144 protein-coding genes and 1 pseudogene (1 of these 145 running past the window's edge) are annotated in these 205,540 nt (G+C 50.8%); 72 read left to right on the forward strand and 73 right to left on the reverse strand.

What is annotated here, in order from left to right; all coding sequences use genetic code 11:
* The 6 genes from IX84_RS22190 to IX84_RS22220 form a co-directional block, all read right to left on the reverse strand.
* Positions 1-773, reverse strand: partial view of a methyltransferase domain-containing protein gene (locus IX84_RS22190; RefSeq protein ID WP_044226054.1) — the 5' portion only. 106 nt of this gene lie to the left of the window's left edge; the window shows 773 of its 879 coding nt (coding positions 1-773); it begins with the start codon at positions 771-773; the stop codon falls past the left edge of the window.
* 120 nt (positions 774-893) lie between these two features.
* Positions 894-2,156, reverse strand: a complete 1,263-nt coding sequence (locus IX84_RS22195) for an NAD(P)/FAD-dependent oxidoreductase (RefSeq protein ID WP_044226057.1) — start codon at positions 2,154-2,156, stop codon at positions 894-896.
* 223 nt (positions 2,157-2,379) lie between these two features.
* Positions 2,380-3,387 carry a hypothetical protein gene (locus IX84_RS22205; RefSeq protein WP_044226063.1) on the reverse strand — a complete coding sequence of 336 codons (1,008 nt, stop codon included), beginning with the start codon at positions 3,385-3,387 and terminating at the stop codon, positions 2,380-2,382.
* A 33-nt stretch (positions 3,388-3,420) separates the two neighbouring features.
* Positions 3,421-4,128 (reverse strand): hypothetical protein, encoded by a 708-nt coding sequence (locus tag IX84_RS22210; protein WP_152605196.1) that lies wholly within the window; start codon positions 4,126-4,128, stop codon positions 3,421-3,423.
* A 3-nt stretch (positions 4,129-4,131) separates the two neighbouring features.
* Positions 4,132-4,647 (reverse strand): RNA polymerase sigma factor, encoded by a 516-nt coding sequence (locus IX84_RS22215; RefSeq protein ID WP_238578323.1) that lies wholly within the window; start codon positions 4,645-4,647, stop codon positions 4,132-4,134.
* Positions 4,648-4,745: 98 nt separating this feature from the next.
* Positions 4,746-5,390: a porin family protein gene (locus IX84_RS22220; RefSeq protein WP_044226072.1), complete on the reverse strand. Its 645-nt coding sequence runs from the start codon at positions 5,388-5,390 to the stop codon at positions 4,746-4,748.
* 136 nt (positions 5,391-5,526) lie between these two features.
* Between IX84_RS22220 and yihA the strand changes: the two genes are divergently transcribed.
* The 4 genes from yihA to IX84_RS22240 are packed head-to-tail and all read left to right on the forward strand — an operon-like array spanning position 5,527 to position 9,245.
* Positions 5,527-6,144, forward strand: a complete 618-nt coding sequence (gene yihA / locus IX84_RS22225) for a ribosome biogenesis GTP-binding protein YihA/YsxC (RefSeq protein WP_044226074.1) — start codon at positions 5,527-5,529, stop codon at positions 6,142-6,144.
* 28 nt (positions 6,145-6,172) lie between these two features.
* Positions 6,173-7,879: a 1-acyl-sn-glycerol-3-phosphate acyltransferase gene (locus IX84_RS22230; protein ID WP_044226077.1), complete on the forward strand. Its 1,707-nt coding sequence runs from the start codon at positions 6,173-6,175 to the stop codon at positions 7,877-7,879.
* 5 nt (positions 7,880-7,884) lie between these two features.
* Positions 7,885-8,706, forward strand: coding sequence for an ion transporter (locus IX84_RS22235; RefSeq protein WP_044226080.1), 822 nt, complete (start codon positions 7,885-7,887; stop codon positions 8,704-8,706).
* Positions 8,703-9,245 carry a 3'-5' exonuclease gene (locus tag IX84_RS22240; protein WP_044226084.1) on the forward strand — a complete coding sequence of 181 codons (543 nt, stop codon included), beginning with the start codon at positions 8,703-8,705 and terminating at the stop codon, positions 9,243-9,245. Before IX84_RS22235 ends, IX84_RS22240 begins: the two co-directional genes overlap by 4 nt.
* Before the next feature lie 52 nt (positions 9,246-9,297).
* Here IX84_RS22240 and IX84_RS22245 read toward each other — a convergent pair whose 3' ends face one another.
* From IX84_RS22245 to IX84_RS22260, 4 genes are all read right to left on the reverse strand, one after another.
* A complete protein-coding gene (locus IX84_RS22245) occupies positions 9,298-10,026 on the reverse strand; it encodes a DUF6733 family protein (protein WP_044226087.1) in 729 nt (242 codons plus the stop codon).
* A 499-nt stretch (positions 10,027-10,525) separates the two neighbouring features.
* Positions 10,526-11,113, reverse strand: coding sequence for a 3-keto-disaccharide hydrolase (locus IX84_RS22250; RefSeq protein WP_044226090.1), 588 nt, complete (start codon positions 11,111-11,113; stop codon positions 10,526-10,528).
* The gene (locus tag IX84_RS22255; protein WP_044226093.1) at positions 11,110-11,859 is read right to left on the reverse strand and encodes a 3-keto-disaccharide hydrolase; all 750 of its coding nucleotides are present in this window, start codon (positions 11,857-11,859) and stop codon (positions 11,110-11,112) included. Before IX84_RS22255 ends, IX84_RS22250 begins: the two co-directional genes overlap by 4 nt.
* Before the next feature lie 49 nt (positions 11,860-11,908).
* On the reverse strand, positions 11,909-13,255 hold the full coding sequence (locus IX84_RS22260; protein WP_044226096.1) for a Gfo/Idh/MocA family protein: 1,347 nt from the start codon (positions 13,253-13,255) through the stop codon (positions 11,909-11,911).
* A gap of 164 nt (positions 13,256-13,419) precedes the next feature.
* Here IX84_RS22260 and IX84_RS22265 point away from each other — a divergent pair, with 164 nt between their 5' ends.
* The 10 genes from IX84_RS22265 to IX84_RS22310 all read left to right on the forward strand — a co-directional run bounded on the left by IX84_RS22265 (position 13,420) and on the right by IX84_RS22310 (position 22,466).
* The gene (locus tag IX84_RS22265) at positions 13,420-14,079 is read left to right on the forward strand and encodes a Uma2 family endonuclease (RefSeq protein ID WP_160213880.1); all 660 of its coding nucleotides are present in this window, start codon (positions 13,420-13,422) and stop codon (positions 14,077-14,079) included.
* 497 nt (positions 14,080-14,576) lie between these two features.
* On the forward strand, positions 14,577-15,995 hold the full coding sequence (locus tag IX84_RS22270; protein ID WP_044226101.1) for an anthranilate synthase component I family protein: 1,419 nt from the start codon (positions 14,577-14,579) through the stop codon (positions 15,993-15,995).
* A gap of 3 nt (positions 15,996-15,998) precedes the next feature.
* Positions 15,999-16,595: an anthranilate synthase component II gene (locus tag IX84_RS22275; protein ID WP_044226103.1), complete on the forward strand. Its 597-nt coding sequence runs from the start codon at positions 15,999-16,001 to the stop codon at positions 16,593-16,595.
* A 2-nt stretch (positions 16,596-16,597) separates the two neighbouring features.
* Complete coding sequence (gene trpD, locus IX84_RS22280; RefSeq protein WP_044226106.1) at positions 16,598-17,590, forward strand: anthranilate phosphoribosyltransferase; 993 nt, start codon at positions 16,598-16,600, stop codon at positions 17,588-17,590.
* Positions 17,591-17,623: 33 nt separating this feature from the next.
* Positions 17,624-18,445, forward strand: coding sequence for an indole-3-glycerol phosphate synthase TrpC (trpC, locus tag IX84_RS22285; protein WP_044226108.1), 822 nt, complete (start codon positions 17,624-17,626; stop codon positions 18,443-18,445).
* A gap of 13 nt (positions 18,446-18,458) precedes the next feature.
* The gene (locus tag IX84_RS22290) at positions 18,459-19,118 is read left to right on the forward strand and encodes a phosphoribosylanthranilate isomerase (RefSeq protein ID WP_044226110.1); all 660 of its coding nucleotides are present in this window, start codon (positions 18,459-18,461) and stop codon (positions 19,116-19,118) included.
* Positions 19,115-20,311 carry a tryptophan synthase subunit beta gene (gene trpB, locus IX84_RS22295; RefSeq protein WP_044226112.1) on the forward strand — a complete coding sequence of 399 codons (1,197 nt, stop codon included), beginning with the start codon at positions 19,115-19,117 and terminating at the stop codon, positions 20,309-20,311. Before IX84_RS22290 ends, trpB begins: the two co-directional genes overlap by 4 nt.
* The gene (gene trpA / locus IX84_RS22300; protein ID WP_044226115.1) at positions 20,308-21,099 is read left to right on the forward strand and encodes a tryptophan synthase subunit alpha; all 792 of its coding nucleotides are present in this window, start codon (positions 20,308-20,310) and stop codon (positions 21,097-21,099) included. Before trpB ends, trpA begins: the two co-directional genes overlap by 4 nt.
* Before the next feature lie 3 nt (positions 21,100-21,102).
* A complete protein-coding gene (gene aroF / locus IX84_RS22305) occupies positions 21,103-22,113 on the forward strand; it encodes a 3-deoxy-7-phosphoheptulonate synthase (protein WP_044226118.1) in 1,011 nt (336 codons plus the stop codon).
* Between the two features lie 95 nt (positions 22,114-22,208).
* Entirely contained in the window at positions 22,209-22,466 is a 258-nt protein-coding gene (locus IX84_RS22310) for a hypothetical protein (protein ID WP_152605197.1), read from the forward strand.
* Positions 22,467-22,631: 165 nt separating this feature from the next.
* On the opposite strand, the gene IX84_RS22315 is transcribed toward IX84_RS22310, so the two are convergent.
* The gene (locus tag IX84_RS22315) at positions 22,632-23,843 is read right to left on the reverse strand and encodes a trans-sulfuration enzyme family protein (RefSeq protein WP_044226121.1); all 1,212 of its coding nucleotides are present in this window, start codon (positions 23,841-23,843) and stop codon (positions 22,632-22,634) included.
* A gap of 281 nt (positions 23,844-24,124) precedes the next feature.
* On the opposite strand from IX84_RS22315, the gene IX84_RS22320 reads away from it, so the two are divergent.
* From IX84_RS22320 to IX84_RS22335, 4 genes are all read left to right on the forward strand, one after another.
* Positions 24,125-25,171 (forward strand): RluA family pseudouridine synthase, encoded by a 1,047-nt coding sequence (locus IX84_RS22320; RefSeq protein WP_044226123.1) that lies wholly within the window; start codon positions 24,125-24,127, stop codon positions 25,169-25,171.
* Positions 25,171-25,731 (forward strand): DUF1415 domain-containing protein, encoded by a 561-nt coding sequence (locus IX84_RS22325; protein ID WP_044226125.1) that lies wholly within the window; start codon positions 25,171-25,173, stop codon positions 25,729-25,731. Before IX84_RS22320 ends, IX84_RS22325 begins: the two co-directional genes overlap by 1 nt.
* On the forward strand, positions 25,728-26,741 hold the full coding sequence (locus tag IX84_RS22330) for an aldehyde dehydrogenase family protein (RefSeq protein ID WP_044226127.1): 1,014 nt from the start codon (positions 25,728-25,730) through the stop codon (positions 26,739-26,741). The genes IX84_RS22325 and IX84_RS22330 overlap by 4 nt, the downstream gene beginning before the upstream one ends.
* 215 nt (positions 26,742-26,956) lie before the next feature.
* On the forward strand, positions 26,957-27,328 hold the full coding sequence (locus IX84_RS22335; protein ID WP_044226129.1) for a response regulator: 372 nt from the start codon (positions 26,957-26,959) through the stop codon (positions 27,326-27,328).
* A 111-nt stretch (positions 27,329-27,439) separates the two neighbouring features.
* On the opposite strand, the gene IX84_RS22340 is transcribed toward IX84_RS22335, so the two are convergent.
* From IX84_RS22340 to IX84_RS22375, 8 genes are all read right to left on the reverse strand, one after another.
* Positions 27,440-29,035, reverse strand: coding sequence for a T9SS type A sorting domain-containing protein (locus IX84_RS22340; protein ID WP_044226130.1), 1,596 nt, complete (start codon positions 29,033-29,035; stop codon positions 27,440-27,442).
* A gap of 65 nt (positions 29,036-29,100) precedes the next feature.
* Entirely contained in the window at positions 29,101-31,929 is a 2,829-nt protein-coding gene (locus IX84_RS22345; protein WP_044226133.1) for a TonB-dependent receptor, read from the reverse strand.
* 191 nt (positions 31,930-32,120) lie between these two features.
* Positions 32,121-32,858 (reverse strand): ZIP family metal transporter, encoded by a 738-nt coding sequence (locus IX84_RS22350; protein WP_044226135.1) that lies wholly within the window; start codon positions 32,856-32,858, stop codon positions 32,121-32,123.
* Complete coding sequence (locus IX84_RS22355) at positions 32,855-33,445, reverse strand: phosphatase PAP2 family protein (RefSeq protein WP_044226136.1); 591 nt, start codon at positions 33,443-33,445, stop codon at positions 32,855-32,857. The genes IX84_RS22350 and IX84_RS22355 overlap by 4 nt, the downstream gene beginning before the upstream one ends.
* Before the next feature lie 3 nt (positions 33,446-33,448).
* Entirely contained in the window at positions 33,449-34,189 is a 741-nt protein-coding gene (locus tag IX84_RS22360) for a class I SAM-dependent methyltransferase (protein ID WP_044226137.1), read from the reverse strand.
* A gap of 79 nt (positions 34,190-34,268) precedes the next feature.
* Positions 34,269-34,895: a phosphatase PAP2 family protein gene (locus IX84_RS32545; protein WP_160213884.1), complete on the reverse strand. Its 627-nt coding sequence runs from the start codon at positions 34,893-34,895 to the stop codon at positions 34,269-34,271.
* Between the two features lie 268 nt (positions 34,896-35,163).
* Positions 35,164-36,465 carry an ATP-dependent DNA helicase gene (locus tag IX84_RS34440; protein ID WP_044226139.1) on the reverse strand — a complete coding sequence of 434 codons (1,302 nt, stop codon included), beginning with the start codon at positions 36,463-36,465 and terminating at the stop codon, positions 35,164-35,166.
* A gap of 128 nt (positions 36,466-36,593) precedes the next feature.
* Entirely contained in the window at positions 36,594-37,688 is a 1,095-nt protein-coding gene (locus IX84_RS22375; RefSeq protein ID WP_152605198.1) for an endonuclease/exonuclease/phosphatase family protein, read from the reverse strand.
* A 259-nt stretch (positions 37,689-37,947) separates the two neighbouring features.
* On the opposite strand from IX84_RS22375, the gene IX84_RS22380 reads away from it, so the two are divergent.
* The 10 genes from IX84_RS22380 to ilvA all read left to right on the forward strand — a co-directional run bounded on the left by IX84_RS22380 (position 37,948) and on the right by ilvA (position 52,489).
* Complete coding sequence (locus IX84_RS22380; protein ID WP_044226140.1) at positions 37,948-40,737, forward strand: TonB-dependent receptor; 2,790 nt, start codon at positions 37,948-37,950, stop codon at positions 40,735-40,737.
* A gap of 45 nt (positions 40,738-40,782) precedes the next feature.
* Entirely contained in the window at positions 40,783-42,810 is a 2,028-nt protein-coding gene (locus tag IX84_RS22385) for a DUF5689 domain-containing protein (protein ID WP_044226142.1), read from the forward strand.
* Between the two features lie 83 nt (positions 42,811-42,893).
* Complete coding sequence (locus tag IX84_RS22390) at positions 42,894-43,628, forward strand: tRNA1(Val) (adenine(37)-N6)-methyltransferase (protein WP_044226144.1); 735 nt, start codon at positions 42,894-42,896, stop codon at positions 43,626-43,628.
* Positions 43,629-43,720: 92 nt separating this feature from the next.
* Positions 43,721-45,772: a polyphosphate kinase 1 gene (gene ppk1 / locus IX84_RS22395; RefSeq protein ID WP_044226146.1), complete on the forward strand. Its 2,052-nt coding sequence runs from the start codon at positions 43,721-43,723 to the stop codon at positions 45,770-45,772.
* Between the two features lie 68 nt (positions 45,773-45,840).
* Complete coding sequence (locus IX84_RS22400; protein ID WP_052516326.1) at positions 45,841-46,998, forward strand: DUF3419 family protein; 1,158 nt, start codon at positions 45,841-45,843, stop codon at positions 46,996-46,998.
* Positions 46,999-47,024: 26 nt separating this feature from the next.
* The gene (locus tag IX84_RS22405; RefSeq protein WP_044226148.1) at positions 47,025-47,672 is read left to right on the forward strand and encodes a class I SAM-dependent methyltransferase; all 648 of its coding nucleotides are present in this window, start codon (positions 47,025-47,027) and stop codon (positions 47,670-47,672) included.
* A gap of 110 nt (positions 47,673-47,782) precedes the next feature.
* Entirely contained in the window at positions 47,783-49,147 is a 1,365-nt protein-coding gene (locus IX84_RS22410; protein ID WP_044226150.1) for a TrpB-like pyridoxal phosphate-dependent enzyme, read from the forward strand.
* A 359-nt stretch (positions 49,148-49,506) separates the two neighbouring features.
* Positions 49,507-50,568 (forward strand): ketol-acid reductoisomerase, encoded by a 1,062-nt coding sequence (ilvC, locus tag IX84_RS22415; protein WP_044226152.1) that lies wholly within the window; start codon positions 49,507-49,509, stop codon positions 50,566-50,568.
* Between the two features lie 212 nt (positions 50,569-50,780).
* Positions 50,781-51,158: a four helix bundle protein gene (locus IX84_RS22420; protein ID WP_202965284.1), complete on the forward strand. Its 378-nt coding sequence runs from the start codon at positions 50,781-50,783 to the stop codon at positions 51,156-51,158.
* A gap of 62 nt (positions 51,159-51,220) precedes the next feature.
* The gene (gene ilvA, locus IX84_RS22425; protein ID WP_044226154.1) at positions 51,221-52,489 is read left to right on the forward strand and encodes a threonine ammonia-lyase; all 1,269 of its coding nucleotides are present in this window, start codon (positions 51,221-51,223) and stop codon (positions 52,487-52,489) included.
* Positions 52,490-52,491: 2 nt separating this feature from the next.
* On the opposite strand, the gene IX84_RS22430 is transcribed toward ilvA, so the two are convergent.
* The 3 genes from IX84_RS22430 to lon are packed head-to-tail and all read right to left on the reverse strand — an operon-like array spanning position 52,492 to position 56,098.
* Complete coding sequence (locus IX84_RS22430) at positions 52,492-52,905, reverse strand: EVE domain-containing protein (RefSeq protein WP_044226157.1); 414 nt, start codon at positions 52,903-52,905, stop codon at positions 52,492-52,494.
* On the reverse strand, positions 52,902-53,648 hold the full coding sequence (gene pgeF, locus IX84_RS22435; RefSeq protein WP_044226159.1) for a peptidoglycan editing factor PgeF: 747 nt from the start codon (positions 53,646-53,648) through the stop codon (positions 52,902-52,904). Before pgeF ends, IX84_RS22430 begins: the two co-directional genes overlap by 4 nt.
* 14 nt (positions 53,649-53,662) lie before the next feature.
* Complete coding sequence (gene lon / locus IX84_RS22440) at positions 53,663-56,098, reverse strand: endopeptidase La (protein WP_044226161.1); 2,436 nt, start codon at positions 56,096-56,098, stop codon at positions 53,663-53,665.
* 312 nt (positions 56,099-56,410) lie between these two features.
* On the opposite strand from lon, the gene IX84_RS22445 reads away from it, so the two are divergent.
* Positions 56,411-57,157 (forward strand): SGNH/GDSL hydrolase family protein, encoded by a 747-nt coding sequence (locus IX84_RS22445; protein ID WP_044226163.1) that lies wholly within the window; start codon positions 56,411-56,413, stop codon positions 57,155-57,157.
* Here the strand turns inward: IX84_RS22445 and IX84_RS22450 are convergent.
* On the reverse strand, positions 57,143-58,639 hold the full coding sequence (locus IX84_RS22450; RefSeq protein WP_044226165.1) for an oligosaccharide flippase family protein: 1,497 nt from the start codon (positions 58,637-58,639) through the stop codon (positions 57,143-57,145). The two genes, IX84_RS22445 and IX84_RS22450, sit on opposite strands and share 15 nt — an antisense overlap.
* Before the next feature lie 23 nt (positions 58,640-58,662).
* Here IX84_RS22450 and IX84_RS22455 point away from each other — a divergent pair, with 23 nt between their 5' ends.
* Both IX84_RS22455 and IX84_RS31385 read left to right on the forward strand, forming a co-directional pair.
* Positions 58,663-59,241, forward strand: coding sequence for a hypothetical protein (locus tag IX84_RS22455; protein WP_044226167.1), 579 nt, complete (start codon positions 58,663-58,665; stop codon positions 59,239-59,241).
* Positions 59,242-59,253: 12 nt separating this feature from the next.
* On the forward strand, positions 59,254-60,066 hold the full coding sequence (locus IX84_RS31385; protein ID WP_052516310.1) for a class I SAM-dependent methyltransferase: 813 nt from the start codon (positions 59,254-59,256) through the stop codon (positions 60,064-60,066).
* Here IX84_RS31385 and IX84_RS22465 read toward each other — a convergent pair whose 3' ends face one another.
* Genes IX84_RS22465 through IX84_RS22490 form a run of 6 tightly spaced genes read right to left on the reverse strand, consistent with a single transcriptional unit; the run spans position 60,067 to position 66,889 of the window.
* Complete coding sequence (locus IX84_RS22465; RefSeq protein ID WP_044226169.1) at positions 60,067-60,930, reverse strand: glycosyltransferase family 2 protein; 864 nt, start codon at positions 60,928-60,930, stop codon at positions 60,067-60,069. It abuts the gene before it with no gap.
* 5 nt (positions 60,931-60,935) lie between these two features.
* A complete protein-coding gene (locus IX84_RS22470) occupies positions 60,936-61,706 on the reverse strand; it encodes an FkbM family methyltransferase (protein ID WP_044226171.1) in 771 nt (256 codons plus the stop codon).
* 31 nt (positions 61,707-61,737) lie between these two features.
* Positions 61,738-62,178 (reverse strand): peptidylprolyl isomerase, encoded by a 441-nt coding sequence (locus IX84_RS22475; protein ID WP_072013678.1) that lies wholly within the window; start codon positions 62,176-62,178, stop codon positions 61,738-61,740.
* A gap of 42 nt (positions 62,179-62,220) precedes the next feature.
* Positions 62,221-63,324, reverse strand: a complete 1,104-nt coding sequence (locus IX84_RS22480; protein WP_044226173.1) for a glycosyltransferase family 4 protein — start codon at positions 63,322-63,324, stop codon at positions 62,221-62,223.
* Entirely contained in the window at positions 63,324-65,819 is a 2,496-nt protein-coding gene (locus tag IX84_RS22485; protein ID WP_052516311.1) for a YfhO family protein, read from the reverse strand. Before IX84_RS22485 ends, IX84_RS22480 begins: the two co-directional genes overlap by 1 nt.
* 17 nt (positions 65,820-65,836) lie before the next feature.
* Entirely contained in the window at positions 65,837-66,889 is a 1,053-nt protein-coding gene (locus tag IX84_RS22490; RefSeq protein WP_044226341.1) for an NAD(P)H-dependent glycerol-3-phosphate dehydrogenase, read from the reverse strand.
* Between the two features lie 114 nt (positions 66,890-67,003).
* On the opposite strand from IX84_RS22490, the gene IX84_RS22495 reads away from it, so the two are divergent.
* From IX84_RS22495 to IX84_RS22510, 4 genes are read left to right on the forward strand one after another with little or no spacing between them, the layout of a single operon-like run.
* Positions 67,004-68,035, forward strand: coding sequence for an alpha/beta hydrolase (locus IX84_RS22495; RefSeq protein WP_044226175.1), 1,032 nt, complete (start codon positions 67,004-67,006; stop codon positions 68,033-68,035).
* 45 nt (positions 68,036-68,080) lie between these two features.
* Entirely contained in the window at positions 68,081-69,466 is a 1,386-nt protein-coding gene (locus IX84_RS22500) for a caspase family protein (RefSeq protein ID WP_081968892.1), read from the forward strand.
* Between the two features lie 42 nt (positions 69,467-69,508).
* Positions 69,509-72,892, forward strand: coding sequence for a DEAD/DEAH box helicase (locus IX84_RS22505; protein WP_044226180.1), 3,384 nt, complete (start codon positions 69,509-69,511; stop codon positions 72,890-72,892).
* A gap of 12 nt (positions 72,893-72,904) precedes the next feature.
* Positions 72,905-74,575, forward strand: coding sequence for a glycoside hydrolase family 26 protein (locus IX84_RS22510; RefSeq protein WP_044226182.1), 1,671 nt, complete (start codon positions 72,905-72,907; stop codon positions 74,573-74,575).
* A gap of 120 nt (positions 74,576-74,695) precedes the next feature.
* Here IX84_RS22510 and IX84_RS22515 read toward each other — a convergent pair whose 3' ends face one another.
* The gene (locus tag IX84_RS22515) at positions 74,696-75,904 is read right to left on the reverse strand and encodes a pyridoxal phosphate-dependent aminotransferase (RefSeq protein WP_044226184.1); all 1,209 of its coding nucleotides are present in this window, start codon (positions 75,902-75,904) and stop codon (positions 74,696-74,698) included.
* A gap of 183 nt (positions 75,905-76,087) precedes the next feature.
* Here IX84_RS22515 and IX84_RS22520 point away from each other — a divergent pair, with 183 nt between their 5' ends.
* From IX84_RS22520 to IX84_RS22535, 4 genes are all read left to right on the forward strand, one after another.
* Positions 76,088-78,289: a tetratricopeptide repeat protein gene (locus IX84_RS22520; RefSeq protein ID WP_044226186.1), complete on the forward strand. Its 2,202-nt coding sequence runs from the start codon at positions 76,088-76,090 to the stop codon at positions 78,287-78,289.
* A 42-nt stretch (positions 78,290-78,331) separates the two neighbouring features.
* Positions 78,332-79,129, forward strand: coding sequence for a class I SAM-dependent methyltransferase (locus IX84_RS31390; RefSeq protein WP_052516312.1), 798 nt, complete (start codon positions 78,332-78,334; stop codon positions 79,127-79,129).
* Between the two features lie 13 nt (positions 79,130-79,142).
* On the forward strand, positions 79,143-80,684 hold the full coding sequence (locus tag IX84_RS22530) for an acyl-CoA carboxylase subunit beta (RefSeq protein ID WP_044226188.1): 1,542 nt from the start codon (positions 79,143-79,145) through the stop codon (positions 80,682-80,684).
* 105 nt (positions 80,685-80,789) lie between these two features.
* Positions 80,790-81,971: a ribonuclease D gene (locus IX84_RS22535; RefSeq protein WP_044226190.1), complete on the forward strand. Its 1,182-nt coding sequence runs from the start codon at positions 80,790-80,792 to the stop codon at positions 81,969-81,971.
* Between the two features lie 3 nt (positions 81,972-81,974).
* Here IX84_RS22535 and IX84_RS22540 read toward each other — a convergent pair whose 3' ends face one another.
* Entirely contained in the window at positions 81,975-83,936 is a 1,962-nt protein-coding gene (locus IX84_RS22540; protein WP_044226192.1) for a PKD domain-containing protein, read from the reverse strand.
* Positions 83,937-83,997: 61 nt separating this feature from the next.
* The gene (locus tag IX84_RS22545; RefSeq protein WP_044226194.1) at positions 83,998-85,548 is read right to left on the reverse strand and encodes a cryptochrome/photolyase family protein; all 1,551 of its coding nucleotides are present in this window, start codon (positions 85,546-85,548) and stop codon (positions 83,998-84,000) included.
* Between the two features lie 139 nt (positions 85,549-85,687).
* Between IX84_RS22545 and IX84_RS22550 the strand changes: the two genes are divergently transcribed.
* The 10 genes from IX84_RS22550 to IX84_RS22600 all read left to right on the forward strand — a co-directional run bounded on the left by IX84_RS22550 (position 85,688) and on the right by IX84_RS22600 (position 125,002).
* Complete coding sequence (locus IX84_RS22550) at positions 85,688-86,581, forward strand: ABC transporter ATP-binding protein (protein WP_044226196.1); 894 nt, start codon at positions 85,688-85,690, stop codon at positions 86,579-86,581.
* Between the two features lie 5 nt (positions 86,582-86,586).
* Positions 86,587-87,393 (forward strand): ABC transporter permease, encoded by an 807-nt coding sequence (locus IX84_RS22555; protein ID WP_044226198.1) that lies wholly within the window; start codon positions 86,587-86,589, stop codon positions 87,391-87,393.
* Between the two features lie 73 nt (positions 87,394-87,466).
* Entirely contained in the window at positions 87,467-88,780 is a 1,314-nt protein-coding gene (gene rimO, locus IX84_RS22560) for a 30S ribosomal protein S12 methylthiotransferase RimO (protein ID WP_044226200.1), read from the forward strand.
* Positions 88,781-89,323: 543 nt separating this feature from the next.
* Positions 89,324-90,064 carry a helix-turn-helix domain-containing protein gene (locus IX84_RS22565; protein ID WP_044226202.1) on the forward strand — a complete coding sequence of 247 codons (741 nt, stop codon included), beginning with the start codon at positions 89,324-89,326 and terminating at the stop codon, positions 90,062-90,064.
* Between the two features lie 513 nt (positions 90,065-90,577).
* On the forward strand, positions 90,578-91,363 hold the full coding sequence (locus IX84_RS22570) for a helix-turn-helix domain-containing protein (protein ID WP_044226204.1): 786 nt from the start codon (positions 90,578-90,580) through the stop codon (positions 91,361-91,363).
* A 64-nt stretch (positions 91,364-91,427) separates the two neighbouring features.
* Positions 91,428-92,555, forward strand: a complete 1,128-nt coding sequence (locus tag IX84_RS31395; protein WP_160213886.1) for a phage tail protein — start codon at positions 91,428-91,430, stop codon at positions 92,553-92,555.
* A gap of 103 nt (positions 92,556-92,658) precedes the next feature.
* Positions 92,659-104,175: a PKD domain-containing protein gene (locus tag IX84_RS22580; RefSeq protein ID WP_044226205.1), complete on the forward strand. Its 11,517-nt coding sequence runs from the start codon at positions 92,659-92,661 to the stop codon at positions 104,173-104,175.
* 283 nt (positions 104,176-104,458) lie between these two features.
* Positions 104,459-116,923: a PKD domain-containing protein gene (locus IX84_RS22590; protein WP_160213888.1), complete on the forward strand. Its 12,465-nt coding sequence runs from the start codon at positions 104,459-104,461 to the stop codon at positions 116,921-116,923.
* Between the two features lie 33 nt (positions 116,924-116,956).
* Positions 116,957-124,303 carry a PKD domain-containing protein gene (locus IX84_RS22595; protein ID WP_044226211.1) on the forward strand — a complete coding sequence of 2,449 codons (7,347 nt, stop codon included), beginning with the start codon at positions 116,957-116,959 and terminating at the stop codon, positions 124,301-124,303.
* Positions 124,304-124,306: 3 nt separating this feature from the next.
* A complete protein-coding gene (locus IX84_RS22600) occupies positions 124,307-125,002 on the forward strand; it encodes a PKD domain-containing protein (RefSeq protein ID WP_152605199.1) in 696 nt (231 codons plus the stop codon).
* A gap of 150 nt (positions 125,003-125,152) precedes the next feature.
* Here the strand turns inward: IX84_RS22600 and IX84_RS22605 are convergent, their stop codons facing one another.
* From IX84_RS22605 to IX84_RS31405, 14 genes and pseudogenes are all read right to left on the reverse strand, one after another.
* Entirely contained in the window at positions 125,153-126,505 is a 1,353-nt protein-coding gene (locus IX84_RS22605) for a hypothetical protein (protein ID WP_044226215.1), read from the reverse strand.
* On the reverse strand, positions 126,502-127,449 hold the full coding sequence (locus tag IX84_RS33095) for a hypothetical protein (RefSeq protein WP_152605200.1): 948 nt from the start codon (positions 127,447-127,449) through the stop codon (positions 126,502-126,504). The genes IX84_RS22605 and IX84_RS33095 overlap by 4 nt, the downstream gene beginning before the upstream one ends.
* A pseudogene (locus IX84_RS34705) lies at positions 127,450-127,974 on the reverse strand (transglutaminase domain-containing protein); the annotation flags it as partial. It abuts the gene before it with no gap.
* Entirely contained in the window at positions 127,946-129,202 is a 1,257-nt protein-coding gene (locus IX84_RS22615) for a radical SAM protein (protein WP_044226219.1), read from the reverse strand. The gene IX84_RS22615 and the pseudogene IX84_RS34705, both read right to left, overlap by 29 nt.
* The gene (gene asnB / locus IX84_RS22620; RefSeq protein WP_052516314.1) at positions 129,190-130,971 is read right to left on the reverse strand and encodes an asparagine synthase (glutamine-hydrolyzing); all 1,782 of its coding nucleotides are present in this window, start codon (positions 130,969-130,971) and stop codon (positions 129,190-129,192) included. The genes IX84_RS22615 and asnB overlap by 13 nt, the downstream gene beginning before the upstream one ends.
* 4 nt (positions 130,972-130,975) lie before the next feature.
* A complete protein-coding gene (locus IX84_RS22625) occupies positions 130,976-132,058 on the reverse strand; it encodes a UbiA family prenyltransferase (protein WP_152605201.1) in 1,083 nt (360 codons plus the stop codon).
* Positions 132,059-132,070: 12 nt separating this feature from the next.
* On the reverse strand, positions 132,071-132,874 hold the full coding sequence (locus tag IX84_RS22630) for a hypothetical protein (RefSeq protein WP_044226223.1): 804 nt from the start codon (positions 132,872-132,874) through the stop codon (positions 132,071-132,073).
* Positions 132,871-135,306, reverse strand: coding sequence for a PEP-utilizing enzyme (locus IX84_RS22635; RefSeq protein WP_160213890.1), 2,436 nt, complete (start codon positions 135,304-135,306; stop codon positions 132,871-132,873). Before IX84_RS22635 ends, IX84_RS22630 begins: the two co-directional genes overlap by 4 nt.
* Positions 135,296-136,474 carry an SDR family oxidoreductase gene (locus IX84_RS22640; protein ID WP_044226226.1) on the reverse strand — a complete coding sequence of 393 codons (1,179 nt, stop codon included), beginning with the start codon at positions 136,472-136,474 and terminating at the stop codon, positions 135,296-135,298. Before IX84_RS22640 ends, IX84_RS22635 begins: the two co-directional genes overlap by 11 nt.
* Positions 136,467-137,600: an ABC transporter ATP-binding protein gene (locus IX84_RS31400; protein ID WP_052516315.1), complete on the reverse strand. Its 1,134-nt coding sequence runs from the start codon at positions 137,598-137,600 to the stop codon at positions 136,467-136,469. The genes IX84_RS22640 and IX84_RS31400 overlap by 8 nt, the downstream gene beginning before the upstream one ends.
* 3 nt (positions 137,601-137,603) lie before the next feature.
* A complete protein-coding gene (locus IX84_RS22650; RefSeq protein WP_044226229.1) occupies positions 137,604-138,413 on the reverse strand; it encodes an ABC transporter permease in 810 nt (269 codons plus the stop codon).
* A 6-nt stretch (positions 138,414-138,419) separates the two neighbouring features.
* Complete coding sequence (locus IX84_RS22655) at positions 138,420-140,696, reverse strand: O-antigen ligase family protein (RefSeq protein WP_044226231.1); 2,277 nt, start codon at positions 140,694-140,696, stop codon at positions 138,420-138,422.
* A gap of 42 nt (positions 140,697-140,738) precedes the next feature.
* The gene (locus IX84_RS22660) at positions 140,739-141,914 is read right to left on the reverse strand and encodes a glycosyltransferase family 4 protein (RefSeq protein ID WP_044226233.1); all 1,176 of its coding nucleotides are present in this window, start codon (positions 141,912-141,914) and stop codon (positions 140,739-140,741) included.
* 60 nt (positions 141,915-141,974) lie between these two features.
* On the reverse strand, positions 141,975-142,841 hold the full coding sequence (locus IX84_RS31405) for a glycosyltransferase (RefSeq protein ID WP_160213892.1): 867 nt from the start codon (positions 142,839-142,841) through the stop codon (positions 141,975-141,977).
* Positions 142,842-143,030: 189 nt separating this feature from the next.
* On the opposite strand from IX84_RS31405, the gene IX84_RS22670 reads away from it, so the two are divergent.
* From IX84_RS22670 to IX84_RS22685, 4 genes are all read left to right on the forward strand, one after another.
* Positions 143,031-143,957, forward strand: coding sequence for a hydroxypyruvate isomerase family protein (locus IX84_RS22670; RefSeq protein WP_044226353.1), 927 nt, complete (start codon positions 143,031-143,033; stop codon positions 143,955-143,957).
* Between the two features lie 95 nt (positions 143,958-144,052).
* Positions 144,053-144,859 (forward strand): N-acetylmuramic acid 6-phosphate etherase, encoded by an 807-nt coding sequence (gene murQ / locus IX84_RS22675; RefSeq protein ID WP_044226235.1) that lies wholly within the window; start codon positions 144,053-144,055, stop codon positions 144,857-144,859.
* Positions 144,860-144,941: 82 nt separating this feature from the next.
* Positions 144,942-145,421 carry a hypothetical protein gene (locus tag IX84_RS22680; protein WP_044226237.1) on the forward strand — a complete coding sequence of 160 codons (480 nt, stop codon included), beginning with the start codon at positions 144,942-144,944 and terminating at the stop codon, positions 145,419-145,421.
* Positions 145,414-147,027: a Gfo/Idh/MocA family oxidoreductase gene (locus tag IX84_RS22685; protein ID WP_044226239.1), complete on the forward strand. Its 1,614-nt coding sequence runs from the start codon at positions 145,414-145,416 to the stop codon at positions 147,025-147,027. The genes IX84_RS22680 and IX84_RS22685 overlap by 8 nt, the downstream gene beginning before the upstream one ends.
* Before the next feature lie 142 nt (positions 147,028-147,169).
* Here IX84_RS22685 and IX84_RS22690 read toward each other — a convergent pair whose 3' ends face one another.
* Together IX84_RS22690 and fmt are read right to left on the reverse strand one after the other, a co-directional pair.
* Entirely contained in the window at positions 147,170-148,063 is an 894-nt protein-coding gene (locus IX84_RS22690) for an MBL fold metallo-hydrolase (RefSeq protein ID WP_044226241.1), read from the reverse strand.
* Positions 148,064-148,124: 61 nt separating this feature from the next.
* Positions 148,125-149,039 carry a methionyl-tRNA formyltransferase gene (gene fmt / locus IX84_RS22695; RefSeq protein ID WP_238578325.1) on the reverse strand — a complete coding sequence of 305 codons (915 nt, stop codon included), beginning with the start codon at positions 149,037-149,039 and terminating at the stop codon, positions 148,125-148,127.
* Between the two features lie 72 nt (positions 149,040-149,111).
* Between fmt and IX84_RS22700 the strand changes: the two genes are divergently transcribed.
* Complete coding sequence (locus IX84_RS22700; protein ID WP_044226244.1) at positions 149,112-149,648, forward strand: hypothetical protein; 537 nt, start codon at positions 149,112-149,114, stop codon at positions 149,646-149,648.
* Positions 149,648-150,478, forward strand: a complete 831-nt coding sequence (locus tag IX84_RS22705; RefSeq protein ID WP_052516317.1) for an alpha/beta hydrolase — start codon at positions 149,648-149,650, stop codon at positions 150,476-150,478. The genes IX84_RS22700 and IX84_RS22705 overlap by 1 nt, the downstream gene beginning before the upstream one ends.
* Here IX84_RS22705 and IX84_RS22710 read toward each other — a convergent pair.
* Positions 150,465-151,421 carry a glycosyltransferase gene (locus tag IX84_RS22710; protein WP_044226245.1) on the reverse strand — a complete coding sequence of 319 codons (957 nt, stop codon included), beginning with the start codon at positions 151,419-151,421 and terminating at the stop codon, positions 150,465-150,467. The two genes, IX84_RS22705 and IX84_RS22710, sit on opposite strands and share 14 nt — an antisense overlap.
* Before the next feature lie 290 nt (positions 151,422-151,711).
* Between IX84_RS22710 and IX84_RS22715 the strand changes: the two genes are divergently transcribed.
* Together IX84_RS22715 and IX84_RS22720 are read left to right on the forward strand one after the other, a co-directional pair.
* The gene (locus IX84_RS22715; protein WP_044226246.1) at positions 151,712-153,901 is read left to right on the forward strand and encodes a peptidase domain-containing ABC transporter; all 2,190 of its coding nucleotides are present in this window, start codon (positions 151,712-151,714) and stop codon (positions 153,899-153,901) included.
* Between the two features lie 12 nt (positions 153,902-153,913).
* Positions 153,914-155,191 carry an HlyD family efflux transporter periplasmic adaptor subunit gene (locus IX84_RS22720; RefSeq protein ID WP_044226247.1) on the forward strand — a complete coding sequence of 426 codons (1,278 nt, stop codon included), beginning with the start codon at positions 153,914-153,916 and terminating at the stop codon, positions 155,189-155,191.
* 81 nt (positions 155,192-155,272) lie between these two features.
* Here IX84_RS22720 and lpdA read toward each other — a convergent pair whose 3' ends face one another.
* The gene (lpdA, locus tag IX84_RS22725) at positions 155,273-156,673 is read right to left on the reverse strand and encodes a dihydrolipoyl dehydrogenase (RefSeq protein WP_044226248.1); all 1,401 of its coding nucleotides are present in this window, start codon (positions 156,671-156,673) and stop codon (positions 155,273-155,275) included.
* 481 nt (positions 156,674-157,154) lie between these two features.
* Complete coding sequence (locus tag IX84_RS22730; RefSeq protein ID WP_044226249.1) at positions 157,155-157,691, reverse strand: hypothetical protein; 537 nt, start codon at positions 157,689-157,691, stop codon at positions 157,155-157,157.
* Positions 157,692-157,911: 220 nt separating this feature from the next.
* On the opposite strand from IX84_RS22730, the gene folE reads away from it, so the two are divergent.
* Both folE and IX84_RS22740 read left to right on the forward strand, forming a co-directional pair.
* On the forward strand, positions 157,912-158,532 hold the full coding sequence (folE, locus tag IX84_RS22735) for a GTP cyclohydrolase I FolE (protein ID WP_044226357.1): 621 nt from the start codon (positions 157,912-157,914) through the stop codon (positions 158,530-158,532).
* 16 nt (positions 158,533-158,548) lie between these two features.
* Positions 158,549-159,271: an SDR family oxidoreductase gene (locus IX84_RS22740; RefSeq protein WP_044226251.1), complete on the forward strand. Its 723-nt coding sequence runs from the start codon at positions 158,549-158,551 to the stop codon at positions 159,269-159,271.
* 70 nt (positions 159,272-159,341) lie between these two features.
* Here the strand turns inward: IX84_RS22740 and IX84_RS22745 are convergent, their stop codons facing one another.
* From IX84_RS22745 to IX84_RS22760, 4 genes are all read right to left on the reverse strand, one after another.
* Positions 159,342-160,748, reverse strand: a complete 1,407-nt coding sequence (locus tag IX84_RS22745; RefSeq protein ID WP_052516318.1) for a S8 family serine peptidase — start codon at positions 160,746-160,748, stop codon at positions 159,342-159,344.
* Positions 160,749-160,754: 6 nt separating this feature from the next.
* The gene (locus tag IX84_RS22750) at positions 160,755-163,973 is read right to left on the reverse strand and encodes an AAA family ATPase (RefSeq protein ID WP_160213894.1); all 3,219 of its coding nucleotides are present in this window, start codon (positions 163,971-163,973) and stop codon (positions 160,755-160,757) included.
* 104 nt (positions 163,974-164,077) lie between these two features.
* Entirely contained in the window at positions 164,078-164,662 is a 585-nt protein-coding gene (locus tag IX84_RS22755) for a DUF429 domain-containing protein (RefSeq protein ID WP_044226256.1), read from the reverse strand.
* The gene (locus IX84_RS22760) at positions 164,662-165,183 is read right to left on the reverse strand and encodes a shikimate kinase (protein WP_052516319.1); all 522 of its coding nucleotides are present in this window, start codon (positions 165,181-165,183) and stop codon (positions 164,662-164,664) included. Before IX84_RS22760 ends, IX84_RS22755 begins: the two co-directional genes overlap by 1 nt.
* A gap of 112 nt (positions 165,184-165,295) precedes the next feature.
* On the opposite strand from IX84_RS22760, the gene IX84_RS22765 reads away from it, so the two are divergent.
* The 4 genes from IX84_RS22765 to dnaG all read left to right on the forward strand — a co-directional run bounded on the left by IX84_RS22765 (position 165,296) and on the right by dnaG (position 169,732).
* Positions 165,296-165,811, forward strand: a complete 516-nt coding sequence (locus IX84_RS22765; RefSeq protein ID WP_052516320.1) for a DUF1573 domain-containing protein — start codon at positions 165,296-165,298, stop codon at positions 165,809-165,811.
* 24 nt (positions 165,812-165,835) lie between these two features.
* Positions 165,836-166,168 carry a preprotein translocase subunit YajC gene (gene yajC, locus IX84_RS22770; protein ID WP_052516321.1) on the forward strand — a complete coding sequence of 111 codons (333 nt, stop codon included), beginning with the start codon at positions 165,836-165,838 and terminating at the stop codon, positions 166,166-166,168.
* Entirely contained in the window at positions 166,152-167,141 is a 990-nt protein-coding gene (locus IX84_RS22775; RefSeq protein ID WP_044226260.1) for a CdaR family protein, read from the forward strand. Before yajC ends, IX84_RS22775 begins: the two co-directional genes overlap by 17 nt.
* Positions 167,142-167,665: 524 nt before the next feature.
* Positions 167,666-169,732: a DNA primase gene (gene dnaG, locus IX84_RS22780; RefSeq protein WP_044226262.1), complete on the forward strand. Its 2,067-nt coding sequence runs from the start codon at positions 167,666-167,668 to the stop codon at positions 169,730-169,732.
* A gap of 67 nt (positions 169,733-169,799) precedes the next feature.
* Here dnaG and fbaA read toward each other — a convergent pair whose 3' ends face one another.
* The gene (gene fbaA / locus IX84_RS22785; RefSeq protein WP_044226264.1) at positions 169,800-170,882 is read right to left on the reverse strand and encodes a class II fructose-bisphosphate aldolase; all 1,083 of its coding nucleotides are present in this window, start codon (positions 170,880-170,882) and stop codon (positions 169,800-169,802) included.
* Between the two features lie 109 nt (positions 170,883-170,991).
* The gene (gene trxB / locus IX84_RS22790) at positions 170,992-171,936 is read right to left on the reverse strand and encodes a thioredoxin-disulfide reductase (RefSeq protein WP_044226266.1); all 945 of its coding nucleotides are present in this window, start codon (positions 171,934-171,936) and stop codon (positions 170,992-170,994) included.
* Between the two features lie 232 nt (positions 171,937-172,168).
* Here trxB and IX84_RS22795 point away from each other — a divergent pair, with 232 nt between their 5' ends.
* Positions 172,169-173,734 (forward strand): ArnT family glycosyltransferase, encoded by a 1,566-nt coding sequence (locus tag IX84_RS22795; protein ID WP_044226268.1) that lies wholly within the window; start codon positions 172,169-172,171, stop codon positions 173,732-173,734.
* Positions 173,735-173,780: 46 nt separating this feature from the next.
* On the opposite strand, the gene IX84_RS22800 is transcribed toward IX84_RS22795, so the two are convergent.
* From IX84_RS22800 to IX84_RS22825, 6 genes are all read right to left on the reverse strand, one after another.
* Positions 173,781-174,551 carry a YdcF family protein gene (locus IX84_RS22800; protein ID WP_044226271.1) on the reverse strand — a complete coding sequence of 257 codons (771 nt, stop codon included), beginning with the start codon at positions 174,549-174,551 and terminating at the stop codon, positions 173,781-173,783.
* 4 nt (positions 174,552-174,555) lie between these two features.
* On the reverse strand, positions 174,556-175,200 hold the full coding sequence (locus IX84_RS22805; RefSeq protein WP_044226273.1) for a rhomboid family intramembrane serine protease: 645 nt from the start codon (positions 175,198-175,200) through the stop codon (positions 174,556-174,558).
* 11 nt (positions 175,201-175,211) lie between these two features.
* Entirely contained in the window at positions 175,212-175,685 is a 474-nt protein-coding gene (gene rlmH, locus IX84_RS22810; RefSeq protein WP_044226275.1) for a 23S rRNA (pseudouridine(1915)-N(3))-methyltransferase RlmH, read from the reverse strand.
* A gap of 16 nt (positions 175,686-175,701) precedes the next feature.
* Positions 175,702-177,390: a hypothetical protein gene (locus tag IX84_RS22815; protein WP_044226276.1), complete on the reverse strand. Its 1,689-nt coding sequence runs from the start codon at positions 177,388-177,390 to the stop codon at positions 175,702-175,704.
* A 96-nt stretch (positions 177,391-177,486) separates the two neighbouring features.
* On the reverse strand, positions 177,487-178,305 hold the full coding sequence (locus IX84_RS22820; RefSeq protein ID WP_044226279.1) for a DUF6265 family protein: 819 nt from the start codon (positions 178,303-178,305) through the stop codon (positions 177,487-177,489).
* Positions 178,306-178,384: 79 nt separating this feature from the next.
* The gene (locus tag IX84_RS22825) at positions 178,385-178,933 is read right to left on the reverse strand and encodes an RNA polymerase sigma factor (RefSeq protein WP_044226365.1); all 549 of its coding nucleotides are present in this window, start codon (positions 178,931-178,933) and stop codon (positions 178,385-178,387) included.
* A 170-nt stretch (positions 178,934-179,103) separates the two neighbouring features.
* On the opposite strand from IX84_RS22825, the gene IX84_RS22830 reads away from it, so the two are divergent.
* Positions 179,104-182,976 (forward strand): T9SS C-terminal target domain-containing protein, encoded by a 3,873-nt coding sequence (locus IX84_RS22830; protein ID WP_044226282.1) that lies wholly within the window; start codon positions 179,104-179,106, stop codon positions 182,974-182,976.
* A gap of 49 nt (positions 182,977-183,025) precedes the next feature.
* Positions 183,026-184,123, forward strand: coding sequence for a C1 family peptidase (locus IX84_RS22835; RefSeq protein WP_044226284.1), 1,098 nt, complete (start codon positions 183,026-183,028; stop codon positions 184,121-184,123).
* A gap of 122 nt (positions 184,124-184,245) precedes the next feature.
* Here IX84_RS22835 and IX84_RS31410 read toward each other — a convergent pair whose 3' ends face one another.
* The 5 genes from IX84_RS31410 to arfB all read right to left on the reverse strand — a co-directional run bounded on the left by IX84_RS31410 (position 184,246) and on the right by arfB (position 191,749).
* On the reverse strand, positions 184,246-189,273 hold the full coding sequence (locus IX84_RS31410) for a choice-of-anchor L domain-containing protein (protein ID WP_081968896.1): 5,028 nt from the start codon (positions 189,271-189,273) through the stop codon (positions 184,246-184,248).
* 170 nt (positions 189,274-189,443) lie between these two features.
* Positions 189,444-189,848: a c-type cytochrome gene (locus IX84_RS22845; RefSeq protein ID WP_052516323.1), complete on the reverse strand. Its 405-nt coding sequence runs from the start codon at positions 189,846-189,848 to the stop codon at positions 189,444-189,446.
* On the reverse strand, positions 189,817-190,443 hold the full coding sequence (locus tag IX84_RS22850; RefSeq protein WP_044226285.1) for an SCO family protein: 627 nt from the start codon (positions 190,441-190,443) through the stop codon (positions 189,817-189,819). The genes IX84_RS22845 and IX84_RS22850 overlap by 32 nt, the downstream gene beginning before the upstream one ends.
* A gap of 6 nt (positions 190,444-190,449) precedes the next feature.
* Complete coding sequence (locus IX84_RS22855; protein ID WP_044226287.1) at positions 190,450-191,316, reverse strand: ChaN family lipoprotein; 867 nt, start codon at positions 191,314-191,316, stop codon at positions 190,450-190,452.
* Positions 191,317-191,347: 31 nt separating this feature from the next.
* Positions 191,348-191,749, reverse strand: coding sequence for an alternative ribosome rescue aminoacyl-tRNA hydrolase ArfB (gene arfB / locus IX84_RS22860; RefSeq protein WP_044226290.1), 402 nt, complete (start codon positions 191,747-191,749; stop codon positions 191,348-191,350).
* A 162-nt stretch (positions 191,750-191,911) separates the two neighbouring features.
* Here arfB and IX84_RS22865 point away from each other — a divergent pair, with 162 nt between their 5' ends.
* From IX84_RS22865 to IX84_RS22875, 3 genes are all read left to right on the forward strand, one after another.
* The gene (locus IX84_RS22865; RefSeq protein WP_044226293.1) at positions 191,912-193,354 is read left to right on the forward strand and encodes a DASH family cryptochrome; all 1,443 of its coding nucleotides are present in this window, start codon (positions 191,912-191,914) and stop codon (positions 193,352-193,354) included.
* Positions 193,355-193,375: 21 nt separating this feature from the next.
* A complete protein-coding gene (locus IX84_RS22870) occupies positions 193,376-194,059 on the forward strand; it encodes a uroporphyrinogen-III synthase (RefSeq protein ID WP_152605202.1) in 684 nt (227 codons plus the stop codon).
* 67 nt (positions 194,060-194,126) lie between these two features.
* Positions 194,127-194,576, forward strand: a complete 450-nt coding sequence (locus tag IX84_RS22875) for a hypothetical protein (RefSeq protein ID WP_044226298.1) — start codon at positions 194,127-194,129, stop codon at positions 194,574-194,576.
* On the opposite strand, the gene rfaD is transcribed toward IX84_RS22875, so the two are convergent.
* The gene (rfaD, locus tag IX84_RS22880) at positions 194,577-195,542 is read right to left on the reverse strand and encodes an ADP-glyceromanno-heptose 6-epimerase (protein WP_044226300.1); all 966 of its coding nucleotides are present in this window, start codon (positions 195,540-195,542) and stop codon (positions 194,577-194,579) included.
* Positions 195,543-195,667: 125 nt separating this feature from the next.
* Between rfaD and IX84_RS22885 the strand changes: the two genes are divergently transcribed.
* Positions 195,668-197,545 (forward strand): gliding motility-associated C-terminal domain-containing protein, encoded by a 1,878-nt coding sequence (locus IX84_RS22885; RefSeq protein WP_044226302.1) that lies wholly within the window; start codon positions 195,668-195,670, stop codon positions 197,543-197,545.
* Here the strand turns inward: IX84_RS22885 and IX84_RS22890 are convergent.
* The gene (locus IX84_RS22890) at positions 197,519-198,349 is read right to left on the reverse strand and encodes an O-methyltransferase (RefSeq protein WP_160213896.1); all 831 of its coding nucleotides are present in this window, start codon (positions 198,347-198,349) and stop codon (positions 197,519-197,521) included. The genes IX84_RS22885 and IX84_RS22890 overlap by 27 nt on opposite strands.
* Before the next feature lie 271 nt (positions 198,350-198,620).
* Between IX84_RS22890 and IX84_RS22895 the strand changes: the two genes are divergently transcribed.
* Positions 198,621-200,306 (forward strand): S8 family serine peptidase, encoded by a 1,686-nt coding sequence (locus tag IX84_RS22895; protein ID WP_052516325.1) that lies wholly within the window; start codon positions 198,621-198,623, stop codon positions 200,304-200,306.
* An 80-nt stretch (positions 200,307-200,386) separates the two neighbouring features.
* On the opposite strand, the gene IX84_RS22900 is transcribed toward IX84_RS22895, so the two are convergent.
* The 3 genes from IX84_RS22900 to IX84_RS22910 are packed head-to-tail and all read right to left on the reverse strand — an operon-like array spanning position 200,387 to position 202,793.
* Complete coding sequence (locus IX84_RS22900) at positions 200,387-200,683, reverse strand: DUF721 domain-containing protein (RefSeq protein WP_044226303.1); 297 nt, start codon at positions 200,681-200,683, stop codon at positions 200,387-200,389.
* Entirely contained in the window at positions 200,683-201,792 is a 1,110-nt protein-coding gene (gene recF, locus IX84_RS22905) for a DNA replication/repair protein RecF (RefSeq protein ID WP_044226305.1), read from the reverse strand. The genes IX84_RS22900 and recF overlap by 1 nt, the downstream gene beginning before the upstream one ends.
* A gap of 26 nt (positions 201,793-201,818) precedes the next feature.
* On the reverse strand, positions 201,819-202,793 hold the full coding sequence (locus IX84_RS22910) for a cation diffusion facilitator family transporter (protein WP_044226306.1): 975 nt from the start codon (positions 202,791-202,793) through the stop codon (positions 201,819-201,821).
* Positions 202,794-202,963: 170 nt separating this feature from the next.
* Between IX84_RS22910 and IX84_RS31415 the strand changes: the two genes are divergently transcribed.
* Positions 202,964-205,540 (forward strand): plastocyanin/azurin family copper-binding protein (locus tag IX84_RS31415; protein WP_152605203.1); only part of this gene is annotated, 2,577 nt, incomplete at its 3' end.

Genomic DNA, 205,540 nt, shown 5'->3' on the forward strand with positions numbered 1-205,540 from the left:
GCCCGGGTCCGGATACCAATAGGGTGAAGCAGGTAATTGGCCCATAGCCAGCGTCGGGAAATCAAGTAAAGATTTTTGAGGGAGATAAATGTATAGCGGGTATAATCCTGAATTTGGATATTCTCAAAGCCCGTACTTTCCAGGTGAGCGTGATGCTCGTGCGTACTATCAAGGTCCGGTATGGCCCAGCGGTTGACCCAATCCAGCAGCAGTTTTTCCTGCGCATCAGGGAGTGGTCTTTGGTACCGGATATATTCGGCAATGACAATTCGGCCTCCGGGTTTCAGGAGGCGTGCAGCTTCCCGGTAGAAGGCGGCTTTGTTTTGCGCATGACAAAGGCTTTCACAGGCCCAGATCGTATCTACGCTGTTGTCTTCCATGGGCACCTGACAGTAGTCGCCTTCAATAAATTGGCAAAGGTGGGCGAGCCTGCGTTCTGAAGCCTGTTTTTCAGCGGTGGCAACTTGGGTGGCAACGGGCGTAATACCCGTTACCCGTACAGATTTTTGGGCGGCCAGCCACAAACTGCTGCCGCCGTTGCCACAACCGGCGTCAAGGACATGCTCTCCGGGCTCTACTTTGCCCAATGCTGCCATAATTTGGTTGGTATTCAGCAGCGCCTGCTCGTGTGTCCGGTGGTTGCGGTCATAAAAACCGAAATGTACAGCCTGATTGTCTTCATTGAGCCAGGCAACTTTGTAGTCAAACCGGGTTTCATCATAATAACGAATGACATCACTAAAATGGGTCGTCTGCAGGGGAGGGGTGGGCATGGGCTCCTAAATCTGTTTCTGCTGGCAAAATAGGGAATTTTGAGGACTGCCATGAAAATAGCGCAGCCCCGCCAGCCATTCGGCTAACGGGGCTGCTGTAAGTAGAACAATGAGTTGGTGTTATGCTCTGCCTTTTAGCATCATATTCCAGTACATGAATGGCAGGCCGTACTTCTTGAGCACCCACATCGGGTAGAGCTCTTTTGAAGTGTCAAAGAACTTGGACAACATCGGGTCGCTGTCCCGTTCGCCTTCGTAGTTGAACTCCGCAAGTACCATTTTGCCATAGCCTGTCACCAGTGGGCAGGAAGAGTAGCCCTGATAGTCGTTATTGAGCTTGCCGTCATTGGCGATGGCATGGAAGAGGTTCTCTACGACCACGGGAGCCTGCTTGCGTACGGCTGCTCCGGTCTTTGCTGTCGGTAAAGCTGCGGCATCACCCAGTGCGAAAACATTTGGGTATCGCTTGTGCTTCAGGGTATTAATGTCTACTTCAATCCAGCCTTTGGTAGGGCCATCCTGTACGGCGAGCTGAGACTCCTGAATAAAATCGGGTGCAGCTTGTGGTGGGGCAAGGTGGAGCATATCGAACTCTATCATAGCGTGGCCTTCTACAACTTCTTCTTTCTCAGTGTCACGGTAGTTATAGCACACGGCAGAAATCTTGTCGTATTCCTTCACGATGTCAAAGTATACCCGCTTATTTTCCCCGTCAATTTTTTTAATTCGGTGGAAGAAGCGCAGCTGCAACCCTTTGCGGTCCACCACCTTCATAAGGGTAGACTTAAACGGTTCTACCCCGAAGATCACACTGCCCGGTGTCAGGAACACGATGTCGGACTTCTCGCGTACGCCCTGCTTACGCCAGTAGTCATCCGCCAGATACATGATTTTCTGTGGAGCACCACCGCATTTAATGGGCGTGGCAGGTTGGGTGAAAATAGCGTTACCGCCTTTAAATTCCTGAAGGACTTCCCAGGTGTAATCCGGATCTACATAATTGCTGCAGACCTGGTTCTTGTTCATTGTTTCTTCCAGGCCTTCAATCTGCGAATAGTCATACTTAACCCCCGGGCAGGCCACCAGGTAGTCGTAGAATACCTTAGTGCCGTCTTTGAGTACGACCTCGTTGTTATCCGGGTTGACAGCGGCCACATATTCCTGAATCCACTGCGCGCCTTTTGGGATTAGGTCGCCCATGTTGCGCTCCGTGTCCTTATAATTAAAGGTGCCTGCGCCTACCAGCGTCCAGGCGGGCTGATAGTAATGCTTTGATGCGGGATCAATAATGGCAATGTCCAGGTTTTTGTCTTTGAGGAGTAGTTGAGCAGCAACGGTAATACCAGCCGTGCCTGCTCCAATGATCACTATCTGATGTTTCATGTGAATTGGCTTTAATAATGTTTGGTGAAGTTAGAGCCAATCCTTTTTTTCTTTTGTGTGCCCGGTCACACAAGAGGGTGATAAAAATCATTAAAAGTGTTAATAGTTATTGCCAGGAGCATGCTGATGAGCGACCCCAGCCTTTTATGGCGGGTACTCCGATGCAGTACATAGGTAAGATGAATAACCTGGAGGTTTAGGGGGCGAAAAGTTGGATTGAGGTTCAGCGTCGCTGATCCGGCTTTTCTTTCTCAAGGTAGATGTCCCCGAATGTCACGGAAATCGTTACATTGGGGTAGTACTCCGCCCGGGGCTGGAATTCTACCTTTTTAATCTCGTCTGTATTCTTCAGGAATTCCATTTTGAGATTGCTGGGAAAGTAAATACTGCCGTGCTGAGCGGTGAGGGCATAGCCGTAGTCCAGCAGCCGGGGGTCGAAGAGGAAAATGTCACTTTTGGTGCCGGTAATATTGAGATCTAATAATCCGGCAGAAGCTGAAAGGATACGCACATCTCCATAGTTAGCTTCAATGCTGTACAGGCCCTTGATCTCCTCCAGAGTCACGTTTGAACGCCGGGCATTGATCATGATGTCGCCATCGAGGCGTTTACCGGAAACATCGCCAAAACGTGTGGAAAGATCAATGCTGCCCTTAACATTTTCAAGCCCAACCGGGCTGAACTCGCCCTGATAGCGGAACCCTTTGGCGAGGTTGATGACGTTGGCCGTGCCAAAATAGTTTTTCAGGTAGACCGGGCAGTCTTCGGGTACTCTTACTACATAGCGGGCAGAGAGATTGGAAGCAGGCTTAGGGGCCCCTTCTGGCACAGAGATGTAGTTGCGCACGTAGATTTTGTTGCGTACGCGCTCTGCGATATACTTGATCGCTTCAATATCAGCCTCTGCAGTGGTTTTGTCGGGATGTTTGGCAATGAATTCAACAGTAAGGGCGATTTCGTCCTTATTCCAGGTTTCGATAGAGACATCAGCTTTTTCGCCTTCGATGTTCACTTCATAGGTTTCCCGGTATTTGAAGGTTTTTTCCAACCGTTTGGTGATGACGTGGAGGTTGGTGGTCTGTGCCATCAGCCCGTTGCCGGGAAAGCTCAGCCCGTAAAGAGCGAGCATTATCCAAAGTGGCTTTGGGAAAAGCCGGCTTAGGCTTCGTTTGCCAGCCTGCAGCGCCCGAAGAGTCCGGGTTGCGCTAAATAAAGGGTTCCAATTTTTCATTATTGGTCCAGATATTTTGATGGGCAATGGTGATTAAATTTGAGTAATCATTTCCCGGATCAGGCCGGAGCGTTCTTTTTCGATCTCGCTCATTTGCCGGATGAGCTGAGCGTCTTTTCCATAGCGCTCCATCATTTTGGCCACTTCCTCCTGAGCGTCTTTCAGGTCTGCCCACTCGGATAGCAGCAGTTCATAGGTAGGCAGTTGTTTCGCTACCGGGTCTTCACGGAATTCGTTTACCGCTTTTTGCATCAAAGCATCCGCCTGCCCCCAGTCTTCAATACTGGCGAATTGGGCTCTTGTGGTCTGCTGATCATAAGTGTAGGTGGCTTGCAACGGTGCCTCATCCGGTTGCGACCAGGCCCACCAAAGACCGAGTACCAGGGCAATAGCCGCTGCTGCTCTGGTCAGCATCATTAGTTGGAATCTGCGGGCGGGTGGCCTGATACCCCCTTCAATAGCCGTCCAGACTTTGGCTGGAGGCGCATATTGAGGGAGCTTTGCGAGAACTTCCGTTAGCTGCTGTTGGGATGTGTCCGCTTCAAGCGTGTCCGTGATGCGTGCCCAAACCATAGAAGGAGGTGTGTAGGCAGGCAGCTCATGCAGAGCAGAATGCAATGGGGCTTCAGCAGCTACTTTATCTAATTCCCGGTCGATCTCCTGCCAGCATTTTGCCGGGGGAGCATAGACCGGCATTCGGGAAAGTGCATCTTTCAGGGTCGTTCGGTTTTGCTCACTCATCGATTAGGAGTTGTAATGTTCTAGTGATTCCCGCAGCCGCTTTTTAGCATGGAATAGCTGCGATTTGGAGGTGCCAACCGAGACACCCAGCATTTCTGCTACTTCTTTGTGCGGGTAGCCTTCAATTTCTATCAGGACGAATACCGCCCGGTAGCCTTCCGGTAGTGCCTGAATGGCCCGTTCGAGGTATTCAACATCCAGTTGGTGCCCCCAGTTAATAGCTTCCTCCCTGAGGTTATGTTCCAGGGGCTCAAATTTCAGTTGACGCTTAATATGGCTCAAAGCTGTTCGGACTACTATTGTTTTGATCCAGGCCCCAAGCGTAGACTCCCGCCTGAACTTAGGCAATGCCCGAAAGACCTTGATAAAGGCATCCTGTAAAACATCATTGGCGGAATCAAAGTCGTTGGTGATCCGGTATGCGGCCGTATACATGGCTTTACAATACCGCTCGTACAGCTCGCGTTGCGCAAGGCGGTCGTGGGCCAGGCAGCCTTCAATAAGTTCTGATTCCGTCATACTTTTTGTCACATAAACCATGAGCCTGGAGTTCTCCTTTAGTTTTCGGTTACAAAGAGCGCTCCAGGCACAGAACAGGTTGTATAGGAATGAAAAAATTACTTACCCAGTAATAAGCCGAGTGAAAAAATCAGCCGTTCTGGGCGCTGATCGAAATCGTATCGCTGATCGTTGAAGTACATGTGGTCACCAAAGCGGGTGAAGTTGCCCTGATAGCGTACATCGAGCATAATATTCCAAATGTCGAGCCCCGCCCCAATCTGATAACCGTAGGTTAGGTCTTCAAAACGCTGTTCATAGTTTTCATAGGCCAGCAAATCAGAGGTGCTATTGATATACACGTGCCCCAATGGCCCGCCACAGAGCCGCAGTGCACCAATGCGATATTGGAGCAGGAGTGGGATGTCAAGATATTGATATTTCTCAGAGAGGACTTTACGGACCGCTCCGGAACTTCTAAGCTCCTCCACTTCATAGTCCACCCGGTTGGAATTAAAGATGACTTCCGGCTGTATGATCCATTTTTCACCGAGGGGGATTTGCAGGACAAGCCCGCCCTGAATACCAAACTGTGCCTCGTCTACATCGAGGTTTAGCTCAGGCGACCTGCCTCCTTCGGGGATATTGTTGGGGCTTGAAGGCACGTTGAGGTTGACCAGCCCGGCACGTATACCGATGCGGACCTGGGCAGATAAAGTTAGGGCGCATAGTGACAGCAGGGTGATCAAAGTCGGGATTTTCATATGCATATGTTTTATGGTTTTCGAATGTTCTTTTCCCAAAAGTAAACGAAGCGGGTGCTTCGGGGTTCCGTTCGTATTTTTATTAACCACAAATTTAGGCTATAATTGCTGTCTTGGATAAAATCAGATTTTTCCTATGGAAATCAAACAGACGGCATTTGCCGGAAGCTTCGCAAAAGAATCGCAGTGCCCGCGTGACGGTAAGCCGGAATATGCGTTTATCGGCCGCTCAAACGTAGGCAAGTCTTCGTTAGTCAATATGATTTGCAAACGGAAGAGCATTGCCCGTATTTCCCGCACGCCGGGCAAAACCCAACTCCTCAATTATTTTTTGGTTGACGGGTTATGGTACCTGGTTGATCTGCCGGGGTACGGGTACGCCAAAATTTCCAAGAAAAAGCGGGCGGAGTGGCAGCGAATGATCCGGACGTACCTCAAAACCAGGTATACCCTGCAATCGGCCTTTGTGCTTATTGATAGTAATGTGCCCCCTCAGGAGATTGACCTCGACTTTATGAATGAATTGGGAGAGGAGCAGATCCCTTTTGCGATCGTATATACTAAAGCAGACCGCCTCAAGCCGCAGGAGCTGGAGGACAACCTGGCGCAAATCCGTAAGGCTATCCTGCAGCACTGGGAATCGCTGCCTCCTGAATTCATCACCTCTTCCAACACGGGGCTCGGCCGGGAGGAGCTGCTAGCATACATTGATCAGGTCAATAAGCAGTATTTTGAACATCACGAGGACCTGTAGCAACCGGGGAGCCCGAACGTAGAAGCCAATGAAAAAGAAAGAACAGCAAACAGGCTATGAGCATGTGATACCGGATATTGAGGACTGGCCAATCTATAAACTGAGCCAGGACCGGCGCAATTTTATTGCGGACATCGATCAGTTCATCACAGACCGCTTTATGCGGCAGCCCACCCCTAAGCTTACGGATATCTTATCTAAGACCATTTACCTGGAGCGCATCCGTATGAAAGAGGAGCCCTGGAAAGTGGACCCGCCGAATGAGCGTCAGTTTTGGCGTAAAATTCGCAATCAACTTATGGGGCAGTCGCTGGACCGCAGCGAAGAAGAAGCGCGCCGGACCAATGAAGAGTTGCTCCGGAAAATCGTCCACCGGTACTCTGAAGAAATCGTTGGTACTTTCCAAAAAGGCACTTTCCTCTTTGCCCGGCGGTTTTTGACCTTGTTTTTTACCCGTTTGCTCAACACCGCTGCCAGCCGTAACTGGCGGCGTTTTTGGGGCAGTAAGCACCGGCTTCAGGACCGGCTTCTGGTCAGGGGGCATGTAGAGACCATCCGGGCCTTGATGAAAAAAGGCACGGTGGTGATCGTCCCCACTCACTTCAGCAACCTCGATTCTATACTGATTGGGTATGCACTGGACTCCTTTGTTGGGTTGCCCTCCTTTTCCTACGGAGCAGGACTCAACCTTTATAATACAGGTTATACGGCTTACTTTATGAACCGCCTCGGTGCTTACCGTGTGGACCGGCGTAAGAAAAATCCGATCTATCTGGAAGTACTCAAAGGCATGTCCAAACTTTCCATTCAGCGAGGGGTCAACAGTCTTTTCTTCCCGGGAGGCACACGCTCACGTTCCGGTGCCCTGGAGACTAAACTGAAGCTGGGCCTGATGAGCACTGCAGTAGAAGCTCAACGGGCTATCTACGAGGAAGGCCGGCAGGAGAAGGTTTTTATCTGTCCGCTTATTCTGGGCTATCACTTTGTGTTAGAGGGGCAGTTCCTGATTGATCAGCACCTTAAGCGGATGGGCAAGGAGCGCTACATGCAAAGCCGGGATGAGTTTTACAGCTTCCGCAAGCTCACTAAATTTATCTGGCAGTTCTTTTCTCAGGAAAATGATATTACGCTCTCCTTCGGTCAGCCTATGGACGTGCTGGGCAACTACGTAGATGCCGATGGCCACAGCTTTGATCAGTATGGTAATGAAATCAACCTGGAAGAGTATTTTTATACCGCTGGCAAGGTCACTAAGAACCTCCAACGGGAATCCGAGTACACCAAGCGGCTGGGAGAGCGAATTGTAGAGCGCTATTTTAAGGATAATATCGTGCTGAGCAGCCATCTGGTGGCCTTTGCTGCCTTCCAGATTGTGAAAAATAAAAACAGCCGCCTCGATCTTTACGGTATCCTGCGCCTGCCGGCAGATGATTATGTCTTTCCAATGGCGACGATGCGGGAAGTGGTGGGGCAGCTACGGCAACGCCTCATTGATATGGCAGAAGCCGGAGAGGTAAAGCTGTCGGAACAAGTGATGTATGATGTGGATCAGCTCATAAAAGACGGCATCAGCCGATTGGGGACCTATCACATAGCCAAACCATTGCGCTTCAATAAAAAAGGGCAAATCATTAGTGAAAGTTTCAAGGTGTTGTATTTTTATCACAACCGCCTCACCGGCTACGGGCTGGAAGAAAAGGTGCAGTGGAAGCAATTTGACCTTGAAATGGTTTAACCCCTATGATCAAACGATTTTTTCTTTCGGAACGCAATATGATGGCTGCAATCCTGGTCAATGCAGTGCTCATCTTTATGCTGTATTTTCCGGGATGGAGGCACAATGAATGGCTGGAGCTGATCGATCATGTCTTCATCCTCTTTTTTCTTCTGGAAGCAGCCGTTAAGCTTTACACGCTCAAACCGCGCTATTATTTTGCTGACCCCTGGAACCGTTTCGACCTGATCATTGTCCTGGGCAGCCTGCCTTCTTTGCTAGTGCAGGTCATACCTGTACCCGATACCTCGCTGCTGATCATTTTGCGCTTGTTCCGCCTGATTCGCCTGATTCGTTTTATTCGTTTCGTGCCGCATTTGAGTAAAGTGATTACCGGTTTGGGGCGGGCGCTGCAGGCCTCGCTCTTTGTTCTGCTGGCTTTATTGTTCCTCAATCTGTTGCTAGCCATATTCACCTGCCATTTTTTTGCAGATGTTGCTCCGCAGTATTTTGGAGACCCCCTTATTGCATCTTATTCTATTTTCCAGATGTTTACCGTGGAAGGATGGAATGAAATTCCGGCCACGATCGCCCAAAGTCTATCAGAGCGGCAGACTCAGGCAGGGATTTTTAACACGAGTATCCTTATTGGGCTGACCCGGCTCTACTTCGTGCTGGTGGTGTTGCTGGGCGGTGTTTTTGGCATGTCCCTTGCCAATGCTGTCTTTGTTGATGAAATGACTATGGACAATAATGATGCTCTGGAACGTAAAGTTGATGACCTGCACAACGAAATAAAGGAACTTAAAGCTCTGCTGCTACGTAACGCACAAAAAGAAAACCCATGAACTTCATCGTTTACGATCTGGAAGCAACCTGCTGGGAAGGGCGGCCGCCCAATAAAACACAGGAAATCATTGAGATTGGTGCGATATCAATAAATGGTTACGGGGAAGTTACGGGCTCTTTCAACAAATTTATCCGGCCGGTGCTCAATCCCAATCTATCCCTTTTTTGCCGGGACCTGACCTCTATCGAACAGGAATATGTCGACCGGTCTAATGAATTCCCGGAAGTTATTGAGCACTTTCAGGATTGGGCGGAGATTTTTGATGAAGACTACCTGCTCTGTTCCTGGGGTGCTTTTGACCGCAAAATGCTCATACAGGATTGCGAGCTGCACGGAATGGAGTGGGAGTGGGCAGAACACCACCTGAATGTGAAAAAGGAATATGCAAGAATGCGCGGGCTGCGCCGCCCGCGTGGGCTTCGCGCTGCCGTGGAAAAAGAGGGTTTTGAATTCACTGGCACCCACCATCGGGCGATAGACGATGCAGAAAACCTGGCCAAGTTGTTTATCAAATACCTCGATGAGTGGCAGTATTAAGAGAACCGGCAATGCGCAGTTCCATCGCCGGTTCTTCTATGCTCCATTTAATTTAGAAGCCCATGCCTACGGTAAGCTTGTAAAAGGAGTCATTGCCTTCCAGTACATCGCTGCCGAAGGCAAACCGTGCCCAGGTGCTGCCGTTAGGGTTAGAGAATTGCAGGTAGGGTCCGACCCACTGATAGACATCGGATGATTCCTCCACATCAGATCCGCCGGAAAGGATGAGGTGTTCCCAGTGCGCACCAAAAGATAGGAAGTCCAGCGCTTTGTAGCCTGCGTTCAGCCAGTAGTGCGTGTAGGCCAAGGTGGAACCCTCTTCACGTAGTGGTGCGTAGTAGCCCAGGTAAAACTCTCCTTCCAGGCTCTCTGTACTTAGCCCGACGGTTAGGTTAGGCACGATACCATCGCCCATAATGCCAGGGCCGGCTGTGGCACTGGAGAGCAAGTTGCCACCAAGGAAACCTATCTGTGGAGTGATGCTGATAGACTCAGAAGCTTGAAAGCTTACCCCCATGCCAAATTCTGTCCAGTTGCCCCAGCCTCCACCAGTGCCTCCGGACCAAAGGATGCCATAAAAGGTAAAGTCCATCTTGTCGCTAACGCTGTAGCCCCCGGAGAAGAAAGGGTAAAACCCAAAGAACTGATCCGAGTTCAGCGTGACGTTCATGCTAAATTTGTTCTCTTCCTCCTGAGCCTGAGCTTCCTGAGCTGAAAAAACTAATGCCAGGCAGCTGATTGTGGCCAATGCTAAACGCTTGAGGTGGTTAAAATGCTTCATTTTTAGTGAGATTTGTTGGTTGTGAAATGAGTGTTCAGGTTACTGCCTGTGCAGCAACCGGTGCAATGCCCCTTTGGTGAGCCAGTACAATACAATGCCTGGCTTTACGTCGGGCGCAAAGCGATATGGATAATGCGTAAAATGAGTCTTAATGCCCCGGTGCATGGCATTTTTGCCGGGGAATAGCTTGGTCAGGGTTGGTCTATTTGGAAAGGAGGTATCCGCTTGTGTTGGATGGTACCAAAAGTAGGGGCAGAAGGGGAGTTATACTACTCTGATTTTTCATAATGTGTTATACCAAAAGCTTAATTCAGAATTTAAAATTCTGTTAATCAGTTGATAAAATCATTTTTGATGTTATGCCCAAGTTGATTTTATTGCTTTTGGATGTAATTGTGTTGCTATCAGGTTTAATCCAGATATGCTCAAAATATGAATAGCCTTGCCCGATTAAAGGGAAGGCTATTCAGGGTTATTGCTATCAGCATTGGAGCTGGAATTATAAGGGTTTCAGCTCCAGGTTTTTCCATTTGACCCGGATGCCGCCACCATCGTGGATTTGAAGGCAAATGCCGCCTTCGCCCGTCCCGATTTTTTCGTCCTTTATCCTGACCATACGTTTGCCGTTAAGCCAGGTAGTTACCCGGTCGCCTTTGGCTTTGATTTTCATGGTATTCCAGGCATCAGCCATCAGTGCTGCTTCTCTCCGGGCACTGGGCTTGATCAGCCAGCCTCTGCCGTAGGACTCGTAAATACCTCCGGTATGCTTATTGGGCGGGGCTACTTCCACCTGCCAGCCTTGTACTTTCGTGCCATCAACCGTTGAGCGGAAGAAAACGCCGCTGTTGCCGTTCGCCTCCTGCAGGAATTCAAGGGTAAGCACAAAGTCGTCGTAGAATTCAGTAGTGCAAAGGTAGCCGTACTGTTCATCCGGACCACTCTCAGAAATTAGCAGGCCTTCCTCGACGTACCATTTTTCGGTGCCGTAGGCTTGCCAGCCGTTAAGGTCTTTTCCGTTAAAAAGCTGCTGCTGTGCGCTAAGGCTGAGCGAAAGCCACATTAGGGCAAATCCAAGTAATACTCTCATAGCGGGCGGATTTTGATGTTCTTAAACCAGATTTTGCTGCCGTGGTCCTGCAAGCCGATTAGCCCGGACTTGGCAACGCCATAGTCAGGATAGCCTTTCCACTTGCCGACCTCCTTGCGCATCTGCCAGTCGGCAGACCAGGGTTCGAAACTGAGCATTTCTGCCCCATTGAGCCAGTAGGTTACTTTCTCCGGGGTGAAGCGGATTCGGCTGCTGTTCCACTCGCCTGCCGCCTTAACGGGCTTGTCTTTTTTAGGCACATACATACCGTAATCAGCCCCCACGTACTGATTGTCAAGCAGCGCTTGCTCAAATCCAATATCGTCGAGCAACTGATACTCCGGAGCATTTTCATACATGGCATGGTACTGTTCTCCTTCCAGAATATGGTAGAAAATCCCGCTGTTGCCGGTTTTTTCGATCTTCCATTCCAGGTAAAGGTCAAAGTTTTCAAAGTTTTGCTTGCCATATACAATATCCCCTCCGGAACCTGTGGTCATAAGCACCCCCTCCTGAACGGACCAGGTGGGCGGAAGGCTGTCCTGATTGTAGCCACGCCAGCCCTCAGTGGATTGGCCATCGAAAAGGAGCATCCAGCCTTCTGCTTTTTCGGCTTCGGTCAGGGTGTTATCAGCGGCGGGCGCTTCAGGCTCCGGAGTTGCGGCTGAGGCTTGTTCCTGTTCAGATGTAGCGCCTCCACATCCCACAATGAGAAGCGTTAAGGCTAAGAATAATAGGTTCTTCATACAGTTGATTTTAGTTGATTAGTCGTTTTGAATAGCGATCGATCTGGATTTAAACCACTTTCATATTTACTGGGTCCCAGTCAATAAACCGGTTTTCAAAGTAGCTGTCGTTGCACAAAAGTGCCGGTGCACAGGCCCGGAAGCCGAAGATGGGGTCCTCCACGACTTGCCCGCCTTCGCGTATGGCGCGGAAGAGGTTGCCAAAGTGGTCGTAGTGGGCGCCTTTATAGCCTTTTTCCACCTCGTAGACCATCTTTTGGGGTGGCAGGATTTGTTTGCGGTCGCTGCGGGTACCTGTTTCTTTCTCTTTGGCATCCAGGAAGGGATCATCACTGTGAACGGTGCGGTTGCGCTCAACGGTGACATCATTCCAGCCGATATTCATGGAGCCTTTGCTGCCGTTGATTTTAAGATAGGTAGAGCCGCTTGTGCCATCCACGAAATTACAGCGCAGGGAGAGGTTGAAGCCCGGGTGCGCTTCGCTGTCAGGGTAGTTGAACATGCCCAGCAGGACATCAGGCACTTCCCGGCCGTCCTTCCAGTACCGCAGTCCGCCCATGGCCGCGATGCGCTCCGGGCCTAGGGAACTGGTGATGAAATGGAGGCTGGAAAACAGGTGTACAAACAGGTCGCCCGACATGCCCGTGCCGTAATCCCGGTAGTTGCGCCAGCGGAAAAAGCGCAGAGGGTCAAAGTCACGCTTCGTGGTATTGGAGATGTACGTGGCCCAGTCCACCGTCTTTTCGCTGGCATCCTCAGGCACCGGGTATTGCCAGGCACCGGCAGGGGAGTGGCGGGCCCAGAATCCCTCAGCGTAGTTGATGTCTCCTATTACCCCGGCTTCCAGCAGCTCTTTGGCCTTTTCATTGCCCAGAGAGGACAGGCCCTGACTGCCTACCATAAAGACGGTGCCATAGGCTTTCCAGGCATTAATCAGCTCCTGGCCTTCCCCAACGCTGTGCACCATCGGTTTTTCACAGTAGACGTGCTTGCCCGCTTTCATCGCATCAATGCTAATGGCTTTGTGCCAGTGGTCGGGCGTGCCGATGATGACCATGTCCACGTCCTTGCGTTTTAGAATGTCCTTGTAGTTCTTGGTCAGGAAAAGGTCCTGCCCCCAGCGCTCTTTAGCCGCTTCAAGCCGCCCGTCGTAGAGGTCACAGGCCGCAACGATGCGTATGCCCTCGTGCTCCAGTGCGGTATTGACATCCACGGTGCCCATACCCCCTGCCCCGATCACAGCGATATTCAGCGTCTGTCCCGGTGCAGGGCGCGGTTTAGGTTTTAATATTTCATAAGGTACAGGGGCTTCCTGTGCCACCGACCTGGCGGCACCAGCCAGCGCAGCGCCTGCTAAGCCTGCTTTTTTGATGAATGATCTGCGGTTTTGGCCCATAATTTGGTGGTTTCGTTTTGTGGTTTGATGAATTTAGCGCTTTAAATTAGGAAAAGGAGGAAGGAACTCCTACAATGAAGCCGTGTTTATGCTGTTAGGAAAGGGAAAAGATGAGCATTTCTTCCCGAATTGTATTATCTTGTTGTGATACCAACTGTTTGTTTATGTCAACTGTAATTGCTGCTATGCCACTGACCAATGAAGAGCTTTCTAAAACCGATGAACCGTTGCCGCTCCGCTATCCGGCATCGGAAGCAGAATATTGGTCGCTCGCACAGGAAGCAGAGTATCGGGCAGACTACTACCGTGGAGAAATCATCGCGTCTATGAGTTATGAATCTGAAAACCATGCAGAGATTATGAATGAACTGATGTTTCATTTAAAGTCTATCTATCGTGGATCAAACGTCCGCTTTGGCAACAGCAACCGCCCGGTCTGTATCCCAACCTGCGGTAATGCCATTTTCAATCCGGACGGCTCCGTCATTCAGCTGCCGGCCTGCTTTTATGAATACCAAAAAGGCATGCGGGCAGATTTGACGCCCATCGTGGTTTTTGAAGTGCTCTCGCCTTCCACCCGGGTGCGCGACCTGGGCGAGAAGCTGCCTTGTTACAAGCAGATTGAAGGCATTGAGCACATTCTTTACGTTGACGGGGCTACCGTTAAAGTACACCACATGCAGCGGCAGGGGGATAATCAGTGGCTGGAAACGGTCTACACGGAAAAAGAAGTACACTTCGAAATCAACGGGAAGCCTATTAAAGTCGGGGATTTGTATGCCGGCGTTGATTTTGAAAAACCTGAAGATCAGTCTGGTAAATAGCGTGCCGGTATCGGCTGCTCCTCTGTTTCTCCCATCCAATAGACACTGACAATCCACCAGCGCTTTTCATCATAAAGCAATTGAATACTGTTAACGCCACGGGCAAAGGGTTCCTTGTCCGCTTTTGAACGGTAAGACTCATAGGTGCTGAATACAGGTGTGACCGTGCCATATGTTTCGGTGACCCGATGTATTTCTTTTTCGTGGAATCCGTTTTCCTCCAGCTATTTCCCTGAAGTAAATCGTCATACTTTTGCAAGGGATTGAAAATATTTTCCATACACATTTGTTTTTCTAAATCAAATGCCGTTATCTTTGGCGCAAACGCAATCGAAATGAATTCTTTTACAAGCAATAACTGGTGGTGGTGGCACAATCGTTCGGGAGACCGGGTGAAGTGACACGGCTATGCTTGTAAAACTCAATCAAGATAAAAAGCGGCTTGTCGATTCACTCGGCAAGCCGCTTTTCTGTTTCACCGCATAACGAAATCATTCATGCCAACGCTTACGGACACGACATACAAAATCAAAACCACGGTCAGGCGATACCTGGCGGACACGGTTACGCCGGTGACGCTTTACCTCAAGGCGCGTGACCATTTCTCAGAACCGGTGCTGCTTGAGAACAACGACTTCCGCAATAAGGAGGATTGCTACTCCTTCATGGGGCTGGGCGTGCTGGGCAGCTTTCAGGTGCAGAACTTCCAGGTTACGGAGCGCTGGCCGGACGGCACAACGGAGCAGCATCAGGTCACTGATACCCTTGCTGTCCCGGCAGCGATGCAGGGTTTTCTCAAGCGCTTCGAGGTGGAACAGGATGCTGCCTACGCCGGCTTTAACGGGCTGATTGGCTACACGGCTTTTGATGCGGTGCAGTATTTTGATACCCTGAAGTTTGATGCAGAAAAGCGGCGCTTCGATTTGCCGGATATCCGCTACAATCTTTACCAGATCATCATCGCGATCAACCATTTTAAGGATGAGCTGTATGTGCTGGAAAATCTGCCGGAAGGTACGCCCTCCCGTATGGATGAGGTGGACCGGCTGATCAAAAGCCAGAAGTTTGCCACCCATCATTTTCAGCGGGTGGGGGAAGAAGAGAGCAACCTCACCGATGAAGAATTTATGGAGCTGGTGCGCATTGGAAAGCATCACTGCCAGGTCGGGGATGTCTTTCAGATTGTCTTCTCCCGGCAGTTTTCCCAGAAGTATACCGGTGATGATTTTAGCGTGTACCGGGTGCTCCGTTCTATCAATCCTTCGCCCTACCTTTTCTACGCTGATTTTGGGAGTTACCGGATATTTGGCTCCAGCCCGGAGACACAAATGTCCGTAAACAAAGGCAAGGCAGTGGTCAATCCCATCGCCGGCACCTACCGACGTACCGGCGATCTGGAAGAAGATACCCGCAATGCCCTGGAACTGCGCGATGACCCTAAGGAAAATGCCGAGCACATCATGCTGGTCGACCTGGCCCGCAACGATCTGGGGCGCCACGCTACGAATGTCAAGGTGGAATCCCTCAAAGATATTCAGTACTTCAGCCACGTGATCCATCTGGTCTCCAAGGTGACCGGTGAGCTGGGGCCGGATACGAACCCGGTTCAAGTCTTTGGCGATACCTTCCCGGCAGGTACGCTTTCCGGTGCGCCTAAGTACAAAGCCCTTGAGCTAATCAATCAGTACGAAAATCAAAACCGCAGCTTCTACGGCGGTGCCCTGGGGTACATCAACTTTAATGGAGAGATGAACAACGCTATCGTCATCCGCTCTTTCCTGAGCAAGGACAATACCTTGTACTACCAGGCCGGCGCGGGCATCGTCGTGGCCAGTCAGGAAGCCAAAGAATTACAGGAAGTCAATAACAAACTGGGCGCGCTCACCAAAGCACTGCGCGAAGCCGAAAAACTCTAAAACATGAACATACTCGTTCTCGATAATTACGATTCTTTCACCTTCAATCTGGTGCAGTACATTCAGGAACTGCTGGAACAGGAGGTGACCGTGCGCCGCAATGACGCCATTTCCCTCGAAGAAGTGGACGATTTTGATGCCATCGTGCTTTCTCCCGGCCCGGGCCTGCCCGCTGAAGCCGGAATCATGCCGGAGCTGATTCAACGCTATGCTCCCACCAAGCCTATCCTTGGCGTTTGCCTCGGGCATCAGGCGATTGGTGAAGCCTTTGGCGCTGATTTGCTGAACCTTGAGGAAGTCTACCACGGCATTGAAACTCCGATTACCCGGGTAGTGGTCGATGCGCCCCTGTTCCTGGGGCTGCCGGATGAGTTTCAGGCCGGGCGCTACCACAGCTGGGTGGTGAAAAAGGACAGCCTGCCGCCGGAACTTGAAATAACCGCGGTGGACGACCAGGGTGAAATTATGGCGATGCGCCACCGGGATTACAACGTGCGTGGCATGCAGTTCCACCCGGAGTCCATCATGACACCGGAGGGCAAACAAATGCTCGCCAATTTCTTCAAGTATTGCGTAACCCCTGAACCGGTAACTGTTTGATTATGAAAGCAATTCTTAACCGTCTCTTTAACCATGAGCGGCTTAGCCGGAAGGAAGCCCGGCAGGTGCTGCTGGATATTTCCCACGCCCGCTACAATCATGTACAGGTGGCCAGTTTTATGACGGTCTTTCAAATGCGACCGGTGGCGATTGCGGAGCTGCAGGGGTTCCGGGATGCGCTCCTGGAACTTTGCGTCCCCTTCGAAGTGGAGGGCATGGAAACCATTGATATTGTCGGTACGGGAGGTGATGGGAAAAACACTTTCAATATCTCCACCACTTCGGCTGTGGTCGTGGCTGGTGCGGGTTATAAGGTGACCAAACATGGCAGCTACGGCGTATCTTCTTCCGTAGGGTCTTCCAATGTGTTGCAGGAGCTGGGCTACACCTTTACCAATGACACAGACACGCTGTGCCGTCAGCTTGATCAGGCGAACATTTGCTTTTTGCATGCCCCGTTATTCCACCCGGCTATGAAGGAAGTCGTACCCGTGCGCAAGCAGTTGGGTATGAAGACCTTCTTCAATATGCTTGGCCCATTGGTCAATCCGGTGCAGCCTACACATCAGTTGTTTGGGACGTTCGACCTAGAGCTGTCGAGACTGTATCAGTACATTATGCAGGAAACCGGTCGGCGCTACAGCATCGTTTATGCACTCGATGGGTACGATGAGGTCTCCCTGACCGGCCCTTTCCGGCTGCGCACCAATGAGTCGGACACCATTTTCACCCCGAAGGATTTACAGGCGCCGCAGTTGCAGCAGCAAGACCTGCACGGAGGCGACACGCCGGAAGAGGCGGCACGTATTTTCCGTTCGGTCCTTGAGGACACCTGCACTGAAGCTCAAAAAGCTGTCGTTGTAGCCAATGCCGGCCTTGCTATACAGTGCCTGCGCCCGGAGCAAAGCTTGTCCGATTGCATGGTGGAAGCCCGGGAAAGCATCGAAAGTGGGAAGGCCCGGCGTACCTTAGACCAATTGATTTCCATGAATTAAATCTGGCCTAAACTGGCCAACAAACAAGAAAATATGAACATCCTCGATAAAATCGTCGCCCACAAAAAGCAGGAGGTCGCTCAGCGCAGGGAACGCTACCCGGTCAAACTGCTGGAGCAAAGCATCTACTTCGATACCCCGGTGGTCTCCCTGAAGCAGTACCTCCGCCGGCCTGACAAATCGGGCATTATCGCTGAGTTTAAGCGGCGGTCTCCGTCCAAGGGAGATATTAACCCCTATGCATCCGTAGAGCGGGTGTCGATTGGGTACATGCAGGCCGGGGCATCGGCGCTTTCCGTGCTCACAGATGGCGAGTTTTTTGGTGGTAAGAATGCCGACCTTACGGAAGCCCGGGCATTCAACTTCTGCCCCATCCTTCGTAAAGATTTTATCATTGAGGAGTACCAATTGATTGAAGCCAAGTCGATTGGTGCGGATGCGGTGCTGCTCATTGCAGAGTGCCTGGAGGCTGGTCAGTTGGCTGCGCTGGCGAAGCAGGCCAAAGCCCTGGGGCTGGAAATCCTGATGGAAGTGCATAGTGCCGGGCAGTTAGCCAAATATGTGCCCGAGATTGATGCCGTGGGGGTCAACAACCGCGACCTGACCACCTTTAATGTAGATATTGCTACTTCCCTGGAGCTGATCGGGCAATTACCGGAAGGCGTAGCGCGGGTATCCGAAAGTGGCATCAGCGACCCACAGGTGGTGGCAGAGCTCCGTCATGCGGGGTATGAAGGCTTTTTGATTGGGGAGCACTTTATGAAGCAGGCAGAGCCTGGCAAGGCCTGCCAGGAATTTGTGAAGCAAGTCAGGCACGTGGAAGCGCTGCTGGACGGTGCAATTGCTGAAAATTAAATACTATACTGGAATGCAAATAAAAGTATGCGGGCTGCGCGAGCCGGAAAATATCCTGGAAGTCGCCCCATTGCCTGTCGATTGGCTGGGGTTAATTTTCTACGCCAATTCACCAAGAGCAGTAAAGCCTAAACTGGCGCAATGGCTGGAAGAGCAGGCGGAAGCGCTGTCCGGTAAAAAGCGGGTAGGCGTTTTTGTCAATGCAGAAATCGAGGAGGTGCTCAATGCCGTCCACGATTTTCAGCTCGACCTGGTGCAGCTGCACGGTGAGGAAAGCCCGGAATACTGTCAGCTCATCCGCAACCTCATGGAAACCACTTCCATGCGCAAAGCAAAGCTGATGAAAGCTTTTCAGGTAGGTGATGTTTTCGATTTCAACCGGGTGTATCCTTACGCTGCCCACTGTGCGTACGTGCTGTTTGACACGAAAGGCAAACACTACGGTGGCAATGGCGAACAGTTCAACTGGGAGCTGCTGCAGCAATATCAGGGCGTGACGCCATTCTTCCTTAGCGGGGGCATTGGCCCGGAAGATGCAGCCGAAGTATTGGCTTTCCGCCACCCACAGCTATTTGGCATTGACCTGAATAGCAAATTTGAAACCGCTCCGGGCGTTAAGGGCCCCGGCTTGCTGAAACCCTTTCTCGAAACTTTGAAAAACAACACCTTATGATTGCAGTGGATGAAAGAGGCTACTACGGAGAGTTTGGCGGGGCTTACATACCCGAAATGCTCTATCCGAATATTGAAGAACTCCGGCAGCGGTACCTGGAGATTATGCAGGAGGAGACTTTCCAAAAGCAGTTCCATCGCTTGCTGCGTGATTATGTTGGACGGCCCTCGCCTTTGTACCTGGCAGAGCGGCTTTCGGAGCATTATAACACCAATATTTACCTAAAGCGGGAAGACCTCAACCATACCGGCGCTCACAAAATCAACAACACCATCGGGCAAATCCTGCTGGCTAAGCGGTTGGGCAAAAAGCGAATTATCGCCGAGACAGGTGCCGGGCAACATGGCGTGGCCACAGCTACTGTCTGCGCCCTTATGGGCATGCCCTGCGTGGTCTACATGGGAGCAGTGGACATCAAGCGGCAAGCCCCTAACGTTTCCCGTATGCGTATGCTCGGGGCGGAAGTGCGCCCGGCAGAAAGCGGCAGCCGAACGCTGAAGGATGCTACTAACGAAGCCATCCGGGACTGGATCAACAACCCCGTGGATACGCATTACATCATTGGTTCTGCTGTAGGTCCACATCCTTATCCGGATATGGTCGCCCGTTTCCAATCTGTGATCAGTGAGGAAATGCAGTGGCAACTGGAGGAACACACCGGTCGTGCTAAGCCGGATGCTGTGATTGCCTGCGTTGGCGGTGGGAGCAATGCCGCTGGCGCCTATTTCCACTACCTGAATGAGCCCGACGTGCGCCTTATCGCGGTGGAAGCCGCTGGGAAAGGGGTGCATTCCGGGGAATCGGCAGCGACAAGCATACTGGGAACCAAAGGTATCATTCACGGCAGCCGCACATTGCTTATGCAGACCAAAGACGGACAGATTGTAGAGCCTTATTCTCTTTCCGCGGGGCTGGATTACCCTGGTATTGGGCCTATGCACGCCCACCTCATTGCCAGCGGACGGGCAGAAGCCATCAGCATTACGGATGAGGAGGCCCTTAAAGCCGCCTACTTCCTGTCGAGGAAAGAGGGCATTATCCCGGCATTGGAGACTTCCCATGCGTTTGCCGCGCTGGACGTTATGGAATACAACAGCAGTGATGTCATCGTCATCTGCCTCTCAGGTCGGGGCGACAAAGATCTGGAGACCTTCATTAATCATTTTGATGACTATCAAAACGGAGCATTATGAGCCGATTGCAACAATTATTTGCACGAAAGCCCAAGGATATTCTAAATGTCTACTTCACTGCCGGCTATCCTGCCCTGCACGACACCGGCAAGGTCATCCGCGCATTGGATGACGCTGGGGTGGATCTGATTGAGGTGGGCATGCCCTATTCCGACCCGCTGGCAGACGGCCCCACGATACAGGAGAGCGGTCAGCAGGCGATTCAGAATGGCATGACCCTGCCGCTTTTGTTTGAGCAGATTGCCGAGGTTCGGCAGCATACCGATATTCCGCTGGTGCTGATGGGATATTTTAATCCAGTGATGCAGTACGGGGAGCAGCGCTTTTTCGACCGTTGTGCAGAGGTGGGCATCGACGGCTTAATCCTACCCGATCTGCCGATTTATGAATACGAAAACTTCTACCAGGAAGGCATCGAAAAAGCAGGGTTGGACATTAGCTTTCTGATCACCCCACAGACAGGCGACGAGCGCATCCGCCAAATCGATGCACTGAGCACCGGGTTTGTCTACATGGTTTCCAACTCTGCTATCACAGGAGCGAAATCGGGGATTTCAGAGGAGCAGATCGCCTACTTTGAGCGCATCCGGAGCATGGAGCTGGAAAGCCCGCGCCTGATAGGCTTTGGTATTTCCAGCCACGAAACCTTCCAAACGGCTTGTCAGTACGCCAACGGAGCGATCATTGGCAGTGCTTACATCCGGGCGCTTGGGAAAGGGCAGCCCGTAGACGAAGCCACTCATCAGTTTGTACAACAAATTCTCAAAACACCCATCCCTCAAGACTAACCTATGATCATTCAACTCGAACCGAATATTAAAGCGGATCAACTGCAGCAGCTGGAAGAACGACTTGACGCTATCCGATACAGCACCACACGGGTAACGACGCAGTTTGCAGACTACATCATTGGCGTAGGCAAGGCTGAATTCGATATCCGCAGCATTGGTACCCTGCCGGGCATACGCGATATCCACCGGGTAAGCGATGCCTACAAGCTCGTGTCCAAAAAGTGGAAGGTGGAAGACACCGTTATCGACCTTGGCGATGGCATTCAGTTGGGTACGGGTCACTTTGGTATTATGGCGGGCCCTTGCTCGATAGAATCAGAGGAGCAGATTGAAAAGACCATCACGCACCTGCAGCAGGAAGGCGTGCGCATTATGCGGGGCGGCGTGTACAAACCCCGTAGTTCGCCTTATTCATTTAGGGGGCTTGGTATAGACGGGCTGAAAATGTGGTACAAACGCACCCGGGAAGCCGGTATCAAAATCATCACCGAGGTCATGATGGTGGAGCAAATCGAAGCCATGGCAGATTACGTCGATGTATTCCAGGTCGGCGCACGCAACTCCCAGAACTTCAACCTATTGGATGCCTTGGGTGAAGTAGATAAGCCGGTACTGCTAAAGCGCGGTATTTCCGGTACCATCGATGAATTGTTACAGGCCGCTGAGTACATTTTTTCCAACGGAAACGAACGGGTTATGCTTTGTGAGCGTGGCATCCGCAGCTATGAAACGGCCTACCGGAACACGATGGATGTCAATGCCATCGCTATGCTTAAGGAAAAGACACATCTTCCGGTCATTGCTGATCCCTCTCACGGTATCGGCCTGCGCCGTTATGTAGATAAGATTGCGCTGGCTTCCATCATGGCAGGTGCAGATGGCGTCATCATGGAAGTCCACGAACAGCCCGAAAAAGCCTTTTCAGACGGGCAGCAGACGCTGAGCTTTCCGGAGGCGGCACGTTTGTACCGGCGTATGCGGCAGGCTTATGAGTTGCGGGAGGCTTTTTAAAGCAAACACCCTCATTGTCGCTGCATTCTACCGATGAGCATGGGAACTGATACCGACCACTGCTTGTTTATCTCTTTGATAAACTCCCTGACCAAATGGACGCTATTCAAAAAGCAGTGGGGGATTTACCCTCACCCATAAAATCTGAAGCGATGAGTATTCTAGATGCGTACGAGGCTCGAGGAGAAGCCCGTGGCAAAGCCAAAGGCTACAGCGAAAAAACTCACCAGACTTGTATTAACATGATCCAGGATGAGTTTGATAATGAAACGATCTGCCGAGTTTTGGAAGTAGAGGGTACTTATGTAGATGAAGTGCGGGAACAATTAAAAGAAGAAGAACAGAAAAGTTGAATTGCAATTAGTCCTTAATTAGGGCGCTTTGCCCCCAGATCACATCTAATATTTGACAGGTAATCCCAGCTATTCCGAATATACATGACGCGAAGCGATTTGGGCATGTTCTGACCGATAGCTTCAGTAGCCCCAAACCTCTTCAGTGTCAGTATAGCTACAGATTTATCCTCGTTTTTCGATACTTGCCATACCTTTTTCCAGATCAGACCGTATATCTTCAATATTTTCTATTCCAACGGATAGCCGGATCATCCCGTCGGAAATGCCTGCCGCCTCCCGCTGTTCCACGGGTACTCTCAGGTGAGACATGGTTGCAGGGTGCATGACTAGGGTGTCCACATCGCCCATAGTCGGAGCGAGGGTGCAAAGTTCCAGCCCTTCAACAAATTGCCGCCCGGCATGGAGCCCTCCTTTCAGTTCAAAGCTCACCACACCACCAAAGTGGCGCATTTGCTGCCCCGCCAGTTGGTGGTCGGGGTGGTCGGGTAGTCCCGGGTAATTGACGCGGCTAACTTGTGGCTGCTGAGTCAGCCATTCGGCAATCTGGGCGGCATTCTGGCAGTGGCGTTCCATGCGGAGTTCCAGGGTTTTCATGCCGTTGTTCAGCAGCCAGGCTTCAAAGGGGCTGCCATTGGTGCCGAGGAGTTTCAGGGCAGGGAAGACCTGTTCCTGCATCGTCTCCTTGTCCTTGCCCACTATGGCACCGGCGGTGGAATTGCCGTGCCCGTTGAGGTACTTGGTCGTGGAATGCACTATGTAGTCGGCGCCCAGGAGCAGTGGTTGCTGCAGGTAAGGGGTGGCAAAGGTATTGTCGGCTACTGCAATCGCCTGATGACTATGGGCTAATGCGCTAACCGCTTTGATATCTACACAGCTCAGTGTGGGGTTGGCAGGGGTTTCGAAGTAGACCATCCGGATGGCAGCGTGCTGCTCCAGCGCTTTAGCAACGGTATTCAGGTCGGAAAGATCTGCCAGGATAACCTCAAAGCCGAGCGGCTGAAGCACTTTCCGGAAAAGCTCATCGGTCCCTCCGTACAGGTTGGGTTGGGTGAGAATGGCATCTCCCGGTTGCAGCAAGCCGATACAAAGGGTACTAATAGCCGACATGCCTGAGCTGCAAAAAAGCCCATGTCCTTCCTCCCCGCTACCATGCATTTCCAGCTGAGCAATTTTTTCCGCTACGGCATCAATGGTTGGATTGCCAAAGCGGCTGTAGAGATGCCCCGCCTGTTCGCCACTGAACACCGCCATGCCTTCCGGCAAATCGTCAAAAGCAAAGGAGGAAGTAGCATAAATGGGGAGTTGATGAGGGCGGGTGGTCTTCGTGTCCCGGGCAGCACGTACGCATTGTGACCCAAATTGTAAGTTTTTCATACCAGCAAGGTGTTTTGTTTATTTGAAGGAAGGTTATACGCAATACGAAGTGGTTTGCGACATCGGAGCAAGCCACTTCCCAGCGTAAATACTGACATTGAGTAGGTTTGCTGTGGCAAACCACTTAATCGTCAGTATAAACAGTCGCCTCCACGTAAATGTTAAGACCCTGATGAGATTGGCAAGATTCATATAATTTGGTGTGTTCATTTTCTGTAACTTTGCCCGCTAAATAAGCGACACCCGACACCATTCCCAAAAAACAGGCCGTAGAAAAAGCGATGGAAGATAATACTTCAGACGAATATTTTGAGCATAAGGTCATCAAAGCGGATCCGAAGCAGTCCATGATCCGGATTGATAAATTCCTGAATGACAAGCTACAGCACGTTTCCCGTAGCCGGGTGCAGGATGCCATAAAACTAGGCTCTATCACCGTAAGCGGGAAACAGGTGAAGCCGAACTACAGGATCAAGCCGGGGGATGAGATTGAAGTCGTTGTCCCTCAGCACTATGCGGAGAAGGCGAGCTTTGTCAAACCGCAAAATATCCCTCTCGACATCCGCTACGAAGACGATGATCTGCTGATCGTGCACAAACCGGCTGGTATGGTGGTGCACCCCGGTGTAGGCAATCCGGACGGGACGCTGGTGAATGCGCTCGCTTACCACTTCAACTTTGAGGAGCTTCCGGTACTGGAGGGCAATACCCATCAGCAGGTGGGATTAGTGCACCGGATCGATAAAGACACCTCCGGGCTTTTGGTGGTAGCGAAGACCGATTATGCGATGACCCACCTGGCAAGGCAATTCTTTGAGCATACCATCGACCGGCGCTATGTAGCTATGGTTTGGGGCGGTTTTGAAGAAGAACAAGGCACCATCCGTGGGAATGTGGGCCGTCACCCGCGCTTCCGCCAAAAACATACCGTCTTTCCGGAAGGGGAGGGCGGGAAATGGGCGGTGACCCACTACCGGGTACTGGAAGACCTGTACTACGTTTCTTTGGTGGAATGCAAGCTGGAAACCGGGCGGACGCACCAAATCCGGGTGCATATGAAGCACATTGGGCACCCACTTTTCAATGACCTGAAATACGGTGGCGACCAAATCGTGAAGGGCACGGTTTTCAGCAAATACAAATCGTTTGTAGAGAATACCTTTCAGGTATTGCCGCGTCAGGCCCTGCATGCCAAAAGTCTTGGATTTACCCATCCGGCAACTAAGGAGCGCATGCATTTTGAAAGTGAGCTGCCGGAGGAGTTCGAACAAGCCCTGGAACGCTGGCGCACCTATCTGCGGGACCGTCAGGCCAAGAAACAGTTGTGATGAACGCTCAGGATTACATAGCACACACCCGGCGCTGGTTGGAACAGATTGTGATTGGGCTTAATTTCTGCCCGTTTGCCGCAAAACCCTATCGGCTTGGGCAAGTCCGCATTCAGGTGTCGGAAGCAACTACTACTGAGGGCTTGTCGGCAGACCTGATTGCGGAGGGAGAATACCTGATCAGCCGCCCGTGGAAGGAAGTGGAGACTACGCTGTTGATACACCCGCACGTACTGAGCAACTTTTTTGACTACAATGGCTACCTCCGCGAAGTTGAAGCGCTTATTATTGAAGAAAATTGGGAAGGCGTGCTGCAGGTGGCTTCCTTCCATCCGGACTATCAGTTTGGAGGGGAGGCACCGGATGCCGTATCCAACTATACGAACCGTTCGCCTTATCCGATGCTACACCTGATCCGGGAGGAACGTTTGGAGGCAGCGCTGGAGCATTACGAAGCCCCGGAAGACATCCCCAACCGGAATATTGCCCGGCTGGAAGCTATGGGGCGCACCGGCATTTTAGATCTATTGCATCAGATCAAATCAAAAAGCAAGACATGACATTATCCGAGCGCATAGAGGTGTTGGGTCAACTGGGCGATCACCTGCTGGGCAAAGATGAGTACCTGGAAGCGGTTATGAAACGTACCGCTTTTCACAATGGCTGGTTTACCGAAGACAGTCAGCAGGAAGCGGTCCGGGAAATAGCGGTACAGATGCTTAACCGAGACCGGCTGCAGGAGTGGCTGTCGCGCTACGAGCTAACCGTAAAGAGCCCTAAGAAAGTGGGGATAGTCATGGCTGGGAATATCCCGTTGGTTGGATTCCACGACTGGTTGTGCGTATTCGTAGCCGGGCATCAGGCGCAGGTGAAGATATCTGAAAAGGACCCTTTTCTTTTTCCGTACCTGATGAAAATACTGGAGCGCCTGGATGTACGGACGCAGTTCTATACAACAATCACTGACCGCCTGCAGGGATTTGATGCGGTGATTGCGACGGGGAGCAACAACTCTGCCCGCTACTTTGAGGCGTACTTCTCAAAGTATCCCCATATCATTCGCAAAAACCGGAACGGAGTAGCCGTGCTAACCGGAGACGAGACGCCCGCTGAATTGCAGGAGCTGGGAAAAGACATATTTCGGTACTATGGACTAGGCTGTCGAAATGTGGCTAAATTGTACGTACCGGAAGGGTATGATTTTGACCCTTTACTGGAAGCCTTGCACGAGTACCGGGAAGTGGTGCTCAATACGAAGTATAAGAACAATTTCGATTACAACTACGCCTTGTTCGTACTCAATAAGATGGAATTTAAAGCCAATGGTTGTATTCTGCTGGTGCAAGATCCGGCCTTGCAATCCCGCATTGCCTGTCTGCACTATGAGCCCTACAGCTCATTAGGGCAAGTCGTCAAAGAACTGCAGGAACGTGAAAGTGAGGTGCAGTGTACCGTTGCCAAAAGCGGAGTACTGCCAATACCCGCATTTGATTTTGGCAAGGCACAGGAGCCGGCACTTTGGGATTATCCGGATGGAGAGGATACTTTAGCTTTCCTTGCCGGGCTGTGAGTAAAAATTGGTTGAATACTGAAAATTAAGGCAGAAATGCCTTAATTTGTAAATTGAATTGCAAATTAGGCATAAAAAATAGACTTTACCGGGTATTGCGGTTGCAAAGCGGTTGACGCTCAGCTTGCTGAGTCTTGTTTAGGAGCTTGTTAAGCCGCGAAGAGAATATTTTTTCTTTACCCGTCCCAACACAGAAAACTACATTACCTCACAATATGAGTAGTTTTGATAAGATCTTTTTAGTAGATGACGATAAGATCTTTCTAATGACCGCAAAATTCAGCCTGAAACGGGTATTTCCTGAGGCCGATATACAGTCTTTCAGCAATGCTGAGGAGGCAATAAACCGTCTGATACAGGAAAAGCCGGACCTGCTCCTGCTCGATTTGAATATGCCGGTCATGGACGGCTGGACTTTTCTGGAGCAACTGGAGGAGAAAGGATCAGCGGTGACCTTCCCGATTTACATTGTTTCCTCCTCCATTGATCCGTCTGATATTAACCGGGCTAATGAGCATAGCCACGTGATGGGCTTCATTGAGAAGCCGTTGGATGAGCAGAAGGTGAAGGCTTTGATTGAGGGGTAGAAAAAGGGTTCCCGAAAAAGCTACTTTCACGCTGGATTTGGAATAAAAAAAGCGCAACACCGCTGATGAGCAGTGTTGCGCTTTTTGGTTTAATGCATTAGTGGTCTCTTCTTATCTGAAAATCAGTTTTTGGAAGGAAACCCCATCTTTTAGCCTAAGTTTAAGATAATAAGTACCTGCCGGCAGTGCCTTTCTGTAAATCGTGTGCTGATAGTTGTTTACATCGAAATAGGCTTGTACCATTTGACCGTTGGCATTGTACAATTCCATTGTTTTTATGGTGTGCTCCGGAGCAACACTGATCAACACTTCAGAAGTTGCAGGATTTGGAGCAGCGAGTACACCGATTTCTGAAGGCTTGATGTGATTAGTGCTTACTTCGAGGCACGGAGATAATTCCAATGCTACACAGGCTCTGGGGCCAGCATAGGCCATAATGGTGTCCCAGTAAGTCCGGGCAACTTCAGGCATCGGGGGTTCCATAGCATTCGGGTTGTCTTCTGCATAGAAATCCCACTGGGCAGACTCCTGAGGGTCAGAGGAAGGGAACGGGAATAATCCGTTCAAACCATCGTTTCGGCTATTGGCTACAGCTGAAAAGTCTTCTACATTAGGTCCATTGACGTTGTCGAAAATATCGTTGTTACCTAACTCATTCATTCTTGCCTGAATGTCATAAGAACCAGAAACTTCAACTACGGCAAAGTCGTCAGATGGATCGTCGGGGTCACCCGTTCCTGGCACTCTTAGAACTCCGGTTTCGTATGGAGCAAATGGATCGGTAGGAACATGGAAGGATATCCATGGCGGTGTGTTTTCATCTATCCAGCTAATATCACCCAGTGCACCTCCATTATTGACTGCAACGCTAATGTCAGAAGGGATAGGGTCTCCGTTTGCGTAGGTTACATGGTTTGGAATGCACAATGTGTCTCCGGCAGGCAGAACAGGGTAGCCCGGTGGTACTAATCCTAAAGAGGTACCATCAATATTGCCATTGACGGCTTCAATAACCATAGGTACAGTAGGGCTTGGGCCGGGGCCATCAAGGTCAATCAGGAATTTCGGGATAACGATTTCCATATATTCGTCGATAGTAGCTGTTGCTGCGACAATATATCCGCCTGTACCGACGCCCCAGAGTCCAATTTTATCCGGATCGATTTGATAAGGATTTACATTGCCCTGGTCATCACCGTCTACTGCTAATTTTCTCATAAAACGGACAGCAGTACGGGCATCCTGAACCCCACGGTAAGCGGCGTTAATCAGGAAAAACTTACGGAAGTCCTGAGAAGGATCGATTGGGTTCCAACCCTTACGGTAATCTACAGCGGCAGCGATGTAACCCCGGGAAGCAAGCCGGTTGCACAGTTCAACAACAGTTGAATCGGTCTTCGTTCCTCCGGTAAGGTTATTGGCAGGGAAAGGAAGGAAGTTGCCGGTGTGAAACACAAGCATTACCGGGCGGTCACCTGGTGCATCAACAGGCTGATAAATGTCCATCACCAGCGGGCGCGCAATCGCTTCCGTTGTTTGCTGGGCAATTACAGGCATGATGGTAGCATTAACGCCATATACAATATTGGAGGTCACCTCCACATCGAACTGCGCGTCAAGGTACAGGGTTTCGTCCTGTGCCTGAAGGCTTACCGAGGCTAAAACCAAGGCAAGCAAGAAAAACAGCGAGTTAATCTTTTTTTTCATAGTCAAAGATTTCATGTTTGGTTATTGCAAAATTATCTTTATTAATAAGTTGTCCTTTTTTCTTGCTATTTCGTGTTTTTCCACTCATAAAGCAAGGAGATGTATGCCAGGCGCCCGACTCGCGGACCACCATAGGTTTGGAATACTGCATTATTAAGAATATTGGAAGCACCAATCTTCAAAGTGGTATTCAGGTCATTGAAATTATAGTTGACCTGACCGTCCAGTAATCCGTAAGAAGGGACGAACCCGGTAAACTGTGGGGAACCTTCAAAAAGGAAGCCCTCTACCCATTTGTAGTTGATGTTAAAGCCCCAGTTTTTGATTTTCCCCATTCGGATATTCCTCCCTGATAACCCAATATTGTACTTGTGCTCCGGCGTATTGAAGGCTGGAATGATAGGGTCATCAGAGGCTGAGACAATAGCATTGTAGGAATAATTTCCATTTAGCGAAAAGTAATCCGCGAAATAATAATTCAACCCTACTGAGAACCCTTGGGTAGTTACCGTTTCCTGGGCATTTGAGGCAAACCTGAATACCTGTACATCGCTGGGGACAAAGTCCGATGGGGAGTCAAATTGTGCATCAATTGCGATATTGAAACCAATGAAGTCCGTGTAAATATTGTAATAATAGCCTGCGTCAAGGAATAAATTGTTCCAAAGCGTGGCTCTATAACCGCCTTCAAGCGTCCGGACACGCTCGGGTCGGATAGGGTCTACGTCATAGTATTCGAGGAGGCTTCTTTGCAGGAAGTTGGAAAGGTAATCCTGAAAGGACTCAAGTGTAATCACACTGTCTGCGCCATTGAGGTTGCCAGCGAGTATAGCCGGGCCTACATTCAACGAAAGGAATTGGTCGGTCAGTGTTGGATTCCGCACACCTGAAGAGAAGCTCACTCTGAGGTAATGATTAGGGCGAGGTTTCCAAACAACTGATGCAGCCGGAGAAAAGACATAGTCGAAGTTTTCATTTTTATCTACCCGGAAGGTAGCATTTGTCCGCCATCTCCCATCGTCCATTGTCTTATTTATACCAGCATAGGCACCATATTCATAATTGGTAATTCTGATGTCCGCAGAATCATAGAAGATCGTACCACGTGAATTTGGCGTGTACAACCGGCCGTTCCCACCCACGATTATCTCTGCAAAATCCGTATCAAAGCGTTTCTCGGCATGCAGGTGATAGAGGGCCGACCTGTCAAAAAAACGGGTACCGCCTTCTTCATTGTTGTACCTTGACCGGATGTCATTAAAGGCTTCATTGAATTCCGGGCTGCCAGGCACAAATCTGCCGGGGCGGTTGTTTGCAGGGTCTGGAGCATTGGCAAAATCCTGGGCCATCGCATGAGCCTCATTCATGAACTCCTGGTTGTCCTGAAGCCACTGTTGAGCTTCCTGAGAATCAAAAATCACCTCTACCTGTCCTGTTTCCGGATCAAATATGATTTGCTCATCGGGGTATCCCATTTCCACCATTTGAGCGGCTATCCGGTTGTCTTCCCACCACTTTTTATAGTTGTTGTAATAGGCTCCATCCCGGACGGCCCGGTCCTGTAGCCTTAATGCTGTAAAGTAGGGGTCATAGCTGTCTCCTGCATCCTGCCGGGACATATATGCACGGATGAAGAAGTTATCTCTCTTTCGGAATTCCACCCTCGGTTGAAAAAATTGAATATTGCGCAGGCTAAACCTATTGTCCCCCTGGTAAACGGTTGTCCCCCATCCATAGCTCATTCCAAGTACGAGCTCAGGTGATTCCTCCTGTAGCTTAGGATTGGTACGGATATACACAGAGCCAAGCGCCTTGAAGTTACGTGTATCATAATCCACTACATCTTCTTCCCGATAGCCGGGCCTATGAACGGTCAATAATCCTGCGGATTCATTAAAAGAATTGGTCGTGTTTTGAGTAAAATCACCAAAGAGGTCATATTCATCTCCGTAAGTATTCACCGCATCCCATCCCCCGGGGTTGCCGGTAGGTGTAGGGGTTCCATCTACAGCTTGGTCGTTATCAGCTACCCAATCATCTGCTTGTAGGTATGATAATGTGAACTTGTAAGCAATATTTTCATTGCCATCCTTGTCTTTGAAGCTATCTGCCCATCGTACCTCAGTGTTAAGCAGGTTGCGCTCTCCTCCTTTCACTACAGCTGAAAGCCCTTCTGTGTAGAATGGGTTCTTTGTTTCCATAGAAATTACTCCGTTGAAGGCATTAGGACCGTAAAAAGAAGAGCTGGCACCCTGAATAATATCGACCTTGCGAACATCAAGTTCCGGTGCACCAAGAAAATTGCCCAGGGAGAAGTTCAGCCCCGGTGCCTGGTTGTCCACACCATCAATAATTTGCAGAGACCTCACCGGGCTCGTACTGTTAAAACCTCTTGTATTGATTACCTTAAAGCCTAAACTGGCAGCGGTCAGGTCAACCCCTTTTAAGTTACCGAGCCCATCGTAGAAGCTCGTAGCAGCCGTCTCCTTAATCGCCAGCACATCCATAGACTCCACCGTTAGCGGGGAAGATTTTTGCTTGTCAGAAATACGTTGCCCCCTAACTTCCACTACATCTGTAGTGATTACGGACTCGCCCAGGAAGATGTCCAGCTCCTCATCAGAAGCCACATCCACTATTTTAGGCTCATACCCGACATAGGATACACTAAGCTTTACCGGCAGGCTATTCTGGGTCTTCAGTGCGAAAGCACCGTCAAAATCGGTCACGGTACCTTCAGTGGTCCCATCTATCACCACACTTGCCCCGATTAAGGGCTCTTTGGTGTTTTCGTCAAATACTTTTCCACTGAGGGTGACCTGCGCATGGGAAGCATTGAAAAACAGTAGACTAAGAACAAAATTTAGAAACCAACCTATGCGTACAAATTTCATGTCATCCACCTGTCTGGTTTGGAAAAATTATTCGGCTTTCGGCTGCCAAAATAGGGAATTTTCAATACAATTAACCCAGCCTTAACACAATAAATTTAGGGTATGGCAAATAATGACATTCCTGTTTTGGGTAAGGAGTTGATAATCAGCTGGCATTAGTATAAAAAGATTTAGCGAATTTTCGCTGAATATTAGATCATGTCTGCCCCGATTGACAAAGCAACCCCCAGAATGATTACGCCGAGCTTCCGCCAGGAGACCCGGTGCTGATGGGTGTCATCTGCTTCAAACAAAATTGTTGTGCTAATATGGAGAAAGGAGCCAATCACGAAGCCCAGCAGATTAGCGATTTGCGCGCCCGAAAGGTTAAAGGTGCCGGCAGCAAGGGCTCCGAGTGGGGACATCAGTGCGAAAATGACCAGGCACGTCCACGCGATCCTCTTGTTAAAGCCGGAGCGGATGAGCAGTGCGACCAGCGCAAAGGCGGCCGGGAGTTTGTGCAGGATGATCCCGATGAGCAATTGCTGCCCGCCCTCCTCATGCTGATGGTGGTGGGCGTGGAAGTCTTCAAAATAGCCTAGTGGCATGCCTTCCAGAAAAGCGTGAAGGGAGAGGCCAGCCATGACCTGTATCGCAAAACTGGCGGGCTCGTGCTGATGGGCGTGCACATGCCCGTGCTCTATGCCCCGGCTGAATTGCTCAAGGATCAGTTGGGTGAAAAAACCGGCCAGTACCCAAAAACCGGCATTGTGCCCGCCTTGTTCAAACACGCCGGGCATCAGGTGGAGCACTGTAATACCCATGATGTAAGCGCCGCTGAAAGACAGGGTGAGCTTCAGCCATTGGTCATTAAAGGTGCTGTACCGGAAGCTTAGCCAGCCTCCGGCAATAACAGTCAAAAATAAGGCAATGTATTCCGGTAGGCTCATATAGTTGCATTTTGAAGGTTTAGCGCAGGGCGGGCATTGAAAGCTTTGCTCAGCCCCCAGCCAATAAGGCTTCCGATGCAACCGCCAACCACAACATCAAGCGGATAGTGTACACCTACATAGACTTGCCCATAGGCGATGCTGATCGCCCAGAGTATGATCGGCCATCGGATCCATTTATAGATACCGCCGAGGGTAAGCGCAATAAACCAGGCGATAGCCAGATGATTGGTGGCGTGTGAGGAGGTGAAACTGTACCCTCCACCGCAGCCACCTCGCTGTTCCACTTTAAAGGGCAACTCTGTATTGTTGCAGGGACGTAGGCGCTCAAAGGTGGGTTTCATTACCTTACTGCTCACCGTATCCGCCACGCCAACCGTTAGCACCACGCCCAGGATAAAAGATAGCCCTCTCAGCCGGAAGCGGTAAATAGCGAAACCGGCCAGAACGACGTATAGCGGAATCCAGGTTTTCTTGTCCCGCCACCAGGGCATCACTTCATCCAGCACCGGATGGGTCCACACACCATTCAGCAGGTGGAAGAGGGATTCATCCCAATGTAGCAGGTTGGATAGTAGAAGTTCCATAGTTTAGGGATTGATGAGGTTGGCGACCAGAATCAGCCGGGGGCTTTCTATCCAGTTGTAGGGGTGCAGTTGGTAGTCGCCATAGGTACGCAGGATGTTGAGCCCGGCCAGTTCAAACAGCCGTTCAAAATCAGCCAGTTCAAACAAACGGACGCGCTCTTCAAAGAAATAGTTCCTGTGCCCATCGGCAAACCGTATGGTCTTCACCACGTGCTGGTCTTCCTGTCGTTTGTGCAGGTCAAAGGTGATGCCGTTGATTTCCCGGTGCTCAGGGCCGGTCAGGCGTTGCCGGACGTAGTGGGCATTAAAAAAGTCGAGCACAAAGGTGCCCTTCGGCTTTAAACTGCGCGCTACATTTTGCAGGGTCTGCAGGTCTTCTGCCTCCTCTTCAAAGTAACCAAAGCTGGTGAAAAAGTTGAAAATATAATCAAAAGCCGCTTCCCGGAAGGGCTCCCGCATATCATGCGTAAAAAAGTGGAGATGGTCGTGCTCGAACTGACGGGCAAACTCGATGCTTTGCTCAGAGAGGTCCAGGCCCGTTACATCGTACCCCTTACCGGCCAGGTGACGGGAATAGCGACCCTTGCCGCAAGCCAGGTCAAGCATTTGGCTACCGGACGGCGACTGGAGCGTTTCAAGGAGATGGTCAATAAAGCCTTCTGCTTCGGACTCATCCCGATCCTTATATAGGATGTGGTAGTAGGGTGAATCAAACCACTCTGCAAACCATTCTTCCTTGACCATTTTACCTAAATTAAGTTATCGGGCGCAAAGATAGCCTTCCTGAAGGGTTTTGCAACGAAGTTGCAAGATATTTGCGGGGTCAGAAAGCCCATATTACGCCTAAAGTATTGCCTTGCAGCCCAAAACCAGCCTGTACTTTCATCCGGTTTTGGAGCTTTCTATGGAGTTCCGGAATCAGGATGCCAATTCCTGCTCCAATCAAACCACCGGCAAGGACATCAGATGGGAAATGCTTTAGCGCACGTACCCGAAGCCAGGCAACAGTTGCCGTGGGCAGACTGGCTGCACCAAAAAGAAGCCACCGGCGGCTGCCCCATTCCGGATGATAATCATGTAGCATCTTAGCCAAAAAGAAACCTCCCATAGCGGTGGTAGCGACATGGCCCGAATAGAAGGAATTGCGCATGTTGCCCGATTGGCGTTCCTCAAGCGGGACCTCCTCGTAGAAGACCAGTGGGCGGTACCGGTCTACAAATGTGGGGTCGAGCGGGCTGTAGGTGTAAAGGTTGGATGTCAGTGCAACGGTTTCAAGGTACAACAGTGCTACATCAAGGTAGTCTTTTTTGACCTTTCCGTCCAGCAATAAAAGAAAGGGCACGCTCGCTGTTCCGTACATTAATGTATCAGAGACCCGGTGAGCCTGTTCTCGTTTGCCGGGATCCTGCTTCAGGCCCGATCGGTTCAATCGGCTAATGCTGTTTGTCATTAGTTGATTGAACCGATCGGGCTTGGTTAGACGGGGTTTGTCTTTTACTATTGACAGGCCTTCGAAATTGGTATACGCACCTACCAAAGCAACTCCGCCACTTGCCCACCGATTCACGTGGTATACACCGAGGCTGTCCCCAGGGTTATGTTGAGCGGAAGTGTTTGAAAACGGAAGGGTTGCACACAGCAGTAAAAGCCAGATCAGCTTCATGAACACTATTCAGTACTCTTACCTAAAGGTCGCGAAGCCAGGATTAGTTCGCCGGTTAGAAGTGGGTTTCGTAGAACTGAACGACCCGCTCGTCGATAAGGATGTCCTGCATGCGCAGTGGTGTCTTCAAAACGATGCCTTCCAGGCTCCGGCAGCGGCTGAGCGCCACGTAGGTTTGCCCGTGTTCGAAGGCGCCTCTGCCCAGGTCGATAATGACTTTGTCAAACGTTTTGCCCTGCGATTTGTGGATCGTAATCGCCCATGCTAAACGCAGAGGGAGCTGGGTAAAATTGCCCAACGTCTCGGTATCGATCCGGCTGGGGTCTTTATCGCTGGGTTTGTACTTGACTACTTCCCACTCCATGGGCTCTACCTCCAGCTGCGTGGGGGTGCCATCAGCCTGCTCAATTTGCACCGTCACAGTCTTCTTGTCCAGCTTAATCACCTTGCCGATAGTGCCGTTGACAAAGCGTTTGTCCGGATCATTTTTGATGAACATCACCTGAGCGCCCAGCTTGAGTTTCAGGGCAGGGTTAGTAGGGTAGAGGCGGGGATTGAATTGCCCGCTGATGGTGGCCACATAGGTTTTTTCTTCCAGAGGTATCCGGCTGAGTTCTCTTTGGTTGATGCGGTCTACGGTGGCGTTACGTGCGGAGAGCGTAACGTAGAAATCTTCGGGCTCAAACTGTGGCAGGTGACGGCTGTTGAGATCCTCTAGATCATCATAATCCAGCCGGTTAAGGCGCACGGACTCGAGCAAACGGAGGAAATTGCGGTTCTCCTGCCGGTAGACTTTATTGAGTTCCATCATCTCCAGGAAAAAGGTTGAATCCTGGAAGACCTGAGCGGAGAAGAAATAGGGGGAGTCATACTCCAGCTGAAAGCGCATGGCTTCAATGTCATTCGCTATAACGGGGGGCAACTGGAACATATCTCCAAAAAAGACTACCTGCAGCCCGCCAAAGGGAGCAGGTACCTCACGGTTGATGCGCAGAAACCAGTCGATATTATCCAGCATATCGGCCCTGACCATGGAGATTTCATCAATCACAAGCACTTCAAGACGAGTGTAGAGCCTTCGGTTGCGGCGTTTTTTCAGGTCTTGCCGGCTCAAAGGCTTAGGCGGAAAGCCAAAAAAGGAGTGGATGGTTTGACCGCCTACATTCAGAGCAGCAATACCGGTAGGCGCGAGCACGGCGGTCTTCTTACGGGTTGTATTGCGGAAAAGCTGTAGCAGGGTGGACTTGCCGGTACCAGCCCGCCCGGTAATAAAAACGTTGCGCCCCTCATTTTCAATTATATGAAGGGCCGCTTTAAAGTCGCCGCTAAGTTCCAGTGGTGCCTTTTCGAATGCCAAGTGCCTGCAATTTTTAGCCGCGCCGGACCACCGATGGATAGAGACGTAATAATCTGTAAGCTGAGCCCGCTCAGCTTCGAAGGCTATGGGGAATGCCAACAAATGAGCTTACGTCTGATCGCACCAGGCTACCCGGCAGGCTTTACCATGAAAATGTAGACCGGGAAGTGGTCGCTATAGCCCCCAAGGTACTCATTTCCGCCAAAAGTCCTAAACGGATAACCTTTGAAACGGCCGTGTTTTTGCAACATGTAGCGGGGATTGTGTATTCTGACTTTGTAAAACTGATAGCCTTCCTGCCGCTCATCCAACAATCCATCAGACAGGATCATCTGATCGAATAAACTCCAGGCATCGCGGTAAGCCAGGGTTCCAATGCCTTTGCGGTACAGCTCATACATGGGGTTGTAAAACTCCCCCTTGCGCACTTTCCTGCGGTTGGTCTTAGCACCGATGACCTCCTTAACGGAAGGGCTGATGGGGTCATCATTCAGGTCGCCCATGATTATGATTTTTGCCTTAGGGTCTTCGGCGAAGATGGAATCGGCGGCGGTTTTGCAAACCAACGCAGCTTTTTTCCTGGCAGGCTGACTGGCGGCTTCCCCGCCGCTCCGGCTTGGCCAGTGGTTGACCATAAAATGCATGGGCTCGCCGTCAAAATTGCCGGAAACAAGGAGGACGTCGCGGGTGTAATCGGGCTCGCCGTCCCGGTAGAGTTCCACAAAGAGGTTCTCATGGCCCTTCAGCTCGAAGTACTTGGGGTTGTACAAAAGCGCGACATCAATCCCACGCTCATCAGGGGAGTCCTGATGGACAATCTGGTAGTTCCGGTCTTTGATGAGGGGATGCTTCACAAAGTCTTCCAGCACACTGCGGTTTTCTATTTCCGAAACCCCAAGAATGGCTACCCCGTCCGGTGTTACGTCCGTGCCTAACTCTGCCACGACTTTAGCCAGGTTGTCCAGTTTAGCCTGATAGCGCTTAGTGTTCCAGACCTTGCTCCCGGTGGGCGTGAATTCGGTATCGCGCACATCCTCGGTATCCAGGGTGTCAAAGAGATTCTCAAAATTGTAAAAACCTACGGCGGCAATTTTGTAGTTCTGCTGGGCAGTCAGTATTGTAATGGCTGAGCTTAAAAATACAAGGACAAGGGTCAGATGGCGAATCATGGCAATTTGGGGTTGGAAATTGTCAGAAAGGTGTTGGAAATTCGTTTTTTGCATAAACCTGTTTTCTCGATTACAAGCTTTCCCAACCGGAAAGCAGGGGCAAATATATTAATTCTGATTTTGTAAAAACGAAGACGGAATTGGCCATCGGTATTAAGTTTTGGTTAATTTTTGGCTGGGAGATCTTAAATAAAGTTATTTTTCTTCTACTTTTGCACACGCTTTCAGGACCAATGCCCCCTGATTGCTGCACAGCTATCCCAACGACTACACACCCGCTCCATCGTACATTATTCTGATATAAACCATACTTATGCAACTGAAAAGAACGCTTTTTACCCTCTTAGCGCTTTTGCCTGCGTGGCTGTTACAAGCGCAGGTAGAGGTTCGCGGTACTGTCCTGGACAGTGAGACAGGCAGGCCGGTAGCTGCGGTAGTAGTTACCCTTGATGATGGGACCACCGCCGTTTCTGAAGAGAAAGGTGCCTTTGTCTTTTTCAACGTACCAGAGGGTAAACATGATTTCACCTTCCGAGGTACAGAGGACTACGTTACACAAACCCAAAGCACGGTCGTTAAAGATCAGGGCGATGGTGTTTTTACGCTTGGAAGGGTAGAGCTCGTGCCCACGCAGCGCGATGAAGGCATCACTAATAAAGAGGACTTCATCCCTACCATTACCCTTTCGGATGGTGACCTTGAACAGGAAACGGACAATCAGAATATTTCCGGTGTCCTGGCTGCTTCAAGAGATGTCTTTGTCTCAGCGGCCGCCTTTACTTTCGGCCCTGCACGTTTCCGGATACGGGGCTACGATTCTGAAAATACTGCTGTATATATCAATGGTGTACCTTTCAACGAACTGGAAAACGGCCGCGCGTTCTGGAGTGCCCTGGGCGGCTTGAATGACGTAACCCGCAACCGTAATGCAGAGATTGGACTGAGCCCGCTTTCTTATGCCTTTGGTGGCGTAGGCGGGGGTTCTTCCATTGATACCCGTGCTTCTTCACAGCGCGAGCAGACCCGCGTGACGATGTCCGCAACCAACCGGGGCTACCGCTGGCGTACCATGCTCACGCACTCTACCGGAATGATGGACAATGGCTGGGCTTTTTCCTTCTCCGGGTCTCACCGCTGGGCGCAGGAGGGGTATGAGCCAGGTAGTTTTTACGATGCCTATGCTTACTTTATGGCTGTTGATAAAAAACTGGGAGACAAGCATCTGCTGAATCTGACCACATTTGGTGCCCCAACGCAGCGTGGCCGGGCCGGAGCAAGTACACCGGAAATGTACGATCTGGCAGATAACAACTACTACAACCCCTTCTGGGGCTACCAAAATGGTGAAAAGCGGAACTCCCGCATATCCCGGGTGCATCAGCCGGTGATTATGCTCCGGCATGACTGGCAGTTGAGTGAAGACGCTACACTGACTACTACGGCATCTTATCAGTTTGGGCGCATCGGTGGTACGGCCCTGAACTGGTTTGAAGCCCCGGACCCACGCCCCGACTACTACCGTAACCTGCCCAGCTATTACGAGTCTATCGGCCAACCTGAGGCAGCAGCCATTGTAGAAGCAGACCTGCGCACTAATGAATCTTCCCGTCAAATCAACTGGGATCAGTTTTATGAGGTCAACCGGACTTCTCAGCTGGCAGATAAGTACCCGGAGTTCCTTGAAGGGCAGCAGGCGGAAGGCCGCTGGGCACAGTATATGGTGGAAGACCGCCGCTACGACTCCCGGGAGTTTAATTTTTACAGCAATTACAATCATGTGATCAGCGATATCTTCACGCTTAGCGGTGGGTTGACTTATCAAACGCAAACCATCGATAACTTTAAGGTGGTGGATGATCTGCTTGGCGCCGATTACTTCGTGGACATCGACGCTTTTGCGGTGCGCGATTTCCCCGACAATCCGGAGGTGCAGCAGAGTGACCTGAACAATCCCAACCGCATCGTGCGTGAAGGGGACCGTTTCGGGTGGAGCTACGATATTGATGTGCGCCGTGCCGATGGATGGCTGCAAGGGCAGTTTACCCTGCCACGCTTCGACGTTTTTGCTGCGGTGAATGCGAATCAAACCACTTTCTGGCGCACAGGTAAGTACCGTACGGGCCGCTTCCCGGATCAATCCTTTGGTGAATCTGAAAAACAGAATTTCACCAATCTCGGCGTGAAGGGCGGGATTACTTACAAAATTGATGGCCGTAACTACCTTTTTGCCAATGGTACGCATATGACTCGTGCTCCATTTGTACGGAATGCCTACGTATCCCCACGTACCCGGGATCAGCTGGTACCTGGCCTGGAAAGCGAGACCATTTATGGTGGAGAAATCGGTTACCTGCTGCGTTCGCCGAATGTACAGGGCCGGGCATCGCTTTACTACACACAGTTTAGCAACCGTACCGAGATCATCCGTTTCTACAATGACCTGCAGCGTGCATTTGGCAGTCTTGTAATGACCGGACAGGACCAACTGCATCAGGGCGCAGAGCTGGCGATTGAGGCAAAGGTCACACCATCTCTTAGCATTCGGGGGGTGGCAGCGCTGGGAGACTATGTTTTTAACAGTAATGCCCAAGGCGAATTGTACGGCGACGATCAGGTGACCTTTGATCAGGTCAATAGTGAATTTGAGGTATTCCAAAAAGGCCTCAAAGTACCGGGCCGTCCTCAAAACGCTTACACGCTGGGGCTGAACCTTAGACCGAAAGGCTTCTGGTTTGCCTACCTGAATTTCAACTACTTCGACAACGTGTTTATCGACTTTAGCCCGATCAACCGTTCACCGGAAGCTGTGATTGGGCTGGAGCCCAGCTCTCTGGAGTATGATCAGATTGTGGCGCAGCGTCAAACTGACGGCCAGTTCACTGTTGACTTCTTCGGTGGTAAGTCCTTCAAGTTTGGCAGTACCTTCCTGTACATCAATGCGGGGGTCAACAACATCCTGAACAATACCGAATTCATTACAGGTGGTTTTGATCAGCTGCGCTTTGACTTTGATGCCCGGACTGGCGCTGATTCTGTTTTCCAGCCGCGGTATTATTACCTGTATGGCCGTAACTTCTTTGTCAATATTAGTTTAAGCCTGTAAGACAGACCTCAATCATCATTTAAAAGACATAAAAGCGATTATACAATGAAATTTCAGTTTTCAAAGCTGTTCTTTTTCAGCCTGCTGTTTAGTATGGCTGTGCTTCCATCCTGTGTTGATACCGAATTTGAAGAGCCACCTGTAACCGGTACCGAGCTTGAAGTGACGGGCAACACTTCCATCGCAGACCTTAAAAGCCTCTACATCCCCGGCCGTCTGACGGTTATCGAAACGGATGTCATTGTGCAGGGTATAGTTGTAGGCAACGATGTGCAGGGCAACTTCTTCCGCTCCCTGATCATTCAGGACAGTACTGCCGGTATAGAAGTCCTGATCAACCTTACAGATGCCTTCAACCTCTTCCCGCTCGGGCGCGAGGTCGCTATCGACTGTAAAGGTCTGGTGCTGGGCGAGTTCAACGGTATTGTTCAACTGGGTGGTTACATCATTCAGGAAGGTGGAGGTGAAGAGCTGGGCGACATCATCGACTACAATTCGCGCATTTACCGCGGCATGCTGGTCGGTGAGCCGGAGCCTGCTGTCCACACGATTAACTCCCTGGGCGTCAACGATATTTCCACGCTGGTACAGTTGCAAGATGTGGAATTTGCCTCCTTTGAGCTGGGGCTGACCTACGCCGATGCTTTTGGCCGCAGCACGCTTAACCGTACGCTTCAGGATTGTGATGGCAATGAAATTGTCGTTCGTACAAGTGGTTTCGCGGACTTCGCAATTGATACCCTGCCCGATGGCAATGGTACGCTCACCGCTATCTTTAATGTATTTGGAGATACCAAGCAGCTGTTTATTCGTGCCGCTGACCTCGATGTAGACATGGCCGGCACGCGTTGCAATGCCGGCACGGGCGAAGAGGAACTCATGACTATCCGGGAACTGCGGGATGTATTTGCGGATGGCGGAACAGAAGGCCCCGAAGACCGGAAAATTCGTGGCGTAGTGATTTCTGATAATCAGAATGGCAACTTTGACGGCCGGGTAGCGGTGGTTCAGGATGGTACGGCAGGCATTACCATTTTCTTCCAGGGCGACCACGGCTTCAGCCTGGGCGAAGAGATCGAAGTGGTGGTTTCCGGCCAAGAGCTTTCACTTTATAATGACCTGCTGCAGCTAGACTTTATCAATAACGACCTCGCTACTTCCAATGGCATGGGCGACCCGGTGGAACCCCGCGTAACTACTATCGGAGAGGTGCTGGACAATGCTGAGGCCTGGGAATCTACGCTGGTGCAGATCAATGGCGCAAGCATTTCTGGTAGTGCGACCTTTGCGGGTGCGACCACGGTAAATGATGGTTCCGGAAGCATGACGATGTTCACCCGTAACTCTGCCACCTTCGCCAGTTCTGCACTGCCGGCGGAGCCTGTGGATATGACCGCTATTGTTTCTCAGTTCAACGACCATCAGTTGGTCATCCGGAATCTGGAAGATGTAGGGGGCGAAACCGGTGGTGGCGGCGGTGACCCCGAGCAAATCAGCCTGGCAGAGCTCCGCACGCTGTTTGAAAGTGGTGCTGCAGCTGTGCCAGCCAACCGTTTTATCAATGCCGTTGTGATCTCGGATGTGGATGCGAATAATACAGACTTCCGGAATATGGTCATTCAGGACGAAACCGGAGGCATAGTTGTCCGCTTTGCTGATCCTCATAGCTTTGCTTTGGGTGAAGAGGTGGAAATCAGTGTTGGCGGTGACGAGCTGAGTGAATTTAACGGGCTGCTCCAGATAAATGACGTGGACAACGCCGATGCAACAAGTATGGGCAACGGCACCTTGCCGGAACCACGTGACGCCACCATTCAGGAGATCCTGGATAATGCGGAAGCCTGGGAGTCCACCTTGGTTAAGGTTTCCGATGTTTCTTACACAGAGGGTGGTACATTCTCCGGTGCCAAGACGCTGGATGACGGTACAGCTACCATTGCGACCTTCACCCGCAGTCAAGCCACTTTCTCTGGTAGTGCGGTTCCTGATGGTGCCTTTACCCTTACGGCGATGGTTTCCGAGTTCAACTCACCCCAACTGACCCTTCGCAACCTCAACGATATTCAGCAGTAAGCAATCTGTTGAACCATTCTGACCAAAAAGCCTTAATAAGGGGAGCAGTAACAAAAACCTGCTCCCCTTACTTGAATCCAGCTATGGCAAAGACAGAAAAACAAACCGCTCCGTTTCAGTTTAAGCAATTCGCTGTACAGCAAGACCGTTGCGCGATGAAAGTAGGCACGGATGGGATCATGCTCGGTGCCTGGGCTAAGGTAGATGCCGCTACTCAGGCGCTTGATATAGGCACCGGGACCGGCGTCATAGCGCTCATGCTGGCACAGCGTGCCCCGGAAGCTACCATCCATGCGATTGATATTGACGATGTGGCCTGTGAGCAGGCAGGTGAGAACTTTGCGTCTTCGCCATGGGAAAAGCGCCTGTCTGTGATTCAGGAAGCCATTCAGGACTATGCGCGCACCACCCGCACCACTTACGACCTTATCGTTTCCAACCCACCGTTCTTTTCCGGCGGCACCTTCGGTATGAAGGAGGAGCGTGCGATTGCCCGGCAAACGGTCCGCATGCCGCACGGAGATCTGCTCATTGCGGTTAGGCAGCTATTGGCAAAAAACGGGCGGTTTTGCCTGGTGTTGCCTTACCTCGAAGGGCTCCGGTTTCAGGAAAGAGCGGAGGAATACCACCTGTTCTGCACCAAAGTGACCGAAGTGCGGCCAAAGCCGGATGCAGCGGTCAACCGCTTGCTGATGCAGTTCGAGCAGGAAGACAGGCCTACCGAAACCGATCAACTGGCCATCAGGGCAACGGAAGCGGAGGATTCCTACACCCCGGCCTACCGGGCGCTGCTACAAGACTTTTTGCTAAAATTTTAATATATAGATAACACTCCATCTATCGCTTATAAGCACATTCTGCCTAGTTTTGCTCCCTTGCTTAACCCTCAATAATTCAATCCGCAGGCAGTATGGCAAAAACGGAATTGGTAAAACGCGATATCAGCTGGCTTTCTTTTAATCACCGGGTACTTCAGGAAGCGATGGACAAATCGGTGCCCCTTTACGAACGCATCAAGTTTTTGGCCATTTACAGCTCCAATCTCGATGAATTTTACCGGGTGCGGGTAGCTTCTCTGCGTAGTTTCAAAGAACTGAAGAAGAAAACCCGGAAGGCTCTCGACCTGGAGACTAAGCCCAAAAAAGAGCTTAAACAGATCCGCAGGATTGTACAGGAGCAGCAAGAGGTCTTTGGCCGCATCTTCCGTACGGATATCATCCCGGAGTTGGAAAAAGCAGGTGTGCGCCTGATCAACAACGAAGCCTTCACAGGACCGCAGCAGGAATTTGCCAAACGCTATTTTTTTGAGAAAGTCTACCCCTGCCTGAACCCCATCATTTTAGAGCCGGAATCCGCATGGCCTTTCCTTGAAAACAAGGGGCTTTACTTTGTGATTGATCTGGAAGGGGAAGGCCGTACCGCTATCCTCCAAATGCCTACAGATAATTTGCCCAGGTTTCAGGAGTTGCCCTCAGAAGATGCAGGGATTTACTACCTAACTTTTCTGGACGATATCATTCGCTATAACCTTCCGGCTTTTCTCGATGAGCCTGTCCTGGGCGCCTACGCCATCAAAGTATCACGGGATGCTGAGCTCTACATCGATGATGAATACTCCGGCGACCTGGTTGAGAAGATTCGCGAAAGCCTCGATGAGCGAAATATCGGTCTGCCCACACGGTTTCTCTACGACAGCCGCATGCCGGAAGAACTCCTGGGGCTGCTCAAAGAGCAACTGAAATTAAGCAAGCATGACCTCATCCCCGGCGCCCGCTATCACAATTTCAACGACTTTTTTGGTTTTCCCAATCCAACGGATCAGAGCGAGCTGCACGATGAGCCCATGGAGCCCCTGCTGCATGAGGGGCTGGAGCAGGCAGAAGCCCTGTTGCCTTATCTCCGGGAGCAGGACGCTGTGCTGCACTTTCCCTATCAGAAATACGACTACATCCCAAGGCTGATCCGCGAAGCAGCGCAGGACCCGGATGTGACCACCCTCAAGATTACCCTTTACCGGGTTGCTTCCCGCTCCGCAGTAGTGGATGGATTGCTGGAAGCCCTCAAAAATGGAAAACAGGTCACCGCTTTTATTGAAGCTAAAGCCCGGTTTGACGAAGCGGCTAATCTGTACTGGGGCACTGAGCTGGAAAAAGCTGGCGCTACGGTGATTTACAGCTACCCTGGTATCAAAGTGCATACCAAGCTATTGCTGATTATTCGGCAGGAAGAAGAGGATTTGCGGCATTATGCCTATCTGGGCACCGGCAATTTTAATGAAAAAACGGCCCGGCTGTACTGCGATCACGCCTTGCTTACTGCTGATCCCCGCCTGGCTAAAGAAGTCGGGCAGGTCTTCGATTTGCTGGAGCGGAAGATCCTTATGCCAAAGTGCAAACATCTGTTGGTTTCTCCGTTCACCACGAGGAGCGGTTTTGAGGCTTTGCTCAAGCAGGAGATCAGGCATGCCAAAGGAGGGCGAAAAGCCTACGCCATGCTCAAAATGAACAGCCTGGAAGACCCCGAAATGATTGAGAAAATCTACGAAGCTTGTAGGGCTGGCGTAAAGGTACAGTTGATTATCCGTGGTATCTGCTGTGCGGTACCTGATTTGGAAGGCGTGGGCGAAAACCTGGAAATCATCAGCATCGTAGACCGGTTTTTGGAACACGCCCGGGTTTATATTTTTGGAAATGGAGGGGAGGAGCGCCTGTTTCTCGCCTCAGCTGACTGGATGACCCGCAACCTGGACCGCCGGGTGGAGGTGGTTTTCCCGGTTTATGATAAAAGAATCCGGGAGGAGATCCGGCACATCATCAACCTGCAACTTGCTGATAATACCAAGGCGCGCATCATTAATGCAGAACAAAATAACCCTTACCATTATCAGGGGGGCACGCCGGTAAGGGCTCAGGTCGCCACCTATCAATGGCTGGCCAAGCGGGAGCCCGTAGGTTTACAATAAGTTAGCACAAAGATAATTCAGGGCTAACGCTATTCGGGTTGACGCGTACTATTTTCACCATAAAAAAAGTGACGAAGATCAACCACCTGCGGGATTGGGTATTCCACCGCGTACACAAGAGCAACCTCGTTTACAATACCTGCTGGGAAGACCCCCGCTGCGACCGCGAACTCATGGCTATTGATGCGGACAGCGAAATTGTGATGATCACAAGTGCCGGTTGCAATGCGCTGGATTACCTGCTGGATGCGCCCAAAGCGGTGCACTGCATTGACATGAACCCCCGGCAGAACGCCCTGCTTGAACTCAAACGTGCCTTTTTCAGCCACAGCGGCCCTCAAACGTTGTTTCAAGTGTTTGGCAGGGGCAGCCACGAGGCTTTCCCCGACCTCTACCACCGGCAGCTCCGTTCTGCACTGCCTGCCTATGCACAGGAGTACTGGGATGAGCACCTGAATTACTTTTCACCTAAAGGCCTACGGAAATCCTTTTATCATTTTGGCTCCTCGGGCACTTTCGCCTGGCTGGCCGGCAATTACCTAAAGGGGCGCAGGAAACTGTTCCGTCAGATCGATCAAATGTTTCACGCCGCTACGCTGGAAGAGCAGAAGGAAATCTACCTGCAGGTAGAAGAGCGTGTCCTGAATAATATGGTAGAGTGGATGGTCAACCGCCACCTCACCATGTGCCTGGTAGGGGTGCCCCGGTCGCAGCAGGAGCTTTTTGTGAAAAAATATGAGCGGGGCGCTTTGGGCTTCATTCAGGAGTGCCTGCGCAAAGTCTTCACGGAGTTGCCTTTGCAGGACAACTACTTCTACCGGTTATACATGTACGGCACCTACACAGAGACCTGCGCGCCCAATTACCTGTTGCCGGAGCACTTTGAGCCCCTTCGTGACCGAATAGACCGGGTGCAGACCAACACCACCACAATCAGTCAGTTCCTGAAGGACAATCCTGGTGCCTATACCCACTACGTACTCCTTGACCATCAAGACTGGCTGGCTGCCAATGACCGGCCGGCGCTGGAAGAAGAGTGGCGACTGATTCTGGAGAACAGCCGGCCCGGCACCAAAATACTGCTGCGCTCAGCGGCTCATGAAGTGGACTTCTTTCCTGATTTTGTGCAGAAAGCGGTTGTTTTCGAGCAGGATTTAACGGCTAAAACCCATCAACTTGATCGGGTGGGAACCTATGCAAGTGTCTATCTGGCCGAAGTACAGTAGCAACTTACCTAATCTAAAAACCTAATATGGCATCCAAGCACATCACAGCCTCCGTTACAGAACAGAACGAAACCATGCAGCGCTATTACGTGCTGCAATCCAAAATCTACGACCTCACCCGCTGGACCTTCCTGTTTGGGCGTCGGGCAGTCATCCGGCAGTTGCCCCTTGATCCCGGAAAAGCGCACCGTATCCTGGAAGTGGGCTGCGGCACCGGCTACAACCTTCGGCTGCTGGCCCGCCGTTTTCCCAAAGCTCACCTGACCGGGCTGGACGTATCCACTCACATGATTGAGAAAGCCACAAAAGCCACTAAGCCGTTTGCGCAGCGGGTCCAACTGGAGGAGCGCCCCTATGCACTGGGCGACACTCAATACCTGGAGCAATTCGACGCCGTCCTGTTTTCCTATTCCCTAACCATGATTAACCCGCAATGGGAAGAGCTGATCCGGCAGGCAAAGGCGGATCTTAAACCTGGGGGTATCATAGCGGTGGCGGACTTTTTTGATTCCCGGTTTAGGTGGTTCAAAACCCACATGGGTAACAATCATGTCCGGATGGATGGGCACCTGTTACCGCTTTTGGAGCAGGAATTCACGACACTTTCCCATAGTGTGAAGCCAGCCTACGGCGGCGTATGGGACTACTTCGTACATTTGGGCAGAAAGGTGTGAGTTTGTATCCTGCTTTTGTAAAATTGCCGATTTTTGTTTGGTATTGGAGTAGAAAAAGTTGGTGAATATGCTAATTTGGTGGGCATTACTGCAACCAAATTCAAATTAGCATGAACACACGAAAAATCTTATTGTCGGAAAATGAGATTCCGGAAGCCTGGTACAATATTGTGCACGATATGCCCAACAAGCCGCTGCCTCCGCTGCACCCCGGCACTAAGGAGCCCATCGGCCCGGATGCCCTTGCACCTCTTTTTCCAATGGGCCTTATCCAACAAGAAGTAACCCAGGAAAAATGGGTGGAAATACCGGAAGAAGTCCGCGAGGTTTATAAAATCTGGCGTCCTACGCCTATGTTCCGGGCCATAGGGTTGGAAAAAGCCCTGGATACGCCAGCCAAAATTTACTACAAATACGAAGGTGTGAGCCCTTCCGGTTCTCACAAGCCCAATACAGCGGTTGCGCAGGCATACTACAACAAACAGGAAGGCGTTAAGCGCATCACGACTGAAACCGGTGCCGGTCAGTGGGGCAGTGCGCTGAGTTTTGCCTGTCAGCACTTCGGCATAGAATGCGAGGTGTACATGGTGAAGATCAGCTATAAGCAGAAGCCCTACCGCAAGATGATGATGAACACCTGGGGCGCCAACGTCCACCCTTCGCCCACTGACCTGACCGAAGCGGGGCGTCAGGTGCTGGCCAAAAACCCTGACTCACCAGGGAGTCTGGGTATTGCTATCTCGGAAGCCGTGGAACGGGCCGCCTCCGACGAGCATACGAAATACGCCCTGGGCAGCGTCCTCAATCACGTCCTCATGCATCAAACGGTCATTGGGCTGGAAGCCGTCAAGCAGATGGAGAAAGCCGGTGATCAGCCGGATATTGTGGTGGCGCCCTTTGGTGGAGGCTCCAACTTTGCCGGCATCAGCTTCCCTTTCCTGCGGCTTAATCTGGAAGAAGGCCAAAATATCCGGTGCATTGCCAGCGAGCCCTCCTCCTGCCCAAAGCTTACCCGCGGTGTGTTCCGTTATGACTTCGGCGATATGGTCGGAATGACACCGCTGCTGCCGATGTATACCCTTGGGCACAACTTCGTCCCGGCACCGATTCATGCCGGAGGGCTGCGCTACCATGGTGCGGGCGTTGTAGTGAGTCAGCTGCTAAGGGATCAACTCATTGAAGCCCGCGCACACGATCAGTTGGAGTGCTTCGAAGCAGGCGTGCTTTTCGCCAAAACAGAAGGCATCATTCCTGCACCTGAGACCAACCACGCTATTGCCACCGCCATTCAGGAAGCCAAGCGCTGCAAAGAGGAAGGCAAGAGCGAGACTATATTGATTCACCTCTGCGGGCACGGCAACTTTGACTTGGCTGCTTACGAAAATTACCTGAGCGGCAATCTGGTCAGGCACGAAATCACCGAAGAGGAGATACAGGCAGCACTGGCAGAGCTGGATACGCCGACGATTGATTAATTCTTTTGAGCCTAACGGTAACATGAGCGGCACTGGTGATCCTTTTGGCATTACCGGTGCCGCTTTATTTTATTTGGATTTCGTAATACGCTCCTTGGGCTGCCTTGGGAAAGGTGGGCGAAAGCGTGGTGAGTCAGATTGGATTTTGGTAGGTTTAACAATCAGTAAATCAGTAATTTAGACACCTTGTTTGGGTTTGATGGCTGACCGTTGTAAAGCAGTAAGAAGTTGGCTTTACTACTGTAAAATGCCCGCTAAAAGGCGGCGGGGATAACAGCGCCGGGTGTTGAAATTCCGTTATTTCGTTTCCCCTGCATCATGCAGTACATTTCAGAAAGCTTAAAAAACAACAAAATAACATGGCAAAGCTAAATTTTGGTGGCGTAGAGGAAAACGTAGTCACCCGTGAGGAATTCCCGCTGGAAAAGGCGCGGGAAATTATGAAAGACGAAACCATTGCCGTTATCGGCTACGGGGTACAGGGCCCGGGGCAGGCACTTAACCTCAAGGACAACGGTTTTAATGTGATTGTCGGTCAGCGTCAGAATTCCAAGACCTGGGACAAGGCCGTGGATGATGGCTGGGAGCCGGGTGTTACACTTTTTCCGATTGAGGAAGCCGTAGAGCGCGGTACGGTCATTCAATACCTGCTGAGCGATGCTGCACAGATCTCCGTATGGCCTAAGATTAAACCGCTGTTGACGAAAGGCAAAGCGTTGTATTTTTCTCATGGCTTTGGCATTACCTACAAGGAGCGTACGGGAATTATCCCACCGGAGGATGTGGATGTGATCCTGGTGGCACCCAAAGGTTCCGGTACAAGCCTTCGCCGCTTATTCGTAGCTGGCAAAGGGCTGAATTCCAGCTACGCTATTTTCCAGGATGCGACCGGTCGGGCTAAGGATCGGGTGATTGCGCTGGGTATTGGCGTAGGTTCGGGTTACCTGTTCGAAACGACTTTCAAGCAAGAGGTGTACAGTGACCTGACCGGTGAGCGGGGTTCTTTGATGGGCGCCATTCAGGGCTTGTTCGCTGCGCAGTACGATTGCCTGCGCCGTCATGGGCATAGCCCGTCCGAAGCTTTCAACGAAACTGTGGAGGAGTTGACACAGAGCCTGATGCCGCTCGTAGCGGAAAATGGTATGGACTGGATGTATGCGAATTGCTCGACTACGGCACAGCGGGGTGCGTTGGACTGGTGGAAGAAGTTCCGGGATGCGGTAGCGCCGGTCTTTGATGAATTATACGATAGCGTAGCAAAGGGCGAAGAGGCACAGCGGTCCATTGATTCCAATAGTCAGTCCGATTACCGGGAAAAACTGGATGCGGAACTCAAGGAGTTGCATGATAGTGAGATGTGGAGAGCGGGCCGTACGGTGCGGGGGCTTCGGCCGGAGAATCAGGGGGAGAAGGTTGGGTAGTCTGGCAGTCTTGTAGTCGGCAGTCTGGCAGTGGGGAGTCTGGCAGTGGGGAGTCTGGCAGTGGGGAGTCTGGCAGTCGGCAGTCTGGCAGTCGGCAGTCTTGCAGTCGGCAGTCGGCAGTCGGCAGTCTTGCAGTCGGCAGTCTTGTAGTCTAGCAGTGGGCAGTCTTGTAGGGGGGGGATTTGTTTAACTTGTCTTAAAATGGATTTAGGATGGAGAAGAGGTTTAATTTGAGGTATACGGAGCTGCTGGCTTACAAGAAGGCATTTGAGCTGGCGGTTGATATCTTTGAAGTTTCTAAGTCCTTTCCTAAGGAGGAGCGGTACTCGTTGACGGATCAGATCCGGCGGGCTTCGCGCTCGGTGTGTGCGAATATTGCGGAGGGGTACAGGAAGCGGCGTTATCCTAAGCATTTTATTAGCAAGTTATCTGATTCGGATGCGGAGAATGCGGAGGTGCAGGTTTGGACGCAATTTGCCTACCGGTTCGGTTATATTCCTGTGGGGCAGCATGATACGTGGTTGGAAAACTCCGTTGAGGTGGGCTCTTTGCTGGGGTATATGATGGACAATCCGGATAAGTTCAAGTGAAGGCCATCTCCGCTTTTAATAGACTATTGAGGTATAGCAAACTATCGGAAAAAAGTAATCCCATGTCAACATCCACAACGACAACTGTCCTGCCTTCCGTAGAGGCGATCTACAAAGCGAAGATGCGCCTGCGAGGGGTGGCGGAGCCTACGCCACTGACGTACAATTACCACATGTCGGAGCATTACGGTTGCCGTTTGTACTTCAAGCGGGAGGACATGCAGGTGGTACGTTCCTACAAAATCCGGGGTGCCTACAACAAAATGGCGACGGTGCCCAAGGATAAGTTGGCGAACGGTGTGGTCTGTGCCAGTGCGGGCAATCATGCGCAGGGGTTTGCGCTCGCCTGCCAGAAAATGCAGGTGAAGGGTAAGGTTTACATGCCCAGCGTGACGCCCCGGCAGAAGATCAAAAAGGTCAATCTGTTTGGCAAAGAATGGGTGGAAGTGGTATTGACCGGGGATACTTTTGATGATGCCTACCACGAAGCGGTCCGGGATGCAGAGGAAAATGGCAAGGAGTTCATCCATCCTTTTAACGATCCACGGACTATTGAAGGGCAGGGGACTGTAGGGCTTGAAATCCTGGAAGACTGCAATGAAAGCCTGGATTACGTCTTTTGCGCTATTGGTGGAGGCGGATTGGTGTCAGGTCTTGGCAGTTACTTTCATCAGCTAAGCCCGAATACTAAAATCATCGGTGTGGAACCGGCAGGCGCCCCGGCCATGTACGAATCGCTTAAAGCTGGTGAGCCGGTCACCCTGGAGCATATCGATAGTTTTGTGGATGGCGCCGCCGTGCGCAGGGTGGGGGACCTGACTTTCAAAATCGCCCAGCAGGTGGTGGACGATATGGTGCTGGTACCGGAAGGGAAAGTTTGCAGCACTATCTTGCAGCTGTACAACGAAGAAGGCATCGTAGTCGAGCCCGCTGGCGCCCTTACCGTGGCAGCACTGGATTTTTATAAAGAGCAGATCAAGGGCAAGAACGTGGTCTGCATCCTGAGCGGAAGCAATAACGACATCACCCGCACCGAGGAAATTAAGGAACGCTCCCTGCTTTACGAAGGGTTAAAGCACTACTTCATCATCCGCTTCCCGCAGCGGGCAGGTGCTTTGCGGGATTTTCTCAACAACGTCCTCGGCCCCAACGACGACATCACCCACTTTGAGTATACCAAAAAGCACAACCGGGATTCCGGGCCTGCGCTGGTGGGCATACAGCTGCAGCAGTGGGAAGACTACAACCGCTTGCTGGAGCGTATGCAAGCCTCTAAAATTGACTACCAAACATTGAATGACAGTAAGATGCTGTTTGATTTATTGGTGTAGGTTCAAATTTCAGTTTCCCCCATCTTTAAGATCTCGCGAAACTCCGCCTCCGCCACCGGCATGACCGACAACCTGCCAATACGCACAAGTGGCATTTCCTGCAGCTTCGGGTTGGCTTTGATGGCTTTTAGGGAAACAGGTTGAACTAAGGGCCGCACTGCTCTTAAGTCCACCGCACTCCAATCGCCTTTTTCAGCTGTAGGGTCAGGATAGGCCTCGCGTACCACTTTGCAGATACCCGCCACTTCAAGCCCTTTCCGGCTGTGGTAAAAAAGGACAAGGTCGCCCTCTCTCATGCTACGCAGGTGATTGCGGGCGGCATAATTGCGTACGCCATCCCAGCGCCCCGTACCTTCCGCCTGTAGGTCAGAGAAGCCATATTCATCCGGTTCTGATTTGACAAGCCAGTAATTCATGACGGTTTGTTTTGGATACCAATGACGGCCAACATGCGCCCGGTAGTGCCCTCGTTGCGCCGGTGTGAAAAGTAATGATCATTATCCGCCCAGGTACAGAAGGGCGACACTTCGATTTGAGTTTCGGGAATGCCCGCCCCCAGCAACTGGGTCAGATTGGCGCCCTTGAGGTCAGCCATCCATTTGCCGGGCTTAGCACCGGGCTTCAGGTGCGCCTCGGGCAAGCGGCTTGCGACCCGCTCGTCCACCTCGTAGTGGGGCTGGGTGATGCAGGTGCCGATATAGGCCAGGCAGTCTGCGGGATTTGTTTCAAACTCCTCCTGCATTCGGTTTAGGGTATGGGTGACAATCTGCGCGGCTGTGCCCTGCCATCCGGCGTGAATGGCGGCTACAGCCTGTTGTTTAGGATCGAAGACCAGGACCGGAGTGCAATCCGCAATCGTCACTCCAATAAGCAGACCTGGTTCTTTGGTGACAATGGCGTCATAACCATGATGGGCACCCGGTGCAGTTGCCACCAAAACCTCCCTGCCGTGCACCTGATAACTGCAGCAGAATGCACCATCTGGCCAGCCCAGCGCCCTGAAGAACCGCTGCCGGTTTTGCCCGATGTGCTCCGGAGCATCTTCGGTATTGATGCCCAGATTGAGGCTGTGGTAAGGCGCCGGGCTCACCCCGCCACTGCGCTGACTTTCGGCAGCTACTACGGGGTGAGGCGCAAAGATTTTGGGCTGATGCATCATGCCGCCAAGTTAATCTAAACTTTCCAGAAGTCATCATCCGGATAGGCTGCGGCGAGCACATCATCAAAGTAATCGGCGTAGTGGACATTGATGCCCGCTTTGATGTGGTCTTGCAACTCCTCAAAGTCCCGGCGGTTGTCTTCCGGCAGGATCAGGTTGGTAATGCCTACCCGGCGGGCCGCAATGGTCTTTTCCTTTACGCCACCGATCGGCAGTACTTTTCCGGTAAGGGTCAGTTCGCCCGTCATGGCAATATCGTCACGGATCGCTTTGCCGGTAGCCAGCGCAAATAGGGACAGCGCCATGGTAATACCTGCGGAAGGGCCATCCTTCGGCGTTGCGCCGGCAGGAACATGCAGGTGCACCTGATGCTTGTCGTAGTAGTTTTTGATATCCTCGGCTTCAAAGGCTGCCAGTCGGGAACGGACGTAGGTATGAGCTATCGAAGCGGATTCCTTCATTACATCCCCTAACTGACCAGTTTGTTTAAAGCTGCCATTTTGCCCCGGTATGCCGTTGGCTTCGATGTACAGCGTGGCACCGCCCAGTGAGGTATAGGCCAACCCGAGCGCTACACCTGGAATAGACTTATTGTAAAGCCGCTCTGATTTGAAGATGGGCTTGCCGAGAAATTCCTCGATATCGTCCTTATCTACGGTAAAGTCGATGGTCTCCTCTTCTGCCAGTTTCAGAGTCGCTTTTCGGATGATCTTTCGGATTTGCTTTTCCAGGTTCCGCACGCCGGCTTCCCGGGCGTATTTCTCTACGATGACCCGGAGGGCGTCTTCTGTGATGTCGATTTCGTCAGGTTCGAAGCCATGTTCTTTCAGTTGCTTGGGCAACAGATAGCGCCGTGCAATTTGCACCTTCTCATCAGAAATGTATCCCGCCAGGCGGATAACCTCCATACGGTCGAGCAATGGACCGGGAATGGTGTCCAGCTGGTTGGCAGTAGTGATGAAGAGGACGTTGGACAGGTCATAAGGCAGGTCCAGGTAGTGGTCCATGAAGCTGTTGTTCTGCTCAGGGTCCAGGACTTCCAGCAGAGCCGAAGCCGGGTCGCCCCGGAAGCTGCTGCCAATTTTGTCGATCTCATCTAGCATGATAACCGGATTGGAGGTGCCCGCCCGCTTCAGCGCCTGAATGAGCTTGCCCGGCATCGCCCCGATGTAGGTCCGGCGGTGCCCCTTGATTTCCGCCTCATCGCGCATCCCGCCTACGGAGAAGCGGAAAAATTCCCGGTTCAGGGCGTGCGCAACGGACTTGCCAATAGAGGTCTTCCCCACACCCGGAGGGCCGACCAGGCAAACGATGGAGCCGCTTACCGCGCCCCGTTTGATCACGGTGCTGAGGAACTCCAGGATGCGGTCTTTCACTTCTTCCAGCCCGTAGTGCTCGTCATTCAGTATCGCGCGTGCGGCTTTGATATCTGAATTATCTTCGGAATGAATGCCCCAGGGCAGGCTGCCGATGGTTTCCAGGTAAGTCCGGGTGACGTTAAATTCCGGAGACTGAATGTTGAGGGTCCGGAGTTTGTTGAGCTCATCGTCTACGGTCTTCTGCACTTCCTCCGGCAGGTCCTTGCCTTCAAAAAGTTTTTCCAGCTTCTCGATTTCCGATTCGCCTTCCTCCTTCTCCATGCCGAGCTCTTTTTTGATGGCTTTCAGTTGCTCGCGCAGGAAGAATTCCTTCTGCTGTTTGTTGACCTTTTCCTCAATCTGCTGATTGATGCGTTTCTGGATTTTGGCAATTTCCAGTTCTTCCTTGATGAGCTTGAGCAGGGTTTGAGCGCGCTCGTGGAGGTCGTAGGTTTCAAGCAAATCCTGCAGGACTTCGGCATCGGAAGACAAGAGGTTGCTGATGACGTCCATGGTCAGGCCCGGCGCATCGTAATTGAGCTGGGAGACCACCATGTTGACCTGTTCCTGAAACAGGGGGTTGAGTTGGAGCAGGGCTTTGATCTCCCCGCTGATCGCCATCATGTAAGCTTTGAGGTCCTGATCGGGCTTTTCTTCGGGCTCATTGTGGTATTGCACCTCCCAACGCAGAGCGGGCTTCACGAGCACCACCCGCTTTTTGTGGAAACGGGACACGCCCCGGCCCAGAATCTGGGCAACGCCGGGAGCCGCTTCATTGACTCTGAGGACCTGGAAGAGGGTACCATGTTCGTAGAATTCAGATTCGGTATAATCCTCAGTATTGTATTCCTGAGCCAGGACTAAGCCGAGGTAACCATCTTGTTCTTCTACTGCTTTTTTGATGGCCTCTACCATTTCTTTACCCTTGAAAGTCAGGGGCATGGCCAGCCCCGGAAAAATGGGGCGCTGCTGAAGCGGCAGGATGGTCAGGTTTTGCGGAAGCACATTTTCAACCCGCTGTAGTTGCTGGTCTGCACTTTCTGATTGTACCTCTTCTATGATTTCTTCGTCTGTAATGATATCGTTGCTCATTGGGTGGTATTGGTTTAGGTCAAATGCTTAGCAGCCTTCTTTTGAGGCGGAGGCGGCATAGTAAGTGCGCTCAATGGGCGTGCCATTTTAGTAACAACAGACGAAGTGGCAGATAGGCGCGGTGCTTACTGACAAAGTGGCTTGTTGCTTCTGCTTTAATCATGACTTTCGGTGACAGATGGTGAGGAGAATCAAAAAACATGTAATATGTAAGCTGGAAAACATAACCTTCTAAATGCTCATGCGTACATTTAGAGGATGGGGTGTCCTTAAAGCACACGATGCAACACAAAGACAAAAGAATTGAATTCAATGGAGAGAATATATTTTGGAGTACTGATTACAGTGATGTTTTTTTTAGGGGCTTGCAGCTCGGATACCGATATCACATCTGACGGAAAGAAACATTCTGGGGGTGAAAATACATCCGGTATCGACACCCTGTACTACCTGGCTTTGGGCGATAGTTATACGATAGGAGCATCGGTGGAGCCTCAGGGGCGGTTCCCGGTACAGCTTACGGCCCGTCTGAATGCAGTGCATCAGGACTCCGTTTTCATCAAGAGCCCGGACATCATCGCCAAGAGCGGATGGACCTCATCAGATTTGCTGGATGCGGCAGAGCATGCACAATCGCTCAACCGGCCTTATGATCTCATTACCCTGCTCATAGGCGTCAATAATCAGTATCAGCGCCTTCCCTTTGTGACTTTTGAACGTGACCTGGAGGACTTGTTGCACTTTGCAATCGAGGCAGCGGCCGGCGATACGAGTCGTTTAGTGCTGGTTTCAGTACCTGATTATGCTTATACGCCCTTTGGGCAGAACTTTGGTGAGCCTGCACAGATTTCCTCCGAAATTGACAAGTATAATGGTTATCTGGAACAGCAAGCTCAGCTCTACGGCATACCCTTTATTAATGTCACTCCGATGTCCCGTGAAGGGCTGCAAAACCCAGACCTGCTGGCAGAGGACGGGCTGCACCCTTCCGCCAAAATGTACACGGGGTGGGTAAATCTGATGTTCCGGGATGTGGAAAAAGCATTATCGCTTCAATAGCGCGCGTACTTTGCCGGCGTATTCCCAAAAGAAGTCCGAAATATCCGGCGTGAGCCTTAGTCCGATAATCGCTGTGCAGTAGAGCAGGGTGGCAATGCCCGAGCGCAGGACAAGGTCTGCCAGGAAATGCCATTCCCAAACCGGAATAAGATAGTCTACCCCCAGGCAGGCCATGCCGACCCCGGCCAGCCCCAGCATCCGCCAGGAGAAAGGGTGCATCTGATAATGCCGGTAGATGAAAGACTGAATAAAGACATTGATCAGTACGATCGTCAGGGCGGTAGCCAACGCTGCACCGGTGATGCCCAGCCAGTTGATGAAGAGATAGTTTGTGATGATGGTCAGCATAGCGGTGGCGCCTTTGAACAGGAGGTCGTACCGGAAAAGCGGGGAATAGTTGAGCAACAATCCGTTATAGCCATTCGCTGCGTGTGCCAGTTGGCCCAGCCCCAGAAAGACAGCCACCATTTTACCCGTTTCAAAGCCTTCTCCGAGTATAGTGGCAATGTGATCCAGATTGATCAGAATGCCCACATAAATTAGGATACCCACTGCCAGATTGCTGAGTGCCAGGCGGCTGTACAAATCCTGAATCTCGTCAAAATCCTCCCGTTTCCAGGCATCCGCCAGCAGGGGAGAAGCGATCTTAGCCAGCCCCTGATGCGGGATAATGATCACCTGTGCGAAAAACATATATACTGTGTAGATGCCCGCAGCTGCGTAATTGAGCAATGCAGGAATCATGAGGATGTCGATCTTGGTGGTGATTTTGCTGCCCAGGCTTGCAAAAACCGAGTAAAAGCTATAACTAGCGATCTCTTTAAAAACAGGCTTCCGGAATACCGGCCACCCACTGCGCAGGTGCAGTTCGCCAATGTACCAGGTAAAGCCCAGCATGCCTGCAATACTTGCTACAAACCGGCAAACATAAAGGACGATAAAGGCAGACAAGCTGATATACCCGAAGCCATACGCCAGTATAAACCCCAGTGCCAGTATTCTGGCGAAGACATCGCGGAAAAAGGTCGGCACTCTTGGCCGCAGCAAAGCAGCCAGGTAATTTTCGAGCAACTCCAGGTACGCTACCATCGCAAGGGCTACGAAGAGCAGGTTGTAGTAGTCATCTACAAAAGTCTGTCCTTCGTCGGTAGTATAAATCTGTAGCAGAAAGTCTTTGGCAAGAAAAAGCACTAACCCGGTGACCAATAACCCGAGGGTGCGGAGTAGAAAGAGAAAAGACAGGTAGCCGCTGTGCTGCTCGTCTTTATTTTTGAAATATGGGAAAAAGCGGATGATCGTGGCATTGCTCCCGAAACTCGCCAGCAGTGTAAACAGCATGGCCAGTTCCATCAGCCAGTTGGTAAAGCCCAGCACCTCCTCGCCCACCATACGTGGGTAGAGGATGTTATTGGCAAAACCAATCAGCAAGCCGATATACATAAACAGGCCGGAGCCAATTCCCTGACGCTTAATGCTTCCCATGCAGCAAAACTATTGTAACTGAGATGAACGTCTTTATACTGTGTACCGGAAGGAGTGGGTCTATGACATTCATCAGAGCCTGCCAGCACATCACCAACTACACAGCGGGCCACGAAACCCGGTCGACCCTCCTGGGCGAAGCCCGCGTGGCCTACCCGGATCAGCACATTGAGGCTGACAACCGCCTGAGCTGGATGCTCGGCAAGTTAGGTAAAAAATATGGCAAGGATGCGTTTTATGTGCACCTCAAGCGGGATGTGGAGGCTACGGCGGCGAGCTTTAACCGGAGATGGGGCAGAGCCCGGAGCATTATCGACGCTTACACAGAGGGTATACTCATGCGCCCCAGGGAACGTGGGCTGGAGTTTTGTGCAGATTACGTAGACACAGTACATCAGAACGTGGGTTATTTTCTGAGGGATAAGCCCAACCGTATTCAGGTTGACCTGGAAGAGGCCAAAACAGGGTTCCGGAGGTTTTGGAATGCTATCGGAGCAGAGGGAGACCTGGAGGCCGCACTTGCAGAATGGGATATCCGAAATAATCCATCCGTTTCTCCAAGTATGGTCGACCGGGTGCGTTCCTTTCTCCGCCAAATATGATAACTTCGCCCTATGAATAAGCAAAAAATCTACACGACCTTTTCCTTTTTCAAAGGGGCAGCGGCGTTGAGTGCGCTCTGCGTATTGGCGCTGCTTTTAATGGAATCCCTGGGGTATCCTGGCTTTCTTCTGCCAGGGCTTGCACTGATTAGCCTGGGGTTTGTTGTTCTTGGCTTTCGAATTGTTCAGCTGATTTACAAACTTCAGCTCGACCGTGTGCATGATACCAATCAGGTGGAAAGCATGCAATGGATTTACCAGCAGTTTCAGCCTAAAGTGGCTTTTCCTCCTATGAGGGTGATTGCGGGGTCGCCGGATTTCTTCAAGGTCATTGTAGAACACTGCATTCAGTTACAACCTAAAGTTATCGTTGAAGCAGGCTCCGGTGTCTCTTCCGTTGTTATTTCAGAATGGCTAAGATCAGTGAATAGTGAAGCCAGGCATTATGCTCTGGACCATCTGGAAAAATACGCCAGAGAGACTGCCCGAAAAGTGGAAAACCTCAATAGCGAAGTCCTTTTTGCTCCGCTCAAGAGCTATTCGTTGAATGGCTCCGACTGGAAATGGTACGATATTTCGGGTCTGGCAAACGTTGAGGATATCGATTTGCTAATTATCGATGGACCGCCGGAAGATATTCAAAAAGAAGCACGTTTCCCGGCCTTGCCGTTGTTGTTGGAAAAGCTCAGCGATAAAGCGGTCATTATTTTGGATGATACCAACCGGCCGGATGAACAAGCGACCATCCAAAAATGGAAAGCAGCTTACGGCCTTAAAGAGCAGTATCTCTATACAGAAAAAGGCACAACGATTTTGTACCGCTAATTACTGCCGGCCGCTTAGCTTAGCCCGCATCCTGTCCTTCCTAAACTGCCGGATAAACCGCCCCTCCTCTTCAGTCACGATAAATTCGTCCTGTTTTAGGAAGGATTGCAGCCAGCCCCAGAGCACAGCCAGCCCGGTAATGCCATACGGCTTGTTCAGATAGCCGGCTTTGATGGCGCTGATAAGAGTGATGAAAAATCCGTAGCGCAGCCGGTACATGCCATTGCCAACCTTAACACGGATTTTGACGGAACCGGTCTCCGCCCCCAGTACCCGGTAGTGCCTGACTTGTAGCTCCGGGTCGACCTGAATGCCCCAGCCGTGGAAACGGGCCAGTAGTTCATCAGCGGTGTCCCAGCCGATAGAGGCCCGCAGCCCGCCAATTTGCTCAAAGCACGCCCGCCGGTAGGACTTGAAGGCGCCTTTGACATGATCAACATCCGAAAAATTCTCGTACACCCATTCTCCATTTTCTTCTATGGCAATGGTGCCGCCGGCGATGCCCAGTTTAGGGTCAGCCTGAAACAGGGAAGCCATGCGCTCGAAATAGTGGGTGGGCAGGGTAAGGTCGGCGTCCAGCTTGACCAGGAAGTCATAGTGATCCTGAATTTGCTGATAGCCAAGGTAGAAAGCACGTACGACTTTAGAGCCCGCCGCCCGCTGTTCTTTTTTATCGTTATTGACCAGCTGAATCCAGGGGTAGGTTTGCTGATAGCCCTCCACGATTTCGCGGGTATGGTCTGTAGAGCCATCATTGATGATGACCAGGCGCTGTGGGATCAGCGTCTGCGCTGCAATGGACTCAATGGCGCGCCCAATGAAGCCCTCCTCGTTGTAGGCCGGCATGACGATGACATACTTCATACTGCTTAGTCTTCCCGGAAGAACAATCCATCAATCGTATTCACCCGGCCCGTGGTGAGGTCTACGCCTTCTATGTGGAAACTGTAGGGTTGGAATCCATGGTGCCGCGCGAGATTCATGATGTCATAAAACTGGAACTCGGTATTATCGTAGATCGCGTAGAGTGGAATTTCAATTTTCAACCCTTTTGCCCTGGCCAGCGTCTCCGTCCCGCCGTCCAGTACTTGCTTTTCAAAGCCCTGTGTATCAATCTTGAAGAGGATGCTGGCGTGGTCCAGGTCTTTGATATATCTCGGGAGGATGGTATCGATTTGAAACACCGGAACTTCTTCCTGCCGGACAATCCTCGACTTCTGATTGTGGGAAACGTAGGAATCCTTGATCGGCAAAGCCGAGCTGAAGACGGTATCATCCGAGACATTCATGGTGATGGTGCCGTCCTCAGCTCCGATAGCACAGCGCTCCGCAACCGTCCAGTTGGGGTAGGGGGCAGAGCGTTTTTCCAGCTCTTCCCGGGCGGCGGCTACCGGCTCGAAGGAGACGACCTTGCCCGAAAACCCAAAATCGTAAAGCGACTCCGCAAATTGCCCGGTGTTCGCACCGATATCCACCACGTGGGTGATGCCCATGTGCTTGCAAAGCATAGCGGTCCGCATCTCTTCGCTGGCGGAAGGGGTGAAACGCTTGAGCTTGAGGTAGAGCCCCGATTGTTTACCCACGAAGCGCTTGGTGCGTTCCAGGGCCTTGGACTGCAAAATTTGCTGGAGCAGATTCATTGGTATGGTTTTGCGCTGTAATATGGAATGATTAAGCCTCCTCGTGGATGACTATGGCCTCAATCTTATCGCCCTGACGAATATCGTCGATCACATCCAGGCCTTCCACCACTTTGCCGAAGCAGGTGTGATTGCCGTCCAGGTGAGCGGTGTTGTCGCGGCTGTGGCAAATGAAGAACTGAGAACCTCCGGTGTTCCGTCCGGCGTGCGCCATAGACAGTACGCCACGGTCGTGGTACTGATTGCCGCCATCAAGCTCACAATCGATGGTATAACCGGGGCCGCCACGGCCATCGCCATTCGGGCATCCGCCCTGAACGACGAAGTTGGGGATGACGCGGTGGAAAGTCAGGCCATCGTAGTAGCCGTCCTTGGATAGCTTCACAAAGTTAGCAACGGTATTCGGGGCATCCTCGTCGTAGAATTCGACTTTCATGGTGCCCTTTTCGGTCTTGATTTCTGCTTTGGTCACGGTAATTGTTTTTGATGGCTGGCAAAGGTAAGGCTTTTCAAATTAACCGCTAACAGACTGCACAATATTCCCCCAGTAATAGGTTTCGTAAAATGTTGTTGGAGTGGGGACCCGTCCTTCGCGAAAGCATTGCAGCAGCGTTTCCGCAAATGCCGGGTAGTCTTCATCGGCTACCCGCCTGAGCTTGGGCCCGCAGGCTTGCGGGCGTACACCAAGCGCGCCGGTGTAGCTGGAAACTACGGTAGTGCCCAACGCAATCGCTTCCACCAGTTTAGTCTTCACTCCACCACCGGAATTGACCGGGTTCACCATCAGGTCAGCTGCCTGAACGTAGGCTTCGATATCCTCCACATAGCCCAGGTATTCGACATTTTGGTAAGCCCTTAATTTGTCGTACTGCGCTGGCAGCCCGCCTCCACAGATCAGGAAGCGGTAAGGAAAATCTGCCATTTGCCGAAAGGCCGGCTCAATATGCTCAATGATGCGCACCACAGCTTCTAAATTAGGCTGATAAGTCTGTGGCCCGAAAAAAATAATGAGGCATTCCTCCTCACCGTAGCCGTGCTTTTGCCGGATACTTGCCCGGGCCCGTTGCCGCTCCGGTTGGCAGGGATGAGGCGTGCCGTAGGGCAAGACACTGCACTTTTCGGGCAAAAGCCCAAAGGCCTGCTGCCCTGGCCCAACTTCATCCGGAGAAATGAAATAAAGGTGATGCGCCAGGCGGAAAGCGAGCCATTCCACAGCAAAGACCAACGGCCACCACGCCTTGCCCATGCTCCGGAACCGCTGGTACTCCAAATTTTGAATGTAGATGGAAAGTTTAACCTCCTGCCTATTGCACGGCCAGTATAGCAACAAGGCAATGAAAGGCTGAAAGGCGATGCAGTGGCCCACACCATTTTCTTTAAAATACCGGCTAATACGCATGGCGCCTCCCGGTAGCACATAGCGGGCGACACCACTGCTTAGCAAGCCTTTCAGTTGGAATGGCGCGGCATCATCGGTATTATCAGGTGTTGAAATGGCAGTGAGCCGGGTACGCTCCGCCAGGAACCGGCACAGCCCGAATGCCGCTTTGTGCCCGCCGTTATGGGGCGGCACAAAGCGGTAAGGGACGACCACCGCGACGTGGCTATCCTTCGGCATTATTTTTTCTTCTTTTTGCGTTGGGTACTGGTGGCTGTTGGTTTTGTCTGTTTTGTACCTGGCTGCTGTGGCGCAGGGTTGGCTGGTGGATTCTGATAGAACTGATAGCCGGAGTACCCCACATAACCAATGAGCCCCAAAAGGATCAGGCTGCTGAAAATACGGGAAACCATAACGCCCCGGTCAAAGGAAGCGGGTGAAAATTCAAAGGTGATTTCATGCTGCCCGGCGGGGATTTTAAGCCCTCTCAGGATGTAGTTCACCCGGATGTGCTCTACCGGCTGCCCGTCAATGTACGCCTGCCAGCCTTTGTCGGGGCCGTACCAGACTTCAGAGAAGACAGCAAACTGATCGCCTTGTACGGTCGCTTCATAAGTTAGTTTGTTAGGCGCATAGCTGGTTAGCTTGATCTGTCCTGCACCGGATGGCGACAGCCCGGCAATATATTCCTGGAAATCCTGGTGCACGACTGCCGTAGTTGCGGGGTCAAAATCAGTGAGCGCATCAATCTCGGCATTGGCAGAATTTACCGTTTGGAAATTGCTGATCAGCCAGGCATTACCCAGGGCGTTCGGATTTTGCTGCACTTGTTCCTGCCCGGGCTGGCCAATGATAAAGTATTTGGTATTCAGCATATCCAGCACTTTCTGGTTGCCCTGACTGAGGTGACGGTCTATCAGGTCCTGTGCTCTTTGCAGCTTTGCAGCATGGTAGCCACCAATGGTTTTGTGGTAGTAAGAAGCCTTGGAACTGTTGAATGTGTTGATCGAGGCATCGTAAACCCGGTAGTGCGGGTCGGTATCCTGCAGGATTTGCTCATCCACGGGGCGGGGTGCAAGGCCGGCAAAGTATTGCCGCTCGGTTACGAATAGGTCTTCATCTACATAGCGCCGGCCCACCGTCCAATGGTCGAAAGTGATGAGTACACCGAGCCCAAGCAGCAGGATATTGAGCTTCACTTTTTCCTGCAAATAAGCCCAAAGCAATCCACCACTGAGCAATACCAGGATAAGGGTGCGGAAAGCATCCCCCTGCATCAGCGACTGCCGGTCTGCACGGACAGCACCTAGGTCAAATCCACTTTGCTCCAGCCGGGCATCCCCCGCGCTGTTGAAATCGAAAAAAGAAGGGCCAAGCAAGGCAAAGAACAGGGCAATGGCTGCGGCTATCCCTCCGCCGATCTTGAGGCTGCGCATGGCATCCTCTTTGGTTACCTTTTGGTTGATGATCTTGTGCAGCGTCAGGAAGCCCAGTACAGGCACCAAAAATGCCGTGACACTCAAAATGGAGTTAGGCGTTCTGAACTTGTTGTACAGGGGGAAGTAATCGAAAAACAACCGGTTGAAGCCCTCCAGGTTATTACCCATCGACAACAGCATCGTCAGGAGGGTACCCAGGCCAATCCACCATTTCACCGGGCCTTTGACCAGGAAGAGCCCCATAAGGAAGAGGAAAAACACAATACTGCCAAAGTAAATCGGGCCACTCGTGAAGGGCAGGTCACCCCAGTAGAGCGGCGCCTTAAAATTGGCAGGCAGGCGCGCGCCTTTGCGTCTCAAATCCTGGGCGATTGCAGAATCATCCCCAATGGCTTCCTGTGATCCACCACCGGCTACTCCCGGGATGTAGGAGGCAAATAAATCAATGGCCCCGTTGCTCCACTGCATGGCATAGTCCCAGGCCAGGCCTTCTGTTTCACTGCTGGAAGAAGCGTCACCGGTTGTTTCCAGAATCGGCTCCCCGCGCATGGTATCCTTGGAGTATTCGTAGGTAATCCACAAGTTGGAAGCCGCAGCTCCAAGTGCAAGGAGTCCGCCCGCAATCAGGACACCTGCTGCTTTTGCAAAATGAGGCATGCGGTTGCGCCTGATATTGTAGACCAGCTCCGCCACACCGAAAATGAGCAGGGTAAGGGCGAAGTAATACGTCATCTGCACGTGGTTAGCCATGATGTTCAGGCCCAGCCCTGTAGCAAACAGAATGCCTCCCAGCAGGTAGCGTTTTCGGAAAGCCATGAGCAGCCCCACCGTCACGATGGGGAGGTAAGAAATAGACTTGACCTTGGTCTCGTGGCCCGCCTCGAAGAGGATGAGGTTGTTGGTGGTCAGGCCAAAGGCAATGGCACCGATCACCGCCAGCCAGGGGTTAGCGCCCAATACAACCATGAGCAGGTAAAAGCCGGCCATAGCCAGAAAGAACCGGCCAATCGGCGGCTTCATGCCCAGGGTTCCTATGTTGTCGAGGACTTTCAGGGAATTGCCTTCGCTCACGGTATTGATCTGATAGGTGGGCATGCCTCCGAACATGGCGTTGGTCCACAGGGAGGTCTCACCGGTTTGTTCCTTGTATTCCCGGACTTCCTGCGACATGCCCCGGTACTGAATGATATCACCCTGCTGCGGCATTTTACCTTCCAGCTGCGGAAAAAAGAATGCGGCACAAAGGGCGAAGAAAATGCCCAAGGCAATAAGGTGAGGAATGGCTTTCTGTAACATAATGGTTGTTGTTCTGGTCAGATGAAGTCTACGTCCACATCATAAGGATACGTAATCAGGAAGTGGATCGCGCGGTCTATGTCAAAGTTTTCGAATACAATTTTGTAAAGCATATCGGTGATGGGCACCCTGAGCTTATAATGCCGGGCCAGTTTTCGGGCGATTTGAAGGGTGCGTACGCCTTCTGCGAGTTCCGGCATGGTCGCCTCTATGTCTTCGATGGCCTCGCCCTGCCCGAGGCGGTAGCCGAAGGTGAAATTCCGGCTGTCTTTACTTGTAGCCGTAGCCACCAGATCGCCTATGCCAGCCGTGCCAAAAAAGGCACTGCTTTGGCTACCCATAGCGTTGCCAAAGTACACCATTTCGGTGAGGCCTCTGGTGATGAGCATAGCCTGGATATTTTTGCCCAGCCCTTTGCCTTTCAGCACCCCGGAGCCAATAGCTATGATATTCTTCAAAGCACCCGCCAGTTCAGCACCAAGCAGATCGTAGGTGCCAAACACATGAAAATGCTCGCTGCTAAGCACCTGCTTGCCTATGCTGATCACTTCGTCGTAGGCACTGCCAATCACGGTTGCTGTTGGCTGGCCTTCCATGATTTCGCTGGCGAGGTTGGGCCCCGACAGACAGCCTACCCGCCGGACCACACTTTCCTGCAAGATCACTTCACTCATGGTGCTTACATCGCTGCGCGATACAGGCTTACCATCATCAGTGTCCTGAAAAAGCTGCTCAGGAGCATCAAATCCTTTGGTGCCATGGATCAGGATATGATAAGGGCGCAGATGAGGCCCCAGGCTGTGCATCATTTTACGGAAGCTGTTGGAGGGGACGACCGGAAAGAGCAGGGTGCAGGACTGGGCCAGCTCCTGCAGGTCATTAGTGGCGCGCACCCTTGGTGACAAGTCTACGTCAAGATGTCGGTGCGTTTCATTAATTTGCTGCACAAGCGGTGCCTGCCGGCTGTACAGCAGCACGTCCACATTATACGCCAGGAGATTGGCAATTGCGGTGCCAAAGCTGCCTGCTCCAATAATTCCTACAGGTTGTTCTACTGCGATTGATGGCATGAAGCGCTGCTCTGATTTGGCGTAAATGTACACTTTTTTTCAAAGCTTATCGGAAGCTTGCCCGAGTTGGTCGACAGATTAAAACATTCCCGGTAAAATCCCGTTTTGTTGCATATGATAAATGGATGGATTCCTACTTTGTTGCTGATCGGCAGTTTGGTTTATTCGCACGATACCGGAAAACCTGCCGCACCTGTTCAACCGGCAGATGGCCCCAGAGGACAAAACTACTTACACGCTGAGGTAACCTTTTCTGACCATGCCCGCCGTTCTGATGGTTTTTGGTTGTTCGAGCCCGCCGCGCCTATACCGGAAAACGCCCCGGTAGTGGTGTTTCATCATGGTTATGGGGCAATCAATCCTATGATTTACGGGGCATGGATCCGGCACATCGTCCGGCAGGGCAATATTGTCATTTATCCACGATATCAAAAAAATCTGTTATTTCCCGGCTCAAAGCACTTCGTGCCAAATGCTGCAAAAGGTATTCGATCGGCATTGAAGCTGCTGTCTGAAGAAGCAGGCCGGGTGCGCCCGGATACCAATGCTTTTTTCATCGCGGGGCATAGTTACGGTGGCGCGATTTCTGCTCATATTGCTGCCCGCTACGCTGAACTGGGCCTTCCGCACCCCAAAGGCGTGTTACTGTGTGCCCCCGGTACCGGCCCCTTAAACGGAGGGCTGCTGGAATCTTATGAGGGCATTTCGCCTCAAACCCGGTTGGGGATCATCGTGAGTGTCAATGACTATGTAGTCGGGGAAGAACTTGGCCGTACGGTTTATCAAACGGCAACCCAAACGCCTTACCGTTTTCTGATGCGGCAGTTCCCGGATACCCACGGCACTCCGGAACTTACAGCCGGGCATAATGAATGCTATGCTATGGACCCTGAGTTCGACGGAGGTGTTGAGAATCTTTCCCTTAAGCGCGCCCGCCGGGTCGCACAGGAAAATGCTGCCGATTACTATGCCTACTGGAAAATGCTCGATGCCATGATGGCTTGCGAGCTGCGCGGGGAGCACTGCGAACTGGCAAAAGGCTGTGGGCCTAAGGCGGCTTTCATGGGGCAGTGGAGCGACGGCCATCCCGTACAGCCTTTGGAAGTATGGGTGCCGGAAGATACGGTGGCACAATACACGGACTAATCTGTAAAAAACCTATATTAGCCGCCGAACTAAGCCTGTAGCACTATGTCAAACTTCGGAGGAATGGACTTGGGTACTTATCAGCCAAAGGGCAAGAACTACCTCTACATCGTGGGCATCGATCAGTATACGGATATGCCTAAGCTGTACAACGCCCGCATGGATGCTGAAAAAATCAAGGTGGTGCTGGAGGAGAAATATCAGTTTGATGCTGGCCTCACCCACTGTCATTTCGATGAGGCGGCAACTCACTCCAACATCACTCAGCACCTTCGGGGCCTGGTGGATGTGGTAGGGGAGGACGATAACTTCCTGATGTACTTTGCCGGGCACGGGGAGTATGACAAGGCTTTGGATGTGGGCTATTGGATACCTTATGATGCCCGCAAAAACCATATTGGCTCCTATATTTCATTTGACCTGATCACGCGCCTGATCCGGGCAATCAAAAGCAAACACACCTTTATTATTACGGATTCCTGCTACTCGGGCAGTATTTTCACCCAAAAGCGGGACACCAGCTACATCGACCGGTTGGAAAGCATGCCTTCCCGGTGGTTGCTTACAGCGGGCCGCAACGAGCCGGTTTCTGACGGCCGGCCCGGGCAGCACAGCCCTTTTGCGCAAGCGGTCCTGGCGGTCCTGAAAAACAATCAGGATCAACGCCTGCGGGTATCGATGTTTTGCAATATGGTGCTTGATGCAGTAGGGCAAAATGTAAAGGATCAGCTGCCACGTGGCGCAGCTTTGTACGATGTGGGCGACATGGGCGGCGAGTTTATGTTCCGCCTGAAGGACTTTGCTTATGCGCCTGTGCAGGAGAAGCGCAGCGCGGCATCGGCTGAGCCTGTGCCAACCCGTGGCGGCAACGAAGCTCCCCGTGGCGGTTCGCCGGGCCATACGACTCCGAAAAAAGCGAAACCCACCACGCTCAGGGGATTGAAAAAACAGCTCAAAGGCTTCCTCGCTGCCGGAGAATTTGAGCGGGTGTTCGATACGCTCAATGACCTGATTTCCGATGATTCTTACCGGGAGACCGACATCATCATGCAGCAGGCCCGGTATAACCGTACCAAACGGGAACAAAATCAGGGCACCATTCGTAGCGAATCTGCTCAACTGACCTTTAATCAGATTCAGTATGCGATGATCGATCTGGTGGACAGCCTGGAGGAAGAAGACCTGATCCTGGGCGAAGTGCAGGAGGAACAGCCTGCCCATTCCAATACCAGCGGGCAAACCACCAACACCCTGAGCGACCTTGAGCGGCAGGGGCTGGAGAATCAGGCAACGCTTCTGCAGCGCAAACTCAACTCCTTTAATGAGGCCCTAATCAAAGCCTTCGATCCATCCATGAAATTCAACCTTGAGGAACAGATCAAGGAAACGCAGCATCAGCTGGAGGAAGTCCGAAGTAAGCTGCAGGGGTAATTGCGTTTGCAAACTTCCCGGATTTGGCCGTATATTGCTGCTATGTCCGATCAGCTCAACAAACCAGCGCTAGCGGAGCTCTTTTACCAGGAAGTAAATAAGGTAGTCCGCAACAATAAGATGCCGCCCGGTGATCAGGTGGCGGCTTGCTACCGTTTGCTCACCCTGCTTTTTGTAGAGTGCACCAAAGCCGAGCGTATACAGTTTTCCACGCTTTTTGCCCGAATGGCTTATGTGTGCCACCGCGATGAGGTGGACAAGCGCCTGCAATTTTACCTCCATCAATTTCGGAAACGCGCCCTGAAAGCCATGCGCCAACCCGATACGGTTGATGACAACATCCGCGCGCTTGGGCTTAAGGTATTGCTCGATATGATTGAGGCACTGCTGGACACTCCTTTGCCGGAACACCTTCGAGGCGACTATCCGCCAGCCTGGCCTTCGGGTATGAAAGCTCACAAAGTCGAAAAGTTTATCCCGCAGGCAAGAGTGGTGGCACTTGAAGACGATGAGGCTGCTGAGCAGTTGCTGGTTCGGGATGAAGCCCAGGCCGATACCGTTGTCCGGGTACAGTACAATGATGCCGACCGCAACGATAATTTCATGCCAACTATCGAAGCGATCCGCTCCGTTTTTGGCTTCCCATTGGTGCTGAACCTGCTTGATGTGGAGGTGGACGATCAGGGCTTTTACCATCCCCGCGCCTTTGTGGTGGAGCCGGACTATCTCATGGATGTGACCGCTGTAGCGGAATGTTTCCAGCCAGACGGCACCAACCCCTGGCCCTACCTGCTTAAGAAATATCTGCCCAAGGAGCCGAACAAATACCTCATGATCGGAAACATCGCCAACTTCTTCCTTGATGAGTTGATGAGCGATTCCGAGCTGCCTTTCCGGGAAGTCTTCCGGCAAACCTTCGTGAATAACCCCCTGCAGTACTGCCTCTTCGAAAACCGGGAAGTCCGGGAAATCATGCAGCAATCTCAAAAGCACTTTCTCAACCTGAAGCAAATGGTAAAGGAAGGTTTTCGGGAGCAGGGGATTACACCTGAAGACTGCTATCTGGAGCCCAGCTTTTACGCCGAAACCTACGGATTGCAGGGGCGCCTTGATTTGCTGCACCTCGGAGCTGACCGGGCAAGTATCGTAGAGCTGAAAAGTGGCAAACCTTTCATGCCCAATACCTACGGGCTTAGTGCGAACCACTACACCCAGACTTTGCTTTATGACCTGATGGTGCGCTCGGCCTTCGGGAAATCTGTGGACCCCGCCAATTATATTCTTTACTCCGGGCAGGACGACCGCCAACTGCGCTATGCGCCCCGTATTCAGGCACAGCAGTACGAAGCCTTGCAAGTCCGTAACCAACTCGTAGCTATAGAGCGGCTGTTGTCCAAACTCGGCGACCCCGCTGCCGGCGATTTGCTTGAGCAGGGCAACCGGTTATTTGGAAAACTCAGCCCCCGTAAGCAGAGCAACCTCAAGGGGTTTACCCGGCGGGATATGGAGGTCTTTGAAAAAGTGTATCAGGGCATGGGGGCTGTCGCCAAACGATATTTTATTGCCTTTTCGGGCCTGATTGCCCGGGAGCATCAGCTCGCTAAAGCAGGAGCGCAGGGCATGGAGCAAGTCAATGGGTTGGCTTCGCTCTGGCTGAACAGCTTTGAGGAAAAACAGGCTGGCTTCGATATCATCAGCCACCTGACCATTCAGGAACTGAATGCTCAGGAAGAGGAGCCCACCATTACTTTTCAGAAATCGGAGGACACCAACCCTCTGGCCAATTTCCGTACAGGTGATATTGCAGTCCTTTACCCCCATCAGGAGGGGCAGGCGGTGCTATCCAATCAGATTTTCAAATGCTCTATCATACATATCAATAACGAGCAGGTGGTGGTCCGCCTGCGCAGCCGGCAGTTCAATACCCGGATTTTTGAGGAACAGCCGTTGTGGAACCTGGAGCACGACTTGCTGGACAGCAGTTTCAACACCATGTACCGGGGGCTGTATACTTTTGCCAACAGCCCAAAGGAACGGCAGCGCCTGCTGCTCACACAGGACCCGCCCCGGGAGGGGATACCAGAAGACATACCCGTGAGCGCAGAGCTTACCCCCGAGCAGCAGGATATCTTCCGAAAAGCGCTGGCTGCCGAAGATTACTTTTTGCTGTGGGGCCCGCCCGGTACCGGCAAGACGAGCATGATGCTCAAGCACCTGGTGGGGTATCTGTTTGAACAAACGGAAGAAACCTTACTGCTGCTGGCTTACACCAACCGCGCAGTGGATGAGATTTGTGCCTCGATTGAACGGCTCCGCCCGGACATCCGGCAGCATTATCTGCGTATAGGCTCCCGCTATGGCACTTCAAACGAGTATCAGGGGCAGCTCCTGCAAGAAAAAATCAAAGGGGTGGAAGACCGGGAGGCCCTTAAAGCCATTATTGATAAGCACCGGATTGTAGTGGGCACGGTTTCCTCGGTAGCGGGCAAACAGGAACTATTGCTGCTCAAGCATTTCAACCGGGTGATTATCGACGAGGCCTCGCAGATACTGGAGCCTATGCTGGTGGGCTTACTGCCGAAGTTTGAGCGATTTATACTCATCGGTGACCATAAGCAGTTGCCCGCAGTGGTCGTGCAGGACCCGCTGGTGTCGCAAATTGAAGACCCCTTGCTGCATAACCTTGGGCTGTACAATTTGCGCAATTCCCTCTTTGAGCGCCTCTTCAAGCGGTGCCGGGAGAATGGGTGGGACTGGGCCTATGCGCAGCTGAGCCATCAGGGGCGTATGCATCAGGACATTATGCGCTTCCCGAACCAGTTTTTTTATGAAAACAGCCTGAAGATTTTGCCGGATTCTGTACCCGTCGCCCAAAAACAAAAACGGTTATTATCGGTCGCTCTGGAAGAAGAAGCGGATGAGCTCCTGCAACAGCTTGCCTCCCGGCGGGTCATTTTTCTGCCCACACCGGCCGATGACCGCAGCGCCACTCAAAAAACAAATGCTTATGAAGCCGAAAAAGTGGGGGAGGTCATACGGGCCTACCAACAGCTATTCCGGCAGCAGGGATGGCGCTTGCACGAAGGGAGCATTGGCGTGATAACGCCTTACCGGGCGCAAATTGCTCAAATCAAGTCGGTACTGGAGGAGCAGGGCGCACCCCTGGACCAATTGACAATTGATACCGTAGAGCGCTATCAGGGCGGGGCGCGGGATGTGATCATCATTTCGCTTTGCACTAATTCCCTCAATCAGCTGGCAATGCTCACTTCGCTGTCTGAAGAAGGAGTAGACCGCAAACTCAACGTTGCTCTGACCCGGGCGCGCAACCATATTGTCATTATCGGCAATCCTGATCTGCTTAACCGCAGCGACATCTACCGGGCGCTGATCCGGTACTGTGAGGAGCAGACGATAGAGCCATAAATTTCGTCAAGTATGCACAGAAATCTAAAAGCCCTCTTCCTGTTAATTGCGGCCGTACTATTCGCTTTCTTCCTTTACCGAATGTTTTTTGACCGGTCTGCAGGTGCCGGGCCAAGGCCTTTGTTCCGGGAAGTCATGGCGGTTTCCGATTCTGCTGATCATTCCGCTCTGATAGGTGCACAGAGCTACCTGCTCCAATGGTGGAAAACCTCCCCGGACCAAGCGGAAAGGGATGATTTTTATAATCTGATTGATAAATCGGAGCCACTGGTTCTAACCATTCATGCATTAGCGGAACCCGGATTTAGCGACAGCTATGGCGCCAACCTGAATGCAACCATCAGAGGGGATTATGACCAACGGATTAAGCAGCTGGCAGAACGCCTGAAAGCCCACCGCGCACCGGTTTACCTGCGTTGGGGAGAGGCCATGGAAGTGGATGCGCAAGACTATCCCTGGCAACTAAAGTACCACAAGCTTTACACTGATGCCTACCGGCATTTTGCAATGGCCGCCCAGGCCATCAATCCGGACCTAAAGTTCATCTGGGGACCGGCCGGCTATCCGGGCGTTGAAGAATACTGGCCCGGTGCTGATGTGGTAGATGTTATCAGCCTGGATATTGCCCATGAGTCAGAAGTACAGCCCAAGCCCTATCCGTCTTATCATTCAGTGAGTGAGGAATTGTACCGGAAAGTCCATCGCCTGCGTTTTTTTGATAAGCCTATTGCGGTCTTTGCTTTTGAGGATGTGCCGGTGGAAGTGGTTCAGGAAGGGCTTAAGGAGGCTGTGCAGGCCCAAGAGCCGATTGCGGATATTCCTCTCGGGACAGCAGGCAGCAGTCAGGCGGATGAAAGCAGTTTTCGGGTAGGCGTTTATGACCCAAAAGACCGGCTGACCGGACTGCCGGGTGTGACTGTAGAGCATTTGTTCGTCAACTGGGCAGACCTGGAAAAGGGACCTTTTAAAAAAGATTTACAGGATGCTTTGGACCGTGGGCACGAAGTGATCGTCACCGCCGAGCCCTTTAAAGATGCAGAAGCCAATCACGACCGTCAGGTACTGTCCAAAATGCAGAATGGGCAGTATGACACCTACATCCGGGACCTTTACGAAATCCTGGCGCAGGCAGATCAGACCATTTACCTGCGCTTCGCTCATGAAATGGAAATTCCGATTGAGCGCTACCCCTGGCAAAGTCAGGACCCTCTGGAATACATTATGGCCTACCGTTACTTTATGAATTTTCCGGATACCTTTCCGGCAAATATCAAACGGGTTTGGGGACCGGCGGGCGACCGGGGCAGTATGGAGTTTTATCCTGGGGACGATGTGGTGGACTACGTCAGTATTGCCATCTACGGGCTACCGGACAAGAACATTACAGACCATAAGCAACAGGAAAGCTTCGAGCGGATTTTTGAGCGTAAACGGCACCGGGTGGCACTATCCGGAAATCCCCTGTTTATCACTGAATTTGGGGTGAAAGGGCCGGAAGATTTTCAGGCTTTCTGGCTACAGGAAGCGGCAGAGGTGCTACGGCCACAGAAGCATAAGATCTACGGTGCCTGCTACTTCAACCTCTATGATAATCCGGATGTATGGGGGGAAGGCATCCCCGCGCCGGACTGGAGTGTGGAGGCGGAGACCTTTGAGACTTTCATAGCAACGCTGAGGGAGTAGATGGACATCGCTCTGAGCTAATTTTAAATAAGGACGCCCGGCGAAGGCAGTGCGCCGGGCGTCCTGTGTGTTAACACCCGGCGGACTACCTTCGCCGGGTGTTCTACGTTGCAATAGGATTTACCCCAAACGCTCCACTGCCGCAGCAATCCGCTTCACTGCTTCCCGCAGTTCGGTTTCACTGGCAGCGTAGGAAATGCGGAAGCACTCCGGTGCGCCAAAGGCAGAACCGGTGACCACAGCTACGTGGGCTTCCTTCAAAAGGTATTCGCAGAAATCATCCGCATCGTTGATGGCAAAGTCGCCTGCTTTTTTCCCAAAGTAGGCACTGATATCAGGGAAGATGTAGAAAGCGCCCTGCGGCTTGTTGACTTTCATGCCCGATATCTTACTCAGTTCCTCAATCATCATATCCCGGCGCTGCAGGAAAGCGGTCTTCATCTCGTGGGTGGGCGTCATATCGGAAGTCAGGGCGTGAGCACCTGCCATTTGCCCGAAAGCGGTGGCGCCAGAGGTAAACTGACCCTGAATTTTGGCGCAGGCACTGGCAATCCACTGTGGGGCACCGATGTATCCGAGGCGCCAGCCCGTCATGGCAAATCCTTTGGAGAAGCCATTGACGGTAACGGTGCGGTCTTTTACGTTTTCGAAAGAGCCGATACTGACGTGCTCATCGGTAAAGTTAATGTACTCATAGATTTCATCAGAGATGATGTAGATATCATCCCGCTCGGCAATGACATCGGCAATAGCCTGTAGTTCCGGCTTGGTGTAAACGGAACCGGTAGGGTTACAGGGGGAAGAGAACAGCAGGATTCGAGTACGTTCGGTGAGGGCATCCCGCACCTGGTCTGCCGTTACTTTGTAATCCTGTTCGATACCGGCGCTTACCAGCACGGGCACGCCGCCTGCGACTTTCACGATTTCGGAATAGGAAACCCAGTAGGGTGCCAGGATGGCCACTTCATCGCCTTCGTCAAGCAGGGACATACAAATATTGGCAATAGACTGCTTAGCACCGTTGGAAACCACAATCTGGCTCAGGTCAAACTCCAGCCCGTTGTCGCGCTTGAACTTCGTCTGAATGGCTTTGCGCAACTCCACCAGGCCAGGGACCGGCGTGTATTTGGTGTAACCATCATCAAGGGCTTTCTTAGCGGCTTTTTTGATGTAGTCAGGGGTGTCAAAATCGGGCTCGCCGAGGCTGAGGCTGATAACCTCGTGCCCTTCTGCGGCCAGGTCGCGGGCCATCTGTGCCATCTTGATGGTGGCGGATTCTTCCATTTCCAGAATGCGCTGAGCGAGGTGCGTCTTTGCTGCCAATGCCATTTGCTTGTTGTTTTTGCATTAATAAAATCAAAAAATGACGGGTGCAAAATTAGATATTTTACCAATCCATTCCACTTTTTTTGAAGGGATTAGAGTTGAGGATGCAAAATATGTTACAAAAAGGGCCTGGGATAGTCAAATGTCCATTTTTTTCTATCTTCGGACCAAATACGACCGCAATTCATGAGTAAGAAAAAACAAGGTACGAAGAAGGGGGCTACTACTGCCAGGAGTGTAGCAACTGCACCGCCAAAGGCATGTGCGATCACGCCGCCTGAGCGCCCTAATGACCCATTGCTGAAAAAGATATTTCAGTTTTCAATTATTGGTATGGTTCTGGTGGCTGGTTTATTGTCATTGGGTACGGGTATCAATGGTGATGATGAGTACCAGGTGGACTACTCTGGAAAGCTGGTGGATTATTACACCTCCTTCGGTGCGGATACGGCTGCGCTTTACATTGAGAAGGGGAATATGCACTACTACGGTGGCTTTTTTGACCTGACCACCGGGCTGATCAATGCTGCCCTTGGGTTCGATGAGTTTGATACGGGCTACCATCAGGTACGGCATGTGTTTAATGCGTTGATGGGCATGCTAGCGGTATTGTTTGTCGGGCTGTTTGTCCGGCAGATCGCTGGCTGGCGGGCCGCCGTGCTGGCTATTTGGATGTTGTTTCTCTCGCCCCGTTTTCTGGGGCATAGCATGATGAACCCTAAAGATATTCCGTTTGCAGCCGGATTTGCTGTTTCGCTCTACTATATGGTGCGGGTATTCCGTACGCTCCCCAAGCCAGACTGGCGCAACGTATTGGGGCTTGCTCTGGGCATAGGGCTGGCATTGGCTACCCGGGCGGGCGGGCTTTTGCTGATTGCCTACCTCGGGCTTTTCGCCGGGCTGGATTTTCTGTTTAAATATGGTGTGAAAGGCCTGACCACACAGACCAAACTCGTTGGGCAGTACCTGGCCTGGTGCCTCGGCGCTGCGGTAGTGGGGTACATCGTTGCTGTCTTGTTTTGGCCGGCGGCCCTGGTAGACCCGATTGGGCACCCATTAGCTGCATTGACGGAGTTTGCCCAACTTGGCGTGAAAATCCGGTTGTTGTTTGAAGGGGAGAACGTAATGTCTGATGATACCGCCTGGTCTTATCCGCTGGTTTGGATTGTGAAAACGATTCCGCTCTATGTGCTGGTGGGCTTCCTGGGCAGTTTGTTCCTGCTGCCCCGATTGCTAAGCAAGTACGATAAAACGGCTGTGTTGCTGGCTTATTTTGCTACTGTTTTCCCAGTCGCCTATATCATTTACAAGGACTCTATCTTGCACGATGGCTGGCGGCACCTTATGTTCATTTACCCGAGCATGATTGCTGTAGCGGCCCTGTTTTGGATTAGCCTGGAGGATTTGTTTGCCAATAAGAAGCCTATGCTTTACGGTCTGTATGGCATTCTTGGGCTAATGGCGGTTGAGTCGACCCAGTTTATTGTCCGCAATCCCCATTTGTCCTATGTCTACTTTAACCCCATTGGTGGTGGGCTGAAAGGCGCTTTTGGTACCTATGAAACGGACTATTGGGGCATTAGCGTTAAGCAGGCGATCGATTGGATGGAAGATGAAGGTATTCTGAGTGAGCAAATGCAGGACACCATTCGACTGGCCACTACCTTTTACTACCCAGCGAGCCGTCAGACCCGCGAGCAGTTTAACGGCAAAGTGAAGATGGAGTATGTGCGCTTTAGCTCCCGCTACGATGAGCCCTGGGACTACGCGATCTTCCCGTCCCGCTTTATCCGGGGCGCTCATCTGCGGTCGGGGAACTGGCCTACGAGCAAGTCCGTGCACACTGTGACGGCCAATGGCGTACCCATTGCCACGATTGAGAAAAACGAAACCCTGGCTGCCTACAATGGCCAACAGGCGATCAAGCAAAGCAACTGGCAGGAAGCGATCCGCCAATTTACGGCAGAAGTACAAAACCACCCCGACAATGAGATTGCCTGGATTGGTTTGTCTAATGCTTACATCAATACCCAACAGTATAATGAAGCGCTGAATGCAGCTCAAAAGGCCCTGGAGGTGGCACCGGATGTGGAGTCTGCCATTCTCTATCAGGGATTGGCTTATCTCAATACAGGGCGGGCATCCGAAGCGTTGCAGACTTTCGACTACGCCACCCGTGTCAACGATGAATATTTTGCTGCTTACTACTACATGGGGCTTATCCATCAGCAACAGCAGCGGTACCGGGAAGCTTATGAAAGCGCTCAAAAAGCGATAGAAGCGAATCCCAGGTTCCGGGCAGGCTATCAGCTGGCTGCGCAGGCTTTACAGGCCTTGGGAGACAACCAAAATGCGCAGCGCTATCTGGAAGCAGCACAAAAGTTATAAAATGCTAATTTTGCGGCTTTTCAACCTGATGTAAATACGGCAATGAACTATAAATTACTCTTCCCGACCTACCGCAACCGCTACCTCTTTGTCCGGCGCAATCTCAAAACGCTGTCAAAGGGCCACCATTTTGGCAAAGCCCTCAACCTGGGCACCGGAGAAGGCGATTACGACCCAATGATCAGTCAATACTGTGAGGAGCTGATTTCCTGTGATATCAATGAGCAGGACATTGCCTACGCCCGTCAGCTCAATGCCGGGCTTAAAAATGTGACTTACCGGGTGGAAGATGCCCTGAATCTGAGCTTTCCGGACAACTACTTTGACCTGATCACTTCCGTAGATGTGATTGAGCATGTGGGCAAGCCGGAAAGGATGATCGAAGAAGTACAAAGAGTATTAAAACCCAACGGTATTGCCCTAATTACTTTTCCATCTCTGGATTTTCCCCTAACTTACGACCCGATCAACCGGGTGCTGAGCTGGTTCAGCGAAAAACGGATTCCACAGGGCGCCTATGCCTTCGGGCATGAGTACCTCGTCTCAAAAACGGAATTCCGGCAGTGGTCAGACCGGCACCGGCTGAGCATAATGATTGAACAAAACCTAAGTGGATATATCATCGGGCTGCTTGAAATGTACTGGACGGGCATCGTTCAGCGCATCTTCAAGGCCAACGCTACCAACCTCCAAAGGCAGCCCGATAAAGGCATGGCACTCCGGCCTTCTACCCGGGAGCCTTTTCTGACTAAGCTGACAGACCTGATTATCGCCATTGACCATGCCCTTTTCCGCAGTGCTGCACACTCTGTCGGCAAAGGCTTCATTATAAAAAAGTAAACCTATTACGAATATGAAAGACCGACTCGTAGAGTTAAAAGACCGCCTGGCAAAAGCCGAATTGGGCGGGGGGCAAAAACGCATTGACAAGCAGCACGAAAAGGGCAAGCTCACTGCCCGGGAGCGCGTACATTTTCTCCTGGATGAGGGCTCCTTTGAAGAAATTGGTGCCTTTGTTAAGCACCGCTGTACTGATTTTGGCATGGACAAGCAACGGGTGCCGGGTGACGGCGTGGTTACTGGCTATGGCACTATCGACGGGCGCCTGGTTTATGTGTTCTCTCAGGATTTTACGGTTTTTGGAGGTTCTCTGTCAGAAACCCACGCCGAGAAGATTTGCAAGATCATGGATATGGCCATGAAGAATGGCGCACCTGTCATTGGCCTGAACGATTCAGGGGGAGCCCGTATTCAGGAGGGGGTGCGCTCGCTGGGTGGCTATGCTGATATTTTCTATCGCAATGTGATGGCTTCCGGTGTGGTTCCTCAGATTTCTGCCATCATGGGGCCATGTGCCGGTGGTGCTGTGTACTCTCCGGCCATGACCGACTTTACGATCATGGTGGAAAACACCTCCTATATGTTCGTGACCGGGCCAAACGTGGTCAAGACAGTAACCAACGAAGAAGTAACGGCTGAAGAGCTGGGCGGTGCCTCTGCTCACTCCACCAAATCCGGCGTTACACACCTGACTGCGGCTAACGACATTGACTGTATCGCAAAGATTAAGCGGTTGTTGAGCTACATGCCTCAAAACTGTGAAGACAAGCCGGCAAAACTGCCTTATGAACTGGGCGATGAACTGAGGCCTCAGCTACGGGAAATCGTACCGGAAAATACCAATCAGCCCTATGATATCCGCGATGTTGTCAAAGGAGTGGTAGACGAAGGCAGCTTTATGGAAATCCACCCCAATTACGCAGACAATATCGTGGTAGGCTATGCCCGTATTGGTGGCCGTAGTATAGGTGTGGTGGGCAATCAGCCCATGAGCCTGGCAGGCGTGCTTGACGTGGAAAGCTCAAAGAAAGGCGCCCGCTTCGTACGTACCTGTGATTGCTTCAATATCCCACTCCTTGTACTGGTGGATGTACCGGGCTTCCTGCCGGGCACCGATCAGGAATGGAATGGCATTATCGTCAATGGCGCGAAGTTGCTGTATGCCTTTAGCGAGGCTACTGTGCCACGGGTGACGCTGATTACCCGAAAGGCCTATGGTGGTGCCTACGACGTAATGAACTCCAAGCACATAGGTGCGGATATGAACTTCGCCTGGCCGTCCTCTGAGATCGCTGTAATGGGAGCAAAAGGTGCTTCTGAGATCATCTTCCGCCGGGAAATCATGGAAGCAGAAGATCCGGAAGCGATGCTGCTGGAAAAAGAAAAAGAGTATCAGGAAAAGTTTGCCCACCCTTACCGGGCTGCGAGCCGCGGGTTTATCGATGAGGTCATTGACCCGATTTACACCCGCCGCAAACTGATCAAAGCCTTTACGATGCTGGAGAATAAAGTGGCAAAAATCCCTGCTAAGAAGCACGGTAATATCCCACTCTAAGCCAGCTGTAAGAACTTTTTGATACATTTGCCAACTGCCGGGCGGCTACAAGTCCTCCCGGCAGTTCTGATATAGCAATCACTATTTGTTATTTAGCACTACAAGATGTCGCACAGACTACCACCTTACATACTGATTGAAACCCCTCAGGCACTGGAAGACTTCTATCAGGCCCACCGTGGCCTGAAGTGGATGGGCTTCGATACTGAATTTGTGGGCGAAAAGCGCTTTCGGACCACGCTCTGCCTGATTCAGACCATTTCTGATGCAGGGCTCTACCTGATCGACTCCATTAAGCTTAAGGATGACCTTGGGCCTTTCCTCAGGCTTATTCAAGATAAAGGGATTGAGAAAATTACTCATGCTGGTGATAATGACTACCGGCTCCTTTACAATCTGTACGGCACCCTGCCGAAGAATGTTTTCGATACCCAGATTGCTGCCGGGTTTGCCGGGTACAATTATCCCACTTCCTTCCGCAAACTGGTGGAAGGAGAAACCGGACAGCACCTCAAGAAAGGGTATGCAGTGGCTGACTGGGAAAAACGCCCTTTCGATACCAAAGCCCTGAAGTATGCCCTGGATGATGTCATTCCCCTGCCTCAGCTGCACGAGGCTCTGAAGCGTAAGTTGGAAAAACGAGGGCGTACGCACTGGGCGGTCGAAGAATTCGCCCACCTGGAAAAAGAAGCCTACTATTATAAGGACCCCAACCACGATGCGCTGAACAGCAACATCATGCGCAGCCTGAAAAAGAAAGACCGGGTATTTCTGCTACGGCTTTTTGCCTGGCGCAATGCCACGGCTGAGCGGCGGGACCACTCCAAAGAGATGGTATTGCCTGCAAAGTATATCAGCCACATTGTACGTGGTATTGCCTCCGGTGCCAACGCCCTTAAACAAAACCGCCGTATTCCGGATAAACTGGCCAAAAAGTATGGGGATGAGTTTGAAAAGCTGTACACCAGGGAAGCCACTCCTGAAGAGCTGGAAATCCTAAAGCACCTGCCGTACGAATCCGACACCTCTCCGGAAGAAGACGTGCTCATGGAGCTGCTCTACCACGTGATCAAGTACCGCTGCATTCAGGAGGAGATTTCCATCAATATGGTGGTGCCCCGACAGATCCTGAAGTCCATTCGGAGCGGAGAAGAAACCGCCCGGGAAGCCATAGGCGATGGCTGGCGCAAGGAGATGCTGGGCGCTTACTTCACCGAGTGGCTGGCTACGGCAAAGGAAATGGATGTGCGTTTGCACGATGACCGGATTGAGCTTTGGCCGCGTTAGCCCTCACTTTGCAATAACGAGTGGGCGAGCAGTAAACGGCCCGGAATAAGCCTGACTGGAAAGGACGTAATATCCGGGGGCAAGCCCCTGTAGGTCAAGTGTATATTCCGTTGTGCCCTCAGGCAGCCCAATATGCCTGATGAGGCTTCCCTGTGCGTTGGTCAGCCTGAGTAAGCCATTGCTTTTCAAGGCTTCAGGAAAAGAGATTTGTACTTCTGTTTGGGCAGGGTTGGGATAAAGTAAGAATTGCTGGTCGTTAGACCGGGGCTCTTTGACGCGCGTCGCCACTCCGCAGGGAGCTTCGTCCGGTTGCTGTATAGGGATGGTTATGGTTTCTTCGGACCGGCAGCCGAAGGCATTTGTCGCTTCGAAACGGAAGGTCATTTGATTAATTGTATCGGCAATAGCGATCAGGGCGGTAGAGTCAACGTAGAGGGTCGACGAAGAAGGAAGCCATTGGGTACTGCTAATATCCGCCGAAAACGCCGGAAGCGTATTCAGGAAGAAATTAATATTCCATAAGAAAAGCCATCCGTTGTCCTGATAAAGGTTATCCTGTACCCGTATTGTCCAGGCTCCATTCAAAGGGCAACCTTCCAAAGCTGTCAGTGGTGTTGCAGGTAAGTAAGTGCCCGCTGGAAAATAGTGATCCTCATAGGTGTATTGCTCGCCTTCCGCATTCGGTACAGTGGTGTAAGTGTATATAAAGTTACCGGCTTCGCTATTGAGTGTTCCAAAATCATTGTTAATCATACTGAAGCAGTAGGTGTAAGGTATGCCCTGGGTACTGTCCATTTGTTCAACATCGACGGGGCCCGTTGCCCAGGGTTCTCCAAAGTTGGTGGAGCCTATAGAGCTGGTGCCGTAATTGATCATGTAAGCTGATTGCCCATTTGGGCAGATGATCTCTATATCGAGGTCGCCTGCGTAGGAGTGTTCCAGGTCCAAGCAAATCCCTTGCAGCTCATTTCCATTTATGATCGTGCTGCCGGGTGGGAAGGAATTGACATTTACAGTACCGGTGTAGCTTGTACCGTTGCCATCAGGCAGGAATAACTGCTGATTTTGCCCGTCACTGTAAAGGAAAGTCATACCGGGATTATAGGCAGAAACGATGGCTTGCTCCACAGGGTTGTTCTCTGTGCCGCCCAGCAGGCTTATGGTGTCTCCCGGACAGTAAGTGGTGGTGTCTTCTGAGGTGAAGAATGCAGGATATTCCGACACTTGTACACGCTGATGAAGAGAAAAGGTATTGGTACAGCCAGCAGTGTCTGTTGCTATGAGCTGTAGCAAGTAGCCGCCGGAAGATTCATAAACATGGTGCACGGTGTCGCCTTCGGCAAAGTTTCCGTCTCCAAAAATCCATTTGAAGTGTGTAAGTTCATCGGACTGCGTGTAGCCAAGCCCATTTTGAGGGTAGGTAGCGGTTCCATTTAGCGTCATCGTATCCCCGGGGCAGAGGTCTAGCGTTCCCAGGTTGGAGATGGCTGGCTCGGATAGCCCGATAGCAGGCAGAATAGGCTGACAATCTTCGATACAGCTGATGCTGCCCTCCCAGCCGAAGCCATTACCGTTGGCGTCAGATTCAAATACGGCAGTTATACAGCCTGAAGGGTTTGCCATAGAGCCCTGAACAGTAAACCCTAGTCCATACAACACCTGATCACTACAAATGAGCAGCGGTGCTGTTGTATTCATGCCGTCATAGAAGCAGAGCAGGTCACCTTCTTCAATGAACAGCGCTGGCAGGCTGATTCGGATATTGCTGTTGTTTTCCTCCGGGCAAAAGGTGAGCTGATGAAGGCCATTGGGCAGGTAATCATTACCTGGGCCACCATCGTCATAAAACTCACCTGAGCAGGTGGTAACAAAGGTGTCTAGTCCCATAATGTAGGTCTGTGCGACGACCGCAGTTACATGGGCAATCAAAAAGAATAGGATAAGGTAGAATTGAGGCACTTTCATAAAAATGGGGTTTTCCAACCTCAATATACAGATTGCTTAATTGCCGTAGATTAACTCAATATTAAAAATCGTTGATATGGACCTTAATATATTCAGCCCGCTTGAGTATCGCCTCCTGCTGCTCGCTATCCATTTTGTTCCAGATGCGGTACATCATACCGATGCGCGGGTTGTTGCCTAATTTATCGTTGTGGCGGTCGTAAAAGTCCCAATAGAGGCTATTGAAAGGGCAGGCATCCTTGCCGACTTTCTTCTTCCGGTCGTAGGCGCAGTTGGTGCAGTGGTCGCTCATTTTATGCATGTAATTGGCGCTGGAGACGTAGGGCTTGGTGCCAACGATGCCGCCATCCGCAAACTGGCTCATGCCGCGGGTGTTGGTGATTTCAACCCACTCAATGGCATCCATATAAATACCGAGATACCACTGATCAAGCTCATCGGGGTCGACCCCAAGGAGGAGGGCGAAGTTGCCGGTGACCATGAGGCGCTGAATGTGATGGGCGTAGGCGTGGTCCAGCGACTGGTTTACAGCCGTATGCAGGCATTTCATCTTCGTATCGCCGGTCCAGTACCAGTCGGGTAGGGGAGCCTTGTGTTCGAAGTAGTTTAGCTTGGCATACTCCGGCATTTTGGCCCAGTAAATGCCCCGCATGAATTCCCGCCAACCGATGATCTGCCGCACAAAACCCTCAATTTGCGAGATGTCAATTTGCTCCTGATGACCTTCCCAGTAATCGACGCATGCTTCCACAACCTCCAGAGGTGAAAGCAGCTTGGCGTTCATGGCGAAGGATAATTTAGAGTGGAATAGCAGGTAGTCCCGGTCCGTCATCGCATCCTGATAGGTGCCGAACAGGTGGAGGCGGATTTTAGTGAAATGCTCCAGCAGGTCCAGGCTTTCTTCCCGGGTAACCGGCCAGTAGTAGTACTCCGGATCAATTCTGCCAATCGTTTCCACACCAGCAGCTTTGATCAGCTCCACGATTTCGGTGACATCGCGTTTGAAGTGCAGGGGTTTGGGGATGTCCTGCTTTTTAGGCAGCTTTTTGCGGTTGTCCTGATCGTAGTTCCATTGACCGGTCAGTGGCGTTTTGCCATCTTCTTCCATCAGGATGTTGTGCCGTTTGCGCATATCCCGGTAGAAGGTTTCAAGGAGGTAAGTTTTCTTGCCGGCAAAGAAGGATTCCACATCGTCCCGGGCGGTCAGGAAATGTTCGGTATCCACCGCTTCGGTCTCGATGTCCAACTGCCCGCACAGGCTTTTGAGCTCGTGGTCGAGGCGGTATTCGTCCGGCAGTTGATATTCAAAACGTTGAATGGAGTACTTTTCGATTAGCGCTTTAATGTTGGCGGTCACCGAATGTTGATTGCGCTCTTCATCCAGGGTGTAGTACAGCACTTCGTGACCGTCCTGGCGCAGGTAGTCTGCAAAGTGGCGCATAGCTAGAAAAAAACCGACGACTTTTTGGACGTGGTGCCGGACATAGCCCGTCTCGTTTTTCATTTCTGCCAGAAAGTAGAGGGTATCGGCTTCTTTATCTTCGTACCAAGAGTGTTTGTGATTGAGCTGATCGCCCAAAACAAGCCGGAGCGTGCGGTAAGATTTTGACATATTCAGTTGATGGTGTTCGGGGATGAAACGTGAATCCGGTCACTTGGTTCATCTAAAAAATCGGGTCGTTTAGCCTAAAAAAGCCATTCGCTCCGGTGAATTCCGTTTATTAGGTTCACTATTGGAAAAACGACCTCAAATGAATGTATTACGAATCAACGGGTTGACAAAAAGGTACGGCCGCATCACAGCAGTGGATGAACTCAGTCTGGAAGTGGAGCAGGGGATGGCTTACGGTATCCTTGGGCCGAATGGGAGTGGGAAAACCACCACTCTGGGGATGGTTCTGGACATTACACACCCGGACAGCGGTTCCTTCGAGTGGTTTGAAGGGCAGTATGGCCGTGATGCCCGCCGTCATGTAGGTGCTTTGCTGGAAACGCCCAACTTTTATCCCTACCTCAACGCCATCGACAACCTGGTGATCGTAGCCCACATCAAACAGGTAAAAGCACCCCGCTTTGAGGAGTTGTTGAAACTGGTCAATCTTTACGAGCGGCGTACTTCCAAATTCCGCACCTACTCTCTGGGTATGAAACAGCGCCTGGCTATTGCCTCGGCAATGGTCGGCGATCCGGAAGTACTTATTTTTGATGAACCCACCAACGGGCTCGACCCTCAGGGTATAGCCGAAATTCGGAACACCCTGCAACGAATAGCCGAGACAGGCAAGACCATCATTATGGCCAGCCATATCCTGGATGAGGTGGAAAAGGTTTGTTCCCATGTCGCCATTATCAAGAATGGGCATCTACTCGCTTCCGGCACGGTAGGTGCGATCATTAGCGACGACTTTCTGGTGGAAATCGCTGCCGAGGACATGCCTGGGCTGCAAGCTGCTTTCAAGACAGATAACCGCATCAAAAAAGCAGAATTGCAGGACAATGGAATCCTGCTGCTGCACCTGGAAAATGAGACGCTGGCTGCCGCGATCAATGAGTGGGCGTTCAGTAAGGGACACACCCTTTCTCACCTGCGCATCGTAAAGAAAAGCCTGGAAGCTGAATTTTTGGAAATCACCGCCAACCAATAAACCTCATGTTGTATTTACTCCGACTGGAATGGAAGAAAATCCGGAAGCTGACCTCTTTCCGGCTCTTTTCGGTTTGTTACCTCATTTTGCTGCCCGCTATACTACTGACGGGATTGCGGTTTGATGAGCTGCCGCCGCCTATTAACTCCAATGAGGTGTTTTTCATGTTTCCTACCGTATGGCAGTATCTGGGCTACATCGGCAACTGGTTGTGCTTCTTTTTCTTTGGTTTCTTATCCATAGTTGTAGTGACAACAGAGCATAGCTATCGCACTATGCGACAGAACATCATCACTGGGCTGAGCCGGCAACAGTATTTCCTCAGCAAGTTTTACCTGATCGTGGTGGTGAGTTTACTGGCAGCGCTATACTATGCCCTGTGTGGTTTTACCATCGGGTACCTGAACACGGAAGCCATCTACTGGCACAAAGTCTGGCAGCATGCTGATTATATCCCCCGTTACTTCCTCATGTGCTTCGGGTACATGAGCTTTGGCCTCTTTCTGGGCTTTATGATCCGGCGTACGGGGATTGCCCTGTTTCTTTACCTGGCTTACATCATGTTCATTGAGCTTATCCTAAGGTGGGGTGTACACCTGCAAATCGTAGAGCACCGCAGCATGCATTTTTATCCGATGAATGCAGTAGAAGATCTGGTTGCTCTGCCTTTCCTGGAGATGGCCGATGAATTCACCTCAAAGTATGGATTTAGCATCTATTTACAGCCCTGGGAAGCTTCAATTACCGTGCTCGTTTACAGCGCCTTGTTCCTCTACCTGGCTTACTGGCGGGTAACCCGCAGCGATTTGTGAACAGAACCGGGGCATAAGGGTTTGATGTTGTGGAGTCCGGGACGTATCTTTGCGGGCTCGAAACGGGAATAACATGAAAACCAAGACCTTAAAGCAGGATAAAGTCAACGTCATCACCCTGGGCTGCTCCAAAAACCTGGTGGATTCTGAGAATATCATCACTCAGTTGCGGGGCAATGACTACGAGGTGGTGCACGACAGCAATGACGAGGATGCTAACGTGGTCATCGTGAACACCTGCGGCTTCATCGACCTGGCCAAGGAGGAGTCTGTCAATACCATTCTGGATTATGCGGAGATCAAAAAGCAGGGCGGCATTGACAAGCTCTATGTTACCGGTTGCCTTTCTCAGCGCTACAAGGACGACCTGGAGCAGGAAATCCCCGAAGTGGATGCCTACTTTGGCACCCTGGAGCTGCCTGGCCTCTTGGCCAAACTCAATGCTGACTACAAGCATGAGTTGATCGGGGAGCGCATCACCACCACGCCCCAGCACTATGCTTACCTGAAAATATCTGAAGGCTGCAACCGGACCTGCGCTTTCTGCGCCATCCCCCTGATGCGGGGCAAGCACGTGTCCAAGCCTATCGAAGCACTGGTGGAAGAAGCCAAAAACCTCGCCCGTTTTGGCGTCAAGGAGCTGATGCTCATCGCTCAGGAACTGACCTACTATGGGCTGGACATCTACAAAAAACGCGAACTGCCCCGTTTGCTTCATGCCCTTGCTGATGTGGAAGGCATTGAGTGGATCCGTCTGCACTACGCCTATCCCAGCAAGTTCCCGACGGAAATCTTTGATGTGATGGCCTCGCGCCCGGAAATCTGCAATTACCTGGACATGCCACTTCAGCATGCCAATAACGCGGTGCTTGACCGTATGCGCCGGCAAATTACAAGAGAGGAAACCGTAGAATTGGTTCGAACTGCCCGGGAAAAAGTACCTGATCTAACCCTTAGGACCACTTTACTTGTGGGTTTCCCCGGAGAAACAGAAGAGGAATTCCAGGACCTTTGCGATTTCGTGGAGGAAATGCGGTTCGATCGTCTTGGTGTATTTCAGTATTCTCACGAGGAAAGCACGATCGCTTATGAACTGGAGGATAACGTGCCCGCTGAAACCAAAGCCGAAAGGGCGAATCGCATTATGGAGATACAACAAGCCATATCAGAGACCAAAAACCAGGAAAAAGTAGGGCAAACCCTGAAAGTCCTCTTCGACCGAAAGGAAGGCGAGTTTTTTGTAGGCCGCACGGAGGGTGACAGTCCCGAGGTCGACAACGAAGTCCTGGTGAAAGCCGCTGAGTACTATGTGCGGGTGGGTGATTTTGCGGAAGTTCGCATTACGGAGGCTACGGATTATGATTTGTTTGGCGAGGTAGTCGAATAACAGCCTGCGTATAACAAACTGCACCAAACAGAATGTGAACACCAGCTGTCAATACCAGGGGTGCAACCCTCTACATTAAGCGTGATAGCTGCGGGGTGTGAGCTTCCCAATCTGCTCCAGCTTATCCACGAATGCTGCCAGGCTATTAAGGTAGTGCAATTGTTATGCATACAATAACCGCTTGTTTTTTCCTTCCCTGAGTATACATCACTGTTCCCTGAGTTTCTCTCGGAATCTTTACCCTTTGAGTCTACATTTGAAACGGTACAAAGCAGAGGAAAGGGTTCGCAACACTACTAAATCAGCCTTCTTTTCAAAGTGGCTGTTTTGTAAGATGGATTCCATTCGGTACCTTTAGAGAACCAGTATGCCATTAACTCCAATCTGGTGTTTTGGTAGTGGCAGTGTGGTAACCATTTTCCCTCTTTTTAAATAAAGCTCTACATCGTCAAATGCTTGTGAAGCCCTGGTTATTACAGGTCGTTTTGCAAGCTATAGCATGTATTGGAAAGTCTGGCTCTTGCTCTGTAAAAAGCAAAGCATATGAAAAACGCAGGCAACATAAGGGGGGCATTCAATAGCCGATCAAAGAAGGTCAGGTTTCAGATACTGCTGGCAGTGGCAGACCGGTCAACGCTGGAGCAGGTCGAACCGCATTTGCCAGATATTTTCGAAATAATAATCTGGGAGTTGACTGTCCCAGGTATGCCGCGGCAAAGTGTAAAGCATGATGTTGTCGTTTTGGTGGGGCGGGCAGCGCTGTCCTATTTGGAAAAAGTAAAATTACTGGCAGACTCGCAAACCCCAATTATTGGGTATGAATTGAAGGCTGATGCAGATGCGCGGGTGCAAGCCAGGGCAGGAGGGGTCATCAGTTTAGTTAACCGCTCACCGGAAGAAACAGAGTTGATTATAGCTATAGAAAACGTATTGTCCTGGGTGTCAAACCAGGGAGCGAAAAAAGAGCAGAATGCGGATTTTAAGAAAGAACTGTTAGCCGCCCTGGGCTATCTGTTTAAAGAACAGCCATCATTCGGCATTCAGGATTTGTCACAGAATATGAAACTAAGCCACGCCGCGCTATACCGGAAGGTTCGGGAGGTTTACAATCTATCTCCAAACCGGCTTATTGCAGCTTACCGGTCGCAGCAGACCGCAATATTGCTAGCCAGAAGCGAGCTGAATATTACGGAGATCGCCTACATCTGTGGGTTTTCAAGTACAACCTACCGCGCGCGACGAAATTTAAACAATTTTACTGGAATAAACCAAGTAGTTCAGTAAATATAGTTTGTTGCTTGCCTGATTTATTCGAATAATTGAATGATTTGTACGGCTTTAAAGTAATAATATATTCTAATTTTGATTGGTCAGCGGTAGTGTTCGGTTAAGAAACCCAGGGCTTTCAAAAAAGTCTTAGTTGTCAATTGTTTACAGAGGTTTTTTAGAAAACGATTGCCCCCTAGAGAGGACTCAATTTTGCATCCAAAAGATGTCTCCTGACAAATCAAAACAAGTAAACCTCTACTTAGCACCTTAACCACGATTTTAATGCTCCAGCTTTACGAATGTCGGCCCTGTTTTTCAACAGGTGGAATGTAGAGAATTCCTTAAAGTTGGTAAACAGTACTGGCGTATCGAAAAGTTCTGCTGGTTTGCCTTCCAATAATCCGGAATTTTTCTTCACGGTATGTAAGGGCAATTGAAATGCTTTCAAAGCATTGAGGAACCATTTAGAATTGTTTTATTCTCTTTTAATTAACCAGCACGCAATTGTGCTGAACATTTACTGCATACATGGATAGCTTAAACAACAAAGAGGTCTCTGCTGATAGCCAACTCAGCAGGGCTAAATGTTGGATATTGCTAATAGGCTCAAACCAGCTTGTTTTGGAGAAGGTCAAAGAGTTTTTATCAAAGAACTACGAAGCAGATGTTTTAGACCTGACTTTTCCAGATAACCTTCGCGAGATATTAAAATATGATGTTTTAGTACTGGTAGGGCGAATAGCCCTTAGCTATTTGGCAAAAGCTAAATCCATAGTTGACTGTCAGATACCAATTATTGGGTATGAATTGAAAACTAATACAGATGAGCGGTTGCGAGCTAGGTTACACGGAGTAATCAGCTTTGTTGAGTCCTCATTTGAAGAAGTGGAGTTGGTCCTAGCTATAGAAACCGTAATTCAATTGGTAAACTTGCGACCGCTGCAGCGAGAAAAGGGTGCCAATTTCAAAAAGGAATTATTAGCAGCCATAAAGCATTTGCTTGAAGTGCAGCCTTCGTTCAACGTGGAGGAATTATGCCGGTACATGAAGCTAAGCCACTCCACGCTTTACCGGAAGGTCCAGGAAACCTTTGAAAAGTCCCCTAGTCGACTTATAGCTTTTTGCAAATTGCAGCAGGCAGGAATAATGCTAGCTGAGAGAGATGAGCTAAATATTACAGAGATTGCTTACGCCTGTGGGTTTTCAAGTTCAACCTACCTAGCCCGGCAATTTAAAAAGGTTCACGGGATTACGCCCAGGCAATTCAGGAAAGCGGGTTTATCGTATACCCAATTTGTGCGAGTAATTGAATGAATTGTGCGGTTTCAATTCAATCATGTCTTCTAATTTTGAGAAGCAAATCAAAATAAACAATCTTATGAAAAACCCAAACCTATCAAGGGGCATCTGTTCTTTTTGTCCGTTACATGCCTTCTCTGTTGCGTTGTTAACCGTGACGTTGCTAGGCTTGCCTTCCATCCTTTACAGCCAGGTGCCAAATAGCATAAGTTATCAGGCAGTAGTTAGAGATGCTAGTAACAACCTGGTATCAAGCCAGAATATAGCTGTACGTATATCTATTCTGAAAAACAGCCCAAGCGGAACCGTCGAATACCAGGAAATCCATGGTGATGTTGTCACGACAACAGCCGGTATCATGGGCTTCAATATTGGTGGAGGTACCCCTAGCCCTGGATCTGTATTTACTAATATAGACTGGAAAAACGGGTCGTACTTTGTCAAACAAGAGGTAGACCTGGAAAAGGATGGCACTTACGATATTTTTGGCGATGCTGTGCCCCTGCTTAGCGTACCTTATGCCCAGCACTCCAATACAGCTAACCGTGCCACAAGTGCTGCCACAGCAGACATGGCTAGTTCTGTATCGGGTTCCTTTCTTGGTGGCTTATCTTTGCCTGTAGGTACAGTACTTCCCTTCGCAGGACCTTCGGCATATGTTGATGCTAATTTGGATGGATGGCTTGTTTGTGACGGTCGTCCATTACAGCAGGCACAATACCCGGAATTGTTCGCTGTTATTGGTACTACTTACGGGAGTAATGGCGGGCAGTTCTTAATTCCCAATTTAAAAGGACGCTTTCCAGTTGGATTTGATAATCAGCAAACCGAGTTCAACACCACAGGAAAGACTGGTGGGAGCAAGTCATCTACCCTTAAGCCTGAAAACCTTGCTTCGCATGGACATGGAATAAATATCCTTAATATCGAGACTGATTCTGCAGGTGAACATAGTCATAAACTGGATTATCCGAAAAGTTCAGATGAAAATGGTAATGGATTTGTTTCAATTATGGGCGATGATGACAATCAGGGCCCCAGCTGGAATAATATAACTCCCGGCCCAAAGACAACTACGGATGGAAAACATACTCATAAGTTTAATATACAAGGAGCTACAGATAATTATGGAGATGTAATTCCAACCCCATTTTCGAATCTCCCTCCCTATCTGACCATGAGCTTTATTATCAAGGTGCGACCGTGACGATATTGTCATTAGCTGATTTAAGAAGAGGGGGGTGAGGCTGACTGTATCGGTGTCTAATCCGGCTTCTACTTTTTGTCAATGACTAAATAACTGAATTCTCATGTGGAATCAATTATACTCCTGTCTGATTATTTTCTTGCTATTTATCGCTGTTACCGCCCAGTCACAAACCGCCATTAATGCTGCTTCGGCGGTATCTGCTACAAACAAAGGGCAGGTGACGGCAGCGATAGGCAGCCCCATTTACCTCATATCTCAGTCTTGCAATGGTACTATCTATCCAGGAGCCATACAGCCAAATCTGTCTACCCTGACCCGGGAGAGCACCTTCGAGGTGATCGACTCATCTGATGCATTTATTACTTTGGCATGGAGCATAAAGGAGGAATGTTTTAAGGTGTTTGAGGAAGGTTGCCAGACTTATCCGGATGGCATTCTCCTGGAGGTGCTTGGCAACGGCGAGCGGATTTACTCCGATATCATCTACGATGCTAATGGTTTGTTAACAGATAGCTACCGGCATTTTGTCGGTCCGGACAGTGCTGTTGATTATACGCTCAATTTATTTATTCGTGGCAATGGTGATATGTCGTGCACCAGCCTGACTACCTCTTGCCGGTCTGAGTTGTTTCAACTTCCGCAAAACTTTATTGCTTCGGATACTTTGCACCCCGGACGGGTGGAATTGAGTTGGGTCAATAAGTCTCAGTTATCCAGTAATATATTGATTTTTCGGGAGCGCAACGGAGACTCCACGCTAATTGCAGCTTTGCCAGGCACGATCAAAAGAGATACGCTTTACAGTTTCGTCGATGAAGTTGCGCAGGACAATCCCAACAACCTGAATAATGGTTTCACTTATAATTATTGTATCCAGACTTTCAATGATCAGCTCGACCGCGTTTTGCCAGAGTTGGTATGTGATGAGGGAAGCACTAAATCAATAAATTTAAATGTATCCTCCCCTAATAACCGGGTGGTTAACTTAGCTTGGTCTGATGTAAGCACCTTTGGGCAGAGGCTAACTATCCTTAGGGATGGAGAACTTATTGCTACCCTGGACAGCATTGCCACTACATTTGTAGACCGGGTCCCAACTTTTGGTATTCCTTCTAGCTACCAAATATCTGTACTTAATGAAGCGGATCAACTTGCTGCCCGAGCTACAGCGACGATAGAATTGTCACCGGTAGGCTTGGTGAGTGGCTTTGTGCGCACACCGACTCAGGTAGGCATAGCCAATATTCCTGTTGTTTACAGTGCGGCAGTGGCGCCGGATACGCTGCGCGATACAGTTTATACGGATTACCTCGGATATTTTGAATTTACGGACGTATTCTTCGGCAGGCGATCTATTTTCGAGGTACGCCCTATTGATGTTGCAGACTTTAATTTTGATGGGCAGCAACTGCGCGATACCCTTGCAAACGAAGAGCCCTTAAGCCGTACATTGCATTTCACCGCCCGTCAAAACTACCCAATAGCAACTGATGGCAGCATTAGCGTCGATACCATAACCACGGTAGCAGGTCTGGATAGCTTATTTTTTGGATGGTCCTATCAGTCTTCCGGTAACCTAAGAGATACGCTGCATTTCCAGCTGTTCCGGGAAGGGCAGCTGATCGATATCACGGATGATCAGTCACCTGTGCCGCTGCAAATGGTGGATACTAGCGGAAGTGGAGGTTATATTTATCAATACCGGATCGTCGCCTATGGATTTAAAGGAGACTCTATTGTTACTGGCAGCCGTGTGCTGCTGGATACAATGCCAATGGTTACAGCTCCGTCTAGCTTTCAGGGTATCGTCGATTATGATGTTAATAGCGATGCCGTAATGACGATGGTGTGGCAGCATGAGTCATCAAATATTGACGGTTTTCGTCTCTACCGGGACATGAGCCTGCTGGCGGTCCTGGGACCGGATGACCGCTTTTTCTATGACTACTACGCTGAGCCAGGCCGGTCCTATGATTATTTGCTAACAGCCTACCGAAAAGCAAATGAAGGTCCCTCATTGCTGGAGTCGGTGCCTTCTTCCGCAGGGCCTTTGATTATTCCTGCCCTTCAGCCAGCATCTGTGCTTACCCTTACGCCTGAACAGCCGAACAATGCTATGCTATTGAATTGGAGTTGGCCGTCAAGTGCGGAGGACTTCGATAATGTCACAGGTTTTTTGGTTTCCAGGAACGGTCAGCCCATAAAAACTGTACTAAAGCAAGGTATGGATTATAGTTTCCGGGATTATAAGGGCGTACCAGGAATGGTTACTTACTCGGTACAGCCTTTTCTATCTACTCCGGATACCATATTCATTGGTCCTTCAGTTGCCGAGTCTGCTGATTTCCCGACGCTTTCAGCCCCTCAAATGGTGGGCCTTGATAATGCCATTCCAGGTACAATAAAGGTAGAAATTGACGGAGTATACAGTAAAAATAATGCAAATTTTGACGGATTTTTACTTACCGCTAATAATCAGCCATTCGATACGCTTAAACCCTTTGAGTCCCTGTCATACTATACTCCTAATATAAAAGAAGGTCAAGCCGCTGTTAACATAGAAGTAAAGGCATTCCGCCATACTTCGGGCGGTACCGAACTGAGTGACCCGGCAGCAGGTACGAGCAGCGTGGCCAGTCAAAGCAATTTATCGCTTGAAGCGCCCACCCAATTTGATGCTTCCTGTGAAGTCCCTATGCACGTTAGACTCCAATGGCAGTACCCGGACTACATATTTTCTACCTTTTACGTTTATCGGGATGGCGTATTGCTGGATACCATGCCTAATACAGCCAGGTCTTACTACGATTATACTGCGGAACCTGGAGTACGCCACCTGTACAGCCTGCAGGCCAATTTTGAAGGTAGTCTGTCTCCGGTTGTTTACACCACTGGTCAGCGGCGGGGTACGGCCTATCTGCATGGGCAAGTTCTCTCTGGTCGTTATACCAATGATCGCAACAGCATTATGGTAGCTTTGGTGGATGAAAACAATGGGGATCAGTTGCTACTGCGCACTTTTACGGATAGTTCGGGTTATTTCCGGTTGGCTCAGCTACACGACAAAGTTGGTACCGGCAACTGGAAGTTGTTGGTTGATGGAGAAGGTGGAAGCCACAAGTTAGCGTCAGTGGAGCGAGGTGGACTGACTACCGGCAACCGGACGGTTTTATTCAGAGACAATTTTGAGGTAGCTAGCGTCCCGCCTTTACCAAGGCAGGACAGCTTTGCGCTGGTGACTGCCTTTCAACTGCACGTATTCCCGGAGGAGCAGGCGGTGGTTACTTCGTATTCTTTATCAGAAGGAAAATACGATGGGGCTTTTGTCTCCCGAGGTCTTACAGAGCTAGATGCCCTGGAAATCTCCGCAAACAAAAGTACATTTTATATGGATAGTACAGGCATCAGCGGTGCTTCCTACCCGTACGTAAGCAGCCCCTATTTGTTGAAAGAGGGCCGTCGGCTTTCAGAGGCAGAAGCAGGTGCCCGTTCACGTAGAGTGGATTACCCAACTTTGCCTCCGGTACGCTGTTTATCTGCAATCCCCAATCTGAATTATCGGGACAATACCGTGAAGCTGCAGTGGAGTCATAATAATGATAAGGTTGCTTACTATGAGGTGCGCCGAAATGGCTTGCCCGTGAAGCAAACCTTGCGGGGAGACTCCCTTGCTTACGTAGATACACAGGGAAAACCTGATCAGACTTATCAATATGAAGTTCGTGCAGTTCGTATTTCAAATGGGCGGCAGGATATTTCCCAGCCGGAAAGTATAACTGTTACCTTCCCGGAGGTTGCCCGGCCCGTACCACTAACCGCTACCCCGGTTGCTGATTCCAATGCGGTTAGATTAAATTGGAGTTATAATGGTAATGTGGTCAGTGGCTTCCGTATCTTTCGAGATGAGATACCGGTAGCTGATGTGCCTTTTAATGCGAGGAGCTACTATGATACGGAGGGTTTTCCAAACTCTACCCCAACGTATAGTGTAGTTGCCTTGTTGAGCAGAGAAAACATGGTGTATCAATCCCGTCCAACTACTGTGCAGGCACAATTTCCTTCCTTGTTGCCGCCCAATAATCTTCAGGCTGTTGCAAATACCACGGTTGGCTCAGCAGTCCTATCCTTTGATTACAGCGCAGCTGGCGTAAGTCAGTTTAAAATAACTCGTAGTGCTGTGGGTGAGCCTACTGAAAATGTTAATACCATTTTTTATAATTATAACGGTCAGGTTCAAACCTTTGAAGAGGTAGATAAGGCGCCTAAGCCCGGGGTTACTTATACGTACAACGCTGTTGCGGTGAAGAAAATAAATGGAAATTCTTTTGAATCGGAGCCCGCTATGGTTCAAATTATCTATCCTCGCCCTCCGGACCCTCAGGGCCTTGGTGGAACTACGGGTAACCCCACTTGGGTGGATTTAAACTGGTCAATGGACTTCGCAGGTAATGTGGATGGATTCTTATTAACTAGAAACATTGGTAGTAATCAGGACTCATTCCTTATCTCATCAGCGGGATCCAGAACATACCGAGACGTCTTTTTTCCATACGACCCTCTGCCCAACACTATTTTCAATTACTCACTTAGGAGTTATCGCCTGATTAACGGAATATACTATTATTCCAATGGCTCAAGCCAAAGTATAGGTAAACTGGAGAATAGCGGTTCTTCTTCCAGTTTATTCAACGTAACTGCTACGAGAGGCACCTTACCCAATCGAGCTCGTATAAGTTGGGAGTACAACGGCGTTGGTGTTTCTGAATTCTTGGTTTACCGTGATGAGGAAATAATTGCTAATCTTGAACCCAATGAGTTCTTTCTTAATGACAGCGAGGGAGTGCCTGGAAGACCTTACGTTTATACGGTTAGGGCAAGAGTTAACGGCACCCTTGATTCTGGAAAATCTGATGTGGGCTTCTCCAAAGGAAATGGACAGCTTGAAGGGGAAGTGCGAACATCACAGGGCAATGCCCCCGTCTCGGGTGCATCGCTGACTGCTAGCGGTATTGTGGAAGGGCAGTTGTATACCTATGTTGCTGAGACTGATAATTCCGGGCAATTTGTTATCCCCGGAATGTATATTGGAGAAGAACCAGTATCCTATGAACTGGGGGTAAAGTTCAGAAACCATAGTTTTATTAAGCCGAAGCAAACGTTTAATCTTTCTCCAGAGAATAACCTGCGGTCTAACATAGTCTTCTTTGATACGACTGCTTATGTAGCCACCGGCCGTATTGACTATGCCAATACGAACTGCAGTATAGACAGCATAACGGTCCGGGCACGACATATTTTGTCTGACAGCATAGTGGTGGTAGAAACTGGACAAACGGATAAGAATGGGCAGTACTCCCTGATTCTTAATCCTTATCTGGAGGGGCTTACTCGTATTGAGATTGTGGCGGATAGCATTTTTGTAAGAAATCAGGGCACGCCGAATGAAAGCCGCGTCTTGCATAATTTTGTCTCTACCTCAAGTAATATTATTAGTGTTCCTGTGCCCCAGCAGACAATCATAAATTTTGAAGATCAGCTGTCTTATCCGGTTAAAGTAGCGGTTAATAACATATGCGGATTCGCAGCGTCCAGCAATGGCCGCTTTGATGTCGAAGTTTCTACTCGGGATGGTTGCTTTAAACGGATACGCCAAACCGCCCTAAACGGGCGGGTAACGATAGATTTACCCCCATTGGATGGATTGGTAGCGAGAGTAGTCAGCGCAGCACCCCTTACGCTGGAGAATAACCTGATTGTTGATTACCTGGAAAATCGGCCTTTCAACCTTGAGCTGGCAGCTTTTCATCAGAAAAACACGGGCTTTAATCAGCTTGGCAACTTTGTTCAACTTAACACAGACTCGTTGATAGAACGGGAACTAGTGTACCACAAACCCGCAACGATTACCATAGCCAATGAATTCGGACAGCGCCCTACCTGCGATCCTTCTCAGCCACGCTTTCTGTATAGCAATATGCCCTACAATATCAATTTAAGTGTTACTGAACTTCATCAGGGCGTGGATTGCGATGTACAGGGAGGCTATCTAATTGTCAATAATAGCGCTGCACTCAAAAATTCCCTTGATACGCTTTCCTTCCAGCCATCTACTGGTGATTTTAAACGGCATGAATTTATTGGAGGTACCCCAAACCTAGTCTCCCCGTACCGGAAGGGGATAAACGTACAGTATTTCTCAGGCCAGGGGGATTTACTGGCTGAGCGGACCATTCCGGTGGTTGTAATTGGCTCTTCACCACTGCCAGGCAGTGACATTATCGTTGATATTGATGAGGATGGACAGGTGAAATTGCCCGTAATGATCCTGCGGGACCCTCCGGGTGATGGCAGCTTTAGCTCAATAGAGGAAGGGACAACCATTACGAAGTCTCTGTCGAATTCTTTCGGCTTCGAACTTGGTGGCAGTGTTGATTTGGAAACCGCTTTCACCGTGGGAGGAGTAGGTGCTTATATTGATGCCCAACTTGCCGGCGGCGGCGGCGAAACGGATGAGTCATCGGTGAACCTGTCCTTCACCACTAAACAAACTATATCTACTTCAAGTGCATCTAACTTTGTTGGTGAGGATGCAGATGTACTGGTGGGTTTAGGCATGGCCATTCAGTATGGGCTTTCCGAGCGGATCTCGTTTAGCGAGGAGAGTTGTAGTTTTCAAAAAATCCAGGAGCTATCGATTCAGCCCAACGCAATTAAAACCGACTGGAGTTACACGGTCGGGCAAATCAAACAAATTGCGAAGGAATTGAAAGCGCAAGCTGATTCTGTGAGGGCTGGATCATTAGTGATACAGGAGGCAGGAGTGGAGAAGTCACCAACTGAAGCAATAAAAGACCTAGAGACCCGTGCCCAAAACTGGGAATTGGTCCTGGATTACCACGGCAGAACGTCGTTGCCTCATCATAATTTTTGTACAGAGGTCCTCAATGCCACTCAACTTTGGCAAGCTGCGAAAAAAGTTGGTGGTGATCTGGTGTTGAGTAATAATGGGGTACCGGGTTCTCAACATTTTACATATTTTGCTGATCGCGTAAATAAAGCCAAGGCCGCTAAGGATTTATTCTGTACTGATCCCGCCGTAGTTACTTTTCTTGCGCAGGACTCTGTTACGTTGACTCGAGGTCTTCAGCCTCTGATTTTTAATACAGGTGTCGCTGAGAAGTACGAACGGTCCACCCGACTTGTAGATTATTATCTCGACTCTCTGCAAATCGCTACTTCACAAATACCGGATGCTGTGGCACAGGCGCCAACGAGCGCTGTTGTTACCAATGTCGAGAATACAACGTTTTCTGCGGGTGTTACTATCGAAAAATCCTCAACTTCAGTGCGGTCTCGCGGCTCAAAATTCACCCAGAAAGGGTACTTGAATTTTTCAATCAGTGCTGGTGTTCTTCTAGGATTTTCAGCATCTGCCGGACTCGGCTTAGTTACAGAGGTATCTGACAGCGAGGGTAGAGTCGGCGCCACTTTCAATTCTGCTTTTGAGTGGTCCGATGAACGCTATGAGGAGATAACAACCGAATCTACGGTTTCCTATACTTATACCGATGATGACCCCGGCGACCAGTTCAGTGTTACTTCAATATCTGGTCGGATATCTGGTCATACACCATATTTCCAGCTCCTTGGTGGGCGTTCTAGTTGTCCTCCTGAGGCCGGAGCTATACTACGTGACCGGTTTGATATTTCTCTAAACGATCCAGTGACGCAGTCCTCATTTGATTTTCTGGAACAGCGGGAGCTTAATCCAAATGTACCCGCGACTTTCTACGTGAAGCTCACTAATCTGAACCCATTTGGTGAGCAGAGAGATCTCTACGTTTATCATAATGCAGCTAGTAACGAAAATGGCGCAGAAATTAAGATCAATGGTTTAGGGATAGGAGGAGGAGATGCATCCGGTCAAGCATTTACTTTCGTCAATGCAGGGCAATCCCTGATTTTCCCCCTGACCGTAAACCGGCCTTTCAATGGTTACGAAGTTAAGAATGTCGAGATCATAATGCGACCGTTTTGCGCCGACGGAGACACCTTTACACCAGATGGTAGGGATACGGTGGTAGTTAGTGCCTACTTCAAATCTCCTTGCAGCAATATTAGTATAGCCTCACCAGGCAACGACTGGCTCATCACACGCCGCAATCCTTTCCAGGCAGACAGCCGGGAGGCGATCGTGTTGGAAGTGGGCGATTATGATTCCAAAAATCCCAACCTGGAGGAAATCTATCTGGAATACCGGCGTATCGGTGATGGCTCGGGTTGGGAAATCATACCGTTCACTGAACTCGAGCCCCGCTATATCGTCAATAAGGATTCCCTGCTGAATTACGACATGGAGAACTTTGGACCGGGGGTATCTCCCCGTTTCTTTTTCACCTGGGACATCACGGATTTAAACCAGAAGTATCCGGACGGTATTTATGAAGTTAGAGCTGTGGCTGCTTGTGGCACCGATGGCGTAGTTCAATCCAATATCATCCGCGGGCAAATCCGCCGACAAGCGAGCGAAGCATTTGCCCTCTTTGAACCTTCCGATCTGGTCTGGCAGGTTGGCGATGAAATCAGCATGAAGGTCAATAGAGAAATAGACTGTGCTACACTGAATGAAGCTTCATTTATAGTCGTCAACGAATTAGCGCAGGACACTGTTCCTGGCACTTTTGGGTGTGATCCGACCGAGAATAAACTGGTGTTTCTCCCACTCGCACCTTCCTCCCTGCTTGAGACGTTGCAGCCCTTTGATAATCAGTTGCTGACTATTAAGGTTTCCGGGTTGCGTGATGAATTTGGAAATCCCTTCCCTCTGCTCAGAAACGCTCAGGGTATTGTACAGGAAACATTAGATGCCAATGGAAATACCATACCGGCCATAGATACTTTCAAATGGGATTTCCGGGTGGTCGCGAGAGATATTCTCGTGCAGGACACCTTCCTGGAAACCACGATTTATCAGGATAGCGAGGGGATACTCAATACGGTCTTATTCAATACTAATCAAGGGGCAGGAGCGACCATTGGCTTCTCTATTCCTGAACTTGTGGGGCTTCCATGGCTGCAGGCTACTCCTCCTAACGGTATAGTCTCTACCTCTGATGGGCTGCCTGTTCAATTCAATATCAATGGCAGCTTGTTACCGGTAGGGGATACCACGGTTGTGCTGAGCGTAGTGTCCAACTCTAACCTGGCTAACGCAGGTGTTGACAATATCCGGATCAAAGTCAATGTACTGGCTCGTCCGCCTTATTGGGAGGTGGACCCGTCGCAGTATTCCAATTCTATGCAGGTGGTCGCGAACTATCAGTATACCCAACCTCCTGGAAATGCCCCTTCCCGAGATACCATGGACGTCCTCAGTGCCTGGATTGGTAATGAAATCCGGGGCGTGGCACGGATAGCGAGTACGCAAACTGGTCAATACGCGGCCTTTATGCTGGTATATGGCAATCCGGAGGATATCGGGAAGCCGCTCGAATTCAGGGTGTGGGACGCTGACCCCGGCGAGGAGTATAATGCTTATCCGGTTGACAGTATCTTTTTTGACCAAACGACCCTCGTAGGTTCCTTTAGTCAACCAGAGGGTCTACTTGTGGACCGGGTCCGCGACCGGGCCCGCTACATCCCAGTGAATGGAGAGAGCGATGGGGGTGGTGGGCTGACCTGGCTGTCCTTCAATAATAGAGAAACCGATATGTCGGTGGGTGAACAGCTCCGGGAGCTGAAGTCACTGCAAAACGGAGACATCATAAAGACAGAATTGTCCTCAGCTGGCTATGTAGAAGGAGTAGGCTGGATTAGTACAAATGGCCTTGACAGCATTAAGGCAGAAGAGGGCTATATTTTATACCTGGGCGGTCTGGATGATACGATACGGGTGACCGGGCGTGATGCAACTTTCGGTCCGATAGTGCTGGAGCAGGGCTGGAATCAGATCGGTTATCCATTACAGGATACGGTCGGGATTAATGATGCATTCAATCTCTTTAATATCCGTGATGGCGACCGCCTGCAAACGGTTCCACAGGATCCGGTAGCCCTTAACCTTCCACCCAACATGATTGCTGAGTACAATGAAGGATTAATGAAATGGCTTTTTGCCCCTGGTATGGAAGTGATGCGCCCCAATTTTGCCTATCAGATACTGGTGGGAGAAGCAGGTCCGTTACTTTACCAGGGGGCAACCACACCGCTGAATTCTGAGCCTGTTAGCGATGGCATGGGCAGTAATTCGCCGCTCTTCACGCCTGCAGACCCCACTACCTGGTTGATTGACCCCTCCGCTTATCCTTCCAGCATGGTAATTACTTCAATGCTGAAATTTGGCGGAGAAATAAGTCTGGACGAAGGAGACCGGGTAGCTGCCTACGTCAATGGCGAATGCCGGGGCGTTGCGCCGGTGAGTTTTGTGTCAGCGCTGAATGCTTACCGGGCACCGCTGTTTGTCTACGGCGCGCAGGCTGGCGAAACAGTCGAATTCCTCATGTACGATGCCAGCACGGACCGGGTTCATTTGGCCGCACAGCAATTATCTTTCCAGCCCAACGGCATCGAAGGTAGTTTTGTAGAACCCTTCGTTTTCGAAGCGCAGTCCATGAGCGCTACCTATGCCCAAAGCAGCACTTACTGTGCCGCAGATGCCAATGGTACACTGGGCATCACCATGGTCAGTGGCTTGCAGCCACCTTACAACTACGAATGGAATACCGGCGCGCATACGGCTTCTCTGGAAGGCCTGACCGCCGGTGATTATACCGTAACCATTACCGGTGCAAATGGCTTGTCCTTCACGGATACCGTGACCCTTGAAAATCTTGAGGTGGAAATTCCAGCTCCGGAAGTGGAATGGTCAGCTGACAATCCGGTCTGCCGGGGTACGGATGTCGTGCTCTATGCGCAGGCTCCGAATGAGGAAGCTTCCGTGCGCTGGGAAACAGCCGATGGAAACTTATTACAGGAAACTCCTACGTTAATGATAGAGGGCATTCAGTCTGCTTATACCGCTTACGCTAAAACGTTGTACCGGGGCTGTGAGTCTGAGCCACTGGAAGCTACCGTACAGGTATACCAACCTGACGCAAGCTTTACGGTGGAGCCGGCCGTAGAAGTGACTACAGAAACAGAAGTGGAGTTCAGCCCCTCAGAAGCCACAGGTGCTTTCGCCTGGAATTTTGGGGACGGACAGAGCAGCAGCCTGGTTAGCCCACAGCATCAGTATAGCCTGCCAGGGCATTATCAGGCCATTCTTTCCCGTACCGACCTTGCAGGCTGTACAGGCCAGGGGCTTTATGACCTGTGGGTAGATGCTGCCACACAGGTACTCGAACTTCCGGAGGGCGAGCTACGCCTGAAGGCAACACCCAATCCATTTGGGCAGTACATAGATATACAGCTCCACCTGCCCTACAGCGGTCAGTATACGCTTGAACTGTTATCCATCTCCGGGCAAGCCCTGGAAAGGCGGCAGGAAGTCTGGCAGGCTGGTGAGCAAACGATCCGCCTGCTGCCTGACCTGGCGGATGGCACGTATCTGATCCGTTTGGAAAGCAGCAAGGGGCATCACCTGGCATTGCCAATTGTCAAGCAGACGCCAAGGCCTTAAAGTATTGGCAATGAAAGGGATAAAAGGCAATTTATTTTTAGGAGTATTTTTCTAATTAAATGATTTAAAAGCATGTAATCAGAATGTTAGAAACACGAAGTCATGAAAAAAAGTCTATTTTTGAAAAAGCCATGAGTCTGCTGACTCGGGAAAGTCGCTGTTTCCTGCCTTTGAGACGACCTAAACAAAAGGGATTTTCTTCAAAAATGGTTTTTTCACATACGTTTTGTTCAGATAAGCTATCTGGATGGGCGTGTGAGACAGATAACGAATCCTAAAACTCATGACTCGACTATTCCCCATAGCGTTGAGCTGTTGCTTTATTTTGAGCTGCAACCTAGCTTTTTCCCAACCTTTTTCGGCCACTTCCGGAATGAGTGACTCCTATATTGATGTGGAGTGGGACTTATCTCAGGTTTGTTTTGAAGATGCTTCTAATAATGATGAAGCTTATGAAGATGGTGTATTCCTTGAGCTGACAGCAAACGGTGTTGTCATCTATACAGAGATCATAGATGAGGCTATGCCTGGTCCGGTAGACAATGTTTACCGCCACTTTGTTGGTCCGGGGCGATCCATTAATTATGAGCTTGTCCTCTATGAAATCGGGCCCGGTGACGAAATTACGGCGATGGGGTGTTCAAGTTTGACTGAAACTGGCGGCACCCTGGCTTTTCAGCCCCCGGTTGGGGTAACTGCTACAGATGCCACTCGTGCCGATGCGGTAGAGCTCACCTGGACGAATAAGTCTGAGTTGAGTTCCTCTTTCCAGGTGATACGAAAAGTTGGGGCAGAAGAGACTGTTGCGGCGATTATTCCTGGAACTTCTATTATTGATTCTGTTTTTACATTTGAGGACAACTTTTTGCTTGGCAATCAAAATAGCCTGGAGAATGGCATAGAGTATGAATATTGCATCCGGACCTTCAGTGAGCTCGTAGATTCTACTTTTTCTGAGACTGATTTTTCTGTTTGTGACCAGGGCAGTACGTACGATATTAACTTCCAGGCATCTGATTTTGCTTTTTCAGATCGGGTGGAAATGACTTGGGATGATGTATCAGCCTTTGCTGATAAGTTAGTTATCCGAAGAGACGGAGAGGTTATTGAGGTGATTGAGGTCCCGTCAGTGACGCAATACGTAGACTCAATCCCAACGTACGGGCTGAATAGTTTGTACACTATAAGTTTACTGGTCGATGAAGAGGGAGATGTTATTCAGGTGCAAGACCAGGATATGGGAGGCGTAGACCCTATTGGCAATATATCAGGTTTTGTCCGTGGTGAAGAGGGCGTTGGCCTTTCAGGAGTTAAAATATTTTATGAAGTTGAAGTTCTGGATTCGGTAATTCAGGATTCCACGATAACAGATTACACGGGGGCCTATACATTCAGTCCCATATTCTTTGGACGAACAGGGAACTTTACCATTACGCCCTCTCGTCCTGGTGAAGGGGCTTTCCTTCCCGCCAGCCAGGAGGTAACACTTGATGTAGAGAGCCCGGTTGCATTAGATATTAATTTTTCCTTCCGGGGAACACTCAGCACCGGCCCCGATTCGATAGCAGTGAATTCATTTACTTCCAGCCCGGGTGATGATATTCTCAATTTCTCCTGGAGCTATTTTTCTGATGCGGATACCACACATTTTCAATTGTACAGGTATGGGACGCTCATTGGGATAGAAGACGATGCGGATGGATTGCCAGGTAGCATTACGGACCGCACTGGCAAACCCGGGCATTTTTACGTTTATGAGCTTCGGGCCTATTCTATTCGTAATGATTCGTTTACCATAGCATCTGTAAAGGATACGATTCAGTTTCCAGAGGTGACAGCGCCTGAAAACCTTATAGTCCAGGATGATTTTAGCGCGGAAACAGAGGGGATACTGACATTAAGCTGGACCCACACTTCGAATAATTACGACGGATTTCAGGTTTATCGTAATGATAGCCTGATTGCCATGCTAGACCAGGGCGTAACTTTTTTCTCAGATTACACGGGTATTCCCGGCGCAGTTTACGATTATAATATCTCGGCCTTTAGAAAATTCAATGGCCCGGTATTGGGAGAAGAAACGTTTGAATCCGCTTATTTGGGCTCTGATGGCAATCTGTATCCTCCGTTTTTTGAGCCGGATAATGTAAACGCTGCGCCGCAGGTCAATGAGAACGCGGTTTTGGTCAGCTGGGATGTACCGGTGGCTGCTTCTGCGATTGACAATTACTCTGGCTTTAAGGTTTATCGGGATGGCGTAGAAATAGGCACCATTTTAAAAGGGGATGATTACGAATTTTTGGACTTGCAGGGTCTTCCGGGAGCAGGTGTGGAATATGCGGTACGAACGTTCGTGCTACAGCCCGACACCCTTTCTCTGAGCAGCGGAACTCCGGCCGCTAATAATCCGGTGAACTTTCCTGTTATTGAAGCTCCGGTCATTAATTCTGTAGGGGCTGCGCTGGGTAAGGCTACGGTCAATCTTGGGGCAGGCTATTCCACTGCCAACAGCAATTTTGATGGGTTTATTTTCTATGCAGATGGCGTCCCTTTTGATACCGTCGATGTAGATAAGAACAGCGCAACCTATTACCCGAACACAACCGGAGGAAGTGCCATTTCAATAAACTTCGAGGCTAGGGCATTTCGAAACATAAATGGCAGGATATTCACATCCGATGCCGATGCTCAGACAGCCTCGGTACCGCTTGGGAACAACCCCCTTGAAGCACCTGGGAATATCAATGCTTCGGAGCATTTCCCTATGCATGTGGCGCTGACCTGGACCTATCCCGTCTTCAAGCTATCCCGGTTTGTGGTTTATCGGGATGGCGTAGCTTTGGATACCCTTCCCACTACCGCCCGTGCGTATTATGACTATGATGTGTCGGTTTCGGTCCGCCATGAATATGCGGCACAAGCTATATACGAAGGCGCAGCCTCCATCTCCGTTTATGATCAAGGCTCAAGGTTAGGCAGAGGTTATGTTATTGCCCACATTGACTCCGATGCCAATGGAAGGCAGATGGACAGTTTAAGGTTTAATATTCTGGGGAGCTCAGGCCCACTGGGCGCTGTATTTACGAACGAGTCTGGTACAGCTGTTTTTGATTGTCTGCCAGTTGACAGCGAAGTAGTATCATTTACCCTGGATACTGAAGGACGGACGCTTGAAGTGCCTGCTGCGACACTGAGTCCGGCAGGAGGCGTTTCTGGAAATGATATAGAAGTCCTAGAATTTGAAGAAACTTTCGAACCCTCAAATGTCCCTCCATTACCCAGAGTGGACTCTGTTGCGGCAGTGGTGAATGCCTCTGCGCAGGTGCTCAAAACCTGGAGGCAGGTCGTTATTAGCTGGTCTGTTTCAGAGGGTCGTTATGACGGGTTTGAAGTCTACCGTGGTCTTGCAAAAATTGCAGACGTCCAAAGACGGGAGCCCAATTACGTTATAGACAGTACAGGAGTTGGAGGCATAGAATACCTTTACACCGTTCGTCCGTACTATATTGATAACGGAGATATTATCCGTGGAGAAGAAGTTGGGGCATTTATTGCCTTTCCCGCGCTTCAACCTGTAGAAAACCTAACTGCTACTGCTGGGTATTTTGGTAATGCCAATACTTTAAATCTCAACTGGAGTCATCCTAAAGGTGACGTATCCTATTACCAGCTAACCAGAAATGATGAAGTAATTGGCATCATACAGTCAGGAGAACAGCTGACCTTTGAAGATAAGACCGGTAAGCCTGGTCAGACATACAATTATACGGTTAGTGCAATACTGATCGAAGATAACGGCTTAGTTGTTTCCGATCCCAAATCTGTAACTGTTGGGTATCCGGTTGTTGGAGATCCTGCGCTTAGCTTGCTTGCTGTGCAAGATAGTAATGCAGTCAGGGTGGAATGGACTTATATGGGAGAAGAGGTGGATGGTTTCCGGGTGCTTCGGGATAATAACCTGATCGCGACACTCGAGCCGGATGAGCGTATATATTGGGATAAGGAAGGGAGCCCGGAGTCCGTCCATGAATATACGGTGATCAGCTTGTTGAACCGCGATGGCATGGAATTCCAATCGGAGGGAGCAATGGATACCATTACCTACCCCAAGCTCAAGCCAGTCGTTAATTTGATGGCCATGTCAGTAGACTCTCTTGGTAATGCTATGCTTTCCTTTGAGTATTATGCAGGTGGTGTGGACCGGTTTGAAATGTTGTATAATATCTCTTACACTTACGCGAATAATGTAATTCAGGATTCGTCAGTTATGCTGACGCTGTTTCCGGATCAGTTGGAAGATAATATACTGGAGTTTGAGGACGAATTGGCAATCCCTCAGGCCAGTATTGATTACATGGTCAAAGCAGTATCCGTAAGAGATGGTGTTACCTATTTTTCTGACTCGGAAACGGCTACAATTGTCTCTTATCCACGCCCACCTATGCCTATGAACCTGGTCGCCACCGATGGTACCTATGAAAACCGGGTTGAATTGAGCTGGGATAGCCCTTTAGAAGCCAATATCGACTTTTTTGAAGTAAGGAGGGGTAATACTGTAATTGGTACGGTAGAAGGAGGGCTTCGTAAGTTTACAGATGTATTCAACGGAATTGGCAACGATCCTAGTGGAACTTACACTTACACTGTAGTAGCTTACCGGAGTGATTATGGCGTTAATTTTCCTTCTGTGTCAGCTACTGATTCGGGTTACCCTGGGTTGCTCAGAAAAGGGTACAATGTCTTATCTGATGCTAACGTAACCTCCTCTTTTGGGTGGGATGTCGCAGCAGATCAGAATAACGTCATTGTTGGCTCGCCTTTTACAGGTCGTGGCTTTGCCTCTTTCTTTACCAAAAACTCAACTACCAATAAATGGGATCTTAAGCTTTCTTACTCGCATGGCAATGATGCTACCTGGACACTTGATGACTATGGGTATAGTGTTGATGTAGTAGGAGGAGAAGTTGCTGTAGGAGCACCCAGAACTCAGAAAAACGGTGATATAAATTGGGGCTGGATAGATTACATCCCATCTGGATTTACAGGTACTTCAAGTGGCTTTATCGGGTGGGCATCTGCCACAGAGGATAGTCGATTTGGAGAGGATGTAGCTGTTACCGGTAATCGATATTATGCCACCAAGGAGGCTACAGGAAACAATGAAATTCTTTATTTTGCGCAACCTGCGACCTTGACTGGATTAGTTACACAGCCTGCCAACACAGGATCCCAGGATTATGTATCTATGGATGCCAGTGATTCCTACGTTGTGGCTGGTGCGACAACTACCACAACTTCTGAGGCTGGCTTCGTAGATATTTTCAGACGAGATGGAAACATCTTGGTCCATGCTAACAGAACGGAAGGAGAAGAAAATGGTGATGAATTTGGAACGTCTATTTACCTCGAGGGCAATTTCATGGCGGTAGGCGCAACAGGTAGTCAGGGGGGGAAGGTATATATTTACCAGATCAAAGATAATGGCACTACAGCTGATGAAATTCAACAGATTACGCCCCCAGGGCTGGACAATGCTTCTGACACTGATAAATTTGGTAGCGATGTTTCCTTATCTGGCAAATATCTATTAGTGGGGGCGAGAAATCATCAAAGCATCGAAAGTGGAGTTTCTGATCGGACAGGTCTTGCATTCCTCTATGAAAAATCAGGTAACACGTTTGATTATGTCGATGTATTAAGCCTTCCTGATGGTACGGGAGACGCAGGTGATGATTACGGCTTTAGTGTGGCAGCCTCTACCGGTGGCTTCTTTGTAGGTGCACCATATTGGGGCAGCGATGGAGGAGCCTTTTATTACTCCCCGGACTTGCTTGAACTTTGGAATCAGAAACTAATATCCGTTACCGCCAGCGATGGCCAATTCTCCAACCGCACCCGTGTGGCATGGGTATTTACCGGCAACCGTGATTACATCAACGGCTTTAATATTTACAGGGATGATGAGCTCATTCACAATGCAGCCTTCAATGAATCCGTATACATGGACACGGATGGTGTGCCGGGCAGAGAATACACTTACAAGGTCAAGGTACTAACCACCGAAGACCGGGAGTCTATACCTAAATCAGATAAAGGCTTCCGTAAAGCGATTGGCGTATTTGAAGGCGATGTGTTTACTGCAATTGGAAGTGCACCGGTTCCGGGAGTTACCATAACTGCCGAGGGGATTATTAATGGCGAAAAATATGAATATTCCGGCCTTACGGATGTCAATGGCCATTTCTATATCGACGGTGTATTCTTCGCTGACGAGACGGTTAACTACACCCTGACTGCTTCCTATTTGGATCATGTCTTCCTGGTGAATCCGATTCCGGTGGTGATCTCACCGGATAACCCCGTGAAGTCCAATATCATATTTATTGATAATACCGCTTTTATTGCACAAGGAACAGTTGCTTACGAAGGAGTGAGTTGCGGGCTAGACAGCATCACGGTTAGATCAGTACACAGGTTTTCTAACGGGTCAGAGTCCTTGGATGAGGTTATGACAGATGAAGAAGGCAAGTATTCCCTGGTTCTTCAGCCAGGTCAGGCCGGGTTGGAAGAGATTCGGATAGAAATTGATTCCTTCCAGATCAGGTCAGATGTCATGGGCAATAATGCTGACACTATCCTGCATCTGTTTAAAACAGATAGCGCAACCGTCTTTACAGACTTTTCTAATTTCAGGCAAAATTATCAAATTGACTTTGTTGATACCCTTACTTATGAAGCGGAGTTCTTTGTAACGACGGTTTGTGGTTTGCCTGCCTCGAGTAATGGCAGCTTTAATATTGAAATCAGCCGAAGAGATGGTTGTTACCAGCAAATTGTAGCTACCAATAATATTTCAGGTAAGGTAACAGCGAATTTGCCACCTTTGGATGACCTCGTGGTGACAGTCAGGTCGGGAGTGCCGGCAACGGTAGAAAATCTGTTGATCACGGATTATCTCCGTTATCGCCCAACTGAAATAGATTTGGAGCGTACCCATATCGATAATTTCAAAAACGACTACAGCCAGGAAGTATTGGATTCCCTGCTATTCACAAAGCTGGTGTATCATAAGCCTGCAACAATCGATGTGTCGAACGAAATCGGCGAGTTGTTCTGTGGGGATGCCTCTGAGCCTCGGATCTTAAGGCAAAACAGCAATTACAATCTGACATTCAGTGTTGAAGAAACCATTAACGGGCTTACCTGCAGTGTAGACGAAGGGTTCTTAGTGGTAACCAATGCTGCTGCCAAATCCAACACCCGTGATACATTGAACTACCTGCCGGAATTAAATGGTTTTGAAAAACACCTTTTCACTGCCGGTGCCCCCAACCTTGTTGCGCCTTTCCGGAAGGGGGTTAATATCAAGTATTTTTCTGCAGTTGGCGACCTTTTATCAGAAGTCAATATCCCATTTGTTATTACCGGTTCTGCGCCATTGCCGGGCAGTGATGTTATTGTGGACATAAGAGATCAGGAAGGTCAGATTAAACTTCCTATTTATGTGCTTCGTGACCCATACGGAGATGGTAGTTTCAGCTCTATTGAAGAAGGGACTACCATTACAAAATCACTTACGGAGCTGTTCTCTTTCCGGGGAGGTGCTGGTGTGGTAACTGACTTGAAGTTTGCAGTAGGTACGGTAGGCTTATTTTTAGAAATTGATGCCCTGGCTGGAGGAAGTACCGCTGATGAGGATACTTATGAACTCTCCATTACGACAACCCAGGAAATCTCCACTTCGGCTACAAGTGACTTCGTAGGACCGGATGCTGATGTCCTGGTGGGGATTGGAGCTTCAACTCAATATGGCTTGATTGAAGAAGTGCGATATCTCGAGGATAGCTGCAAATTTGTCAAAGTCCAAACTATTGATATTACGCTGAATGAGATAAAGACGGATTGGTTTTATACAGTTGGGCAGATCAAGCAATTGAGAAATGAGAAGCTCGACCAGGTAGATCAGGTTAGAGATGGAACACTGGAGCTTCAGGTGAATGGAGAAGTGCTGGATACAACTGAAGCTATCGGACGGCTCAGCGCGCTTGCCAATAACTGGCAGGCGATGCTTGATTATCATGCCCGCGAATCTGTTCCTTATTACCAGCTTTGTGCCGAGCAGCTCAATGCCGATTCCCTGTGGGATGAATCAATTGAGTTTGACAATTTCCAGACTTTCGTACAGGGCTTAGACGTAGGTGTATTTGGAGAAGAGCCAGATGATTTCACGCCCGATGCTGACCCGGATGAGGATTTTATTACCAGGATACAAAACGCCAGAGATGCAAGGGCTGGCTTCTGTGGAGAAATTGGCTCTTACAATGCTCAGGACAGCTTTATTCTCAACCAACCCCTGGATGAGGTTATTTTTACAACTGATCTGGCTGAGCGGTATGAAGAGGCATCAAGAGCTGTTGACCTGTGGGTAGACTCCCTTTATCTTTCCATTGATGATGTAGAGGAGCGAATTTCTGATATTACCACGCTCGAGGGGATATTCCCGGAAGTAGAAAATACTACATTCTCTGCGGGTGTAGATGTCACTAAAACCCGGACTGTCAATCGTACGACCAGCAGCAAGTGGTCAACCCGGGGATTTGTAGATTTCTCTCTGATCCTGGGAGGCTACCTGAAGGCACGTGCCTCGGGGGGATTTGGTCTTATTACGGATATAGCCGTTGCTGAAAATAAGCTGGGAGGACAAATCGAACTTAACTTCGAGTGGGGCAAAGACCGCTATAACTCTAAAGAGGTGGAGTCTACTATCAGCTACACCCTTTCTGATGACGATCCTGGCGACCAGTTCAGCGTTACGGCAATCAAAGGGCGGGACCAGGGGCATACGCCTTACTTCCAATTGCTCGGCGGTAGGTCCAGTTGCCCACCTGAGGAAGGCACCATTCTAAGGGATATCTTCGATATTTCACTTTATGATCCCGAAACAGAGTCTACTTTCGATTCTCAAGAGCTGCTCAACCTGAACCCGGACGAACCGGCTGAGTTCTTCGTTCAGCTCACTAACCTTAACCCTTTTGGAGAACAAAGAGACCTTTTCGTTTATCATGAAGGAGAAAGTAATGAAAACGGCGCAACCTTGAGACTAAATGGCGGATTGCTGGGAGGAGGTAATCAAAGTGGGCAAACGTTAACCTTTATTAATCCTAATCAGCCTATCATCCTCCCGCTTACCCTTACCCGGTCAGTCAATAATTATCAGTTTGATAGTATCTACATCGTTTTGAGACCTAGTTGTACGGATGGCGATCTGTTTTTGCTGGGTCAACGGGATACGGTTACGATTAGTGCCAATTTCGACTACCCCTGCAGCGATATCAGCATTGCTTCACCAGGGAATGACTGGTTGATATCGAGACGAAACCCATTTTTAGATGATAGCTTTGAGAGTTTATCCATTGAAATTCGGGATTACGAAGCGGACAATCCGGCTTTGGAAGAAATCTACCTGGAGTACCGCCGTATTGGCGATGGTTCTGGCTGGGAACGCATCCCGACCTCTCAGTTAGACCCCAATTATATTGTCAATAGCGATTCCCTGATTGCGTACAATGAAGAAAATTTTGGGCCTGGACAGATACCTAAGTACTTTTTTGTCTGGGACATCACGGAACTTTACGAGGCCTATCCGGATGGGATTTATGAAATCCGCGCGATTTCTTTCTGTGGAGTTTCCGGAGAAGTGCAGTCCAATATCATCCGCGGGCAAATCCGCCGGCAAACCGGCGATGTATTTGCCCTGACGGAACCGGCAGACGGTATCTGGCAGGCTGGTGATGAGATTAGCATCAAGGTTAATAAAGAACTGGATTGTGCGCAGCTGGGTGACTTTACCTTTGAAGTCACAGAGCGAGCCTCTGGCAATACCGTGCCCGGAGAGGTATTCTGCTTTGCGAATGAAAATAAACTGGTCTTCCAACCCGATAATACCACGCTGCTGGACTACGACGGTCAAATTCTTGATGCCATAGTCTATGATCTGGAAGATGAGGTTGGTAATCGATACCTCGATACCTTCAGATGGGAGTTCAGAGTCGTTGCCAGGGATATCTTTGTTCAGGATACCCTCCTGGAGACGACCATCTATCAGGATAGTGAGGGAGAGCTCAATACCGTCATTTTCTATAATGACGACATTGGTTTCATCAATTATGTAACAGACGGTAATGCAGATTACCCGTGGTTGACGGTTGATCCGACCACTGGTTCTGTGCCTGCTGCAACGGGCAGAGCGGTTACCTTTACGATTGATGGCTCACAGCTTCCGGTAGGGGATACCACAGCCGTTATTCGCTTTGTATCTACCTCTGGGTTAATGAACCAGGGGGTAGATTCTGTCAGGATTAAAGTCAACGTCTTGGCTAAACCTCCCTATTGGGTAGTCGATCCTTCTCAATACGCTACGAGTACCCCCGTCATCACGAATTTTGAATTCACAAATGCACCGGGTGTTACCTCGAGAGATACTATGGATATTATCAGTGCCTGGATCGGCAATGAGATCCGGGGCGTAGCCAGAATCAGCAGCACACAGGTAGGGCAGTATGCCGCCTTCATGCTGGTTTACGGTGATCCGGAGGATATTGGCACACCATTAGAGTTCAGGGTTTGGGATGCCAATGAAGGCCGGGAATACAATGGCTATCCGGTCGACAGTTTGTTCTTTGATGATGCTCAGTCCATCGGCTCGTTTGGAGATCCGGAAATCCTCATGGTAGACCGTAACCGTGACCTAGCCCGTTACATTCCGGTGAACGGAGAGGAAGACGGTGGTGGTGGCATTACCTGGCTTTCCTTTAACAGCCAGGAAGAGGATATGACTGTTGATGAACAGTTGCGGGAATTGAAGTTCCTCCAGAATGGTGATATTATCAAAACCGAAAGTAAGTCAGCAGGCTACGTAGAAGGTGTAGGTTGGTTAAGCACCAATGGCCTGGATAGCATAGAAGCTGAAGAAGGTTACATTTTATTCCTGGGCGGCCTGGATGATACCATACGGGTAACCGGCATGGATGCTGAATTCGGCCCCATAATTTTAGAACAGGGCTGGAATTTAGTCGGAGCTCCTGTCCAGGATACGATAGCTATCAATGATGCCTTTAGTGTTTTGAACATATCAAACGGAGACTTCCTGACTACCGTAGCACAGGATCCGACACTACCAGGCTTATCCGCGAACATGGTTGCCCAATACGATCAGGGGCTTTCCCAATGGCTATTTGGCCTGGGCAGCGGCATGGAAGTGATCCGGCCAAACTTTGCTTATCAAATTCGGGTGGCAGCAGCCAACGCCGTCATGCTATATGATGGCGCTACTTCTCCACTCACTGCCGCTCCGGTATCCGATGGGAGCGGAGAGCGTATCGCTGCTTTCGTGCCATCCGATCCATCAACCTGGTCTGTAGATCCTTCTGAGTATCCTTCCAGCATGGTCGTGACCGGCGTAGCCTTATTTGATGAGGTACAAAGCCTGGATCAGGGTGACAAAATCGCTGCCTATGTAAATGGAGAGTGCCGAGGCGCAGCCCACATTAGCCACATTCCTGCTCTGGGTGATTATATGGCACCCATGTTTATCTATGGAACCAATGCGGGAGATGTGGTGGAGATACTGATGTACGATGCAAGCGAGGGCCAGGTTTACCTGGCTAAGGAAACCCTGGTGTACGAACCTAATGGTATTGTGGGCAGCTTTACAGCCCCATATGCCTTTGAGAACCAAACCATGAGCGCGATCTATGAGCGTGTGAATACCTACTGTGAAGCAGATACCAGCGGTTCACTTAGCGTCACCATGGTAAGTGGCCTCACTGCTCCTTACACCTACGAATGGAGTAATGGTGCTTCTGGCGCTTCCCTGGCTGGTCTTAGCTCTGGCGACTATTCCGTTACCATTACCGGGCAGGAAGGTATTTCCTTTGTAGATACAATAGTATTGGAAAACCTGGAAATCACAATCCCTGCTCCAACGGTAGAGCTATCCACAGACAACCCCGCTTGTAGCGGCACTGATGTTGTCCTGCATGCTATGCCCCCAAATCAGGAGGCTACCGTGGTCTGGCAAAACAGTGCGGGTGAAGTTTTAGAAGAGGGCAATACCCTGCTGCTTGAGCACTTACAATCACAATTTACCGCTTATGCTTCAACCTTCTACCGGGGGTGCCAATCAGAACCTATGGAGACTACTATTGAGGTCTATGAGCCAGACGCAGACTTTACCATCGCGCCACCGGAAGAGCTGACGACTGCCACCGCAGTACAATTTCTGCCGGGGGATAATACGGGCAGTTTTGCCTGGTCATTTGGAGATGGTGCGGTAAGCGATCTCGTTGCGCCACTCCATCAGTACGAATTGCCAGGGCATTATCAGGTTTCATTAGCACGGACTGACCTTGCAGGATGCACAGGATATGGATTGTACGATATCTGGGTGGGAGCAGCAACACAAACGCTGGAACTGCCTGAGGGGAAAATTCAACTCCAGGCAACGCCCAATCCCTTTAGCCATTACCTCGATGTAATGCTGGATCTTCCCTACGGCGGATCTTTCGAATTGGAGTTGCTATCTATTTCCGGTCAGCGAATCGAAAGGATACAATCGGTTTGGGAAGCTGGGAAGCGCAGCATTCGTCTGACACCAGATATTTCAGACGGTACTTATTTATTGCAATTGAGAACAGACCGGGGGCATCGTTTAGCCTTGCCAATAATCAAGCAAAGCCCCCGGCCATAGTGTTCATTATAAAAATGAGAAAAAACTAGCTCCATGGCACCTAGAGTAAATTTTATATTTTTGATCCTTATGGCTTGGTGTAGTAGTGCTGCACTGGCTCAAGACACTGCCGACCGCTTCGACGAATCCACCTGGTCCGTAGCCCCGGCCAACTACCCCAATAGCATGGTCATTACGGCAGTGATCGATATAGAAGGGGAGGAGTCCGTTGACCCCAATGACCGGGTTGCGGCTTTCGTAGGCAATTCCAATGGTATCCGTGGTGTATCGAGCCCGGCCTACGTAGCAGCGCTTGATCGCTATATTGTCAGCTTGTTTGTATACTCCGTAAGCGGTGCACAGGATGATATTACCTTTCAGGTATACGATGCAAGTACAGACGTGGTCTTGCCCTGTACGACTACGGAGCTGTTCAGTACAAATAAAACGGTGGGCAGCTTTGCGCAGCCGGATACGATCTTCACGGTCCGCATTCAGGCCAATTTCACCAAAGATGATGTGCTCTGTGCCGCCGATACTTTCGGCTTTGCACAAGCTAACGTAACCGGTGGGCTGCCACCCTATGACTACCTCTGGAGTACCGGGGCAACCACGGACCGGATCGATAATATCGGTCAGGGCCGTTACTACCTGACCATTACAGACGATAATGGGTTTGCGAAGGTCGATAGCGTAGACATCCTAAATCTCAACAGAGCAATTTTATCGCCTGTACTAGCCGTAGCGCCAGAGGATACCCTTTGTGCAGGTCAGGATGTATATCTATTCAGTTTTAGCGCAGAAACCGAGATGCCTACTTACGAATGGTTTGATAATTTCGGCAACTTTATTCAGGAAGGCAATGCACTGTACTTACCCGAAATTGCCTTTTCCAGGGAGCTGGAGGTTTTTACCAATGTCCGCAATTGCTTGTCTGATCCTACTGAAATCGACGTGGAAGTACTGCCGGTGCCAAGTGCAGCGTTCACGCTAAATAATAATGCCCCTTCCATACAGGATACCGTAATATTCACCCCGGCAGTCAACGACGGGCAATATGCATATGCCTGGAATTTTGGAGATGGCGCTACGAGTACAGCGCCCATGCCCAGCCACGCCTACACCATTGCTGGTAATTATGTAGTGTCGCTGGAAATGGCCACACCAGATGGTTGTATCAGCCGGACGGAACAATACCTCAGTGTTGGCGCTACGGGCATAGACGTGTTGTTTGCGCAGCAAGCCCCTGCCTGTGACGATGACCCCTCAGGAAGCATTACGGCGCAGGCCATCAACGGAGCGCCGCCGTACACCTACGCCTGGGAAAATGGGGAAACCACCGCAACTGTATCCGGCTTGTTGCCAGGCAGTTACGCCCTGACCGTAACCGATGCACAGGGCAATGAGCGGGAAGCGATATTTGATCTTTTGGCCAGCGGCGCCCTGCAAGCCCCTACCGTAATCGCCAATGGCAACGGACAGGCGTGCGCAGGTGATGACGTAACGGTTGCGGCTTTTTCTGACCGCCCGGGCGCAGCAATACGCTGGTACGGAGACGCTGCCGGCGCGCAATTGCTCTACACAGGCAGCCAGCTCACGCTATTTGGCCTGAGTAGCAGCCAGCAGCTTTGGGCAGAGGCCCGTATTGGCGGTTGTGCCTCTGCACTAACTTCGGTCAATATTGAAGTGCCTGCCATTGAATCCGGTTTTACCATCAGCACATCAGCCCTGCCTTTGGGCGAGTCCACGACTTTCCAGGCTGCCGCTCAGCAGGCAGGCTATACCTACACCTGGTCTTTTGGCGATGGGGGCAGTGCTTCCGGTCCTGGCCCGCACGACCATACCTACCTGCTGTCCGGTACGTTTGAAGTGACCCTTCAGGTAGAAAGCCCGGAAGGCTGCGTATCAAGCACAGCTCAATTCGTCAATGTTTGGGGCGGAGCGATGCAACTATTGCCTGTTGTCACCAACGCCACTTGTGCTGGTGACGATAGCGGGGCTATCCAATTACAAATACAGGGCGGCCAAAGCCCGTATACTTACGCCTGGAGCAATGGGAGCGCCCAGCCAGTCCTGGATGGGCTTACGCCTGGTACGTATAGCGCTACCATCACGGATGCCAATGGCCTGGGAGCCAGCATACAAGTCATAATTGGAGCAGAAATCGACGGCCCTGCACCACCATCCGTAATCGTGAATGGCGGCAATGCCATTTGTGCCGGTGGCGATGCCTGGGCAACGGCTTATTCAGGAGATGAAGGGGTGACCTATTACTGGTATCCCACTTTTTTGGGCAATAACCCGGTTTTTGTAGGCAATACCTTCCTGCTCTTCGGCATAGAGGAAGGCGATACCTACTACGTGGAAGCCCGCAGAGGCGGCTGTGTGTCAGACCGTACCCCGGTAAATATTCAGGTAAATGATCCGGATGCACGCTTTACTTCAACCCTGGAGGTCGCTTACCCGGGCACCCCAATTCAGTTTTCTGCATTGAATACGAACCTGGGCACCATATTGTCCTGGGATTGGGGCGACAACACACCCAACGGGCAGTTCCCGGATATGCAGCATACTTACTCAGAGCCGGGTATTTACGAAGTAATGCTTACCGCAGTTGCGGTACAATCAGGCTGTGTTGCCAAAGAAACCCTCAGGATCCAAATCGTACAGGCACCAGATGGCGGCTCAGGCGGCGGTGGTGGAGAAGCCACCCTTTTAGCCCTGCCATTATCCGAGCCCGCCCGTTGCCAGGGCAGCCCATCAGGAACACTTTCCGCCCATGCTATAGGCGGCACGCCTCCGTATAGCTACGAGTGGAGCAATGGCAGTACAGAAGCTTATCAAAACGGTGTGGGTAGCGGGGCCTACTTCCTGACCGTTACCGATAGTGAAGGCAACAGCACCGTAGGCAGTGCCACAGTGGGTGCATTGGATGAGTTAGACCCGCCTCTGGCTGTGGTGAATGGTGGGCAACCAGCTTGCCCGGGCACCCCAATATGGGTCGCTGCCGCCAATCAAAGCGAAGGGCTGTCCTATTTTTGGTATGCAGATTCCCAGGGCCAGGAAGTACTATATGCGGGTGCCTCTATTCAGGCGCAGGGCAGTGACCTGTTGGATACCCTGTACCTTCAGGCACGGGATGAGGGGTGTATTTCTGACCTGACTCCAGTGACTATTCAGTACGAATCAGTAGCCGCAAACTTTAGTGTTAGTGCACCCACTGCATCAGTTGACCAGGAAATTACCTTCGCTGCTCAGACCACTGTGCCGGGCGCTTCTTACGCATGGTCATTTGGGGATGGTTCAGCTGCCGATGGTGCCTTGGCCACCCACAGCTATACACAGGAAGGATTGTATGAAGTAAACCTGGAAGTACAGTCCGAGTCCGGTTGCACCGCTGCTGAGCGCCGTTTTGTCAATGTTTATGAAGCGCCAAACGGACAGCTGTCTGCTGCGTTTGCTTTAGAATACCCGTTTTGCCCCGAAGATGAAACCGGGGCGGTCAACACCCTGGTCTTTGGCGGCCAGCCTCCTTACACTTTTGAATGGCAAGATGGTGCGGATGGCAATGTCCGTACTGGATTGCCCACCGGTACCTACGAAGTTACGGTGACAGATGTGAATGGGGCTACAGCCGTTGCCTCCACCACACTCCCTGCACTAATTGATGAACTGCCGGCACCCGAGGTTGGGCAGGCACAGGCAGGCCCGGTATGCGCTGAGGGTACTGCTTGGCTTGCAGCTACCGCAGAGGTGCCTGGTGCGACCTACCATTGGTACGATGCGCCGGTTGGCGGCACAACGGTCTTTACCGGCAGTTATCTGGAACTCAATGCACTTACTGAAGCACAGGCCTATTTTGTGGAAACTCGATACCAGGGCTGTACTTCCGGTACCCGTACGCCTGTTTTTGTGGAAGTGGAAGCAGCAGACGCGGCATTTTCCACCTCACCGGTGGTAACGGCGGCCGGCGAACCCATAACTTTCGTTGCTCAGAGCGGCCCGGGTGATCAAACCTACGCCTGGTCCTTTGGTGACGGCAATGGAGCTACCGGATTTAGCGCCATGCATGCCTACAATGGCCCCGGATTCTTCACCGTAATGCTGGAAGCCACCACAGAGAATGGCTGTCGGGCAACAGAGACTCAAACCGTGCAGGTGCTGCCCGGTGGCGGGCTGCAGCTTGCCATAGAAGCAGAGGGGCCTACTTGCCCGGATGCAACCGATGGCACTTTAGCCTTGTCGGTAGAAGGCGGTGCATGGCCATACAGCATAGAATGGGCAGACGGCCCCACTACGGAAGACCGGGATGGACTGTCTGTGGGCAATTACGAAGTGACAGTTACAGATGGATTAGGCAATACCGCCTCTGCCGTGGTAGCATTAATTAGCCAGGCTGGTGATTTGGTTGCGCCTGAAGTGGCCATTTCCGGAGGAGCCTGCCCGGGCACCATTGTGAGTCTGATCGCAGGCAACAACCCCTCGCAGGCTGATTACCTTTGGTATGATGCCCCCACAGGAGGCAACCTCCTCTACGCAGGTGCTACTTTTCCATTTGGGCCTATCACTGATACAGATACCGTATACGTAGCAGCAAAGCTGGGCACCTGCAACAGCAGCCGGGTGATGGTGGAAGTCCCTGCCAGTGGCCCTGATGCTGGTTTTACTTTTAGTCCGGCTGATATCCTAACCGGTGATGAGGTAACTTTTACACCGGATGAAATCAACCCGGATTATATGTATGAATGGGGCTTTGGGGATGGTTCCACTTCCGGTGACGAAACTCCTGCTCATACTTACACCTCAGAAAATACTTTTCTCGCAACCTTGACGGTGACTGACGGATCCGGTTGTGCAGTATCCAATACACAAGCTATTCCTGTTGGATTTGGCCAGGCACTCGGGCTGCTTTTGGAAGCGGTAAATACGCAATGCAGCGGTGGGACAGATGGTGCGGTCGCGGCTCAGGTCTTCAACGGAGCCGGCCCTTATACTTTTGAGTGGAGCAATGGGGCCACCGGGCCAGCCCTTCAGGGCGTGAGCGAGGGTACCTACAGCGTAACGGTTACCGATGTGGAAGGCACCACAGCCGTGGCACAGGCAACCGTAGGAAGCAATGTGCCTCCGCTCCCTGCACCACAGGCGGCCTCAAACAATGATGTCATTTGTGGCGATGGGTTCCTGTTGCTCTATGCTTACGACAACACCGGTGCTGCCAATACATTCTTCTGGTACAACAGCGCTTCCGGGAACGACTTGCTGGGCAGTGGGCCGACCTACAGCCAACAGGGGCTGGCAGGCGCTGCACAGACTTTCTTTGTGGAAGCCGCGGCCGGCACTTGCCGCAGCGGTACGCGCACACCGATCACCATAGCATCTGAATCTCCCAATGAAGGCTTCACGGCTTCTGCAAATACTGTCACGGCCGGCAATACAGTCAGCTTTTCTCCTATCAATGTAGATGCAGCATACGATTACTTATGGTCCTTTGGTGATGGGACGGTTTCCACTCAAATGAGCCCGGTGCATACCTATAATGCTCCAGGACAATACACGGTAAGCCTTCTGGCGGAAAGCCCATCGGGCTGTAGTCAGACGGTGCAGGAGCCTGCTTTTATAGAAGTTATTGCTCAGGGTGCTTTGTCCGTAAGCCTGGAGATAGAACAGCCAGCGTGTGCGGGTGAGGCCACTGGTTTGGTGGAAGCCACGCTGCTGAATGGCACACCACCGTTTACCTATGCCTGGAGCACGGGCAGTAATGCCGAGGTTCTCGAACAAGTACCGGCGGGCCAATATGCCGTAACCATCACCGATAGCGAAGGCAATAGCGCCCAGAAAACCTTCAGCCTTAATGCGCTTTTCCCAACACCCAATATCCCTGAGATTAACTTGTCTGCGAGCCTGCCCCTTTGTGCTGGTGAAAATATACTGGCCACAGCTTTTTCCGGACAGGTGGTGGACCAGTATTTCTGGTATGATGAGTCCGGTGCCCTGCTGGGAGCTGGCAACAGTTACCTTGCCGTGGCAGAAGGCGACTCCCTAAAGCTACAGGTGCAAGCGCAGCGGGGAAGCTGCTTCTCCGCCTTGATATCCGCTGCCTTCGAGGTGGAAACGATAGACGCTTCTTTTGAAGTGGCAGGGAACGCTCAGGCTGGCGAGAGTTTATCCTTCCAGGCAAACACCACTGGTTATGCCAATTATAATTGGGACTTTGGTGATGGAAATACCGCTGTGGGCCAGAGTGTTCAGCATACCTACGCCACTTCCGGTAGTTTTGAAACCTCGCTGGAAGTCGCGAGCCAGGCGGGCTGCAGCTCAGTAATAGCTCAGAGCCTGGTCGTAGAAGCAGAAGAACAGCTATTATTGTTATTTGACACAAAAGATGTGCTTTGTGCAGGCAGCACTGCCGGCTCAGCAACTGTGACGGTACAGGGCGGTATGCCCCCGTACAACTTCACGTGGAGCAACGGGCAGACCAGTGCGACACTTACGAACCTGGAAGCAGGTAACTACAGCGTAACCGTCACGGACGCTATGGGGCTTGCCACTGAAGGCACTATCGAGGTGGATAACCTGGAAGCGGATATTCCACAGCCTGTGATCACTGCTAATGGCGGGGCAGTCGTTTGTAAAAACGAGCCTGCCTTTTTCGCCGCCACCGTCCCTGGCTACCCGGATGCCACCATCAGCTGGTACGAAAGCCTGTCCCAGTCCGACCCCGCTGCTCAGGGTGATGTATTCGTGAGCCAAGGCTATGCCACAAATGCGGTATTGTATACGGAAGCAGTTGTCGAAGGGTGCCAGTCTGATAGGCTGCAATATGCAGTAGAAATACAGGCCCCGGAAGCTGCGTTCACCGTCACGCCTGAAGGTACCCTTGAAGAAGGAGGCCTGGTGCAATTCCTGCCTGCGGCTCCTGCCAACGGGCATAGCTATTACTGGCAGTTTGGAGACGGCGGATGGAGCACCGCTATGGAGCCTTTCTATTTTTATAATTTGCCGGGCATGTTTGATGTATCCCTGGAAGTCACCGACCCGGATGGGTGTACCAATAACGAAATGATGCCAGATCTGGTGGAAGTAATGCCCTATCAGGGCTTTGGCCCGGGCCTGGACGAACGCTCGAGCCAAATGCAGGGGAGCAGCGATGTGCGCGGTACCGTATTCCCGGTCCCGTTCCGTTCCACCCTTACTGCAGTGCTGACGGCGCAGCATAAAGGGCAGTATGCCATAAGCCTCGCAGACGCCCTCGGCCGGACGTTAACAACTGAGCAGCTGGAAATCGGGCCAGAGCCCCGGAGCTGGCAGCTTAATAACCTTGATGCCCTGCCCTCAGGCATGTACTACCTGCGTATACAGGGGCACGGCCAGCAAACCATTACTAAAATCGTAAAGCAATAAATCATGCCCAGAAACTTCAAAACTTTCGCGATCATGACCTGCTGCCTGGCAGGCCTAATCTTCGCTGGCTGTAAAAAAGAAAACAATGGCAACGGCGACGGACAGCCGCCTATCCTGTTGGTGAACGGCACTGACGTGTACGAGGATACCCTTAAGGTCAGTGCCGGGCAGTTGATGGAATTGTCCTATAGCATTGAGGATGACCAAAACGACCACACGCTCAGTATGTCCAAACTCAACGGCGCAGTGGTCAGGTCCGGTGACTTTATACTCAATAATGCCCGTATCGAAGAGTCCCCAAAGACGGGCACCTTAACTTTGCAGGCCTTGGAGGAGGGTACTCATTCTTTCGTTTTGTCGGCAGAAGACCCATTTGGAGCTTCCGGAACCGCCCTGGTGGAAATTCTGGCTATCGGCAATTACAAGCCGGTAGCTGCCCTGGTTGCGGAACAGGTGGACGAGGTAGCACCTTACCACATGCGTTTTGACGCCAAGCAAAGCTTTGATCAGGATGGCAACTGGGGCGGTGAGATCATGGCATACGAGTTTACCCTGGAAGGCATCTACACCGTTGAGACGGAACGATCTGAGCTGGACTACATCTACCCCGGTCCGGGCACTTACGCTGTACAGGTTAGAGTGAAAGACAATGATGGCGCTTGGTCAGAGCCGGTGCGGCGGCAGTTTGTGGTAGAGTAAGGTGTTGTTTTGATCCTGCTTGAGCTTACCTCTTTTTCAGTGTTTTGGACAGCCAAAGGTAAATGTTGCGCTGATAAGGATTGACCAGTGAGGAGGAGAAAAACAGTAACTTCCGCTCTGATTTTGTTATCCTTCCCGTAGGGCACCACACTATTCAGTTGGTGAAAAGGATTGGCCGGCCCGGTCCTCCACATCCAGCCACAGGGGCCAGCTGGTATCGCCAAAATGATGGTAAATGTGAAGGAGAAAAGGGCGTATACAGTCTGGTGAGCCCCTGAACCTGAAAGACAAATCTCCATTATACTGAATGCGGGGGTGGTAATAATCTGCAATGAAGTTGTATTCTATAGGAAGGGTAGAGTGGTTTTCCAGGCCGTACTTCCAAACGGTGGCGATAAGCGTTCCTTGGTCTCGGGTTTTCCACTTTGGGTCATGGAATATTTCAAGGGTCCATGCATGCCACTGTTCCAGAAAAGGAATGGATGCCCGGCCGAACAGAAATACCCCACCGTTCCAGTGCTGCCAGTTTTTCTGATTAATGTGCACCCCAAATTTTTGATGAATCAGCTGCCGCAATGCATCAGAGCTGGGCCAACTGATCTTCCTCCCTTCGCTGTCTTGCCAGGATAATGTGAGCCCATCCCAGCGAAATGCAGACTGGGCTTCTATGGCCCGGATGACAATAGCTTCATCGAATATAAACTGCCCTTGCTCATCGTACCATTTCCTTTCCTTTTTGTCATAACGGTAGCCATGTTTCTGGACAAAGGCGTCAAATTCAAACGGTGCTCCAAATACCGCCTTGTGGAGACTTTCAAATGATTTTTTCCGAATGCCCGGATACAGGATTTCCAACGGGAAAGTGAGCACGGCATTGCTCCAAAATAGCGCCTTGAAGGCGGTTTTTGCCAGGAGTAACCGAAGCCTGCCCTTACAGGAGCCAAAGTCTTTAAACTTTCCTGCATGTGCCGGTTGGGCAGCATTGAATGCTTTTTTGATGGCCTGGATGCGCTCGTAATGTGCGCCGGCTTCGGCCTTTTGTGCTTCCTCCAGCGGCTGGTAACGGTGCCGGAGTACTTCCAGTTCTTTTTGTTTCCGGATCAACTCCTCTGAGCCAGGCTGATACACCGCACTGGGACTAAATTCCATCATCCGGCAGTGGTCACTGCAAAATCGGATGGGAGGAATAAAATGGTTGAAGATCTCATCTACACCCGGCCGTACGGCCAACACATCTGAATCGAGGTAGCAGTAAGTTTCGTCGTTATTGAAATCCAGGTGCCGGTGCAAGCTCGTTTTGAGGTAAATTGCAGCTTCGTGAGCGGATAACTGAGGCGGCGTTGCGATGTCTATGATCTCATTATGCTGTATGGGAATGGCATTGCGGGAGGCATCCGTCACCACCACAGCCGGCTTTCGGGAAAACTGCTTCAATAAGCCCAAAGCAAAGTGCAAAGCCTGGATATGTTGCGCGGCGCCACAAACGACAAAAACATACTTCATTGCTCTGGCTGGTTGGTAATGGCTGATTTATAAGTTTGTTCAATAAAGCCCGGAAGCTGCACTGATGGGTACTCCTTTAAAAAATATTCAAGGATAAAATAAAGGAATTCAGGTTGACTAAGAGAACTTAAAATGACTTCTTCATATTCCGGATTTTGCTTAAGAAAGTCCATCAGTGCTTCATAGCGAGGTTTAAAATCTAGTTGAATGTCTATAGTTTTTCCTGCCTTAATGGAATGATATCGATGGTAAGTTGCCTTCAGGTTTTCCAGGCTTTGTACTTTCGGCAGTTGGGGCCAAATGGACAGAAAGGTGAGGTAATCTTTGAAATCAAAGGATGGAATATGATGAAAATCAGCCAATTCCCCAGAAGAGGCTGAAGGAGAAAAAGAGACTTCCAATTGTTGAAGCCTGGTCCCCTCCAGGAATAATGAATTTTCATTTTCCAGAGCAGGCCATTGGCGATTGGCTAAAAAGTACAGGTGGCTTAGTTCCGGCAGCGGGGTTCTAATGGAGATTTCCCCGGATGGGAGCAAATAATGACTGGCTTTAATTTGACTTTCCACCTCTGCTGTAAAACCATCTGCATCTACAAGTATCAGGGGTGTCTTGATGAGCCCTTTGAATCCTGCCGGGAGTGAAATCTTCACTACCTTGTTTGGGAAGTAACCCGGGTGATAATCACAACAGGATAAGCGAGCACCCGGCCCTAAAATAAACTGCCCGGATTCCTCAGGTATGGAGTCTAAAAACCATCTATTGATGTGATTATCCTCCGGACGGAGGAATTTTTCCTGGTGGGTAACGGGGCTGGGCAAGTTTTGCAGGTCTACCGTTTGTGTACCATTGGTTACCCACCTTGCTGCTCCGCCTGCAATGGCCTCTACGGATAAAACTTGCTGTGCATCGCTCAAATAATACAATCCGAGGTCTGGATCATACATTTGCCATTTTCCACCAATGTTTACCTCAGGCACCACATGTCCTCCCAGGTGCCATATGCGGGACGGTAAGCCCATTTCCTGCCAGATAGTAGCCAGGGCACTGGCTATATCGTCGCAGAACCCATATCCGGCCGAATTCAGTAGATACTCTGGTGCATGGAGCCAGCGGGCGCTGGTGAGGTGGGCATTTCGAGTGGTCTTGGCGACGAGCCTCCAGGCTGCTCTGGCCTGTGCTTCCTGCCCGATATTTTGAGCTTTGATTCGCTGAGCTACCCGGGTGCGTTGGAGATACCATCCCTGGTTGATGTCGATAAAGAATTGGCTTTCCTCTGGTCCGGTGTTGGTCAGGTGAACGACCGTTTGCTCCGGGTGGTCCAGCCTGTACGTTTCCTGCCGTTGTTCCTGGGGTGGCTTACTGGTGCAGGAGGATATGAAAAGTACCAGCGCAGTTATGCCTGTAAAAATAAAAAACCAGGTAAGCCTCGTAGCTGCCTGCCTATTTTTGCGTCCAATATGATCCAGCATTTTTACTCCACAGTTTTAATTGGTTGCACAAACCCGATAGAGCATTGGCATTTTGTCGTTTGACCTTCGTATTTAAGTGTGTCCGGAATTGTACATAGTGATGGATGAGGCGGTCTAATTCCTGTACGGGCAACCGGCGCAGGGATAACTCCTCTGGCCACCAAACCGTGTTGAAATGTACATACCAGCCTTCCTGATTGCAGCGCGCTACAATTGCTGGGATTTCCCATGCATTGAGTATGCAGGGGCTGACTGCGAGTGTGAGGCGGCTGCCTTTCTGCCTTGCGAGGCGGCTGAAATACTGGAGATTGGTCATAACCTGGCCAAATTTGGCGTTCTTCCGAATGTTTTCAAAGGTATCTTCCTCAAAGGAATCGATGGACAGGATCAGGCTTACTTTTAGCCCTTCTAGTGCCGCTATTACTTTTTGATTCAGCACAGTACCGTTACTGGTAATATGTACCCTGATGCCTGGATTGAGCTTTCGGATGGCTGCCCATATTTCGAAGTACAACGGAATAAGAAAGGGTTCTCCCCCCAGGAATTTAGCTTCCCAAAGGTGAGGTAAAAAGGGTTGAAGTTCTTCGACAAAATCAGCATTGTAGAGTTCCGGGAATGCAGGCAATTGATCCCGGTTGCGCCGAATGCTTGAACTGAACTCCCCAAAGCAAAATGCACATTCGAGGTTGTAGGTATTGCTGAGTTCGAATTCCATCAGGCGGGGCATATCCGGAGGGGAGGCAGCCCTGATACGGCCGTACTTCAATTGACGAGCCTCAGCTTTTAATTGCTGAAAAAAGGCCCGGGGAAAAGGAGCTGCAAAGAGAGCGGTTCCCAGTCGCAGGGGCGCCTGCGGGAACGGGAGATTTGCATATCGGTCGTAGTTGCGAGCCAGTACATTGCTGAAATTGGCAGCCTTGAATTGCTCCTGGCAGCTCGAACAGCCGACAGGAAGAGCTTTTCCCATCATAGCCTGCCGCATTTTCTGGGCTTCTTCCCCACACCAGGCCCCGAGCAGGTTGTCGGCGGGATAGCGTGCCAAAACGAACTTTCGGTTATAACAGCAGGCCAGGATATCGCCATTTCTGGAGAAGTATAGGCTGCTGAAGGGCGCAAAGCACAGCCGCTTTTGCAACGCTGGCGGTCGTTGCCTGTTGTATGCCGCCCTAACCTCACTGGATAGAAAGGCTGGTACGTTTTTAGCCTTATTTGACTTCAGGTCATCCATCGCTGCCACCATTTTTCGAGTACTACTAGTTTCCAAAGCCGCCAGTGATCCTTGTCCCGTAGTAATCGTTCAAGGCCTGCCGGGCTAATCACATCCGATTTAATCAATTGGCCATCCCTCAGACAATTCGCATAAAATGCAATATCCATATAATAAGAGTCTGGCCCTACAAATCCCTGTTTAGGCCGCTTCAAAATTTCTGCCGGCAGGGTGTTTTTGATGTTCTCGTAAAGCAAAAACTTGGTCTGGCTGGCCCGGTAATATACTTTCGGATGTAGGGAAAATAGGTATTCAGCCAATTCGTGGTCCAGGAAAGGGACGCGCACTTCTAAACCATGCGCCATACTCGCCCGGTCGATCTTGGTCAGCACAAGTTCACCCATAAAGGTTTGAATATCTAGCTTTTGAACCGTCTTTAATAATTGAGGGTACTGCCGGGTATGCTTTTTATAAAACCAGTCGGGAAAAGCCGGCAGCTGATCGTGCAGCCGGGGATGGATCGTATCCTTTAATACCTCCAGGTCAAAACGGCCCATTGCCATGGCAGTGGCATAGTAGCTGGTAATACTAGTTCCGGAAATTTGTTCCGGGAGGTAATACTTAAGGCGGCTCAGGGTGCTGAGGCCTGCAATGGGCTTTTGCCAGGTATAACCTGCGAATAACTCATCCGCACCCTCTCCGGAAAGTACGGCCTTTCGGTGCTGACTGGCCATTTGGCTCACCATAAATGTGGGGATGGTAGAAATGTCCCCGAGGGGCTCATCGTAGAAATAAGCGAGCTGGTCCAGCAAAGCGAGTTGTTCCCGGCCGGCTAATCGGGTGTGAAGAGGCAGGTTGAGATGGTCGGCAACCCGACGGGCGTATTGATCCTCACTTTTTTCCCAGCCTTCAAAACCAATCGAAAAGGTGTCTAGCGCTTTCCCTTGCTTATGGGCGTAGGCGACCAGCGCACTGCTGTCATATCCACCGCTCAAAAAGCTGCCTACCGGTACATCGCTTTGCAGGTGTTGCCCTACAGACTCGGATAGAAGTTCATGTACCTGATGGACGGCTTCCCGGGGAGTGGGCCTGAGCCTGGGATCTGGCAATTGCCAGTAGCATTGGGGGGATAAATCAGGAGACCCCGAGGCAAAGGAAATATCGAGGTAATGGGCTGGCGGCAATTTCTTCAACCCCTTCCAGATGGTCTTCGGACTGGGGACATACCGGTAGACCAAAAAGTCAGCCACCGCCTCCATAGATGGGGCAGGGCGTTTGGCCAGCCCTTTGAGGATGGCTTTTAGCTCGGAGGCAAAATAAAATTGATTATTCAGGAAACCATAGTAAAGTGGTTTGATGCCAAAACGGTCCCGGGCTATTAGAAGCCGCTTTCGGTGTTCGTCCCAGATACCGAATGCAAACATCCCTTTTAGCCGGCCGAGCATACCTGTGCCCCATTCCTCATAAGCGTGAAGCAGCACCTCGGAGTCCGTTTTTGAGCTGAAATGATGCCCTGCTGTTTCCAGTTCAGCTCTGAGGGGGATATAGTTGTAAATCTCTCCATTAAAAGTCAGCCATACCGATCCGGTTTCATTGGTCATAGGCTGCTTGCCCTTTTCGGAAAGGTCCAGGAAGGAGAGCCTCCGGTGGCCTAACGCAACAAGACGATTCTCAGAAAACCAGGAGCCAAAACCATCAGGCCCCCTGTGCTGAAGGGTATCCCGCATGGCATTGAATTGCCGTTGCTGAATAGGAGCCTGAAGGGAAATCTGACCAATTATTCCGCACATAGTCTTAGCTGAAAAAGCGTTTTTTTAATCTGGCGTACAAGGCCAGCAGTTTGTGGTAGTAAAAATAAACCAGTTGGCCACTTAGCCATTGGAGGCCACTTCCTAACCGTCTGAAGTAATAAAAAACGAAAGGGAAAATAATCCGGTAAAACATAAACGTATGGAGCAACAGCAAATAAATAAATCTGTGATCCTGGAACACAAGGGCCGTAATGGTATAAAGCGGGGCCCAGATTTCTGTTAATTCATTTAAAGCCAGAAGCCTGGGGGAGTGCCGGGCAGGTGGATTCGCGGTATTGCTAAACCAGGCAGCCGAGATTAGGAATAAGGTCAATAAAAGGGCGAGGGCTAAAACCGGAAAGCCATTAATACCCCAATACAGGTAAAAGCCTCCAAGTGAAGCCAGGGCAAGCGGGGCGTACCGGTTAAAGCCTATTTTAAGGGCAGTGGCTGGTGTTTTGAGGGCGACCCAGGTGAGGACGCCCGCTTTTTTATCTTTCGGATGGTCTTCAATCTGGTGATAAAGGATATTGATGATGCCCAGCGCGAACTGGGACAGGGCCGCAAAAGCTATATGTATCCACAGGCTTTCAGGACTGCTTTTCGCACCAGCGGTATACCCAAAGGCAAAGCCAACGGCAGCAGGGACAGCGTGCCCGTAGGCGGCGTCACAGACCAGCCCTGGCCAGCCTTTTTCTTTTAGCCGAATGGGTGGAATGGAATAGAGGAGGTAAAGCAAGTGTTGTACGCCCATCAGCAGATACAATGGGAATGGGGCAGCCGAAAACCATAAGGCAACAGGAATTATGGCGGTATACCCTGATAACTTGAGCCAGCGAATGGCAGAGTGATCACCCCGGGCAATATTTTGCTTACCTGCCTTTCGGTCCTGATCAATATCGCAAAAGTCATTGAAGTAGCGGACGAAGAGCCCGCTTCCCAGAAAAACAAAGAGCATAGTGGCTAAGTGCAGGGCTGCTTTGTTTCCCACCTCCCCCGGCGCCACCAGTAATCCCAAATAGCAATAGCCAAACGCCATTGGTACTTTTGAAAAAAGCCAGTTGTTTTTAGCGGCAAATGCTCTCAAGGGATTCACTTTTTAATTGTCCAGGCTAAAAAAGGAACGGATCGTATTATCAAGTGCCTCCCCTGTATTTGGGGTGGCATACAACTTGATTTCCGGCTTCCAGGCACATAAGGCACTTAGGGCTTGTTCAAGGTATTTGTTTAGGGTTTGGATAAAAAGCGCTTGCTCATGGGTTTCCCGGACCCGGTCTGTACGCGCCTGTAGCCGTTCCAATATCGTCGCTGTTGGTGGATTCAGGAAAAGAATTCTCTCAGGAAGGGGGATATTAAAAATGTGGATATAAACTTTCAGCTGTTCGGTCCAGTCAAGCCTGGCCGTGCGGGCGATGAAATCAGGTATTGGCTCCATGTTCATCCTGTCCTTCACCAAAGATAGCAGTGCTGCCACCGACTTCCACTCTGTTGGGGATAGAAAGGACTGTGCCCTGGAAAGGACCTGGGTTCGGTCTTCAGCACTCATGGCCAATTGCTGAATAAACAAACGGGCATAAGCCGGTGTGTCGGTAACCGGATGCCGGGTGGAAAGGACCACCTTCGCCTGATGCGATTCCTGCAAATGGCGGAGCTCCTGACCGAAGAGCAGCATCTTGAGAAAGAGGGAGATGCCTTTGAGGGCAGCATCTGATTTCCGGTCGGCTTCCTCCCCAAGGCGTTGCAGCGTTCTGGACAAAGCAGGGTTCGCACAAAAGGCAGAGTGGTGGTAAGCCGTACAGGACAGCGGAAAGAAAATGCCGGGGTCAACCTTAGCCATAATCTGCGCCAGCCGGTAGTCCTTTCCGCTACCATCTGTCCCCACGATGCTAAAAAGCTGCTTCATTCAGCTAAGATAGCAACTTCCCCAGTCTTTCCATTGAGTCGAATGCGGGGGTTATCTCTGAGTTTATGGGTTGCGTCTGGTACTCCGAAAATAGCAGGGATGTTAAGCTCTCTGCAAATGATGGCCGCATGAGAAAGCAAACCGCCGTTTTCAGTAATCAGGCCTTTGAGGTTAGAAAAGTAGGGAAGGTGTCCTGGGTTGATATAGGGGGTGACAAGGATCCTGCCATCAAGAGTGCTGGGGTCAAAATAATCATTGATTTCACTAACGGTAACAGCAACCCCTTCCACCTTGCCATGGCAGACTCCAATGCCTTTCAAACCAGAGTACCCTACGGTTGTGGTCCTATGCTCTGCCGGGTCAGGAAAAATAAGATCTGGTTTTTGAAAATTTCTGAAACTCGCCTGAAGGTTGCGCCGGTACACAATTCGCTCCCGGTAGTCCGCCGTTACGGTTCCCATTTTACCAAGGCAGATGAGCTCCTGATGGGTAAGAAAGAAAGCATCTTCGGCGTTAGGCAAAATCCCCTCTTTTTCCAGTCGTTGGCCCAGCGCAATGACAGATTTGCGGATATAGTGGAACAGTTGGGTGGTGATGTCCCGGATTTCCTCTTTCCACCAAAGTAGTTTTCGCTGCTGTTCTATCTGCCTCTTAAACTTGTGGGGGAGTGAGCGGTCGCTGTGCCAGGGTGTATGCGGCTTAGCTGAGGCGGAAAAAGCACCAGCCAGGAATTGTCGTAGGACATGAAAAACAGGGGTAGGGTCTTCCGACCAGTTTGGAGCCTGGATTTCCAGTTCGCGGGAGCTTTTGTAGCCATAATCCGTCAGGTAATCCTTGAGTTGATCCTGAAAAGGAAAGGGGGAGCCATTATACCAGGTTTCGAATATTTCCTCTACTGAATGGGCAGTCCACCAGGCATGGGCGGCGTCATCAGATAAAACACCCTGTCCTAATTCCAGAAGCGCTTCCAGCGGTCGTAGGTGCGCCACATTTTCGAGGTTAGCTGTAACTGCCGGGAACTCAAGATTGGAACCTGTTTTACGGTTGTAACGGTCTAGTGCTTGTTGTGTGAATGTACTGACAAAGGTGTTGTCATAAATGATCTCCCAGTAGCGGGTATAGATGTACATCAGATGTTGCGTAACCAACCGCTCGAAATAAAGCACCAGGTCTGCCGTGGCACTCTGCTCATCAGGGGGCGTTACCAATTCCGTGCTGGCTATCTTTTCAAAGTAGGCTTTCGTTTGCTGGCATACCTTGAAACGGGATTTTATCGACTTTCGAATGGCAAGGAGCGCTTTGAGAGACGTGAAAAGCCGCCTTGGGGTCAGCTTAGACACTTCTCCATCGCCCTCGTAGTAGGGGGTGACGCCCTGGCCTTGGTCAAATTGACGTTCCACGTAACCCAACACTTTTCGGGCACCGCTTTTGGTTGCAGCAAGGTTCCAGTACGGGTAGCCCAGGAAGGTGCGGGACCAGGCTTTTGGCGGGGTATCGGGCGTAATGTGGTAGCGCTTTGAAAAAGCATCAATGGATTGGTCAAAGGTCATTTGATACAAACTCCACATCAACGGAGAAGGCATATCTGCCCCAATGCCACCATCCCGGAAGTTGGCATTCGTCCAGATGGTATCAGCCGAAAAAGCAATGCGGGTGATGGGCCTTGACTGAAATATATACAGTACGCCTTCGCAAACGCCCCATTCGATATCCTGTGGGCATCCAAAGTGCTTTTGCAGGTCGAGAAAAGTATTGCCCAATTGAGTGATTTGGTCATTGCTAACTAACCTGGATAAATGGCCCGGGAAGGGCTTGTCCAGTGTTTGGTTCCTCCAGTCAAAAGTGAGCCTGGCATCCGGAGATGCTCCGCCTGTGAGTTGAGCGCAACTTCCCTCAATAACCTCCAATATTATTTCGGACGCTTTAGGTGCTGTAGGTGAAACCGTGAAGGCCACGCCACCATACTCGGTTTGAATATATTCCTGCACCAAAAACGACAGCCGGAGCGGCGCAGAGGACCGGCTTGCCGCAGCAGCCCATGCCGCTGCCAGCGCTTCCTGAAGGTCCTCGGTAGTATGGATGCCGGGGCGTGAGACAAACTGGCCGGCCATTGTCCCGTCCGGGCGGTCTTCTTTTGCCGCTGCTGTTCTCAATATTAATGGCCCTTTCCCCGGGAGGGCACTAAGGACGGCCGCTAGAAAATCATTGCCTTGATCAGCACCTCTGATGCGCTTAAGTGCAGTAGCGTAGGTGTCACGTTGGGAAAGCTGACAGGCAGCTGCCCAGTGGTCAACCTGGTCATACGTCAGGATAAGTCCATCGGGGACCAGGAACCCTAAACGTTTGAGCTCATGCTGCCGGAAAGCTTTGGCACCACATTGGGAGGGGTTTAGCTGGCCTTCGCCAATCCGGAAGCAGGCTCTAGAGTCCAAAGTCATGCTTTTTTGCAAATTTTAGCAGCTGAGTCATTACAGTACCTTTCACCGCTGGGCACTTGGGGAAGCCGGTGGGGAGGTGTTGGTGCAGTGAATCCAGTGAAAAGTCCGGCACGTTTTTGCTAATGTAAGGGTCATAGATTTTCCCTACCGACCTATGGTAGTAAAGGTATTCCAGGGTGTTAAGTGCAGGGGGCATCTCTTCGACAAACGTGGGTAGATGGACATTGATGAACTTTAAGAGGGCAGGAAGGTCCTCATAATTATCGGTCAGGTAAGGCGAAGCCAAATGGAAGGCGTTAGAAGGAGGCTGTTGGAGGCTGATTTCCACTAAAGCTTTGGCTGCATAATCTACCGGGATAATATTTAGGCCTGATCCTGGTTTCAGCGCCACACGAATGTCAATCTTAGCTGGCGTTTCATAGTCCATATGGCCTAATTGCCGCGCCTTAAGCCTCAGGAAAAAGGCTAACCAGGCGTAAAAGACATCAAACTTAGGTGTGTATCCAACCGGATGCTCAATTAAGCGCCCACAGATGGTTGTGGGGCGGAAAAAGTAAACCCGCCGGAACCGGCCTTCCTGTTCGGCACGCCTGACCAGTCGCTCTCCGTCCAGCTTAGAACGCTCGTAGGGGTTTCTGAAAAGCTGATCCTCAGGCATGAAATTCGGATTGGCCACCCCTGACCGAATGCCGCAAACGTAAGCGGTACTGATCATGGCAAAGCCGGGAGTGCCCAGCGCTTCCGCAAGATTCAGGGCCTGCTGTGTCCCCTCTACGTTAATTTTTTGCAGTAAATCCAGGACCGCTGCCTGATCCCGAAAGTCCAAAGCTGCCGCTGCGTGGATAAATAAATGCGGGGGCTCTTTTTTCATCTTCCTGAAGCTGTCTTCCGATATTCCCAGGTTCGGCTGGCCCAGGTGGCAGTCTACAGTTCGAATGCACTCAAGCAATGGGGCCGTGTCCGGCATGTTTAGGTAGTGGGCGCCATCATTGGCTAACAATTGCCGGATACGCTCCCTCAGGGAAAGTTGTTTCCCGGCCCGGCCTAAAACCCAAATCGTAAGCGAACCGGGCGAACCCTCGTACCGTTTTAAGAGCTCAAATAAGATGTTACTACCCAATAAGCCCGTAGCTCCGGTTAATGCGACAACCATTTTATTCATAGCTCACCTGAATTTGACTGTCAATATGAATGGCGTGGAACCCTCCTTCGATATTCCGTTTGGGGTCCTGATAAGGAGGGATTTCCAGTTGCCCTACTTTAGGGAGTTGCTCTACGATGTTCTGCTCTTCAAAAAGATAAAAGTTGACCCAAAACAAGCCCTCGTTTAAGTGTGATTTGGGAAAGGACCATTGGACTTCCATGCTCTCGTTTGCGTTGACGTTCTCCATAACCAGAGGCTGATGGCCGCTAAACAGCAGTTGGTTTAAACTGTCGGTAAGGGCTATGGCGACTGTAAGCGGACGGGACTTCACTTTTAGTTTTACGGTAAAGGTGACCGCTATCTCCTCATTTGGGAGTTCCCCAATTACAGTCGCCCCTTCATAAGTCAGCTGCTCCAGGTAGCGGCTGTCCCGTGGTTGAGGTGTGGGGCTAAGTGCAAAGTGCTTGCTGTAGAAAGACAGCGCCTTCTGTGCCGGCCCTAAAAATTGGCATGCCCCATTAGCCATCACCATGACCTCATCACAGAACTGAGCAAGTTTTGCAGGTTCATGACTGGCCATAATCATGGTCCTCCCGTCCTGTTTAAGGCTTTGTATTTTTTGAAAACACTTTTCCTGAAATGCACTGTCACCCACAGCGAGGACTTCATCAAAAAGTAAAATTTCGCATTCGGTATGGATGAGCGTCGAGAAAGCCAGCCGTAAAAACATGCCGGAAGAATAATACTTCACCGGCGTGTCTAAATGTTCCTCCAGCTCACTGAATGCGATGATTTCTGGCAGAGCCGCTTCGAGTTGCTCCTTGGTTAATCCGGCCAGGCGGCCTGCAAATTTTATGTTCTCTCTTCCCGATAGATCAGGGTGGAATCCTGATCCGATGTCCAGCACCGCACCTGACTGCCCACTAAGTATGGCTTGTCCACAGGTCGGCAGATAAATACCGGCTAATATTTTCAAAAGGGTGCTTTTGCCGGCGCCATTTGGCCCAATAAGCCCCAGAGCTTTCCCTTTGGGCAGGGTGAAGGACAACTGACGGATTGCCCAGACCTCTTTTTCCGTAGTGGGTTGGCCTTTTGATTGCTGCCGAATACCAAATTTCTTGCCTAGGTTATCTACCTGAATCATTAATTAAAGATAGTCAATAAGTTCGTACTGCCGCCGGAAGAAGGTTCTTATTCCCGCTACCAATACCACTCCCCAAATCAGCAGTGCTGCCCAGGCATAGGCCGGCGGGAAAGATAACCCGAGCAATGCCCAGCGGTAGGCACCAATCAATGTCGTCATGGGATTAAGGTACAAAAACGGCTCATAAACTTCCGGGAGTAGCCCGGGGAGGTAGAAAACAGGAGTCAGCCAAATGGCCACATTGAGGCCCGAAATGGCCAGGTGTACTACGTCCCTTCTTCGGCCGGACAAATTACAAACCCATATCCCTATACTAAACCCCAGGAGCTGATTGATGATGATCAGTACGGGCAGTATTAAAATGGATAACCTTAACGGCTCCCGATAGATGAGCATCAAAATAAAGAAGAGCCCCAGCGAAATGCCCAGTTCCACCAGCCCGAGTAAGCTTTTGTACAGTGGAATGATAAACTTAGGCAATACATTCTTTTTCAGGTATTCGCCTTCCTGATGCAGCGAAGGGCCTACATTATGAATGATATCCTTAAAATAGTTCCAGCCCAACAGGCCTGAAAAGGCAATCAGCGGATAGGGCGTTTCCCGGGTGTCGATCTCAAGCAGGACCGAAAAAAAAACGGAATAGATCACCACATAGGCCGCAATAGGCACAATAACCCACAGTAAGCCCAGTGCGGTATGGCTGTACTTAATCCGGATCGCTCGTTTTGCGAAGACCATAGCGATGGGTAATGCCCGCCAAACGGTCTTTAGCTCCTGAGAAAATGGCTTAGGCTTGTTGTTGATAATGTGCATGTGAGCCTAAATTGGTAATGGGACCAGGACTGCGCCTACGGTGATGATTTCATCTTTGGTTAATTGCCGGATTTTTTGCAGAGTTGCTGTGTGGTGGTTCTGAATGACTCGATCTGCAAGGGCCGCATAGTCTTCTTGCTGCGCCAGGTTTTCGTACAGCTCCTGTAAGGCCGCATTTAAGCCCATGACGGCTTCGGGGGGCTGCTTTTCAGACCAGGCTTTCAGCATCGCATAATGGCCCAGTGTCTCAAAGTATTGGACAACGAAGGCTTTCTCTGATTCAAACTGGTGCTGAAGCTGCCGCATTTGCGCCGGCCATTGTACCATAGGGAGTGGAGTAGGGGGCTTCAGCGCGTTCAAGCCTGCCTGGTAAAAAGGGCTGCTGCCCAACCAGGAGCGTTCCATCCGCTGCCCGGCATCCCAAATGACGGGAAGGACTTTAGCATGCTTTTCCAGATTGAGCTTTAGTAAGGTAGTGACAGCCGCCTCGAATTGGTCGGTCCGGTAGAAAGCATAACCCAGGTTGGAGAGGGCTGGCTCATAATCTGATGCCAACGTAAGCGCACGATTTAGCGGTTCTATGGCTTCCTGAAATTGCTCCTCCTGTATCATAATGGCAGCCTTTGTGTTCCAAATCCGATGGCTGTTCGGGTGCGCCTCGATCGCATCCTCAATTTTTTCCAACGCTGCCTCACTTTTGCCCACTTGCTTTAAGGCATTTGCCGAATGCCATTCAACAGGATCGCCAAGCGGGTCCAGGCTCGTCAATGGCATCTGCTCGGTTTCCAGGCTGATGGAGACGGCCTTGTCCCACTGCCCACTGACTTCAGCCCGCAGCAACTGATGGAAACTGCGGTTCGCCTGCCAGTTGTAGTAACTTATTGCCAAAGCGGCCAGGGCGCCAAGCCCCAGGAGCACCGCCCAGACGCCCGGTCGGGCTTTGCGGGTAGAACTGCTTTTGGATCCCTGAAGCGCCAACCCAATATTTAACGCAATAAGATAACTATGGCTCAACCGCTCCAGGGGAAAGCTAAACAGAAAGTCTACAGCCAGCCCGAGACCAACTCCAATAAGTAGGATGTTGAGAATGATCCCCTGCTCCGTCCGGGTTTTCAAAAGAAGCTGAAACGATTGGTAGGCAGGCGTTGCCAAAAGCAAGACAAAAAGGGCCAGACCTACCAGGCCCAGTTCACTTGCAATGCTCAGGTATTCGTTGTGAGGGCGAACGCGGAGTTTGTCTTTTTCCTCGAAGCGGGGTGCGCTGCTCCCTCCGTATTCCGGAAAGCGGACTTTCCAATTTCCGGCACCTACTCCTTTTACGGGGTGGTCTTTTATCAGTTCGGTGGTGTGTTGCCAAAGGTGTAATCGGTCCAAAATGTTGCGTTCTGCCTCGTTCTCTGCCTGTTCATCAGCATCAGGAACCTGGACCAGCGTGGAGAATCGATTTAGGAGGTTATTCTTTAGTTGATTGCCTTGCCCACTTATTGCCAGCAAACCCGCGAGCATCACTACGGCCCCTGCTACCGATAAGTTCACAAGTTTCCATCTCGCTTTCAATTCAGGAGACAAAGTGCTCCGCCGAAGCATCAAAAGTATCTGAATAGCAGAAAAAGCGACGAAAGAAGCCACCCAAGCTGAACGGGTTTGCGAAAGCAGCAGCGCAATCACACCGGCCCCTAAACCTATTAGGCCAGCAATACTCCAATACCGCTGCCCCAAAAAGAATAGGTAAAGTGCCCAGGGCAGAAGGATAACCAGGATGGACCCCAGCAGGTTTCTGTTACCCGACAAACCCGCAGGCGGACTGCTGCTCTCTATTGGGAAGTTGGTCCAGCCCAGGTACTGCAAAATGCTAAGCACACTCAAAAAGCAGAGGTACACTGCAAGGATACGCGCAAGCAGGCCCAGCCGTTCCAGCAATAGCGGGGCAGTTATAATAAAAAAGGCACAAAGGCTTACCTGCAGCAGTACCCGGTTAGAAGCGAGAACTGCCTCAGTTGGATTAATGCTCCAGGATATACTTAAGATATTCCAGCCCAGAAAAGCCAAGCTGAGCCCTATGAAAAGCCGGGTGACCGGAGGCAAGGCAACTTTTAAGCCTGGTACACGGAAAACCAGGACTGCACCGCCCACTAACCACAGGGCAATCAATAACTGGCGAATTGGCAGAAAAGGCTCCCTGGCAGCCGGGTCAACGATGAAGCCACTAATAAACAACCCCACAACTACCCAGCCAATCAGAAGTGGGGAGGATTTAGGCGTATGCTTTTGTTTAGAAGCCATGTGTTCAATGGGTTGGTCGGTGCAAGATTGAGGTTGCTGAATTTAGTTGAATTTTAAAGTAGCTTTATCTTTTGGCTCTGCTGTAGCACCGAATAGCTGTTGGAGGAAGTGAAGGTAACGGTTTATGATTATTTCTTCCTGAAAATAGGCTCGAACAATTTTTCTGCCTTCTATTCCTAATTGGTGCCGCTGGGTATCGTCCATTCTGATAACTTTTTCCATAACTCTCCCTAATTGCTTATGGTCCATGGGCTGGCAGAGAAATCCGGTTTTGCCCTCAAGTACAATATCCTTGCAGCCTGGAGTGGGCGTCCCGATTATTGGGATGCCCATACTTGCAGCCTCCAGGAGTATCCTGGGGACACCTTCCCGATAATAGGTCGGGAGCACTACACAATGGGCTTCGGCCAGGATAGGGCGAATGTCTTCCTTGGCCCCCTGGTAATTTACGGCCCCTGTTTTTTCCCAGGTTACAATATCAGCTGCACTAATCGCGCCAGGTGCGTCCTTCTCTAAAAAGCCTGCAATTTGAAATTCCACCTCAGGATAGCTGGGTTTGAGGATTTGGGCGGCTTGTACAAATTCAGGAACCCCTTTCTCTTTGATCAGGCGCCCGGCATAAACAAAACAAAGAGCGGAGCTTGTTGCAGGCCGCACCGGGTTAGGTTTGAAATAGCCGGTATCTACGCCTTCCCCGGGCAGATAGGCTGCCTGGGCGGGCGAAACTACACCCTCTGTCAAAAAACAGGACTGATCGTCTTTATTTAAAAACCATACCTTTTTTGCACCTTTAAAACTATGCTTATACAGCCACTTTACCAATACCGTTTTCCAATTTCGGCGGATAAACAGGTAGCCCAGGCCTGTCACCACTGCTAACCGTGGGATGCGAAGGAGCCGGGCAGCAAATTGCCCGTAGATATTTGGCTTGACCGTATAGCTGATTAAAAAATCCGGGCGATGTCGCCTTAAAATCCTAAATACCTCAAAGGAATACTGCAGGTCGGGAATCGGATTAACTTTATGCCTGGATAGCTTGACTGGGATAAATTGGCAGGGTTCGTTTTTTAGTTTCTCCGTATAGCGGTCCTGCGGGCAAAGAATTAAAACCTGATATCCTTCCTTGGCCAACCGCCTGACAAGCCCCCTGCGAAAGTTGTAAATACTCCAGCTGGTATTAGAAAGGATCGCAATGGTCTTGCGGGCGGATTTACGCATGCTTTTGCGAGCGTTTTTTTAACAAAGATGAAAAAAACAGTGCAACTTTATAGTTAGGCATCAGGAGGAAGGGATTAGCTTGTTAAACCGGAATAATAGTATTTTCAGCTTTCTGCGTACCAAAAGGGGGATAAAGGGAATCACCTGTTTAGCCAGTCGCCGGTTCAGGCGTGTTCGGAGCGGTAGTCGGGGCAACAACTGGATTTCAATACTATAACGGTGAAAAAGACTGGCCAGATAGCTCTGGGCCCGGACCTTGTTTTTCGACAAGGTCTTGCTTCTCCATTCTTCGTTCATCCAGTGAAATGCATACCACTGAGGAGCTGGCCGCAATTGCTGTTCGCGGTAACAATCCACAACCTCCCATCGATCTGGATTGGTGATAGAGTGAATGCAGTCATTCAGGCCGAACTGGGAAATGCCCTCATTCAGGATGCGGATGGGCAGGAGCCAATCGGTATTCCAGGCATCAACCTGTTCCCGTGCCCGTTGATAGCACCATTCCATCAGTGGGCTTCCTTTGGGGCACTTCATGAGGTTACCGACAACAGGCAGCACATCATGTTCTCTGAATGCATAGGCATTCTGGAAGTCAAGCGGTTTCAGGCAGGTGATATCCATGTCCGTCCACCATCCGCCATGCTCATACAGTAGCTTGTACCGGAAGATATCCGAAAAGCCGGCAAGGCTGCCTTTGCCGTGCCCAAATTCATTTCCGTCAATGTAACGGAAAATAGCATCACGGGGCAGTATTCGCCTCCCATCACATACCACAGTGCCCGCAGGTGGAGGAGTGACAAGGTCATTGTAAATCCACAAACAAAACGTATGCCCCTGCGCTTGGAAGGATTTAATGCAAAGGATCTCCAGGGGGGTCAGTTTTTCCCCTATCCACAGCCCATGAACCACCTTGTTATCCGCTCTCATGAATAGGTTTGCTCGAGATTTGTCTGAAAGTCTTGCAATATAGACATTTTGCCCTGATTTCATTTTCAGGCTGGAGGTATTTGTGGGCATAACAGTTAGGTTTTACCTCGCTATTGCTATAAATTGTTCCCGCTTTATCCCTAAATTAAGGGCTTAATCATGACCAACAAAACGGAAAACAAAACCATGATGGACAGAAGAGGATTTATTCAGAAGGCTGGGCTTACCGCTGGAGCTATGGCCACAGGCACTCCTAGTTTTGCGGGAACGGGCAGGCAGGATCATCAACAATTTAACCTCAAATACGCCCCTCACCTGGGCATGTTTGCCGAGACGGCCGGAAAAGACCCAGTGGCGCAATTGCACTTTATGGCTGATCAGGGCTTCACCGCTTTTGAAGACAATGGTATGAAGAACAAGCCGGTCGAACTCCAAAAGGCAATGGCAAAGGCAATGGAAAGCCGGGGCATGGAAATGGGGGTTTTCGTGGCCCATAGCATTGCCTGGAATGATGCCAACCTGGCCAGCGGCGATGAGGAGAAACGGCAGGCTTTTCTAAAAGAGATCGAAGAAAGTGTGGAAGTAGCCAAACGGGTCAACGCAACCTGTATGACCGTTGTGCCAGGGCTGGTTGACCTGCGGCAGGACATGGGCTACCAAACGGCCAATGTGATTGAAACCCTAAAGCAAGCCTCCGCGATTTTAGAGCCCCACGGCCTGGTAATGGTGCTGGAGCCCCTCAACTTCTACAATCATCCTGGGCTGTTCCTCAGCAAAGCGGCCCAGGGCTACCAAATTTGCAAGGCGGTGGACAGCCCTGCCTGCAAAATCCTGTTTGATATTTACCATCAGCAGATTCAGGAGGGCAACCTGTTGCCGAATATCGAAAAGTGCTGGGGGGAGATCGCTTACTTCCAGATCGGTGACAATCCCGGGCGCAATGAACCCACCACGGGCGAAATCAACTACAAAAATATTTTCCAGTATATCCACAGTCGAGGCTTTGAAGGCATCCTCGGTATGGAGCATGGTAATTCTATGCCTGGGAAAGAGGGCGAGCAGGCTGTCATTGATGCCTACCGCTCGGTCGATGTGGTAGTGGAGGAAAAAGATTAATCCGACGAAAATGCAACGGTTTTTCTAACTTTAGAGACGGAAACAAAATAAAGCTAGACCGTCAAACTACTCAGTCTAAATCATCAAGCACCCGCATGCAAAAAGTAACCGAAGAACCTTCCCTCTACCGGCACCTGGAAAAGATGCCGGTAAAGGAAATCCTTACCCACATTAACGAAGAGGACGCCAAAGTCCATCTTGCCATACAGGAGGTCATCCCCAGGCTCACTGAATTAGTCGAAGCCATTCTGGAGCGCATGAAAAAGGGCGGCCGTTTATTCTACATTGGCGCAGGCACAAGCGGCCGGCTGGGGATTTTAGATGCCTCAGAATGCCCCCCAACCTACGGTGTGCCGCCAGATTGGGTCATTGGGCTGATTGCCGGTGGGGACCACGCCATACGCAATGCCGTCGAATTTGCAGAGGATAGCGAAACCCAGGCTTGGAAAGACCTACAGGATTATTTCGTCAATGATCAGGATGCGGTTATTGGTATAGCGGCCTCAGGTACCACCCCATATGTAGTACACGGGCTTAAAGAGTGCCAGAAACATGGCATCCTGACAGCCTGTATCACTTGTAACCCGGATGCACCGGTCAGCGCTTACGCCGATTATTCCCTGGAAGTTATCGTAGGGCCTGAATTTGTCACCGGGAGTACACGCATGAAAGCCGGGACCGCCCAAAAGCTCGTCCTTAATATGATCTCCACCACCGTTATGATTGGCCTGGGAAGGGTCGTGGACAACAAAATGGTGGATATGCAGCTGAGCAATCAAAAGCTGGTGGACCGGGGCACCAAGATTATCAAAAATACCGTAGGCGGTACTTACGATGACGCCAAAGCCCTCTTGCTGGAGCACGGCAGTGTGCGCAAGGCCATCGAAGCAGCCCGGCAATAATCAGTTTTTGATCTGATAATTATCATTTTTGGAGTAAAAGTAATGGTGGACTTTAGTAGCTCGACACCAAAAAGGTATAGCTATGTCCTATTCCAAACCACAGCTGTTTTTTCTGACAGCGCTCCGACTCCTCGCCGGCTGGCATTTTCTATTTGAAGGCTTCATCAAGCTGCTAACGCCCGGCTGGACAGCTAAGGGGTACCTGCTCAGTGCACAGGGCCCTTTGGCACCACTTTTTCAATGGCTGGGCAATGACGCACTGATTGGTGTTTCAGATACCTTAACTGCGGTGGCCTTATCCACAGCAGGGCTAACCCTTATTCTTGGAATATGGGAGAAAGCGGGCGCCTACATTGGTATTGCCATGCTCACCTTTTTCTACCTGGCGCACCCTTCCTGGCCGGGCATACCTGCCGCTGGCCCATCAGAAGGCAATTACTTCATTGTCAACAAGAACCTCGTAGAACTTGCTGCACTCGGTGTACTAGCCTATTTCCCAACGGGGCACCTGCTGGGGCTGGGCGTATTTTTTAATCCGAAAAATCAGGTACAACATGGATAAGCATCAAGCAGAGCAAGGCGCATTGCAGGGACGCCGGAAAGCCCTCAAAGGACTGATCGGATTGCCATTCATTGGTGGTATTGCGGCCGGCGCTTATGCCGAAGTACGGAAGAAACAACAGGAAAAAGACCAAATCCTCCGGGAACTCAATATCGAGGCAGAACGCCCGGAAATCGCCTCTGATATGTCAGGCGAACCTGTCCGGATTGGTATTGTGGGGAATGGAGGGCGCGGTCAACACCTGGTCCGTGTGCTGGGGTTTGCTACGCCGGCCTGGGTGCAGGCGATGCAGGAAAAAGGCAACACCGGCGCTTTGGAAGCTTATCAGAACCAGGAAAACCTCAATGTCAAGCTGACCGGCGTCTGTGATGTCTTCGAGGTCAATGCTGAACTGGCACAATCTGCTTCACCGGATTGCAAACGCTACCGGCATTACGAAGAACTGATCAACAGCCCAGATATAGATGCGTTGGTCATTGCTACCCCCGATCACTGGCACGCACCGGTGGCTATCGCTGCCTTGCAGGCCGGCAAGCATGTGTATGTGGAAAAACCCATGACCCATAAAATCGCGGAAACCTACGCTCTCCGTGAAGCGGCCCGAAACTCAAAAGCGATCTTTCAGGTGGGGCATCAGCACCGGCAGACTCAAAGCTTTATTACCGCTCAGGATATCATCCGGAAGCGGGTGCTGGGGCACGTGTCTTTGGTACAGGCCAGTACAAACCGTAACAGCGATAATGGAGCCTGGCAGTACCATATCCACGAAAAAGCCAGCCCTCAGACCATCGACTGGGACCTTTTTCTGGGCAATGCGCCAAGTATTCCTTTCAATAAAGAGCATTTCTTCCGCTGGCGCAAATGGTGGGCCTATGGCTCGGGCTTGTCCGGCGACCTGATGACCCACGATTTCGACCGGGTCAACTGTATCCTCAATATGGGAATGCCCCGCTTCGTAACCGCTTCCGGCGGCATTTACACCCACCGCGATGGGCGGGATGTACCGGACGTTTTCCAGGCGGTAATGGAATACCCGGACTTCACCACGGGCTCCAGCCGGGAAGCCGGGCTGGAAAAGGGGATGACCTTTGTTTACAGCGCTACCCTTGGGAATCAGCACTGGCGCGAAACCCTACTGATGGGGCACGATGGCACACTCGAACTGGGCAACCAACTCCGGGTGCATGCCGATCCGAACTCTACCCGTTACCGGCACCTGATCGAAAGCGGTGTGATGGACCCGAGTGTGCCGATTTATGCTTATGACCCGGCTTCCGGCAATGCAGATGGGGTGACTTCAGCGACCTCCAAATACTTTGCCCAGAAAGGGCTGCTTTGGACTTACCGGGGTGGCAAGCGGGTCGATTCAGCTATGCTGCACATCAGGGAATGGCTGGGTGCAATCCGTAATGGAACACCCGTAAGCTGCGGTATAGAGGAAGGTTTTGAGGAAGCAATGTCTGCTCATATGGTAGGGCTCTCCTGGAAACTTGGGCGTAGGATGGAATGGGACGCGGGGGCAGAGCAAATCATCGCTTTGCCCGGTGAAGATCTTGATGCAATGCTTGTCGCCCCCGGGCGCGTAATAGCAGGCATGATGGGATAAAAGGAGCCCCTGCCAGTATTTTCGATCAGTTTGGGGTTACAAGGCAGCGGCTCCATGAGCGTTACCACTGCGTCATAGAATAAGGCATAAATTGTAACAAATTTGTCCTCATAGGCGGTATGTTTTTCCTCGTGATCGTTGATTACCCGGCGGTTCGTTTCTTCCAGTAACGCAGCAGGCCTGCCACGCTCATCCAGGAAGGATTAGCATTTTCGTAAATTTCCAACATGGATTCCGAAACGCCTTTTTCGGTGAGCCGGTCTTGTACCCATGCCATGAATTCCGGCGTAATGGATTTTGGGTCACTACCAGCTTCAAAGTGCGGCTTCATCCATTCGGCCCAGGCTAAAAGCTCTTGTTCCAGCTCATCGAGGTGGACGGGAATATTGGCCCCTGCAATCCGCCCATAGTGGGTCAGGTAAATGGCTTGCAGAGGTAACTGCCGGATGAGGTTGAGGGAAGCCTGCCAGTCTTCAACGTTGATATCCGGTGGCGGGCAGGGCGGTACAACCGGAGCATCACCAATTTTAACCCCGGCCACATCACCTGCAATTAATGCGCTGCCAACCTGCCACGCAATATGGTGCACCGCGTGCCCGGGCGTATGCCATGCGGTGATTTCGGTATCCCCGATTTTGATGGTATCCTCATGGTCCACCGTCTTTAGCTGTGCTGCCGGGATGCCTTTCATGGTGCTCCATAGCCGCTCCATATCATCACCGTAGATACGGGTAGCGGAGGCCACGAGCTTGGATGGGTCATGCATGTGCGCCTGTCCGAAGGGGTGCAGGTATATGGTGGCTCCTGCTTCTGCCATGGCCCAGGCTGCTCCGGCATGGTCCAGGTGTATATGTGTGATGAAAACATGGGCAATGTCCTCAGGCTGATAGCCCTGTGCTGCAAGCCCGGCTTTCAGATGGCTAAAGGTGGAGTAGGGACCGGTTTCAAACAGGATGGGCCCTGCTGAAGTCTCTGCCAGAAATGCTGCAATCGTGTCGCTTTTGTCCAGAAAATGAAGATCCAGGACTTTAATCATTTTATTTTTACTTTTACTCAGTTAGAATTTTCTTGTGTTTTAATTTTTATGGCTTCAAAAATCAAAAGGAAAAACCATTAAGGAAATCATTAGCTTTCATGCGTTTACGGCCTTGCATTTGAAGTTCCTCTACGACCAGCCAGCCATCGGGTGCTGCGATTTTAATCCAGCTTTTATTGTCAGAGCGGAAGGTGCCGGGTGTGGCATCCACATCTGCTTTCTCATAGTGGGCACGGAGAATTTTCAGTTGTTTGCCTTCCAGAGTGGTCCAGGCAGCAGGGTAGGGGCTGAGCCCCCTCACGAAGTTGTGTACTTTCTCGATCGGCTGAGCAAAGTCAATTTCACAGGTTTCCCGAAACAGCTTTGGAGCCTTAGTCGCCAGGGCATCGTCTTGTTTTTGAAGCTGGTAATCGCCAGACTCAATAGCTTTGACCGTTTTTAGTACCGTTTCTGCCCCGAGCAGCATCATCCGGTCATGGACCGCTCCGGCGGTTTCATTAGGGCCAATGGGCATTTTTTCCTGAAAGAGGACATCACCGGTATCGATTTGGTGGCGGATGAAGAAGGTCGTAACGCCTGTTTCGGCATCACCGTTGATGACCGCCCAGTTGATGGGAGCTGCGCCCCTGTAGCGTGGCAGCAGGGAACCATGCAGGTTGAAGGTGCCGTATTCCGGCATATCCCAAACTGCTTCCGGCAGCATACGGAAAGCGACAACGACCTGAAGATTGGCATTCAAACCCCTCAGTTCTTCCTGGAATTCGGGCGATTTCAGGTTTTTGGGCTGCAGGACTGGGATGCCCTGCTCCACGGCATATTTTTTCACGGGGGACTCCAAAAGTTGTTTTTTCCCGCGCCCGCCGTACTTGTCAGTAGCCGTCACTACGCCTACGACTTTGTACCCGTTTTGTACCAATATGCGAAGGGAAGGCACCGCGAAATCTGGCGTACCCATAAAAACTATTCTTAAACTCATAGAAGACAAGTTGGTATTTTTGCGTTATTGTACCTAATTTTCAGAAAAGTTCTAAGAATTGTATCGCACAATATGATGAAATCAGCCTTATTTTACAGTGTATTTGTCATTTTCTTTTTGCCGGATCAGGGGCTAGCCTTTAGCGGTTGCCCCGGATCAGGGGCGCAGATATCTGCTGTGGACACCATCCCGCTGTCCGAGCGTTTTGATGAACCATTAAGCGGAGCTGTGCGGCAAAATGAAGACCGCCAACCGGCTTTTCAGCAGCGGGCTAATGATCGTAAAGTCATTCCAATTGAGACGATAGAAACGGATACAGCCTACCGCAACCTACAGGAAATTCCGGAAGGCTACAACGGCTTTAAAATTGAGATTATGTCTACGGCTATGCCGCTTCCTCCCGATCATGATCTGTTTTTCCAGCATGGGAATATCACGCTGGAAGAATTAGGGGAGGGCGAATTTTCCTACCTGATCGGGCATTTCGAAGAGCAGGCAAAGGCAGAATCTTTCCGGGCGGCCTTCTTGGAGGGGCGTTATCCGGCCTCTAAAGTCGTAGGTTATATCGAAGGGCAGCGGCAATTCAAGGCAGTACCAAAAGAAGAATAATGCAGAAACGGACACTTTCCTGGACGACAGAAGACGGCATCAACATACACGCTTGCGAATGGGCAGTCGCGAACCCCAAAGCTGTCTTGGCGATCGCCCACGGCTTGGGAGAGCACATCGAACGATATGATCATATGGCACGCTGGTTCAACGCCCGCGGCTATGCTGTTTTAGGTTACGACCGGCGTGGGCATGGCCAATCCGGGGGGAAGCGTGGGCACAGCCCCGGGCTGGAGCCTCTGCTGGACGAGATTGCTCAGTTGTTGGTCGAAGCCCGGACCGCTTATCAGGACCTGCCGGTATTCCTGTATGGCCACAGTCAGGGCGGTGGGCTGGCGCTTTCTTACACCCTGCACCGCAACCCGGAAATTGCCGGTTTGATTGCCTCCGCTCCCTGGATTCAGCTCTCCTTTACGCCGCCAGCAGCACTGGTAGCAGTAGGAAAGCTCATGCGGAGAATTTATCCGGGCTTGCTTCAGGGGAACAATCTGGAAACCGGTTTGCTGTCCAGAGATGCCAAAGTGGTGAAAGCCTATGAAGAAGACCCATTGGTCCACGACAGGATCTCTGCGGCAGTAGGCATTGACATGATGCAGGAAGGCGACTGGATGATGCAGCAAAAGGGTGGTTTCCCTATTCCGTTACTGATCGCCCATGGCACGGGAGATGGTATCACTTCTCCCGAAGCCAGTGAAGCTTTTGCGGCTCAATTGGAAGGGGATGTGACCTTTAAGCCGTGGCCTGAGCTGTACCACGAAATACATAACGAACCGGAAAAAGAAGCCCATTTTCAATATGTGCTGGAATGGCTAAATGCTAGAATCGCTTGATTGATTCCAGGATGTAAAGCGGGCGCTGCTTGATTTCATTGTAGATATTCGATAGATAAATCGACATGATGTACAAATTCAGGCAAGTGGTAGCAAAGAAAATGGCGATAAGGATGACCAGAAACGTCCATCCCGGATACGGCTCTCCGGCACTACCGAACAAATCCACGCCGGTAAATTTCACTTTCAGCGCATTACCGATGACGCCGATAAGAAAGACCAGGGAAAACAAAAATATCCACAACAGCAAGGAGCGCAAGAAGGTAGTGAAGGACGTAATCGCGATAAGCGAGGTTCGGAAACGCTCCGAGAAGGACTCTTGTTCTCTGCCATGCAGGGGCTCATCGGTTTCCAGGTAGCGCGTTTTGTAGCCCACGATGGAGTAGATGGCCTTCATGTACCGCAAATTCTCACGCAGGCGCAGCAGTGAATTAAGCGCCCGGCGGGAAATAACCCGGGTGTTGTGCGCCATCTCATCGACTTCCAGGGCTGAATAGCGGCGCAGGATAAAGTAGAAAAGACTGTAAAACGGTCGAAAGTGGGCGCCTGCCTGCCGCTGCCGGGCTCGCATGTAGACGATATCTGCCCCTTCGTTACGGCTGTGCTCAAAGAGCTGCAGTATTAATTCAGGCTGCTGATAGAAGTCAAACTCAAAAATCACCGTGTAGTCCCCGTTGCTTCGGTCTAGTCCAGCCAGTACAGCATGATTGTGGTTGGTGGCACGGGAAAGGTTGAGCAGGTACACATTATGTTTCAGATCGTCCGGTAGCTGCTCGATGGCATCATCGGCAGAAGCTTCCGGATTGTTGTTGACTACAATAAATTCAAAATCCGTGAAGTGTTGGCGCACTACGGCAAAGGTATTTTGCAGGTAATCCGGCAACAAACGGAGCTCATGCGTATGCTCCAAAACACAGACCACAGTGATGAAACTATTGTACATTTAGCCCAAATTTGCCCAAAAATATCACTATTTCAATTACATAAGTTGCTTTTTGCCCGGTTTTTAAAGAAATTGCGGTGACTTTGTTTTAAAAGATACCTGAACGCCTTATATTTCGTATTTAAATTTGTTCTCTGAATACGCAACATTGCTATAGTTGAAATTCAGAGAACCGAATCGGAGAGATTTCTGTGCCAGACTTTTGGTGATAAAATTGAGCTGGCGTAGAGATTAGTCGGGGAGCAAATGACCATTATTTTGCTTTCGGCTTGACCACTAAGGCTAAAAAAATGTCAGGGAGATTTCCATTTTACCAGCAACTCGACGCGATGGACTGCGGGGCAACCTGCCTGCGCATGGTTTCTCGTCATTTTGGGCGGTACTACTCGCTAGAGTATCTCCGTGACCTGACTTATATGGGCAAACAGGGCGTCACCCTTTTGGGCATCAGTGACGCAGCTGAGCATATCGGGCTGCAAAGCCTGGCTGTGAAGACGACCTTCGATCGCCTGGCAAGGGATATTCCGGTCCCGGCTGTCGCGCACTGGAAACAGGAACACTTCGTGGTGGTCTACAAGGCGAATTCCAGACATGTCTGGATTGCCGATCCGGCAGCGGGCAAATTCAAACTGACCCGTGAAGAATTCCTTGAAAACTGGGCAAGCGATGTGGAGGACGGGGAAGATGTCGGTGTGCTACTCTTGCTGGAGCCCACACCTGAGTTTTATGCCCGCGAGGGCGAAAAGATCAACAAGTCTGGCTTTGGCTACGTAAGGAGTTATTTTCAGCGCTACCGCCCTCTGCTCCTACAGCTGGGCGTAGGGCTGGCACTGGGCAGTTTGTTACAGCTTATTTTTCCATTCCTGATCAAGTCTATTATTGATACAGGAATTGAAAACGATGACCTTAATTTCATACAGCTTATTCTGCTGGCACAGTTTTTCCTGTTCGCAACGATGATGGCCGTGGAGCAATTCCGAAGCTGGATTTTGTTGCACGTAACGGTGCGCGTCAACATCAGCTTGATTTCTGATTTCCTAATCAAGCTCACCAAGCTGCCCATCAGCTTTTTTGATTCAAAAGTGACTGGTGATTTAATGCAGCGGATTGCAGACCATGAGCGGGTTCAACGTTTCCTGACTTCTACCTCCCTGGTTTCCATTTTTACCTTTGCGAATATCTTGGTTTTTGCGGGAGTGTTACTCGCTTGGGATGCGACTATTTTTGGCATTTTTATCGTTTTTACCCTGGCTCAGATAGGCTGGATTTTCTACTTCCAATACCTGAGGCGGGAGTTGGATTACAAGCATTTTGATCAGTCTGCAGAAAACCAAAGCAACCTGATGGAGCTCATCAGTGGCATGCAGGACATCAAACTCCACAATGCCGAGAAACAAAAACGGTGGGCATGGGAGCGTATTCAGGCCCGGTTGTTCCGCACAAGTGTCAGCGCTTTGCGCATTGGGCAAATACAACGTGCCGGGTCCGGATTTTTCAATGAGACTAAGAACCTACTGATCATTTTCATGGTCGCCAAGGCGGTTATGGATAATGAGATGTCACTGGGAATGCTCCTTGGCGTCCAGTACATTATAGGGCAGATGAATTCGCCCCTCAATCAGCTGTTCGAGTTTCTGCGGGCCAGGCAGGAAGCCAAAATCAGCCTGGAGCGCCTCAACGAAATCCACGTCCGCGATAACGAGGAGAACCTGGAAGAGAAAATTACCATATTGCCGGAGTACGGTGACCTGATTTTGGAAAACGTAAGCTTCCAATACAATGGCCCGCACTCCCCAACCGTCCTGCGCAGCGTTAACCTGCGTATCCCCAAAGGACAAACGACCGCTATCGTGGGCACAAGTGGAAGTGGCAAGACGACCATTCTTAAACTGCTCCTCAATATCTATCAGCCCACCGAAGGCGCGATCCGTCTCGGTGACATCAACTTGTCTAATGTCAACAACCGGCTGTGGCGGAATAAATGCGGGGTAGTCATGCAGGATGGATACATCTTCTTCGACTCAATCGCTCGTAATATTGCATTAGGCGATGAGATCATCGATAAACGAAAACTGCTGAATGCCGTAAAGGTGGCCAATATTCAGACCTTCATTGAATCTCTGCCGTTAGGGTACAACACCAAAATCGGTCAGGAAGGGCTCGGGCTTAGTCAGGGGCAGCGGCAGCGCATGCTCATCGCCCGTGCTGTCTACAAAAACCCGGATTATATCTTCTTCGATGAAGCGACTACCGCACTGGATGCCTATAATGAAATGCTGATCATGGAAAACCTGGAAGACTTCTTCCGCGGACGTACCGTGGTCACCGTAGCGCACCGCCTGAGCACGGTGATGAACGCGGACAATATCATTGTACTGGAAGGTGGAGAAATTGTAGAACAAGGCACGCACGACGAACTGACCTATCTGCGGGGCGCTTATTACCAACTGGTCCGCAATCAACTGGAGCTGGGCGCATAAATCCTACCACCTATGCAAGAGCACGAAAATATAGAAATCCGAAGCGAAGAGGTACAGGAAATCCTGGGTACCCCTCCGCCATGGATGGCTCGGTTTGGCACACTGCTGGCACTGCTTGTCGTAGTGGTGCTCGGCTATATTAGTTATTTTATTGAATATCCGGTGGTGGTGGATGCCGGTATTACGGTGTCTTCCAAAGAACCGCCCAAGCGCCTGGTGTCCAATATCAGTGGTCGGGTTCAGTCTATCCTGGTGGAAAATGAGGCTGCGGTTAAGGAAAATGATGTGATCGTCGTTTTCAAAAGCAATGCCCGCCTGGAGGATATGCTCACGCTGGAGTCCAAAATGATGATGATGGAGGCGCCTTCCGATTCTGCCCTGCTCGCCTTTTCAGTACCCGATACCTTCGTCCTGGGGTCTATCAAGGAGCCGCTCTATGATTTCTACCGGAAGCAGAAGGTGAGGCAGCAGTATGAGGAGAACCCTTACGATAAGTACAGCATTGACCAATTGGAGCGCGAGCTTCAAAAGATACAGAGTATTATTCGCTCGGACCTGCGGAGAATCGAAAACCTGGACATTCAAATCGAGTTGGTTCAGGAACGGCTGGCGAGAGAGGAAAAGCTGGTCCGGGATAACCTTCTGGCTGAATCACGTATTGAGAAAACCAGAGAGTCGTTGCTTAGCCTGCAACGAATGCGGGAGAGTGTGGAGTCTTCCATCAAGAACCGTGAACTGGAAAAAGAGCGTATCCGGGCGGAGAAAACGGGTGTCCGCGAAGGTTCCGTTGAAAGTAAAAAACAGGCCGGTATTGAGCTGCGGGAGCGTTTTAACGACTTACAGCGCGCCGTAGAGGAATGGATGTTTAAGTACGTCATCACGGCTCCGGTAGCCGGAGTGGTCTCGCTTTATATGGAAGACATTACGGAGCAGCAATTTGTCGAAGAAGGTTTTGAAATTGGCGTGGTTGTCCCGCAACTGGAACAGGAAGCGAAGGGCATCATCTGGTTGCCGGTGGCCAAAGCCAGCCCGGTGAAGCCTGGTAAAAAAGTGGTGGTCAGTTTCGATGTGTACCCTGTACTGGAATTTGGGTCAACAATTGGGCAGGTCGAATCTATCAGTCAGGTGCCGATCAACGGGCAGGTGGCCCTAACTATTGATTTCCCCAGAGGCCTGGTCACAGAGTTCGGTCGGGAGTTGGATGCTTCTCAGACCATGAAGGGCGATGCCAATATCATCATTAAGGACAAGCGGTTTATTGAGCGGATTTTCGAGCATTTTAGGAGTTAATAAATGCCCCCCAGTATTCACCATTAAAAAGGGCTCATACGCATCCAAACGGGTGCGCATGAGCCCTGATTTTAATGGTCCCTACAGGTGGATCACCTCGTCGTAAGCCGCTGCTGCCGCTTCCATCACCGCCTCGCTCATCGTGGGGTGAGGGTGCACCGTTTTGATGATCTCATGGCCCGTGGTTTCCAGTTTTCGGGCGGCTACTACTTCTGCAATCATCTCCGTTACATTCATGCCGACCATGTGGGCGCCCAGGAACTCGCCGTATTTCGCGTCGAAGATGACCTTTACGAAGCCTTCCTTCGCACCAGCTGCACTGGCTTTGCCGGAAGCAGAAAATGGGAATTTGCCCACCTTGATTTCGTAACCGGCATCCTTAGCCGCCTGCTCCGTATAGCCTACTGATGCGACCTCAGGCACGCAGTAAGTACAGGCTGGAATGTTGTTGTAGTCCATAGGCTGCGGATTTTCTCCTGCGATTTTCTCCACGCAGATGATGCCCTCAGCGCTGGCAACGTGCGCAAGTGCGGCACCGGGCGTCACATCGCCGATTGCGTAGATACCTGCAACGTTGGTGCGGTAGAACTCATCTACCTGAATCAGGCCGCGGTCCGTTTTGATGCCCAGTGCTTCCAGGCCAATATTCTCTGTGTTTGGCGCTACGCCTGCTGCAGAAAGTACAACGTCGCACTTGATTTCTTCCGTCTTGCCGGTCTTGCGGTTCTTAACGGTCACCGTGCACCCTTTGCCTTTGGTGTCAACGGACTCCACAGAGGTGTTGCCCAGGATATTGATGCCCTTTTTCTTGTAGATTTTATTCATTTCCTTGCTCACGTCGGCATCTTCGCGGGGTACCAGGCCCTGCTCCATGAATTCCACTACGGTCACTTCCGTGCCGATAGAGCTGTAGAAATAAGCAAATTCGGTACCAATGGCGCCTGCACCCACCACAACCATCTTCTTAGGCTGCTTTTCGAGACTCATCGCTTTGCGGTACTCAATGACCTTTTCCCCGTCAATGGGAACGGTAGGAAGCTCCTTGGCCCGCCCGCCGGTAGCAATGATGATGTGCTCAGCGCTGTATTCTTTCTTTTTGCCGTCTTTGTCCGTGACTTCTACTTTCTTTCCGCGGAGCAATTTGCCGTGCCCATCGAGTACGGTGATTTTGTTCTTGCGGAAGAGGAAGTTAATCCCCTTGCTCATGCCATCTGCCACGTTCCGGCTGCGTTTCACCATACCGGTGAAGTCAACGCTGGCCTTATCCACTTTAATACCGTAATCCTCTGCGTGGTTGATGTATTCAAAAACCTGCGCACTCTTCAACAGGGCTTTGGTTGGGATACAGCCCCAGTTCAGACAAATACCCCCCAGTGATTCCCGCTCCACCACACCAACTTTCATACCGAGTTGTGAAGCGCGAATGGCAGCAACGTATCCTCCGGGACCACTGCCAACTACAATCAGATCAAACTTATCCATGTTCTTATTTCTGGTTTTAATTATGAGTCTACCTGCGAATCGCTCAGCAGGAGTAGGCGAAAATTTTCAAACCGCCAGCTTTTCAGACTGCTGGGAAATTACCGCAAATATACTGACCAAAACGCGGTTGTCACAACAAAGCAGCTTATAGTACAATTTTGAACCTCGGGAAGGCATAAAAAAGGACTCCGCTGCTATCACCGCAGCGGAGTCCATTCTAACTTACTGATACTTAATCTTTGTGCCTGTAGGGAGCTTGACATTTTTTTTGACAGTTTAAAAGTAGAACAAAGGGGGCGGTTTCTAAAATATTCTCACTGACAATTTGTCAAGCAACAAAATGGTGAAAGGTGCTCATGATTTGGTTAAGAACTTGTAAGTTAAGTGAATACATATTGTATTTTTTCAGTACAAATTGATGCTGCTTCCTGCTATTCCTTGTAAATCAGGGGCAATGCCTGTCAGGCTGAATTTTTGTTTTTTATTCCTCCTCGGGAGCAGTTTCGTAGAGGACAGTAACGAGTTTCGACTGTTGACCTGTTTCGGCAGCCGTGATCCGGAATGCTAGACCAGGCTGCAAAGAGATGGCTTCGCCCCGGGGGCGCAATTTTTCCTTCCGGGCCTGAAGTACCTCGCTGATCGCACTGAAAGAGAGGTAAGGCGCACCTAATTCACCCAGCTCCCGGTATTTTTGAATAGCCTGTGCAGCCCAGTCTTCCCTTCGGGCTGCCGCATCCCAGGAGAATGTGAATTCCTGCCTGATCTGATCGCAACCGGTCTGTTCTATCTGCACGATCGTAGACTGGTTCAACACAAAACGCTCCACACCTTTACCAGGCTGCAGCTCAAACCGATGCTGAGAAACCCCCGGCAGGGATGCATCGAAAATGGGCTCCGGAGCACCATACAAGCAATCCTCAAAAGATTGGCGCTGTGGTGGGTCAGAGGCACAGCCACCCAGCCAGGACAGGGCCCAAAGCCCGAAGGAGAAAATGATACCAGCCAGGGCTCGCTTCATTTCGGTTGATCGATGGTTAAACAATTATCAGCAATTGGTGTTAGGCTATCGGTTTTAAGATCATATGGCAATAGTAAACTATTTGCTACTCAAATAACCCGAAAAATTTCAAAATACATCCTTTATGGTGAATTCAAAATATTCCGGCAATGGTATTGCCCGGAAAGTAAATGGCTATGCGCCTAAGAATGGGGAAGACCTGGTTGAGGAACTGGGAGATATGCACGGCGCGACCTCTGTTGATACGCCTATGCGGGCAGATGCCTTTGACCGTTCTGATGAAGAAAAAATGGAAATCATTAGTCAGCATTTCCGGGAAATCATGGAAACCCTCGGGCTGGACCTGAATGATGATTCCCTGAATGGCACGCCGAGACGGGTGGCTAAAATGTTTGTCAAGGAAATCTTTGGCGGGCTGAATCCTGAATCCAAGCCTGCGATTTCCCTGTTCGAGAATAAATTTGGCTACCGGCAGATGTTGGTGGAAAAAGGCATACAGGTACAATCTTTCTGTGAGCACCATTTTCTGCCCATTTATGGCAAATGCCACATTGCCTACATCGCGAACGGCAAGGTGATTGGATTGTCTAAGCTCAATCGTATTGTAGAACACTTCGCCCGCCGGCCTCAGGTACAGGAGCGGCTCACCGTACAGATTGCGGCAGAGCTAAAGCGCGTGCTTAAGACCGAAGATGTGGCCGTATACATGGATGCGAAGCATATGTGTGTGGAAATGCGCGGTATTAAACACACACAGTGCAGCACCGTTACCACAGAGTATGGCGGTCGTTTCCTTAATGAAAATGTACGCGCGGAATTTCTAAAGACTATCAAAGACTAAAAAGCGAAATTAAGTTATGGCGGTTGAATTATTAGCCAATAAGAAAGTACTGATTGTGGGCGCTACCGGTGGTATTGGAGCCGAAGCGACCAAGATGATCAAAAACTCTCAGGGGAATGTCTTTATTACCGGCAGAGACCAGGAGAAGCTGAAGAAGGTAGCCAAGGCCAATAAAATCCCCGATGACCAGGTTTTTACAATGGAGGTCACCGACCCCGAATCTGTACAGAAGGTAGCAGACCAAATCCATAGCAAAGTGAGCCAAATCGACATCCTGGTGAACGCTGCGGGGGTAGGCTACCTCAAAAAATTCGAACAGATCGAATACGAGCAAATGAGCCGTGTGATTGACATTAATCTCAAGGGGGCCTTCCTGGTCATGCAGGCTTTTCTGCCACCGATGAAGGAGTCGAAAAAAGGGATGATCATCAATATTCCTGGCGTACTGGGTCGGGCGCCTATGGCGGCGGCGGCAGCCTACGCTGCTTCCAAATACGGGCTAAACGGTATGGTGAAGTCGCTGCGTGAAGAGTTGAAGCGTACCGAAATCCGGCTATCCAATCTATATCTGGGCGGCGTGGATTCAGAATTCTGGGATGACATTGATATGCCTGTAAACCGGGATAAATTCATCACGGCTCAGGAAGCCGGGCGTGCAGTATGGTTTATGTGCCAGCAACCTACCTCCGGAGTGGTATCTGAAATGGTTATACAGCCATTCAACCATCAGGTAATCTAGCCAGGTATTTCTGAAAATGCAGAATGACCGGGCGTTAGCACAATTAATGCCAGCGCCCGGTCTTTATTATTTAAGGATGCTTGCGAAGAGCAAGGTAAGCTTTGACAAAGTCTGGCATCCCATACCCTACAGCTACATCAGGCAAATCAGACTGACTGCTACTACTACGGATGGCATCCAGCAACTCCTCCACGCTTGCTTCAGGATAAGCTTCGCGCAGGCAGGCAACCATGCCCGCCACAATAGGGCTGGCAAATGAAGTCCCGGACCCAATCGTTACCTGATATTGATAGGCATCGGCCAGTGTCACCCAGGCACCGGGCGCCACAATATCCGGTTTGATACGCCGGTCAGCTGTAGGCCCTACCGAGCTAAAGCTGGCCAAATCACCATTTAGCGCAGTAGCTCCGATTGAAAAAGCACCTGCCGCATCTGCCGGGATGCCGATCCGGCGCCAGGGGCTGCTTCCTTCATTGCCAGCGCTTGTGACCACCAGCATGCCTTTCCGGGCGGCAATATTGGCAGCCTGACTGGCTACAGAAATGCTCCCTGTCAAGTCCTTCGCAGTGTAGTTCATAGAGACCTCATCAAACTGGGTATAGCCCAGAGAAGAGTTCATGACATCTGCTCCGAGGCTATCCGCGTACTCAAGCCCGGCCACCCAGTGGCATTCCTCTATACGATGCTCGCCCCGTGTATCTTCAGTTTTGATGCAAACGTAAGTGGCATCTGGTGCTGTACCTACCAAAACTTCCGGCTGATTGGCAGCCATAGTGGAGAGCACCTTCGTACCGTGGCTGCTGGACTCCCAGACCAGCGTATCTTTATCTACCATGTCCATGGACGTTAGTAACCGGTTGTCAGCACGGAGGGAGTCAAAGAATGGGCTTCGGTCCACGCCGGTGAAACCGCCATCCATGACGGCTACCAGGACGCCCTTGCCCCGGTATCCCATCAGGTGGAGGCTATCTCCGTTTATGGCTTTGATTTGCTTAGTGCCGTAACCGTAGTGCTGTCCTGTTAGGGCTTTACTCTTCAGCTTGTCCATTTTTGCGTCCCGTTCGACACTTGCTTTGCCTTTAGCCCGGTAGGGGCCGGCATACCAAATGGTGTCCACAAAAGGCAGGGATTTAATAGCTGGCAACATAGCCGATTCTCCATAAATGGTAGCGGCGTTGAGCCAGCGGGAGGTATGGTGCACTTTGGCTCCGGCTTCGGTAATGCCTTTTAGGTAACCGGGATTGGGCGGGAAGTCCTCCGTAGTCACCGGGATGCCTAGTTTCTGCCTTCTGGCAATGGCACGCGGAGACAGGAAGGCCTCGGGTGCATCCACCGTGTAAGGCGTATTCGCTTTGTCTTTGAAGGCGACCCAGTAAAACTGCTGGTCGTTGTTATCTGTTGTCTTTTCCTGTCCCAACGCGGGCAGGGCAAAGCACAATAAACAGGCGATAGCGCTGCTGAAAATGGTCTTTTTCATAGTCTGTTATCCAATTGTCGTATCAATGTTGAATCGGAACTCCTGGTCCAGTTTATCCTGAATTAGCTCCAGTAACTGATTACCGTGGTGTTCCCTTTTAAGATCAAACTGGGTATCCTGAATGGTATCCTCGTTAATAATGCGGTGCGGTGCCGGGAAAGACAGGCGTTCGGCTGTCCGCACCTGTTCATGAGCCTGCCTGAGGTTTTGAGGTGCAGCAATGATGTAGTATTCCTGATACTCTGATTGCCCCTCCTGCCACCACTGCACACCGGTTTCGGGCTCAAAAAAAACGCGGACAGCTTGCCCCGTAAAAAGCAGGCAGGCCCCAATCAGTTTGTCTTGTGTATTTTGGGGCTCCGGCTTCTTGCTGTTATGCCAGTTATGCACCGTCGAAATAACGGTAGTTTTGGGTTCTGTGCCCCGCAGCCAAATCGCTGCTGTTTCAGCTATCTCAAAAGGCAAATCCCTGGTTAGCTCCTCATAAAACCGGACTACCCGCTCGGGGTCCTCACCTATAATATAAAGCGGGCATTCATTATTGTCCGGGTTCAGGATTTCAAAAAGATTAAGTTTTTCCTGTTGCAGCTGTTGCTCCACCTGATCGAGGGTATCTACCCACTCGGGCTGATAAGGCTGCACGTCGAGACAGGACAACGCTAACTGCAGCTCCAGTTGCTCAGTATGTTGCAAGAGGCCTTCGAAGCGAGCCTTTTGATCCGTCAGCATGCCATAGCGCTCTGCATTTTCTTTTTGTTCCCAGAACTGCTTGCCCTTGCGGCGGCGGGAGGCTGTCAGCAGGTCCAGTTCGGAAAGCATACGCACATATGAGCTGCCTTCCATCAGTTTTTCCACTGAACGGCGCAGGTTACTGGCGTGGTCCGCATAGGCGATTTTGGTGTATTCTTCCAGTAATAAATCGAGCCCGAGCGGGTCCGATTTCGTTGTCAGGTATGGTTTGCCATCTCTTAGGTCAACCACAATCTCAACCTGATCGTCAACATCCTGTTGGTTCAGTGCATAGGCCAGAGGCAGGATGAGCTCATGCCGGAGCGTCCGCTGCAGGTGGCGGGCACCATATTGTTTGTCGTAGCCCCGGGTAGCCAGATGTTCCAGGAAGGGCTCCGTAAGCACAAAATTCATTTTGCGGAAGCGAATACCCTCCCGGCGCTTGAGCTGTTGGATTTCCCGGTCCAGCACATAGCGTATGGTCAGGTTGTCCAGTGGGGCGAAAGGGATAATCTGGTCGATCCGGTTGAAGAGCTCCGGGCGGAAATATTTTTGCACAGCACCAAGGAAGTGGTCTTCCACACTTTTGATAGATTGCTCCTGTTGCCAACCAATGGGGTTGAGCTGCAGGCTGCCAGCCCCTACATTAGACGTCATGATGATGATCGTGCTACAGAAGTTGACCAGCCGGCCCTGACTGTCGGTCAGCCGGCCTTCGGAAAGCATTTGCAGAAGCAAGTCAAAAAAGACCGGATGCGCCTTCTCTATCTCGTCAAACAGCAGCACTCCAAAGGGCGCTTTCCGGATGGCTGAAGTCAAAAGGCCTTCAGAAAAGAAACTGTGGCCTACGAGCCGCTGAACGGAATAAGGCGTTGAGAATTCGCTCATGTCAAAGCGGGTCATCCGGTCTGCCGTTCCAAACATGAATTCAGCAAGCTGCTTGGCCAGTTCAGTCTTGCCCACACCTGTAGGACCTACAAATAACATAGAGGCGATCGGCTTCCCGGTACGGGCCAAAGCGGTTTTGACCGTTGAGAGAATGCCCACGATCCGCTCAACGGCCTCTTCCTGCCCGAAGACTCTACTGTTGAAATGCGAGAGCAGAGCTTCCGGGTCCATCGGCAGTTCCGGGTCGATCATAAACCGCGGCATACCGGTCTCCTCGCTAAATTGGGCAATAATCTCGGAACGGTGAATAGCAACTGTAGTATTAGGAGCACCAGGCAGAGATTTGCCCCTCTGGTTGAGGAGAAGGTTTTCCAAAAAGCGGACAGGCCGGCCTGGCATCCCATCGTAGGGCGTAAACCGCCGGCTGAGCCGCACCGTCTCCTGAATCGCATAAGGGTCAATACTGATTCTTTGCCCTCTGGCCAGATCATTGGCCTTTTGCTGGATGATCTGCTCCAATTCGCCGGACTCCGGCTCGGTGATGGTGAGGCGCTGAAATACGTTGAGGTAGGACGGGCTCTTGATTTCAATACGGGCGAGCTCTTCATCCGTACATTCTGAGATCAGCGTTACCTCTCCCCGGCTAAGGTAGGGCAGAAGGTAGTCTGCGATACTTACCGTATTGCCTTCATATTTACCGACTTCGAAAAGGTCCATTAGGTTACGTACAAAGAGAAGGTCGGGCTGCCCGGAAAGCTCCCGGCAAAGCAAGAAAAGGTTCTCCTGCCATCCGGTATCTTTCATCAATTCCTTGATAAGAGTTGAGGCTGTTGTCTCCCAAATTTTGCCGGGCAGCTTAAATTCGGATTGCCGGCGGGCAAGCTCCCAGACCAGGGCGGTTTTGCCGGTCCCGGTTGGGCCAACGAGCAAGGTATTGCGGTGAAAGTTGCCGGTAAGGATTTGCGCCAGCTGCTTAAGCTCTTTTTCCCTGCCGTAACTGGCAGGCGTTTCAATTTTTAGTTCGGTAGCTGCTTTGGGCAGTAGACGGTCCTGTTGCTTATTGCCCATTTGCTCCAGTTCCTTGGGGCTGGGTACCTGAAGGGTAATCGGGTACTGCTTAAGTTCAATAAGGTCAAACCAGATCGCGCTCACGATGTCCTGTACAGCCTGAAGACGACGATGGCGGGCGAAGTCCAGTTGTATAGTCTCGATAATTTTTTGCTCCAACTCTTCGGGGACAGCGGAATAAGCCTCTAAATCCAGAGCCGGGACAATGGCCCATATGCCTTCACCGGGATGCAACTGATTGAAGTAGTAGGTGAACTCAAGTTCAAAGGCAGGATAGGTGAACTGATCCCGGGAAGCCGGAAAACTCACCTTGACCTTAGCTGGGATAAAGTGGCCCTGCTGATACTCATTGAGCAGTTCGCTGATCTGCCCCTGATTGAGCACTTTATTTTGCAGCGCCTCCGCATATTGCCCTGCGAGAATGGGGAGTTTTTCCCGTATGCGGAGTACTTCCCGGTCGTTGAGCGGGGCGAGCAGGCTGCCGCCTGTTTGGAGGTGGAGCCGAAAAGCGTAGAACGGGATCGTGAGTTCGAAAGCCATGCAGGCAATTGGGTTGATTGAATAGGGCCAGGCCATTATGGGCTCAGCAGTAGCCCTTTATTTGGTAAGGCTTAAAACTAGTGCTTTTTTCCGGTTCTGAAAAGTTAAGCTATGATCTGCCCTTCTTCAATGTCACCATAAATGGCTGCAAGTCCCTGCTGATGCCGGTATCCGCTACAGAAGGCAAGCAGGGCGTCTACCTGATGCCAATTGGTTGGGGGCGTTGCCATTTGATAATCCGGCAGATGAGCCAGGACCATCTCGGTAGCTTCCTGCAGGTAGGCTTTGCCTTTTTTGTACCGCTTGCGGTCCAGGCCCAGGATTTTGGAAAGCTGCCCCGGGTATACTTCAAGGGTGGTGCACTGCAGGGCTTTCAGTTCCTGGCTTAAACGCATGGCGCGGGCGGTCAGCCCACCGAGGAACATAGGCGACATAGCCTGTACCTCTTTATCGGCAGCCCGGTAGAAAAAGTCCTCGTACCCACCGGGGGCGTGGTAAACGCCGGGCAGGCTGAGAGGAGCATCCAGATATAAAACAGCCGGGCGATGTGCTTCCACCCAGCTTTTGACCCACTTATCAGCATCTTTTTTGGCGGCGCTCTGTGCCAGCCGGATCGCCCGGCCTTCAGCCCATGCAATGACCGTTGTGCCTGCCATTTTGCTACCGTAATCTACACCTGCCCAATTCATTAATGCCCGGTTATGTTAGAAAATTGGTGCGCCAGATCTTCTGCAACAGCTTCCCCGCCAGTTTTTTGTGCATAGACGATGCTCGCTTGCTGATAGTAGGGAGTGCGCTCCCGCAGCTTTTGGCTGATGTATGCCCGCAGGCCCTCATCGGTCAGGGAACGGATGAGGGGCCGGTGGCCCCGCCCGCTTTTCAGGCGCTGAAATAATACCTCCGGCGAAGTATCAAGGTAAACGGTCAGCCCGTTTGCGTTCATCCATTCCATATTTTGGTGAAAGCACGGAGTACCGCCACCGGTGGCAATCACCGCGCTCAGTTCTTCAGCCATTTTCCGGACAGCTTCGGCTTCGGTTTTCCGGAAGTGCGCTTCGCCCTGCTGTTCAAAGATTTCGCGTATGGAAAGCCCCGCCTCCTGCTCAATCCAGTTGTCGAGATCAATAAACCGGCGATTGAGCAGCTGAGCCAGTTGCCGTCCGGTATAGGATTTGCCCGAACCCATAAATCCGATAAGGTAAATCTGCATGTCTGAGGGTAGGTATTTACAGGGGACAAAACAAATCCTTTCCCGGATTAGTTGATAATTTGGCTAAGGATTCATGGAGTTCATTACCTTTGTGCTGAAAAATAGAAATGCTATGATGAAATCACTGCCGGTCTTTTTGTTCGTATCCCTGTTCCTGTTCACCTCTTGCAGCAACGACAGCCAACAGCCCGAAAGTAGTTCCGAAAAGACCCTTCAGGAGATTAAAAAGGATGGTGCCATCAGCAATGCGGATATTATTCGCAACCCGGTTTCTGTGGATACGCCTATCGACACCGTCAATGTGGCCAAAATGAGTTTTGAGGAGAAGAACTATGAATTTGGTGAAGTGGCGGAAGGGGAAATCATTGAGCATACTTTCAAATTTAGGAATACGGGCAAGGCTCCGCTTGTCATTCAGGGCGCCCGCTCAACGTGCGGCTGCACTGTGCCGGAATGGCCGAAAGACCCGATACCGGTAGGAGAGGAGGGCGAGATTTTCGTCCGCTTCGATACCAAAAACAAACGGGCGCGGCAGGTAAAGCCTGTTATTATTACGGCGAATTCCTACCCGGCAACGACAAAAGTATATTTGCGCGGCTTCGTACAGGAAGAAGGCGCTGAACAATAAAAACAAACGAAATTCATCTTAAACATGACTCAAAACGCTATCTTACTGCTACAAGCGGGCGGCAATGCAGGCATGATGAACCTGGTGTTCATTGGTGCAATGATTGTAATTTTTTACCTGTTTCTGATCCGCCCGCAGCAGAAACGGCAAAAAGAACAAAAATCATTTAACGAAGGGCTGCAGAAAGGGGACGAAGTGGTTACCGCCAGCGGCATTATTGGCCGTATCAATAAGCTGAGTGAAACGGAAGCCACCCTTGAAGTCTCCAACAAAACCTTCATCCGGGTGACGCGCAGTGCGATTTCCAAGGAGATGACGGAGTCCTTCGTATCAGAAGGCGATGATCAAGATAAATAAGCAAATATTCAAGTTTCAACTGAAAGAAGACCGGGCTATCCTGCTTGCTTGTATCGGGATAGCCTTCGTCTTTTGGTTGCTGATCAAGCTCTCTCAAACGTACCGCGCGCAGAAGGAGGTTTATTTCAATATCGAACTGCCCAAAGGTTCTTCCCTCTCTGCGCTGCCGCCGGACAACCTCGTGGTTGACCTGGAAGGCACCGGCTGGGACCTGCTCTTTGACCACTTCTACAGTCGCGAGCTGGGGCTGACCTATAATATGGATGGCATTAGCCGTCTAAATCTTTCCCGCGGGCAATTGCGAAGCGATATTCAGGCACAGCTTTATTCTGACGACATCAGCGTACTGGAAATCAATTACGATCAGCTGAACCTCCGCGCGGAAGAACAGGCTAGCCGTCGGGTACCCATTGTACCGGTCACCGTCCTGAGCTTTGCTCCTGACCATCAGCTGAAAGCTCCGGTTGCCTTGTCTCCGGACTCTGTAACCCTTATTGGGCCACAATCCATCGTTAGTCAGTATGAATCCTGGTCTTCGGATTCTATCGTATTCAGCAATCTGAAGCAAAGCCTGCTGACTACCGTACGCTTACAAAAACCACCTCCGGAACTTGCTCTTTCACCGGAACAAACCGAGGCTCAGATCGAAGTCGAATCCTTCACGGAAAAATCGGTTTACGTCCCTGTAGTGGTCAAGAATGCGCCCGATAGCATCCGGATTTTCCCGGAGAAGGTGACTGTAACCTCCCGCCTGGGACTGAGTCAGTACGACCGGATGACTTACAAAGACTTCACAGCAGAAGTAGACCTGGAAGGTGTGGCCCTCAATTCTTCCGGCACCACCGCGCCTATCCTCATTACCCGTCAGCCGGATTATGTCCAATCCATGTTTTTTACCCCAAAGTCTGCCCGCTTTTTTTTCATAGAAGCGGCAGATTCTACCACAGTGAAGCCTCAACCGGGGAACCAATAAGAGGTAATCTGTTATATGCTATCTTGGTTATCAGTGGATTAGGTAGGGAGATGCTTAATATAGGGCATAAAAAAACCCGCTGCTATTTTGAAGGAAGGTGCAGCGGGCTCACTAACGCGCTCTCTCTGTATACTCAAATATACAGCCTTTTTGCACTATTTGTTTAATGATGGCTGTTTTTTTTTTTTTAAATTGTTGCTAAGGCCCAGGAGTTGAACGTTTGCGGGGTGCCATAAAAAACGCTGCCCCGCACATCCTTTTCGGAGGCGGGGCAGCCCACACTATGAGAACACCCATTAAATTGTTCGCTCCTAATACGATAGCCGGAGGGGAATTGTTATACGGAAGGATGTTAGCGTTTTTAACGTCCGTTAACTGAATCTGCTAATGCTCTGATAAGCGCTGGGTTGCACGTTAAAATGACTGGGAAAGAGTGGCGTTAATACCTTGTTAAAGCATAAAAAAGAACCGCAGGCTCCAATAGCACATGGACTGTTCGGGGCAAAAATTGTATTTTCGGCACTATGATCAAGCAAAAGACCATAGATGAAATCATGGAAACCGCCCGGGTGGAGGATGTGGTCGAAGACTTCGTTAATCTTAAGCGGCGGGGTGTAAATTTGATTGGGCTATGCCCTTTTCACAATGAGAAAACGCCTTCTTTCACCGTTTCGCCTTCTAAGGGGATTTACAAATGTTTCGGCTGCGGAGAAGGTGGTGATGCCCTGAAGTTTGTCATGGAGCACGAGCAGCTCTCTTACCCGGAGGGCCTGCGCTACCTGGCCAATAAGTATGGTATCGAAATAGAGGAAACGGAAGTCAGTGACGAGGCCCGTGCCGAGCGGCAGCATCAGGAAAGCTTGTTTTTGGTCAACGAGTTTGCCAAACAGTTTTATCAGGAACAGATGTTTGAGACTGACCGGGGCAAAAGCGTAGCCCTGAGCTACTTCAAGCAACGGGGCTTCCGGGAAGAGGTCATCAAAAAGTTTGGACTGGGGTATGCCCCTGCCGGTAAAGACACCTTTACCCTGACTGCCGTCCAAAAAGGGTATAACGCAGATTTGCTGAAGCAGCTCGGACTAACTTCACAGTACTGGCGGGATTTTTTCCGGGACCGGGTGATGTTCCCCATTCACAATCTCTCCGGAAAGGTCATAGGTTTCGGCGGGCGGATCCTCGTGAAGGATGTCAAGGCCCCGAAGTACGTCAATACGCCGGAGACGGAAGTCTACAACAAAAGCAAAGTCCTTTACGGTGCTTTCCATGCCAAGCAGGCCATCCGCAAGCGCGATGAGTGCATACTGGTGGAAGGCTACACCGATGTGATTTCCCTGCATCAGGCAGATGTGAAAAATGTCGTGGCTTCATCGGGCACCTCGCTAACGGTGGGGCAAATTGGCCTGATCAAGCGCTATACGGAGAACATAAAAATCCTCTACGATGGGGATAAAGCCGGGGTGAAGGCTGCCCTGCGGGGGCTCGGACTGGTACTGGAGCAGGGGTTGAATGTCAAAATCGTACTCCTGCCGGATGGCGAAGACCCTGATTCCTATGTGCAATCTGTAGGCACGGATGCTTTCCGGAACTACATTGATCAGGAAGCTAAGGACTTCATCATGTTTCAGGCGGGGCTGTTGCAGGAGGAAGCTGCAGGCGACCCGGTGAAGCTGTCCAAACTCATACAGGAAATCGTTGAGAGTATTTCTAAGATTCCTGACCCGATCAAACGCTCGCTGTACGTCCGGGAGTGTGCCAACCTGATGGGCGTGGACGAGCAGCTCCTGGTCAATGAGGCCAATAAAGCTGTGGAGGCAAGGCTGCGCAAAAAGGAGCAGGAGCGTCAGCGGGAAGCCCGTCAGCAGGAACGTGCCCGCCGCCTGCAGGAAGCACCTCCACCATCGTCTCCCAAATCGCTGCCTCAGGGGCCTCCTCCTCCCGGTGCCGGAGACGAACCGCCTTTCCCTACTGAAGAGCCGGGAGGAATTACAGACCTGCCGTTTGAAGAGCTGCCGCCGGAAGAAATGCCGGCTCCCGTTCGGGAAAAACCAGTTGGCGATGGTTTCCAGGAGCGGGACCTGGTCCGGATCCTGGTTACTGGCGGTGATGCTCAGTTTGATCAGGAGGATGGTCTTACCGTTGCTGAGTACCTCATCGCCAATGTGGAAGATGTGCTTGATGAGTTCGACAACAGCCTGTATCAGCGGGTATTTCAAATTGCCATAGAGGCACTGTCGGAGGGCAAGGCTGTTACGCCCAAGCTGTTCCTACACCATATTGAGGACGATGTGCAGCGGCTGGCCGTGGACTTGTCGGCTTCTCCTTATGAATACAGCGAAAACTGGGCGAATAAGTGGGAAATTTTCCTAAACACCCAGAAAATGCCCGATGAGAATTTTGCCAAAGACAGCCTTTCTGCCATGAAACGGTTCCGGCTGCGCAAACTCAACCGCATGATCAGACAAAATGCCGATCAGCTCAAAGCAGTAATGGAAAAAGGAGAGGGGGATTACATGGTCCACCTGAAACTGGACCAAAAGCTGAAACAGTTGCGCAATGAACTGGCAAAAGAGTTGGGCACTGTAGTGTTTTAAACGGGCAAAAAAAACCGCAGCCCGGTAAGGACTGCGGTAAACATACCTGTTTAAGGTTGTCTTTCGCTTACTTATTCTGATCGATGCAGTTCAGGTCTTCAAATGCCTGCTTCAGGCGGGTTTTGAAGCTTTCTTCAGCCGCACGCAGCCATTTCCGGGGATCGTAGAACTTCTTGTTCGGTACATCATCACCATCCGGGTTGCCAATTTGAGCCTGCAGATAGTCATGGTGCTTCTGATCATAGTTGCGGATGCCGTCCCAGAAGGCCCACTGCAAATCGGTATCGATATTCATCTTGATGGCTCCGTATTCGATAGCTTCACGGATTTCTTCGCGGGAAGAACCGGAACCACCGTGGAATACGAAGTTGATAGGGTTATCTCCTGTACCAAATTTCTCCTTCACATACTCCTGCGAGTTCTTAAGGATAATTGGCTTCAGTTCTACGTTGCCGGGTTTGTAAACGCCATGCACGTTACCGAAAGCAGCGGCAATAGTGAAGCGCTCGCTGATCTTATTCAGTGCTTCGTAAGCAAAGGCGACCTCTTCCGGCTGTGTGTAGAGGCGAGAGCTGTCGACATCTGTGTTGTCCACACCATCTTCTTCTCCACCGGTAACACCGAGCTCAATTTCCAGCGTCATGCCGATTTTGCTCATGCGCTCGTGGTACTTCGCGCAGATTTCCACGTTTTCTTCGAGGCTCTCCTCAGAAAGGTCGAGCATGTGAGAACTGTAGAGCGGATAGCCGCGATCTTTATAGAATTTCTCTCCGGCTTCCACCAACCCGTCAATCCAGGGCAGGAGTTTTTTCGCGCAGTGGTCGGTGTGCAGAATGACGGTCACACCATAAGCCTGTGCCATTGTGTGCACATGCATTGCCCCGGAGATTCCTCCCAGGATGGCAGCGCGCTCCCCTTTATTGGAGAGGCCTTTGCCGGCTACAAAGCTGGCACCACCATTAGAGAATTGGACGATAACAGGGGAATTGACCTCCCGGGCAGTTTCGAGTACTGCATTAATGGAGTTGGTGCCTACCACGTTGACGGCTGGCAGTGCGAAATTGTTTTCGTTTGCATAGTTTAGCAATTCGGTAACCTCGTCACCGTGAAGTACACCCGGGCGAAAGCGGGTTGCGGTTGCAGTTGACATATTATTGGGTTCGGTTTTGAAAAATTAATGGCTATATCACCGAGGCGGTAATATAGCCATTTTCTATGTTTTGGGCGAGCATCGCCCCCCTTTTGGAGCGGGAATTGATTTAAATCACCCCTTCTTCGGTCAAATAGCGCTCTGCATCAAGGGCAGCCATGCAACCGGTACCCGCCGCAGTCACGGCCTGACGGTACACGTTATCCTGCGCGTCACCGCTGGCAAAGACGCCTTTAATATTCGTCCTGGTGGTCTTGCCCTGCGTCACGATGTAGCCGGTATCATCCATATCCAGCCAGTCTTTGAAGATGTCTGTATTGGGCTTGTGCCCGATAGCTACGAAGAAGCCTTTAACCGGGATGACAGACGTTTCCTTGGTTTGGTTGTTGATCACGCGAACGCCTTCCACTTCCTCTTCGCCAAGGATTTCCTCGGTTTCTGTATTCCAGTGGATTTCGATATTTTCGGTGTTCATCACACGCTCCTGCATGATTTTAGAAGCCCGCAGCTCGTCCCGGCGCACGAGCATGTGCACTTTCGGGCTGAGCTTGGAAAGGTATAAAGCTTCCTCTGCAGCCGTATCTCCGCCACCAACGATGGCAGTTTCCATACCGCGGAAGAAGAACCCGTCGCATACGGCGCAGGCAGATACACCTTTATTGGTCAGCCGTTTTTCAGACTCCAGCCCCAGCCATTTGGCGCTGGCTCCTGTGGAGATGATAATGCTGTTGGCGTGGATTTCCTGACCGGATTCTGTCCAGGCTTTATGTACCGGCCCGGTAAAGTCCACCTTGCTAATCAGCTCATAACGTACATCAGTGCCAAAACGCTCCGCCTGCTTACGGAAGTCCTCCATCATCTGCGGGCCCATGATGCCTTCGGGATAGCCGGGGTAGTTTTCCACGTCAGTGGTAATCATGAGCTGGCCGCCTGGCTCTGGCCCGGTATACAGTACGGGGGACATGTTGGCACGCGCAGCATAAACGGCAGCGGTGTAGCCCGCAGGGCCTGAGCCAATGATGAGGCATTTTACTTGTTGGATATCTTCTGCCATCGTGGTTTTTCTTTGTAGTTTTTTATAATCCGGGCAAAAATAAAAAGTTTGGGCAAAGTGGTCTGTAATTACCGTCACAGTTTCATGCCCGACTTTCTTTTGTACCGATTTAGAAACGCTTCCACACTGCTCCCGGTTGAGTCTTTTTCATCTTGCTATTGTCAAAGAGAATCCGGGCGTACATTAGCGGGAAAAAAAATGGCATCTTTGCGGGCGTATCAAAACCGTTAGCATGGCCGTATCATCACTGGAAAGACGCCTGATGGGATGGGCAGCAGGGCTTATGCTCCTGAGCTTGTTTGTGAACCTGGGCGTACAGCCGGTTTACCTCGAAGAACCTCGCCGGGCATTGATTGCTATGGAGATGCAAGAGAATGGGAACTATATTGTCCCGCGGCAGTTGGGAGACTTTTATTACAAAAAGCCACCTGTATTTAACTGGCTGATTATCGGCAGTGCTGCGCTATTTGGTGAATACAACCGGTGGGCATTGCGCCTGCCTACGGTTTTGTCCCTGATGTTTACCCTGCTGCTTTTGTATCAGATAGGGCGCAGGCACCTCAGTGCAGGTTTTGCCAGGCTCTGGGCGTTGTCCTACGTTTTTTGCGGTGCCATCTATTTTTACTTTTCCATGCTGGGAGAAATTGACATTTTCTACAGCCTGATTACCCTGGGCAGTATGCTGGCGTTTTTCCACTACGAGCAGAAGGAGCGCTGGAGCCTGATGTTTGCCGTGAGCTACGGGCTGGCCGCTGTGGGTTTGCTGACCAAGGGGCTGCCCTCTATTCCTTTTCTGGGGCTGACCGTTTTATCCTGGCTGATTTACCAAAAGCGCTGGCGGCTGCTCTTTTCCTGGCAGCACCTGCTGGGAATCATGGTTTTTGTGGGCATTGCCGGGGGCTACCTTGCCCTTTATAATCAGTACAACAGCCTGGACAATTATCTGGCGGACCTCTTTTCCGAATCTGTGGGGCGCACTGCCGTTCAAAACAGCCTGGGGCGCACGATGGAGCATTTGTTCACTTTCCCACTTGATACCTTGAAGGACACCTTGCCCATGAGCTTGCTACTGCTGCTCTTCTCCACGCACCGGGGCATATGGAGACAAATCAGAGCACAGCCTTTACTGGCTTTCTCTGTTGTTGTGTTCCTGGCGAATTTTGTGGTCTACTGGCTGGCACCCGGCGCCAAGCAGCGCTACATTTATATGTTGTATCCTTTACTGTTGTCCGTGGGCATCTATGCGTGGCAGGAGCGGGGTGCATTGGCCCGGTGGCGGGAACGTACCTTTCGGGTTATCGTAGGCATACTGTTGGTGGTGCTATCACTTGGCGCAATTGCCCTGAATATTGTCCCCGCGTTTGACTTTTTGCCCGGGCGTGTATGGATCACCGGCCTGGGCGCTCTTGTATTTGCCGGTCTGGCTTTTTTGCATTTCAGAAAGCCGGCCCTGGCGCTTAACTGGCTGCTGTTTGGGCTGGTTGCCGGGCGCTTTCTCTTCGCGTTTGCTATTCTTCCGCAGCGGGCGCACGAGAGCGCCGGGCAGTTCAATACAGACCTGGCTCACGAAATACAAGCCATTGCGGGTGAGGCGCCACTGTATATGTATCAGGACGGCCGTATTTCCTACACTGTGATTTACGAACTCAACCGCCTGCGCGGCAAAACAGTGCATTTTAATAAGGATTTGGAGCCGGGCAGTTTTATGATGGTGCCTGAAGGTGAATTCCCGGCTTACGAGCCGCTGTTGGAAATCCCCTTTCACGACGGAGATTTTGTACTGATTCAGGTGAAGTAGGGGAGTAGGTTGGTAATCAGACAATTAAGAAGCAACCTCTCTACGTTTAATTGTAGCCTTTAATTCGGTAAGCGAGTATGCCCACCCACTCCTTGATGATTAGTTCCCACAAGTAAAAAGTCCGGGCGCTGGGCAGTATGAGCTGCTCGGGCGAAGGAGCCCATTCTTCCGTCAGGTAATCTACGGCGAAGGGCGTCACTTCCAATCCTACCTGTTTAAAGCAGGCGTTGGCCCGGGGCATATGCCAGGCGGAAGTGAGGAGCAGAAAAGGGCCTTGCAGTTGCTGTTCTTCGATCAATGCCTTCGAAAAGGCTGCATTTTCATATGTATTTCGGCTTTGGTCCTCCACGATGATATCCCTGCGTGGTACGCCCATGGTTTCTAAAAAAGCGACCACCTCGCTGGCTTCCGGCGGGTTCCTTTTGGTAATGGAGCCCTGTCCGCCGGTCAGCAACAGCTTCTGAACCTTTCCTTTTTTGTACAGCTCCAGCGCGTTGACAAAACGATTGGCGCGTTCACTGAGGTTATGTCGGTCATGGGCAGGGCGTATGTTGAGGTTGGAATAGCCACCGAGGAGGATGCCCAGGGCGTAGGGCTTTTCAATCTTATCAGCCGTTAAAGTTTCCGGCTCCCAGGCGCTGATTACCATATTGAAAATGAACCCGTTGGAGAACAACAGCAGCAGCACAAGGGCAAACATCACATACCGGCGCTTCCGTTTGGGCCTGGCAGAAAACCAGCTCAAAAATAGCAATCCTGCCACCCAGGTGATGGGCTTGAGGAGGAAAACCAGCACTTTGGACAGGATAAAAAACATGATTTTAGAAGTTTGGCATTCTTGGGCCTTCCATCAACCGTTCCCAGAACATCATAAGCAGTTCCGGTTGGGTCAGCGCGGCAAGAAGAATCATGAAGGTAACTCCGTAGACCGCGCCCCAAAGGTGGGCATCGTGCGCAATAAGGTCCTCGCCATGCTTCGACATGTAAGAGGAATACCAAAGGTAACCTACCGCCAGAATGACACCCGGGACCGGAGGAAAGATGAACCAGTTCCAGGGATCGAACAAAATATAGGCCATCACCAGTGCCGAAGTTGCCCCGGAGGCACCGACCGCAGAGTAACCGTGGTTGTCCTGATGCTTGAAATAAGACGGAATATCTGATACTACGATCGCCGAAAGGTAGAAAAACAGAAAGACGATGCGCCCAATAGCTGGCGAAAAGAGCCATTGCGTGAAAATCTGCTCCAGAATATCCCCAAACAGGTAAAGCACATACATATTGATGGCCAGGTGGCCCCAGCTTGCATGGATAAACCCGCTGGTAAGAAAACGGGACATCTGGCCAAATTCCTTAATGGAAGCCGGATGAAAGGCAGATTTGTAAAATAGCTCCCGGTTGTTGAACGCCTGATAGGAAATCAGAGCGGTTATACCAATCAGGATAATCGTCAGGCTAATACTCATAGTTGTGGTTTCTAGTCGTTATGATAAGGCTCATTGTTGAGGATGGTCATGGCGCGGTAGATTTGCTCTGCCATAAACAACCGGATCATCTGATGAGAAAACGTCATGTCCGAAAGCGAAATTTTGTAGTCGGCTCTTTCGTAGAGCGCTGGCGAAAAACCAAAGGCACCTCCAATGAGGAAAATGATGCGCCGGTGGCTCAGCTGCAACTTGTGGTTGATGAATTCAGCAAAGGCGCTTGAGGTCATTCGCTTGCCGCGCTCATCCAGCAGGACCAGATAATCACCGGACTGTAAAGCTTTGAGCACGGTTTCGCCTTCTTTGTCCTTCAGCTGTACCGGGCTTAGCTTACCTGCTTTTTTAACGTCAGGCAGGATGTTGAACTCAAACTTCAGGTAGTGTTTCAACCGTTTGGTGTATATTTCAATACCGGTTCCCAGGTAGCGTTCATTGGTTTTTCCAATCGCCCACAGTTCTACTTTCATGTCGGGAAATTAGGAATTATTCTTCAAATGCAGATAATTCAGCAGTAAGGGTGTGGCGTTCGGGGTATTGTTCCCGCAGTTCCTGTGCCAGTTCTGACACAAACTTTTGAGCGTTGAGGGACTGCAGGTGCAGCAGGGCCAGTGCAATACGCCGGGCCGTCTTGGGCCCTACATAGTGCCGGGCGTACTCGTGGAGGAGTTGGCGGTACAGCTGTTTTACCCGTTCGGGGAAACGGGAGAGCAGGGTTTCATCTACTTCGCTGAGCAGATCGAGGGACTGCACCTCTTCTGTGTAAGCCATCAGTATCGCCCACTGTTCCTCGGCAAGCAATAAGCCGGCGAGGGTATCGCGCAGCTCAGCGCTGTAGGGGCGCTGCCGCAGCTGAGCCAGGGTATTTTCAAAAAGGGCAGGTCGTTCCGTCTTTGGCGTGGCTTCCCGGGCTTTTTTATAGAGCTGTAGGTCAAGCTTCCGGAAAAATTGCAGGAGGGCATAGGTTTTGATGCTGTTCAGATCTGCTTCTGCTTCCGCCAGTTGGAGGAGCAATGCTTCCAGCTGGTCCTTATAATTTTCGGGCAGGTCCAGCCGCAGCCCGATCTGCGCCAGTGCTTTTTCCCGGGGGCGGTTGTTCTGCCGCTGTGCCTGTTTAATGGCGAATTCCAGTATGTCAGGGGAGGTGAGGTGGGCTTCTATCAGCTTACGGGCTTTTTCTACTCTGTTGAGTTGTTCCAGAACAGCAATTTGCAACAGGATATAATCTGCCCCTGCCCCGTTTGTTTCTTCTTCCTGACTTGCCCGTTCTTCCAGCGTTCCGAGCAGGGCCTCTAATTGAGAAGACTCTTGTGCGGTTTTAAGCATCAGCTTGAAAAAGTATCTGTCCAGTTGGTTGCTTTGGTAGGTGCGCTTGGGGTACTCGCGTTGGCAATCAGCCCATAGCCGGCGCAGCAACTGTGGGGCAGGAGAACGCTCAACGAGCTCAAGGAGGTAGTCGAAAGCGCCTACCACCCGGGCCCTGACGTGTTCCCGCTGCTGCTGTATTTTGGACAAGACAGGGCTGATTTTCTCAATTATACTCAGTGCGATATCTGCCAGTTCCACCAGATTTCCTGCGTCCAGGTGTTGTTCCATTTGCTGATGCAGCTCATCAAGTACTTTACTTAGGCGTTGGGCACCGCGCAGGGTAATCTGCCGGTCGGACTTGCGCACCGCATTAATGGTGGTATCCAGTAGCTGTAAGTATTTTTCCTTACTATTGAGGTTGGAAACAGATGAGGCAAAGCGGGCTTTCAGAGCAATCGCAAAATTACGGTTGGTGCGTGCGTACTCCCGCACAAAGCCAATCAGTTCTGCGGGGTTTACCTGATCGAGTACCACTCCGGTCGTCAGACGGCGGGGGGTATCTGTGGCCTTTTTCTTTTGCTCGCGTTTTTCCTTTTGCTGTTGTTGCCTTTGGCGCACCTGCAGTAAAGTACCGGTCAGATGCCCGCAGATACCTGATTTCTTAAAGGTGCCGCATTCACAAGTACCAGCGGAAACTTTTTGGCCGGAGAGTTGAACTTCCACCTCAAAGCCTTCAGACTGCGCGATCCAAAGTTGCTTTTCCACTTCGTGGAGCCCTTCCACTGCACCGTCTTCCAGCAAGGCTTCTCCTTCCAGGAGCGCTGACTCAGGCACTTCATTCTCTAGCTTGCGCAGTAAAAAATTCATATCCTTGGGCTCGCTTCGTGTTGGGCAGTGGTGTGCCAGTGGACAAAAGTGTATCCATTATAATGAGCACAAACGGATATAGTTCGTAAGAAACGTTTATTGAAGCTGAATTTTATACCAGGACCGGACTTGCTGCTTGCGGTTGAGCAGCCCCGGAGCGGCAGCCGCATCTTTTTGCTCATATATGAGCGTCAGGCGGTTGTTTTTGCTTCGGGTGAGGGTGACCTGCTGAGGGATGCTCTCCGAATGGCTTTCAAAAACGGCGGTGTTGGGCGTAGCGTATTGCAGGGCAAAACGGACTTGCTGATCCTTGCGGAAATCTGTCGAAAAATATAGCGTTTCACCGTCCTGGAAAATACGAATGCGCTCAGTTACTTCGCCCTGCGTAATCTGCCCTTCGATAGCATGATCGCCAATTTTCTTCCACTGTATAGCCGGATGAGCTTTGGAATTCTGTGGTTGCCATTCTCCCTCCATCCAGTCGAAGCGGCTGAGGGATTCGAGTGCCGTGGAGGCTGAACGGTTTTTGGCGAGTACGAGCCTGCGGTCGGCTGGCCCTTCGTTAATCGGGTGCTGCCGTTGCTGTTCGGCTTGCTGAGCGTATAGGGTCTGCCGCAGTTCTTCAGCGGCTTCTATGTCATCAGCCTGCAGGCGTTCGGAGGCCAGGGGCTGAGGGCTTTGATTGAGCAGCCGGGTTGGTTTTTCACCTACCGCTATGGAAATCAGGATGGCGACTACCGCCAAAAGCAGGACGGCTGCTGCCATCGAGATTGTACGAAGCGTCGACAGGCGGTTGCGGCTGCGGTGCCCGTCGAGGCGGCGTTCCAGCTTGTCCCAGGCCCGCGGGGACGGAGCGGAGTCGAACAGGTGCTGATTGTCCTGAAATATGGAAAAGAGGTCTTTTTTATTGGCCATGGTCTGCCATGTTTTTACAGGGTTAATCTAAAGTTGAACATGATCTGCCAGTTCAGGCAAATCAAAAAAGCCGGGCGGTTCATTTATTGAATTTCTGAAGCCCGGGGTAGCCAAAATCTTCAAGCATATCCTGCATTTTCTTTTTGGCCAGTATAAGCTGTGACTTCGAAGTATTGATGCTAATGCCCAGCATGTCAGCAATTTCCCGGTGCTTATAGCCTTCCAGTACGTACAGGTTGAATACCGTGCGGTAACCAGTGGGCAGCTTGCTCAGCAGCCCCAGGATGTCTTCTGCTGCCATCCGGTTGATCACATTGGTGGTGGTCGGCTGATCCACTTCGCTGATTTCCAGCGTCAGGCGGAAATTGTGCCGCTTGCGTAAAAACATGAGCGATTCGTTCACCACAATCCGCCGGATCCAGCCTTCAAAGCTGCCACTGCCTTTGTATTGGTGCAGGTTGGTCAGTACTTTGTAAAAGGCTTCCACCAGGACATCCTCTGCATCTTCCGGAGACTTGACATAGCGCTTGCAAACACCGTACATCACCGTAGAATAACGGTCGTACAGGGTTTTCTGCGCGCGCCGGTCGTTTTGCCGACAAGCTTCAATCAAGTCTTCCTCTGTCACAAACTGATATTTTCGATTCACAACTTTCATCACATTAGAGCAGATGCAAAAGATAAGTTTTTTGGTGTACAGCTGTGCTGTTTTTCAGACAATAGCTTCCAATTTGCCTCCTTTTGCTTCGGTAGCCGGGAATTCTGCCTTATCTTTTTGCACTTAAACCAGCTCTTGTCATGATGTGGAACCCGTTGCTTCGCTTTGGTCTGCTTTTTTCCTTCCTGCTGTTGTGCCTGCCTACTGCTTTGCAGGCCACGCATATCGTAGGGGGAGAAATGAATTACACCTGTCTGGGCAATGATGAATACGAAATCACGCTGACCATTTTCCGGGATTGCTACAATGGCAACCCCAATGCCTGGTTTGATAATCCGGCTTCTATTGGTGTCTTCAATGAGGATAATGTACTGTTGGAGGAGATCCTGCTCCCCCTGATGAACAACGATACCCTTAACCCGGTGCTGACGAGCGAATGCCTGGTTGTTCCGCCGGATGTCTGCGTGCATACTACAACTTACCGAACCATTGTGACGCTGCCGCCCATTCCCGGAGGGTATCAGCTGGCGTACCAAAGGTGCTGCCGGAACGAAACCATTGTCAATATTGTAGATCCCCTTGACACCGGGGCAACCTACGGCGTAACGATTTCTGAAGCGGCTTTGGAGGCCTGTAATAGCAATCCCAAATTTAAGGAATGGCCGCCCATTTATATTTGTGTGAATGAGCCCATCGTCTTCGATCAGTCGGCCATTGACCAGGATGGCGATTCCATCGTATACCGGCTTTGTACCCCTCTGACCGGTGCCACGCCCGATATTCCTCAACCTCAGCCCCCGAACAATCCGCCCTACGATGAAATACAATGGATCGATCCGCCCTACAACGTCGATAATATGCTGAACGGCTCGCCGGGCGGAGCGCCATTAAGCATCAACCCTCAAACCGGCCTGCTTACCGGGTTTCCGGTCACACAGGGGCAGTTTGTGGTAGGCATTTGCGTGGAAGAGTACCGGGATGGCGTTCTGATTTCCACAACGCGCCGGGATTTTCAGTACAATATAGGGCTCTGTGGAGAAGCCAATGCCGCCTTTACGGCTCCCGAGGTGCAATGCGGCAGCCTCACTGTCAACTTTGATAATCAGAGCGATGGTTCCGGCAACTACCTTTGGCTGTTCAATGACCCCGGCAACCCCGGAGCATCCTCCGCTATGACGGACCCGGTGTATACCTTTTCGGATACCGGGCAGTATACGGTCATGCTGATCGTTGCGCCCGGTGAAGTGTGCGAGGATACCGCTTTTCAGGAGATTCACCTGAAGCCCAATACCCTGGTGCCTGATTTTGAATTATCAATAGACGGTTGCAGTGATGTGGCGGCGTTGCAGGTACAGGACAATAGCGGGGATACCTTGTACGATATCGCTTCCTGGAACTGGACGGTAACCCCGGGCGGGCTTACAAGTGAAGCCCCTTCGCCCGTTTTTACGATTGAAGAAGCCGGAACTTACACAGTTTTACTTACGCTGACTTCCACAGAAGGCTGTACGGACACCCTCAGCCAAACGATAGATGTGGAGCTGCTGAGCAATGCGCTGACGGCTGTACAATTTAGTCAGTGCCCGGGGGGCAGCACTGCGCTCAATCCAGATTTCAACACTGCCTACACCTATTCCTGGGGCAACCATCCGGATATCGAAGATCCCAGCCAGCCCAATCCAGTCGTTCAGCCTTTGGAAACCACGGCTTATGCGGTGACGGTATCAGATGTAGCAGGCAACTGTAGCTTAGAAACGGAAGTCCTGGTGGAAGTGGCCCCTGCCTTGAACCCCAGTCTTCTTCCGGACACTACCATTTGCGTTCCGGACATCACCCTGCAGGCCAGTGATCCTAATGCTATATTCTACAGCTGGTACGCAGATGCAGCGCTGACTGAACCGCTTGGGGGGGAAGACACGCTGCAGGTCAGTCCGATGGGCGCTGCTGTGTACTATGTTTTGGTCAGGGATGCACTCGGCTGTACTGCCGTAGATTCCGTAACAGTGACCGGGAACGCGATAGACGTCATTACAACTAGTCAGAGCGGGATTTGCCCGGGTGCGCTTGGGGCAGCGGCTGTCATCAATCAGGACCTTACAGATACGCTGACTTATCTATGGGCGCCTGATTCTCTTCTTGTTTTTGGGAATGACAATTCCACTGTTTTTATAGCTCCTCCTGCCCCCGGTGGTTATGGGCTAACGGTTAGCCTGGAGAATCAATTTGGATGCACCCTGGTGGATAGTGTGCATTTGATTCAGATTGATACTTTACCTCAGGATAGTTTTCAGGTGGTACAGCAGTGCAGTGGGTTCACCGTACAGTTCAGCAGTACGAGTGTGAATGCGCCGTTTTATGACTGGTACTTCGGCGATCCTGACAATCCCGGTGCCGTGGGGCAGGGGAGTGCCGTGAGCTATACTTACCCTGGGCCAGGCACTTACGAAGTTATGACGATCCTGGATAATTTTAGTGCTTGTCCGGATACTATCATTCAGCAAGTCGAGGTGACTGCGCCACAGATCACCCCTGACTTTACTTATGGCATCACTGCCTGTACAGATTCTGTAACGGTGCAATTTTCGGATGTGTCTGTCAATACGCAAAGCGACATTATCGACTGGGCGTGGGACTTCGGTAACGGTACACAGGATACCGGGCCAAACCCTGAATCCACGTTCACTGCCTCTGGTATATACGAGGTACAGTTGGCTATTACTTCAAGTGATGGCTGTGTGGATGAAATCACTCAACCGGTTGCTATTAATATTCCAGACCCCATGCTTCCTGATACTCTACAAGGTTGCCCGGGCGTAGCTTTAAACCTCAATCCTAATCCGCTCCCGGGATATACCTACATATGGTCGCCGGCTACCGGCTTGAGTGATGAAAATAGCCCAAATCCTGCGGCTACCTTGGATACCCCTCAAACTTATTCAGTGGTCATGGCGGAAACTGACGGCAACTGTGCTTTTGAGCGGGAGATCGTCGTTGAGGTGGCCCCGCCTATAGCCTATACGCTGAGCAATGACACACTGATTTGCGAGGGTAGCCTGACGCTTTCAGCCTTTAGCGCACAAGCGGCAAGTTATACCTGGTCGGATGAAGGGGACTTCAGTGTGGAACTAAGTAACAATCCCAGCTTCACCGTTAACCCTTCCGGGCTGCGGACCTTTTACGTTGCCATCAAGGATAGCCTGGGGTGCTTTGTGCAGGACAGCGTTCAGGTGGAGGGTAGCAACATTCTGGTGTTCACGGATGCGACTGTGGGCATTTGCGAAGGTGATACGGCCACGCTCGAAGTTGTCGAGCTGGCACCGGGCCAAAACCTGTTTTACGAATGGCTGCCCGATGAAAATATCCTGAATGGGCAGGGCACTTCCACCGTGACGGCTGATGCAGGAACTGGAAGCAATTATGAAGTCTGGATTACCAACGAACGCGGTTGTGTAAAAACGCTCTCCATAGCGGTTTCTGTGGCTTCCACAGTACCTCCACTAGACGTATCGGCTGCTCCCGATACTATATTCGAACCCCAGTTGGTACAATTGCTGGCCACACAGGACCCCGATTACACTTACGAATGGCTGCCCCCAAACGGGCTGAGCAATCCCGGGGTGTTCAATCCACAGGTCTTTGTGGACACTTCACGAACCTTTACAGTGCGAGTTACAGATGGCAATGGTTGTTCGAATGAAGAAACGGTACAAATCTTCTGGCTTTCAGAATGTCTGCCTCCCTATATTTTTGTGCCCAATGCCTTCACACCGGATGGGGATGGGTTGAATGACCGCCTGCAGGTGAAAGGTGGGACTATTGACGAGCTCTACTTCGCCATCTATGACCGCTGGGGAGAAAAGGTGTACGAAACGGCTGACCCACAGCATGACGGTTGGGACGGCACCTTCCGAAACCGGGAACTTCCGGCTGATGTCTATGGGTATTACCTGGAAGTCCGGTGTTTTAACCAGGAATCTTACCAAACCAAAGGAAATATTACCTTATTGCGATAATTTTTTAACCCGGCCTGGATTACAGTGCCAAACAAAACACAATAGCACCATGAAACAATGGATGTTAGGGGCAGTAATTTTTTTGCTGTCAGCCCCTGTATTCGGACAGTACGAATTTACGGTTGAGAAAGAACTGAAATGTACAGATGTGAAGAACCAGCAACGCACCGGTACCTGCTGGAGTTTTTCTACCATTTCTTTTATCGAAGCAGAATTAATGCGCCTGGGAAAGGGTGACTATGACCTTTCTGAAATGTATATGGTCCGCAATATTTACAAGGACAAAGCCCGCAACTATGTTTTGCGGCAGGGCAAAGCCAACTTCAGTCAGGGCAGCCTGAACCATGATGTGATGCGTGCCCTGGAAATGGCCGGCGCAGTACCGGAGTCCGTCTATTCGGGTTTGAAGGAGGGCGACCGCTACCATGACCATAGCGAAATGGAAGCCGCACTGAAAGGATTTTTGGACGGTGTACTGGAAAGTAAACGCCCCAGCGAAAAGTGGCCAGGGGCCTTTGAAGCCATCATCGATCAGTATATGGGCGCTGTACCTGAGTCGTTCTCTTATAATGGCAAGACTCACACACCGGAATCCTTCAAAAAAGCCCTGCCAATTAATCCGGATGACTACGTTTCGCTGACTTCCTTTGCCCACCACCCATTCTACGAGACCTTCATTCTGGAGATTCCTGATAATTATTCCAATGGCAGCTACTTTAATGTGCCGCTCGATGAACTACAGGCGATTACTGATTATGCGCTTAGCAATGGGTACACCGTAGCCTGGGATGGAGATGTCAGTGAAAAGGGCTTTAGCGCTGGTGATGGCCTGGCTATACTGCCTGAAAATGAGCACAATGATGATAAATTCAAAAGCCCGGTGGATGAGGTAAAGGTGACTCAGGAAAACCGGCAGCAGGCTTTCGAAAACTTCTCTACTACCGATGACCACCTCATGCACCTTACAGGTCTGGCTAAAGACCAGAATGGGCAGACTTACTATATTACGAAAAACAGTTGGGGCGAGATTAGCGATTATGAAGGCTTTCTATACATGTCAGCTCCTTACTTCCGTATGAAAACGGTGGGCTTGATGGTACATAAAGATGCGATTCCAACGGATATTGCCAGCAAGCTGAAGCTGTAACCAATGTAGCCTCGTACCCGCGTGTGTGTCCACCCGGGTTCATAGGCAATAAGAACAGGTATAAACAAAAAAGCGCCAGACAACGAGTCGTCTGGCGCTTTTTTGTTTATACGTAAGGTGTCCTACCGGATCAGGGTCACATCCCCCTGGAAGGCACCCAGCTCGAACCCGTTCGGGCGGGCAATCCGGATGAGGTAGAAGTAGACCTCGGTAGGTTGCTCCTTTCCATTGGCGTTGCCGTCCCATCCATCGTCCGGCGTTTCATTGTCGTAGACCAGTTGGCCCCAGCGGTTGTAGACCTTGAATTCCAGGACCTCTAGGTCCTCGATATTGGCCTGTGCCACGAAATTGAAGAAGTCGTTGGCGCCATCCCGGTTAGGGGTAAAGGTATTGGGCACAGCGACGATAATTTCCATAAAATTCCCTTGCACGGTGGCGAAATAGGAACAGCCATCTGGCGTGGTGATTTCCACCTGGAAAGTATGTACCCCGCTAGGGAAGATTTGCGTCTGAATGGTATCGAGCCCAAGCCCGCTAGCCAGTGGCGAAGCCGTAGTGGAATCCTGGTAAAGGACCGTCCATGTAAAGTTCAGCTGGCTGGGGTCGAAGGGAGAACCGTAGTTGACGCCTAAGATGATCGAGTCCCCTTCAAAGAGGTCTCCAGGTACTTCCTGAATGATCTCTGCGCCGGTCGGGAACACGCCGTCGCCTACCTCAATAAGTACAGAGTCCGTGATGGTGGTACAGCCGCCGCCGCTTTCGTAAACGAGGGTGTAGAGGGTGGAATCCTCCGGCATAACCGTGATGCTGTCCCCGGTGTAGGCAGAGCCATCGCTGCCGGTCCAGGTGAAGGTCTCCTCGCTGCTGCCGCCCACAGCCTGAGCAATGATGCTGGTAGAGCTGCCCGGGCAAATGAAGAAGTCTTCGGGCAGTATGTCCAGCAGGATGTTGCCAATGACTTCCACCGTAACGGAGCCCACAAAGTCATCGCACACCCCATTGCTTGCTGTCAGGGTGTAGGTCGCGGTCTCCGTAGGGGTGACTACCGGCTGCGGATTATTGAAATCACTGAACAGCGGGTCTGTGGAGGTCCAGGTGTAGGTGGTATTCTCATCCTCTGCGAAGTTGAGCTGCACGGATTCGCCCAGGCAGATGGTCGTATCGTTGGCCAGTTCAACTGCCGGGGCGGGCTGCACAGAAAGCTCGAATGTTTCGGTTAGCGTACCGCATTCGTTAGCGTTGATGTAAGTCAGCGTGTAAGTTCCACTCACAGTAGGGTTGAAGGAGCCGGAAGTGCTTGTGCCACCAATGAGCTGCATGCCATTAGGGTCTGTCCATTCGAAACGGTCTCCGTCTGAGAGGTTAATCGCTTCGATGGTGAAGTTAGCTTCCTCATTTTGGCACAAGTCGGTTGGTGAAAGGTCGACGCTCACAATTTCTGCAAAATCTGAAATCGTAATGGTCACTTCTTCTTCCAAAGGCGGGCAAACACCGTTCTCAGCCACCACAGTGTAGGTTGTTGTAACCTCAGGGCTGACCACCGGATTAGGCTCATTGCTACTAAAATCAGGATCGGTGGATGACGACCAGCTGTAGGTATCATTAGGTCCGAATGGTCCGCCAAGGTTTAGCTCGGCACTTTCACCAGGGCAAATGGTCTGGCTATTGCCCAAAAACGGAATTTCCACCGGCTGAATGCTGGCACTAACACTGGCATCGCAGCCATCTGCATCAATCTCAACGGTATACTGTCCGCTCGCCGGCGATGCAGTGGGATCGAAGCAATCTGTACAGCTCAGGCCACTGCCCATCCATTCGAAAGACTCATACTGGCCGGTTATTTCGAGTTGGAAATCAACGGCGTCGCCCAGGCAAACTACGGAGTCTGAGGGTGTAATCGTCGCGACCGGCACGGCCTGAACATTGATCAGAATCGAGGCCGTATCCACGCAGGCCCTGTTGGTTGTAATGCGCTCGTACAGGAGGGTATCCTGAAGCGTGAGCACCATATTCCAAAGGGTATCGGGTGTTTCTGCGCCCAGCGGGTCTACCCAGCTAAATTCGATATCCGGGAAGAAGCTGGGTTCGTAAACCGGTGAGGAAAGCGTCACAATCTCTCCCTCGCAGTACTTGTCTTTTTCCGGATCCAGCATAATCATCGTGGAAGGCAGCGAATCGACCCGGATGTAGACAGAATCGAAAACGGTACAGGCACCAACGGTAAATTCTGCGAAATACCAGTCCGTTATATCAGTGGTAACCTGAGTGGCCAGCCCGGTGGTATCGCTAATGGTCCCGTTATCCGGTGACCATATCAGGGTCTCGCCGTCTCCGGTACTCGTAATCGCTTCAAGGTCCACAACGGTGCCCAGGCATATCTCTAAAGAGTCGGGCCCCTGAATCTCCACATTAGCAGGTAAGACGGTTACCGTTACTTCTGCAGTGTCTGCGCAAGCACCATTACCACTTTCCGCAATCAGCTGATAGGTGGTTGTTGTTTCGGGGAAGGCGATCGGGTTGGAAATGGTATCATTGTCCAATCCAATATTGGGGGTCCATTGGTAGGTGGTAGTCGTCTGGTTAAGATCGATGAAGCTGGCCAGTTGAACCCCAAAGTTCTCACAAATCGTGGTATCACTTTGCACTACAGGGAAGTCGAACGGCGCTACATCAATATGGACCGTATCCTGCACCACACAACCCGCAATATCCACAGCTACAATATAATCCGTAGTAACTTGAGGAGTGGCAACGGGGTTAACAAGGGTAGAATCATTAAGCCCGGCAGCAGGTGTCCATGCCAGGTTGCTGTTGTTGGCGTTGTTGGTGGAGTTGAGCTGTACCATATCTCCCTGGCAAATAAAGAGGGAGTCTTCCGGGAAAGCTGCAATCTCCGGATCAATAATTTGAAGGAAAATAGAGTCTGTATCGACGCAAGGCCCTACAATCCCTTCGACTTGAACCCATTGGCTCATCATCGGAGATGCTGTAGGGTTGGGAGAGGTAGGCTCATCAAATACACTGACCGGGCTCCAGAAAAACGATGCTGCACCGGTTACGTTGAGTACAATTGAGCTGTCCGCACAAACCAGTACGGTATCTTGCCCTACTTCAATAGCGTCAATGCTTACATCAATTTGATCCCGAAGATCAACTACAAGCTCTGTGTAGATGACCTCTCCGCACCCGAAGTCATTGCTGAGGGTGAGTATGATGGTTTCTGTGCCCTCCGTTAGCATATCTGACAAGGTAGTCAGTGGGAAGGACAATTCGTTCTGGCCCGGCAGGAAAATCACAGAATCCGGAATTTCCAGAAGGTAGTCCAGCCCGTTTTCTGCTGTACCGCCTATGGAGACGAGGAAAGAGGTCGTGTCTTCTACCGGATCAATGAGCGAGACAATAACTTCGTCATTTTGGTTAACGCAATCCTCTACAAGATAATCAATACCAGAATTAAACTGCACGGTCAGATTCGGTGTGCCGCCTTTGAGTTCAGAAACAAACACACCGGAATCATAAGAAGAATCGCCCCGGTCAGCAATAGCAAGTTTGAGGCTGTAGGTATTACACGGCTCTACATTTATACTGGCAGTCAGGCTTTTCTTTATTCCGAGGAAATCAGAGGTCATACCATCGTACTGAATACTTTGGCCACCGAGGTTGTTACGGTAATATTCCCAATTAAGGAGATTGTTTACGCTATTGATCTGCACCGGTGTGCCATCGGGCAGGGTGGCAATATTCACAGCATTGTTCGTAAGGTTAGGGTCGCCAGTGATGCCAGGCCCGGAAACCAGAAAGGCAAAAATATCGTTGAAGGTCGTATTGACAAACTCCGGGTATTCCTCAGAGGCAAAAACATATTCAAAGGATAGTTCATCGGTAGCGACAAAGACGTCAAGCTCCACCACACAGGCGTTTTGAGAAGTAGTACCCTCACCAAAAACAGTAGAGAGGTAATCGAGGTCGGCATCACCAGGTGCACCGTTATCCGTGCCCGGGCTTCCGCCACCGCCCCCGGTATTAGGGCCAACGGCATAGTCACGGCTGCCGGAAGTCAAAAGTAAGCCTCGCTCGAGTCCGAGGTCTGTCATGTCACCCCCTTCGAAGGTTCCGTAGGATTCTTCGGGACAGTCAATATTGGTGATTTCAGCCGTTACATCGGGCGTGGAAACGAAGTTGACAATCTCTTCTTCTGTCACGCCCCCGTTAACAGTAATTGGCTGTAGCGGTTCACAGTTTTGCTGGCATTCCCACATACCTTCAAACCCTTCAAAAGTGGTGGTCCCGTCAGATATGAATTCAACAGTGAGGCAGCCGCTTGTGGCTTGCACCTGGAAGCAAACACCACCGCCCCCTTCATCATTATTTAGGAAGTCGCCATCGCCCAGCTGCGAAATGAGCGGGCTGTCGGTGCCATCGCCATCGTAAAAGGAAATCACATCAGTGATCGGAAATCCGCCTGGCTCCAGGTTGTAATAATTCATGGTGAAGAGGATACAGTCATGCGGCTGATCCGGACAAATTGTAAAGACATTATTTTCGTTATTGCCATAGTCGCCATCCGGGCCACCTGTGTCATAAAGGATGCCACTACAGGAGTTAGACCCTCCTTCGTCAATCGTAGAAGCAGGCTCCTGCTCCTCCACACAAAGCTGAAACGATCCCCAGTTTGGTGTACCTGTCGCACTGTAATCGGTAATCCGGATAAAATAAGTGACGTTGGGAGTCAGCCCCTGTACGTCGAGTTCAACTACAGAGGTGCCCAGTTCGGTGGATTCGCAGGCGATTTCAGCGAGGTTGTCAAATTCACAAACCCCTCGGTAAAGGGCGATTTGCGGGCTGCTCAAAGGATCAGACCCGCTTGGATCCGAGATTCCGGTAGCAGTAATGGTGTAATCAAAAATGGTATCGCTGGTCGTAAATGCGAACCAGACATCGTTGCCTACAACACCGCCGTTGAAGCAACTTGGTATGTTGCCAAATCCAATATCGCTGGACGTGGCGTCCACATTGGAAAAGAATACGGTATCCGGGCAGGCGGGAGCCACACCCAGGTCAATCAAGCCTGCACAATCATCATTTTCGGGCTGAGCAAAAACTATAATCGGCAGAAGGACTAAAAAAAGCAGGGTAATTTTCTTCATCATAACACGCAAGGAACTGCTAGACGGTTAAAAGACAAACCTCAAAATCTTTAAAATGCTGAAGATCAATGAGGTGTGAATCGTTTGTTTAGGAATTCAATTTTGTAAACCCTAAAGTAGCAATTCCCACGAAAATAAAAGAGTGCGCGGCTGGCAAAAACAGTTTTAGTGACTTAAGGCTTGCATTCTTCCAGTGCTGCCTTAACATCAGCATAGGGCATATAGCCGTAGTCATTGCCCCAGGAATGGTTGATGTAATTGATGATGTTAGTGACCTCAAAGTCAGTAAGTTGAGGAATGCCGGCCATTTGTTGGTTGTAGGTGGTATCGTTGACGACTACAGGCCCTTCCATACCGTAGCGGATAATACAGGCCAGCCGGTCCTGGTTTTCGGCTACATAATCAGCATTTGCAAGAGGAGGCATCACGCCTTGCAGGCCACTGCCATCATCCATATGGCAGCTCGCGCAAAAATTCTGGTACAAAATCCGCCCCTGCTTGTAGGGGTCATCCCGGCAGCTAATCCATATCAACAGGCTTAAAAGGCTAATGAGCAGTATCGGGGTTTTCCATTTCATGGAGTAAGTTTTCTATGTCTTTTTTAAAAGCCTCGACTTCATTTGGCTGTGTGCCGTTGCAGTAAGATCGGATGTAGCCACGGGGGTCTATCAGAACAAACCTGCCGCTGTGGTCAAAACCATCGGGAAGGGTAGGGTCTTCCACTACTACATTGAAGTAATCATCAGCAATAGCATACAGGCTGTCTTTGGGCCCGGTAACGAAATGCCAGCGCTGGTCTTCCACGCCAAGGTTGGTGGCGTAGTGTTTCAGCATGGCTACTGTATCCCGGGCAGGGTCAATGGTATGCGAAAGAAAAGCCAGGCGCGGTTCGTCAGCGTAAGCCTCATAAAGCCCAAGCATATTTTGGCTCATGATGGGGCATATCGTCGGACAGGAAGTAAAGAAAAAATCAGCGATATAGGCCTTGCCTTCAAAAGTAGCTGGCGTTACCAGCTGACTATCTTGATTGATAAAGGTGAAATCAGGTATGGCTTTATAGACCGTTTGCCCATCTGCATTTTCGGCTTTGCTGAGTATGGGCAACGTATCTTTCTGCTCACAACTTAATGTGACAAAAACGACGAGTAAGAAGGGCAGCAACCTTAACGGCATAGATATTTAGTAAGTTTTGGTCATCGTATCAATAACGACAATGGTGAAGTCCGCTTTGCCTGCATGCTCTTCATCAATAGCGGACAAATCGCTTTGTTCCACAGTAGTAATGGTCGTTATTTTGGCTTTAGGGGCGTAGTCGTTTTGCAGGTACCATACAATACCTTCATAATTGTCAGAATGGTAGGACCCGTTATAATGAATAAACACTCCTTTTTCCGGCAGGTTTTCACTGATAAAGTAAGCCATCGTTGCATCCTTGATTGCCTGCGCCTTTGGGAAGTTGTCAGAGCCGCCACCGTGACCGCCCATCATTTCTACCATCTTCTGATAACCAGGAAGGCTGGCATCATACTTTACAGGCAGGGGAGCGACATAGCTTTTCGCAGCCTCCTGCAAATCATCCAGGCTTTCAAAACCACCTTTGAATACCAGGCTTGCATAGCGCCGCGGGATGTTGGTGGCTGTGAAGGATAAGTTATTGGCTTTCGCGAATTCCACTAACGGCTTATAATCAGTGGCATAGTTATTCCAGACCCGGGCTTCTTCCTCAAAGGTCTTTTCCTTGATGGTTCCGGAAAGGTATTCATCGAGCAGCAACTGGTTGTCCGCTTCAAACATTTCTGCTCCGAGTGCCAGATCACCTTTTATTGTCGAATGCAGGGAAGCCGTCAGCTCATACTGCAGCCAGTGCGCGATAGGGTTGTTATGGAGCTCTCCGAAGAAAATGATGTCAGACTTTCGGCTATCCTTCAGGAGGTCTTCAAAGGTTGCCGGGTTCCCTTTTTTGTCAAAAATCCGGTAATTGGGTTTGTCCTGGGCGTATAGGTTAGCGATAGCCAGGAATGCAATCAGAAATAATCCGTAGCGCATGCGAATGTTTTTAGTCTGCCGCAAAAGTAGGTTAAATTTTAATTTTTCCCCTTAGGGCTTTCTTCTCAGATTGTTGGCGCTTTCGTTCGAGGCGCTTCTGAGGGTTGGCTTTCAGAGGCTGTGGCCCTTTTCGGCGCTTGCGGGCACGCAGGGCTTTCTTAACCAGCCGCAGCAGCTTCTTAACGGCAGCGCCCCGGTTGAGTACCTGGGATCGCCGGCTGTCCGAACTCACAGCGAGAATGCCCTCCTTGCTGATGCGGTTACTCAGAGCGCTGTGGACTTTGCGCTTTTCAGCTGGTGAAAGAGCAGAAGAGGCATCCACCTTAAAACGGGCTTCAACCTTCGTCTCCGTTTTATTGACGTGCTGCCCACCGCTGCCGGAGCTTCGGGAGGTTAAAAAATTCAGTTCCTTTTCTATTTGTTGCTGGTCCATTGCAGAATGCGGTTCTGTTCTCTTTCTATGCTTGCAACGAAAGGGCAGGCAGATTGGTTCATCCGGATAGATGACGATCAAAATGACCAAAATCTCACAACCATTATTTAGCTCTTGTGTTGGGTTTCAAAGATTTTTGAAACAATTAACCTCCAACGGCCTATGTACACAAAAAGGGGCATTGTATGGTTCCGGCAAGACTTGAGGCTACACGATAATGAAGCGCTTCATGATGCCATTAACTCTCTGGATGAAGTTATTCCTGTCTATGTATTCGACGAACGCACTTTTCTCGGCAAAACAGATCATTTCGGTTTCCCAAAAACCGGGAAATTCCGGGCGCAGTTTATCATTGAAAGCGTACAACATCTTCGGGATGCCCTTCAGGCGATTGGCAGCAACCTGATTGTAAGAGTGGGCAAGCCGGAAGATGAAATTTTTGAACTCGCCCAAAAAATCAAGACCAACTGGGTGTTTTGTAACCGGGAGCGCACGCCGGATGAAGTCTATGTTCAGGACACCCTCGAACAAAAACTATGGACGATCGGTCAGGAAATTCGTTTCTCAAGAGGCAAAATGCTCTATTACACCGCAGACCTGCCATTCCCGATTACCCATACACCCGATAGCTTTTCTCAGTTCAGAAAGGAGGTGGAGCGCTATGTGCCCATACGTGAACCACTGCCTGCCCCGGAAGAGATGGCGCCTATTATGGTCAAGCTCGAAGAAGGTGAAATTCCTGCCCTTGAAGACCTCGGGCATGTCTCCTTTGTTTCGAATGACCGGGAGGGTTTCGTTTGGAAAGGCGGAGAAGAAGCAGGGCTTGAGTACCTTCATCGGTATATTTGGGAACAGGAAACCGTTCAGGAGTACGCGCACACTCATTGCGGCGTAAGCAAAGCAGGCCATTCTTCCCGTTTCTCAGCATGGCTGGCTCAGGGATGCCTTTCTCCCAAAATGGTTTACCACCACCTTAGGGCTTATGAGCAGCAGCGGGGAGCATCGGAGTCTGTACAAAGCTTGTTTCATAGCTTGCTCATGCGTGACTTCCTTCGTTTAATGGTGAAGAAGCATGGGTTCAAAGTATTTGAAAAGAAAGGGATTAGTGAAATGGCAGACCCACGCTGGCGTGATGATGAGCGGCTGTTGCAACGCTGGATAGACGGAGCAACCGGAGTGCCTTTTATCGATGCAAATATGGTAGAGATTGCCACGACAGGCTACATGTCCAACCGGGGCCGTAAAAACGTATCGAGCTTTCTGGTCAAAGACCTGATGGTCAACTGGCAAATGGGAGCGGAATATTTTGAGTCTGTCCTTATTGATTATGATGTGACCAGCAACTGGATGAACTGGAACTATGCCGCAGGTATCAGCGCTGATCCAAGAGAGGATAAACACTACAATATCATCTCTCAGGCCATGAAATATGACCCAAAGGGAGAATACGTCAAAAAGTGGCTGCCCCAACTGGCAGGTGTCCCTTCAGAAATGATACATCAGCCCGATTTGCTTTCTTCGGATGAGCAGGATCAACTCCATTTACAAATTGGGGCAGACTATCCCATTGCAGTCATTTCAACGGACCGTTGGCGCGTTCGCTGATCATTGGCTATTTTTGCGGGCATGAAGCTACAACGCAGATCCGCCTACATCTCCCGTAACCTTCAGGCTCAGAGTGCTTTTCGGCTCATTCTGGAGGCACATGGTGTAGGGGTGGAAGGACAGTCTTTGATCCACTTTAAACCAGTACCTTTCGGCGTGGTGCCGGATGCAGACTGGGTGTTCTTCTACAGCCCGCGTGCGGTCCGATTTTTCCTGGGCAATTTGCCCCACCCTTTGTCTCCGGAGGTGCGTTTGGGCAGTATTGGCCCCTCCACCGCTCAGGCAATTACAGATATGGGCTATCAAGTAGCTTTTACAGGTACTGGCGAGCCTGAAACCACGGCTGATGCCTTTGCGGAGGTGGCAAATGGGCAACGGGTCCTTTTTCCTCAGGCGCGCCATTCCAGGCAATCCGTACAAAAAAAGCTGGGCTCCATCATTAAGAGTACAGGCATCATCGTTTATGATAACCGGCCAGCTGCGGACTTTCCGCTTCGTTGCCCGGAAGTGCTCGTTTTTACCAGCCCCCTCAATGCAAAAGCTTATCTGAGCCGGTATGAAATACTGCCAGGGCAACAACTCGTCGCAATCGGCAACCCAACGGCATCAGCCTGCCGCAGCTTCGGGAAGGAACCTGTAATGGCTTCCGCACCTAATGAGGAGGCACTTGCACAGGCGGTACTGCATTGCCTGGCAGACAAGTAAAATAACATCCCTTGAGCAAAATGAGAATTTGGCTACCTTCGTTCTCCTTTTAAATCAGATGTAGCTTATGAACCGATTCTTACTTCTTGTCCTGTTGGCAATAGGCAGTATTTCCTGCGGCACCGATCAATCTGCCGATACTTCAACGGGAAAAGAGGGTCAGGCGCGGCCCTATCAGGAGTTTGCGGCGTTTTACGATCGCTTTCACCAGGATTCTGCTTTTCAGATGGAGCGCATTCTCTTCCCTTTGCCCGGTTTGCCCAGAGAAGCCGATAGCGCCCTGATTGCTTCGGGTCTATACCGCTGGACACCGGATACCTGGACACTGCAACACCCCCTGAACCTGGAAAGCTCCAACTTCAAGCGGGAGCTGATCCCGGTAAGCAAAGACCTGATCATCGAAAAACTGGTACAACCGGAGTACAATCTTCAGATTGAGCGGCGTTTCTCCCGGCTGGAGGATGGTTGGTACCTTATTTATTATGCAGGGCTCAATAACATCCCCAGGCCCAGATAATCAGTAAATTTTTTCTTCCGATAAGTATTCCCTGAGATAGTCCTCAATACCTGCTTCAAGGGTGTGGAAATCATCCTTGTAGCCTGCCTGCCGAAGCTTTGCCATGTTGGCTTCGGTGAAGTACTGGTAAGTGTCCCGAATATCCTCGGGTGTATCAATGAAGCTGATTTTAGGCTCCAGGCCCAGTGTCTTGAAAGTGTTGACGGCTAAGTCCCAGAACGACCGGGCTTGTCCGGTGCCCAGGTTGTATAGGCCGCTTTCCGGCTTGCGGTCGTAGAGCCAGTACATGACCTTTAGCACATCCTTTACGTAAACAAAGTCCCGCTTTTGTTGCCCGTCTTCGTAGTCAGCCCGGTGCGAACGGAACAGCTTCATCTGCCCGGTAGACTTGATTTGGCGGCTGGTGTGGAAAATGACGGAGGCCATTCTGCCTTTGTGGTATTCATTGGGGCCATAGACGTTGAAGAATTTCAGCCCGTACCAGTGTGGAGGCTGTACCTCTTGCTGCAAGGCCCATTTGTCAAATTCATTCTTGGAATCACCATAAGGGTTGAGTGGCTTGAGGCTGTTGACCACGTCGTGGCGATCATCGTAGCCTTGTTCCCCCAGCCCGTAAGTGGCAGCACTTGAGGCATAGATGAATGGGATTTGGTGCTGTGCACACAGCTCCCAGAGAGTCTTGGTATAGTCCAGGTTGAGTTCCTGAAAAATGTCCCAATTCTGCTCGGTCGTGTCCGTACGGGCGCCGATGTGGAAAATGGCATCCACAAAATAGTACTTCTCCCAGAGCCAGCCCGGAAAGTCATTGCGGTGGATTTTTTCGGCCCATGTCTTCCCTTCAAGGTTCCGGTTTTTATCTGCCCGGCTGAAATCATCCACCAAAACCAGGTCGTTGTAGCCGAGGTCGTTGAGATGGCGCGCCAGGCAACTACCGATAAAGCCCGCTGCGCCGGTTATTACGATCATAATCCTTTCATTTTGGGCGAATATAGAGATATTTTCCGTCGCGTGCCCGCCGTTCTCTGGTTTGAGAATGGCTAATTTTTAATCAAATGCGTTATCTTCAGTCACTGAAATTAAAATCGAAACCTATGAGCGCCCGCCGCCAATTGCTGTTGTACTTAATGATGTTGAGCTGCATATTTCGGCTCAGTGCCCAGGATACCTGCGAGGGCAACTTTGGCGAGAATATTTTTCAGGCCGGCGACTTCGGTAGTGGAACGGCTAACTTCCTGCCCGTTGATCCTGGCATTGCTCCCGGTTATCTGTACTCCACTTCCCCCCCTCCCAATGATGGCTTTTACACCATCACCAATAACACGGCGCTCTGGAGCGGGCTTTGGGGCACCTGGCTGGGTATTACGGACAACAGCGCCGACCCCAACGGCTACATGATGGTGGTCAATGCGAGCTTTGACGAAGGCGTATTCTACGAACAAGAAGTGGACGGGCTCTGCGAAAATACGTTGTATGAATTTTCTGCAGATGTTATCAATTTGATCCGGTCGTCCGTTACGGACCACATCCGGCCGAATGTGTCATTCCTAATTGACGGTGAGGTTCGGTACACCACAGGTGCACTGCCCCAAAACGAAACCTGGGAGACCTACGGCTTTACTTTTACTACCGAGCCCGGACAGACCGCCGTCACGCTCACCCTTCGGAATAATGCGCCTGGCGGTATCGGCAACGACCTTGCGCTGGATAATATCGCATTTCGCCCCTGCGGTCCTGAAGCTTTTATCCTTCCGGAAGAAATTGAAAACATCTGTGAAGATGGCAGCCCTATTCCTCTAAATGCAACCGTAGCCGGCGATCAATACGATAACCCGGCTGTCAAATGGCAAATCAGCTACGATGAGGGCCAAACCTGGGAGGACGTGCCCGGTGGCAATACGGAGACCATCATGCATACGGAGTTGTCAGGCGGCTATTACTATTATCGTTTTTTGGTGGCCAACTCTCCCGGCAATCTGGAAAACTCCAGATGCAGAATCATTTCCAATATTAAAGTGGTGTATGTACAGCCCAAGTTTTTTACTATCTCGGATACCCTTTGCCAGGGCGGGGCTTATACCTTCAGCCAGGAAATGCTCACCGAAACGGGGACCTATACAGACTCCCTGCAGTCCTCGATTGGTTGTGACAGCATCGTGACCCTAAATTTGGAAATGGTACCTGACCCTCTGATTACCGCAACGATTATCGGGGACACGACCTCCTGTACTGATACGGATGATGGTATGGTTACTGTAGCTGGAGTGGAAAATGCTTTTTTCCCGGTGTCCATTGAACTGATTGGACAAGGCTCAATACCCGGGCCGGATGGCAGCTTTTCGGGACTATCCCCCGGCGAATTCCGAGTGCGCATTACAGACCGCTTTGGGTGCACTTTGGAAGATACCGTTGCTGTTCTCAGCCCTTTACCGCTGGTGGTAGACTTGTTCGGTCCGCAAAGTGTAGACCTGGGAGAAGCTGCTGCTGTGGAGGCTCAGGTCAATCAGTCTGTAGACAATGCATTATGGAGCCTTCCTATTGACTATGATTGCCAGGATGCGGACTGCCGTACCATTCAATTCTTTCCTTTGAATGGTATGACGGTCCTGTATGAAGTCATGCAGGCAGGTGGCTGCTCTGCTTCCGACTCCATAGTCATAGCCTTCGAAGACGTGCGCAGGGTCTATCTGCCTACGGCATTTTCCCCCAATAATGACGGCCGCAATGATACCTTCCGGCCATTTATCAGCGTACCTAACGTACAATCTGTTGCCAGCTTGCAGATTTTTGACCGGTGGGGCGGGCTGGTTTATGAAAAGCAGGATTATCTGCCTCAGACTTCCCGCGATGGCTGGGATGGTACCAAAAATGGAAAACCCATGCCTACAGGGCAGTATACTTATGTGGCAAGAGTCGTGTTTTTAGATGGCTTAGTCAAGGAATACTCAGGCAGTGTGCGTCTGATCAGATGACGGGAAGAAGCCCATACGCCAGGGTTTGTACTTAGCCTTTATCAGAGGGAGGCTGGATTTAACCTTGATTTCAGGCCGAAAGAACAAAAGCCCGAAATGAAATAAGTCCACTGAAAGGCGGACCCTTTCGTGCTTTTGTAATATTTGCCAGGCTGATTCCATCCCATCGGACCAGTGGATGTCAGCCAGGACGACCACGCTATGCTCATGCAGATAAGGCAGGCAGGTTTCAAAGTAGGCTAAACTTGCCCCTTTCCGGTGGTCCCCATCGATGAAAAGATAGTCCAGGCTTTCCAGCTGTTGCAAAGCCTGGGGGAGTTGCTGCTCAAATATCCCGACCAAAAGGGTAACATTTCGGACATCCAGCTTGGCCAGATTTTGGCGGGCCAGGGCGGCGGTTTGTGGGCATCCTTCTATACTGATCATCTCAGCATTGCGGGCTGCCAGTGATTGATAGGCTGCGGATAAACCGAGAGAAGTGCCCAGTTCAAGCATTTTTTGAGGCTTCATGAACTGCACCAGCCGGAATAACAGGGCACCGGAGCCCGGGCTGATGGCACTGTAGCGTGCAAGGCTTCTGACCTGCCGCACAGAACCGGAACTCACCAAAGAGCCTGCACCATGATCCTGGATTTGGACCGAATCCTGATTCTTCAACAGCCCGCGGCGCAGCAATTCAATGTCCTGGAAAGCATAGAAGCGCCGATTGTCTTCCAGGACATGCTCCGCCAGCTCATAGGCAAATGGCGCATGCACATCGTAACGGGTACGCGCGCTGAGAAAATACTGCAGATATCGCAGCACTAACCGGAAATACAGTTTTATCCACTTCATACAGCGGCGGAAAATACTGCTTTTTGGTTAAAGCCAGGTTAAAACCCCAAAAATCAGATCCCCAATTCACCCATTTTGGGGTTTAGCCCGTTTAGAAAATGAGAAATTCACCAGAAATCCTACCTTTGCAGAATTATTGGCTGACCGCTAAAATGGCAATTTTTTACCCTGTTTTGCAGGTGAACAATGCTACTTTTGCAAGTACAAGCTGATTGATTAAAATTATTAAACAAGCGAATAGATGTTGAACAAGAAATGGATCGGGCTCTACCTGTTTTTGATGGGTGCGGTAGCCCTTACAGCGCAGGACAAAGCGCCGGAAAACTGGTTTAACCTGGACCCATCCGAAGGAGTGCCGGGCGTAAGCACAGAAAAAGCCTATCAGGAATTGCTCAAAGGCAAAAAAGGACAGGAAGTCGTTGTGGCCGTCATTGATTCCGGTGTGGACTACGAGCACGAAGACCTCGATGATGTGATGTGGGTTAATGTCGATGAGATTCCCGGCAATGGAAAAGATGATGATAACAACGGATACGTAGACGATATCCACGGCTGGAATTTCCTGGGCAACAAAAGCGGCGAAAACATTGAGCACGATAACCTGGAAGTAACCCGTCTGTACAAAAAATATGGAGAGATGTTTGAGGGCAAAGACCCCGAAGACCTCTCCAAAAAGGAAAAAGCCCTCTTTGCCAAGTATGAGGAGTACAAGAAAGTTGTAGAGGACAAGCAGAAGAGCCTGGAAGAGAATGCCGGGACTTACGCTGCGATCGCTGAAGCCCTGGATAAGCTCGAAAAGGAAGTTGGCAAGAAAGAAATTTCCGCCGAAGACCTGGATGGGCTGGACACTTCTGATCCAATGGTGGGCTATGCGGTGCAAATCGCCAAATCGCTCATGGCGAAGGGACAGACTTTTGAGGAAATCAAAAAAGATCTGAACGGTTATGCTGAATACCTGCAGGGACAGTACGAATACCACTACAACCCGGACTTCAATCCCCGCCCGTTAATCGCCGATAACTATGAGGATCCTTATGACCGTGATTATGGCAACGGTGATGTCCGTGGCCCGGATGCACTTCACGGTACGCACGTAGCCGGCATTATCGCTGCAGAGCGTGATAATGACCTGGGTATGAAGGGCGTAGCCAATAACGTCAAGATCATGTCTATCCGTACTGTACCTGACGGAGATGAGCGCGATAAAGACGTGGCAGCAGCTATCGTTTATGCGGTTGACAATGGTGCCTCCGTCATCAACATGAGCTTTGGCAAGGGCGCTTCTCCACGTAAGGACGTCGTAGACGAGGCGGTACGCTATGCCCTCAAGAACGATGTGCTCCTCGTTCATGCAGCCGGCAATGATGGTAAGGAAGTGACCAACGAAAATAACTTCCCAACAGACCGTTTTGAGAAGCGTGGCTTCCTGAACCTTTTCGGTTCAAAGTACGCCGATAACTGGATCGAAGTGGGTGCCCTCAACTGGAAAACGGGAGAAGTCCTCGCCGCTCCATTCTCCAACTACAGCCCTGAGTATGTGGATCTTTTCGCACCGGGTATGTCCATCTATTCCACTACGCCGGATAACGGCTACGAGGACCTGCAAGGTACAAGTATGGCGGCTCCGGTAGTGGCAGGTGTTGCGGCAATGCTCCGTTCCTACTATCCGGACCTGACCGCAGAACAGGTGAAAAGTATCCTGATGCAGTCAGCGGTGAAGGACCGTACGAAGGTGAAGAAGCCGGGCTCCAAAGAAGATATGGTTTCCTTCTCCACCCTTAGCGTAACCGGCGGTATCGTCAATGCCTACGAAGCAGTGAAGCTGGCCGAACAGACTAAAGGCAAAAAGAAAGGGGTGAGCCGTAATAATAGCGGTGCTTCGAATGCCAAGAAAGACAAAGAGGATAGCAACTCCGTACGCCCGTAAGGCTCGGGTTTAAATCCTAAATCAAAACCGCCCGGTGAAACTTAATTTACCGGGCGGTTTTGTATTGGTGGCAGTAATGATCAGCGGATAATGACTTCCTGAATCGCTTCCTCGCCCAACTGCTCATTCAGCAGCCGCTTGATTTTTTCTTTTCCATACGACAGCTCTTGCCGAAGCGGTGCCGAATCAATAATAATGAACAGCTTGCCCTGGTAGAGTTTGATGTCTCTCGTGTAGTTAGCAATAGAGGGCCCCATCATTTCTTCCCACTGATGCCTTATGCGGCTCTGGTTGAGCTTGCCCTTGAGCTTGTAGTGCTCAAGCATTGCTTTGAGGGCTTCCTTTAAAGTCGTCTGATTGTTGCCACGGTTGTCCATCAGGGAGTTATTTGGTTAACGGTCCCATCCTGAATTTCATAGACCAGGAAGTGCTGCCCCGTTTGTTGAATAATACCTGCGAGCCGGTCCTGCTCTGTGTCCGTAATAAAGACCTGCCCGAAGGTTTGCGATTGCAGCAGGTGGAGCAAATGCTGTACCCGTTGCCGGTCCAATTTATCGAAAATATCATCCAGTAGAAGAATAGGGAAGGTTTTTTTCTTATGCGCCAGTATTTGGTATTGCGCCAGCTTGACAGAGAGGACAAAGGATTTTAGCTGCCCCTGTGAGGCAAACCGCTTAAGCGGATAACCTGAAATGGTGAACACCAGGTCATCACGGTGAGGGCCTACAGTGGTGCGTTGCAGCAGGCGGTCTTTTTCGGCAGCTTCATTCAGCAGCGCCTCAAAGGAAGTATCAGACAGTTTTGAGCGATAAGTACAGTCTACTGTTTCTGCTGCGCCGGATATCTGAGTGTATGCTTCCTGGAGAATAGGGCGGAACTGTTCCATGAATCCGGCCCTGGTTTCATGTAGCAACCTGGCGGGCTCCAGCATTTGCATGTTGTACACCTCTATCATCGCTGCATTGTAGGTTCGGCTTTCGCCAAATTGCTTGAGCAGGGCATTGCGCTGCTGAAGGAGCTTATTGTACAGGATGAGTTGGCCCAGGTAGCCCTGATCAATTTGCGAAAGCGTATTGTCGAGGAAACTCCGTCGTGCCTCGCTGCCTTCACTGACCAGGTATGTATCATCAGGGGCGATCATGACTACCGGTAGCAGGCCCACGTGCTCTGAGAGGCGGGGGTAGGGGATGCGGTTGCGTTCGAGCTCTTTTTTCTTGCGGGGGATGACTTTCGCTACTATGTGCTCCCGTGAGCCATTGACCTCGAACTGCCCTTCCAGGCGAAAAAAATCGCTATCGTGATTAGCAATGAGGTTATCAGGCGCATTGAAATAACTCTTGCCCATGCAGAGATAATAAATGGCATCAAGCAGATTGGTTTTGCCCATACCGTTCGCGCCAATAAAGCAAACCAAAGGGGCATCACAAGTCACAGACTGGAAATCGTAGTTCTTAAATTGCGTCAGCTTGAAAGAGGTCAGTCGCAAGGGCAGATTTTTGCTGCAAAGATAATTTAAATTCGGTGCTTTTGGTTCTCCTTGATGTTATCCAGGGTCCAGTCGAGCCGCTCTTCCTGAGGAGCCTTCCGTTCCGGGCAGTCTCTGACAGGGCATAACCGGCAATTTTCAGGAGGGTCGCAGGGGTCGATGTGGACAAAAAGCTCCACCGGGCGCTCCGTATGCGCCATCATCAGTCGCTCAAAGGCTTTAACTTCCTGGAAGTTCTGCCGGGTGGTAAAGTACCAGGGCAGCGTCATATGGCAGTCGATATGGAGGGTAGCTCCGTATTTGATCACTCGGAAGTTATGCACATCAATCCACTGCCGGCGGCGTTCGGCCTGCAGAGCCTGTACCATCTCCCGGATCAGGTGATCGTCAGCCTCGTCCATAATACCCGCTATGGAGGTACGCACAAGTTTGAAGCCCGTAAAGAGTATGACTCCTCCAAAGAAAATAGCTATTATGTTGTCCAGCAAGGGCAGGTCTGTCAGTATAACTAACCCCAGCCCAACTACCAACCCTACTGAGGAATAGGCGTCTGATTTGAGGTGTGCCCCGCTTGCGGTGAGGATAAGGGAGTGCTGTTTGCGCCCTAGTCGTTGCAGATAATAGCCCAGGCCAAAGTTAATCGCCCCGGCAACAGCAGTCAGGATCAAACCCAGGTCCAGTTGCCCAATTGGTTGTGGATAAACCAGGTTGTACCCGGCTTTGCCCATGATGCTTAGCCCGGCAAACAGGATTAGGGCGCCCTCAAAGCCGGCAGAGATGAATTCAATTTTTCCGTGCCCGTAAGGATGGTTCTCGTCCCGTGGCATGGCGGAAAGCCAGATACTGTATAACCCAAAACTGGCGGCTACCACATTAATGATACTCTCCAGTGCATCGGTTAAAATCGCATTGGAGTTGGTGATCCACCAGGCGAGGAATTTGAGCGCCATCAGGCCTATGCCAACAAATAACGCTATGCGCTGAGCAGTGGGGTTTTGCATTTTTAGTAGGTTCTTCAGGCTTTTGCACGAGGTTTGCTAATAGGAACATTCCCGGGCGTCTTCCCGTTCAGTGGGCATTTTTTCCCGTTCAGGGTAGTCGGGCACGCAAATGTACCTGATTTCAATTAGGTTAGAGCCTAAATCGGAACTATAATCCAGATACATTAAACATGAATGCACAGATCACCCTACTCCTATTCTTAATTACTACCTCAATCGGCTTTGCGCAAAATTGCATGGCCGACTTCACCTTTGGCCCTACCGACTTAACGATTGATTTTATTGATCAGTCTTCTGCTCCAAATGGGGATCCAATTATAGCCTGGGACTGGGACTTTGGCGATGGCTCAGGCTCCACCCAGCAAAACCCTACTCACTCTTTCCCGGACCCCGATAATTACGATGTTTGCCTGACGATACAGACGGCCAACGGCTGTACCGATCAGTTGTGTATTGAAATTGAAACCTGTGTACTCCAGCTATCCGTAAGCGTAGGTGATTGCAATGCAAATAATGAAATACCGCTTACCATCAACGTATCTGATCCCTATGATGCAGCAAGGGATATCAATATTTCTGTCGATGGTGTACTGCTGCCCGGAAGCCCTTTTGATATTGATGATAATGCGCCTGTTACCGTGAATGCTTCGGTTGCGGGAGACGGGCTTACCCACGTAGTAACCGTTCAATCCGAAGACGTAGGCACCTGTACTGCTACTTATGAGTTTTCGGTGCCAGATTGCACTTCTGACTGCTTTTTGTCGAGTATGAGTGCCAATATTACCGGTGGGACAACTCATATCGTTGATGTAGGTGATAATTTCTTTGCACCTCAAAACGTCACTATCGCAATTGGCGATATTGTCCGGTTTGAATGGGTCGGTGACGGGCACTCTACGACTTCAGATGCAACAACTGGTCCGGACAGCTGGAATTCCGGTGTAATTGGATTTGGGTCAACCTATGATGTGAATATTACAAACCCTGGTGTGCACGGTTACTACTGCCTGCCCCACGGTGGGCCCAACGGGCAAGGGATGGCAGGAACAATTATTGGCAATTGTCCGCCCGGTGGACAGTTTACGGTCTCCGTTGGATTTAGCACCTCTGTCGCAGACCCCCAGGGATATCAACTTTTAGTCGACGGAGTGCCAGCAGCCGGCAGCCCGTTTACTTATTCAGGTACCGGTGCCCAGTCTCAAACAATCAGCCTCCCGGGCGATGGGGTACAGCATGTGGTGGAAATACAGGATGTCGCGGATCCTTCCTGTACCATTTCCCGGAATTTCCTTGCACCAAACTGTGGAGCAGCGCCGGCATGTTCTCTATCGGTCACTGCACAGCAGAACGGCGGGTGCACTACAGGCAACCAGATACCTTACGAACTCACCGTCAATGCGATCAATCCTGGTGCTAATGGCTTTGAGGCGCTGATAGATGGCGTTGCTGCGCCGAATGGGCCTTTTACCTATGGTACTGGTGGAATCACAACATTAATCGTAGATGTTCCTGGCGATGGAGCCAGTCATACAATTGTGGTTCAGGATGTTGCTGACTCAGCATGTTCAGGAAGCACAAGTGTGACGACGACCGACTGCACCATCCCTTGCGCTATAACCAACCTAATGGCCAGCACCGGCGGCAGCGCTGTGCACACGGTCAACGTGGAAGACTTTGCCTTCAGCCCGCAGAGCATCACTATTGCTGCGGGGGACATCGTGGAATGGGTGTGGACTGGCTCGGTGGCCCACACCGCAACATCAGATGCCACCTCCGGACCCGACAGCTGGGACAGCGGGCTGCTTGGGCAGGGCGCCGTGTACCAGTCGCCGGCACTTAGCGCCGGTGTGCACCCTTACTACTGCATCCCACACGGCGGCCCCGGCGGTCAGGGCATGGCGGGGACCATCACGGTGCAGGCGGACTGCACGAACGGTCAGGTGCAGGCGAACCTGAGCTTCAGTGCCAGCGGCACGGGCGTGGACGGCTACGAAGTGCTGGTGGACGGGGCCCTGTCGGGTACCTTCGCCTACGATGGCAGCGGCCAGAACAGTACCTCGGTGCCGGTCCCCGGCGACGGCGGCACGCATACGATAACGGTGCGGGATGCTGCGGACAACAGCTGCAGCGCCTCCACCACATTGACCACGCCGGACTGCAACGCGCCAACCTGCCAGCTGAGCCTCTCGGCGGAAGAGACGGGCGGTTGTTCGGGCGGCAATGTGACAGCCACCCTGAGCGTATCAGACGCAGGGGGCAGCGCCCTGGGCTTTGAGGTGCAGGTAGACGGCGCCAGCGCAGGCACGTTCAGCTACAGCGGGAGTGGCACAACTACAGTACAAATACCAATAGCCGGCGACGGGCAGCCGCACGATATCCAGATTACGGATTTGGAAGACGGCGCCTGCGTGGCCACCGCCAGCCTGACGACGACCGACTGCACCATCCCCTGCGCTATAACCAACCTAATGGCCAGCACCGGCGGCAGCGCTGTGCACACGGTCAACGTGGAAGACTTTGCCTTCAGCCCGCAGAGCATCACGATTGCTGCGGGGGACATCGTGGAATGGGTGTGGACCGGCTCGGTGGCCCATACAGCGACCTCAGATGCCACGTCCGGCCCGGACAGCTGGGACAGCGGGCTGCTTGGGCAGGGCGCCGTGTACCAGTCGCCGGCACTGAGCGCCGGTGTGCATCCGTATTACTGTATCCCACACGGCGGCCCCGGCGGGCAGGGCATGGCGGGG

This window comes from Phaeodactylibacter xiamenensis, from assembly GCF_000759025.1.
GTDB classification, from domain to species: Bacteria; Bacteroidota; Bacteroidia; order Chitinophagales; family Saprospiraceae; genus Phaeodactylibacter; species Phaeodactylibacter xiamenensis.

Bases quoted from the DNA above. Each gene is read 5' to 3' on its own strand.
- IX84_RS22465 (WP_044226169.1), bottom strand. From the start codon at position 60,930: ATGAAGTATGTCATCGTCATGCCGGCCTACAACGAGGAGGGCTTCATT.
- IX84_RS22555 (WP_044226198.1), top strand. From the start codon at position 86,587: ATGTTGTATTTACTCCGACTGGAATGGAAGAAAATCCGGAAGCTGACC.
- IX84_RS22830 (WP_044226282.1), top strand. From the start codon at position 179,104: ATGATGTGGAACCCGTTGCTTCGCTTTGGTCTGCTTTTTTCCTTCCTG.
- IX84_RS22210 (WP_152605196.1), bottom strand. From the start codon at position 4,128: ATGAGTGAGCAAAACCGAACGACCCTGAAAGATGCACTTTCCCGAATG.
- folE (WP_044226357.1), top strand. From the start codon at position 157,912: ATGCACGGCGCGACCTCTGTTGATACGCCTATGCGGGCAGATGCCTTT.
- IX84_RS22565 (WP_044226202.1), top strand. From the start codon at position 89,324: ATGAAAAACGCAGGCAACATAAGGGGGGCATTCAATAGCCGATCAAAG.
- IX84_RS22870 (WP_152605202.1), top strand. From the start codon at position 193,376: ATGAAGCTACAACGCAGATCCGCCTACATCTCCCGTAACCTTCAGGCT.
- IX84_RS22455 (WP_044226167.1), top strand. From the start codon at position 58,663: ATGAACGTCTTTATACTGTGTACCGGAAGGAGTGGGTCTATGACATTC.
- IX84_RS22510 (WP_044226182.1), top strand. From the start codon at position 72,905: ATGCACAGAAATCTAAAAGCCCTCTTCCTGTTAATTGCGGCCGTACTA.
- IX84_RS22685 (WP_044226239.1), top strand. From the start codon at position 145,414: ATGGATAAGCATCAAGCAGAGCAAGGCGCATTGCAGGGACGCCGGAAA.
- IX84_RS22655 (WP_044226231.1), bottom strand. From the start codon at position 140,696: ATGGCTTCTAAACAAAAGCATACGCCTAAATCCTCCCCACTTCTGATT.
- IX84_RS22550 (WP_044226196.1), top strand. From the start codon at position 85,688: ATGAATGTATTACGAATCAACGGGTTGACAAAAAGGTACGGCCGCATC.
- IX84_RS22745 (WP_052516318.1), bottom strand. From the start codon at position 160,748: ATGAAAAAGACCATTTTCAGCAGCGCTATCGCCTGTTTATTGTGCTTT.
- IX84_RS22580 (WP_044226205.1), top strand. From the start codon at position 92,659: ATGTGGAATCAATTATACTCCTGTCTGATTATTTTCTTGCTATTTATC.
- lon (WP_044226161.1), bottom strand. From the start codon at position 56,098: ATGAGCAACGATATCATTACAGACGAAGAAATCATAGAAGAGGTACAA.
- IX84_RS22405 (WP_044226148.1), top strand. From the start codon at position 47,025: ATGGCATCCAAGCACATCACAGCCTCCGTTACAGAACAGAACGAAACC.
- IX84_RS22235 (WP_044226080.1), top strand. From the start codon at position 7,885: ATGATCAAACGATTTTTTCTTTCGGAACGCAATATGATGGCTGCAATC.
- IX84_RS22670 (WP_044226353.1), top strand. From the start codon at position 143,031: ATGGACAGAAGAGGATTTATTCAGAAGGCTGGGCTTACCGCTGGAGCT.
- ppk1 (WP_044226146.1), top strand. From the start codon at position 43,721: ATGGCAAAAACGGAATTGGTAAAACGCGATATCAGCTGGCTTTCTTTT.
- IX84_RS22705 (WP_052516317.1), top strand. From the start codon at position 149,648: ATGCAGAAACGGACACTTTCCTGGACGACAGAAGACGGCATCAACATA.
- IX84_RS22330 (WP_044226127.1), top strand. From the start codon at position 25,728: ATGACATTATCCGAGCGCATAGAGGTGTTGGGTCAACTGGGCGATCAC.
- IX84_RS31400 (WP_052516315.1), bottom strand. From the start codon at position 137,600: ATGATTCAGGTAGATAACCTAGGCAAGAAATTTGGTATTCGGCAGCAA.
- trpD (WP_044226106.1), top strand. From the start codon at position 16,598: ATGAAAGCAATTCTTAACCGTCTCTTTAACCATGAGCGGCTTAGCCGG.
- IX84_RS22320 (WP_044226123.1), top strand. From the start codon at position 24,125: ATGGAAGATAATACTTCAGACGAATATTTTGAGCATAAGGTCATCAAA.
- IX84_RS22885 (WP_044226302.1), top strand. From the start codon at position 195,668: ATGAGCGCCCGCCGCCAATTGCTGTTGTACTTAATGATGTTGAGCTGC.
- yajC (WP_052516321.1), top strand. From the start codon at position 165,836: ATGACTCAAAACGCTATCTTACTGCTACAAGCGGGCGGCAATGCAGGC.
- IX84_RS22485 (WP_052516311.1), bottom strand. From the start codon at position 65,819: ATGTTACAGAAAGCCATTCCTCACCTTATTGCCTTGGGCATTTTCTTC.
- murQ (WP_044226235.1), top strand. From the start codon at position 144,053: ATGCAAAAAGTAACCGAAGAACCTTCCCTCTACCGGCACCTGGAAAAG.
- IX84_RS22375 (WP_152605198.1), bottom strand. From the start codon at position 37,688: ATGCAAAAAACGAATTTCCAACACCTTTCTGACAATTTCCAACCCCAA.
- trpA (WP_044226115.1), top strand. From the start codon at position 20,308: ATGAGCCGATTGCAACAATTATTTGCACGAAAGCCCAAGGATATTCTA.
- IX84_RS32545 (WP_160213884.1), bottom strand. From the start codon at position 34,895: ATGACAAACAGCATTAGCCGATTGAACCGATCGGGCCTGAAGCAGGAT.
- IX84_RS22865 (WP_044226293.1), top strand. From the start codon at position 191,912: ATGTACACAAAAAGGGGCATTGTATGGTTCCGGCAAGACTTGAGGCTA.
- pgeF (WP_044226159.1), bottom strand. From the start codon at position 53,648: ATGATGCATCAGCCCAAAATCTTTGCGCCTCACCCCGTAGTAGCTGCC.
- IX84_RS22740 (WP_044226251.1), top strand. From the start codon at position 158,549: ATGGCGGTTGAATTATTAGCCAATAAGAAAGTACTGATTGTGGGCGCT.
- IX84_RS22215 (WP_238578323.1), bottom strand. From the start codon at position 4,647: ATGACGGAATCAGAACTTATTGAAGGCTGCCTGGCCCACGACCGCCTT.
- IX84_RS22595 (WP_044226211.1), top strand. From the start codon at position 116,957: ATGGCACCTAGAGTAAATTTTATATTTTTGATCCTTATGGCTTGGTGT.
- IX84_RS22315 (WP_044226121.1), bottom strand. From the start codon at position 23,843: ATGAAAAACTTACAATTTGGGTCACAATGCGTACGTGCTGCCCGGGAC.
- IX84_RS31410 (WP_081968896.1), bottom strand. From the start codon at position 189,273: ATGATGAAGAAAATTACCCTGCTTTTTTTAGTCCTTCTGCCGATTATA.
- rfaD (WP_044226300.1), bottom strand. From the start codon at position 195,542: ATGATCGTAATAACCGGCGCAGCGGGCTTTATCGGTAGTTGCCTGGCG.
- IX84_RS22495 (WP_044226175.1), top strand. From the start codon at position 67,004: ATGATAAATGGATGGATTCCTACTTTGTTGCTGATCGGCAGTTTGGTT.
- IX84_RS22530 (WP_044226188.1), top strand. From the start codon at position 79,143: ATGAAAGACCGACTCGTAGAGTTAAAAGACCGCCTGGCAAAAGCCGAA.
- IX84_RS22820 (WP_044226279.1), bottom strand. From the start codon at position 178,305: ATGGCCAATAAAAAAGACCTCTTTTCCATATTTCAGGACAATCAGCAC.
- IX84_RS22195 (WP_044226057.1), bottom strand. From the start codon at position 2,156: ATGAAACATCAGATAGTGATCATTGGAGCAGGCACGGCTGGTATTACC.
- IX84_RS22755 (WP_044226256.1), bottom strand. From the start codon at position 164,662: ATGAATTGGGCAGGTGTAGATTACGGTAGCAAAATGGCAGGCACAACG.
- IX84_RS22390 (WP_044226144.1), top strand. From the start codon at position 42,894: ATGGCAAAGACAGAAAAACAAACCGCTCCGTTTCAGTTTAAGCAATTC.
- IX84_RS22505 (WP_044226180.1), top strand. From the start codon at position 69,509: ATGTCCGATCAGCTCAACAAACCAGCGCTAGCGGAGCTCTTTTACCAG.
- IX84_RS22355 (WP_044226136.1), bottom strand. From the start codon at position 33,445: ATGGAACTTCTACTATCCAACCTGCTACATTGGGATGAATCCCTCTTC.
- aroF (WP_044226118.1), top strand. From the start codon at position 21,103: ATGATCATTCAACTCGAACCGAATATTAAAGCGGATCAACTGCAGCAG.
- IX84_RS22630 (WP_044226223.1), bottom strand. From the start codon at position 132,874: ATGAAGCAGCTTTTTAGCATCGTGGGGACAGATGGTAGCGGAAAGGAC.
- IX84_RS22650 (WP_044226229.1), bottom strand. From the start codon at position 138,413: ATGCACATTATCAACAACAAGCCTAAGCCATTTTCTCAGGAGCTAAAG.
- IX84_RS22265 (WP_160213880.1), top strand. From the start codon at position 13,420: ATGTCAACTGTAATTGCTGCTATGCCACTGACCAATGAAGAGCTTTCT.
- fbaA (WP_044226264.1), bottom strand. From the start codon at position 170,882: ATGTCAACTGCAACCGCAACCCGCTTTCGCCCGGGTGTACTTCACGGT.
- IX84_RS22325 (WP_044226125.1), top strand. From the start codon at position 25,171: ATGAACGCTCAGGATTACATAGCACACACCCGGCGCTGGTTGGAACAG.
- IX84_RS22765 (WP_052516320.1), top strand. From the start codon at position 165,296: ATGATGAAATCACTGCCGGTCTTTTTGTTCGTATCCCTGTTCCTGTTC.
- IX84_RS31405 (WP_160213892.1), bottom strand. From the start codon at position 142,841: ATGAGAGCGGATAACAAGGTGGTTCATGGGCTGTGGATAGGGGAAAAA.
- trpC (WP_044226108.1), top strand. From the start codon at position 17,624: ATGAACATCCTCGATAAAATCGTCGCCCACAAAAAGCAGGAGGTCGCT.
- IX84_RS22515 (WP_044226184.1), bottom strand. From the start codon at position 75,904: ATGGCATTGGCAGCAAAGACGCACCTCGCTCAGCGCATTCTGGAAATG.
- IX84_RS22850 (WP_044226285.1), bottom strand. From the start codon at position 190,443: ATGCCGTTAAGGTTGCTGCCCTTCTTACTCGTCGTTTTTGTCACATTA.
- IX84_RS22450 (WP_044226165.1), bottom strand. From the start codon at position 58,639: ATGGGAAGCATTAAGCGTCAGGGAATTGGCTCCGGCCTGTTTATGTAT.
- trpB (WP_044226112.1), top strand. From the start codon at position 19,115: ATGATTGCAGTGGATGAAAGAGGCTACTACGGAGAGTTTGGCGGGGCT.
- IX84_RS22855 (WP_044226287.1), bottom strand. From the start codon at position 191,316: ATGCGCTACGGATTATTTCTGATTGCATTCCTGGCTATCGCTAACCTA.
- IX84_RS22260 (WP_044226096.1), bottom strand. From the start codon at position 13,255: ATGGGCCAAAACCGCAGATCATTCATCAAAAAAGCAGGCTTAGCAGGC.
- IX84_RS31395 (WP_160213886.1), top strand. From the start codon at position 91,428: ATGAAAAACCCAAACCTATCAAGGGGCATCTGTTCTTTTTGTCCGTTA.
- asnB (WP_052516314.1), bottom strand. From the start codon at position 130,971: ATGTGCGGAATAATTGGTCAGATTTCCCTTCAGGCTCCTATTCAGCAA.
- IX84_RS22410 (WP_044226150.1), top strand. From the start codon at position 47,783: ATGAACACACGAAAAATCTTATTGTCGGAAAATGAGATTCCGGAAGCC.
- IX84_RS22275 (WP_044226103.1), top strand. From the start codon at position 15,999: ATGAACATACTCGTTCTCGATAATTACGATTCTTTCACCTTCAATCTG.
- IX84_RS33095 (WP_152605200.1), bottom strand. From the start codon at position 127,449: ATGTATGATCCAGACCTCGGATTGTATTATTTGAGCGATGCACAGCAA.
- IX84_RS22255 (WP_044226093.1), bottom strand. From the start codon at position 11,859: ATGAAGAACCTATTATTCTTAGCCTTAACGCTTCTCATTGTGGGATGT.
- IX84_RS22520 (WP_044226186.1), top strand. From the start codon at position 76,088: ATGAGTAAGAAAAAACAAGGTACGAAGAAGGGGGCTACTACTGCCAGG.
- IX84_RS22730 (WP_044226249.1), bottom strand. From the start codon at position 157,691: ATGAAGCGAGCCCTGGCTGGTATCATTTTCTCCTTCGGGCTTTGGGCC.
- IX84_RS22750 (WP_160213894.1), bottom strand. From the start codon at position 163,973: ATGGCTTTCGAACTCACGATCCCGTTCTACGCTTTTCGGCTCCACCTC.
- IX84_RS22430 (WP_044226157.1), bottom strand. From the start codon at position 52,905: ATGAATTACTGGCTTGTCAAATCAGAACCGGATGAATATGGCTTCTCT.
- IX84_RS22535 (WP_044226190.1), top strand. From the start codon at position 80,790: ATGTCGCACAGACTACCACCTTACATACTGATTGAAACCCCTCAGGCA.
- yihA (WP_044226074.1), top strand. From the start codon at position 5,527: ATGGAAATCAAACAGACGGCATTTGCCGGAAGCTTCGCAAAAGAATCG.
- IX84_RS22710 (WP_044226245.1), bottom strand. From the start codon at position 151,421: ATGTACAATAGTTTCATCACTGTGGTCTGTGTTTTGGAGCATACGCAT.
- IX84_RS22680 (WP_044226237.1), top strand. From the start codon at position 144,942: ATGTCCTATTCCAAACCACAGCTGTTTTTTCTGACAGCGCTCCGACTC.
- trxB (WP_044226266.1), bottom strand. From the start codon at position 171,936: ATGGCAGAAGATATCCAACAAGTAAAATGCCTCATCATTGGCTCAGGC.
- IX84_RS22605 (WP_044226215.1), bottom strand. From the start codon at position 126,505: ATGAAGTATGTTTTTGTCGTTTGTGGCGCCGCGCAACATATCCAGGCT.
- IX84_RS22360 (WP_044226137.1), bottom strand. From the start codon at position 34,189: ATGGTCAAGGAAGAATGGTTTGCAGAGTGGTTTGATTCACCCTACTAC.
- IX84_RS22350 (WP_044226135.1), bottom strand. From the start codon at position 32,858: ATGAGCCTACCGGAATACATTGCCTTATTTTTGACTGTTATTGCCGGA.
- IX84_RS22245 (WP_044226087.1), bottom strand. From the start codon at position 10,026: ATGAAGCATTTTAACCACCTCAAGCGTTTAGCATTGGCCACAATCAGC.
- IX84_RS22615 (WP_044226219.1), bottom strand. From the start codon at position 129,202: ATGGATGACCTGAAGTCAAATAAGGCTAAAAACGTACCAGCCTTTCTA.
- rlmH (WP_044226275.1), bottom strand. From the start codon at position 175,685: ATGAAAGTAGAACTGTGGGCGATTGGAAAAACCAATGAACGCTACCTG.
- IX84_RS22340 (WP_044226130.1), bottom strand. From the start codon at position 29,035: ATGAAAAAAAAGATTAACTCGCTGTTTTTCTTGCTTGCCTTGGTTTTA.
- lpdA (WP_044226248.1), bottom strand. From the start codon at position 156,673: ATGGATAAGTTTGATCTGATTGTAGTTGGCAGTGGTCCCGGAGGATAC.
- IX84_RS22420 (WP_202965284.1), top strand. From the start codon at position 50,781: ATGGAGAAGAGGTTTAATTTGAGGTATACGGAGCTGCTGGCTTACAAG.
- IX84_RS22220 (WP_044226072.1), bottom strand. From the start codon at position 5,390: ATGAAAATCCCGACTTTGATCACCCTGCTGTCACTATGCGCCCTAACT.
- IX84_RS22545 (WP_044226194.1), bottom strand. From the start codon at position 85,548: ATGTCAAAATCTTACCGCACGCTCCGGCTTGTTTTGGGCGATCAGCTC.
- IX84_RS22335 (WP_044226129.1), top strand. From the start codon at position 26,957: ATGAGTAGTTTTGATAAGATCTTTTTAGTAGATGACGATAAGATCTTT.
- IX84_RS22470 (WP_044226171.1), bottom strand. From the start codon at position 61,706: ATGAATCTGCTCCAGCAAATTTTGCAGTCCAAGGCCCTGGAACGCACC.
- IX84_RS22900 (WP_044226303.1), bottom strand. From the start codon at position 200,683: ATGGACAACCGTGGCAACAATCAGACGACTTTAAAGGAAGCCCTCAAA.
- IX84_RS22795 (WP_044226268.1), top strand. From the start codon at position 172,169: ATGGCCGTATCATCACTGGAAAGACGCCTGATGGGATGGGCAGCAGGG.
- IX84_RS22205 (WP_044226063.1), bottom strand. From the start codon at position 3,387: ATGAAAAATTGGAACCCTTTATTTAGCGCAACCCGGACTCTTCGGGCG.
- IX84_RS31390 (WP_052516312.1), top strand. From the start codon at position 78,332: ATGAACTATAAATTACTCTTCCCGACCTACCGCAACCGCTACCTCTTT.
- IX84_RS22310 (WP_152605197.1), top strand. From the start codon at position 22,209: ATGGACGCTATTCAAAAAGCAGTGGGGGATTTACCCTCACCCATAAAA.
- arfB (WP_044226290.1), bottom strand. From the start codon at position 191,749: ATGGACCAGCAACAAATAGAAAAGGAACTGAATTTTTTAACCTCCCGA.
- IX84_RS22270 (WP_044226101.1), top strand. From the start codon at position 14,577: ATGCCAACGCTTACGGACACGACATACAAAATCAAAACCACGGTCAGG.
- IX84_RS22720 (WP_044226247.1), top strand. From the start codon at position 153,914: ATGCAAGAGCACGAAAATATAGAAATCCGAAGCGAAGAGGTACAGGAA.
- IX84_RS22805 (WP_044226273.1), bottom strand. From the start codon at position 175,200: ATGAGTATTAGCCTGACGATTATCCTGATTGGTATAACCGCTCTGATT.
- IX84_RS22845 (WP_052516323.1), bottom strand. From the start codon at position 189,848: ATGAAATGGAAAACCCCGATACTGCTCATTAGCCTTTTAAGCCTGTTG.
- IX84_RS22590 (WP_160213888.1), top strand. From the start codon at position 104,459: ATGACTCGACTATTCCCCATAGCGTTGAGCTGTTGCTTTATTTTGAGC.
- IX84_RS22715 (WP_044226246.1), top strand. From the start codon at position 151,712: ATGTCAGGGAGATTTCCATTTTACCAGCAACTCGACGCGATGGACTGC.
- IX84_RS22700 (WP_044226244.1), top strand. From the start codon at position 149,112: ATGATGAAATCAGCCTTATTTTACAGTGTATTTGTCATTTTCTTTTTG.
- IX84_RS22250 (WP_044226090.1), bottom strand. From the start codon at position 11,113: ATGAGAGTATTACTTGGATTTGCCCTAATGTGGCTTTCGCTCAGCCTT.
- IX84_RS22345 (WP_044226133.1), bottom strand. From the start codon at position 31,929: ATGAAATTTGTACGCATAGGTTGGTTTCTAAATTTTGTTCTTAGTCTA.
- IX84_RS22385 (WP_044226142.1), top strand. From the start codon at position 40,783: ATGAAATTTCAGTTTTCAAAGCTGTTCTTTTTCAGCCTGCTGTTTAGT.
- IX84_RS22290 (WP_044226110.1), top strand. From the start codon at position 18,459: ATGCAAATAAAAGTATGCGGGCTGCGCGAGCCGGAAAATATCCTGGAA.
- ilvC (WP_044226152.1), top strand. From the start codon at position 49,507: ATGGCAAAGCTAAATTTTGGTGGCGTAGAGGAAAACGTAGTCACCCGT.
- fmt (WP_238578325.1), bottom strand. From the start codon at position 149,039: ATGAGTTTAAGAATAGTTTTTATGGGTACGCCAGATTTCGCGGTGCCT.
- IX84_RS22445 (WP_044226163.1), top strand. From the start codon at position 56,411: ATGGAGAGAATATATTTTGGAGTACTGATTACAGTGATGTTTTTTTTA.
- IX84_RS22490 (WP_044226341.1), bottom strand. From the start codon at position 66,889: ATGCCATCAATCGCAGTAGAACAACCTGTAGGAATTATTGGAGCAGGC.
- IX84_RS22640 (WP_044226226.1), bottom strand. From the start codon at position 136,474: ATGAATAAAATGGTTGTCGCATTAACCGGAGCTACGGGCTTATTGGGT.
- IX84_RS22895 (WP_052516325.1), top strand. From the start codon at position 198,621: ATGTTGAACAAGAAATGGATCGGGCTCTACCTGTTTTTGATGGGTGCG.
- IX84_RS22660 (WP_044226233.1), bottom strand. From the start codon at position 141,914: ATGCGTAAATCCGCCCGCAAGACCATTGCGATCCTTTCTAATACCAGC.
- IX84_RS22540 (WP_044226192.1), bottom strand. From the start codon at position 83,936: ATGAAAGTGCCTCAATTCTACCTTATCCTATTCTTTTTGATTGCCCAT.
- dnaG (WP_044226262.1), top strand. From the start codon at position 167,666: ATGATCAAGCAAAAGACCATAGATGAAATCATGGAAACCGCCCGGGTG.
- IX84_RS31385 (WP_052516310.1), top strand. From the start codon at position 59,254: ATGAATAAGCAAAAAATCTACACGACCTTTTCCTTTTTCAAAGGGGCA.
- IX84_RS22875 (WP_044226298.1), top strand. From the start codon at position 194,127: ATGAACCGATTCTTACTTCTTGTCCTGTTGGCAATAGGCAGTATTTCC.
- IX84_RS22480 (WP_044226173.1), bottom strand. From the start codon at position 63,324: ATGCCGAAGGATAGCCACGTCGCGGTGGTCGTCCCTTACCGCTTTGTG.
- IX84_RS22775 (WP_044226260.1), top strand. From the start codon at position 166,152: ATGATCAAGATAAATAAGCAAATATTCAAGTTTCAACTGAAAGAAGAC.
- IX84_RS22815 (WP_044226276.1), bottom strand. From the start codon at position 177,390: ATGAATTTTTTACTGCGCAAGCTAGAGAATGAAGTGCCTGAGTCAGCG.
- IX84_RS22570 (WP_044226204.1), top strand. From the start codon at position 90,578: ATGGATAGCTTAAACAACAAAGAGGTCTCTGCTGATAGCCAACTCAGC.
- IX84_RS22240 (WP_044226084.1), top strand. From the start codon at position 8,703: ATGAACTTCATCGTTTACGATCTGGAAGCAACCTGCTGGGAAGGGCGG.
- IX84_RS22800 (WP_044226271.1), bottom strand. From the start codon at position 174,551: ATGTTTTTTATCCTGTCCAAAGTGCTGGTTTTCCTCCTCAAGCCCATC.
- rimO (WP_044226200.1), top strand. From the start codon at position 87,467: ATGAAAACCAAGACCTTAAAGCAGGATAAAGTCAACGTCATCACCCTG.
- IX84_RS22910 (WP_044226306.1), bottom strand. From the start codon at position 202,793: ATGCAAAACCCCACTGCTCAGCGCATAGCGTTATTTGTTGGCATAGGC.
- IX84_RS22690 (WP_044226241.1), bottom strand. From the start codon at position 148,063: ATGATTAAAGTCCTGGATCTTCATTTTCTGGACAAAAGCGACACGATT.
- IX84_RS22600 (WP_152605199.1), top strand. From the start codon at position 124,307: ATGCCCAGAAACTTCAAAACTTTCGCGATCATGACCTGCTGCCTGGCA.
- IX84_RS22380 (WP_044226140.1), top strand. From the start codon at position 37,948: ATGCAACTGAAAAGAACGCTTTTTACCCTCTTAGCGCTTTTGCCTGCG.
- IX84_RS22230 (WP_044226077.1), top strand. From the start codon at position 6,173: ATGAAAAAGAAAGAACAGCAAACAGGCTATGAGCATGTGATACCGGAT.
- IX84_RS22500 (WP_081968892.1), top strand. From the start codon at position 68,081: ATGTCAAACTTCGGAGGAATGGACTTGGGTACTTATCAGCCAAAGGGC.
- IX84_RS22835 (WP_044226284.1), top strand. From the start codon at position 183,026: ATGAAACAATGGATGTTAGGGGCAGTAATTTTTTTGCTGTCAGCCCCT.
- ilvA (WP_044226154.1), top strand. From the start codon at position 51,221: ATGTCAACATCCACAACGACAACTGTCCTGCCTTCCGTAGAGGCGATC.
- IX84_RS22760 (WP_052516319.1), bottom strand. From the start codon at position 165,183: ATGCAGATTTACCTTATCGGATTTATGGGTTCGGGCAAATCCTATACC.